Here is a 219713-nt window from a genome sequence, read left to right on the forward strand (position 1 = left end):
GCGTGGGGGGGCCGCTCCGCCAACCGGGGCCAGTGCGCCCAGGCCTGCCGCCTTCCCTACGACCTGTTCGTGGACGGCCTCCAGCGCGACCTCGGCGACGCCCGCTACCTGCTCTCGCCGGGTGACCTCTACGCGCTGCATCAGGTGCCCGACCTCGTGGAACTGGGCGTGAACTGCCTCAAGATTGAGGGCCGTTACAAGGACGCCGAGTTCGTCGCCCTGACCACCGCCGCCTACCGCAAGGCCGTGGACGAGGCGTGGGCGGGCCTTCCCCTCTCGGTCACGCCGGGGGAGGAACGCGACCTCGAACAGGTCTACTCGCGTGGGCTGGGGCCGCACTTCATCGCGGGGACCAACCACCAGACGGTCGTGCGCGGCCGGGCGCCGAGGCACCGGGGTGTGCGCGTGGGCACCGTGCGCGGCACGACCGAGCGCGGCGTCCTCGTGGACCTCTCGGAGACGGTCAAGCCCGGCGACGGCCTCGTCTTCGACCCCGCCAACTGGCGCACCCCGGAAGGCCGCGAGGAGGGCGGCTTCCTGTACGGCCTGTGGCAGGGCGGGCGCCAGACTGAAGAGGTCCGCCCTGGCCAGACCTACGAACTGCGCTTCGGGCGCGGCGCGGTGGACCCCGCCCGTGTGCGCCCCGGCGATCCGGTGTGGCGCACCCAGGACCCGACGCTGGTGGCCCGCGTGAAACCTCTGCTGGACGCCGCCGACCCGGTCTACACCCGCCCGGTCACCGCCCATTTCCGGGGTCACGTCGGGGAGCCGCCCGCCCTCACCCTGACCGACGAGCACGGCCACGCGGCCACCGCCACCCTCCCCGACCCCCTCCAGCCCGCCCGCAACCGGGGCCTGACGGAAGAAGGCCTGCGCGAGAGCCTGGGCAAGTTGGGGGGCACGGGATATCACCTCGCCGGACTGACGGCCGACCTCGCGGGCCTGGGTTTCCTGCCCGTCTCCGCCCTCAACGCCCTGCGCCGCGAGGCCGCTGAGCGCCTGACCGCCCTCCGCGCCGAGGCCCCGGTCCGGCGGATTACCCCTCGGCTGGAGGGGGCGCTGCGGGAGGCCGTCGCCGCGCAGCCCGCCTCCATCACGACCCCCGACCGCCTCCACGTCCTCGTCCGCACCCCGGAGCAACTGGACGCTGCGCTGGAGGCCCGCCCCGACTCGGTCACGCTGGATTACCTGGAGCTGTACGGCCTCAAGCCCAGCGTGGAGCGGGTCAAAGCCACTGGAATCCCCGTCCGGGTCGCCAGCCCACGCATCCTCAAGCCCACCGAGCAGAACCTCCAGAAGTTCCTGCTGTCACTCGGGGCCGAGCTGCTGGTGCGCTCCGGAGGCCTGCTGGAGGGCTTGCAGGGGACGCCCGACCTCCCCGCGCTCATGGGCGACTTCAGCCTGAACGCTGCCAACGTGCTGACCACTCGTGCCCTGCTGGACCTCGGCCTCACGCGGGTCACGCCCACCCACGACCTCAACGCCCGGCAGATCACCGACCTCGCCGGACTCGTCGGCCCCCAGCGGCTGGAGGTCATTGCCTACGGGCACCTCCCGGTCTTCCACACCGAGCACTGCGTGTTCTGCCGCTTCCTCTCGGATGGCACCGACTACACCAATTGCGGTCAACCCTGCGAGTCGCACCGGGTCGCCCTGCGTGACGAGCGCGGGCGGCTGCACCCCGTCATGGCGGACGTGGGCTGCCGCAACACGGTCTTTGAGGGGCGGCCCCAGGTCGCCGGGGGGCACCTCGCTACCTGGCGGGCGGCGGGGTTGCGCGACTTCCGCCTGGAATTCGTCCACGAGTCCCCAGAGGAAGTGCGCGAGGTCATCGCCGCCCACCGCGCCTACCTCGCGGGCGAGCTGGACGCGGAGGCGCTGGCCGCCCGCTTGCACGCCCTCTCGGAGGCGGGCACCACCGAGGGCAGCCTGTTCGTGCCGCCCGGCTTCGAGGGCCTGACCACGCTGCCGATGCTCTGAGCCTGCAGACCTAGTCTCCCCGCACCTCCCCGTCCACGTACACCCACGCTTCCCCGACCCGCGCGAAATGGCTGCGCTCGCGCATCCGGCCCGTGCGTCCGCCCGCCCGGAAGGTGGCGGTGAACTCCACCTCGTCGCCCTCCGCCCGGTGGATGGTCAGGCCGGTGTAGCGCGTTCCGTCCCCCTCCAGATTCAGGTCGGCCGGGCAGGTGTCGGGGTGCCAGGTGCGCCTCACGTAATCGGTGTCGCGCAGGAAGTACGCCGCATACCGCGACCGCATCAGCGCCTCCGGCGTCTCGGCGGGCCGCTCGCCCGTATGCCGGGGGCTACAGCACGCGCTGTAACTGCGCCCCGAGCCGCACGGGCAGGGTTTGAAGGGCGGGAAGGGGAGGGGAGGCATGGCGGGCAGCATAGACTGACCCCCGATGCCGCTGCCCGCCCCCGCCATCACCTCCCTCCAAAACCCGCACGTCAAGCGCCTCGTGCGCCTACGCAGCCGCCGCGACCGCGACCGCGAGGGTGTCATCCTGATCGAGGGCGCCCGCGAACTCGCCCGCGCCGCCGCCACCGGGCTGGAATTGCAAACCCTCTATATCTGCCCCGCCCTCTACAGCCCGGAAGCGCAGGAGGTGGCCCCCACCCTCCCCGGCCCCCGCCTGGAACTCTCCCGCGAGGCCTTTGAAAAGGTCAGCGGGCGCGAGAACCCCGACGGATTGATTGCGGTGGCCTCCCGCCCCGAGCGTCCGCTCCCCGACCCCGGCCCCGACACCCTCCTCCTCGTCCTGCACAGCCTGGAAAAGCCCGGCAACCTCGGTGCGATTCTCCGCACGGCAGACGCAGTGGGCGTGGGCGGCGTCCTGGTGCTGGGAGGCACCGACCTCTACTCGCCGGGCGTGATCCGCGCCTCGCAGGGCAGCGTGTTCACCGTGCCCGTCACGGCCCTCCCCGAGACCGAGGCACAGGCCTACCTCGCCAAGCACGCCTTTACCCGCGTCGCCTGCACCCCTGACGCTCCCCGCGACTACTGGGACGCGCCGCTGACGGGCCGGGTGGCCCTGGTGCTGGGTGCCGAGCACGCCGGGCTGCCTCCCGAATGGCGCACCTCCGACCTCCCCGTCCGCATCCCCATGCACGGGGAAGCCGATAGCCTGAACGTGGCGACGGCGGCCGCGCTGGTGCTGTACGAGGCCCTGCGCCAGCGCCGTTCTGCCCTGGGCTAGGCCATCTGGCCGAGGAACCGTGCCCGGCACCCTCTGCTAGCCTCCCCCCATGACCACAGCCCAAAGGAAGGCGGCCCTGCCCGCCCGCGCCGACGTTCCCCGCGAGCAGACCTGGGACATCGAGGCCCTCTTCGCCACCCCACAGGACTGGGAAGCGGAAGCCGAGGCCCTCCCCGCCGCGATTGATGCGCTGGGCAACCACGCCGGGAAGCTCGGCAGCGGCCCCGACGCCCTCGCCGCGTACCTGAGCGAGTCGGACGACGTGGAGCTGCGCCTCGCCCGCTTCTTCTCCTACGCGAGCATGGGCGCCAGCGTGGACGGCCGCGACGCCGAGGCTGCTGCCCGCCGCGACCGCGCCAGCACGATTGCCGCCCGCTACGGCAGCGCGACCGCCTTCGCCCGCCCCGAACTCCTCGCGCTCGACGAGGCGACCGTGCGCGAGTGGCTCACCCGCCCCGACCTCGCCGACTACGCGGTGCGCCTGGAGCGGCTGTGGCGCTCGCGCCCGCACGTCCGCTCGGCGGAGGTCGAAGAACTCCTCGGCGCGGTGCAGGCCCCCTTCGCCTCCGAGCGCGGCATCCACCCGGCCCTTACCAACATGGACCTGCGTTTCGGTACGGCTGGCGGCGAGGCCGTCACCCAGGGCAACGTCGACCGCCTGACCTCCCACCCCGACCGCGAGGTGCGCCGTGAGGCGTGGGAGAACTACGCCGACGCCCACCTCGCCGTGCGGCACTCGCAGGCCGCGATGTATGCCACCCACGTCCGCCAGAACGTCTTCCTGGCCCGCGCCCGCCGCTACCCCGACGCGATCACGTCCTTCCTCGCGCCCGACGACATCCCCACGGGCGTCGTGACCACCCTGCTGGACACCTACCGCGCCCACACCCCGACCTGGCACCGTTACTGGCGCGTGCGCCGCGAGTGGCTGGGCCTCCCCGAGCTGCGCGAGTACGACGTGAAGGCCGCCCTCGTCGAGCCCCGCGCTGTCTCCTACGAGCAGGCCGTGGACTGGATTGAGGAAGGCATGTCTCCTCTCGGCGCCGAGTACCTGCGCGACATGCGGGCCGGACTGACCACCGAGCGCTGGGTGGACTACGCCGAGAACGACGGCAAGCGCCAGGGCGCGTATTCCAACGGCGGCGGCCGGGTCAAGCCCTACATCTTCATGACGTGGAACGGCACCATGAGCAGCTATTCCACCCTGGCCCACGAGATCGGCCACTCCATGCACTCGCTGCTCTCCCAGCGCGAGCATTCCTACGCCGTACCCCGTTACACCCTGTTCCACGCGGAGGTGGCTTCCAACCTCAATCAGGCGATGGTCCGCTCCCACCTCCTGCGCCAGGCCCGCGAGTCCGGCGACACCGACTTCGAGGTGCAACTCATCGAGGAGGCCCTCGCCAACTTCCACCGCTACTTCTTCATCATGCCGACGCTGGCCGCCTTCGAGCTGGAGGCCTACCGCCGCATCGAGGCGGGCGGCACCCTCAGCGCCCCCGACCTGATCGCCCTGACCGCCGACCTGCTCTCCCAGGGTTACGGCGACGGCGTGCAGATGGACCGCGAGCGCTCCGGCATCCTCTGGGCGCAATTCTCTACCCACCTTTATGCCAACTTCTACGCTTACCAGTACGCGACCGGCATCAGCGCCGCCCACCAGATTCTGGAACAGTTCGGCGCCGACCCGGAGGCTGCCCGCGACCGCTACCTCACCTTCCTGCGCTCCGGCGGCCGCCTCGACCCCATCGACGCGTTGAAGGAAGCTGGGGTGGACATGCTCAGCCCCGAGCCCGTGGAGGCGACCTTCCGCACACTGGCCGGGTACGTGGACCGATTGGAGGAATTGCTGGCAGTCCGCAAGGGGAACTGAAGGAACTCGGAGCGGGGGCGGGAGGCAGCCGGGTGGCCTCCCGCCCCTTTTCACGCTTTACTGCTGCCTGGTTAAAGCCACTCGTAGGCAAAGACCCACGGCGCTCTCGCCACTCGTCTGAACCCAGGGTAAGAAGCGCGACCAGGGCGCGGCGAAAATCTTGCCTGAGTCCAGCCTAATCCCCATACTCCTTCTTAGTTAGTCCAGTGAGGCAAAATTTTCACAACCAGATTTATCGTGATAAATTTCACTTACAGCACAATAAGAAAGGCGGGGAAGCCCCCGCCCAGATCCCGCTTACGCCTGGGGCTGCTGAACCTGCATGCCCTGGGGCGCAAAGCCCTCCAGCGCGGCGTAATCGTCCTGGAAGTGCATCAGGACGCCGCCGAACAGGGTGTCGAAGGTTTCCTGGGGCATCTCGGCCAGGGTGGGGTAGAAGCCCACGTACTCCAGCCAGACGTTGCCGTCCGCGTCGATGGAGCGCGAGAAGGCCCGCTCGCGGTTGCGGTCATTGAGCATGACCATCACTTCCTGGCGGCGGTCGGCATAGCTCTTCTGGGTCACGCAGGTGACTTCCAGGCGGCTGGTGTTGTTGGGGCCGTCGTTGACAGACACCAGCACGGCGGCGTCACCCATCTCGAAACGCCAGCCCATGCGGATAAAGCGCTGGCCGCCCTGATCTTCGATGTCGAGCTGAACTTCCTTGTCGCGCAGGTACTTGGCGAGCGTGTCCAGCGTGAGAAGCGCGGTTTCCATGGTCATTTGAAACTCCTCCTGTGGGGCAAACCCGGCGCAGATTCTAACATCCGCTGTCCCGGCAGGTCCCCGCTTACTCCGGCAGCGGTTCCTTGGGCGTGTGGCTCAGCACCTCGTGCCCGCCCTCCGTGACCAGCACGAGGTCTTCAATGCGGACGCCTCCCACCCCCGGCAGGTACGCGCCCGGCTCCACCGTGATCACCATGCCGGGTTCCAGCACGTCCTCACTGGTACCGCGCAGCCCCGGCCCCTCGTGGATGTTCAAGCCGACCCCGTGCCCCAGCGAATGCGCGAACGCCTCGGCCAGCCCGTGCCGCTCCAGAATGCCCCGCGCTAGGGCGTCGAGGTCAGCAGCCCGCACCCCCGGTTTCACGGCGGCGACGGCGGCTTCCTCCGCCTCCAGCACCGCCTCGTAGACCCGCCGCATCTCGTCCGACGGGCGGCCCACCGCCACCGTCCGCGTCATGTCGGAGTGGTAGCCCCGCACCCGCGCCCCGAAGTCGATGGTCACCAGGTCCCCGTCCTCTATCACTCGCTCGCTGGCGACCCCGTGCGGCATCGCCCCGCGCGGCCCGCTCGCCACGATCACGTCGAAGCCGACCTCGGCCCCGGCGCGGCGCAGGCCCATCTCCAGTTCCAGCGCCACGTCGAGTTCGCGGACGCCCGCGCGGATTATCGGGCGCACCTGGGCAAACACCCGGTCGGCCAGCGCCTGCGCCTCGCGGATCGCCTCCACCTCCTGCGGCGTCTTGATCAGCCGCACGCCCTCCACCAGCCCGCGCGTAGGGACCAGTTCGGCCTCCCAGTGCTCGTGCAGGGCGTCGAGTCCCGCGACCGTCAGGTGCTCGGCCTCGAAGCCCACGCGCCCGCCGCGCACCCGCTCCGCCGCGTCCTGGTACGTCTCCGGGGGCCGCGCGATGTGCTGCTCGATACGCGATTCCTCCTGCGCCTGCACGGTGTAGCGCCCGTCGGTGTACAGCACGGCCCCGTCCCGCGTGACCAGCACCTTGCCGTCCTTGCCGCTCGAAAAACCGCTCACCGCCCGCACGTTGGCCGGATCGCTCACCCACAGGGCGTCCACCCCGGCCCCATCCATCGCCGCCCGCAACTGCTCCAGTTGTGTCATCGGCGGGCACCGTAACACATGGGGCCAGCCCAGAGGAGGTGTCAGACTGCGGCCATGTTCGGCCTCGTGTTCGCCGCCCTCCTGAGCCTCGCCTGTGCCGCGTCCGGCCTGGGCCTGTGCCGGGAACGTGCGACACACCTGCGCTGCCGTCTGGCGCTCCACCGCCACCGATGACCGATCTCCCCGCTGTCCCCCCCACGGGGACAAGGGGCCGGGAATACGCCCCGGCGGCTTATACTCCGTGATCGGGACAAAAGACAGGCCACGGACTGGCCGGAACCACCCCCAAGGAGGAACAGCGTCGTGAAACTTCACGAGTATCAGGGCAAGGAACTGCTGCGCCGTTTCGGCGTGAACGTGCAGGACGGCAAGGTGGCCTACACGCCCGACGAGGTGCGGCAGATCGCCCGCGACTACGGGCAGCCGGTCGTCGTCAAGGCGCAGGTGCACGTCGGCGGACGCGGCAAGGCGGGCGGCGTGAAGTTCAGCCCCGACATCGACAAGGCCTTCGAGAACGGCGAGAAGATCCTGGGGATGGACATCAAGGGCCTCACCGTCAAGAAGGTGCTGGTCACCAAGGCCGTCGATATCGACGCCGGGACCGAGTACTACGTCGGCATGATCGTCGACCGCAACGTGCAGAGCTACACCCTGATGGCCTCCGCCGAGGGCGGCATGGAGATCGAGGAAGTCGCCGAGGCCACTCCCGAGAAGATCATCAAGCACCGCGTGGACCCTGTGACCGGCCTGCGTCCCTTCGAGGCGCGGGAAGTCGCCCTCAAGGCGGGCTTCAAGGGCAACCTCAACAAGATCGCCGACATGATGGTCAAGATGTCCGAAGCGGCCCTGAAGATGGACGCCGTTCTGGTCGAGATCAACCCCCTCTTCGTGGACGCGGACGGCACGCCGCTCGCCCTCGACACCAAGTTCGAAATCGACGACAACGCGATGTACCGCCACAAGGACCTCTCCGACTGGCGCGAGCTCGAAGCCGAGCACCCCCTCGAAATCGAGGCCAGCAAGTACGGCTTCGCCTACGTCAAGCTCGACGACGGCAATGTCGGCGTGCTGGGCAACGGCGCAGGCATCGTGATGACCTCGCTCGACGTGGTCAACCGCGCCGGGGCCAAGCCCGCCAACTTCCTCGACATCGGCGGCGGCGCCAAGGCCGAGATCGTGTACAACGCAGTCAAGCTGGTGTCCAAGGACCCCGATGTCAAGAGCATCTTTATCAACATCTTCGGCGGCATCACCCGCGCCGACGAGGTCGCCAAGGGCGTGATTCAGGCGCTGGAAGAAGGCATCCTGACCAAGCCGGTCCGCATGCGCATCGCCGGGACCGCCGAGGACGAGGCCAAGGCGCTGCTCGCGGAAGTGAACAGCCCGCTGATCCAGATGTACCCCACCATGTTCGAGGCCGCCGACGAGGCCGCCCGCGAAGCCAACGCCGGGGAGGCGAAGTAAGTCATGGGTATCCTCGTTGACAAGAACAGCAAGGTCATCGTGCAGGGCATGACCGGCCGCGAAGGCGCCAGCCACTCCCGCGCCATGCGCGACTTCGGCACCCAGGTCGTCGCGGGCGTGACGCCCGGCAAGGGCGGCACCGAGTTCGAGGGCTGGCCCGTCTACAACTCGGTCGAGGAGGCGAAAGCCGCGACCGGCGCGAACGTCTCCATCATCTTCGTCCCCCCCGCCGGGGCCGCCGACGCCGTGCTGGAAGCTGCCCATGCCGGGATGCCCCTGATCGTCCTGATCACCGAGGGCGTCCCCACCGTGGACATGATGCGGGCCGTGCAGGAGGTCAAGGAACTCGACGCGCAGAGCCGCGCCCAGGGCGGCCAGGGCGTGCGCCTGATCGGCGGCAACTGCCCCGGCCTCGTCACCAACGGCGAGGCCAAGGTCGGCATCATGCCCAACCGCATCTACGAGAAGCCCGGCCGCATCGGGCTGATCAGCCGCTCCGGCACCCTGACCTACGAGGCCGCCAAGCTGCTCAACGACGCTGGGATGGGCACCTCCACCACCGTCGGCATCGGTGGCGACCCCGTGATCGGCACGACCTTCGCGGACGTGCTCCCCATGTTCGAGGCCGACCCGGACACCGACGCCGTGGTCGTGATCGGCGAGATCGGCGGCGCGGACGAGGAAGCGGCGGCCGAGTACATCGCCGCCAACATGAAGAAGCCTGTCGTGGCCTTCATCTCGGGCCGCTCGGCCCCGGCGGGCAAGCGCATGGGCCACGCGGGTGCGATCATCATGGGCAACGTCGGCACGCCCGAAAGCAAGCTCGCCGCCTTCAAGGCCGCGAACGTGCCGGTGGCCGACACCATGCCCGAGATCATCGAGCTGGTCAAAAAGGCGCTGAACGTCACCGCCTGACCTTCGGGACAGAAAGTAGGGGAGAGGGGGCGCTAGCCTTCTCTCCCCGCCTTTGGTTCCCTTCCGTAACTCCGCGTCACATCGCCGTCAGGCCCCCGCGTAGACTGAAGGCATGCAAGCTCGCCTGCTCGCCCTCGCCGCCCTGCTGCTGGGAACGGCCCCGGCCCTGACCATCGCGGGGAGCGTGGTCGGCGCGGTGCCGGGAGAGACCCGCGTGAGTGGCTGGGCGGTGACTCCCTCGGGGCAGCCTGTTGAGGAACTCGTCAGCGTGCCCGTGACCGGGAGCACCTTCCGGCTGGAAATCCCCACCGCTCCGCCGACCTTCCGCGCCCAGACCGCCCTGAATCCTCAGAATGTCGCCTGGCCCGGCGTCCTCGATCCCGTCACCGCGAGCGGCCAGCCCCAGACGGCCGAACTCAAGTTCTTCACCTACCGCGACCTCAACCGCAGCGGCCAGCGCGACGCGAACGAGCCGCTGCGCGAGGTCAGTCTCGATACTGGGCGCGGCACCCTGTTTGTCGTCTGGGTGAGCAGTGACGTGACCGTGCGGGCCAGTCGGGGCTACGCCGTGAACCTGGGGCGCGGCTGGAACGCCTTCGAGGTTGAGGTTGGCCGGGCGGTTCGCATTGCCCCCTTCGCCGCTGGAGTGGCCCGCGTCACCCTGGAACTCAGCCGCTGAGCAGTGTAGGTGAATGGAGGGGTTCTTCGCGGCCCCTCCTTCTTTACGTTTATCCCGTTGATCGAACAAAAATTTCACGACCAGATTTATCGTGAAACTATTCACTTATAGCAGCACCACTTGACCTAGACCCGGACCGTCCGCGCGTAGGCGCTCAGATAACGCGGCACGATTCGCTCCGGCTGAAAGCGGGTGAGTGCTGCCTCCCGCGCGGCCGTCCCCAGGCGGCGGTAGAGGGCCGGATCGCGCAGAATTCGCAGGGCCGCGTCCGCCATCGCGTCCACGTCGCCCACCGGGGCGAGGAAGCCGGTCACGCCGTCTTCGACGACTTCGGGCACGCCCCCCGCGCGGGCCGCGACGACCGGGACCTCGCAGCTCATGGCCTCCAGGGCCGCGAGGCCGAAGCTCTCGTTGGTGCTGGGCAGCAGGAAGAGGTCGCTGATCCCCAGCACCCCCTCCACGTCAGGGAAGGAGCCCAGGAAGTGGGTCCGGCCGATCACCCCGAGCTGCCCGGCCAGCTCGAAGGCGCGGGGCCGTTCGGGGCCGTCCCCGACCATCAGCAGCCGGGCGGGAATCTCGCTCGCCACCCGCGCGAAGACCTGCACCACGTCCTCGACCCGCTTGACGGGCCGGAAGTTGCTGATATGGACGATCAGCGCCTCCTCGGGGTGGGCGAAGCGGGCACGCAGGGCGGGGTCGGTGACCCGTACGAAGCGCCCGGCGTCCACGAAGTTGTGAATCACCTCGATCTCGCGCGTGATGCCGAACACCTCGCGGGTCTGGTCGGCCAGGAACTGCGACACCGCTGTGACGTGATCGCTGCGCTCGATGGCGTCGCGGGTGGTGTGGCGGAAGGCGGGCTCGGCTCCCACCAGCGTCACGTCCGTGCCGTGCAGGGTGGTCAGCACCCGGCTGCGCCCGGTGATCTCGCGGGCGTGAATCGCCGCCGAGGCGTGCGGAATCGCGTAGTGCGCGTGGGTGAGGCTGACCCCATGTTCCAGGATCACCTCACTCAGCGCGTTCGTGGCGGCCAGCTCGGGGTAAGGTTGATCGAACAGCGCGTAAGCGAAGCCGCCCACCTGATGAAAGTAAGGCCCCCGCAGCCCGCGCTGCCCCGCCAGCCGAAAGGGCACCGCCGAGCCGACGAAATGCACCTCGCGCCCGGCTGCCGCCACCAGCAGCCCCAGTTCGGTCGCCACCACGCCGGACCCGCCCGCCCCGGTGTGGCACAGCACGGCAATCTTGTCGGGAAGCTCCATAGAGTGCGGAGTATAGGGCGCCCCGCCCAAGCTGACCCGCCTGTGATGAAACTGTGGGAATGCTCACGCTACGGTGGCGGCATCATGCTTGCCGTCGTGACGGATTCCACCTGCGACCTCGCCCCCGAGACGGCCCGGCAGCTCGGCCTGCACGTGGTCCCGCTGCGGGTCGTGATGGGCGGCCGGACGCTGCTGGACTGGCAGGAAGTCGACCCCGACGCCGTTTATGACCACCAGCGTTCCGGCGGACAGGTGGACACCGAACCCGCCACCCAGGCGGCGTTTGAGCGGGTCTACCGGGAACTGCTCGGCACGCACGACGCCATCCTCAGCCTGCACATCAGCGGCCACCTCTCGGCCACCGCCGCGCATGCCCGGCAGGCGGCGCAGGCGCTGGGCGCCGGGCACCGTATCCAGGTCCTCGACAGCGGCTTCGCCTCCCTGCCGCTGGCCGAGGCCGCCCTCGCCGCGCGGGAAGCCATAGACCGGGGAGGGGACCTCGCCGCAGCGAAGCAGGCGGTAACCGGGATTCAGAACAGCTTGATGGCCGAGTTCAGCGTCCCCACTCTGGAATACCTGCGCCGGGGCGGGCGCCTCTCGCGCACGCAGGAATTTATCGGCAACATGCTGGGCGTGAGGCCCGTGCTGCGCTTCGACGCCGGGCGCCTGAAGGCCGTGCGCCGGGTCCGGGCCGCGCAGGCGACCGGGGACATCCTCACGCAGCTCGAAGCGCAGTTCGGCCGCGAACCCGTCGCGGTCACCATCGGGCACGCGGGCCGCGACGCCGCCCGCATCGCTGAACTGCGCTCGGCCGTGCAGGCCAGCGGGCTGAATGTTGTCCGGGGCCGACTGCAACTTCTCGGCCCCGTGATCGGTGCCCACGTCGGCCCCGGCACCTATGGACTGCTGGCCCGGCCCGTGTTCGCCTGACCCTGCTTTAGCCCCGCCGTGCCATGAACAGCACCCGTGTGAAGGCGTAGTACACCCGATCGCCCGGCCAGCGTCCGCGCAACCGCTCCAAGTAGGCCGCCGTGAAGCGTGTCCCATCCTCCACGCTCAGCCGCGACAGGTACGGCACCAGCGCCGTGCCCCGTGTCCAGTCCAGCACGCCCTCCGCCCCCGGCAACACCACCGGGTAGACCCTGCTCAGCGCCGTGACCTCCGCTGCTCCCAGCTCGTCCAGCCGCTCAGCGTAGGCGGCGGGCGTCAGCACCGGAGAGGCGCCCTGCGCGGTGCCGAACCGGGTAAAACCGCCCAATTCTGCCGCGAACTCGTTCGCCGTCTCGGTCAGCAGGCGGTGGCTGTCGTGGTCGTGGTTGGCCGGCACCTGCACGGCCAGCACGCCGCCCGGCCGCAGCCGCGCCCACAGCCGGGCCAGCAGCGCCGGGTGGTCGGGCAGCCATTGCAGCGCCGCGTTGGAAAAGATCAGGTCGTAGTCGCCCGTGAGATCGGCAATGTCTCCCCGCTCAAAGCGCAGGTTTGGCAGGCCCGCCGCGTCCGCCCGCGCCAGCATCTCCGCGCTGCTGTCCAGCCCCAGGACCCGCGCGTCCGGGAAGCGCTCGGCCAGCATCCGCGTCGGCTCCCCCGTGCCGCACCCCAGGTCCACCACGTCGCGGTAGGGGAGATCGGGAAACAGGGCCAGGAGGTCGCGGACGGGAGCGCTGCGGGCCTCACGCCAGCGGTGGTACACCTCGGGATTCCAGGTCATGGAAACAGCCTAATCCGTGGCTGTGCCATGTGTACGTACCAAAGTGGTGACAAGCGAAGCTGCTTAATGCCTGGTCGGACCCGTGGTCCAGTTTCGTTCCCTGCCCCGCTCCTTTTCGCTCGTTGTTTTCGCCGCCGAGGGGGGAACCGAGCCTCTGAGGGCCAATCCCCACCCTGCCCAACAGCAAGAGGGGCGGACCCGCAGGCCCGCCCCTCCCGTTCATCCCTCACACCCGCGTCAGGTAGGCCGTGCCCCCTTCGACCTCGGCGGCGGAGCCCTCGCCCGGCCCGAAGGTCAGCGCCTCGGCCAGCACCTCCCCGGCGATAAAGTCACGCCACGCTTCGGCGGCCTCGCGGGCGTCGCCTGAAAGCTCCAGCGCGAGGCAGATGCGGTCCTGCACCTCGAAGCCCGCCGCCTTCCGCGCCTCCTGGATGCCGCGCACGAGGTCACGGGCCAGGCCCTCCAGCACGAGGTCGCGGGTCAGCGCCGTGTCGAAGGCAACCAAGAATCCGGCGTCCTCGGCGGCGGCGACGCCTTCCGGGGCCTTCGCGTCCACGAGGACCTGATCGGGCGTTAGCGTGAAGCTCTGCCCATCCGCCTCCACCGTGAAGCTCTCCCCGGCTTGCACCGCGCGGGCCACCGCCGCCGCGTCCGCCGCCGCCAGCGCCGCCCGCACAGAGGGCAGCGCCTTGCCGTACACCTTGCCGATCACGGGGAGGTTCGGGCGCAGGCTGTACTCCACGAGGTCGGTCACGCCCTCCAGGAAGGTCACCGCCTTGACGTTCAGCTCCTCCATGATCTGCCCCTGCGCCCGGCGCAGCGCGTCGGTCAGTTCCGGCGACCCCGCCCGCACCGTCGCGCTCGCCAGCGGCTGCCGGGTCTTGAGGGTGTGCGCCCCGCGCACGGCCCGGCCCAGCTCGACCACCTTGATCACAGCCGCCATCTCCGAGGTCAGGCGCTTGTCCAGCCGCTCCTCGCGCACCTGCGGCCAGCGGGTGAGGTGCACACTCTGCGCTCCCAGCCCCCGCGTGAGGTTGCCGTACATCGCCTCGGCCAGGAAGGGCGTGAAGGGTGCGGTGAGCTGCGAGACGGTCAGCAGCGCCTCGTGCAGCGTGGCATAGGCGGCCACGTCCACCTGTCCGCCTTCTCCCCAGAAGCGCGAGCGGTTGCGCCGCACATACCAGTTGCTGAGGTCGGCCACGAACCGCTCCAGCGCCCGGCCCCCGCCCCGCGCGTCGTAGGCGTCGAGGCTCGCCGTCACGTCCCGCACCGTCTCCTCCAGCCGTGCGAGCAGCCAGCGGTCCATCTCGGGACGCTCAGAAACGGCAGGCGCGTCCTCCAACCCCGGCTGGTCGAGGTTCGCGTACAGCACGAAGAAGGAGTAGACGTTCCAGAGCGTGTTCACGTAGGACCGCTGCGCCTCCGCGACCAGCCGCTCGGAGAAGCGCTTCTGGTCGCCGGGGTCCGACGCCATGAACATGTACCAGCGCACCGAGTCCGCCCCGTAGCGGTCGAACAGGGGCAGCGGCTCCACCACATTGCCCTTGCTCTTGCTCATCTTGGCGCCGTGCTCGTCCACGATGTGCCCCAGGCAGATCACATTCCGGTACGCGGGCTGGTCGTACAGCATCGTGGCGATGGCGTGCAGCGAGTAGAACCATCCGCGCGTCTGGTCGATCGCCTCGCAGATGAAGTCGGCGGGGAAGTGCCGCTCGAACTGCGCCTTGTTGGCCTCCGTGCCTGGCAGCGCCTCCTCGCCCGTCTCATCCGTCAGCAGCCCCCACTGCGCGTAGGGCATCGAGCCCGAGTCGAACCACACGTCGAGCACCTCCGGCACCCGGCGGTACGTCCGGCCCCCCAGCTCGAAGGTGATGTCGTCGATATATGGCCTATGCAGGTCCAGCTCCGAGAGGTCGCGCCCGGTCAGCTCCGACAGCTCCGCCACGCTGCCCACCACCCGCAGGTCGCCGTCCTCGCTCATCCAGAACGGGAGCGGCGTGCCCCAGTACCGCTCGCGGCTGATCGCCCAGTCCACGTTCCCTTCCAGCCAGTTGCCGAAGCGGCCGTGCTTGATGGTCGCCGGGACCCAGTTGATCACCTCGTTCGTCTCCAGCATCCGCTCCGACATCTGGTTCGTGCGGATGTACCAGCCCTTCTTGGCGAAGTAGAGGATCGGGTCGCCCGTGCGGTCGTGGAAGGGATAGCGGTGCCGGAGGGTGCCCGCGTGGAACATCAGGCCCCGCGCCTTCAGGTCCGCGACCAGTCCCTTGTCCGCGTCCTTGAAGAACTTGCCGCGCTCGCCGGTCACCTGCAAGATGCCGTGGTCGTCCACCCCGAACATCAGCGGCACGCCGTACTTGCGGGCGAGTTCCAGGTCCTCCGCGCCGTACGCCGGGGCCTCGTGCGCCACGCCCGACCCGTCCGCCGCCGAGACGAAGTCCGCCAGTGTGACGAAGTGCATCACCGGGCGACCGTCCGCGTTGCGCTCGTGCAATTCCTTCAGCACCCCCAGCTCGACCGCCACCTCGGGGAAGGGCGGCTTATACTCCACGCCCTCCAGGTCGCGGCCGGGAAAGGAGGCCAGCACCTCCAGCGGCGCCCCGTTCTTGTGCAGCCCGCTGAGACGCTCCACCGCGTCCGACGCCACGATGATCGGCCCGCCCTCACCCCGCGCGACCACGTAGGTGAGGTCCGCGTTCACCGCCGCGAGCGTGTTGCTCGGCAGCGTCCACGGGGTCGTCGTCCACACGACAAGCGCGAGGCCCTGCCGGTCCTCCCCACTCAGGGCACTCAGCGCCGCGTGCGCCCGCTCGGGGAGCGTGTCCCAGATCACCGGAAAGCGCACGTACACGGAGGGGTCGTCCACCATCCGGTAGGAGTCCACCTCGCCCAGCTCGGCCTTCGACAGCGTGGTGGAGATGCGCGGCGAGAGCGGCACCACCTTGTAGTCCTGCGCGATTAGCCCCTCGTGGTGCAGCCGCTTCAGCAGGTTCCACACGCTCTCCACGTAGCTGTTCTGGTATGTGATGTAGGGGTCCGAGAGGTCCACCCAGTAGCCCAGCCGCTCGGTGAAGGTGTTCCACTCCTGAATCGTCTCCCACACCGACGTGCGGCACAGCCGGTTGAACTCCTTCAGTTCGGCGCGGCTCGCCCCGTGGTTGCGGCCTTGAAGGCCCAGCTTCTTTTCCACGCTGATCTCGACCGGGAGGCCGTGGGTGTCCCAGCCGCCCTTGCGGGTGACGTGATAGCCCTGCATCACCTTGTAGCGGGGAAAGAGGTCCTTGAAGGAGCGGGCCAGGACGTGGTGCAGCGCGGGCCTGCCGTTCGCGGTGGGCGGCCCCTCGTAAAAGACGTACTCGGGTTGACCTTCTTGGCGCTCCTGCGTCTGCTCGAAGACGCGCTCCGATTGCCAGAAGTTCAGCACGCCCGCCTCCAGCTCGCGGAAGCGGGGCTGTGAGGGCACCGGCCCGAAGAGGGTGGCGGACGTAGGTTTGGGTTCGGTGGTCGTCATGGTGGCTCCTGGGGAGGGGGTCGGGTGGGAGGAAAAACGGCAGGGCGCGCCCCAGCGTGCTGCTGCTGGGACGCGCCGGGGACACTCTCGCGCGTGGTACCACCCAACTTCGCCGCCCGTGGGGAGCGACCTTCATTGACGCCCTCTGCCGGGGGGCGGTCCGGACGGGTCTACTGGGCCGCAGGGCGGCTGTTCTTCCGTCGGCGCGGGAGGGGATCTTCGGCGGGGGGGCACCTCGTCCGGCTCTCACCGTCCCGGACTCGCTCGTGAGGGCCTGCTTCCCCGCGTACTCGCCTCGCGTATCGCCTCTTGCATTGCTCACCCCCCGCAGGGAGTGACGCTCATGGTAGGCGGGCAGCATGGGCCGGGTCAATCGTGGCCGCCAGGGGGATACAATCGCCCCATGTCGCCTGCCCTGCGCGGGCGGGCCGCCGACTGACCCCTTTTTCCACCAGGAGCCGACCATGGAATTTTTCATCGATACCGCTGTCGTGGACGAGGTCCGCGAGATCAATGCCTGGGGCGTCCTCTCGGGCGTCACCACCAATCCCAGCCTCGTCGTCGCCTCCGGGCGCGACTTCAAGGAAGTCATTCAGGAGATCGCCGGACTCGTCGGCGGGGCCATCAGCGCCGAAGTCACGGCGCTCGACGCCGAGGGCATGATCAAGGAGGGGCGCGAGGTCGCGCAGTGGAGCGAGCACGTCGTCGTCAAGCTGCCCCTCACGCCTGCCGGGCTCCAGGCCTGCAAGACGCTGACGGGCGAGGGCATCAAGACCAACGTGACCCTCTGCTTCTCGGTCCCGCAGGCCCTGCTCGCCGCCCGCGCCGGGGCGACCTACATCAGCCCCTTCGCGGGCCGGGTCGATGACATCGGCTGGGACGGCACCGAGCTGATCCGCCAGATCAAGGAAGCCTACGTGCTGGGCGACATCCGGACCAAGGTGCTCGCGGCGTCGATCCGTCACCCGCAGCATGTCGTGCAGTCCGCGCTGGCCGGGGCGGACGTGGCGACCATTCCCTACAAGGTCTTCACGTCCATGATCAAGCACCCGCTGACCCAGGCGGGCCTCGACGCCTTCCTCGCCGACTGGGCGAAGCGGGCGGGGGCCAGTGCTGAGACGCCCGCGAGCGAGGCGGGCACCAACCCGCAAACGGGCGGCGTCAACGCCCAGGGAGGCCAGACGAAGTGACCCAGCCCCTCAGCGCCCCGCTGCCCTACCACGAGCTTCAGGACAAGATCCTCCCCGAGCTGCACCTGATCGCCGCTGGGCTGGGCATCGAGAACTACCGCAAGCTCAAAAAAGACACCCTGGCCCTCGCCATCTTGGAAAAGCAGGCCGAAGCCGAAGGCCAGGTCCTCGCCCGCGGCTTCCTGGAGATCAGCGCCGACGGCTACGGCTTCTTGCAGGCCAATCTGCTCGACCCCGCCTCCCGCAGCGTGCTCGTCACGGCGGGCCTGATCAAGCAGTTCCACCTGCGCACCGGCGACGAGGTGATCGGCCGCGCCCGCAAACCGCGCGAGAACGAACGCTACGGCACCCTGGTGCAGGTCGAAGCCGTCAACGGCCTTGACCCCGAGTCCGCCCGCCGCCGTCCCCGCTTCGACGACCTCACGCCGACCTTCCCCGACCACCAGCTTGTTCTCGAAGACCCGCTGATGGACGACAGCCTCTCCCTGCGAGTGGTGGACCTCCTGGTGCCCATCGGCCGGGGGCAGCGGGCATTGATCGTCGCCCCTCCCAAGGCGGGCAAGACGACCCTGCTGAAGAAGATCGCCAACTCCATCGTCAAGAACTACCCCGACGTGACGGTGATGGTGCTCCTCGTCGACGAGCGCCCCGAGGAGGTCACCGACTTCCGCGAGAGCGTGCAGGGCGCCCAGGTCATCGCCTCCACCTTCGACGAGCCGCCGCAGCACCATGTCCGGGTCGCCGAGTTCGTCCACGAACGCGCCCGCCGCATCGTGGAGGAGGGCGGGCACGTCGTCATTCTGCTCGACTCCATCACCCGCCTCGCCCGCGCGAACAACCTCGTCACGCCGCCCACCGGGCGCACGCTCTCGGGCGGTCTGGATTCCAACGCCCTGCACTGGCCCAAGCGCTTCCTGGGGGCGGCCCGCAACATCCGTGAGGGCGGGTCGCTCACCATCCTGGCGACCGCGCTCGTGGAAACCGGCTCGCGCATGGACGACGTAATCTTCGAGGAGTTCAAGGGGACCGGCAACGCCGAACTCGTGCTCTCGCGCCGCCTCGAAGAGCGCCGCATCTTCCCGGCCCTCGACATCCTGAAGTCCGGCACCCGCCGCGAGGAGCTGCTCCTGCAGCCTGAGGTCCTGAAAAAGATGTGGCTGCTGCGCAAGGTCATCTCCGACATGGACCCCGCCGACGCGATGGAGATGCTGCTCTCGCGCATGGGCAAGACCCGCAACAACGTCGAGTTCCTCGCCAGCCTCGCGGGCTGAGCCCCGCCCCCCCCGGCCCCGCTTCCCCGTGGGGCCGCGTTTCCTGGAGTCCGCGTGCGTGAGTCCCCCTCCTGGCCCCCCCTGGGGCACCGCTCCTTCCTGACCCGCTCCCTGCTGCTCGCCGCCTTCCTGCTGGCGCCCTCGGCGACTGCCCAACCCGGCCTGCCCGCCCTGAGCGGCCCCGCCGAGCGGCTCGGCGCCGCGCTGCCCCGCGTGCACCTCGTGCGCGAGGACCCCGCCCGGCTCGTCGTCGTGACCCGCGAGGCTCCGGCGCAACTCGCCCGCCGCTACGGGGTGCCGCCTTCGGCGGTGACGCCGCTGCCCGGCGGGCAGGCCGAGTTGCCCCTGCCTCCGGTCGCCCCGCCCGTCCGCGAACCCTTCCGCCCGGCGTCGGTCGTGCCCCACCGGGTGCAGCCCGGCGAGACGCTGGACACCGTGGCCGCCCGGCACGGCCTGCGCGTGGTCGAGCTCCTGGGCGCCAACCTCGACCGCCCCAGCCTCGACGACTTGCGGGCAGGGGAGACCCTCTGGATTCCCACCGCCGAGCGCGGCCTGCTCGTGCGCGTCAAGCCGGGCCAGACTGCCCTGTCCCTGATCGCGGGCTACGGGGCCGACCTCGCGGGGACGGCGCAGGCAAACGGGGTGCTGCCCACCACCCTGGAGCCGGGGGACTTCCTGCTGCTGCCCGGCGTGACGCCCGACACCCTGCACGAGCGTCTCCTCGACCGCCGCGAGGCCGAGGAGGCCGCCCGCGAAAAGGCCGAGGCCCGGCAGCGCGAGCGCGAACGCCTGGAGGAAAAGTACGCCCGCCAGGCCCGTTACGAGGCCTACCTCGCCGCCCAGCAGGCCCGCGAACGCGCCCGATTGCAGGAGAAGTACGACCGCTACGCCGCCTACCTCGCCTGGAAGACCAGCCCCGAGCGCCAGCAACTCAACGACCGCTACGAGCGCCAGGCCCAGTACGAGGCCGCCCTCGCCGCCCAGGCGGAGGCCCGCCGCGAGCGCGAGCGCCGTCAAGCCGAAGCCCAGGCGGCGGCCCGCTCGGCCCCGACCGTCCGCCCGGCGGTCGCTGGCCCCGTCGCCGGGCTGCGCTGGCCCGTCCACGGAGCCCGAGTCACCAGCCGCTTCGGCGAAGAGGACATCGACTACCACAAGCAGGTCTTCCACGGCGGGGTGGACCTCGCCGCCCCCGCCGGGACCCCGGTGTACGCGGCGGCGGGCGGCACTGTCGTGGAAAGCGGCTACGGCGCCTACGGCCTGAATGTGCTGACCGGTGGGGGCGGCACCACCCTGGTCTACGGCCACCTCAGCCGCGCGGCGGTGCAGGCCGGGCAGACGGTGGCCTCCGGCGACTTGCTGGGCTTTGTGGGCTGCACCGGCATCTGCACCGGCCCCCACCTGCACTTCGAGGTCCGCCCCGGCGGGCAGGCGGTCGACCCGCTTCCGCTGCTCCCGTGACGGTCCCCTCCGGGCTGCCGCTGCGGCTGCTCGTCGTCGACGACGAGGTGCAGATTCTCGAATTGCTGGCCCTGACCCTGGAACTTCAGGGCTTCACCGTCACCCCCGCCCGCAGCGGCCCCGAGGCCCTCGCTGCCCTGGAGGACCGCCCCCTGCCCGACCTGATCGTGATGGACGTGCTGATGGCCCCCTGGGACGGCTTCGAGACGGTGCGGCGCCTCCACGCCTGCTTCGGCGAGCGCCTCCCCCCGGTCGTCTTCCTCTCCGGCCTCAACCGTCCGCCCACCCTGCCCGCCGGGGTGACCTGCGAGTATCTCGTCAAGCCCTTCCGCCCCTCCGAACTCGTGGCCTGCCTGCGCCGCCTCGCCCGGCCTGAAAGCTGACCCCAGACTCTGCCTTCAACTGGCCCTGCCGATGGGGCCAGTTCTAGTTTAGCCTGCCCGCATGACCCAGACCCCCCACCACCAGACTCCCCAGACCGGAACCCCCGCCCTCAAGGAAGGCTTCGCCGAGATGTTCAAGGGCGGCGTGATCATGGATGTGGTGACCGCCGAGCAGGCCCGCATCGCGGAGGCGGCCGGGGCGACTGCCGTGATGGCACTCGAGCGCGTCCCCGCCGACATTCGCAAGGACGGCGGCGTCGCCCGCATGAGCGATCCGCGCATGATCAAGGAGATCATGGCCGCCGTGACCATCCCGGTGATGGCGAAGGTCCGCATCGGCCACATCGTGGAGGCGCGGATTCTGGAGGCCATCGGGGTGGACTTCATTGACGAGTCGGAGGTCCTGACCCCCGCCGACGACCAGTTTCACATCCTCAAGACCGACTTCCGGGTGCCCTTCGTCTGCGGGGCCAAGAACCTCGGCGAGGCCCTGCGCCGGGTGGGCGAGGGCGCCAGCATGATCCGCACCAAGGGCGAGGCCGGGACCGGCAACGTCGTCGAGGCCGTCCGCCACGCCCGCACCGTGCTGGGGGAAATCCGCGCCCTCCAGGCCCGCCCCGCCGAGGAGCTGATGACCCTGGCCCGTGACCTCCAGGCGCCCTACCACCTCGTCCAGTATGTCCACGCGCACGGCAAGCTGCCCGTTGTGAACTTCGCCGCCGGGGGCGTCGCCACTCCCGCCGACGCCGCGCTGATGATGCACCTCGGCCTCGACGGCGTGTTTGTCGGCAGCGGCATCTTCAAGAGCAGTGACCCCGAGCGCCGCGCCCGCGCCATCGTCAAGGCCGTCACCCACTGGCAGAACCCGGATGTGCTCGCCGAGGTCAGCGAGGACCTGGGTGCCCCCATGACCGGGATCAACATCGACAGCCTGATTCCCGAAGAGCGCCTCGCGGGACGCGGATGGTAACAGGGGCCGCCCCGCGCGTCGGGGTCCTCGCCCTGCAAGGCGCCTTCCGCGAGCACCGCCACAGACTGGAGTCGCTGGGAGCGCGGGTCACCGAAGTCCGCCTCCCCACCGACCTCGCCGGGCTCGGGGGCCTGATCCTCCCCGGTGGCGAGAGCACCACCATGGCCCGGCTGATGGACGAGTACGACTTGTGGGACCCCATGCGTGACTTCCACGCTTCCGGCGGGGCGCTGTGGGGCACCTGCGCCGGGGCGATCCTGCTCGCCCGCGAGGTGGAAGGCGCGCCCCCGCAGTTCGGCGGGCGGCAGCGCAGCCTGGGCCTCCTGGACCTCACCGTGCGCCGCAACGCCTTCGGGCGGCAGGTGGACTCCTTTCAGACCTCCCTGGACGTGCGCGGGCTGGGCGCCCCCTTTCCCGCCGTCTTTATCCGCGCCCCCGCCTTCACCGGGGTGGGGGAGGGGACCGCGGTGCTCGCCACCCACGCCGGGGCCGCCGTGCTTGCCCGCCAGGGCCGCGTCCTCGCTTCCGCCTTCCACCCCGAGCTGACCGGAGACGCTCGGCTGCACCGGCTCTTTCTGGGGCTGGTGCAGGAGGCCGTGCCCGCGCTTTAACCGGCTGGACCTGAAGCTCCCCGCCCCCGAACAGGGGGTTTTGTTGCACTCTGGCCCCCTCTCCTCGCAATTTGCCCTATCTTCCGGGACGTGCCCGCCCGACCTTCCCGTTCCCGTCCCCACGAGTTCCGTTCGGGCGGCGCGGCCCTGCGCTACGCGGTGACCGGGGAGGGCGACCCCATCTTGCTGGTGCATGGCCTGAGCGGGTCGGGCCGCTGGTGGCGCCGCAACGTCCCGGCGCTCGCGGCCTCTCACCGGGTCTACGTGCTGGACCTCGCGGCCTACGGCTACGGCCTGCCGCCCCACCACCGCTCGCCCGGCGTGCGGGGAGCGGCGGCCCTCATCGCGGCCCTGATCGATCACCTCGGCCTGACCCGCGTGACCCTGATCGGGCACTCGATGGGGGGGCACATCTCTATCCATGTGGCGGCGCTGCGGCCCCAGCAGGTAGATCACCTCGTGCTGGCGTGCGCGAGCGGCCTGCTCGCTGGCCCCCGCGCACGCCTGGCCCTGAACCTGCCCCGCGCCGCCGTGACCGGGCGGGTGGCCTTCGTGCCCCGCGTGATCGCGGACGCGGCCCGCACTGGTCCCCTGAAACTCTGGCAAAGCGCCGGGGACCTGCTGCGCGACAGTGTGCAGGACCTGCTGCCGAACCTCACCGCCCGCACCCTGGTGGTCTGGGGGGCGCGGGACGCCCTGGTGCCCCCCGCCATCGGCCGCCGCCTCGCCGCCGCGATTCCCGGCGCCCGCTACGCCGAAGTACCCCGCGCCGGGCACGTCGTGATGGTGGACGCGCCGGAGGCCTTTAACGCCCTGGTGCTGGACTTTCTGGCCGAGCGCGGCGAGGTCCGCGCTTGAGTGGCCGCCCCCTGTACCTGACGGTGCGCGGCCTGAGAACCCACGCCTGGGTGCGCGGCGAGGGGCCGCCCCTGGTGCTGGTGCCGGGGCTGGGCTGCGCCTCGTGGATGTACGTGCGCGTCTCGCGCGAACTCGCCCGGGGCCGCACCGTCTATGTCTATGACCCCCCCGGCCACGGCCACAGCGCCGGGCGCCCCGGCTTTCCGCGCGTGATCGAGGACCTCACCGACCACCTCGCCGCGTGGCTGGACCGGGCAGGCCTGAGTGGGGCGCCGGTCTTCGGCCATTCCCTCGGCGGGGAAGTGATTTTTGACCTCGCCGCCCGCTACCCCCACGCAACCTCCGCGCTGATCGCCTGCGCCCCCACCGGCATCCCCGAAAATCCCAGCGTGCGCGTGCAGCTCCGGCGTCTCTTGCGCGACCTCCCGCGCGAGCGCCCCGGCCTCTTTTGCCCCGGCGCCGTGGCCTACCTCCGTTCCGGACCCACCCTGATGTACCGCCTCGCGCAGGACCAGAGCGAGCACGACACGGGCCCGCTGCTCCCCTACGTCAGCGTCCCCACCCTGCTGCTCAACGGCACCCGCGACCCCGTGATCCAGTCCTGGACCGTGCAGGCGATCTGCCGTGCCATTCCCCATGCGGTCGTGCGCGACGTGCAGGGCGGCACCCACGCCCTGACCGACACCTTTCCCCGCACCGTTTCCCGCCTGACCTTGGATTTTTTAACTGCCCCCTCATAGAAACAAAAATTTCACGACCGGATTTATCGTGAAACCTTTCACTTATTTATTAAGAGAAGTGCAGAGATTCCCCCCCTATACCCCTTCCACCGTCCCCCTCTCCCTCGCCCGCTCTGCCGCAAACGCCATTCGGTGGGAATCCAGCGACTCGGAGAGGGGAGTGGGCACACCCGCTTCACCGCGCAGGAAAGCCAGCCACCCCGCGACCAGCCCCACATCCCCGCCGCCGTGGGTGCCGGAGGTGTCCACGACCTGAGACGTGACCGCGCCTGTGCGGAAGTCGTGCCACTCCAGCTCTCCGCGCTCCATCTGACCGCGCAACTCACCGTGCGTGCCCAGCAGCCGGAGCGTCCGGGTGTTGTTGTGCGTGAAGGCGCTGACGGTCAGGGTGGCGACCACCCCAGCCGCAAACGTCACGGTGACACTCTGGTGGTCAGGCTGGTTGTTCGCGCCGCTGTAGACGCAGCGGCCGTACGGCCCCTGCTCCAGCGCGTCGGCGAGGGAAACGCCGCCCGCCGTCAGCACGGTGACCGGCCACGTGTGCGGATCGCGGGGCGGGTAGATGACCCGCGCGTCGTACGGGCAATCCATGACCGGACACCGCACGCAGCGGTCGGCGGCGCCGGGCGGTGCCTCCTCCGGCCGGAAGTGGTGCAGGCCGCCCTCGCTGCTCACCCGCACGGGGGGCGAGCCTGCCCACGCCCGCAGCAGGTCAAGGTCGTGGCTGCTCTTGGCGAGGAGAAAAGGCGCCGCCGGGGGAGACTGCGCCCAGTTGCCCCGCACGTAGGAGTGGGCATAGTGCCACCACGCCACGTTCTCCGCGTGCGTGATGCCGACCAGCCGCCCCAGCCGTCCCGCCGCCAGCCCCGCCGCCACCGCCTGAAAGAAGGGTGTGGCCCGCAGCACATGACAGACGGTCACGCGGCCCTGCGAGGCCGCCTCCGCCGCGAGGAGGCGGTCCAGGTCGGCCTCGTCCAGGCAGATCGGCTTTTCCAGCAGCACGTCGTAGCCCAGCGCGAGCGCCCGCAGGCACGGCTCCACATGGGCGTCGTCCGGGGTGGCGATCACCACCGCGTCGGCCACCCGGCCGGGGACGAAGAAGGCCTCCGGGTCAGGGAAACAGACCTCCGGCCCCAGCCCATGCCGCGCCGCCACCTCCGCGAGCCGGGCGGGGCGGGGGTCCACCAGATGGGTCACCCGTGCCCCCTGCGCGGCGAGGTGCCGGGCATACACGTCCGCGCCCCGATTCCCGCAGCCCAGCACCGCGACGGTAACGGTCATTTCAGTTCTACTCCCCAGCCCACGCCCTCCGGCCGCGAAAGCCGACCGGCCTCCCACTTCAGGCCCGTGAAGGGGTCGTCTCCCAGCAGCAGCGCCCCGTCCAGATCAGCCCAGTCGCACAACCCGGCGAGGTGTGCGGCGGCCGCAATCCCCAGAGAACTCTCGATCATGCAGCCCATCATCACGCTCAGGCCGTGGGCGCGGGCCAGGCGCAGGGCGCCCAGTGCCTGGAGCGGCCCACCCAGCTTGGCGAGCTTGAGGTTCACCCCGTCAAAGGCGTTCGCCAGCGCCCGCACGTCCGAGACGTGGTGCAGGCTCTCGTCCGCGACCACCGGAATGCGGGCGAAGCGGCGCAGCTCCGCGTGCCCTTCCAGGTCGCCCGCCGCGAGGGGCTGCTCCACGAACTCCACCCCGGCGGCCTCCAGCACGCCGAGCAGCCGCCGCGCCCGGTGCCGGGTCCACGCGGCGTTCGCGTCCACCCGCAGGGCCACGTGCGGGGCCTCCTCACGCAAGGCCTCCACGATTTGCTCGTCCTGCCCCGTCCCCAGCTTGACCTTCAGCACCCCGTGCCCACGGGCCACCGCCTCCCGCGCCTCTCCCCGCATCACGCCGAGCTCGCCCAGGCTGACCGTATAGCTGCTCTCCGGCAGCGGTGAGGGCGAGAGGCCCAGCAGCCGCCACACCGGAACCCCAGCGGAGCGGGCGCACCACTCCACGGCCGCCATCTCCAGGGCGCACTTCACGCTGGGGTGGTGAAAGGGCATCACGGCCCCCAGCCGCTCCCGCAGCCCCTCCCAGTCCCAGGGGTCGGTCAGCGCGGGCGCGAGCAGTGGCAGCACCGCCTCCACCGTGCCGCGCGTCTCGCCGTAGAAGGCGTTCGGCGCGGCCTCGCCCCGGCCCTCCACCCCGCCTTGCGCGAAAGTGACGAAGGTGCGCGGGTAGCTCGCATGCGTCCAGCGGGCGATGCCGAAGGGCCGGGCCGTGTGCAGTTCGCGCGTTTCCCAAGTCACGCTCATCGCGTCCACCGCCCGAAGCCGGTCAGGGACTCGGCCAGCCGCGCCCCGTAGTCGCCCTCGCCCAGCGTCTCCACGGTCACCCGCATGTGGGTCGCGTTGGCGTGGACCATCCGCCGCCCGTCCAGCATCAGCCCGACGTGGCCGGGGAAAAAGGCGAGGTCGCCGCGCCGCGCACCCTCCACCGGGGTCAGAAAGGCCTGCTGCATATCGGCGTCACGCGGCAGGGTACGGCCCGCCCACCCGTAGGCCAGCCCGGTCAGCCCCGAGCAGTCCAGCCCCCACGCGCTGCGCCCGCCCCACACGTAGGGCGTGCCCAGCAGCCGCAGGGCGAGGTCGGCCACGTCATCCGCCGGAATGGGAGAGAGGACCCCCTCGCCCACCCAGGCCCCGGTTCCGTCCGGGAGCGTCACGGGCACCCAGCGCCGCCCCGACTCCACCACGACCTCGCCCGCTCCCCGCGTCAGCCGCGCTCCCAGGCAGAGCTCGGCCATCAGGGGCTGGCTGACCTTCGGCCCCGCGTAGGCGTGGGCTCGCAGGGCACCCACGGTCAGGGTCTCGCCGGAGGGCGCGTCACCCAACAGAACTCCCGCTATCCGCGCCCAGCCCAGGTAGCCGTCGCCCAGGGTCCGCACCCGTGCCCAGCCGCCCTCCTCCCGCAGCACCTCCAGCGCCTCGCCCGGCAGAGCTTCGGTCACCTGCGGGGCGAGAGCGTCGGGGCGTGCCCGCAGGCTCAGGCGGGCGTTCCCGGCGCGGGCAGGCCGGGCGGTCACCCAGGTCCAGTCACGTTCGGGCAGCAGGCCGCGCAGCGTGTCCTCGGCCCACCCCCCCTCCGGGTCGTAGGCGTGGGTGCGGGGGTCGGGGAGGGGGTCGGAAACCGTCACCCCTCAAAGGTAGCGCGTGAGCCACCGCGCCCAGTTTCCGCCCGCGACCGCCGCCCGGTGCTCCGGGGGCAGGACCTCCAGCACGCGGGGCACGTCCCGGTACCGGTCAATGCCCGCCGGGGTCTTCTCCCTCCCGAACCCGCCGTCAAGGTCGGTGCCCAGCGCGATGTGGTCCCAGCCCACCAGCCCCGCGTAGTGGCGGGCGTGGTCGGCCACCGCCTCCAGCCCGGCGCGAGGCTGCCCCAGCCCCCACCCCGCCCGCAGGAAGGTCGAGAGCAGCACCAGCCCGATCACCCCGTCCCGGTCTGCGATCGCCCGCGCCATCTCGTCGGTAAGGTGGCGGTTGCCCGGCACCAGGGCGCGGCTGTTCGCATGGGTCGCCACCACCCGCCCACCGAACTCCAGCGCCTCCCAGAAGGCCGCGTCGTCAAGGTGCGAGGCGTCCAGCGTCATCCCGAGGTCGCGCATCGCCGCCACCAACTCGCGCCCCGCGTCGGTCAGGCCCCCCGGCGCGTCCGTGCCCCCGGCATACCGGGTGCGCCCCCACGCCGGGCCGATCACCCGCACGCCCGCCTGTGCCCAGAAGCCCAGGTCGTCCGCGTCCCGCACCGGGTCCGCCCCCTCCATCAGCAGCACGACGCCCAGGGGAGCGGCCGGGTCCGCGAGGTGGGCCGCCACCTCCGCGCCCGTCCGCAGGAGCCGCAGGTGTCCCGCCTCCTCCCAGCGGCGGTACCCGTCCAGTTGCGCGAGGGCCTGCCGCCGTGCCCCCGCGTGGTCGGTGTAGCCACGCGGACTCCCCGCCGTGCGCGGCAGGGCGAACAGCGTCCCGAAGCACACCCGCGTGCCCGCCGCCCGCAGCTCGCCGAAGGTCACGGTCGCCGTCTCGCCCTCGACCGGGTCGGCCGCCCGCAGTGCATCCAGCTCCAGCGTGAGGTCACGTCCCAGCGCGGCGCCAAAGGCGAGGTCGAGGTGCCCGTCGATCAGGAAGGGAACCCCGCTCACCCCTCCACCGAGTCCCCCACCAGCGCCAGCACGTCCGAGAGGCGGTGCAGCGCTCCGGGCACCTGCCCGTTAAGGTCGATCAGGACCGCCTGGAGCCCCAGCGCCCGCGCCGCCTCCACGTTCTCCAGGCGGTCGTCCACGAACAGCACGGCCCCCGCAGGCAAGCCCAGCGCGTCCAGCGCGAACTCAAACGCTCCCGGTTCCGGCTTGTGCACCCCCACCGTGCAGGTGGCGACGGCCACGTCCACCAGGTCCGAGAGCCCCAGCGCCTCCAGCGTGCGCCCGATGCTGGGCAGCGTGTTGCTCAGCACCCCGACCTTCAGCCCCCGCGCCCGCAGCGTCTCCAGCACGGCTCGGGCGTCCTCCACCGGCTTCATGAAGCGCTCGTAGGGGTAGGCGGCCATCAGCGCCTGCGCCTCCCCGTCGGTCAGGCCCAGCACCCCACCGAGGTCCTGTCGGTAGGTGTCCCAGAAGGCGGCCTCGTCCTCGTCCGAGCGCAGGTGCCACCAAGCCTCCGACTGCGCGGCCCACTGCTCGGCCATCCGCCGCCCCGTCTCGCGGGGGTCCAGACCAAAGTGCTCGGCCGCCCACAGAGCCGCCTCGCGGTAGACGCCAGGGTCGGTGCGGGCCAGCGTGTCGTCACGGTCAAACAGAACGGCCCGCAGCGGGGAGGGGCCGGAAGGAGAGGCGGTCATGCCGGGCAGTGTACGGACCCGCCGCCCTGCACGTCCCGAATCGTCTGGCCTTCCCGGTGGGAGCGCAACAGCCTTGCGCCGCCTGCCCGCCAGGACCCCCTCCGCGCAACTTCATTGTTCATCCCCTGGGCCAGATGCTACAGTCCGCCGCATGACCGTCCGCCCCCACCTCCTGCTCACCCCCGGCCCCACGCCCCTGCACCCCGCCGCGCGGGAGGCGCTGGGGGGCGAGTCCCTGGGGCATATGGACCCGGAGGTCTTCGCGCTCAACGGGGAGATTCAGGCGGACCTGCGGACCCTCTACGGCGCTCCGGACGGCACCTTCACGGCCCTGCTCGCGGGCACGGGCAGCCTGGGGATGGAGGCGGGCTTCGCCAATCTGGCCGAGCCGGGCGACGAGGTGCTGATTGGCGTGAACGGCTCGTTCGGGGCACGGATGGCCGAGATGGCCGCCCGCCACGGCGCCCACGTCCGCACGGTGACGGCCGCGCCGGGCGAGCCGCTCAGCCCGGCGGCCTTCGCGGACGCCCTCGCGGGGGGAGACGTGCGCCTCGTCGCCGTCGTGCACGGCGAGACGAGCACCGGGGTCCTCAACCCGCTTCCCGAGATTGCCGAAGCCGTGCGCGGCAGCGGGGCGCTGCTGAGCGTGGACGCCGTGACCACCGCCGGGATGCAGCCCTTCGACATGGCCGGACTGGGCGCCGACTACGTCTACACCGGCTCGCAGAAGTGCCTCTCGGCCCCGCCCGGCGTGGCCCCGATTGCGGTGAGTGGGCGGGCGCTGGCGCGGCACGCGGCCCGCCGCACGCCCACGGCCCTGTGGTACGCCGATTTCGCAGGCCTGCGCGACTACTGGGAGGGCCACAGCTACCATCACACCGTGCCCGTCGGCCTCCATTTTGCCCTGCACGCGGCGCTGCGGGCCGCCCTGGACGAGGGCCTGCCGCAGCGCCAGGTCCGCGCCGCCGAGGTGGGGCGCGGGGTGCTCGCCGCGCTGGAGCCGCTGGGATTTTCCCCCTTCGTGCCGGACCCCGCCCAACGCCTGCCCACCGTCCTTGCGCTGCGGCTGCCGCCGGGCCTGGACGACGCCGCCACCCGCGCGGCCCTGCGTGCCCGCAGTGTCAGCGTGGCGGGCGGCATGGGCCCCACCGCCGGACAGATCTGGCGCCTCGGGCTGATGGGGGAGGGAGCGCGGCCTGCCCTCTACCACCGTTTCCTGACCGAGCTGGAAGCCGTGCTGGGCGTCCGGGGCGCGGCGAGCCGCTTTGAGCAAGTGCTGGGCACCCACGCCTAACCTCCAGGTGTCCTGATACGGAGCCCGGCCCAGCGGTGACCACAAGTGTTCAACCCGAGCCGGGCGAGCCAGACCACCGCAGGCACCGGAAAAGGAGTTGCCCTCTGGACGGCAACCGTCTTATCCCATCCGGCCGGTGCGAATCACGTCCGCGATGACCGGCGGCAGCTTCCAGGCCAGCACGTCGAAGGCGGAGGAGGCGTAGTCGTAGGGCACCTTGTGCAGTGTCACGCGCGGCTTGCGGCCCACGCAGTCCACGATGGCGACGTCGGCTCCCGGTTCCGAGTTCAGGCTCAGACCCACCGAGCCGGGATCCACGAAGGTCGTGTCGCCCACGACCCGCACGAAGGGGACGTGCGTGCCGCCCACCACGACCACCCGCGCCCCCAGCGTCTCCGCGAGGTCCTCGAGGTCGCGCTCGGGAGCCATCAGGTCCAGCCGCTCCTCGGGGTCGTGCGGGCTGCCGTGGAAGTAGCGCACCCGGCCCACCGGGGTCATCATCCGGCCCCCCGGCGGTAGGCGGCGCAGAAAGTCCAGCTGCTCGGGCGAGAGCACCCCCCGCGTCCAGGTCAGCACCTGCTCGGCCACCCCGTGCCGCTCCGAGCGCCCGCCGAGGTCCAGCGCCACCCGCAGGTCGCTGGACCCCAGCCCGGCCGTCCAGCCCTCCCGCCGCACGCGGTCGATCACCGGCCCCGGACTCGCCCCGTAGCCCACCAGGTCGCCCACCACCACGACCCCGTGGACCGCCGAGTCTGCCAGAAAACGCTCAGCGGCGGTCAGCGCGTGGATATTGCCGTGCAGGTCACTGAGAAAAGCCAGTCGCAAAGTGCCCGCATGCTAGGGCATCTGCCCCGCCGCCGCGCCAGGGTGCCCCCGGTCGGGTGGGCGGGCGAGTCCGTATCATGGCGCGGTGCTCACCCGGCTCCCGCCCCCGCTGACCGCCGCCCTGCTCGGGGCGCTTCTCGCCGCTTTCGGTCTGCCGCTGGAGTGGAGCTTTCTCGCCTACGTTCCCCTCGCCGTCCTGCTGATGTACGCGGCCCAGGCCCCCACCTCGCGGGCGCTGGCCGGGCGGGTCTTCTGGGCGGGGGCGGCCTACAGCGCGGTGCACCTGTGGTGGCTCACGGCCTTTCTGGGCAAGCTCTTTCAGTTTGCCCCGGCGGGGGTGCTCGCCCTGGCACTCTTCGCGCTGGAGGGGGCCTTCCTCGCGGCGATGGCTTGGCTCGCCGCCCGGCTGGTGCGCTCGCCTGAGGCGCGGGTGTGGGCGCTCGCGGGCGGCTGGGTCGTGCTGGAATGGCTGCGCTTCCTGGGACCGCTCGCCTTTCCGTGGCCCACGCTGGGGTATACGCTGCTGCCCACGCCTGCCATCCAGATCGCGGACCTCGGCGGGGTGCTGCTGGGCAGCGTGGTCGTGGCCGCGACCGCCGCCGCGCTGGTCAGTTTCTGGTGGGGGAGACGGGCGCCCCTGGTGCTGATGTCGGGGGTCTGGATCGCCGCCCTCGCCTACGGGGTCACCCGCGTGCCGGGGCAGGGACCGGCGCAGCCCATGCTGGTGCTGCGGACCGACGTCGATCTGTTCGACCGCTCGGTGCCCGGAGACGCGCTGTATCAGGCCTCCGCCCGCCTCACCGCTCAGACCCGCCGCCCCGGTGAGGTCGTCGCCTGGAGCGAGAGCGCCGTGCGCGACCCCAGCCTGCTGCCCACCGTGCCCGCGAACGGTCTGTACGGGGTGAGTTCCTACGGGGTGCCCCGGCGCAACACGGTGGTCGCCTGGAATGGTTCGGAGGTCACCGCCCAGACCGACAAGGCCCGCCCGGTCCCCTTCGGCGAGTATTTCCCGCTCTATGACACTTGGCCGGGCCTCTACCGGGTCATCGAGGCGGGCACCGGCTTCGTCCTCGGTCCCAACCTGCCCCCCGCCGAACGGGTCACGCCCCTGCCGCTGAACGGGGTGTTCTACGGCGCCTATGTCTGCTACGACTCAGTCTTTCCCTGGGTCAGCCGCCAGCTCGCCCGGCAGGGAGCCGAGGTGCTCGTCAATGTCAGCAACGACGGCTGGTACGACGGTTGGGGCGTGCAGCAGCACTTCATGATGGGCCGGGTCCGCGCCATCGAGACGCGGCGCTGGGTGGTTCGCAGTGTGAACCGGGGCATCGCGGGGTCGGTGGACGACCTCGGCCGCCCCCGGCAGACGCTCTCGCGGGGAGAAGGCGTGGTGCATGTCCAGCCCCGCCGTCTGGAAGGACAGACCCTCTACACCCGCCTCGGCGACCTGCCCGCCCTGTTGCTGGCCGCGCTGATGGTGGGGTACGGCCTCTGGCTGGAACGCTCTTACCGGAACCCCTCTACCACGTCGTCGAGATCGTCTTCCGGCAGCTCAACATAACGCCGGGTGGTGTCCACCTGCTCGTGCCCCAGAAAGCCCGCCACCCGCGTGAAATCCCGCGTGGCCGCGTACAGTTGCGTTCCTGCGTATTTCCGCCCAGCATGAAAGCCCCGGAACTCGTGTTCCCGGCCACATTTCAGGGCGAGCTTCTGGAGGCGGCTGTAGGCGGTGGAGTAGGCCCGCCAGGGGAGGACGGGGCCACTCGGCATGGCCGGGCGCACGGCCTCTAATGCCTCCCGCAACCGGGCACTCAGCGGAACCCGCCGGGCCTTGTCGCCCTTGCCGTGGGCCACGAGAAGGCGGCGGCGATCCAGGTCCACATGTGCCCAGTCCACCCCCAGAGCCTCCGCGATCCGCAGGCCCGCATGGGTGAGCAGCAGCAGCAAGACACGCTCGTGCGGGTCGGCCTCGGCCAGCAGCGCCTGCACGAAATCGGAGCGGTAGGGCGGATTCTTCACGATGCCCTTGGTGCGGTCCTTGGGACGCTTCACGTCCGCGAAGGGGTCGGCGTCCGTCGCCCCAGCCCAGCGCAGCGCCCGGTACAGGGCGGAGGCCGCTGCCACCCGCGCCTGCACCGTCGCGGGCTTGAGGCCCGACTGCACCAGCCCCGCCACGTACAGCCCCGGTTCGCGCCGACCGGGGTGCAGCAGATTCCAGCCGTGCTCGGTCGCGTGCGTGATCAGCACCTCCACGCCCTTGCGGTAGGCCCGCAGCGTGTGCGGGCTGAGGCGGACGCCGCCGCTGGTGTCGGTCGTGAGGTAAGCGAGCGTGAGCGCCCACAGGTCCTCAAAGGCTTTGTCCCGCGCCGCCGTCACCGCCCGGACCCGCAGCGCCTCGTCGGTCAGGCCACTGAAGTTACGGGCCTGCGAGAGACGGTCGCCGACGTAGGGAAGCAGGTCACCGGACATGGTGGCCGATGATAACATGCCTTATCAACGAAGCCTTCGAAGGGCAACCCCCGTTGGTGGCGGGGGCGCTTGCGGGCTCAGGTGTCCAGTTCCGTCTTTCGAATCGGCGTCAGAAACTGAATCGCGCCCGGCAGAATCCGTGCCGTGAAGGGCGTCGTCTCCACGTGCAACTCACCGTCGTATTGCAGCGGGAACGGCTCGTCGGCGTCCACGGTCACCGACTTGGCCTCCAGGGTTTCGAGGTTGCCGGAGAAGACCGGGTCGGAGAGGTTCATCTTCACGAGGACCGAGTCGATCAGATTGGGCACCAGGCGCAGGATATTTCCGGCCTTCATCAGCACGACCGTGAACTTGCCGTCCGAGGGGCTGATGTCGCTGGTGATGGGCAGGCGGTAGTTCGCCATGCCGAAGTTGGCGACCATCACGCCGATGCCCTCGAAGGTGCGTGGCTCGCCGTCAATGACGAGGTGAAAGGTGGTCTTTTTGGGGTTGAGCTGTTTCATGGCGCTCATGACGTAGGCCATCGCCCCGAACCGCTCCTTGAGATCCTCGGAGTCGCGGATCATGGTAGCGTCGGCCCCCGCCCCGGCGAGCATGGCAAAGCCGCTGGTCTCGTCGCCCACCTGAATCTCCCCGAGGTCCACCCGCACGGTGTGCCCGTCGGCGACGATGGCGGCGAGCTGCACGGGATCGCGCGGCAGGTCGAGGTTCTGGGCGATCAGGTTGGCGGTCCCGGCCGGGTAGGCCAGCATGGGCACGTCCTTGTAGCGGGCGGCGTAGGCGAGGCTGCTCACCGTGCCGTCGCCCCCCGCCCCGACCAGCAGGTCGAAGTCCGCGAGGTCCTCGACGTACTCGGCCATCTTGGTGTCGGGCTGCAGCTCGCGCTCGGTGACCACCGCGCCCCCGGCCCGCAGCCCGGTCAGGAACTCGGGCAGGGTGCTCTCGCCCTGGCCGCTGCGGGGATTGAAGACCACGAGGACGCGCTGGTCGGCCAGACGGGTCAGGCCGGTCACGGGGTCGGGGCCGGAGTCGGGGGTGGGGGCTGGGGGGGGCGTTTGACCGGTCATCCGGGGCTTATTACACTGCCCGCACGGAGGCTTTCTCTATGGTGCGTGTCTTCTTTGCTTCTTTACTGTTCGCCGGAGCCCTGGCCTCGTGCGCCCCACGCGAGCAGGCTGTGGTCGGCGTCACCGTGACCCCGGTCCTCGTCAAGCTCTCGGAACCCGCCGCGCGGGGCGGCACCTTGACCATCCAGGGCCGCTACCTCGGTGGGCCGCAAACCGGTCGCGTGCGCCTCGGCGCCTCTGAGACCGGCGAGGGGGGCTACCTCTTCCCTGCCGCCAGCGTCCGCTCGTGGACCGACAGCGAGATCGTGCTCACCATCCCCAGCGACGCGCCGACGGGCGGCTCGTGGCTCTTTGTGGAGGTGGCCGGGAAGCGCTCGACCGGACTGCCCTACAGCGTGCGTCCGTAAGCCAGTCCCGTTCTGCTCAGCAGCCCCAGCCTCAGGCGGGGCTTTTTCCTGTGCTGACCGCCGGGAACCAGCTTCCGGCTGCTATCCTCCCAGGGTTATGGCCGTGCAGCGCCCCAAGGGCACCCAGGACCACCTCCCGGACGGCAGTCCGAAACTCTCGCGGGACAGTCAGGCGTCGGCCTTCGCCCACGTACAGGACACCGCCCGGCGCGTGCTGGAGCGCTCGGGCGCCCAGTTCATCGCCACGCCCCTCTTCGAGGAAGCCGAACTCGTCAAGCGCGGCGTGGGCGGCTCGACCGACATCGTCCGCAAGGAGATGTTCACGGTGTATTACTTCGGGGACCACGGCGGCTACGTGCTGCGGCCGGAGGGCACGGCGGGCATCGTGCGGGCGTACCTGCAAAACGGCCTCAAGCAGCTTCCTTCGCCGCTCAAGCTCTGGACCCACGGCCCGATGTTCCGCGCCGAGAACGTGCAGAAGGGCCGGTTGCGTCAGTTTCACCAGGTGGATTACGAGGTGCTGGGGAGCACGGACGCCCTCGTGGACGCCGAGGCGATCTGGTTGATGTGGGAGGTCGTGCGCGAGCTGGGGCTGACCGGCGTGCGGGTCAAGCTGGGGTCCATCGGCGATCCGGCCGACCGCGAGGCGTACAACGCCTACCTGCGCGACCTGTTCGGGACACACGTCGACCGCCTCTCCGACGACTCACGGGACCGACTGGAGCGCAACCCGATGCGGATTCTGGATTCCAAGAGCGCGGGGGATCAGGCGCTGATTCAGGAGCTGGGCGTGCGGCCGATGCTGGACTTCCTGGGCGAGGAGGCGCGGGCGCACTTCGGGGTGGTGCAGGGGTACCTCACGGCCTGGGACATTCCCTTTGACCTCGACCCCTCCATCGTGCGCGGGCTGGACTACTACCGCCGCACCGCCTGGGAACTGCATCACGAGGGTGTGGGCGCCAAGTCCGCGCTGGGCGGGGGCGGGCGCTACGACGGCCTCGCGGCGCAGCTCGGCGGGCCGGAGGTGCCGGGCATCGGCTGGGCCTTCGGCATCGAGCGGCTGCTGCTTGCGCTGGAGGCGGAGGGGGTGGCTCTCCCGCAGATGCCGGGGCCGCTGCTGTACCTCGCGGCGATGGATGAGGAGAACGTGGGCCTCGCGGCGCGGCTCGCGCTGGAAGGCCGTTCCAGGGGCCGGGTGGAGTTCGCCTACCGCGCGATGAAGCCGGGCAACGCCTTCCGTGAGGCCGACCGCCGCCGCGCCCTCTCCGCCGCCGTCATCGGCAGCGACGAGGCGGCGCGGGGCGTGCTGAACATCAAGACGCTGGGCACGGGCGAGGCGCGAGAAGTGCCGTTGTCCGAGCTGACCACCTTTTTGGACGACCTTTCGCGGCAGGCAGGAGAGCAAGCATGAAACGTACGGGCTATATCGGCGAATTGAACGGAACACATCTGGGCCAGCAGGTCACCCTGCAAGGTTGGGCGGGCCGCCGCCGCGACCTCGGCGGGCTGATTTTCATCGAGCTGCGCGACCGCTCCGGGGTGGTGCAGGTGGAGGTCGAGCCGGACTCGCCCGCCTTCGCGGACGCGGACACCGTGCGCTCGGAGGACGTGCTGGAGGTGCAGGGCCTCTTCCGCGAGCGCCCCGAGGGGCAGCGCAAGGGCGGGCTGGCCGACTATGAGGTCGTGGCGTCTGGGGTGACGGTGCTCAGCCGCGCCAAGACGCCCCCCTTCGAACTCGACAAGGGCGGCGAGGTCGCCGAGGACATCCGGCTGAAGTACCGCTACCTCGACCTGCGGCGGCCCGAGATGACCCGCAACCTGCTGCTGCGCTCAAAGGCGGTGGCGGCGGTGACGGCCTTCCTCGACCGCGCGGGCTTCGTGAACGTGGAAACGCCGATGCTGACGAAGTCCACGCCGGAGGGCGCCCGCGACTTCCTGGTGCCCTCGCGCCTCAATCCCGGCGAGTTCTACGCGCTGCCGCAGTCGCCGCAACTGTTCAAGCAACTGCTGATGATCGCGGGGGTGGACCGCTACTACCAGCTCGCCCGCTGCTTCCGCGACGAGGACCTCCGCGCCGACCGCCAGCCCGACTTCACCCAGCTCGACATGGAGATGAGCTTCGTGACGCAGGACGACGTGCTGGAGGTGCAGGAACAGCTTCTGGCCCACGTCTTCCGCGAGGTGCTGGGCGAGGAGCTGCCTCTCCCCTTCCCCCGGCTCTCGTACCACGAGGCGATGGACCGTTACGGCTCGGACAAGCCGGACCTGCGCTTTGACCACGCGTTTGTGGACGTGACCGACCTGTTCGCGGGCGGGGGCTTCCAGGCCTTCGCGTCGGCGGGGGCGGTGAAGGTGCTTGCCGCCCCCGAGCTGACCCGCAAGCAGATTGACGAGCTGGAGCGGGCCGCCAAGCAAAATGGAGCGAAGGGGCTGGCCTGGCTGCGGCGCGAGGGCGAGGGCTTTACCGGGGGCATCTCCAAGTTCGTCACCCCGGAGGTCGCGGCCGCGCTGCTGGAGCGCACGGGCGTGGCGGCGGGGGGCACCCTGCTGTTCGCGGCGGGCGAGTGGAAGGCGGCGGTCACCGCGCTGGGGGCGGTGCGCCTCGCGCTGCGGGACCTTTTCGACCTCGCGGCGGGCGGGCCGAAGTTCCACGTCTCCTGGGTGGTGGACTTCCCGCAGCTCGAGTGGGACGACCAGACCGGGCGCTGGACCTATATGCACCACCCCTTCACGGCCCCGCACCCGGAGGACGTGGCCCTCTTCGGCACCGAGCGCCAGGGCGAGATTCGCGCCCAGGCCTATGACCTCGTGCTCAACGGCTACGAGGTGGGCGGCGGGTCCATCCGTATCCACGACCCGGCGGTGCAGGCGCAGATGTTCGCGGCCATCGGCTTTTCCGAGGAACAGGCCCGCGAGCAGTTCGGCTTCTTCATGGACGCGCTCGGCTACGGCACGCCCCCGCACGGCGGTATCGCCTGGGGTTTTGACCGCCTCGTGATGGTGATGGCCGGGGCTTCCAGCATCCGCGAGGTCATCGCCTTCCCCAAGAACAACCGGGGCGCGGACCTGATGGCGCAGGCCCCGGCCCCGGTCTCCCCTGCCCAGCTCGCGGAGGTGGGGGTGCAGGTGGTGGCTGGGGAGGAATGAGGATGAGGGAGGGGGACTTCGGCCCTCTTCTCTTGGTAGACATTAGTGAATAGATTCACGATAAATCTGGATCGTGAAAAAGTTGTTTGTTATCGAGTGGACAGATGGCCTGTATCGCCCAGACGTACAGCCTGCCAGCCCTCTTCAGTCTGCTCCAGCTCGGTGACAGCGGTATTGCGGTGGCTGTACCGCTGGTCGTGCCACAGGGTCCGGATCTCCTGATCCAGCAGGCGAGCGAGGACGGCAGTGAGCGCCCCGCCGTGAGAAACAACGATGGGTGTCTCAGCCGCAGTGAGTGGTTGCTCCAGGGCGGCCAAGAAACGGTCGGCCACCCCTTCCAGCGTCTCACCGCCCTGAAACCCGAAGGTCCCGTCCGACAGGTCAAGTTCGGCCACATGCGTGACGAGGTGGGTATAGGGGCGGCCGTGCCACAGCGGGCCGACCTCAATCTCCTGCACGCCGGGGAGCACGGTCATGGGGACGCATAGCGCGTCCGCGATGGCCTGCGCGGTCTGCCGGGCACGTCGGAAAGGGCTGGCGTAGACGGCGGGAGCCTCCAGGTACAGCCCGGCGAAGTGGGCGGCGACTGCCTGCGCCTGCGCTTCCCCCACCTCGTCCAGGGGGTCGTCGTGGCTCGCGCCGAGGGTTTGCGCAACGTTGCTGGCGGTCTGGCCGTGGCGGACGAGAAAGAGGCGGTCGGCGGGCATAGGCCGGAGTCTAGCGGGATGGGAGGGTCAGCCCCAGCCCGTCGCCCTCGGCGGCCAGCAGCTCAAAGCGGGCGAAGAGTTCTTCGGAATACCAGTCCTCGCGCCGGGTGCGGGCGATGGCCTCGCGGTGTCCGGCTCCGGCGTAGGCGTAAGCCTTCACGCTCGCGGCGTCCCGCCACACGCTGAAGGTGGCCTGGGAGAGCAGGGGCACGTCGCCCAGGCCCAGCGTCAGCAGCAGGCCGGGGTGGGTATGCAGGCCGCCTTGCGAGGCGGGCACGGCGGACCAGAAGGCGCGGAGGCGGGCAGGGCGAATGGCGGCGCGGGTGAGGACGGCGAGGGGGCCGATAGGGGCATCGGTGGTGGGGAAACCGAAGGGTTCGCGGCCTCCCCAGCGACCTTTCGACCGCAGCGGGCGCAGGAGGAGGGTGCCGCTCTCTGTCAGGTGTGCCCGTTCGCGCTGACGCCACGGGGACGCCTCGAACTCCCGGAAGGCCGCCTCGTCCCTCCACACCGCCAGCCGCGCCCAGCGCCGGAAGTCGGCCCCCAGGGTCAGGCTGTCGCCCCGGCCCGTGCCCATCATGCGGAAGAAGGTCAGGCCGGGCACCCGGCGCAGGTGCAGGGGGTCGGCCCCCATCCGCCGCCAGCCGCGCCACGCCTGCGCGGGTGGGTAACGGTTGACCGTCAGGGTGACGAGGGGGGACACGGGGGGCAGTCTAGGGCGAGCGTCATCCCCGTCGCGGTAAGGGCGGGCACCTCTCCCCTATCCTGCGTGGGTGCATCTTGACGACCTGCCCGTGCTGCCCGCCTCGCCCGGCGTGTACATCTTCCGCAAGGGGGGCACGCCCATCTATATCGGCAAGGCGGTGAATCTGCGCTCGCGGGTGGGGCAGCATTTCAAGGCCGGGGGCAAGAGCGGCAAGTTCACGGCGCTCGCGGACACGCTGGAATTCATCACGGCGCGGAACGAGGTGGAAGCCTTGGTGCTGGAGGCCAACCTCATCAAGCAGCACCGCCCGCACTACAACGTGCTGCTCAAGGACGACAAGCACTACCCGTTCCTGAAGCTGACGAACGAGGAATTCCCGATGCTGGTGGTCACCCGGCGGGTCCTCAAAGACGGGGCGAGCTACTACGGGCCGTACCCGGATGCCTCGGCGGTGCGGCGGGTCAAGCACCTGATCGACACGATGTTTCCGCTGCGGAAGAACTCGGGACTGCCCCTCCAGAAAAAGCCCCGGCCCTGCCTGAACTACCACATGGGCCGCTGCCTGGGGCCGTGCGTGGACGCCGCCGACCCCGGCGAGTACCGGCGGGTGGTGGAGGACGTGCAGGCGCTGCTGGAGGGCCGGGCGGCCCCGGTCCTCGCCCGGCTGCGCGAGGACATGAAGGTGGCGGCGCGGGCGCTGGATTTCGAGCAGGCGGCGCGGGTGCGCGACCGGGTGAACGCGGTGGAGAAGCTGTTCGGCACCGAGCAGCACGCCTTCGTGTCGGAGGAGACGGACCTCGACTTTCTGGGGGTCGCGCAGGCGGGCGAGTACGCGATGGTGCAACTGTTCCGGATGCGCGGCGGGCGGGTGGTGGGGCGCGACAAGCGCTTCCTGACCGACGCGGAGGGGGGCGGCGACCTCGGGGAGATTCTGGGGGCCTTCGTGCAGGACTACTACGCGCAGGCCACGCACGTGCCGCCGCTGATCCTGCTGCCCGCCGAGTACGAGGACGCGCCCGCGTGGAGTGCGCTGCTCAGCGAGCGGGCGGGGCGACGGGTGGAGATGCGGACCCCCAAGCGCGGGGACAAGGTGGACCTGGTGGACATGGCGCAGCGCAACGCGCAGACCGGGCTGGAATCGGAACTCGCGCTGCTGGAGCGCCGGGGCGACCATCCGGGGCTGGACGCCTTGCGGGAGGTGCTCGCGCTCCCCGAGCGGCCCTGGCGCATCGAGGGCTACGACAACTCCAACCTGTTCGGCACGAACATCGTCTCAGGCATGGTGGTCTTCGAGGGCGGGCGCTCACGCCGGGGCGAGCACCGCCGCTTCAAGGTGCGCGGGCTGGAGCAGCCGGACGATTACGCGGCGATGAACCAGACGATCACCCGGCGGTTCACGGGGTCGCTCTCGGACAAGTTGCCGCTGCCGGACCTGATCCTGATCGACGGGGGGCGCGGGCAGGTGAACGCGGCGCTGGACGCTTTGCGGGCCGCCGACGTGCGGGTGCCGGTGGTGGGCCTCGCCAAGCGGGAGGAGCGGATCATCCTGCCGGGGCGCTACGGGGCGCAGTGGTGGCTGGAGTCCGGCACCGAGGTCGGGGTGGACCGCGAACTGCTGCTGCCGCACACCCATCCGGCGCTGCGGGTGTTGATCGGCGTGCGCGACGAGGTGCACAACTACGCGGTGACGTACCACCGCAAGCTGCGCGGGGAGGGGATGTTGCGGAGCGTCTTTGACGACCTGCCGGGCATCGGGCAAAAAAGGCGGGATGCGCTGCTGGAGCACTTCACCAGTCTGGAAGACCTGGCGGCCGCGCCCGTCGAGCAGATCGCGCGGGTGCCGGGGATGTCGCTGCGGGCGGCGCAGAGCGTGAAGGACTTCCTTCAGGCGCGGGCGGCGAACGGGACTCCGGCGTAGGCCAGGCAATCAAGCGCCCCCTTCGTCAGTGAAGGGGGCGTTCTGCGTGCGGTAGGCGGGTCATGCGGGCCGCAGCCGGGGGCGGAGGCTCAGGCGGACGAGCCGGGCGAGGAAGGCGGGGCGGGCAGGCTGGGCGGCGCGGGCCTCCCGGACGGCGCGGTCGCGCTGGGCCTGGTCGCGGAGGGCCTGGGCGTGGGCGGCGAAGAGTTCGGGGTGGAGGTGCATGGGGGCTTCCTTTCGGCCGGGGGGCATTCCCTTCTCGGCTGTCCCCATGGTGCGCCCCCACCCCCCGCCAGGGCATCGGCGGGGTGGCGGGGGGCACGGTGGGCCGAATGGCGCAGGGGGGCTAGGCCGTTGCCCCGGCCTCCTGCCCCAGCCCGAAGGCCGCGTGGACGGCGCGGGTGGCGGTGTCCACCTCGGCGGCGTCGATGGCGACGCTGATGTTCAGCTCGGAGGAGCCCTGGCTGATCATCAGGATGTTCACGTCCTCGCCCGCGAGGGCGGAGAAGAGGCGGGCGGCCACCCCCTTCTGCCCGCGCATCCCGGCCCCCACGATGGCGAGAACCGCGACGCCGGGCTGCTCTTCCACCTTCAGTTCGCCGGTCATGCCGCCGCGCAGGGCGGCGAGGGTGCGGCGGGCGTCGGCGCTCTGGACGGCGAGCGAGACGTTGCTCATGGAGCTGCTCTGGGACACCATCAGGAGGGTGATGTTCTCGCGGGCGATGGCGGCGAAGAGGCTGGCGACGACCTCCGGCACGCCCAGCACCCCCGCCCCGGTCACGTTGATCAGGCTGACGCCCCGGATGGCGGTGACCGCCTTGACGGGGTGAGCCGCGTCTCCGTCCGCCTCCGCGCCGACGAGGGTGCCGGGGAAGTCGGGGTCGGCCGCGCTCTTGACCCGCAGGGGGATACCGCTTTCCTGAAGGGGGGTGACGGCCAGCGGGTGCAGCACCTTGGCCCCGAAGTAGGCGAGTTCCATCACCTCGCCGTAGCTGAGGCGCTCGATGTTGCGGGCGTCAGGCACCACGCGGGGGTCGGCGCTCATCACGCCGTCCACGTCCTTCCAGGCCCAGACCTCATCCGCATGCAGCGCCTTGCCAATGATGGTGGCCGAGAAGTCGGTGCCGCCGCGCCCCAGGGTGGTGATCGCCCCCTCCTCGTTCTCGCCCATGAAGCCCGCGACGACCGGGGTGATTCCGGCGTCGAGCAGCCCGCCGAGGCGGTCGCCGATGCGCTCGTAGCTGCCGGGAAGGGGCCGGGCGTTGCCGAAGTGCTCGTCGGTGACGATGCCCGCCTGCCCCCCGGTGAGGTGGTGGGCCTGATAGCCCTGCCCGCCCAGCGCGAGGGCCATCAGGGGCGCCGAGAGGCGCTCGCCGAAGGCCACGATCAGGTCACGGCTGCGCGGGGTGAGTTCGCGCAGGAGGTAGACGCCGTAGACAGCCTGGCGCAGGGTTTCGTGCAGCTCGCGGATTTCGCGCACGGTGGCCGAGTCGGGCGTAGCGCCGAGGTCCTGCGCGGCTGTGAAATGGCGGGTGCGCATCGCGGCGATCTCGTCGTTGGCGGTGGCGATGTCGCCGCCCTGCGCGGCCTCGGCGAGGCGCAGCAGCCCGTTGGTCACGCCCGCCATCGCGGAGACGACCACGACCACCTTCGCGCCCTCCCGGATGGACCGGGCCGCGAGACTGGCGCTGTGGCGGATGGCCGCCGCGCCTTGCATGTTGGTGCCGCCGAACTTCATCACCAGGAGGGAATGCGCCATATCGGGGGCATCATACGGCCCGCCCTGGCAGGAGCAAGAAGCGCGGCCGACGTGGGCGGCGGAACTTTCCACGAAGGGCTACAGAAGGCGCGGCGGGGCGCGGGCACCATGACCCCATGACGCGCTCACGTGGGATGGTGGGAGGGCTGCTGGGACTGATGCTCGCGGGGCTGGCCCTGGCCGCGCCCCGGCCTTATGCGGCGGCGGGGGGCGCCGCGACCTTCGAGCACCGGGTGCGGGTCGTGAACGTGCGGGGCACCATCGCGGGCGTGACGGCGCAGGTGCAACTGGACCCCGCCGACCTCGCGGCGACGCGGGGCCGCGTGACGGTGCCGCTGAGCGCGTTGAAGACAGGCATCGGGCTCCGCGACCGGCACGCACAGGGCGAGGTCGCGCTGGACACCGCCCGCTATCCCAATGCCACTTTCGTGTTGGAGGGGCTCACGGGCGGGCGCCTGCTGGAGGGGCAGACCCTCAGCACCACGGCCAGCGGGCGCCTCACGGTCAAGGCGACCACCCGGCCCCTGAGTGTGCCCGTCAAGGCGACCCTGCGCGGTGGGCGGGTGGAGGTCAGCACCCAGTTCAAGTTCGACCCTTCCGACTTTGACGTGCGCTACCCCGGCAGCAGCGACAACGTGACCGTGGGCGTGACGTTCACCCTCGCGGCGACGCCGTAGGTCGGCAGGCGGGGTCGTCCTGGGGCCGGGGTTTCTGAACGTTTGGGCAAGACGGGGGGCCGGGTTGGTGTCCTTGCGACACGAACGCGCCTTTCGGAACGTGGGCTACACTTGAGGGCGCGTGGGGCGACTGGCCTCACCCCGGACCTTGTTCTGACGGAGGTAGCACATGAAAGTAGGCATCAACGGCTTCGGCCGCATCGGGCGTCTGGTGTTCCGCATTCTGGTGGCACGCGGCATCGACGTCGTGGCGATCAACGACCTGACCGACAACAAGACGCTGGCGACCCTGCTGAAGTACGACTCGACCGCCGGGAAGTTCGACGGGACCGTCGAGTACGACGACGAGAGCCTGACCGTCAACGGCCAGAAGATTCACGCCCTCGCCGAGCGCGACCCCGCGGGCATCAAGTGGGGCGAGATGGGCGCGGACATCGTGATCGAGTCGACCGGCATCTTCACCGACCGCGAGGGGGCGAGCAAGCACATCGCGGGCGGCGCCAAGAAAGTGCTGATCACCGCGCCCGCCAAGGGTGAGGACTTCTCCATCGTGCTGGGCGTCAACGAACAGGACTACGACCCCGCCAACCACCACATCATCTCCAACGCGAGCTGCACCACCAACAGCCTGGGCGCTCCCATGAAGCTGCTGGACGAGGCCTTCGGCATCGAGAAGGCGATCATGACCACCGTGCACTCCTACACCAACGACCAGCGCGTGCTGGACCTCCCGCACAAGGACCTGCGCCGCGCCCGCGCCGCCGCCGTGAACATCATCCCGACCTCCACAGGCGCGGCCAAGGCCGTCTCGCAGGTGTACCCCGCGCTGAAGGGCAAGTTCGACGGCACCTCACTGCGGGTGCCCACTCCCACGGGCTCGATCAGCGACGTGACGGTCATCCTGGGCCGCGACGTGACCGCCGACGAGGTGAACGCGGTCTTCAAGCAGGCCGCCGAGGGCAGCCACAGGGGCATCATCGCCTACACCGAGGACCCCATCGTGCTCTCCGACATCGTGGGCGACCCGCACTCGGCAATTATCGACGGCGGCCTGACGATGGCGATGGGCAGCCTGGTCAAGTTCTTCTCGTGGTACGACAACGAGTGGGGCTACTCCAACCGCATCGCGGACCTGGTGGAACTGGTGCAGGAGAAGGGCGCTTAAACCCCGAACAATGCAGGGCCAAGTCATCGCGCTTGGCCCTGTCATTATAATTACAGGATCAATGTGGATAAAATAATAGACAAGATAGTTGGTTTAGGTGTGCCTGGATTGGTCTTGCTCTTTCTTGTGGGGGCAAGTGGATTTGCAGGAGCAGCCGCAATAACTTCATCACTTGCATTATTGGGTGGTCCTCTGGGTATGATGGGCGGGATAGCAATGCTTGGCATTCTAGCCATGATTTCTCGCTCAATTGCAAGGTATGGGTTTGATAACCTTGCCAGAGCCACCGTAAAACGCATGAAAACTCAAGGGCAGAGCAAGGTGGACATTTGGAGCCAGGTGAAAGCTGCTCCGATAAGCGGCGACCTAAAGCGGAAAATAAGAGACTTCTTGGACGAAATTTTCTTAGAAGACCCACTTGGAGGATGAAATGCAGACCCTCGACCAACTGGATGTCCGGGGCAGGCGCGTCTTGGTGCGCGTGGACTACAACGTGCCGGTGAAGGACGGCGTGGTGCAGGACCGCACCCGCGTCACGGCGAGCCTGACCACCCTGCGCGAACTGCTGGACGGCGGCGCGAGTGCCGTGCTGATGAGCCACTTCGGGCGGCCCAAGAACGGCCCGGAGGAGAAGTACAGCCTGGGGCCGGTCGTGCCCGTGCTGGAAGAGGAGCTGGGGCGGCCGGTGCGCTTTATTTCCAGCTTGCCCGGCAGCGACGAGACGCTGGAGGCGGTGCGGCAACTTCAGCCCGGCGAGGTCGCGCTGCTGGAGAACGTGCGCTTCGAGGCGGGTGAGGAGAAGAATGACCCCGAGCTGGCGGCGCGGCTGGCCCGGCTGGGCGACGCCTTTGTGCTGGACGCCTTCGGGAGCGCCCACCGTGCCCATGCGTCGGTGAGCGGGGTGGCCGCACTCCTCCCCCACGCGGCGGGGCGGCTGCTTCAGCGCGAGGTGGAAGCACTCTCGCGGCTGACGGAGAATCCCGAGTCCCCCTACGTGGTCATCATCGGCGGGGCGAAGGTCAGCGACAAGATCAAGGTGATCGAGAACCTGCTGCCGCAGGTGGACCGAATGCTGATCGGCGGCGGGATGATGTTCACCTTCATCCGAGCGCGGGGCGGGCAGATCGGGAGCAGCCTGGTCGAGGACGATCAGGTGGACTACGCCCATGGCCTGCTGGAGGAGTACGGCGAGAAGCTGATGCTCCCGACCGACGCGGTCGCGGCCGATAAGTTCGCAGCCGACGCGCAGACCCAGGTGGTCCCCGCCGACCAGATTCCTGACGGCTGGATGGGGCTGGACATCGGGCCGGACACGCAGCGGGCGTATGCGGAGGCGCTGCGGGGAGCGAAGACCGTCTTCTGGAACGGGCCGATGGGCGTGTTCGAGTTCGAGGCGTTCGCGGCGGGGACCAACGCGGTCGCGGAAGCGGTCGCCAACCTGAAGGATCAAGCGTACACGGTTGTGGGCGGTGGCGATTCGGTCAGCGCGATCAACCAGAGTGGCCGCGCGGACCAGATTGACCACATCAGCACGGGCGGCGGCGCCAGCCTGGAACTGCTGGAGGGTAAGGCGCTGCCCGGCGTGGAGGCGATGAAATGACGGCTGCACCTGGGGGACCGCGCACGCTCCTGGCCCTGAACTGGAAGATGAACAAGACCCCGACCGAGGCCCGCGCCTGGGGCCGCGAGTTGGCCGGAGAGTACCGTCCGGGCATCCGGGGCAAGGCGGAAGTGGCCGTGATGGCCCCGGCGATCAGCCTCTATGGCCTGAAAGAAGCCCTGCCCGGCGGTGTGGACATCGGCGGGCAGGATGTCAGCGCCCACGAATCCGGCGCCTACACGGGCGAGATCAGTGCGGCGATGCTGCGCGACGCCGAATGCACCTACGTCATCGTGGGCCACTCCGAGCGCCGCGAGTACCACGGCGAGACGGACGCGGTGGTGGCGGCCAAGGCGCGGCAGGCGCAGGCGCACGGCCTCACCCCCATTGTCTGTGTGGGCGAGGGCTTGGAGGTCCGCGAGCGCGGCGAGCATGTCGCGCACACGCTGGCGCAACTGCGCGGCAGCCTGGAGGGCGTGGACGAACGCGTCGTGGTCGCCTACGAACCCGTCTGGGCCATCGGCACCGGCAAGACGGCCACCGCCGACGACGCCGAGGAGATGGCCGCCGCGATTCGCGGGGCGCTGGCCGAGCAGTACGGCGCTCTCGCCCTGGGCCTGCGCGTGCTGTACGGCGGCAGCGTCAAGCCCGACAACGTCGCTTCCATCTGCGGGCAGCCCAATGTGAATGGGGCGCTCGTCGGCGGCGCGAGCCTGAAGGTGGAGGACGTGCTGGGGCTGCTGGCGGCGCTGGAGTAAGGGAAGGTTGGGGGAGGATAGACCTCCCCTTCTCTTCAAAGGGTTAAGTGAATAGATTCACGATGGACTGGGTCGTGAATTTTTTGTTTGGTATGAGTTGTTATGTACTGACGTAGAAATGCCCCCTCCAGCGCGGGAAGGGGCGGAGCGGAGGGACGGTCAGACCAGGGCGAACAGCAGCCAGGCGAGGGCGAAGCCGATCACGCCGATCAGGGTTTCCATCACCGTCCAGGTCCTGAAGGTGGTGGGGATGTCGAGGTTCATCAGGCGACCGACGAGCCAGAAGCCCGAGTCGTTGACGTGCGAGAGGACGACCGACCCGGCGGCGGCGGCGATCACGACGGCGGCGAGGTCGGTACCCGCGTACCCGGCGGCGGCGACGGCGGGTTGAATCAGGCCCGCGGCGGTGAGCAGGGCGACGGTGGCCGAACCCTGGGCGACGCGCAGGAAGGCGGCGATCAGGAAGGCGGCGGCGATCACCGGGATGCCGAGGTTCTGGAGGCTGCCCGATACGGCGTCGCCGATGCCGGAGGCCCGCAGCACCGCACCGAACATCCCGCCCGCGCCGGTGATCAGGATGACCGAGGCAACCGGGCCGAGGGCGGAGTCGAGCAGTTTTTCGAGCGTGACCTTGTCCACCCCGCGCCGGGCACCCAGCACGATGGAGGCGACAAGGACCGAGATCAGCAGGGCGACCGGCGTGTTGCCCAGCAGCCGGATCATCTGCACGGCTGGGTTGGCGGGGTCCACGCTTCCGGCAGTCGCCAGGGCATTGAGACCGGTGTTGCCGAAGATCAGGAGCAGCGGCAGCAGCAGCAGGGCGATCACGGTTCCGGCGCCTGGGGGGTTGCGGGGTTCTTCGGTGCTCAGGGGGCCGCCGCTGAGAAGGTCGGGCACCGAGATGGGAAAGCGCCGCCCCGCCCACAGCCCGAAGAGGTACCCGGCGAGGTACCAGGTGGGCAGGGCGACGAGGACGCCCACCCCGATCAAGACGCCGATGTCCGCGCCCAGCAGGTCGGCGGCGGCGACCGGGCCGGGGTGCGGCGGCACGAAGACGTGCATGACCGAAAACGCCCCGGCGACCGGCAGGCCGTAGCGCAAGACGGGCTCGTTCAGGCGCCGGGCGACCGCGAAGACGACGGGCAGCATCACGATCAGGCCCGCGTCGAAGAAGATCGGGAAGCCGAAGAGCAGCGAGGCCACGCCCAACGCGAAGGGTGCCCGGCGCTCGCCGAAGCGGGAGATCAGGGTCTGCGCGAGGACCCGGGCGCCCCCGCTCGTCTCGATCAGGCGCCCCAGCATCGCGCCCAGGCCGACGAGGAGGGCGACCGAGCCCAGGGTGCTGCCGAAGCCGCCCACCAGCACGTCCACGATGCCGCTGACCGGCAGCCCGGCGACCAGCGCGGTGATCAGGCTGACCAGGATCAGCGCGACAAAGGCGTGCAGCCGCAGCGAGATGATCAGGACCAGCAGCAGCGCGACCGCGCCCACGCCGATGCCGAGCAGGGCGGGGGCGCCGAGGGTCTGGGTAAAACCTTCCATGGGTCTCCTCCTGTTGGGGTCAGGCCAGCTCGTGGGTGAGGCGTTGGAGGGTCAGGGCCGCGTGGCGGTACTGCTCGCCCAGGGCGCGGTACAGCGGCGCGTCGGCATTGGGCTCGATGGCGGTGTAGGGGCGCCCGGTGTCCAGTGGGCTCCCGGCGCTGCGGGCCGCGATGCAGGCGGCCCCGAAGGCGCTGCCCTCGAAGAGGTCGGCGTCCTGCGGCACGCGGACGGGGTGGTTCAGGGCGTTGGCGAGGATCTGGAGCCAGGCGCGGGAGCGGGTCAGGCCGCCCGTGACGCGCAGCTCCCCCGGCTGGCCCACCTGCGCCGTGAGCAGGTCGGTCAGCCACGCGAGGTGCAGGGCGACCCCCTCCATCCCGGCACGGGCGAGGTCGCGCCCGCCGTGGTGCAGCCCCAGCCCCAGCAGGCTGCCCGAGAGGGCAGGGTCCCACAGCGGCGCCCGCTCCCCGGCGAGAGCGGGCAGAAACAGCAGGCCACGGGCGCCGGGTTCGGTGGCGTGCAGCAGGTCGTCGAGGTCGCCGGGCACCCCGGCGAGGTGCTCGCGCAGCCAGTTCCACACGATGCCCGCGTTGTTGCTGGGACCGCCCACCAGAAAGCGGTCGTCGGCCCGGTAGCAAAAGAGCCGCGCTTCGGGGTCGGGCGGGGGCGAGGGCACGAAGGTGCGAATGGCGCTGCTGGTGCCCACCGACACGGCGGCCTGCCCCGGCCCGGTCACGCCCAGCCCCTCGGTGGCGGTCACGCCGTCGCTCGCGCCGATCACCCAGTGGGCGGCGGCGAGGCGCGGGTAGCGGCCCCGGTGCGGCTGGCGCATGGGCGGCAGCGCGGCGGTCGTGGGCTGGATGGCGGGAAGCTGTTCCGGGCGCACCCCGGCGAGCGCGAGGGCCTCGGGGTCGTACTCGCCGGAGAGGTTTATCAGGCCGGTGGCGGCGGCGGTGCTCACGTCGGTCCAGAAGACGCCGAAGTAGCGCTTCAGGATCTCCTCCTTGACGCCGCTGACGGCCTCCCAGTCGGTGGGGTCCTCGCCGCCGCGCCGCCGCCACGCGAGCTTCACGGCCGGGGTCATGGGGTGGTAGGGGACCCCGGTGCGGCTGTGGTGCAGGGTGACCGGATGCCCGCCCGTGTCCGCCCGCAGGTCGGCCCAGGTGTACACCTCGGAGGGACCGCGCGGGCCGATCAGGATCAGCGAGTGCATGGCATTGCTGAAGCCCGCCGCGAGGGGCCGCAGGTCCTGCTGAGCGCAGTACGCCTCCACCCCGGCGAGGGCCTGCGCGAAGGCCTGCTGGAGGTCGGGGAGGTGGTGGGTGGCCTGGCCCGGCGCGTCGCTGTGCAGGGGGTAGGGAAAGCTGAGGCGGTGAAGTTCCCGGCTTCCCCGAAAAAGGACGGCCTTGAGGGCGGTCGTGCCGAGGTCGAAGCCGACGGTGAGGGGGGGTTCGGGCATGGTCCAGTGTGACGCCCTGGGGCGGGCCGCTGCACCCGCGCGGCATGAACGCCACTTGAGGGACCGGGTCAGGCGGGCCGGGGCGGGCGCTTATACTTCCGCTCGTGACTTCGACGGAGCTTCCAACAACCACCATCGGTGGACTCAAGGCCCACGTGGGCGAGACCGTCACGCTAAGCGCGTGGCTGACCGACAAGAGCGGCAAGGGCAAGATCCAGTTCCTGAAACTGCGCGACGGCACGGGCTTCGTGCAGGCGACCGTGTTCAAGAACGACGTGCCCGAGGAGGTCTTCGAGGCGGCCAAGCGACTCACGCAGGAGCAGGCCCTCACGCTGGTGGGCGAGGTCCGGGCCGACGAGCGGGCGCCGGGCGGGGTGGAACTCGCGGTGCGGGACCTCTCCCCCATCTCGGAGAACCGGGGTGAGTACCCCATCACGCCCAAGGAACACGGCATCGAGTTCCTGCTCGACCAGCGGCACCTCTGGCTGCGCCACCGTCGGCCCTGGGCGGTCGTGCGGGTGCGCGACAGCGTGCAGCGGGCGGTGATCGACTTCTTCCACGGGGAGGGCTTCGTGCGCTTCGACGCGCCCTTTTTCACGCCAAACGCCGCCGAGGGCACGACCGAGCTGTTCGAGATCGACCTGTTCGGGGAGGACAAGGCGTACCTCTCGCAGACGGGCCAACTGCACGCCGAGGCGGGGGCGCTGGCCTTCGGCAAGGTCTACACCTTCGGGCCGACCTTCCGCGCCGAGAAGTCCAAGACGCGGCGGCACCTGCTGGAGTTCTGGATGGTGGAGCCGGAGGTCGCGCCCAGCACTCACGCCGAGAACATGGCGTTGCAGGAGCGGCTGGTGAGCTTTATCGTGCGGCGGGTGCTGGAGGAATGTTCGGAGGAACTCGCGCTGCTGGGGCGCGACGTGGAAAAGCTGCGGGGCGCCGCCGAGGGGAACTATCCGCGCGTGACGTACACCGAGGCGCTGGAGATCGTGCAGCGGCACATCGAGGACGGGGACCTCCCCGACAACGTGCAGGCGGACGTGCAGCCCGTCGAATGGGGCGACGACCTGGGCGCCCCGCACGAGACGATCCTGGGCCACCACTTCGACCGCCCGGTGATGATCGAGAAGTACCCGGCGGCGATCAAGGCCTTTTACATGCAGCCCGACCCGGAAGACGAGCGGCTGGCCCTGTGCGACGACATGATCGCGCCCGAGGGCTACGGCGAGATTATCGGCGGCTCGCAGCGCATCCACGACTACGACCTGCTCAGGAGCCGCATCGAGCACGAGGGGCTGCCGCTGGAGGCCTTCGACTGGTACCTCGACTTGCGGAGATACGGCTCGGTGCCGCACGCGGGCTTCGGCATGGGGCTGGAGCGGGTCATCGCCTGGATCACCGGGATCGACCACATCCGCGAGGCGATTCCCTTCCCGCGCATGCTGACGCGCATGACGCCCTGAGGGGGAATGGGCTGGGGCAAACCCCCAGCCTCTCCTTATGACACATAAGTGAAAGTATTCACTATAAGCTCGGTCGTGAAAATTTTGTCGCCTGTGTTAGTGAGCCTGCGCTAGATTGACCGCATGATCGCGTACTGCGAGGTAAGCGCCTTTACCGACACGCCGGGCTCCGGCAACCGGGCGGGGGTGGTGCTGGACGCGGACGGGCTGTCCGAGGAGCAGATGCAGGCGCTGGCGGCATTTCTGGGCGTGCCGGAGACGGTCTTCGTGACCCGGATGGGGGACGGCGCGGCGCGGGTGCGGTACTTCACGCCCACCCAGGAGATCGACTTTTGCGGCCACGCGACGGTCGCGCTGGGGCTGCGGCTGGCGCAGGAGGGGCGCTGGGCGGGCGAGGCGCTCGCGCTGGAGACGCTGGTGGGTCGGGTTCCCCTGCGGCTGGAGCAGGGCGCGGCGGGCGACTGCCGGGTTTGGATGGCGCAGCAGGCTCCAGAGACGCGCCGGGTGGGGCGGGAGGTGCGGCGGGAGTTGGCGGCAGCCCTGGGCATCGATGAGCGGATGATCCACCGGGGGCTGCCCCTCGCGGCGGCGAGCACGGGGCTGTGGAGCGTGTTCGTGCCCGTCATCGACCGGCTGGTGCTGGACGGGATGGAGCCGGACCTGGCCGAGATTCACCGGTTGTCGGACGCGCTGGGGGTCAGCAGCGTGTATGCCTACGCGCCCGTGGGGGTGGGCAGGTACGCGGCGCGGGACTTCGCCCCGGCGGTGGGGATTCCCGAGGACCCGGTGACCGGCAGCGCGGGCGGGGCGCTCTTCGCGCTGCTGGCGGCGGAGGGGGCGCTCCCGCTGCGCTCGGGCCGGGCCTGCGGGGTGGTGTATCAGGGCCACAGCCTGGGCACCCCCGGCGAGGTGGAGGTGGAGGTCAGCGTGGAGGGCCAGCAGGTGCGGGACGTGCAGGTGGGCGGGTGCGCGGTCCTCAACCACGAGGGAGAGTGGGCGCCGAGGTAGGGCGTACACTGCCCGGATGCTCGGGCTGCTGTGCGTGGATGTGGACGGAACCCTGATCGGCTCGGACAACCGGGTGCGGGAAGACGTGTGGGCGGCGCTGGCCGACGCGCGGGCGCGGGGGATGCGGGTGGCGCTGTGCAGCGGGCGGCCCGCCTTCGGGAACGCGCTGGAGTACGCCCGGCGGCTGGACCCGGACGGGTGGCACGTGTTTCAGAACGGGGCGTCGGTGGTGAATGTGGGCAGCGGCGAGAGCCTTAGCGAGGGCTTGCCGGATGACGGACTGGCCCTTCTCTTAAACCGGGCAGAGGCGACCGGACGGCTGCTGGAGGTGTACACCGACCGGGACTACGGCTTTACGCTGCCCGGCGACCCTGCGCGGCGGCACGCGGAGTTGCTGGGGGTGCCGTACGAGGTGAAGTCGCCCCAGGAGCTGACGGGCACGCGGGTGCGGGCGCAGTGGGTGGTGCCGCACGCGCAGGGACCGGAGGTCGTGGCGGAACCTCATCCGGGCCTGGACCTGCACCCGGCAGGCAGCCCGGCGATGCCGGACACGCTGTTTGTGTCGGTGACGCGGGCGGGTGTGAGCAAGGGCAGCGCGGTGACGCGGGTGGCGGAAGCCTACGGGGTGCCGCTCAACCGGGTGATGATGGTGGGCGACGGGCACAACGATGTGACGGCCATGCGGGTGGTCGGCCATCCGGTGGCGATGGGCAACGCGGACGCGGAGGCGCGGGCGGCTGGCCGTTACCACGTCGGGCATGTGGACGCGGGCGGGTTGCTGGAGGCGGTCGAGCTGGCGCTGCGGCTGTAGCCGGTCAGGGGCGCACACCGCTCGCCAGGCCGCCGCGCCAGAACGGGTCTATGCGGAAGGGCCGCGCCGTAATCTCGCGGAAGCCTGCCGACTTCAGCAGCTCGCCCATCTCCGGCACCGTGTAGACCCGCACGAGTTCGCGGTCGTTCAGTGCGGCGAGGCGAGCGAAGCCGGGCAGAGCGTTGGGAACATAGTCTTGCAGGACAAGCGTTCCGCCAGGCCGCAGCACCCGCCGCCACTCGCGCAGGGCGGCGGCCGGGTCCGCGAGGTAATGCAGCACGTTCAGGCAGGTCAGGGCACCCACCGAGGCGTCCGGCAGGGCGAGGGCCTCGGCGGGGCAATCAAGCAGGGTCACCCCCTGATCGGCGAGGGTCCGCGCCGCCACCCCACGCATGCCCGCGCTGGGCTCGGCGCCGATCAGCCGTGCCCCTGGGAAACGTGACCGGGCGAGCGCGAGCAGGGTGCCCGTGCCGCAGCCCACGTCCAGCAGGGGGCCAGCCTCCAGGGGCGGCAACGCGCCCAGCACCTCGCGGGCCGTGGTGCGGGCGTAGCGGCCCCACTGCCGGTTATAGGTCGCGGCGAGGCGGTCGTAGGCTCCCATAGGCCGAGGGTAACCTGAGCTAGTCAGGAACCTCAGCCGAGCAGGTGTTCGGCGGGACGGAAGCCGCCGGGAACATGGATGCGGGTGATACACAGCGCGTCCAGACGGATGGGGGCGTCCTCATCGAAGACGACATAGAAGGTTTCCTGCTCACCAGGCTCGGCATAGACGAAAAAGGTTTCGGTGTCGGGGATGTGGACGGGCAGACGGTAGCGCGTCTGCGGGGAGCGCCAGAAGGTCGCGTCCTGCTTCACCAGCCCCGCCGCACCAAGGCTGCGCTCTACGAAGGCCGAACGCCCCACCGGAGGGTGGTCGATCAGGAGGCTGGTCGTCGTGACAGCGCTCCCCGAGGCGGTGCGCTCCAGAGCATCATGAATTCCTACGCCGAACTGGGCGCAGGTGATGAAGGTGGCCCCACGTGCCCCGAGTTCCTCCCGGACCCGGTCGACCACAGGGTCAGGCGGTGAGCCGCAGCCGGGCAGCAGGCCGCCGAGGAGCAGGGTCGCCAGGACCGGCAGGGCACGGAGGGGAAGGGGAGAAGTCATGGGGACCAGTGTAGGGCGGCGCCCCCGCACCGTGAGGCCGAACAGGGCATGTCCCTTCCCCCTCTGTTAGCCTGCCTCCCGGATGGCGACGGTCACGGAGTTGAGAGACAAACTGCGCCGCCCCCTCGCCGCAGAGCTGGCGACGGGATGCGCGGACCGGGTGGTGGCAGGCGGGGTGGAGCGGCTGCTCGCCTCGCCGCTGGCCGGGCCGTTTCCGGGCGTGCGCGAGGCGCTGCGGGGCTACGCGGAACTGGACGCGGGCGCACGGGCCGAGGCCCTGGAACGAGCGCTGGCGCTGCTGGATGGAGCAGAGAGGAAGACGGCCCCCCGCCCCGCCGCCCGGCAGGCCCCCCCGGCGGCGGCTCCGGGCGAGCGGCTGCCGCTGGACGCGGAGGTCACGCGGCTGGACACCGGGCCGGGAGGTGCTCGCAAGCTGACCTCGCTGGGGCTGCATACGGTCCGGGACGTGCTGCACGCCTACCCGCACCGCCACGAGGACCGCCGGGCGCTGCCGGACCTCGCGGAGGTCGAGGAGGGGCAGAAGGTCACGGTCGAGGGCACAGTGGTCGCCAAGAGTCGGCGCAAGCCCAAGCCGAACATGCTGATTCTGGACGTGACGCTGGAGACGCCCTCGGGGGGACGGGTCAAGGCGAGCTGGTTCAACCAGCCGTGGGTCGAGCGGCAACTCCGGGAGGGAGCGCGACTGGTCCTCACCGGGCGGGTGAAGAAGTTCGGCCGCAGCGTGCAGCTCGGCGTCGAGCATCTGGAGACGGTGGAGGACGCACGGGAGAGCCTCAGCACCGGGCGAATCGTGGGCGTGTACGACTCCAAGGACGGGATCTCGCAGGAGTTCTTGCGCCGCTCGGCGTTCCGGGCCTTGCAGGCGGCGCCGCTGGACGACTACCTGCCCGCGCACTGGCGGCGCGAGCGCGGGCTGACCGACCTGGGGGACGCGCTGTGGGGCATCCACTTTCCGGGAGACGAGGGGCAACTGGAGCGTGGGCTGCACCGGCTGCGCTTCGACGAGTACCTCTTTTTAGAACTGCGAATGCTGCTGCAAGGCGAGGACGCCGTGCTGCTGGGCAAACGCTTTCAGGCGACCTCGGACGACATTGCCCGCTTCGAATCGGCGCTGCCTTTCTCGTTCACGAACGCGCAGCGGCGGGTGCTGTTAGAGATCACCGACGACATGCGCTCGGAGCGGCAGATGGCGCGGCTGGTGCAGGGCGACGTGGGGAGCGGCAAGACGGCGGTGGCGGCGTGTGCCCTGTACCTCGCCGTGCGCGACGGCTACCAGGGGGCGCTGATGGCGCCGACGGAGATTCTGGCGCGGCAGCACTACGCGAATCTGGTTGGATACCTGGGCAAACTCGACGTGCGGGTCGGCCTGCTGATCGGGGCGATGACGCCCAAGCAGAAGCTGGAGATGCAGACGCGCATTGCCGAAGGCGAGGTGGACGTGGTGGTGGGCACGCAGGCGCTCATCCAGGAGAACGTGCGCTTCGACAACCTCGGCCTGGCAGTGGTGGACGAGGAGCACCGCTTCGGGGTGATGCAGCGGCGCAAGCTCCTGGCCGGGCGCCCCGACGTGCTGGTGATGTCGGCCACCCCGATTCCGCGCAGCCTCGCGCTGACGGCCTACGGGGACCTCGAACTGTCGGTGATCGACGAGCTGCCGCCGGGCCGCACCCCGGTCGAGACGAAGCTGATTCAAGACACGCACCGGGCGCAGGCCTACGGCTTCGTGATGAGGCAGATTCGGGAGGGGCGGCAGGCCTTTGTCGTCACCGCCCTGATCGAGGAGAACGAGAATCTGGAGCTGCTGGCGGCCACGCAGCTCGCGGACGGCCTCAAGGTGATGCTGCCGGAAGCCCGCATAGACCTGCTGCACGGCAAGATGACGGCGGCCGAAAAGGAACACGTGATGGACCGCTTCCGCGCCCGCGAGTTCGACGTGCTGGTGTCCACGACCGTGATTGAGGTGGGGGTGGACGTGCCCAACGCCTCGGTAATGGTGATCGAGAATGCCGAGCGCTTCGGCCTCTCGCAACTTCACCAGCTCCGGGGCCGGGTGGGGCGGGGCAGCGCCAAGAGTTACTGCGTGTTGGTCGCGGGCGAGCATTCCAAGAAGACGCGGCAGCGGCTCAAGATCATTGAGGGGAGCACCGACGGCTTCGTGATCGCGGAGGCCGACCTGAAGCTGCGCGGCCCCGGCGAGATTCGCGGCACCCGCCAGAGCGGGATTCCCGACCTGCGGCTGGGCGACCTCGCCAGCGACGTGGAGATCATCGAGCAGGCGCGGGCGCTGGCGAAACACATCCTCGCGCACGATCCGAGGCTGGAGCACCCCCGGCTGGGGTACCTGCGCTCGGAGTTGCAGAACCGCTCGCAGAGCGTGGCGTTCCGCGAGGTGATCTGAGAGTACTCAGCCACCCGCGCGGAGGGCACGCCGCCACACTGAAACCGCTCCGGCCACGATCAGGACCCCTCCCAGGGCGATGACGATAGGCTGCCCGGTGTCCCACCCCAGGTAAGCCATCAGGAGGCCGCCCAGAAAGTAGAAGAGGCGGCCGCCCAGGAAGGAGAGGGTGTGGATCAGGAACGAGGCGAGTTCGGACATGCCCCAGCGTACCGGGCGGTGGGGGCGCGGCAGAACGCAAAGTTGCCCCGCCGTGACAAGCCTGTGACACACGCCCGCTATGCTGAACCCATCAGCACAACCTAACAAGGCGGGCCGGGTGAAGCTCGCCAGGGTGCCGGATGCGGCCGACTTCTCGTGGGGTCGGCTGGTCCTTTTTGGTTGCGTTGTCTTCACGGACGCGGTTGGGGACAGGGCGGCTCTCTATGCTGGGCCGCATGACCTTTGACCTGAGTGAAAAGACGATGCTGGTGACGGGCGCGACCGGCGGTATCGGCAAGGAGACGGCGCGGGAGCTAGCGCGGATGGGAGCGCGGGTGCTGATCGTGGGGCGCAACCCGCAGAAGACGGCGGACGCCGCGCGGGAGGTCGGCGCGGCGGGGCACCTCGTGGCCGACCTGTCGGAGATGAAACAGGTGCGCCGGGCCGCCGCTGAGTTCCGGGAGCGCGAGGGGCGGCTGGACGTGCTGGTGAACAACGCAGGGGCCTTTTACGCCGAGCGGCAGGAGACACGCGAGGGGGTAGAGATGACGTGGGCGCTGAACCACCTCGCGGCCTTCTTGCTCACGAGGGAGCTGCTGCCGTTGCTGCGCGGGTCGCGGCACGCACGGGTGGTTACCGTGTCCTCGGCGGCGCACGCGCAGGGGCGAATTCGCTGGGACGACCCGGAGTTCCGGCGCGGCTACCGGGGCTGGGCAGCCTACTCACAGAGCAAGCTCGCCAACGTGCTGTTCGCCCGCGAACTCGCCCGCCGCGAGCCGGGGCTGCTGAGCAACAGCCTGCATCCGGGGCTGGTCCGCAGCGGCTTCGCGCACAACAACGGCGGCCTGATTGACCGGGCGTGGGGGCTGGTGGACCGCTTCGGCATCACGCCGGAGGAAGGGGCGCAGACCAGCATCCGCCTCGCCGCCGACCCCTCGCTGCTGGTGAGCGGGCGCTATTTCAGCCAGGAGAAGGTGGCGAAGGAAGCGCCCCAGGCGCGAGACGACGAGGCGGCCGCGCGGCTGTGGGCGCTGAGCGAGGAATACGTGGGGGGGTGAGGAGCGGGGGGACGCGTCGTCCTCCCCTCCCCCTCACCAGACCGCGATGTGCCCGTCCGTCCGGCTCTCGGTGCCGCCCTCCAGCACGCCGGTTTCAGGGTTGCGCCAGATGATCTGGCCGCGCCCGAAGGAACCGGGGTCGAGCTGGACGCGCAGGTCATGGCTTCGCGCGAGGAGGGCGCGGGCGACCTGGGCACCGAGTTCGGGCTCGACCTCCACCGCGCGGCCCTGAAGCCACTGCCAGCGCGGGGCGTCGAGGGCCTGCTGGGGGTTCATGCCGTAGCGCACCGTGTTTAGCACGACTTGCAGGTGGCCCTGCGGCTGCATAAAGCCGCCCATCACGCCGAAGGGGCCAACCGGGGCGCCGTCTACGCGCCCCAGGAAGCCGGGGATGATGGTGTGGTAGGGCCGCTTGCCGGGAGCGAGGGCGTTGGGGTGCCCCGGCTGAAGGCTGAAGTTGTGCCCCCGGTTGTGCAGGCCGATGCCGGTGCCGGGCACGACCACGCCCGAGCCGAAGCCCATGTAGTTGCTCTGGATCAGGCTGACCATGCCGCCCTCCGCGTCGGCGGCGGCGAGGTACACGGTGCCGCCCACGCTCGGCGCCGGGGTGGAGGGGTCGCGGGCGGTATGGCCGAGGTGAGCACGGTGGGCCACCGCATTCTCAGCTCCCAGCAGGCGCTCCACCTCTACCGGGACATGCCGGGGATCAGCCACATAGGCGTGGGCGTCCGCGAAGCCGCGCTTCATCGCCTCGATCTGGAGGTGCAGTCCGGCGGGGTCGCCCCACTGTTCCGGCAGGTCCACCCCGTTCAGGACGTTCAGGGCGATCAGCGCGGCGATGCCCTGGCCGTTGGGCGGAATCTCGTAGATGCGGTGGCCGCCGTAGTCAGCGTGGATGGGCGTGACCCACTCCGAGCGGTGCTGGGCAAGGTCGCTGCCGCGCAGGAGGCCGCCGGTCGCCTGGGAATGGGCGTCGATTCTTTCGGCCAGTTCGCCCTCGTAGAAAGCCGCGCCGTTCGTCGCCCCGATGAGTTCCAGGGTGCGGGCGTGGCCCTCGCTGCGCCACAGGGCGCCGGGAGCGGGGGTAAAGCCGTCCGGGGCGAAGACACGGAACCATTCCTCCATGATGGGAAGGTTGAGGCGGCGGTAGATGGAGATGGCCCGCGCCCAGCTCGTGGCGAGGACGGGCGAGAGGGGGTAGCCTTCGCGGGCCAGGGCCACGGCCGGGGCCAGCACGTCGGCAAAGGGCAGGCGGCCGAAGCGGGCGTGCAGGTCGGCCCAGCCGCGCACGCCGCCGGGGACGGTCACGGGCGTCCAGCCGTGGCGGGGCATCTCGCCGCCGTGGCGTTCGGCGAGGGCGTCCAGGCTCAGCGCAGCCGGGGCCGCGCCGCTGGCGTTCAGGCCATGCAACTCGCCGCCTTCCCACACCAGCGCGAACAGGTCGCCGCCCAGGCCGTTGCTGGTGGGTTCCACCACCGTGAGTGCGGCGGCGGTGCCGATGGCGGCGTCGACCGCGTTGCCGCCCCGCTGCAGCAGGCTCTGGCCGACCTGCGCGGCGAGGGGCTGGCTGGTCGCCACCATGCCCCGGCGGGCGTACACCGGGCGGCGAACGGTGGGGAATTCAGGTTGAAAGGTCACGGGGGACAGGCTACGGCAAAAGGAAAGCCCCGGTCGCGGGAACCGGGGCAGGAAGCTGGAGTGGCCCTCAGCGGGCGAGCGCCTCTTCGAGGTCGGCGGGGGTGATGGGCAGGGCCTGGGCGCCGACGCGGGTGGCGGCGAGCGCCCCGGCGGCGTTGGCAGTGCGGGCGGCCTCGCGCAGGGGCTGGCCGGTCAGGACCGCGTGGGCAAAGGCGGCGGTGAAGGTGTCCCCGGCGCCCGTCGAATCCACGACCTGCCCCTGGGGGCGCACGGCGTCCACGAGTTCGGTCTCGGTGGGCGTCCAGACGATGCTGCCCATCTTGCCGACCTTGACGACCACCTGCCGCGCCCCGGCGTCCCCGAGCTGCGCGAGCGCCGCGCTGATGCTGGTCGTGTCGGTCAGCGCGAGCAGTTCGTGCTGGTTGAGGGTGAGGTAGTCGGCCCCAATCACGTTCTCGATCAGGTCGGTGCCCACCTTGTTCACCGCCCCGGTGCCGAGGTCGATAAAGACGGGCACGGGCTTTTTGGCCTTCTGGGCGGCTTCGATGGCCTTGAGAGCGTACTCGCGCTGCGGCCCCTCGGTGAGGCTGTAGGCGCTGACGATCAGGGCGTCGCTGCCCTCCACGTCCTTTCTCTTGAGCTTGGCGGGGTCAAGCTGGCGGTTGGCCGCGCCGTGGCTGAGCATGGCCCGCTGGCCCTGCCGGGTCTGCATCACCGTGATGGTGCTGGTGAGGTGTTCGGGGTCCTGCTGGATGGCGCTCTGGGACACGCCGCTCTCGCGGACGCTCGCCAGGGCGTACTCGGCGAAGGGGTCCTGGCCCACGCGGGCGGCGAGGGTCACGCTGTGGCCCAGGCGGGCCAGGGTCACGCTGATGGTGCCGCCCGCGCCTCCCGGCTTCATGGTGGCGTGGGTGGGGACGACTTCCTCGCCGGGGGCGGGCAGGTGGTCGAGGTGGTAGAGGTGATCGACGGTTACGTCACCGATGACATAGAACTTCACGGGAAAAACCTCCGGGTCACGCCGGGGGGCGGCCCTGTTGAGCAGCGCGGACCTGCCGGAAAACGCTGGAGGGCAGGGCCGCAGGAGAGCGGTGTTGGCGTGTGAAACGCGGTTCCTACCGTACCACGCCCAGGGCGGTCGCGGCGGCCCGCAGCATGTCCAGTGGCACGTCCTCGGCGCGGACATCGGGGCGCAGCCCGGCCGCCTCCAGCGCCGCGTCGATACCGGGCGCCGGGTACCCGGCCAACCGCAGGTTGTTGCGCAGGGTCTTGCGGCGGTGGTGCAGGGCCGCTTCCACAAAGGTCAGGAAGGCGGGCTCGGGCGCGGGCCGCTCGCGGTCGAAGTCGAGGCGGATCACGCTGCTCGTCACGTCGGGCGCGGGAAAAAAGGCTCCCTTGGGCACGTCGCGGACGTGACGCACGCGGCCGTGCAGGGCGGCGAGCGCACTCAGGAAGCCGTAATTGTCCTCGCCGGGGTGGGCGGCGAGACGCTGGCCCACCTCCTTCTGCACCAGCACGGTCGCGGAGAGGACGTTCGGCGCCCCCATGAAACGCGAGAGCAGCACCCCGGTGATGTAGTAGGGCAGGTTGGCGATCACGCGGGTGCCGGGGGGGAGGGTGGAATAGTCGAAGTCGAGGGCGTCACCCCAGACCACCTCCACACCTTGCCCGGCGAGCGTCTCGGCGAGGACGGGGCGCAGCCGCTCGTCCTTTTCCAGCGCGGTGACGCGGGCGCCGCGGGTGGCGACCTCGCGGGTCAGAACGCCCAGGCCGGGGCCGACCTCCAGCACGGGCACGCCGGGTGCGGCGCCGCCCGCCTCCGCGATGGCCCGCAGGATGTTGCCGTCGATCAGGAAGTTCTGGCCGAGGCTCTTGGTGGGTTTCAACCCGTGGCGGGCCAGCAACTCGCGCACGCGGGCCGGGGAGTAGAGGGGGAGGTCGGTGGGAGGGGCAACGGGGTCGGTCATGGGTGGGGGCGCCGGGGGCGGATCAGTATACTCCGGCCATGAGCGCCGCCGAGCTTCCCGACACCGCCCTTCCCTCTCCCCCCGACTGGCGGGAGTTCGCCCGCACGGGCGAGTGGCGGCGGGCGCTGGCGGCGGCGCGGCTCTCGGGGCAGGCCGAAGTCGCGGGCATGCTGGAAGCGGTCTGCGGGGTGCAGGACCACGTGCGGGCGCGGCGGCTGGCGCTGGCGCGGCGGGCCTTGAGCGGCCTGAAGACCCGGCTGGAGGACAGCCCCTCGCCCGGCGAGGCAGCGCGGCTACGCGGGCTGGTGGATGTGGAGGGACTGGAGGCCGCGCTGGGGGCGCTGGAGTCGCAGCGGCAGGGGCGCGAGGCAGAGACGGACCCGACCGCCCTCGCCGCGCAGCTCGCCCCGGCGCTGGGGCATCCGCTGACGCGCTCGGAGGGGCTCAACGCGCTGGGGGTGCTGCACGCCCTGCGCGGCGAGGGCGAGGAGGCCCGCGAGCAGTTCGGCGCGGCCCTCGCGCACGACGCGGGGCACTACCGGGCGGGGACCAACCTGGGCAACCTCGACCTGGAAGAAGGGCGGCCCGCCGAGGCCGAGGCCCGCTACCGCGAGGTGATCCGGATGCAGCCCGACTACGACGGAGCGCACCACAACCTGGGGGTGGCGCTGCGGCGGCAGGGGCGGCTGGGGGAATCGGTGGCGTCCATCCGGCGGGCGCAGCGCCTGAGCTTGAAGGGCTCGCAGCGCGAGAGCCGCGAGGAGGCGCGGGCGGGGCTGGGGCGGCTGGGCACTGGACGGCTGGGCACGGGGGCGGCGGGCGCGGGATGGCTGCGCTGGGGCCTGCTTGGGGGCGGAGCGCTGCTGCTGTTCGGACTGCTGCGCGGCTTCGGGGGATGACCGAATTCGTGTTCCGGCCCGCCGGGGTCGCGGCGCTGGACGCGCGGCTGGAGGCGGCGGGGCTGCTCGACCCCGCGATGGAGGAGGTCGGGCGGGCGGTCGCGGAAGCGGCGCAGGGGCTGGCCGGAGGTGGCCCGGTCCTGCTCCTCGCCGGGAGTGGGGCGAACGGCGGGGACGCGCTGGTCGCGGCGCGGTATCTGGCGGGGTGGGGGGCGGAGGTGCGGGTGCTCGCCGCCCCGTCCCGGCACGCCCTGACACGGCTGAACCGGGAGCGGCTCGCGGCTTTCGGGGTGGAGGTCGGGGAGCTGACGCCGGGGGCCGTGACGCGGGAGGCGTGGGGGTCGGTGGTCCTCGTGGACGGGCTGCTGGGAACAGGGTTTCAGCCGCCGCTGCGGTTGGAACTGGCGGCAGTGGTGGAGGCGGTCAACGCAGCGCGGGGGGCGGGGACGCGGGTGCTCGCCATCGACCTCCCCTCGGGCCTGGACGCGACCTCGGCGGTGCCTCCCGGCGAGAGCGTGCGGGCGGACGTGACGGTGGCCCCGGTGGGCCTCAAGCCCGCGCTGCTGTTCGGGGAGGCGGCGACGCGGGCGGGCGAGGTGCGGGTCGCGGCGCTGGCGTTGCCGCCGGACTGGGCGGCGGGCGAGGCGTGGGCCACCCGCCCGGACGACGCGGCGGTGGCGGCCCTCCTCCCGGTGCGGCGGGCGGACGCGCACAAGGGCACCGCCGGGGACGTGTGGATCGTGGGCGGTGCACCGGGGATGGTGGGGGCCGCCGCGCTCGCGGGGCTGGGGGCGCTGCGGGCGGGGGCGGGGCGGGTGACCCTGCACTCGGGCGCGGAGGTGCCGCTCGTCACGCCGGAGCTGATGGTGCGGCGGCACGGCGACCCCGGCGGGTGGCTTGCGGGGACCGGGGAACGGCCGGACGCCGTGGCGGTGGGGATGGGGCTGGGGCCGGGCGCGGCGGGGCTGGCGCGGACGGTCCTGGGGTGGGGCCTCCCCACCGTGCTCGACGCGGACGCGCTTCAGCCGGAGCTGGCTGGGGCGGGGCATGACCGTTGCGTCTGGACCCCCCACCCCGGCGAGGCGGCGCGGTTGCTGGGGGTGGGCACGGCTGAGGTGACGCGCGATCCGCTGACGGCGGCCCGGGGCCTTCAGGAGCGGTTTGGCGGCGTGGTCGTGCTCAAGGGCGGCCCCAGCGTGATCGCGCACCCCGGCGGGCGGTGGGTGAGCCGGGGCGGACATCCCGGCATGGCGAGCGCGGGCATGGGGGATACGCTCGCGGGAGTGATCGCGGCGCTGCTGGGCCAGGGGTTGAGCGCCGCCGACGCCGCGCTCGCCGGGGTGCGGCTGCATGCCCGCGCGGGCGAGCGGGCGGGGATAAGGCACGGGTACGGGCTCACCGCGACCGACGTGTCCGCCCAATTGGGGGGGGCGTGGCTGGACCTCACGGGCGGGGCGGGCAGAGGGTGTTAACCTGAGCCTCACACATGCAGGGACTCCTCTCCGACCTGCCCCTGTTGGGGATTCTGGAACTGGTGCACACCACCCGGCAGACTGGCGTGCTGGACGTGAAGACCGAAGTGCCTTTCACGGTGGCCTTTGCGGGCGGCGAGATCGTGGGCGGCGGCATCCTCGACTGGCTGGGCACCGACGCGATTCAGGCCGCGCCGCTGCTCCCCAGCGAGGGCAGTTTCGAGTTCGCCCCGCGGGCGGTGGAGGGAGCGGCGCTCTCTCCCTACGAGCATTTCACGACCGACTGGGCGCGGGCCTCCGACGAGTGGGCGCAGCTTTGCGGGGTCATCGGCAGCCCCAGCCGGGTCTTCCGGGGCGAGCGGCCCCTCTTTGACGGAGGGGATGGCGCGAGCGTGCGGACGGTCGCCCGTCAGACCGGACGGCCCCTCTTCGACGTGGCGCAGGAGGCCGCCGCCGCCGTCCAAGCGGGGCAGCTCTCCCCCACCGGGCGGTTCGCGTGGTTCAGCCTGCGGCTGCTGGCGGGCACCCGGCGCATCGGGACCTCGGCCATCGCGGACGCCCTCGACGGCGAGCGCACCCTGGGCGACCTGACCGACCTGGGACACTCGGTGGACGACCTGCGGGCCTACCTGCTGGCCGAAGTGCGGGCGGGCCTGCGCTTTCCGGGCAGCGGCTGGGTGCTGCGTGACCTGATCTGGGAAGGGGAGCATCTGGGGTCCTGACCAGAAGAAGTGAAGGGACCGGTGCGAAGACGGGAGGTGGGCGTGATACGAGGTCACGCCCACCTTTTCTATGTTCTCTGGCGCCTTGAGCGGAACCGGGGTGAGCGGAGGGAGCGGCGTTACACCTCCACGTGCGCGGGAGCGGCGCGTTCCCCCTTGCGGCGGGTGGGCAGGGAGAGGTTGGGCATCATGGCCGTGGCGAGCAGGGCCAGCAGGATCACGCCGATGCTCCAGCGGTAGATGTTGGCGATGGCACCCGCGAAAGACTCCTTGACGACGCGGGCGGTCTTCTGCCCGGCGACCTCAAAGGCGCGGAACTGCCCGTCCAGGGTCTGCTGCACCCCGGCGCGGCCCTCCGGGGTGGCGAGGGCCTCGGTGGGAATGCGGCCCAGGCCCTCGCGGAAGCCCTGCGGCAGGGCCGGGTTCTGCGCGATCTGGCCCAGCGCGGCGGCGTTGCCGCTATTGACGGCGGCGTCGAGCTGGCGGCGCACCTCGCCGAAGGCAGCGGCGGGGTCCTGTCCGCTCTCGCCTGCCGGGGCGCCCTCCCCGAAGCCGCCGCCCGCACTCGCCGCTGCGGCCCGCTCATTCTGGGTCAGGATCGCCTGGACGGCGGGGGGCTGGCCTTCCCTGGCCCGCTCGAAATTGGTGCTGAGCTGGGTGGCGAGGCCAGCGGTCAGCAGCGCCCCGAAGACGGCGGTGCCGATGGTGCTGCCCATCTGCTGGAAGAACTGTCCGGCGCTGGTCGCCACGCCGATTTCCCAGGGCTTGACCGCGAGTTGCAGGGCGGTGGTGTAGAGCGGCAGCGCGGGGCCGAGGCCCAGGCCCAGCAGCACCATCCGCAGCACCACGCCGTTGTAGGGGGTGTCGGCCGTCAGGGTGCTGAGCGCGAAGAAGCCCAGCGCGGCCGTCATCAGGCCGACGAGCATCAGCACCTTGTAACGGCCGATGCGGCTGGCAATCTGTCCGGAGCCTACCGACCCGATGATCAAGCCTATGGTGAGCGGAATGGTGGCGGTTCCGGCGGCGGTCGCGCTGACCCCCTGCACGTTGACCAGGTACAGGCTCAGGAAGAGGATCGCGCCCAGAAAGGCCGCTCCGATCAGGAAGCGGGCCAGGGCGCCCCAGGCAAAGGTGCGGTTGCGAAACAGCGTGAGTGGCAGGATGGGGCTGGGGTGACGGCTCTCTACAGCTACAAAGGCGACCAGCGCCGCCGCGCTGAGGCCCAGCAGGCCCAGCAGTGTGGGGCTGGTCCAGGCGTAGGTACCGTTCGCGCCCCAGGTCAGCGCCAGCAGCAGCGGCACAGTGAACAGCAGAATCAGGAAGGCGCCCAGCCAATCCACCTTCGCCTGCAGGCCGCTGGCGAGCCGGGGCATCTTGGCCGCGATGAAAGCCAGCGCGACGAGGCCGATGGGCAGGTTCACGTAAAAGACCCAGCGCCAGGAGAGCTGATCGGTGAGGAAGCCGCCCAGCAGCGGCCCCAGCACGCTGCTGAGGCCGAACACCGCCCCGAACAGGCCCTGGTAGCGCGGCCGGTCCACCGGCTCGAACAGGTCGGCGATGATGGCGAAGGCGACCGAGCCCAGCGCCGCCGCGCCGACGCCCTGAAGGCCCCGGAACACGACGAGCTGCTCTATGCCGCCGCCGAAGAGGTTCCCCAGGAAGGGCTCACCCGCCAGGCCGCACAGCGCCGAGCCGATCAGAAAGACCACGATGCCGAACATCAGGATGGGCTTGCGGCCGTACAGGTCCGACAGCTTGCCGTAGATGGGCACCAGCGCCGTGTTCGTGAGCAGGTAGGCGGTGGTCACCCAGGCATAGAGGTTCAGGCCGTTCAGGTCCGACACGATGCGCGGCAGGGCGGTCGAGACGATGGTCTGGTCAAGGGCGCTCAGGAACAGGCCCAGCAGCACGCCGAGCAGAATCACGCGCTTGGTCCGCAGGTCGAGGGTCTGCGCGTAGTTGATGGGAGTGGGCGGGGTGGGGGTGGTCATGGCGTCTCCTCGCTGCCGGAGGGAGTGATGTCTTCGATCAGGGCCTGCACCGCGTCGGCCGCGGCGCGGAGCACGGGCGGACGCACGGGCTGAAAGGCGGCCGCATAGGCCCCCACGAACTGCGCGTCCATGCGCGAGACCACCGCGAGGCCCGCCGCCGTGGGCACGACGAGCTTTTCGCGGCGGTTGTCCGGGTTTTCGCGCCGCTCGGCCAGCCCCCGGCGCACCAGCCGCTCGACGAGGTGGCTGGTCGCGGGCAGGCTCAGGCGGGTCTGGGCCGCCAGCGCACTCACGGTCAGGGGCGCTCCGGCCCGCAGCCCATGCAGGGCCGTCATCTGGGCAAAGGTGAGGTCGTGGTCCTGAAGGCCGCCCTGCATGCCGCGCAGCACCCCGGTGCCAATCAGGCGGTGCAGTTCCCGCATGGCCCGGGTCAGCCGGGCGATGTCGTCGGGGGCGGGGGGGGCGTTGGCCTGCGTCGGGTCCGTCATGCTTCCAAGCTTGGAAAGGTTGACGGTTTAAGACGGTACGAAGGGCTGCACTTTCCGCAAAAAAGGCGGCCCCACCTGCGGGCCGCCCTCTGGAGGGGAGATCAGGACCGCAAGTCCGGCGGGTTTTCCCCTTCCTCCTCCTCGAATTCCAGCTCGATGCGGGCGCGGCAGTGGGGACAGGTCACCACGCTGACGCTGGGCTCGCCGTCAGGGCCAGTCACGGTGGGCGAGGCGGCGAGCAGGTCCTCGGTCACGTCGAATTCCTCGCCGCAGGCCGGGCACACGGTCAGGATGCCCAGCAGTTCGAGTTCGAAGTCCTCGCCGCCGCCGTTGCGGGTGACTTCCATCTCGGCGTGGCAGGAGTCGCACACGATCACGTCGCCGGGGTGCAGGTCGGCGCGGTCCTCGTCGGAGAGTTCCAGCACCTCCGCGCACACCGGGCAGTCGATTTCCAGGGTCGCCATGCCCCCAGTGTACGGGCCGGGGGGTCCGGGCCGGGGTCGCAATCGCGCGGGGGACGGCCGCCCTATCCTGAACCCATGATTCGACTGGATGAGACGCCCCTTCCCGGCGTGGGCGTGCGGCACGACTTCGATGGACACTACGGCAAGCGCGTGGGCGTGATCACCCACCGCGACGGACGGCGCGAGATTTTCGTCTCCCGCCGCGACGACCCCGACGCCTGCGCCCAGAGCATCGTCCTGAGCGAGGAGGAGGCCGAGGCGGTGGCCGACCTGCTGGGCGGCTCGACGATCACCCGCCGGGTTTCCAGGCTCACGCAGGACATCGAGGGACTGGCGATGGACTGGGTGCCGATCTCGGGGATCAGCCCCTACGCCGGGCACCCGCTGGGCGACACCATGATGCGCACCCGCACGGGCGCGAGCATCGTGGCCGTCATGCGCGACGGTCAGGCGATTCCGGCGCCCGGCCCCGACTTTCCGCTGCGGGCGGGCGATACGGTGGTCGTCGTGGGGACGCCGAACGGGGTGGTGCGGGCCGCGCGGCTGCTGGGCGGGGGCGAGTGAGCGCCCCGGCCCCCCCGCTTCCGCGCACGCGGGGGCCGCATGTCGCTCGCTGAACTGTTCCTGGAACTGGGCGCGGTCATTCTCGCGCTGGCGTTCGTGGGGCGGGCGGCCGGACGACTGGGCATCACGCCCATTCCGCTGTACCTGATTGCGGGCATCGGCCTGGGGGCCTTCGTGCACCTCGGAGATGCGCCCGAGGAGTTCATCCATATCGGGGCGGAGATCGGCGCGGTGCTGCTGCTGTTCACGCTGGGGCTGGAGTACACCAGCGGGGAGCTGCGCGACAACCTCAAGGCCAACCGCAGTGTGGGGGTGCTGGACCTCGCGCTCAATTTCACGCCGGGGCTGCTCGCCGGGCTGGTGCTGGGGTTCTCGCCGCTGGCCGCCGCCCTGCTGGGGGGCGTGACCTACCTGAGTTCCAGCGGGATCGCCTCCAAGGTGCTGTCCGACCTGGGGCGGCTGGGCAACCGCGAGACGCCCGTGATTCTGGCCGTGTGCGTGCTGGAGGACGTGGCGATGGCCGTCTACCTCCCGGTGATCGCCGCGCTGCTGATCGGGGGCACGCTGGCGGCGGTGGGGGTCAACCTGGCGGTGGCGCTGGCAGCCTTCTCGCTGGCTTTTTTCCTGGCGCTGAAATACGGGCACGTCCTGAGCCGGGTGATCCACGTGCAGAGCAACGAGGCGCTGCTGCTCAGCGTCTTCGGGCTGGTGCTGGTCGTCGCGGGGCTGGCCGACATGCTCAAGGTGTCGGCGGCGATCGGGGCCTTCCTGGTCGGCATCGCCCTGTCGGGCGAGGTGGCCGACCGCACCCGGCACCTCGTGGAGCCGCTGCGGGACCTGTTCGCGGCGGTGTTCTTCGTGTTTTTCGGGCTGCAACTCGACCTGGGGAGCGTGCCGGACGTGCTGCTTCCGGCCACCGTGCTCGCGGTGGTGACCAGCCTGACCAAGTTCTACACGGGCTGGTACGGCGCGGCCCGTGCGGGCGTGCAGACGCGTGGGCGGGTGCGGGCGGGCGCCACGCTGATTCCACGCGGCGAGTTCAGCATCCTGATCGCGGGGCTGGGGCTGACCCTGGCGCCCACGCTGGGGCCGCTGGCCGCCGTCTACGTGCTGATCACGGCCTTCGTGGGGCCGATCCTGGCCCGCTTCGACGCCCAGATCGCGCCGCTGCTCGACCGCCGGTTGCGGTTGGCTGGGGTTGCGGCAGTGGTGCCCGCCGAACCTGCGCCGCTGGCTCCGCTGGCCGAGACGCGGGAGACGCGGGCGGACTGACGCTCGGTAGTGAGGCGGCCCCCAGGGACACTCCCCAGGGGCCGCCTTCCATTGACCGCCTTAGACCGCCAGCCCCTCCGCGTGGGCGCTGACCTCGCGGGCCTCGTACTGGCCGGGCGGGAGGTGAATGGCGGGCGCATTGACCTCGAACTCGTCGCGCCAGCCCACCTCGTCAAGGGCCTTTTTCCAGGCGCCGATGCTCTCGTTGCGGTAGATCGCGTAGGCGGCCATGCCGACTTCCGGGCCACCCCGCGCGATCACCGACTCGACCCAGGCCCACTTCGCGGACACGTTGCGGAGTTCGGCGGTGGTCCGCAGCTCCTTCTGGATGCGCTTGAGGCGCTTCTCGATGGTCTGCACACCGCCGAAGGGGTCGGCAAAGTGCGGCGTGTGGCGCTTGGGCACGAAGGGGCTGATCCCCAGCGCGACCCGGTTGATCTTCGCCAGTTCCTTGGTGAACTCGATCAGCTCGGTGATGTCGTCGTCGTTCTCCGGGCCGAGGCCGATCATCATGTAGACCTTGATGCCGGAAAAACCCAGGTCGCGGCTGATATGGGCCGTCTTGAGCAGGTCCTCGGTGGTGATGCCCTTTTTCAGCCAGCGGCGCAGGCGCTCGGAGGGCGCGTCGGAAGCCACCGTGAAGGTCCGCAGACCGCCCGCCTTGAGGATGGCCGCGAGTTCCTCGTCCACGGTGTCGGCGCGGATGGAGGACACGCCCAGCTTGATGCCGCGCTCGGTCAGGGTGCGGCCCACGTACTTGGTGTGCGGGAAGTCAGACAGGGCCGCGCCCACCAGGCCGACCTTCTCCACCCAGTCGGGAATGGTGTCGAGCAGTTCCTGCGCCTGATTGTTGCGGTTGGGGCCGTACATCGTCCGGGCGAGGCAGAAGGTGCAGGGGCGCGGGCAGCCGCGCTGGGCCTCGACCAGGAACATGTTGGACAGCTCCGAGTGGGGCGTCACGATCTGCGAGTAGGCGGGCAGCAGTTCCTTGGGCGCGGTCGCCCAGGTCGGCTCGTGGACGTGCCGCGCGGGGAGGAAGATGCCGGGCATCCCGTCGATGAGGTCGTAGAACTCCTCGCGGGTCTGCGACTCGCGCAGGGCCTCACTGACTACCGGCACGATCTGCTCGCCGTCGCCAATGATGATCACATCGGCAAAGGGCGTCAGGGGGTACGGATTGGACGAGGTGAAGGGACCGCCGATCATCACGACGGGGTCGGTGTCGCTGCGTTCTTCCCGCAGCGGGCGCATCCCCGCCACGTCCAGCGTGCGGATGATGTTGGTGAGGTCGAGTTCGAATGACACGCTCAGGGCGAACAGTTCGCAGTCGCCCGCGTCGCGGCCCGACTCGACGGTGGGGAGGGCCTGCCCAGTGCGCTCGAAGGCCTCCACGTCGTCGGGGAGGAAGGCCCGCTCGCAGGCGACCCCCTCTTCCTGGTTGAACATGCGGTAGATGACCTGATACCCGAGCGAGGCCATGCCCACCGAGTAGCGATTGGGAAACGCCAGCGTGACGCGGATGGGCGCCTGCTTGTGCAGGGTGCCGGTTTCCGCGTCCAGCAGCGGTTTGATCTGGGTGCGCCAGTAACTCAAGAAACCTCCGGAAGGACAGCGCTGCTGGGAAGACACAGCCCCCGGACTTCAGCGCGTCACAATCGCCCAGTTTAGCGGGTTTTATGAACGCAACTGTGTTTCCCGAACTGAAACCCGCGTCACGGGCGGGCGGGCCGCCACGCGCTCGCCACGAAGTAGGCCAGCCCACCGAAGAGGCCCGCCGCTGCCAGGAAGCCCAGCAGCCGCCACAGGACCTGCGCGGTGCCCACGACGAAGGCGCCCAGGCCGACAAGCAGTTGACCGGCCAGCCACACCAGCGCAAGCGCGAGCAGGGCCAGCAGCAGCACCCCGGCGGCGGCGAGGAGAAAGCGCGTCATGGGGCGAGGGTAGCAAAGAGAGCGGGGGCCGGGCCGCCCCTCGGCGCCCGCCCCCGCTTCCCAGGTGACCCGGATTACTTCTGGATGTGCTCGATGATGCGGTCGGCGAACTGGCTGGTCTTGACCTCGTTGGCGCCTTCCATGCCGCGGGCGAAGTCGTAGGTCACGGTCTTCTCGCGGATGGTCTGGTCGAGGCCCTTGAGGATCAGGTCGGCGGCCTCGGTCCAGCCCATGTAGCGCAGCATCATCTCGCCGGAAAGGATGACGGAGCTGGGGTTGATGACGTCCTTACCCGCGTACTTGGGCGCGGTGCCGTGGGTGGCCTCGAAAATGGCGTGGCCGGTCACGTAGTTGATGTTCGCACCGGGCGCGATGCCGATGCCGCCCACCTGCGCGGCGAGCGCGTCGGAGAGGTAGTCGCCGTTGAGGTTCAGGGTGGCGATCACGTCGTACTCGGTGGGACGCAGCAGGATCTGCTGAAGGAAGTTGTCGGCGATCACGTCCTTGATCACGATGCCGTTCGGAAGCTGGAGCCAGGGGCCGCCGTCGAGTTCTACGCCGCCGAACTCGCGCTTGGCGAGCTCATAGCCCCAGTCTCGGAAGCCGCCCTCCGTGAACTTCATGATGTTGCCCTTGTGGACGAGGCTCACGCTCTTGCGGCCGTTGTCGATGGCGTACTGGATGGCTGCGCGGACAAGGCGCTCGGTGCCTTCCTTAGAAACGGGCTTCACGCCGAAAGAGGAGGTCTCGGGGAAGCGGATCTTGTCCACGCCCATCTCATTCACCAGGAACTCGCGCACGCGGTCGGCCTCGGGGGTACCGGCCTTGTACTCGATTCCGGCGTAGATGTCCTCGGTGTTCTCGCGGAAGATCACCATGTCCACGTCCTGGGGGCGCTTGACGGGGCTGGGCACGCCCTCGAAGTACTGCACGGGGCGGACGCAAGCATACAGGTCGAGCTGCTGCCTCAGCGCTACGTTGATCGAACGGATGCCGCCGCCGACGGGCGTGGTGAGCGGCCCCTTGATGCCGAAGAGGTACTCGTCGAAGGCGTCCACGGTCGCCTGCGGGAGCCACTCGCCCTCGCCGTAGACCTGGGTGCTCTTCTCGCCCGCGTAGACCTCCATCCACTCGATCTGACGCTGACCGCCGTAGGCCTTTTCCACGGCGGCGTCGAGGACGCGCACGCTGGCCCGCCAGATGTCGGGGCCGGTGCCGTCGCCCTCCACGAAGGGGATGATGGGCCGGTCGGGCACCACGAGCTTGCCGCCCTCCATGCGAATCTTCTCGCCCTGGGTGGGCACCTGGATATGCGGGTCGGAAATCGTCATAACGGCCCAACTGTAGCGCTCCCCTGCCCGCAGCGACAGGCGGCGGTGAACTCACCAGGCACACAGACAGCCGCCGGGGAAACCGCCTTTTCGGGCGCTGGGAGCCTCCCAGCAGCCGGTTCATGTCCCGCGCGGTCTCAGGGACAGTCCCTCATGGGGAGACAGCCTCTCCCCCACCCCTGCATGAGCGAGCGGCAAACTCGGCCTTCACCCGGCGCCGGGGCGGGGGCAGGATGCTGCCTCTACCCAACCGGGAATCCAGCCACAGGAGGTTTCACGCATGAGTGACGACAAGAGCACGCTGGGCAACATGGCCGACGCCGCAGGGGCCAAGATCAACGAGGGGGTCGACCGCGCCCGCGCCGCCGGGCACGAGGTCGCCAGCCACTTCGGGGGCACCGCTGACAACCTCGAGGACAAGGCGCAGGCCGCCAAGGACCGCGCCAAGGCCGAGGGCCACAACGCCGAAGCGCACGCCGAGTACAACGAGGGCAAGCGCGAGGCCACCGACGGCGACGGCCACTAGACCCGGCTTTTTCTTTCGGACCGGCTTCCTTATGGGGGGCCGGTCTTCGCGTGCTTGCCGCCGACCGGCACGGTACGCTGCCGACATGACCACCGCTCCCGACTGGCAACGCTGGTACCGCATCGAACCCGAGGAGCGGTACTCGCCGCAGATCGGGGCGCTGGTCGAGATGATGTCGTATGTCCGGATGACCACCCTGGCCGACGTGCGGGGGCTGAGCGCCGAGGAGCTGTGGGTCACCCCGCCCGGCTTCGGCAACTCCATCGGGGCGCTGCTGGCGCATATCGCGGCGGTGGACCGCGCTTACCACCTCTGGTCACTGGAGGGCCGCGACCTCGACCCGGAACGGGACGCGGCCCTGCTGGGGGGCCTGAGCCTGGGCCGCGAGGGCACGCCCCCGCCCACCGGGCAGGGCCTGGACGCTCTGCTGGCCGAATTGGAGGAGAGCCGCGCCGCCACGCTGGCCGCCCTGGCCCAGCGGGACGACACCTGGCTGGCCTCGCGGCTCACGGTGCCGGGCTTCGACTTTCCCAACCACCACTGGGCCTGGTTTCATGTCATGGAGGACGAGGTCAACCACCGGGGCCAGATTCGCCTGATTCGCAAGCTCGTCGCGCCCGAGCCGCAGCGGGAGGGGTCGGCTTGACGGGCGACCTGCTGCTGGTCCGGCACGCGAAGGCGAGCGGGCAGGTCCCCGACGCGCCCCTCACCCCGGACGGGGAGACGGCGGCGGCCCGGCTCGCGGAAGCGCTGGCAGACGCCGGAATCACCCGGATCGTCAGCAGTCCGTGGCGGCGGGCGGTGGACACGGCGCGGCCCCTATCGGAGCGGCTGGGACTGGAAGTGGAGACGGACACGCGGCTTACTGAGCGGGTGCTGAGCGGCGCGGACCTGCCCGACTGGATGATCCATCTGGAGGCTAGTTTCGCGGACCCGGACCTTGCGCTGCCGGGTGGGGAGTCGGGCACGCAAGCCCGCACCCGCATTCTCGCGGCGCTGGAGGAGGCCCGCGACCCCGGCGGCGTCACGGCGGTCTTCACGCACGGCAACCTGCTCGCCCTAGCGCTTGGCCTGGACCACGCGGGGTGGGCGGGGCTGCGGAATCCGGACGTGTGGCGGCTGACCGGGAACGGGGAGGCTGACCGGGTCAACCTCTAGCTCAAGTGTGGTCCCCAGCCTGCGCGGACGGTGGGATCAGCCCCTATCATGGCGGGCATGGCGTATACCATCCTCGTCGCGGACGACGAACCGGCGATCCGGACCATGCTGGAGGTCATCCTGTCGGCGGACGGGCACGAGATCGTGACGGTGCCGGACGGCAAGGCGGCGCTGGACTATCTGCGCGACCATACGCCCGACGCCCTGCTGCTGGACGTGACCATGCCGCAGATGGACGGCTTCGAGGTCTGCTCGCGGGTCAAGCGCGTGCGGCGCCTCAAGGGTGCGCCTGTGCTGCTGCTCACCGCGCTGGACGACGACCGGACCCGCGATCAGGCGCGGCTGGTCGGGGCCGACGACCTGGTGTACAAGCCCCTGAGCGGCAAGAATCTGCGTAGCCGCGTGAAGCAACTGATCGAGGCGCGGCGGGCGTGAGCCGCCCCTGCCCGCCCCCCAAGGAGGACTGCCCTTGTTCCTGAGGTTTCTGAAACTTACCTCGTCGCTGCTGCTCGCAGGCGGGGTGGCCGCCGCCGGGGTGGCCGCCACCTACGTCACGAAGTGGACGACCGAACTGCCGGACTACCGCGAACTCGACAACCTCAGCCTGGGGGCCGAGACGCGCGTCTTTGCCCGCGACGGGGCGCCGCTGGGCACCCTGATTCCCAAGGTGGGCGAGCAGGCGATCAGCCGCACGCTGGTCCGGCTCGACGAGGTCAGCCCCTTCATGACGGCGGCGCTGATCTCCAACGAGGACCGCCGGTTTTTCGAGCACTACGGCCTGGACCCCTACGGCATCGGGCGTCAGCTTCAGCGGGCCGCGCAGGGTGAGGACCTTCAGGGCGGCTCGACCCTCACCAATCAGCTCATCAAGAACACGCTGCTGTACGACGAGTACAAGGCCGCCCGCACGCCCGACCGCAAGATCAAGGAGTGGCTGCTGAGCGTGCAGGTCGAGCGGGCCTTTACCAAAGAAGAGATTCTGCGGAACTACCTCAACGCGATCTACTGGGGCGACGGCGGGCCGGTGGAGCTGTACGGCATCTATTCGGCGGCCCAGGCCTACTTCGGCAAGACGCCCAAGGGGCTTAGCCTCGCGGAAAGCGCGTACCTCACCATCCTGGTCCCGAGCCCCAACCGCTACTTCAACTACGACACGGTGCGCCCGCTGATGCGGGTGCTGCTCGACCGCATGGTGGAAGACGGCTGGGTGACCCAGGCGCAGGCGGACGCGGCCTGGAAGGAAGACCTTCAGCCGCGCGGGTGGCAGATTCGCTACGCCGCGAACGGGGACGTGAAGAGTGCCAAGCTGGTCGACCGCACCGCCAAGGAACTCAAGGCGGTCACGAGCACGCGGGCGCCGCACTTCGTGCAGCAGGTCGAGCAAGACCTGATCGCCCGCTTCGGGCGCGAACGGGTGTACGGCTCGGGTGGACTGCGGGTGTACACCACCCTCGACCTCAAGGTGCAGAACGCCGTGGAGACCGCCAGCCGCGAGGCGACCGGGCTGCCGCCGGGGGCCACGCTGGGCGCGGTGGTCGTCGAGCCGTACAGCGGCGAGGTGCTGGGGATGGTGGGCCAGAAGCTGCGCGGCAATGCACCGCCCGAGGACTGGAACAACGCCGCGCAGGGGCAGCGGCAGATCGGCTCGACCATCAAACCGCTGCTGTACACGACCGCCCTCTCGACCGGGCTGCGGCAGGACCACCGCGAGGAAGACAAGCCCGTCTCCTTTCCCTGCGACACCTGCAAGGGGGGCGTGTACTCCCCGCAGAATTTCGCCGGGGCCGTGACCTACCGCAACATGACCATCCGCGAGGCGCTTGACCGCTCGCTGAACCTCGTGACTGTGCGGCTGGCGGACCGCATCGGCCTGCAGACTTTCTTCGGCAAGCTGAACGAACTCGGGCTGCAAACCAACGACGGCACCGGGCTGGCGGCGGCGCTGGGCGCCATCGAGACCACGCCGGTCAAGATGGCGGCGGCCTACGCGCCCTTTGTCAACGGCGGCCTGTACCGCCCGCCCCGCTACGTGACGCGGGTGACGACTGCGCGGGGCGAGGTGCTGTACGACGTGGCGAACGAGGTCACCAAGCCCAAACGGGTCTGGACCCCGCAGGTCGCCTTCCTGGGGCTGGACATGATCCGGGGCGTGGTGAACGACCTGACCCCCGCACAGGGCGGGCTGGCGCAGGGGGCCAACTTCGGGGAGTGGCCGGTCGCAGGCAAAACGGGGACGAGTAACTTCGTGAAGGACCTGTGGTTCGTGGGGACCACGCCGCTGTACACGGGCGCCGTGTGGGTCGGCAAGCAGCAGGGCGGCGCCAACCCCGACTACTACTACTCGGGCGTGGTGGGCATTCCGATCTGGAAGCGGATGATGGAGATCTCGCACGCGGGCCGCACGCCGACCGCCTTCGTTCAGCCGCCGGGCATCCAGTACGTGGACGCGCCCGACCCCGGCTACCTGCCGAACGTGAAGCTGGCGGTTCTCGACCCGAGTTTCAAGAACGCGGCCACCACCGCCATCGAGGAGGACGCGCCGCCCCCGGTCGTCTACCGCGAGACGGGCTGGACACCGGGCACTCCCGACCCGCGCACCACCGTTATCAACGTGGACCGCACGACGGGCCGCATGGCGACCGAGTTCACGCCGCCCGAGCGGGTGGTGCCGCGCCGGGTCGCCATCACCGACCTGCCCGGCTACGCGCCGGACCCCTCCCCCGCTCCCCTGAGCGACGAGAAGCCCGACCCGCAGGCGATCAAGGCGATTCGCACGCCCGACACGGCGCCGGTGGTGCCGGGGGCCAACGAGAGCAAGCCCGCTTCCGAAACGAACTGACCCCATTGCGCGTGGCCCCCGGTTTCCCTCACGGACTGGGGGCCTCACGCGGCTGTCATGCGCGGGGAGGCAGCGGGCGGGCATCATGCCCGTGATGAAGCGAGCGCCCCTGCTGACCCTGCTGCTGGCCCTGGGCACCCCTGCCGACGCGCGGGTGCGGCTGGGCGAGCCGCTGCCCGCCCACCCCTGGACGGCCGCCGAGCGCGAGATCGTGGTGATCTACTCGCACGACTGCGGCGACCTCGGGGCGCTGTGGGGGGCGGTGCTGGCGGCCGGGCTGCCGGTGCGGGCGGTGAACGCGGAGGAGATTGCTGCCCCTGCCCCAGCCGGAGTCAACGTGTGGCGCGGGGCCGAGGCGACGGCCTTTGCGCGGCGGCTGCGGGTGGGGACCTACCCCACCGTGCTGCTGGTGCGCGGCGGGCGGGTGCTGAATGCCTGGGAGGGAACGTTTACCGGGAATCTGGGGCTCGGGGGACCGGGCTGAGCGTCCCCTAGCGCCGACGCCGCTCGGCGAGCACCAGCCGCACGAACTGCGCCAGCCGGGGCACCCGGTGCCAGCGGCGGCGGTCGAGACCCACCCGCCAGATGAACTCGACCCCCAGCTTGCGCGTCCACGCGGGGGCGAGGTCGGCCGTTCCCGCCAGCACGTCGATCACGCCGCCGCAGCCGATCAATACCGGGGCGCCCAGCACCTGCCGCCAGTACTGGTTGAAGATCTCCTGCCGCCCCGCCCCCATCGCGGTGAGGACGAGGTGCGCTCCCGAGGCCCCCACCAGATCGGCCACCCGCCCGTCCTCGGAAGGGTCGAAGTAGCCGTGATGGACCCCGGCGACCTGCACGCCGAACTCGCGGGCCGCGTTCTGGGCGGCCTGCTCGGCCACGCCGGGCTTGGCGCCCAGGAAGAAGACGCGCAGCTCGGGGCCGTGCCGCTCCATCAACCCGCGCACGAGGTCGTAGCCGGGAGCGCGGGGCACCTCCCGCCCGCACAGTTGCCGGGCGGCCCACACGATGCCCACGCCGTCGGCGGTCACGAGGTCGGCCGACTGCATCGCCGCCACGAACTCGGGCTGGGTGCGCGACTGCACGATGAACTCGGGGTTCAGGGTGACCACCGTGTGCGGAGCGCGGGGGCGGCGGAACATCCACTCGCCGAGCAGGTCGAGGGCCTGTTCCAGCGTCACCACATCAAGGGGCAGGTCAAACAGCGTGAGGCGGGTCCCGCTGGGCAGGGGCGAGGGAGAGAGGGAGGCGGTCATGCGTGGGAGGGAGTGTAACACGGAGGGGTGCAGGCGCCGGACGTGCGGGCCGCGTTCGGCGGCGGATGTGGCACACTGTCGGGCATGATGTCGGGGCCGTTCGGAGCGCTGCCGCAGGAGACGCAGGCACAGGTGGTGGCGGCGGCCAGACCCGGCCGCTGGGCACGGGGAGGCCTCCTCTTTCATCCCGAGGACGCGGCCGAGACGCTGTTCGTGCTCACGCGGGGCAGCGTGCGGCTCTACCGCCTGGGGGCCGGAGCGCGGGAGGTCACGCTGGACGTGCACGGGCCGGGCGACCTGCTAGGCACCGGGGCGCTGCTGGACGGCGCAAGCTACGGCATGTACGCCGAGGCGATGGACGACACCGAAGCGCTGCTGCTGGGCCGCGAGACGCTGGGCCGCCTGACGGCCGCGCACCCGGCGGTGGGGGTTGCCCTCACCGAGCAGGTGACCCGGCAGACCCGCAGCGTGCAGGAGCGGCTCGCCGGACTGGTCTTTATGGAGGTCTCGCAGCGGCTCGCGCAGGCCCTGCTGACCCTGGCCGAGCGCGAGGGTCCCTGGCCGGAGGGCGGCCCGCTGGCCCTGCGTGAGCGCGTATCGCACCAGGACCTTGCCCATGTGGTGGGCAGCACCCGCGAGACGATCACCAAGCTGCTGGGCGACTTCCGGGCGCGGGGACTGCTGGACCTGGGCTACCGCCGGATCATCCTGACCGACCGCGCAGGCTTGCAGGCGGCGGCCCGCGAGCCGCTGCGCGAGCGCCCCTCCTGAGCGCCACTGTAGAATCCAAAGCAGTGAACGTGACCAAGACCATCGCAGGGGCGTACCGGGCGGGCGAATTGCCCGCTTTCTTCCGTCTGGGGCCGGGCGACCTGAACCGGGCGGCTTCGGAACCCCGGCCAGACGTGGACCGGACGGCGCTGGCGGCGGCGCTGCGCGAGTATCACCGCAGCCTGGGGACGCTGGATGCCCACACCGGGGAGACGCTGGAGCGGTTGGCGCACCCCGCCTCGCGGGTGGTCGTGACCGGGCAGCAGGCGGGGCTCCTGACGGGTCCCTCGTACAGCGTCCACAAGGGCGCCGACGCCGCGCTGCTGGCGCGTCACCTGCACCGAGAGGACGCCCCGGTGGTCGCCGTGTACTGGGTCGCCAGCCAGGACCACGACGCGGCGGAGGTCGCCTCCACGACGCTGCTGGACCACGCGGAGGAACTGCACCGCCTCAGCTTGGACGTGTCAGAGGGCGTGCCCGTGGGCCGGGTGCCGTGGCGGGAGGAGTGGACAGCGGAGGTGGAGGGGCTGCTGAGCCGCTTCGACACCGCTCCGGAATACCGCGCGGCGGTGTGGGCGCGGGTAAAGCGGGCGGTGGCAGGCGGGGGCTCGTGGGCGGACGTGTTCGCCCGGCTGATCCACGGCCTGCTGGCCCCGGCAGGCGTGCTGGTCCTGGACCCCTTGCACCCGGCGCTGGCCCGGCTGATGACCCCCACCCTGGCCCGCGAACTGGAGGACCCGTTGGCGGGACCCGCCCGGATCGAGGAGGCGGCGGCGCGACTCATGGAGGCGGGCTTCGAGCCGCAGCTTCGCCGCCCGGCAGGAGCGACGAACCTCTTTGTGGAGGAAGAAGATGGGAGGCGGCGCCTGCTGAGGGTTGATGGGCGGCGATTTTCGACGGAGACGCGGGACTACCGCCGGGAGGACCTGCTGGACTTCCTCTCCGCTGACCCCTCGCGGTTGACCCCGGCGGCGGGGCTCAGGCCGGTCGTGCAGGACGCGCTGCTGCCCACCCTCGCCTTCGTGGTGGGGCCGGGCGAGATCGCGTATGGGGCGCAGCTCGGTGGGGTGTACGAGTTGCACGGGCTGCGCCAGCCTCTGCTGTGGCCCCGGCTGAGCGTGACGTGGCTGGAACCCAACGTGGCGCGGTTGCTTGAGCGGCTGGGCGCGACGGCCGCTGAGGTGCAGGCCGACCCGGAGGGCGTGCTGGGGCGGGCGCTGGCGCGGGAGCGGGGAGCGGCGGCAGCTTCCGCCGAGCGGCTCGCGGCGTTGGACGCCGAGTTGCGGGCACTGGCGGAGGAACTCGGTGCCCTGGACCCCACGCTGGTCGGCGCAGCCGAGCGCACCCGCACCCGCACGACGGCGCGGGTGGCGCACCTTCAGCGCCTCGCCGTGGGCGCCCTCGCCCGGCAGGAGGACGACCGGACGCGGCAGCTCACCCGGCTGAAGCGGCACCTGTTGCCAAACGGCGTGCCGCAGGAACGCGAGATGAACTTCCTGACCTACCTGCTCAAGCACGGGGAAGAGCCATTGCGGCTGCTGCTTGCGCTGGAGCCGGGCACGCGGGCCGAGTTGCCCATCCCCTGAGCGTCAGGGCACGCGCTGCGGCTCGGTGGTGCTCTCGCCGTAGGTCAGCCCCTCCGGCAAGACGGCGAGGGCCAGGGCTTCCAGGGCGGCCTGCCGCTGGGCGGGCATGGGCACCGTCGAGACGCGGCGCAGGAGGTCGGCTTCGGGAGCCGCGTGCTGTTCGAGATCGCGCAGCCAGGCGCGGGGTTTGACCTCCCACCAGCCCCGCGCCGCGTAGAGGGCACGAATCAGTCGACCGGCGGCATTCAGGGCGACCAGGGCGTGCATTTCGTCCCTCACCAGGCTACGGGCCTCTATCACCTCGTCCAGCAACATGTGCCGCTCAGCGGGGGTGAGCGGTCTGGGCGCCGGACCTGCCGCGTAGGTGGCCCCTGCTTCCGCCACCAGCGCGGTGAGGTCGGGGTGGGGGATGACGGGGCGACCCTGGGCAAATATGGCGACGGTCGCGTGGTCAGGCGCGGCGAACATGGCGCGGACCTTGCGGACTGGGTTGTGGAAGACCTCCACGGGCACGCCGTCCACCACGAAGCTGCCCCGCCAGCGGTGGTCGCCCCGCACCAGTGCGTGGAAGTCGAGGTCGCTGTGCTCGTCCGCCTCTCCCCGCGCCGCGCTCCCGCACCACAGGGTGGCGTAGACGCCGGGCGTGGCCGTGATGCGGGCAAGGGCGGCAGGCAGAGCGGCCTCCAGGCGGGCCTGGGCGGCGGGGTCGGCGGTGGGCATGGGGCAGGCTAGCGTCCGCCCCGCCCGGCTAGGCCGGAACCGGGTCGGGCTGCCACTCCAGCGTCACACCCCGCGTCGCCAGCCAGGCGTGCAGGTCATAGCGGGCGCGGGCGAGGCCGGAGAGCACCGTGTGCGCGGCGGTCACGGCGTCCATGCATGTCTCGGCGCTGACATACCCGGCGCGGTGGGCGGCCAGCAACTCATCGGTGTCCACGATCTCGGCGGCGATACCGTCGTGGACGAGCAGGTCGAGGTAATGGTCATGCACGCTCCAGACCTCGCCCTCGCGGGTGACGGTGGCGATGTCGAGGTAATAGTCGTGCTCGCGCGGGCCGTGGAAGTCGTAGCGGCACACCACCACTCCCAGGTCGGGCAGGAGGTGCGCCTGCCAGTGCCGGATGCGCGGGTGGGCGACGAACTCCCGCGCGACATAGAGGCCGTGCGCGTGCTCGCGGTAGACGCTGACCGGCCGCACCCCGGTGTTGGTGTGGTGCTCGCGGGTCCGCAGGTCGTGGCGCTCGATTTTGACCGGCTCGGCGGCTTGCATGGACCACCGTAACGGGTCCGGGTGAGGCGGGGCTATGAGGGGGCACCCCACCCGGACTTCATGAAGGCAGAGGTGTCCAGACAGCCTCTGGCCGGGAGTGCTTTCTGGACCCGGTTCAGGAATCCTGCCCTCCCGGCAGGCAGACCGTAGCCTGGGAACGATGAGCCGAACCACTGCATTTCTGGGCCTGGGCGCGATGGGAGCCCCGATGGCCGCCCACCTCGCCCGGCATGCCCGCGAGACCGGGGGCCGTGCCCTGGTATGGAACCGCACGGGCGCGAGGGCCGACGCGCACGCCCGCGAACACGGCAGCGAATCCGTGACCCTCCCGGATGCCGCACAGGCCGACGTGATCTTCTCCTGCCTGCCGACCAGCCGCGAGGTGGACGAGGTGCTGACCGGGCTGGAGGGCGGGCTGCGCCCCGGCACCGTCTGGGTGGACTGCACGAGCGGGCACCCCGAGGCGGCCCGGCGGCAATCGGCGCGGCTCTCGGAGCGGGGCGTCACTTTCCTCGACGCGCCCGTCAGTGGCGGCACCGCCGGGGCGCAGGCGGGGACCCTCACGGTGATGGTAGGCGGGGACGCGGCGGCGCTGGAGGGGGTCCGGGCCGACCTCGCCTTCGCGGGTAAGGTCGTCCATGTGGGGGGCGTGGGTGCGGGATTCGCGGTCAAGGCCGTGAACAACGCGCTGCTGGCGGTCAACCTGTGGGCGGCGGGCGAGGGGCTGGCGGCGCTGGCGCGGGCCGGGGTGGACGTGGCCCCCGCGCTGGAGGTCATCAACGCGAGCAGTGGCCGCAGCAACGCTTCCGAGAACCTGATCGGACAGCGGGTGCTGACGCGAGAGTTTCCAGTGACCTTTCAGCTTGGCCTGCTGGCGAAGGACGCTGGAATCGCCGCCGATGTGGTGCGGGCGGCGGGGGCGAGTGCGCCCGTGCTGATGCAGGCAGAAGCCCTCTTCCGCGCCGCCGCGACGGTGGTCGGGGCCGGGGAGGACCACACCGCCGCCCTGAGGCTGGTCGAGCAGATGAACGACAAGGAGATCCGATGACCCAGAATCCCAAGTTTGCCGTCGTCACGGACGGTGGCCTCGACGCCTTCGCCGGACTACACAACGCCGTCCCCGTCGCCCCTTTTAGCCTCAACTTCGGGGACAGGAGCTACCGCATGGGCGAGATCACGCGGGAGTGGTTGTTCCAGGAACTTCAGACCAACCCGGCGCACCCGACCTCCAGCCAGCCCACGCCGCAGGACTGGGCTTCAGCCTACCGGGCGGCGGGGGCAGGCGGCCTCCCGGTGCTGGCCCTCACCATCAGCGCGGGGCTGTCGGGCAGCCGCAACGCCGCCGAGCAGGCGCTCGCGCTGATGCCGGAGGTGCCCGTCACCATCCATGACACCCGGACCCTCAGCGCGGCGCAGGCTTTTCAGGTGCACGCGGCGGTCACGGCCGCCGAGCGGGGCGAGTCGCTGGAGACGGCGCTGAACTGGGTGCGGCGCACCCACGAGGAAACCGAGCTGTACTTCACCATCGAGACGCTGGAATACCTGCGCCGGGGCGGGCGCATCGGTCGCGTGCAGGCCACGCTGGGGGGGCTGCTGAACCTCAAGCCCGTCATCACGGTGGACAAGGAGGCCGCGATCTACACCAACGTGGGCCGGGCGCGGTCGTACAAGGGGGCCATCGAGGCCGTCGCCGCGCAGGTCACCGCCCGTCACGGCGAGGGCACCCCGCTGCGGCTCGGGCTGCTGTACGGCTCGGTGCGCGAGGACGCCGACGCGCTGCTGGAGGCCATCGCGCGGCGGCATCCGGTCGTGTGGTCAGGCTTCGCGGGGGTCAACCCGGTGCTCAACGTCCACACCGGGCCACGGGCGCTGGGGGTGGCGGCGGCGCCGGGCGGATGGGTCTGGGAGAAGTGAGTCGCCAGGGACCAGGGAGCTGAACTGTTCAGCCTGAGCCCACGCGCTCTTGCTGGCGACTCAGTACGGCAGCCCCGCCAGGCGAAGCAGCCACTCCCGCGCCTCGGCCGCGTCGCCCAGGCGGCGGGAGCGGTCGGGCTCGGTGAGGGCGGCGAGCAGCGGGTCGAGGGGGTCAGCGGCGGGGGGTGGGGGCACACCCTGGGGTCCCAGCGCCCCGTGCAGGCCCCAGCCCAGCAGGATGCCGACCCCGTAGAGGTCGCTTTCCGGCCCCAGCGGTTCGCCCCGGCGCGACTCGGGGCTCTGGAAGGCGGCGGTGCCCATGCGGGTGGGCGCGGCGAAGGTCTCCCCCGCCGGACCCGAGAGGTCGAAGTCCAGCAGGGTTGCGCTGCCGTCCGGCTCCGCGATGATGTTCTCTGGCTTCACGTCGCGGTGGACCACGCTCCGCTCGTGCAGGTGGCCCAGGGCACCCAGCAGGTGCGCCAGCGTGAGCAGGTAAGCCCGGCGATCAAAGGTGAGTGCGGGGCGGTGGGCGTAGCGGGTAAACAGCACCTGTCCACGGGCATAGGTCAGGAGCAGGGCCGGGCGGCCCTCCACGGTGACGGGGGCCAGCACCTGCACCAGCCGGGGGTGATCGAGGCCCGCCCCATGCGCCAGCTCGCGCTCGGCGTGCGCGGCGAAGTGCGGCTCGAAAATCTTGACCGCGCGGGGCTGCCCTTCGGCATCAACTGCGAAGTACACCACGCTGTGAGAGCCGCGCCCCAGGGGACGCACGAGGCGCACCCCCTCTCCCACGACCTGTCCTGCCAGCGGCATCCTGCCTCCACGGTACCTCACCCACCGCTGAACGTGCAGCCCCCTACAATCCCCCCATGCCGGGGTATGGACTGGTCTTGGGGGGCGGGGGCGCACGCGGTCTGGCGCATGTCGGCGTGTGGCGCGTGCTGGAAGAAGCCGGGCTGCCGCCGCAGGTGCTGGCGGGCACCTCGATGGGCGGGCTGGTCGCAGCCTTTATCGCGGCGGGGGTGAAGGCGGACGAGTTGCAGCGCATCTCGGAAACGGTGTCGTGGCGGCGGCTGCTCGACTGGCGTCTGGGGAGGGGACTGCTGCGGGCGTCCGCGTTCGAGGCGTGGCTGGCCGGTCACCTGCCCCCCACCTTCGAGGCGCTGGAGCGTCCGCTGGCCGTCACCGCGACAGACGTGCTGACCGGGCGCATGGTGTACCTGCGGGGCGGCGACCTGTACGCGGCGCTGCGGGCGACCACGGCCTATCCAGGGGCCATCGACCCGGTGCCGTACGGCGACATGCTGCTGGCTGACGGCGGGATTCTGAACCAGGTGCCGGTGGACGCGGCGTTTTTTCTGGGCGTGCAGCGGGTCGTGGCCGTGGATGTCACGGCCGCCGAGCCGCTGGAGCTGCCTGGGGGTCGGCGGCGCTGGCGCTCGGAGACCCATCTGGGGACGGTGCGCTCGCTGCGGCGGGCAGTGGACATCATGCAGGCGCAACTGACCGACGCCCGGCTGAGCCTCTACCGCCCGGACGTGCTGCTGCGCCCCGACCTCGGGGACATCGACCTGCCGTCCTTTCGCCGGGGAGCCGAGGCCATAGGGGCGGGCGAGGCGGCGGCGCGGGCCGAGCTGGGGCGGGTGCGGGCGCTGGTAGGGGGATAGGGGCCGCCGCCCCGGTCCCCGGTCCGCTATCCTGCGCGGCGGACGGCCGCGGCGCGGGCGCGGGGCAGGGCCTGTCAGCTTTTCCTCCGCCGTCTGCCCGCCGACCTAAAGGAGCCGCATGACAAGACTGAAAGGGGCCGGAAGCGGTCCGCTGGGCAAACTGTGGAAGGAAGTGCTGGAACCCATCGTTTTCGCGGTGGTGATCACCCAGTTTCTGGCGACGCTGGTGGGTGTCGACGGCGTGAGCATGATGCCCAACCTGCGCGACCGCGAGCGGGTCTTCGTGCCCAAATACGAGACGTGGCTGCACAAGGCGGGCGTGGGTGACTTCAGCCGGGGCGACATCTTGATTTTCAAGCCCGCGCGCGAGGCCGCCGACCGCGCCCCCGACCTCACCCGGCCCGGCCCCTTCGGCCTGTGGACCTACCGCCCCTTTCTGATCAAGCGGCTGATCGGCCTGCCGGGCGACCGCATCCGCATCGAGAACGGCGAGGTGTTCGTCAACAGCGTGCGCCTCGACCAAGGCTGGACCACCGACTACTGGCGCGAGCAGGGCTGCTGGGACACCCAGAGCCCGCTGGCGAACCAGGCGACCTCCAGCATCGGCGGGATCGTGCCTGACCGCGAGGAGATCACGGTCCCGGACGGCCACTACTTCGTGATGGGCGACAACCGCACGGCGGGCGGCAGCGAGGACTCGCGCCTCTTCGGGCCGGTGCCGCTGCGCGACATCGCGGGGCGGGCGGCGGCGGTCGTGTGGCCGGTCGTGCGCAAGCAAAACGCCACCTACGACTGCGCGGCGGGGCAGGTCGCCGAGCTGAGCGGCGACAGCGTGATGAACTGGCGCGTGCTGGACCGCCCCGAGGCCTTCGACGCGCTGAAGTCGGCGCTGGGCAATCAGGCGAAGCGCTGACGTTGATCAATGGGAACGCCGGGCCTCCCCCTCCGAGTGCCCGGCGTTCTGGTTGTTCGGTGGGCGACAGAAAGACCCCCCGACCTACTCCTCTTCCCCGTCCTCGCCGCCCAGCACGGTGATCTCGGTGTCCTCCCAGGCGACCCGGTACTCGCCCTCGCGGGCGATGAAGTCGGCGGCCATCCGCAGGGTTTCCTCGACCCAGCCGTAGTCGTTGCTGAGGGTGGCGACCCCGATCACCTCCCAGTCATGGGCGTCGAGGCCGTCGAGGCGGGCCACGGTGAGGGGGTAACGGGCCTTGAGGCGCTCGACGACCGGGCGCACCAGGGCGCGTTTTTCCTTGAGGTTGCCGACCCAGGGCATCTCCACCCGGACGGTCAGGACGCCGACGTAGCCGAGGGCCACGGGGCCTTCAGAGCATCCCGGCCAGGAACCCCTGCGAGCGCACGGCCCGCACGAGGTCCATCACGGTGTGCTGGGAGGGGTCGTAGTGGACTTCAATCTGGCCCTCGTCGGGGGTGGCCTGGGCGACGCCGGGGAGGGAACGGAGGTGCTGGGCGACGCGCTCGCCCGACTCGCGGGTCAGGCCGCGCACGCCGAGCAGCACGCGGGTGGGCTTAAGGGTCATGGCCGACATTATGCCGCGCCCCCATCCGCCCCACCCAATCGGGTGCCGGGCGCGGTCACGGCGCGGGTGCCGAGGTGACAGACCCCGTACCCGCCGACGAGGTGCGCCTCCTCCTGCCGGGCGGCGCCCTCCAGCGCGGGGGTGACCGGAAAGTGGACCTCGTACACGGCGCTGTCATAGGCGCTCTTGACGACGGCGTGCAGGAGGCCACCAGCCGCCTCTCCTGAGGCGTCCGGCGCGAGCAGCAGCGAGCGCACCAGGACGATAGGGCGGTCCCCCTGCCAGACGTGCTGGGCAAGGACAGCCCCGGCAAGGCCCGCGCCCGCGCCCTGCGCGACGAAGGAATGTTCGCTGCGCTCGTAGAACTTCAGGGCGGCGAGGCTGGTGCTCAGGCGGCCCATGCGCTCGCGCTCCGGCAGGGTATCGAAGGCGGGGTCAGCCGCGTGCTGGGCAGTGAGGTCGAGCTGGGCGAGGGCCTCGAAGTCGGCCTCGGTAAAGGTGCGGTAGCGGAGCATCGTGGGCTCAGCCTAGCGCCGGAGGGCCGCCAGAATCTCCTCCCGCGTGGGCATCGCGTCCTGCGCTCCGGGGCGGGTGCAGGTCAGGGAAGCAGCCACGCCCGCCGCCCGCAGCGCTTCGGGGAGGGGCGAGCCCGCGACGAGTTCGGCGGCCAGGACGCCCGCGAAGGTGTCGCCCGCTCCGGTGGTGTCCACCGGCGTGACGGGCAGGGCGGGGAAGGCATAAGTCTCGTCCTCAGTCACCGTCAGGCTGCCCCGCGCTCCCAGGGTCACGGTCACGGCCTGGGGTCCGGACGCGAGGAGGGCGCGGGCCTGCGCCTCCACGTCCCCCCCACTGGGGGCGAGGGCGGCCAGCTCGGCTTCATTGACGAGCAGATGGGTGACGTGGGCGAGGAGCTCAGGGTCGGGCGCCTGCGCGGGGGCCGCGTTGAGGAGCACGGCCAGGCCCGCCGCATGCCCCCGCCGCGCCGCCTCGCGGGTGACCCCGGCGGGCAGTTCGCCTTGCAGCAGCAGGTGGGTGTGGGGGGTGAGGTCGGCGGGCAGCTGCTCGGGCGTCATCCGCGCATTGGCCCCACTCGCCACCGTGATCGCGTTCTCGCCGCCCTCCGCCACCGTGATCAGGGCGAGGCCGGTAGGCGTGTCCAGCGTGTGCAGCCGGGTCAGGTCCACCCCCGCCCGCGTCAGGCCGCGCAGGGCCGCCTCGCGGAAGGGGTCGTGGCCCACCGCTCCGCACAGGGTCACCCGTGCCCCGGCCAGCGCCGCCGCGACCGCCTGATTCGCCCCCTTGCCGCCGGGCGAGACGCGCACGTCGCCGCCCAGCACCGTCTCACCGGGAGCGGGGATGTGGGGCGCCCGCACGGCCAGGTCGGCATTCACGCTGCCGACCACCAGCAGGGTCATTCCACGTCCGCCGTCTCAGCGGGGTAACGCTCCTGCCACAGCGCCCAGCCCTCGTCCGGAAAGGCGCGTTTGGCCTCGGGCGCGAAGAGGCGGGCGCCCTCGGCCTCCAGTTCGGGGTCGGGGCAGGGCAGCACCTGGGTTTCCTGCATGGCGGGATGGTCGCTCCACTTGATCAAGCGGCCCGAGCCGCCCCAGGGGTCGTCGGTGGCCCACACGACCCGGCCGACCCCCAGCAGGGCGGAAGCGCCTCCGCACATCAGGCAGGGTTCCAGACTGGTGTAGAGGGTCAGGGTCTCGGGGTCCCTCAGCTTCCCCGCCGCGAAAAAGAGGTCCATCTCGGCGTGGGCGACGCTGGCGGCCCCCACGTGCTCGGGCGTCTGGGCCTCCCCGACGCGGTTGCGGCCCCGGCCGATGATCTCGCCGCCTGCGTCCACCAGCACGGCGCCGACGGGTGAGCTGCCCGAGGCCTGCGCCTCACGCGCGAGGGCCAGGGCTTCCTGAAGGTAGGTGCGGTGGGGGGCGGTCGGGCGGCCCGGTGTCATGCGGCCCAGTGTGGCACGGCCCCCCTAGGGGAAGCGCGGGCGAAGGGGTGTGCTTATACTGAGTTCAATGACAAGTCGCCCCCACCCTGCCCGCCGCCACTCCCAGGCGGCGGGTGCGGCCCAGCGGGGGCGCGAGGAGCGTGAATGACCCCAATGGAGAGACCCTGGCTGTCCCACTACGAGGAAGGTGTGCCGCACGAGTTCACGCCGACCAACGACACGCTGCCCGACCTGCTCCGCCGGACGGCGGAACAGTACCCGGACCGCACCGCCCTGACCTTTCTGGGCGCGAAGACGACCTACCGGGTGCTGTGGCAGCAGGCCCTGAGCTTCGCGGCGGCGCTGCAAAAGATCGGGGTGCAACCCGGCGAGCGCGTCAGCCTGATGCTGCCCAACTGCCCGCAGTTCGTGGTGGGCTTTTACGGAGCGCTGTTGGCCGGGGCCACGGTGGTCAACACCAGCCCGCTGTACACCCCGCACGAATTGCAGCACCAGCTTCAGGACAGCGGCAGTGAGACGCTGATCCTGCTCGACGCCTTTTACCCGCGCTACGAGGAGATCGCCGGAACGGTCCCGGTGCAACGGGTGATCGTGACCGGGATTCAGGACGCGCTGCCCTTCCCCAAAAACGTGCTGTATCCGCTCAAGGCCCGCCGCGAGGGAACCTGGGTGGGCGTGAAGGCCGGGGGGTCGGTGTACTCCATGACGCAGCTCGTGCGGCAGGACGGCACGCCGGAGCCCGTGGTCCTGCGCCCGGACGACGTGGCCCTGCTGCAATACACGGGCGGCACGACCGGCGTCCCCAAGGGCGCGATGCTGACCCACCGCAACCTCGTGGCGAACGCCGAGCAGGCCCGCGCGTGGATGACCGACCTGAAAGACGGGCAGGAGGTCACGCTGGCCGCCATCCCCTTTTTCCACGTTTACGGGATGACGGTGGCGATGAACCTCAGCCTCTTGATCGGGGCGACCATTGTGCTGGTGCCCAATGCGCGGGACATCAAGATGGTGCTGGGCCAGATCGACGCGAGCGGGGCGACCCTCTTTCCCGGTGTGCCCACCCTGTACAACGCGATCAACCACCACCCCGACACCCCGAAGCACGACCTGACCACCATCCGCGCCTGCATCAGCGGGTCGGCGCCGCTGCTGCTGGAAACGGCGCGGCAGTTCCGGCAGATCACCGGGGGCGCCAATCTGGTGGAGGGCTACGGGCTGACCGAGGCCAGCCCCATCACGCACACCAACCCGATCTTCGGGGACCAGCGCGAGGGCAGCATCGGCCTGCCATTCCCCGGCGTGGACGCCGTGGTCATGGGCGAGGACGGCCAGCCCGTGCCGACCGGCGAGGTGGGCGAACTGTGGGTGTCCGGCCCGATGGTGATGAAGGGGTATTACAACCGCCCCGACGAGACGGCCAAGGTGCTGCGCGAGTGGCAGGGCCAGACCTGGCTGCTGACGGGCGACATGGCGGTTATGGACGACGATGGGTACTTCCGCATCGTGGACCGCAAGAAGGACCTGATTATCGCGGGAGGCTTCAACGTCTATCCGCGTGAGGTGGAGGAAGTGCTGACCATGCACCCCGCCGTGCTGGAAGCCGCCGCCGTGGGCGTGCCCGACGAGTACCGGGGCGAGAGCGTGCACGCGGTCGTGGTCCTCAAGCCGGGGCAGCAGGCGACCGAGGCCGACATCATCGCCCACTGCCGCCGCGAACTCAGCGCCTACAAGGCGCCCCGCAGCGTGGAGTTCCGCGCCGAACTCCCCAAGACGGCGGTGGGCAAGGTACTGCGCCGCCAGCTCGCGGACGAGGCGAGGGCGGCCCGGCAGCAGCCCGCCTGACCTCTCCGCCCTCATCACGCAGGACTCCGGGGTGGCCTGGGGTCCTGTCCTTTTGGTGAGGGCGACCACCTTTCACTTGCCAGGTCGCCTCGTCCCGGAGGACCATACGAGGAGCCACTTCCGGGGCCTTTTTTGCCGACTGACAGCGGGTTTGTGCCCCCCCGGAGGGCGTGTTAGGCTCGCCTTCATACCCAAGGAGGCAGGACCATGACGAACACGCTGCTGGAGGGCTTCCTCCCCTTTGAACACGAGCCGTATTTCGCCTTCGGTCAGCCGGAGGTGGCCGAGCGGCAGCGGGCGGCCTACCGCGCGGTGCGGGAGAAGTACGTCGGCCGGGAGTTCCCGCTCTACATCGGCGGGCGGGCGGTGGAAGGCGAGGGCACCTTTGAGGTCCGCAACCCGGCCGACACCCGCGAGGTGGTGTGGCGCTTTCCGAAGGCGACCCCCGAGCAGCGCGAGGAGGCGATTCGCTGCGCTGGAGAGGCGTTTGAGGACTGGCGCTTTTCGGACCCCCTCCAGCGGGCGACCATCTTCAAGCGGGCAGCCGAGCTGTTGCGGGCGCGGAGGATGGAGTTCAACGCCGTGATGGGCCTGGAAAACGGCAAGAACTGGGCCGAGGCCGACGGCGAGGTGGCCGAGTGCGTGGACCACTTTGAGGTCTTTGCCCGCGAGACGCTGAAGTGGGCGCAGGGGAATGCCGTCTACCCGATGCCCGACGAGCACGTCACGACCGTCTACGAACCGCTGGGCGTGGTCGTGACCATCAGCCCGTGGAACTTTCCGGCGGCGATCCCGCTGGGCATGAGTCTGGGGGCTATCGCGGCGGGGAATACCGTGATCTGGAAACCCGCGTCGGAAACGCCACTGTCTAGCCTGTTGATGGTCGAACTGCTGTACGAGGCGGGCTTGCCGCGGGGCGTCATCCAGTTCCTGACCGGGACGGACGAAGTGCTGGGCGATTCCCTCGTGGACCACAGGGACGTCCGCATGATCGCGTTCACCGGCTCCAAGGAGATCGGCTGCCGCATCTACGAGCGGGCGGCGAAGGTGCAGCCGGGGCAGCGCTGGCTCAAGCGCGTGATCGCGGAGATGGGCGGCAAGGACCCGACGGTGGTCTGCGCCGACGGCGACATCGACGCGGCGGCGCTGGGCATCGTGCAGTCGGCCTTCGGGTACGCCGGGCAGAAGTGCTCCGCGTGCAGCCGGGTGATCGCGGAAGAGAGCGTGTACGACGAGCTGCTGGAGAAGGTCGTGCGGCTGGCGGGGGAGCTGAAGGTCGGCTCGCCGGAGGAGAACGGGGCGATAGGGCCAGTGATCCACGCGGGGAGCGCCGAGCGAATCATGGGCTATATCGAGCGCGGCAAGCAGACCGCCCGCCTGGTGCTGGGCGGCGAACGGGCTGAGATGGGCGAGGCCGAGGGTGGCTACGTGCAGCCCACCATCTTCGCGGACGTGGACCCGAAAGACCCCCTTTTTCAGGAGGAGATCTTCGGCCCGGTCCTCAGCTTCACGAAGGCCCGCGACTGGGAACACGCCATCGCGCTGGCGAACGACTCGGAATACGGCCTGACCGCCGCCTTCTACAGCCGCGATCCGCGCAAGATCGAGGAAGCGCGGCGGCGCATCCACGTCGGCAACCTGTACGTGAACCGCAAGTGCACCGGGGCCTTGAGCGGCACCCACGCCTTCGGCGGCTACGGCATGAGCGGCACGAACGCGAAGGTGGGCGGGCCGGACTACCTCTTCTGGTTTGTGCAGACGAAGACGGTGGCGCAGAAGTACTGAGGCTAGGGCGAGGCGCTGGCCCCCAGCCACGCCAATGCCTCGGCCTCGGTCCTCACGAAGCGGATGAGGGGATGACGGGCGTGCTCGTGGGCGAGTTCGGCAAAGCGTTCGCCGTGGGCCGCGAAGTCTGACAGGATCAGCGCCGTGCGGATGCCGTAATTGGTCAGCTTCTGGAAGAGTTCGCCCGCCAGTCCGCTGCGAAGCTGGAAAAACTCCGGGCCGAGGTCCGCCTCAGTCAGGATCAGACCGCCCAGACCCCAGGCAGCGCCGATCAGGTGGGAGACGTCGGACAGGCTCTGGACGCTCACGCCCAGTTCGCTCGCCGCCTTGATTCGGAGTTCGTCCATCCGGAGCAGGCTACCCCGCCTCCCCGTCTGCGAGACTGACCCCATGACCGACACCCAACCCGACCGCAACGAGCGTGCCCAGCTCGCCTTCGCCCGGCTGCTGCCCAAGCTGTTCCGGGGCGGGCAGGCGTTCGTGGGCGTGGAGGCGGCCCTGAGCGGCCTGGACGCCGACACCGCCGCCCGCCGCCCGGAGGGGCTGCCGCATTCGGTGGCCGAACTGGTCGCGCACGTGAACTGGTGGAACCGCTGGATGCTGGACATCATCGAGATGGGGCAGGCGCTGCCCTATCCTGCCCACGCCGCCGACACCTGGCCCGCCGTGACCCCGCAGGACTGGCCGCGTGTCAAGGCCGAGTTCTACGAGCTGCTCGCACGGGTGGACACCCACACGGCCCGCCCGGACCTCGCCAACCCGGTCAACCACGACGAGACCATCGGGGAACTGCTGGCCGACTTCGCCCTGCACACGGCGCACCACTTCGGGCAGGTCGTCACGGTGCGGCAGGCGCTGGGGGCGTGGCCGCCTCCGGGGGGCGGGGACACGTGGTAGACGCCGACCTCGCCGTCACCGAACTCAACGCCGGAGACTCCAGCCGCGCCTCGCACGTGTGGCGGGTGGAGTCGGCGGATGGGCCGGTGATCCTGCGGCGCTCGTGGTGGACCTCGCCCGACGTGAGTGCGTTCATGCTGGGGCTCTCGCGCCTGTTCGGGGTGGACCCCCGCGACCTGCACGTCACCGCCGACGCCTACCGCTTCTGGCGGGGGCTGGGGGCCTGGGAGGTGCCGGAGGTGCTGGGCTTCACCGACTTCCGGGGCGGCCCGGCGCTGCGGGTCGCTTTCGTTCCCGGTGAGCCTGCGCGGGACTTGCGGGAGGCGGACGCGGCGGAGCTGGGGCGGCGGGTGGCGCGGGTTCACGCTCAGGCGGCGGACGGTTTCGGCCCGGTGACGGGTCAGCCGTCGCAGCCGCTGGCCGACTTCTATCCCCATGCTCTGGAGATGGTGCGCGGGGTGGCCTCCCACTTCGGGCCGGACGCCTGGGCGGACCACTGGCCGGACGTGGAAGCAGCGTTCGCGGCGGCCCCCTCCCCCACCCGCGCCGTGCCGATGCTGCTGGACTGGAACGGCTCGCAGTTCGTGTGGCGAGGCGGGCAACCCTTCGCCCTGGTGGATGTGGAGGCGTCAGCTTTCGCGCCGCCTGAACTGGACCTGTGCCTGTGGGAAGTGCTACTGGACGCGGCGGGTGCCCAGGCTTTCCGGGCCGCCTATGCCCAGACGTTGCCCTTTCCCGACCTCGGCCCGCACCGCGCCCCCTGCCGCCTGCTCCTGCGGGCGCTGGAGGTGGAGGGGGCGCCTCCCCTCCCCGCGTGGCTGGCCCTGCCTCCCCACTTCGACTCCTGACTCCCGAAAGGCTTCCTTCCTGTGACTGACTCCAGCGTCTTCTACCGTTCGCGCAAGCCCTATCCGACCGCCGTGCGCGGGGAGGGGGTGTACCTGTACGACGGGGCCGGGCGGCGCTGGCTGGACGGTTCCTCGGGGGCGCTGGTGGCGAACATCGGGCACGGACGGGCGGAGGTCGCCGAGGCGATGGCGCGGCAGGCCCGCACGCTGCCCTTTGTCCACGGCTCGCAGTTCACGTCGGACGTGCTGGAGGAGTACGCGGCGCGGCTGACCGCCTTTCTGGGGCTGCCCGGCTTCCGCTTCTGGGCGGTGTCGGGCGGCTCGGAGGCGAACGAGAGCGCGATCAAGCTGGCGCGGCAGTACCACGTGGAGCGCGGCGAGCCGGAGCGGTACAAGGTCATCACGCGGGTGCCCAGCTACCACGGCGCCTCGCTGGGGGCGCTCGCGGCGTCGGGAATGGGAGCGCGGCGGGCCATGTACGCCCCGCTGATGAACGAGGCGGCGTGGCCCAAGATGCCCAAACCCGACCCGAGGCTTTCCGGTGAGGAAGACGCCGAACGGCTGCGGGCGGTGCTGGAGGAGGCCGGGCCGGACACGGTCGCCGCCTTCCTCTGCGAGCCGGTCGTGGGCGCGTCGGACGCGGCGCTCGCCCCCAATCCGGGGTATCACGCCCGCATCGCGGAGATTTGCCGCGAGTACGGCGTCCTCTTCATCGCAGACGAGGTCATGAGCGGAATGGGCCGCTGCGGGGCGCCGCTGGCCGTGCGGCTGGGGGGGGACGTGACCCCCGACATCGTGGTGCTGGGCAAGGGCCTGGCCGCCGGATACGCGCCGCTGGCCGGGCTGGCCGCCTCGCCGGAGATATACCGCACGGTAATGGAGGGGTCAGGCGCCTTCCAGCACGGCTTTACCTACGCCGGGCACCCGGTCAGCGTGGCGGCGGGCCTGAGCGTGCTGGAGATCGTGGAACGCGAGGAGCTGCCGGGGCGGGCGCGGGGGCAGGGCGAGCGGTTGCTGGCCGGGCTGCGGGACCTCCAGAGCCGTCATCCCGCCGTGCTGGAGGTACGCGGGCACGGCCTGCTGCTGGGCGTGGTGCTGGGCGACCCGCGGACGGGCGAGGCTTGCGCGGCGCCGGGCCTCGCCGGGCGGGTGGCGGCGGCGGCGTGGGAGCGCGGGCTGATCACCTATCCGGGTACGGGGGCGGTGGACGGCACGCGCGGCGATCACCTGCTGCTGGGACCACCGCTGAGCATCACGGACGCGGAAGTGGACGAGATGCTCGCGGCGCTGGATGGGGCACTGAGAGCGGCGGGCTGAGAGCTACAACAGAGGGGGAGCCGCTGGCAATACCGCGCGGCTCCCCCTGTCCCATCCGCCTACAGCGTCAGAATCTCATGTCCCTTCGCCGTCACGACCACCGTGTGCTCGAACTGGGCGCTGGGCTGCTTGTCGGCGGTGATGACGGTCCAGCCGTCGGGCAGCAGGCGCGTCTCTGGGCGCCCCAGGTTGATCATCGGCTCGACCGTGAAGACCATGCCGGGCTGCACCTTGAGGCCGGTGTACCGCGCCCCGTGGTGGTAGATGGTGGGTTCCTCGTGCAGCCGCTTGCCGATGCCGTGTCCGGTGTACTCGCGGACCACCCCGAAGCCGCGCGACTCGGCGAGGGTCTGGATCGCGTGGCCGATGTCACCCGTGCGCCCCCCCGGCCGCACCTGCTCCAGCCCGGCAGCGAGGCACTCACGGGTGGTGTCCACCAGCGCCTGCACCTCGGGGCGCACCTGTCCCACCGTGTAGGTGTAGCAGGCGTCGCCGTACACGCCGTTCATGTACACGCCGACGTCCACCCCGATGATGTCACCCTCCTGCAACTCGCGCGGGCCGGGGATGCCGTGGCAGATCACCTCATTGACTGAGGCACAGATGGTCGCCGGAAAGGGGTTGGACTTGGGACCGTATCCCAGGTAGGCGGGCGTGGCCCCGGCCTTTCGGATGTGCTCTTCCGCGAGGCGGTCAAGGTCGGCCAGGGTCGCGCCGGGTTTGACATGCGGCTCCAACACCCGGAAGGTTTCGGCGACGAGCGCCCCCGCACGGCGCATGGCTTCGATCTCGCGGGCGGATTTCAGGGCGACTCGGCTCATAACGGAAGAGGCTAGCACACGGCCGCCGGGCCGCCGGGAACCCCCGGCACGCTACGCTGCCCGGCATGAACGTCGTGATCAGCGTGGATATGGAGGGCGTGTGCGGGGTGGCGAGCTGGGTGCAGGTCAGCCCACCCGAGTTCGGCGGTCTGGTGAACGGGACCGAGTATCAGGCCGCCCGCACCCAGATGACGCTGGAGGCGGCGGCGGCAGCGGAAGGGGCGCTCGCAGCCGGGGCTACGGGCGTCCTGATCAACGACTCGCACGACACGATGCGCAACCTTCTGCCCGAGCTGCTGCCACGCGGGGTGCGCTTCACGACTGGGAACGACAAACCGCTGAGCATGGTCCAAGGCGTGCAGGAGGAGGGGGTGGGGGCGCTCCTCTTCGTGGGCTACCACGCGCGGGCGGGCAGCGTGCGCGGGCCGCTGGCGCACACCTGGAACGGCTTTATTCGGGACGTGCGGGTGAATGGCCGCTCCACGGGTGAGTACGGCCTCAACGCGCTGGTCGCCGGACACTATGGGGTGCCTGTGGTGTTTGCCGCCGGGGACGATGTGGCCCTGACCGAGATCACGGCGGAACTGGGCGAACAGGTGGTCACTGTCCCCGTTAAGGAGGGGCTGAGCACCTACGCGGCTGTCCACCTCCACCCCCAGGACGCCCGCGACCGCATCCGGGAGGGGGCCGAGCGGGCGGTGCGCGCTGCCGCACAGGCCACGCCCTATACGACTCAGTGGCCTGCCCGCACCGAGTTGCGCTTCGACCATCAGGCCCGCGCCGATCAGTGTGAGCGGGTGCCCGGCGTCACGCGGGTGAACGCCGAGACGGTGGCCTGGGAAAGCGGGGACGCGCTGCACCTCTTCGGCATGTTCCGGATGCTGGCGCGGGTTGCGGAGGTCAGGTTGAACGCTTAGCTACCATTCGAAAAAGAGGGCGTCCCCACGCGACAGGTTCGGCCACTGCCGCAGTTCCCGCGCCGTGGCTGGGGGTAGGCCCCTGAGGTCTGCGGCGGCGAACGTGGCGTTCAGCCAGGACGGGTCGGGCACCAGCCACCCCGCCCGCTGCCACCACGCCGTCAGCGGGGGCTGGTCCAGATAGGGCGACTCCCAGGCATAGGGCACCGGAAGGACCGGGACGAAGCCGAGCACAGGAGCCACCCCACTGACCCGCATCCGCACCTGCGCCCCGGTGCGGCGCTCCTGCCAGTCCACGGTCCCGTGGAGGACGTAGGGCTGAGGCTCGTTGCTCAGGTGTCCCGGAGTCCAGCCCGTCTCCCTCGCACAGCGGTACAGATCGGCCTGAAGACTGGGCCGGGGATCGTGGCCTAGCGCGGCCAGATCGTCCGCCAGCCAGACTTCCGCGACCGAAAGCACGGCCCTGCCCTCCCCTACTCCAGCGCCCCGCGCACCCGCTCCGCCCCGGCCCGCCAAGCCGCCTCGTCCCCCGCATCGGCCCACAGGTCGGGGAGTTCGCTGTCGGGGGCCAGCACGCGCGAGACGGCGGCGTGGGCCACACCCCGCAGGTCTTCCAGTTCGGCGCGGTCAGCCCCAGCCACCCAGGCCCGCAGCCCCGCGTCGGTGAGGTGGGCCGTGTCCCCCGTCAGCGCGGCGGCCAGCACCTCGGCGGCCGCCAGGGTGCGCCAGCCCTCCTCGGCGGCGAGAAACCCGGTGTCGGGGTCGAGGGCCACGTCAAAGGCTTCGGCCAGGGCAAAGGCGCCGTCCTGGGCCACTTCCTGCGCGAAGGCCGCGCCGACTTCGTTGTCAAAAGGTCCGGGTCCCCAGAGGTTCATGGGGCCAGCTTACGTGGGTTCAGCCGGGTGCCCAAGGCCGCCAGTCCGCTGCCCAACCGCTCGGCCAGTGCATCATCCTGCGTCGTCAGGTGCAGGTCGCCCTCGTGACAGAACAGCAGCTCGAAGGCCTGGCCCGTCTCGGGGACAAGGCCGCGCCACCACCAGTCGTCACGCCCCAGGGTGAAGCCCAGCGCCTGCCTGCCCCGGAGCAGGGGCAGGAGTTCGGACACCGGGCACCGGACTTCCGCCCACTGCAATGCCCCGAAGACTGGACTGCCCCCAAACGCCGACTCGGTCCAGCCGTGCAGGGTCGTGACCTCAGTGGCTCCAGCGCCTGAGAGCACCCCCACGGCGGCCTCGGCCACCTGCGGCCAGCGTGCGGGGGCAAGCGGGGACGTGTCCCAGTGCCGGGTCACCCCTGGACGGTTTCCTGCCCGTACCGCTCCTCCACATACCGGTCCAGCAGCGCCTGAAAGTCCTCCACGATGCGCGGCCCTTTCAATGTGGTCAGCAGCTTGCCGTCCTGGTAGACCGGGGCGCGGGGGTCCTCCCCGGTGCCGGGCAGGCTGATGCCGATGTTGGCGTGCTTGCTCTCGCCAGGACCGTTGACCACGCAGCCCATGACGGCGACCTGCATCTCCTCCACGCCGGGGTACTTCACCTTCCACTCGGGCATGGAGTCGCGGATGTAGTCCTGAATCTGCCCGGCGAGGTGCTGGAAGAAGGTGGACGTGGTGCGCCCACAGCCGGGGCAGCTCGTGACCTGGGGAAGAAACTGGCGCAGGCCGAGGCTCTGGAGAATCTGCTGGGCGACCTCGACTTCCAGCTTGCGTGGGGCGCCCGGCTCGGGCGTGAGCGACACACGGATGGTGTCCCCGATGCCCTCGGTGAGCAGCGGCGCCAGGGCCACGCTGGACGCCACCATGCCCTTCATGCCGATGCCCGCCTCCGTCAGGCCGAGGTGCAGCGGGTAGTCGCACAGCGGCGCGAGCTGGCGGTAGACCTGCCACAGCTCGGGGGCGGCGCTGACCTTGACCGAGATGATGATCTTGTCGTGGGGGAGCCCCAGCCGCTCGGCGTAGCGGGCCGACTCCAGCGCGGAGGTCACCATCGCGTCGATGGTCACGTCGGTGGTGGATTTGGGGTTGCCCGCCGCCGCGTTCTCGTCCATCAGGCGGGCGAGCACCTGCTGGTCGAGGCTGCCCCAGTTCACGCCGATGCGGACGGGCTTGCCGTACTGCTTGGCGACCTCGATCATCGTGGCGAAGTTGGCGTCGTGGTGCTGCCCGGCGCCCACGTTGCCGGGGTTGATGCGGTACTTGGCGAGCAGCCGGGCCGTTTCGGGGAACTCGGCCAGCAGGATGTGCCCGTTGTAGTGGAAGTCCCCGACGATGGGCACGTCAATGCCGACTTCATGCAGGCGGGCGACGATCTCGGGAATGGCGGCGGCGGCCTCGCGGGTGTTGACGGTCACGCGCACGATCTCGGACCCGGCGCGGGCGAGCTGGGCGACCTGGATGGCGGTGGCCTCGGCGTCAGCGGTGTCGGTGTTTGTCATGGACTGCACGACGATGGGGTGGGCACTCCCCACGGGGATGCGGCCCACCCAGGTGGTCACGGTCTGACGGCGCGGCGTCCTCATATGCGGGCAGTCTACCCGCGCCCGCGTGGGACTTTGGGAGCAGGGACTACTGGGCGAGTCCTACTGGGCGGGCACCTTGACCGTGCCCTTGACGATCAGGGCCTCGAGTTTTTCCAGGTTGGTCTTGATCTGCGCCGGAATCAGGGCCTCGTTGTAGCGGTCGAAGGCCAGGCCGATGCCGCCGTTGTTCAGGCCAAAGGAGCGGTCGCCGCTCTTCCAGGGCCGCCCCATCGCCACGTCCTTGACGACGGCGTACACCGCGTTGTCCACCCGCTTGAGCATGGAGGTCAGGCCGTGGTTGAGGGTGGCCGGGTTCTTGTCGAAGTCACCCAGCGCGTTCTGGTTGGTGTCCACCCCGATAAAGAAGACCGGGCGGCTGTCGCCCGCGCAGGCCTTGCGGTAGGCCGCACTCTTGGTGACCCCCGCGTAAGGGTCGGCGCGGAACTTCAGGTCGGGGGGCAGTGCTCCCGCCTTGAGGCAGGGCTGCGCTTTGATCTGGTCGATCACGCCCCGGCCACTGGCTCCTGCCGCCGCGTAGATGATGTCGTTGCCGTTGCGGGTAAGCTGCGCGGCGAGCAACTTGGCCGTGCCCGGCAGGTTAAAGCCCGCGCTGGAGTCGCTGACATACACGCTGGTGACCTGACAGTCGGAGCAGGCGAAGGCCACCCCCGCCTCGAAGCCCGCCTTGAAGCGCCGAATCACCGGGATATCGGTGCCGCCGATAAAGCCCACCCGCCCGGTCGCGCTCTGCTTGCCCGCGAGGTACCCGGCCAGGAAGCTGCCCTCCTGCTCGCGGAAGCGCAGGCCGACCGTGTTGGCCCCCTTGGGCAGGTCGTCCACCAGGATGAACCGGGTGTCCGGCGCTTTGGCGGCGGCGGCGGTCAGGGCCGCGTTGTTCGCGTAGCCCACCCCGACCACGACCTTCGCGCCCGAGCGCACCAGGCCGGGAATGCCGCGCCCCACCTCGTCGAACTGCTTCGGCTCGAAGGTGCGGACCTGCCCGCCCGTCTCGCCGAGCACTCGCTGCACCCCCTGGTACACCGTCTGGTTGAAGCCCGCGTCCTCACGGCCCCCCAGGTCAAACCCGATGCCCACCGTGAAGCCGATGGCGTGGGCAGAACCGAGCAGCAGGGCGGAGAAGGAGGCCAGCAACGCGGATTGTGGACGCATACACTATCTTTCCCAGCCCTCTCTTACAGAGGCCTGACGCCGCTGGGGGGGGTGGGGGGGTCTGCGCCCCCTTGACCTCTCCCCACCGGTCCGCGCAGACTGCCCCAAAACCCGAAGGCAACGCTTGCCCCGCCGCCGGGCACGACCTCTCTCCGCAGTGACCGGAGGAGGGCCGTGCCCGGCGAACGCGGCATGGAGGATGAGATGAACGACCACAGAACAGGCATCAGCGCATGGCACGACCACACCCCCGGCTACACGGGGCGGCTGGGGGCGGGGATCGGCGAGGGCGTCCAGGTGCGGCTGCGCGTGACGGGCGAGGGCGCGGGGGACGTGACGGGCGTCCGGCTCGACTTCGTGCGGGTGGGCGAGATCGAGAGCGTGCGGGCGACCGAAGTCGGCGGGGCTGGGGAGGGCCGCTGGTTCGAGGCCGAGCTGCCGCTGGACGCCGCCCGCGTGCGCTACGCCTGGACGCTGGAGTTGCCCGGCGACAGCCTGCACCTCACCGCGCTGGGGCTACACCGGGTCCGGCGGGGCTTCCGGAGCTGGTTCGGGTACCTTGCCGGGCACCGGGCGCCCGAGTGGGCGTGGCGCAGCGTCTTCTATCAGATTTTCCCTGACCGCTTTCGCAACGGCGACCCCACGAACGACGTGCGGGACGGCGAATACCTCTACCAGGGCCGCCCGGTGCAGAAGGCCGAGTGGGGCGCTCCCATCACGAAAGCGGGCGACATCCACGCCCACTACGGCGGCGACCTCCAGGGGGTGGCCCAGGCGCTGCCATACCTGGAGGACCTCGGCGTGAACGCGCTGTGGCTCACGCCCATCTTCGTCTCGCCCTCGAACCACCGCTACGACATCAGCGACTACCGCCACGTGGACCCGCACCTTGGGGGGGACGCGGCCTGGGAGGAACTGCGGGCGGCAGCGGACGCACGGGGCTTCCGGCTGGTGCTCGACGGGGTGTTCAACCACGTGGGGAACGAGCACGCCCTCTTCCGGGCCGCGATGGAGGACGACGCGGCGCCCGAGCGGTCGCTGTTCACCTGGCGCGACGAGCCGGGCAAGCCGCCCTACCACGCCTTTTTCGACCTGCCCAGCCTGCCCAAGATCGACTACCGGGCGCCGGAAGCGGTCGCGGAGTTCCTGAACGGTGAGCGCAGCGTGGTCCGCGAGTGGCTGCGGCGGGGCGCGGCGGGCTGGCGGCTGGACGTGGCGCACATGATCGGCACGGGCGGCAGCGACGAGGACAATCTGGAGCTGCACCGGGCGCTCAAGGCAGCGGCCCGCGAGGAACGGCCCGACGCCTATGTTTTCGGTGAGCGCTTCTTCGACCCCGAGCACGCGCTCGACGGCCAGGGCGAGGACGGCGCGATGAACTACCACGGCTTTGGCCTCCCAGTGATGCAGTGGCTGAGCGGCGCCGACCACTACGGCCGCCCCAGCCGTCTGGAGGGCGAGGAGCTGGCCGAGCTGCTGCATGACGCCTGGCACGTCCTCGCGCCCCCCGTCGCGCTGAGCATGTTCAACCTGCTCGAATCGCACGACATCGGGCGGGCGCTGTTCCGGTTGGAGGGGGACCGGACGCGGTTTCTGGCCGCCTTCACCCTGCTGATGGGCTACCCCGGCGTGCCCTGCACCTACTACGGCACTGAGGTCGGCCTCAGCCAGCGCCAGCCGGGGATGATGCCGTGGTGCCGCGAGAGCATGCCCTGGGACGAGGCGGCGTGGGACAAGGGGCTGCGGGACCGGGTCCGCGCCCTGATCCGGCTGCGGCGAGAGACGCGGGTCTTGCAGGAGGGGACCCTGCGCTTTCTGCACGCGGAGGCGGACGCGTTGGGCTTCTTGCGCGAGTACACGGACGCCCAGGGTCAGGTTGAGCGGGCTGTAATCATCGCCAGCCGCCGCCGGGAGGCCCACCCGGTGACGCTGACCCTCCCGGCGGGCGAGTGGCGCGACGCCCTGCGCGGCGAGACGCTGCCGGGCGGTGAGGTCACGCTGGACGCGGCGGGCGGACGGGTGCTGCTTCAGGGCTGAGGGCCGCCAGCCACCGCGCCGCCTCCCCCGGCGTCCTCAGCCGTACGACCCGCAGATGGGGGTAATCGGCAAAGAGGCCGGGCATCTCACGGCGGCGCTTCCAGTGCGTCTTGAAAAACCACGGCAGCGGCGAGTTGGTCCTCACCGCGTTGCGGAGGTGCTCGCGGTTGCCATTCCACAACTCCTGCCGCCCGGCGATGCGCCGCACGGTGCGCCTCAGCAGCCGCCCGAACACGACCTGGCCGGGGTAGTCCAGCCACACCAGCGTGTCGGCCCGCGCCCAGCCGATGTCGCGCCCCTTGGAGTAGTTGCCGTCCATCACCCAGGCGTTCCCGGCGGTGAAGGCGGCGACCTGTGCCCGGAACTCCTCAAGGGGCGCCTCCTGCCAGCCGGGCAGGTGGTTCCAGGCGTCCTGCTCGCCGTGGGGCACGCCCAGCCGCGTGGCCAGCGCACGGGCCAGGGTGGTCTTGCCGCTGCCGGTGGTGCCGATCACGATGATTCGCTGCATGGGGTCAGCAAAGCACGGGGGGCGGAACCAGGGCATCGGCGAGGTGGCTGACCCCGTGAAGGCCGGGGCGGGGCCGGAGGCGGCATCTTGAGGCCATGCCTCCAGCCCCGCCCCGGCCCCCAGCGGAGTTGTCCGGAGCGGAGCTGCGCCGCCGCCGTCCCCTGTGGGTGGCCCTCTCGGAGCTGTGGCTCGATCAGGAGCTGAGCCCGGCCGACCTGCGGCGCGTCGCGCGGGTGGCGGCGGCGTGCGGTTACGACGACGCCGAGGTGGAGGCCATCTTCTGGGGAGAGGTCGCGCCCGTGGTTGCCGGAAACCTGCTCGCGCCGGTCGGGGTCTGGAGCGGCTTCGACGAGGACTGGCTGTGCGAGCGGGCCGCCCGGTCTGCTGCGTACCGGTCACGCCCGAGCCTGACCCGGTGGCTGACCCGCCTGTGGGCCGGGCGACTCGTGGAGCGCGAGTGGAAGCACCTGCTGGCTCTCCTGCCCGTGGCCCGCGCGGAGCGGCAGGCCGGGCACCCGGCACCGGGCGGCTGGCCGGAGGAGTCCTCCGAATGACGCCGCCTGGAGATGCAGCGCCCCAGACGGCTCCATCCATCGTCCTGCCCGACCACACTCACCCGCTCTGCCCAGTCAAGAAGAGGCCGTCCTTTGGGCCGATGCTCTAGACTTTGCGGACATGGCACATGCACAGGACGGGCGGCTGTACGCGCAGTGGGTCGAGCTTCTTTCGTGGCTGGAATCGGAAGCGGCGACGCGGGGGCTGGGCTTCCAGAAGGTCGCGGATTTTCCCGACTACATCTACCGCATGGAGCGGCCCTACGACCTCCCCACCACGGTCATGAGCGCCGCACTCACGGCGAACGGGCAGCCCCTGATGGTGGCGGCGGTCAGCCCCCGGCACGTGGACCTCAAGGGCGTCTCGCTGCGGCTGATGGGCGGCAGCAAGCACTGGCACCTCCACGCGGGCGAGGCCGGGCTGCTGGAGGGCAAGCGGCCCTTCACGCGGGAGCGCCTCACGCAACTGGTCGAGGGAGCGGTCAGGGGGCTGGCAACGGTCTGACCGCGTCGAGAATCAGGGAGACGAACTCCAGCCGACCGCCCCGGTTGCGGTGGTCGAGGCGCTGGGAGCGGTAGACCGGGCCGGTCGCCAGCTCCCACTCCTGGGCGTGAAACCGGCCCGAGTCGTCGCAGTATTCGAGCAGCCGGACCCTGAAGCCCGTGTCCCGGAACACGGCGCTCAGGCGGCGAAAGTCGTATACGACCTTGTGGTCGGCGGCCGGGTGGTCGGCCGGGCCGGGACCGCCCACCTGCACCATGCGTTGATACTCGGGATTGGGGAAGTTGGCGTCGGGCACCGCCACGCGCAGGAACCCGCCGGGCTTCAGGTACCCGAAGCACAGCCGGGCGGCGGCGCGGCCCTCCTCCTCACTGAGGTGTTCCCAGACGTGCTCGCACAGCAGGGCGTCGGCCCGCCGCTCCCCGAACCACGCGGCCCAGGCAGCGGGGTCCAGCAGGTCCAGGTCCTCGCGCCCGGTCGGAATCCAGCCGTCCCAGCGCTGCTCCCCGGCCCCGAGAAGGACGCGCAGGGGGCCGGAGTCCGGGGCGGAGGTCACAGCACCCGGAAGGCCACGAAGGCCATACCGATCCCGATCAGGGTGCCCACCAGCACCTCCAGGTAAGTGTGCCCCAGCAGCACCCGCAGGGGCAGCGGCGCGAAGCCCTCACGCACGACGGTGCGTAACTCCTCCACGAGTTCATTCAGCAGCCGCGCCTGCATCCCGCTGGAATGGCGAACGCCGGTCGCGTCGTACATCACGATCAGGGCGAAGACGGCGCTGACGGCAAAGATCGGGCTGCCCATGCCCTGGGTCAGGGCCACGCCGGTCGTCAGGGCGGCCACCATCGCGGAGTGGCTGGAGGGCATGCCGCCCGTTTCCACAAAGGCCTCGGGGCGCCAGCGCCGCTCGATCAGCAGGATCAAGAGCACCTTGAGCACCTGCGCTCCGGTAGAGGCCAGCACCGCCGTCCACAACCAGCGGTTCCCGAGCAGATCGTCGAGGGGAGAAGACATCGTCACAGGGCAGGAAGTCTAGCGCGGCCCGGAGAGGCCCAGCCGACGCTCGGCCGCCGTGACGGTGTTGGCGAGCAGGGCGGCGATGGTCATGGGGCCGACGCCCCCCGGCACAGGCGTCAAGGCCCCGGCGACCCCGGCCACGTCGGGATGCACGTCGCCGGTCAGGCGGGACACCCCGGCGGCGTCCAGCACCCGGTTGATCCCCACGTCCACCACGGCCGCGCCGGGCCGCACCATCTCCGGCGTGACGAGGTGCGGGCGGCCCGCCGCGACGACGAGCACCTCCGCCTCCCGCGTGACGGCCCCCAGGTCGGGCGTGCGGCGGTGCGCCAGCGTGACGGTCGCGTCGGCGGCGAGCAGCAGCGCGGCCATCGGGCGGCCCACGATGGCGCTGCGGCCCACCACGACGGCCCGGCGGCCCGCGACGGGAATGCCGTAGTGCTCCAGCAGAACCATCACCCCGGCGGGCGTGCAGGGAAGGAGGCCCGGCCGCCCCGACCACAGCTCACCCACGTTGACGGGGTGAAAACCGTCCACGTCTTTGCTGGGGTCGACCGCCCGCAGCACCGCCGCCTCGTCGATGTGGGGCGGGAGGGGAAGCTGGACCAGAATGCCGTCCACGTCGTAGGCCGCGTTCAGCTCAGCAATCAAGGCGAGCAACTCGGCCTGAGAGGTCTCTTCGGGCAGGGCGTAGACGGTGCTCTGGAGGCCCACCTCCCGCGCCTTACGGTCCTTGCCGCGCACGTAGCTCACCGAGGCAGGGTCGTCTCCCAAACGCACGATGGCGAGGCCGGGGGGCCGGGGCAGGGTACGGGCGCGCGCCGCCGCCCGCGAGAGCAGTGCGGCGGCGGCGGGTGCCCCGGCAAGGACCTGGGCGGTCACGTGCCCGGGCGCTCCGGCAGGCTGCGGCTGAGGCCCCCCAGCACCCCGTTCACGAAACGGCCCGAGTCCTCGCCGCCGAACTTACGGGCGATCCGGACGGCGCTCTCGATCACCGGGGGGTGCGGCTCGTCCGTATGCAGCAGTTCGTAGGTCGCCAGTCGCAGCACGTTGAGATCGGTCTGCGCCATCTGCCCGAAATCCCAGCCGCGAATGGTGCGGCGCAGCTGCTCGTCCACCTCGGCGCGGTGCGTGTCCAGCCCCTCCACAAGCTGCCGGGCGAAGGCCAGCGCTTCCTCGTTCAGCGGGGTGAAGGTGTCGTCACCCTCGCGCATCGCCCCCTCCGCGCGGGTGAAGACAGCGGACAGCGGCATGCCCGTGCTCGCTCCGCCGCCCCGCTCGGCCTCGAACAGCACGCGGAAGGCAAACTCGCGGGCGGCCCGGCGGGTACCGACGGGCGGCTGGGCACGGTCGCGGCGGCGGGTCACAGGACCGCCCCTGACCGGAGGGTGAGCCGGATCAAGCGGCCCCCTCGCGCGGCAGGGTCACGTTCAGCACGCTGACGTTGACGGCCTTGACCTTCAGGCCCGTCATCAGCTCGATGTTCTCGCAGACGGCGCCCTGCGCCTGCCGCGCCAGCCCCACGAGGCTGCGGCCGTACTCCACATTCAGGCCCACGTCCACGGTGACCTGTCCGCCCTCGCGGGTGACCCGCAGGGCACGGGGACGGCGCGGCCCGCCCTGCTGCCGCAGCACCTCGCCCACCTTGAGGGGCGCGGCGGCGATCTCCACGCCCTCAATGCCGTCCAGCGTCGTGGCGGCGATGTCCGTCAGGACACTTTTGCTGATGTCTACGTCCATATCAGCAAACAGTGTAGCCGCGGGAGGTGGGAGGCTTGCGGCGTGGGTCCAAGGAACGACGAGGCAAGGGGGCGACGTTCCTCACGCCGCCCCCCTCTCACCAGGCCACGGGTTACATGCCGCGCTCTGCGAGCAGCGCCCCCAACCCGGCCTCGTCCAGCACCGCGACACCCAGCTCCTGCGCCCGCGCGAGCTTGCTGCCTGCTTCCTCGCCCGCGACGAGGTAGGAGGTCTTCTTGGTCACGCTGCCGGAAACGCGGGCGCCCGCTGCTTCCAGCTCGGCCTTGATCGCCTCGCGGGGGCGCGAGAGGCTCCCGGTGAGGACGAAGGTGAGTCCGGCGAGGGCGTCGCCGCGTGGGGCCGACTCCTCGATCGGGGCGACCCCGGCCTCGCGCAAGCGGCGCAGCAGGTCACGCATCGTCTCGTCGGCGAGGGCGGCGGTCACGCTCTGCGCCAGGACGCCGCCCATGCCGGGCACCGCCTCGATCTGCTCCGGGGTGGCGGCCAGCAGCGCGTCCAGCGTGCCGAAGGCGCGGGCCAGGGCCTGCGCTCCCCGCTCGCCCACGTGCGGAATGCCAAGGGCGTGAATCAGGCGCCACAGTGGACGGGTCTTGCTGGCCTCCAGTTGCGCGAGGACGTTGGCGGCCTTCTTCTCGCCGCTGCGCTCCAGGGCCGCGAGCCCTTCGGGGGTCAGTCCGTAGAAGTCGGCGGCGTCCCGCACGAGGCCCACAGCGAGGAGCTGTTCGATCAGCTTCTCTCCCAGCCCGCGCACGTCCATCGCCCCCCGGCTCACGAAGTGGCGCAGCCGCTCGTACTGTTGCGCGGGGCAGGCGGGGTTGGGACAGTAGGTGTTGGCGTCGCCCTCCGCCCGCACCGCCTCGTGCCCGCACTCGGGGCAGTGGGTCGGGAAGACGTAGGGCTGGGTGCCTTCAGGCCGCTTGTCCACGACCACGCGCAGAATCTGAGGAATCACCCCGCCCGACTTCCGAACGACCACGGTGTCGCCTATCCGCAGGTCCATGTCGCGGATGTAGTCCTCGTTGTGGAGGGTCGCGCGGCTCACCGTGCTGCCCTCAATCAGCCGGGGCGAAAGATGCGCGAGGGGGGCGAGCTTTCCGGTGCGGCCCACGTTGATGACGATGTCTTCCAACACCGTCTCGACCTCCTCCACCGGGAACTTGTAGGCGATGGCCCAGCGGGGCGCCCGGCTGGTGAAGCCCGCCTCCTCCTGCAGGGCGAGGGAGTCGAGCTTCAGGACCGTGCCGTCGGCGTCAAACTCGAAGCCCGAGCGGCCCCCGGTCATGCGGCGGTGGTAGTCGGCGGCGGCCTCAATCCCCGTGACGGTTTCTGAGTAGCGGCTGGTCGGGAAGCCCTGGGCGGCCAGCCACGCGAGCAGCTCGGCCTGGGTCCGCACGGGCACGCCGTCCCGCTTGCCGAGGCTGTAAAAGATCGCCTTCAGGTTGCGCGAGCGGGTCACCTCCGGGTCCTTCTGCCGCAGGGCGCCCGCCGCGCCGTTGCGGGGATTTTTCAGCAGCGGCAGTCCCAGTTCCTCGGCGCGGGCGTTGTAGGCGGCGAAGTCGGCCCGCGAGAGGTAGACCTCGCCGCGCACCTCCAGCTCGCCGGTCAGGCCCGGCAGTTCGCGCGGAATGCCCGGCACGGTGAGGACCTGCTCGGTGACGAGTTCGCCCGTGGTGCCGTTGCCGCGTGTGGCGGCCCACTGGAGCACCCCATCGACGTAATACAGGTTCACGCTCAGGCCGTCGATCTTGAGTTCGCCCGTGTAGGTGAAAGCGTCGTACTCGGGCGGCAGCCCCAGGGCGCGGGCCAGCTTCTCCTGCCACTCGCGCAGCTCGTCGTCGTCGAACACGTTGTCGAGGCTGGTCATCGGGGTGGGGTGGTTCACGGGCTGGAAGGCCGTGCTGGGCGCCCCGCCGACCGCCTGGGTGGGCGTGCCCTCCCCCACCCACTCGGGGTGCGCCTCCTCCAGGCCGCGCAGCTCGCGCACCAGGCAGTCGTACACGTCGTCGGGAATCTCGGGGTTGTCGAGTTCGTAGTAGGCGCGGGCGTGGCGCTCGACCTCCGAACGCAGGGCCAGGTAGTCGGCCTGGGTCGCCTCGCCGGGGGGGACACTGGGGGGGGTGCCGGGAGCGGCCTCGGTCATGGCAGGCAGCCTAAAGCATTTGCCGGAAGGGGGCTTTTGCTGTCCCTTGGGCGTGACGGAAAGAGGCCAGATCGGTCTGTCCCTGGCCTTTTGTCTTTCGCTTTAGACCCTTCCGAACCCCCCTCCTGGCCCTCAGCCCAGCTTGGCGCTTCAAGAAAGATTCAAGGCCGTCCGAAAGTCGCTTCAAGGACAGTTCACCCATTGGGGGGAAACGTGACCTTCGTCCAGGTCTAGACACCCGGTGGATTCCGTATACTCTGGGCTGGGTCCGAACCTGTGCTGGCTGAGGCCGGGTCCCGAGAACGGAACTGTTCCACTCCACCGGAGGAAGCATGAAAAAAGTTGTGACCATCGTCCTGGCGGCTGCTGCTGCCACGGCCTCTCTTGCTACGGCCCAGGGCGCTCTGCGCGTCGGCATGGCCTACGACGCGGGCGGCAAGTTCGACAAGAGCTTCAACCAGTCCGCTTACGAGGGCGGCGCGCGTGCCCAGAAGAACCTCGGGATTCGCCTGAGCGACTTCGAGCCCAGCGACCCCAGCCAGACCATCCAGGGCATCCGCAACTTTGCCAACCAGGGCTTTGACCTGACCGTCGGCGTGGGCTTTGCCAACAACGCGTCGATCACCCAGGTCGCCAAGGAAAACCCCGACCTCTACTTCGGGCTGGTCGACGACGTGTCCCCCCAGAAGAACGTCGCCTCCATGGTGTTCGCTGAGCAGGAAGGCAGCTACCTCGTGGGCTACCTCGCCGGACTGAACTCCAGCACGGGCGTGGTGGGCTTTGTGGGCGGCATGGACATCCCCCTGATCCACAAGTTCGAGGCCGGGTACACGGCGGGCGTGAAGGCCGCCAACCCCAAGGCCCGCGTCATCGCCCAGTACGTGGGCACCACCCCCGACGCCTGGAACAACCCCGGCCGGGCCAAGGAGATCGCGGCCTCCATGCGCTCGCGCGGCGCCGACATCCTCTTCGCGGCGGCGGGCGGCAGCGGCAACGGCGTCATCGACTACGTCAAGCAGACCCAGTGCCTCAAGGCGGCCAACCTGCCCAGCGGCGTGAAGTTCAACACCAACAACTTCTCCAAGGTCCGCAAGAGCGCCGCCTACACCAAGGCCTGCGCGGGCAACACCCGCCCGATGTTCTTCATCGGCGTGGACTCCAACCAGAACCGCCTCGGCGACTTTGACGGCAACCCCGCCACCATGAACCACGGCCTGACCTCGATGCTCAAGCGCGTGGACAACGCCGTGTACGCGCTGATCAACGACGTCAAGAACAACAAGTTCAAGGGGGGCGAGCGCCGCTTCGGCCTCAAGGAGAACGGCGTCGGCTACGCGGTAGACCAGTACAACCGCGCCCTGATCCCCAGCACCCAGGTTGCCCGCGTCGAGGCCATCAAGGCCCAGATCATCAGCGGCAAGATCAAGGTGCCCAGCAAGTAAAGTTGGCTACAGCAGGACGGGAGGCGGCCTTCAGGGGCCGCCTCCTTCTTTTATCTTCTTTTTGTGCGGACCAGGTAGAGCCTCACCAGCCTGTCGCCCCTCGCTGAGCCGAACTGGGGGAGTGGCCGCGAAGAGGGCGGCGCAGCCGCTCCAGACCTTACCTTTCTCCCCTTCATCCAGCCGCCCGCTATCCCCTTCCGGGGTGCTACAATGGCCCGTTTCAGAGCGGAGGGCGACCCCATCCTTACGCATCAGGCAGAATCCCCCGGCGGCGCGGGCCTGTGCCCGGAGGCCGCCGCCCCAAAGGAGTTTCCGGCTTGCAGAACCAGAATCTGGTGGTGCGCGGCGCACGCGAACACAACCTCAAGAACGTCACGGTGGAGCTGCCGCGCGACAAGTTCGTGGTGATCACGGGAGTCTCGGGCAGCGGCAAGAGCACCCTGGCCTTCGACACCATCTACGCCGAGGGCCAGCGCCGCTACGTCGAGAGTCTCTCGGCCTACGCCCGGCAGTTCCTCGGGCTGATGGAAAAGCCCGACGTGGACGGCATCGAGGGCCTGTCCCCGGCCATCTCCATCGACCAGAAGACGACCAGCCACAACCCCCGTTCGACGGTGGGGACGGTTACCGAGATTCACGACTACCTGCGTCTGCTGTACGCGCGGGTGGGCACGCCCTACTGCCCGATCTGCGGACGCAAGATCGAGAAGCAGTCGCCCAGCGAGATCACGACCCGGCTGCTGGGGCAGTTCCCCGACGCCCGCGCGATCCTGCTCGCCCCGGTGGTGCGCGGGCGCAAGGGCGAGTACCGCAAGCTGCTGGCCGACCTGCGGCGCGAGGGCTTCTCGCGGGTGCGGGTAGACGGCGTGCTGTACGAGCTGGAAGAGGCCGAGAAGCTCAAGCTGGAGAAGTTCGAGAAGCACGACGTGGACGTGGTGGTCGACCGCCTGACCCTGCGCGAGGGCGACCGGGGCCGCGTGGCCGAGAGCGTGGAACTGGGCCTGCGGCGGGGCGAGGGCCTGCTGCGGGTGCTGCTGCCCGAGGCAGGTGAGGGAGGCACGCCACACGAGGAGCTGTACTCCGAGCAGTTCGCCTGCCCGGAACATGGCAGCGTGCTGGAGGAGCTGGAGCCGCGCTCCTTTTCCTTCAACAACCCCTACGGCGCGTGCGGCGACTGCGCCGGACTGGGCTTCAAGAACGAGTTCTCGCCCGAGCTGGTCGTGGACGAGAACCTCTCCATCGCGGGGGGCGCGATCCTGCCCTGGAGCAAGAAGGGCACGGGCGGCGGCGTCTACTACTGGGACAAGCTCAAGGCGCTTTCCGAGCACCTGGAGTTCGACCTCAAGACGCCCTGGCGCGAGCTGCCGGACGCGGCGAAGCGGGCGATCCTCTACGGCCCCGGCGAGCCCTTCGAGGTGGTCTACCGCCGGGGCGGCAAGGAAACGATGCGGTTCATGACCGAGTTCGAGGGGGTCATGCCCAACCTCGAACGGCGCTACGCCGACACCGAGTCGGAGTACATGCGCGAGAAGCTGGAAGAGCTGATGGAGCTGCGCCCCTGCCCCACCTGCGGGGGTACCCGCTACAAGCCCGAGATTCTGGCGGTGCGGGTGGGCGGCCTGAACATCTCGCAGGCGAGCGGGATGAGCGTGCTGGAGGCCGACGCCTACTTTGAGCGGTTGCAGGAGGGGGGCCTCGACCACGACGCCATCGCCCCGCACCTGGGAGAGCATCTCGGCGGCACGGCGCGGGCGCACGCCCCCCGGCGCTACGAGTACGCGCTGAGCGAGTTCGGGGAGGCGGTGGCCTCACCCATCCTGCGGGCGATTCGCACCCGCCTGCGTTTTCTGGTGGACGTGGGGCTCGATTACCTCAGCCTCGACCGCACCGCGAACACCCTCTCGGGCGGCGAGGCGCAGCGCATCCGGCTGGCGACCCAGGTGGGCTCGGGCCTGACCGGGGTGCTGTACGTCCTCGACGAGCCGTCCATCGGCCTGCACCCCAAGGACAACGGGCGACTCATCGGGACCCTGAAGAACCTGCGCGATCTGGGCAACACCCTGATCGTGGTCGAGCACGACGCGGACACCATGCTGGAGGCCGATTACCTGGTGGATATGGGACCGGGCGCGGGCGTACACGGCGGCGAGGTGGTCGCGGTGGGCACACCGGACGAGGTGCGGGACAACCCCGCCAGCCTGACCGGGCAGTACCTGCGCGGCGAGATCGATATCGCGCTGCCCACGGCACGCCGCCGGGGCAACGGGCGCAAGCTGCGGGTGGTCGGTGCCCGCGAGCACAACCTGAGGGACGTGACGGCCGAGATTCCGCTGGGCACCATGACCGTGGTGACGGGGCCGAGCGGGTCAGGCAAGTCCACCCTGATCCACGACATCCTGCACGCGACCCTGGCCCGCGAACTCAACCGCGCCAAGACCAATCCGGGCCGCTTTGAGCGCATCGAGGGGATGGAGCACCTCGACAAGGTGATCGAGATCGACCAGAGCCCCATCGGGCGTACGCCGCGCTCGAATCCGGCGACATACACGGGGGTCTTCACCGAGATCCGCGACCTCTTCACCCGGACGCCGGAAGCGCGGCGGCGCGGGTACCAGTCAGGCCGCTTCTCCTTCAACGTGAAGGGTGGGCGCTGCGAGCACTGCAAGGGCGACGGGGTGATGAAGATCGAGATGAACTTCCTGCCCGACATCTACGTGCCCTGCGAGGTCTGCAAGGGAGCGCGGTACAACCGCGAGACGCTGGAGGTCAAGTACAACGGCAAGAACATCTCCGAGGTGCTCGACCTGACGGTGGAGGCCGCCCACGAGTTCTTCGAGGCGATTCCCACCATCGAGCGCAAGATGAGCGTGCTGTGCGACGTGGGGCTGGGCTACATGAAAATCGGGCAGCCGTCGACGACCCTCTCGGGGGGCGAGGCGCAGCGCATCAAGCTGGCGACCGAACTCAGCAAGCGGGCGACGGGCAAGACGATCTACATCCTCGACGAGCCGACCACGGGCCTGCACTTCGAGGACGTGCGCAAGCTGATGGGCGTGCTCGACCGGCTGGCCGAGGGCGGCAACACCCTGGTCGTGATCGAGCATAATCTCGACGTGATGAAGTGTGCCGACCACATCATCGATCTGGGGCCGGAAGGCGGCGTGCGGGGCGGGACGGTCGTGGCGACCGGGACCCCCGAACAGGTCGCCGCGCACCCCACGAGTCACACCGGGGAATACCTGCGCCGGGTGCCAGGGATCGTCCCCGCCGGGGGTGAGGCGCCCGCCGAGCTGGTCGCCGCCGCGCCTGCCCGCAGGGGCCGGGGCAAGAAGGCGGGCGCCGCGTGACCGGGGCGACCTCGGCTCCGGCAGCCCGCCCGGCGCGGGACCGCTCCGGCCTGCGCACGGCCCTGCGGCTGCTGGGCGGCTGGGCGCTGCTGGGCCTGCTGGCGTGGCTGATGTGGACTCCGGGCGCGTGGCCCGCGCTGCTGCTGGCCTGGGTGCTGCTGACCCTGCTGGCCGACGAGTTCGGGGGCTGGTTCGGGTATCTGGGCGTGTTGCTGGGCGGGCTGGCCTTTGCCGCACCGACGCCGGAGCCTGCCGGGTGGAGCGTGATCGTGCCGCTGGTGGGAGGAGCGCTGCTGGCCCTGCTGCTGGTCAAGCACTCCGGGGGGCCGTTCGTGCTGCCCTTCGCGGCGGCGATGTTCGCGCTGCCGCTGCTCGCGGTCGCCCGCTTCGGAACCAAACTGGACCCCAGCCTGACCCTGCCGAGCGAGCCCGCCTTCTTGAGAAACGCCCTGCTGGCGATGGCGGTGGGGCTGGGGGTCAGTCTGATTCGCCAGGTGACGGAAGCCGTGCTGCGGCGCCGGGCGCGGCGGCGAACGGCGGCACTGGCGGCGGCCGCGCCGCTCGCGGCCGTGACCTTCGAGTTTCCCGACCCCCCTGCACCCGAGGGAACTGACGCCCCGCGTCCCGGCTGACCCAGCCTGACCCGACCGCCCCGCCACCCCCGGCGGGGCGTTTTGCCTGCCAGGGCACGGCAACTTGAACTACACTTCAGGGGTGACCCGACTGCAAGGCAACAACCAGAACCGCACGGTGCTGGTGATCGGCACGCTGATCGCCGCCCTCTTGATCGCGCTGGCCGTCTACGCGGTGCGCGGCAACGCCGGGGGTGGCGCGAGCGGCGACACCGTCGACTTTGATCTCGAAGGCCAGCCCGTGCTGGGACAGGCAGACGCTCCCGTGACGGTGGTCGTCTTCGAGGACTTCAAGTGCCCCAACTGCAAGCGCTTCGAGGAGGAATTCCTGCCTGAAATCCGCTCGCAAAACCTCGACACCGGCAAGGCGAAGCTGGTGTCCATGAACTTCCCCTTCCTGGCCGAGTCTGCCCGGCTGCCGGAAGACGACAGCAAGTACGCCGCGCAGGCCGTGGAATGCGCGTTTGTCCAGGGCGGCAGCGAGGCCTACGAGAACCTCAAACAGATCATCTTCCGGGCACAGGGCCCGGAGAGCGCACTGTGGGCCACCAAGTCGCGCCTGAAGGAACTCGCGCAAAACGTCGAGGGGCTGGACCAGGCCCGCTTTGCGACCTGCCTGGACAACGATGAAACCGCCGCCGCCGTCGAAGCCGACGAGGCGCAGGCCCGCCGGGCCAATGCGAGCGGCACCCCGGCGGTCTACGTCAACGGCAAGGCGGTCGAGAGCTATGACGCCGAGACGGTCGGCCGGGCCATTGACGCGGCGACCGCCAACTGAGGCCCGGTGACCCGCGACAATCGCCTCTATCTCGCCTGGGTCGTCGCGCTGGTGGCGACCCTGGGCAGCCTGTATTTCAGCGAGGTCCGGGGCTTCGCGCCCTGCGTGCTGTGCTGGTACCAGCGCGTCGCCATGTACCCGCTGGCGCTGCTGCTGGGCATCGCGGCCCTGCGCGGTGACCTGGGCATCCGGGGCTACGCGCTGCCGCTGGCGGGCATCGGCTGGCTGATCGCCCTGATTCAGAACTTGGAAGACTGGGGCGTGATCCCGGTCCTGCGGGTGTGCAGCGCGAACAACGCCGTGCCCTGCGATGTGCACTGGCCGGTGTGGGGGGGAGCGCTGGCAGGACTGAACTCGGTGCTCACCATTCCGGTGCTCGCCATGATCGCCTTCACGCTGATTATCGGGCTGCTGAGCTGGCGGCGGGGGTAACACCTCCTTCCCGATAACCTGCCGGGCTGCCCTTCACCCTGGGGCAGCCCGGCTCGCGTCGATCGGCCGCTAGACGGGCCGCCCCGCCATCATGAAACTCGCTGTCATTCCGCCGTCGACGGGCAGGATCACCCCGGTCAGGAAGCTGGCCTCGGGACTGCCCAGGAAGTAAATCACCTGCGCGACCTCGCGCGGCTCGCCCAGGCGGCGCAGGGCGTGCAGGTCCTCGTAGTCGCGGCGGGTCTGCTCGGGGTCGCCCGACGCCGCGATGGCGGCCAAGACACTCTCGGTGGCGATGGCGCCGGGGGCCACGGCGTTGACCCGCACCCCGCGCGGAGCGAGGTCGAGGCTCATGGCACGGGTGAGGTTGACCAGGCCGCCCTTGCTGGCGTTGTAGGCAGCATTGTTCTGCTCGGCGAAGAGGCCCTGTACGCTCGCCACGTTGACGACCGCGCTGCCCGGCGCCATCAGGTCGATTAGCGCCCGCGTGAGCAGCAGCGGGGCCGTGAGGTTTACCCCCAGGGTGCGGCTCCAGCCCCGCTCGCTGACTTCCAGCACGCTGCCAGGAGCACCCTGGAAGGCCGCGTTGTTGACCAGAACCGCGACCCCACCCTCTTCCCGCGCCAAGCGCGTGATGCGCTCCCGTCCGGCAGCGGTGCTCACGTCGGCGCGGACGCGGGGGTGCCCCCGCAGGGCGGGCGGCAGGGTGAGGTCCACCCCCAGCACCCGGTGCCCCCGCTCGGCATACAGCTCGGCGATGGCCCGGCCGATGCCCCGCGCGGCACCGGTCACGACCACCACGCCGGGCGGCAGGGCGGGAGCGGAGGCCGGTACGGCAGTGAGGCGAGCACGGGTCATAGGGGCAGTGTGAGCCGCAGCCCCCTGCAGCCGCAAGCCCTGCACCCGCGAGCCGCGCCACGTCGCCCGGGGGGCGATCAAGATGGGGGGCATAACAGGATGAGAAAGCGGGCGACCGGACGCTCCCGCAGCAGGGCCTGGGGCAGTCCGAGACTCTTTCCCCCTCCGGTGGGACGGCTCCCCGGTCCCAGGGGGCGCTTTTTCAGACCACTTCGGGTATCACTGGGAGGTGAACTGCCCGTCTTGCAACCAGGGGACCACGTGATTCCCCACGCGGCCCTCCAGACCGCCGCCGACCGCTTCGGCACTCCCCTCTACGTCTACGACGCCAGCGAACTGGACGCCGCGCTGGGACGGGTGCGCTCGGCCTTCGGGGGGGCGCAGGTGTACTACGCGATGAAAGCCAACCCCAACCTCACCCTGCTGCGGCGGATGCACGCGGCGGGCGTGGGCTTCGAGTGCGTCAGCGGCGGCGAGATCGCGCGGGCGGAGGAGGTCGGAGCCTCCGGGGACCGGGTGCTCGTCAACGGCCCCGCCAAGCTGCCCGGCGAGTACGCGGCGGGAGCGCGGCTGGGCGCGACCTTCGTGGTGGACCGGGAGGAGGAGGTGGGCCTGCTGCCCCCCGGCTCGCGGGCGCTCGTGCGGGTGAATCCGGCGCTCGCGGTGAGCACCCACGACCATCTCGCCACGGGCGCGGCGGGCAGCAAGTTCGGGGTGACGCCCGCCCAGGCGCCCGGCGTGCTGCGGGCGCTGCGGGACGCCGGGCACACGGCGCTGGGGCTGCACGTCCATATCGGCAGCGCGATTCGGGACGCCGCTGACTTCAGCGCGGCCTTCGCGCGGCTGGCCGAGCTGCACCCGGCGGTGAGCGACCTGGACGTGCTGGACGTGGGCGGCGGCTGGGGCGTGGGTGCCGACCTGCCGGGCATCGCGCGGGAGGCGCGGGCGGCGGCCTCGGTCTTCGGGGCCGAGCTGTGGGTGGAGCCGGGGCGGTATCTGGTCGCGCAGGCGGGCACCCTGCTTACGCGGGTGGTGGGGCAAAAGCGCACCGGGCGCCCCTTCCTCCTCACGGATGCGGGCATGACCGAGCTGCTGCGGCCCATGCTGTACGGGGCCGAGCACCCGGTCACGGCGCTGTGGGAGGGCGAGCCTGCCGGGACATGGGACGTGGCCGGTCCGGCCTGCGAGAGCGGCGACCTGCTCGCGCGGGACGTGCTCCTCCCCGCGCCCGTGCCCGGCGGCCTGCTGGCCATCGGGGAAGCCGGGGCCTACGGCGCGAGCATGAGCAGCACTTACCTGACTCGCCCTCGCCCCGCCGAGGCGCTGTGGGAGGGGGGCGAATGGAGGCCGATCCGCCGCCGCGAGACGCCGCAGGACGTGTGGGCGATGGAACAGGGCCTGGAGTGACGGGCACGCGCCGGGACGTTCGCCCTGCCCTCGGCTATCATGCGGGCGTGACCGTCTCGTCCACCCGCCCAAACCCACCCGCACCCGACACCACCCGTGCCCGCATCCTGACCGAGGCGGCGCGGCTGTTCGTGGCGAGCGGGTACCACGGGGTCTCCATGCGCGAGGTGGCGGCGGCCGTCGGCGTGACCAAGCCCGCGCTCTACCACCACTATGCGGACAAGGAGGCGCTGTTTCTGGCGATGCTCGACGGCACCCTGACGGGGTTGAGTCGGCTGGTGGCCCACGCGGGCACGCAGGTGGGAGTGCGGGCACAGCTTGAGACGCTGGTGGGCGACCTGCTGGCGAGTGCGCCCGAGCAGCGCGTCGGCCTGCAATTGGCGGGCGAGCTCCGCCACGTCTCGCCCGAGCGCCGCGCCGCTTTCGAACAGGAGTACCGCCGGGTGTGGATGGGTGGCCTGAATGAACTGATCGGGGCCGCCGCTGCGCGGGGAGAATTGCGGGGCGACCTGCCCCCCGGCGTCCTGACCCGTGCGCTGCTCGCCCTGCTGTACCCGCTGGTCACCGGCGCCCCCCCCAGCGACCCGGTGGGAACGGCGCGGGGCCTGTTGAGCATCTACCTCGACGGGGCGGCGGGGCCGTCAGGCGCTCCCGGCCAGCTGGAAACTAAAGAGTCTTCATCTCACGCTTAAGATTCGTGCACAACTTCTCCCGGAGCATGGGTCCTATCGCGCGGCGAACTCAGGCCGCGCGTCCCCGTCCTTCTGCCCCGTTTGCCGTCCCGGCGGCCTTTTGGGTGGACGCTCACCCCCCTGGGTGACGCCTGCCCCCCTCTTGGAGTCTCCCTGTGTTAGAAACCCTGTTCGGCTGGATCAGTCAGCCCGAGGCCTGGCTGGCCTTCGGCACCCTGCTGCTGTTGGAGATTGTCCTCGGCATCGACAACGTCATTTTCATCAGCATCCTCGCGGGTAAGCTGCCGCCCGAGCAGCGGCAACGCGCCCGCACCGTGGGCCTGATGGCCGCGCTGGTGATGCGGCTGCTGCTGCTGTTCTCGATCGCCTGGATCTACCGGCTGCAAAATGACCTGTTCACCGTCTTTGGCATGGGATTCTCGGGCCGCGACCTGATCCTGATTTTCGGCGGCCTCTTCCTACTGTACAAGGCCGTCAAGGAGATGCACGAGCAGCTTGAAGGCCCCGCCGCCCACGACGCACCCACGGTGGGCCGGGCGGCGTCGGCCAGCTTCGCGGCGATCATCGCGCAGATCATGGTGCTGGACATTGTGTTCAGTCTCGACTCGGTGATCACGGCGGTCGGCATGGCCGACGACATCGGCGTGATGGTGAGCGCGGTGGTCGTGACGGTGCTGATCATGCTCGTCGCCGCGCGGCCCATCGGGGAATTTGTGCAGGCGCACCCCACGGTCAAGATGCTGGCCCTGGCCTTCCTGCTCTTGATCGGCGTGAACCTGATCGCCGACGGCTTCGGCTTCAAGATTCCCAAGGGCTACACCTACTTCGCGATGGGCTTTGCCATCATGGTCGAACTGCTCAACCTGCGGGCGCGGAAGGGCAAGCCGGTCGAACTGCACGACACGCAGCGCCACCCCGACAAGGCGTAAGCGGGGCGAATATCCGTCAGAGGCGGGGGCTCACGGGCCTCTGCCTCTTTCTTGCTTCCTATTTGGGACTGTAACTGAAGCGATCTCACGCTCACCCTGAAGCAGCACCAGCCGCAAGCCCGTGGCTTCAACGACGATTTCCGGCGAGGCGGTGGCCCAGGCTCCGGGGTGCGTCCCCTCCCCGCCCAGGCCACGCAGCCAGATGTCCTGAGCGGTGCTCAGCAGTTGCCACGCCGCGTTCTCCAGCTCACCCTCCGCCAACCCAACCACGCTGTCTATCCGGCCATCCCACAGGATGACGACCTCCCGGTCCCCTTCCTGCACCTCCCCGAAGCCCAAACGCGGGCCGAACAGCTCGCGCAGGGCCGTCAGCAGCGGCTCAAGCCTCACGCTCACCGCTCAGGAACAGCCCCGCCGAGGGGCAGAGGTCGCGCAGCACGCAGACCTCACAGCGGGGGCGGCGGGCCAGGCAGGTCTGGCGGCCGTGGCGGATGGTGGCGACGTGGGCGGCGTAGCGGACGCTCCACTCGGGCGGCAATACCTCGTCGAACCAGCGCTCGATCTTGAGGAGACTCCAGCGGGCGGGCACGAGGTCCAGCCGCGCCGCCACCCGCCCGATGTGGTTCTCGACCGGGATGGCGGGGCGGGCGAGGTCGAACAGCATCAGCAGCGAGGCCGTTTTCATCCCCACACCAGGCAGCGATTCGAGCAGCGCCCGCACCTCCCCGTCTGGCAAGGAGCGCAGGTCACGCAGGCTGAGGTGGCCCTGGCTTTCCTCCAGGCGGTGCAGCACGTTCCAGATGTAGTCGGCCTTCATCCGCGCCAGGCCGCCGCCCGCGCCGCGCAGGGTGGCCTCCACCCCGTCGGGGCCATCCGCGAGGGCCGCCTCCCAGACCGGGTAGGCGGCTTTCAGGGCCGCGAACTGCCGCCGAGTGACCGTCCCCGTGTTCTGCTGCGCCAGAATCGTTCCCACGAGGTCGTCGAGCGGCTCGGGGCTGACGCGGGGCGCGGGGAGGGTGGGCAGGTAGGCCTCGCGGAGCCTGCGCAGCACCTCGGACAGATGCGGTGGCGGCGGGGCCTCCTGGGCGGGGGTGGGGCGCGGCACGGGGGGGGGCTTGGCTTACTGCTGGGCGCGGAGGCGGGTGCGGTTTCCGGCGCCGTCCACGGCCTCCACGTCGGCGTAGACGCCGGTGGTTTCGGCGTAGAACTCCACCCGCGTGCCGGAGGTGATGTTCAGGCGCTTGCCGTCCACGAGGACCTCAGTGACCCGGTTGTCGTCGGTCGCCACGCCCGTGACCCGAATCAGGGTGCCGCTGCGCTCAAAGCGGGTCACCTTGAGGACCGGAGGCTTGCCGTCCACCGTGATGGGCACCTCCAGCAGGCTCTTGTTGCCCGCCGCGTCGAGGGCACCGATCAGGTAGGTCGCCTTGTTGCCCTGCACCCGCGTCTGGTAGGCGAAGTTGGCGATCTTGCGGCTGCCCTTCTCGATGGGAATCGCTTTGCCGTCCACCGTGATGCGCTCGACCCCCCGGTCGTCGAGGGCGTAGCCCCGGATGGTAAAGGCCCGCGCCTGCCCCACCCCGCCGCCATCGGGACTGGTGATCACGATGCGCGGCTTGAAGGAGTCAGCTTTGCGGGCGCAGCCTCCCAGCAGGGGCGCGAGCAGCAGCAGGGCGAGGGGGGCAGCGGCAGCGCGGCGCATGGGGACAAGTATAGCGGGGCTGCCGCTCCTTGCTCGAAGCGGGGTGCTTTAATACCGCCCGTGACTCTCTCCGCCCGCCTCCCCGGTCCCGCCGTCCCCGAGGGCACCCGCGACGTGCTGCCGCCCGAGTGGCAACAGCGCGAGCATCTGCGGACGCGGCTGGGCGCCGAGTTCGCGGCGTGGGGCTACCGGGGCGTGGACGTGCCCGCCCTGGAATTCGCCGACCCCGGCCACCCGCAGGATGCCCGCGCCTTCAAGCTGATCGACGTGGGCGGCGAAGTGCTGGCCCTGCGCGGCGAGTTCACGACGGCGGTGGGGCGGCTGGTGCGCTCGCGCTTTGCCGGGGGGCCGTTTCCGCTGCGGCTCCAGTACGGCGGGCGGCTGTGGCTGCGGGCGCTGACGAGCGAGCTGGGGCGATTGCGCGAGTTCGCCCAGGTCGGCGTGGAGCTGATCGGCGTTTCGACCCCGCAGGCCGACGCGGAACTGCTCGCGCTGGGACGCCGGGCGCTGGAGGTGGTGGGCGTGTCCCCGGTGATGGAGGTGGGCTATCCCGGCTTCGTGGACGCGGTGCTGGAGGACGCGGGCCTCTCCCCCACCGCTCGGGAGTCGCTGCACGGCGCGATTGACCGCAAGAGCGGCGCGGACGTGGACCTACTCGCCGGGCGGCACGCGCTGGACGCCGGGGTGACCCGGACCCTGCACACCCTGACCGACCTGTACGGCGGTCCGGAGGTGCTGGCGGGAGCCGGGGACCTCGCGCGGGGCGAGCGGGCGCGGGCGGCGGTGGCGCACCTGGAGGCGGTCGCGGACCGGGCCGAGGGAGAACTGCTGTTCGACCTCGGGGCCAGCCGCCGCTACGGGTACTACACCGGGCTGACCTTCCGGGCCTACGCGCCGGGGTTGAACCAGCCGCTGCTCGGGGGCGGGCGCTACGACCTCGGCGGGCTGCCGGGGGCGGGCTTTGCCATCGGGCTGGAGCGGCTGACCGAGGTGGCCGCGCGGGGATTGCCCCCCGAGCCGGAGGTGGTGCTGGCACTCGACCCGGCGGGGGCCGAACACGCCCGCGCCGCCGGGCTGACCGCCGAACTCGCCTGGACCGACGACCGCGCCGAGCTGCTCGCCTACTGCGCGGCGCGGGGCATTCGCCGCTGGGCGCAGGGGCAGATCCTGACCGAGGTGTCCGCATGAGTCCGGCTCCGGTGCGTGGCCCCGAACACCTCACCCTCGCGCTGCCCAAGGGGCGCGTCCTCGCCGAGTCGGCTGCCCTGCTCACCCAGGCTGGCCTGCCGCTGGAATTGCCCGGTCCCTCACGGGCGCTGCGGCATGAGTTTCCGGGGCTGACCGTGCTGGAGTTGCGCAATCAGGACGTGCCCGTCTATGTGGACCTCGGCGTGGCCGACTTCGGCATCGTCGGGAAGGACGTGCTGGTGGAGTCGGGCCGGGCCGTGTTCGAGCCGGTGGACCTCCGATTCGCGGCCTGCCGCCTCTCGCTGATTCGGGAGGTGGGGGCGGCGGGGCCGATCACGCGGGTTGCCACCAAGTACCCCCGCTCGGCCCGCGCCTACCTCGCCGCGCAGGGCATCCCCGCTGAGATCGTCAAGCTCTCGGGCAACATCGAACTCGCCGCGCTGACGGGCCTCGCCGACGCGGTGGTGGACCTCGTGCAGACCGGGGGCACCCTGCGGGCCAACGGGCTGGAGGAACGCGACGTGCTGTTTCACTCCTCCGCCCGCCTGGTGGTCAACCGCACCGCCCTCAAGCTGCGGCGCGAGCGGCTGCGCCCACTGATCGAGCGGCTGCGGGAATTGGTGGCAGCGGGGTGAGTCTGGGCGGGGGTTCAGCGGTGGGGCGGCTCATCGTCGTCAACGGAACGTCCAGCGCGGGCAAGACCACCTTCTGTGAGGCGCTGCAAGACGCCCTCCCCGACCCCTACCTGCTCACGAGCTACGACATCTTCTGGGCGAGCATGCCCGCCCGCTACTTCCCCTGGGAAACGCACGAGGAGGACGGCGTTCGGTACGTGACCGCAGAGCAGGCGGGGCGGCCCAGCACCACGCTGGAACTTGGTCCTGTAGGCCAGCGCACCGTGTCGGGTGCCCATCACGCCGTGGCCGCGCTGCTGGCTTCGGGGGTCAACGTGATCGCGGACGTGCTGTTCCTGCACCCCGACTGGTTCGCGGAAGCGAGGCGGCTGTGGACTCCCTTCGCCCCGTTGTGGATTGCCCTCAAGCCCCCTCTGACCGTCAGCGAGGAGTGGGAGGCACGGCGGGAAGCGACCCTGGCGGGCCGACCCACTGGCCTGGCGCGGGGCCTCTTCGCCGCGGTGCACGCGCACAGTCCCCCAGACCTCACCCTTGATCCCTCGCGGTGTCACCCGGACGAGCTGGCCCGGTCGGTCGCCGCGTGGGTGGGCCGAGGATGTCCCCATCCTTTTGATGGGATGGGAGCATTCAACCGCTAGTCTCCCACCGGACCCTCGCGTTCCAGCGCCGCCGTCATCCGCTCCAGCGCCTCGATCAGAATCGGGCGGCTGGTGGCAAAGTTGACCCGCACACAGCCCTGGTAGCGGACGCCCTCCTCGCCGGGTGCGAAGAGGGGACCGCCCTGCACGGCGACGCGGGCCTCATCCAACAGGAATTGCCCCATGTCGGCCGCGCGGGGGTGGCCCCGGAGGTCCAGCCAGCCGAGATAGGTCGCCTCGGGCGGCGAGAAGCGTGCCCAGGGCAGCCGCGCCTCCACGAAGGCCGCCATCACATCGCGGTTGCCGCGCAGGTAGGCGACCGTCTCCTGCAACCATAGCCCCGCCCCCTCCAGCGCCGCCCGCCACGCGGTCACACTCAGGGTGGAGGGGTGGCCCATCAGCCCGCCCGCCGCCCCGCGCACCCGCTTGATCAGCTCGGGGTCGTGCCCGACCATTACGCCGATGCCCAGGCCCGCCGTGTTGTAGGCCTTGGCGGGGCCAGTCAGCGTCACCGTGCGGGAGCGCACGCGGGGGTCGGCGGCGAAGGCCTCGAAGGGCACGTCCGAGAGCCGCAGGTCGGCGTGCAGTTCGTCCGACATGACATACAGGTCGTGGCGCAGCACGAAGTCGCGCAGCCGCGCCAGTTCTTCCGCGTCCCAGACGCGCCCGCTGGGGTTGTGCGGATGGCACAGCAGCAGCAGGCGGCAGCCGAGGGCAGCGGCCTCCATCGCGTCCCAGTCGATCTCCCAGCGTCCACCCGATTCCTGCGGTTCCTGCAATGGCGCGGCGGCCACCTGGCGGCCCTGGGTCGTGATCGCCTGGTGAAAGGGGTAGTAGATCGGCGTCATGGTCAGGACCGGCTCGTCCGGCACACTCAGGGCCGCGACCGCCGCATAGATGCCCGGCACCACCCCCGGAATGAAGGAGAAGCCCTCTTTCGGCAGGTCGGTCAGGCCGTGGCCCGCGAGCTTGTCCTGAAGGGCCGCGATCAGGTGGGCATCCCCCATCATCTGCCCGTAGCCCAGCCCGCGCGTCAGACGCTCCTGCAACGCCTCCACGATGGCGGACGCGACCGGAAAGTCCATGTCGGCCACCCAGAGAGGCAGCACGTCCTCGGGGTAGAAGGTCCATTTCAGGCTGTCGGGGTGGCGCAGCGTGGCCGGGTCAAGGGAGCTGTAGGGGGAGGCGGCGGCAGGCTCGGGGGCCAGTTCCGGCCCCTCCAGCTCGGGCGGGTCCGGGATGGGCAGGTCGGGGTGGGTCATGGGAGGAGCATAGACCCACCCGGCGACCTTCAGGGCGTCAGCCGGTGGCGGTCACGCGGGAACGCCCGCGCGAAGCGCACATTGCCGATGCCCAGCAGCCGCGCGGTCAGGCGCTCGGCGCCGATGGCGAAGCCGCCGTGCGGGGGCATCCCGTACTTGAAGACCTCGGCGTAGCCCGCAAGCGCCTCCGGGTTCAGGCGGTAGGCGGCGATGGATTCCTGCAACATGGGGTACTCGTGGATGCGCTGCCCACCCGACGTGATCTCGATGCCCCGGAACAGCAGGTCAAAGCCCCGCGTCAGGCCCCCCTCCTCCGGGTAGGCGTAGAAGGGCCGGGCGGCGCGTGGGTACTTCGTCACGAAGACGAAGTCGGTGCCCTCGGTCTCGGCGTAGTGCTGCGAGAGCAGCCGCTCGGCCTCCGGGTCGAGGTCCTTGCCGCCGACTGGGTGGCCGTACTTCTCCTCCACCAGCCGCCGGGCGTCCAGCAGGGTGATGCGCGGGATGTGGGCGGGCACCTCCGGCAGCGTGGCCCCCAGCAGGGCGAGTTCGGGAGCCGCGTGCTCGCGCAGCCGCTCCATGATGGCGGCCAGGACGCGGGTTTCCACGTCCATCACGTCCTCCTCGGACTCGATGAAGCCCAGTTCCACGTCCAGCGAGAGGTACTCGTTGAGGTGGCGGGAGGTCGCGTGTTCCTCGGCGCGGTAGACGGGCGCGACCTCAAAGACGCGCTCGAAGACGCCCACCATGATCTGCTTGTAGAGCTGCGGACTCTGCGCGAGGTACGCCGGGTGCCCGAAATAGTCGATGGGAAAGAGGTTCGCCCCGCCCTCCGCCCCCGCCGAGACAATCTTGGGCGTGCTGATCTCGGTGAAACCCTCGCCGCGCAGGTGGTCGCGGAAGGCCGCCACGAGTTCGGCCTGCACCTTCAGGATCGCCCGCTCGCGCAGCCCGCGCACGGTCACGACCCGGTAGTCCAGCATCGTCTCGGGGTGGACGTGCCACTCCATCTTGGGAATCTCGACGGGGGGCGGCTCGGTGGCGGGGGTCAGGACCCGGAAGGACTCCACCTGCACCTCGTATCCGCCGGGGGCCTTGGGGTGGGCGGTCACGCGCCCCACGACTTCAATGCTGCTCTCAGGCAGTGGGAGGTCCAGCCCGCTCCCCACGCACTGCACCAGGCCCGCGCGGTCGCGCAGCACCAAAAATTGCAGGCCCCCCAGGTCGCGGCGGGCGTGCAGGAAGCCTTGCAGTCGAACGGTCCGGCCCGCGTGAGTGGGAAGGGCCGAGGTCAGGGTGCGGGGAAGTGCAGTGGTCATGGGTGGTCTCCTGGAACAGGCGGGGCGAAACAGGCAAGCCCCCGACTCCTGTGATGGGGGTCGGGGGCGCGGCAATCTGCGGCGAGACGTCCCCTACCGGGGATCGTCATTCACGTTCGCGGGGGTGACGTGAGCCGCACTCATGCCGGGAAGTGTAGCGGGCGCACCCTGAGGCGTCAACGCGGGGGGCCGGGGGGTATCTTCGGGGGCGTGGACCTCAAGCCCGAACTCGACATTGCCGTGCGGCTGGCGCGGGAGGCGGGGGCCCTGCTGCTCGCCCACCTGAGGCGGGGGGTGACGGCCCAGCAGAAGACGGGCGCCGACGACCTCGTGACCGCCGCCGACCACGAGGCTTCCGACCTGATTCTGGCGGGCCTGCGCTCGGCCTTTCCGGAGGACGGCCTGCTCAGTGAGGAAGCCGCCGACAACCCGGCCCGGCTGGAGCACGAGCGGGTCTGGATCATCGACCCCATCGACGGGACGAAGGAGTTCACCTCGGGCAGCCCCGACTACGCGGTCAGCATCGGGCTGGCGGTCGGCGGCGAGCCGGTGCTGGGCGCGGTGTACGCTCCGGCCACCGACGAGCTGTTTGCCGGGGCGGTAGGGCTGGGAGTCACGAGGAATGGTGAGCCGACCGGGTTCAGCCACCGCGCCGCCTACGTGGTCAGCGTGTCGGACACCGAGTTCCGGCGCGAGCTGCACGCGAGCAACCTCTCCGGCATGGCCCCCAGCGGCTCCATCGCCCTGAAGCTGGCCCGCATCGCGAACGGCGAGACCGACGTGACTTTCTCCATGAGCCCACGCTCGGAGTGGGACGTGGCGGGGGGGCACGCCCTCTTGCGGGTGCTGGGCGGTGACCTGCGGCGGCGCGACGGGCGGCCCATCCGCTACAACTCGGCCCGGCCGCACCTGGAGCAGGGCATCATCGGCGGGCGGCCGGACGCCTTGGCATGGCTGGAAGGCGAACTCGCGGGGCGGGGCCTGCCCACCGCCCACCTCGGCCTGACCCCGGAGGACCTCGCCTGGGCGACCCTCGCGCCGGGGGATCAGGCGGCGCTGCGCGGGCATCCCGGCGTCTGCGTGCGGCACGGGGGCGGGCGGGTGCTGGCCCTGATCGTGGTGGGACCGGGCGGCGTCATTGAGCGGGCGGAGGGTGACGCCTTCCACCTCGACCGCCTCTCGCGCGACGTGACGCGGGCGCTGGGGACGCTCGGAACTCCCGTGCCTGTCCCGGAGGGAGGCCCGCACTGACCGGGAACACTGCCCCCGCCCCGCGCTGGGGCCGGGTCACCCTCAAGCCGCTGCCCGACCTGGGGGCGGAGGAGTGGGCGGCCCTCTACCGCTTCTTCCGCGACCGCGAACTCGCCGACTGGAACGGGGCCAGCCCCATCCGGCTTCCCGAGTGGCTGTTCCGGCGAATCATGCTGGAGGAGGAGGGCACGGGCGAGCGGGCGGGCTTCGGGGTGCTGAATGAGCGCGGCGAGCTGATCGGGAGCGCCGAGCTGTACGACCTCCACCCCCCACCGCCCCTGCCCGCCCGCATCGGCACCCTGGGAGTGATGATCGGCCTGCGCTCCCTGTGGGGCCAGGGCTACGGCCGCGAGGCGGTCATGGCACTGCTCGCCTGGGCCTTTGAGGGCCGCGAGGTGCCGCTCACGCGGGTGCGCCTGACCACCTTCGGGCACAACCGCCGGGCGCAGCGGGCCTTTGCCGCGTGCGGCTTCCGCGAGGTGGGCCGCACCCAATCGGGCGACCATACCGACGTTCATATGGAAATCACGAGAGGAGAGTGGCTGGATGCGCGTGCTGATGCCTGACCTGCCCGAGTTCCGGGCGCTGACCGTGGAGGGCGTGACCGCTCTCCCTTACCGCAATGGAGACTTGCCGGACGGCGAGGCCGAGGGCGTGGTGCTGTGGGGCGCGAACGCCGAAACACGCTCCCAACTGTTCGCCCGGCCGGGCCTGCGCTGGGTGCTGACGCTCACGGCGGGAATTGACCATGTGCAGGGCCAGTTGCCGCCCGGCGTCGCCCTCTACAACGCCAGCCCGCTGCACGCCCGCGCGGTCGCCGTCCACACCCTCGCGGGAATGCTCGCCGCCGTGCGGGGCCTGCACCGCTTCCGCGACGCGCAGCGGGAGGGGCAGTGGCAGCCCCGGCGCGACCTGGGCACGCTGGAGGGGGCGAGCGTGGTGGTGTGGGGGTACGGCCACATCGGGCGGATTCTGGAGGAGCTGCTGGCCCCCCACGGCGCCCACGTCACCGGGCTGCGCTCGGCCACCCCACCCGCCGAGCGGGACGCGGCGCTGGCGGAGGCCGACTGGGTGGTCCTGTTGCTCCCCGACACGCCGCAGACGCGCGGCATCGTGAATGCGGACGTGCTGGCCCAACTGAAGCCCGGCGCGTGGCTGAGCAACCAGGGACGCGGCTCGTTGGTGGACACGGACGCGCTTCTGGCCGCTCTGGATTCCGGTCAGCTCGGGGGCGCGGTGCTGGACGTGACCGACCCCGAGCCGCTTCCGCCGGGGCACCCGCTGTGGGGCCGCGAAAACGTCATCCTCACGCCGCATATCGCCAGCACGACGGCCGACCTCGTGCAGCGCGGAGCCGAGTACACACAGGCCTTTCTGAAGACGATGGCAGCGGGGCGGGAACCGGAGGGACGGGTGGAGACGGGGAAGGGGTACTGAGGCCCGGTCTCCAGTGCGAAGCCCCCGGCACATTCACCGGGGGCTCTTCTCGCACCTGACCCTTACTTCAGCAGATTCCGGCTGATCACCACGCGCTGAATCTCGTTGGTGCCCTCGTAGATCTGGTTGAGCTTCACGTCGCGCAGCAGCTTTTCCACCGGGTACTCGCCCACATAGCCGTACCCGCCGTGGACCTGAATCGCCTCGTTCGCGGCGTCGAAGGCCATCTCCGAGCAGTAGGCCTTGGCGATGGCGCTCTCGGTGCCGTGCGGCAGGTTCTGGTCGACCAGCCACGCGGCCTTGAGGTACATCAGGCGGCCCGTCTCGACGCCCATCGCCATCTCCGCGACCTTGAACTGGATGGCCTGGAACTGCGAGATAGGCCTCCCGAACGCCTCGCGCTCCTTGGAGTACTTCACACTCTCGTCAAGCGCCCGCCGCGCGATGCCCACCGACCCCGCCGCGACCGGCACGCGGGTCTTGTCGAGCGTCTTCATGGCGATCTTGAAGCCGTCGCCCAGGCCGCCGAGCTGGTTTTCCTTCGGCACGCGCACGTTCTCGAAGACCAGTTCGGAGGTCAGGCTGGCCCGCTGCCCCAGCTTGTGCTTGATTTTGTTGTAGGACATCCCCGGCGCGTCCTTGGGCACGACCAGCGCGACCGTCGCCTTGTGCCCGCCCTGCTTGTCGGTGGTGGCGAACACGACCGTGATGTCGGCCACGCCGCCGTTGGAAATCCACATCTTGGTGCCGTTGATGACCCACTCGTCGCCGTCCAGCACGGCGGTGGTGTGCATCCCGGCGGCGTCCGAGCCGTTGTTGGGCTCGCTGAGCGCGAAGGCCGCCAGGGAAGGCTTCTCGGTCATGGGGGCCAGGAAGCGCTTCTGCTGCTCCTCGGTGCCGCCCACCAGAATGGGCGTGATGCCCAGCTCGGAGGCCATCAGCACCGTGTAGATGCCCATGCAGCCGTAGGCGAGTTCCTCGCCGATCAGGCACTCGTCCACCATGCCCAGCCCCAGTCCGCCCGCGTGCTCGGGAATGGCGACATTGAGCAGGCCGACCTCGAAGGCCTTTTCCACCACGGGCCAGGGCAGTTCTTCCTTCTGGTCGTACTCGGCGGCGACCGGCATGATCTCCTTGCGGGTGAAGTCGCGGGCGAGCTGCTGAAGCTGTTTTTGTTCGTCGGTCAGGGAGAAATCGATCATGGGCACTCCTGGGGAATGTGGGGAAAGAAGCTCGCCGGGCGGCGGAAAGCTGCGCCTCTGGACTCGGTTCAATTTATCATGCCGGGAGAGGCGCCGCTTGTCCGGGCAACCTCCCTTCAGGGCAGAGGGCAGGACCTACACTCCGGGCATGAGCACTCCCCGGCCCGGCAGGCAGACCCTTTTTTACGGCTGGGTCGTGGTGGGGATCACGGTGCTGGCGCTGCTGCTGGCCGCCGGTGCCCGCAGCGCTCCCGGCGTGTTCCTGTTGCCGATGGAGCGCGACCTGGGCCTGAGCCGCAGCACGCTCTCGTTCTCGGTCAGCCTGGGCCTGCTGGTGTTCGGGCTGGCGGCCCCCCTGTCCGGCCGCCTGATGGACCGCTTCGGACCGCGCCGGGTCGCCACCGCCGGGCTGCTGCTGGTGGCGCTGAGCTTTGGGCTGAGCACCCTGTCGCGCTCGGCGCTGGGCCTGCACCTGACCTGGGGCCTGCTGAGCGGCCTGGGCACGGGCCTGGTCGGCAGCGTGCTGGGCGCCACGGTGGCGACGCGCTGGTTCGTGCGGCGGCGCGGCCTGGTCGTGGGGCTGTTCGGCGCGGCCACCAGCGCGGGGCAACTGCTGTTTATCCCCCTGCTCACGGGCTGGGCGCAGCGGGACGGCTGGACGGGCGGCACGCTGGGCATCGCGGGGGCGGCCCTGCTGCTCGCGCCGCTGGTGTGGTGGTGGCTGCGCGACAGCCCCGCGCAACTCGGGCTTCAGCCAGACGGGGACGCCGCCCCGGCGGGAGCCCCCGCCCCTGCCGCGCCCCGGCCCGACCCGCTGGTGATGCGGCGGGCGCTGCGTCACCGGGACTTCTGGCTGCTGGCGACCACCTTTTTCGTCTGCGGCGCGACCAGCAACGGGCTCATCGGCACGCACTTCATCGCGTACTGCGGCGATCTGGGCCTCACCCCTGGCTTCGCCGCCGGAATGCTGGCCGTGATGGGCACCTTCAACTTCGTGGGAACGCTGGCGAGCGGGTATTTCACCGACCGCACCGACCCGCGCTTCCTGCTGGCGCTGTACTACACCTTCCGGTGCCTGAGCCTGGTGCTGCTGCCCTTCGTGCCGCCCGGCTACAGCCTGACGGTGTTCGCGGTTCTGTTCGGCCTGGATTACATCGCCACCGTGCCGCCGACCATCGCGCTGACCACCGACACCTTTGGCCGGGCCAACGTGGGCACGGTGTACGGCTGGATCTTCTGCGCGCATCAGGTGGGAGCCGCCCTGGCGTCCTGGCTGGCGGGCGTCAGCCGAGACGCGCTGGGCAGCTACAGCGCCGCCATGATCGCGGCGGCGCTGCTGGCGGGGGCCGCCGCGGTGCTGGCGCTGGGGGTCACGGCCCCCGCACGGCGGCCGCAGCCCACCTAGAGCAGTTGACAGAAGGAAGGCCCCCAGGCAGCGGCGCCCCAGGGGCCTCCCTTCTGCCCCATGCTCTCCTTAAATTGGCCCGCTCCGAAATGGCCAACGAACGCCGAACGGCAGTCTCAGGGCCGAGGCTCCACCGCCGGAGAGCCGCGTTCCGGGGTGCTACAGCACGTCGTCGGCGCTGCCCCGCTTGCGGAGGTTATTTTGCGTCTTGCGCCAGCGCAGCGCCCGGACGATGGCCGGGGCCGCCGGGTTGAGGCTGAGGTCGTAGGCGGGGTACCAGACCCGCTGCTCGGAGAACTTGAGCTTCATCTTGAACACGCCGTAGGAATGCTTGCTCTCGTCGAGGACGCGCGGAATGCCCCAGAAGTCGAACAGCTCGTAGCCCCGGCGCTTGGCGTCCAGCATGGCGTTCCAGTAAAAGGCGTCGGGGGCCTTGGCGTCCTTGTACGGCGTGCCGTCCGGCTGCACCCGGTCGTCGCGCACGCTGCCGCCAAAGAGGTAGGCGGTCGTGGTGCCCATCGCCAGGAAAAAGCCGCCCGCGAGCGCCTTGCCCTCGTAGCGCGACAGCACGAGGTAAGCCTCGCCGCCATACGCATTGCCCTCGCGCAGCATCGTCTCGTAGTAGGCGCGGGGAAAGGCGCCGAGCTTGGCCCGCTCGTTGGTGGCCGTGAAAATCTCCCAGAAGGCCCCGAAGTCGTCGTCGCGGCCCGCCACCACGCCGAGCTTGGCGGCGGCGCGGACGTTGCGCCGGGCCATCGAGTGCAGCCCCGCGAAGAGGTCGTCCTCGGAGCGGGTCAGGTCGGCCACGATGGTGTGCTCGGGTTGCTCGGTTTCGGCCCGGCGAAAGGGGCCGTATTCGGAGGGGACGACCGCGCGGCCGTCGGCGGGGACGGGGTGCGGCGGCTCGATCTTGAGCAGGGCGTCGCCGGGGCGGGCGATCTTGCGGGCGGCCTCGGCCACGGCGGGCAGCAGGTCGAGCGATTCGAGCGCCGGGCCGCGCGGGGCATACAGGGTCGAGAATCCAGGCACCAAGCGCTTGCGCAGCAGTTGCAGTGCCCCCACCGTCTGCCCCCCCTGGCCCTGAATCAGAAAGCGCAGCGGCTCCTGCCCCAGCGTGCGCCGCGCCTCCCCGTACCCCCATCCCTGAAGGGGACTGGTGATGGGGAGGGAACGAACGGCGTCGTCGTACACGCGGGGGTCCTGGGTGGGCACGAGGGTCAGGCGCATCGGGGGGGATTGTAGCAGCGGGCCTCGGCGGGGGCCTGCCCCCCGGCCGCGCTACAGTGGACAGATGCAAAAAAGCTTCCTGACGCTCGCGCTGCTGCTCGGCGGCGCGGCCCTGGCCCAGAGCACCGGAACGCCTGCCACGCCCGCTGCTCCGGCGACCCAGACGCAACCGGCCCCCGCGCAACCGGCGCAGACCCCGGCGGCTCCGGCCCCCACGGCCCCGGTTCAGGCACCCGCCGACCCCCAGACGGCTGTGGCGCAGGTGGGGAGTGAGACCATCACGCTGGGCGAGTACGAGCGGGCCTTCCGGCTGGCGGTGGCGCGGGTGCTGAACTCGCAGGGCATTCCCTACTCGGAAGACGCCCTGGCCGAGTTCGCGCAGGCCCGCCCGGAGTTCCTGACCCAATACGCCCGCGACCGGGCGGTGTACCAGCTCGCCCGCCGGGGCACGGCGGTCACCGCGGCGCAGGTGGACACCCAACTCGCCGAGACCCGCGAGGGTTTTGAGACCGACGCCAACTTTGCCGAGGCGCTGGCCGCCAACGGCTTTGCGAACGAGGCCGAACTGCGGGCCGACATCGAACGCGAACTGGTCGTGGACGCCTACCTAGAGGGCATCAAGTCGCGCCTCAAGTTCGGGGACGCCCTGGTCGCCAGCTTTTACCAGCTCAACCGCTCGGCCTTCAATCGCCCGGCGCAGGCGTGCGTGCGGCACATCCTCGTCGCCACGCAGGCGGAGGGACAGACCATCCTGCGCGACCTCGCGGCGGGCGGGGACTTCGCGGCCATCGCCCGTGAAAAGAGCCAGGACCCCGGCAGCGCGGCTGAGGGGGGCGAGTTGGGCTGCATCGAACCCGGCGAGACGGTCGAGCCGTTCGACCGCACGTCCTTCGCGGCGCCCCTGAACCAGCCCCAGCTCGTGCAGTCCGAGTACGGCTGGCACGTGCTGGTCGTCACCCGCCGCACCCAGGCGGGCGTCGCGCCGCTGGCCGAAGTCGCGCCCGTCATTCGCGAGCAGCTTGCCCGTGACGCTGCCCAGAAGTATCTCGACTCGCAGCTTGCCCGCGTGACCATCACCACCACCCCGGCAGCTCTTCCCGCCCCGGCGTCCAACCGCTAACCCTTCCACCGCACTGGCCCCCTCACCCGAGGGGGCTTTTTCCATGGTCGAGGGCATCTTCTGTATTCATCACACATACATCCAACCTGGGTCACAGATGGGTCACAGGTGAGAAGCTTGGAAAGGAGACTCGGATATTTTGATAGATATATGGGCTGATTTGGTTACACATGTAAATTTAACACGTCCTTTACTTGTTGTTCGTAATCAATATCCTTAATTCAATAACCTGTCTAGATGTTTGCATGAAGACAGTTCGAAGGCTCGTGCTACATCAATGGCGTCGGCACAACTCGCCCCTCCTAGCCTGGTTTCACCTGGGGCACATCTCTCTTTGTTGGTCGGAGGAATCCAGATGACTGCACGCCTTGCCCTCAGCTCGATCGGTCTCGCCCTGCTGCTCGCCTCGTGCGGTGGTCAGACGCCCACCACCCAGGCCCCGAATACGCAGGCTCCGGAGACCTCGGCCACGCAGCGCCCCGCCCGGACCCTGGCTCCCCTGCTGGGCACGGCCAACCCGGACGCGGTCGCGGGACAGTACATCGTGGTCTTCAGCGAGGGTGCGGCGCCGAGCAACCTGGGAGCGCAGGACGCGGGCGGACTGATCCGGGCGCTGAACCTCGACCCCCAGGGCATCACGGTCCAGCACCTGTACTCGCAGACCATTGAGGGCTTCGCCGCCCGCCTCAGCCCCCAGAACCTTCAGGCGCTGCGGGCCGACTCGCGCGTGAAGTACATCGAGCAAGACGGCGTGATGCGCATGAGCGCCACCCAGACGGGCGCGACCTGGGGCCTGGACCGCACCGACCAGCGCAACCTCCCGCTGGACGGCACCTACGTCTACAACTCGACCGGCAGCGGCGTGAAGGCGTACATCATCGACACTGGGATCAACACGGCGCACACCAACTTCGGGGGCCGGGCGGTGTGGGGCACCAACACCACCGGGGACGGCAACAACAGTGACTGCCAGGGCCACGGCACCCACGTGGCGGGTACGGTCGGCAGCAACACCTGGGGCGTGGCCAAGGGCGTGCAACTCGTAGCGGTCAAGGTGCTGGGCTGCGACGGCTCGGGCACCAACTCGGGCGTGATCGCGGGCGTGAACTGGGCCGTGAGCAACAAGGGCAGCGCGGCGGCCGTGGCGAACATGAGCCTGGGCGGCGGCTTTAGCCAGGCCGTGAACGACGCCGTGAACAGCGCCGCGAGCAAGAACCTGATCATGGCCGTGGCCGCAGGCAACGAGAACCAGAACGCCTGCAACGTCTCTCCCGCCAGCGCTGCCAGCGCCATCACGGTGGGCAGCACGACGAACACCGACGCCCGGTCCTCCTTCTCGAACTACGGCTCGTGCCTAGACCTGTTCGCGCCGGGCAGCAATATCACCTCGACCTGGATCGGGTCCACCACCGCCACCAACACCATCAGCGGGACCTCCATGGCGACCCCGCACGTGGCCGGGGCCATCGCGCTGCTGATCGCGGGAGGCAACTCCACCAACAGCGCCGTGACGAGCGCCCTGCTGAACAACGCCACCACCGGTAAGGTCACGGGGGCGCAGACCGGCAGCCCCAACCGGCTGCTGTACACCGGGACGGGGGGCACCACGCCCGCGCCCACCCCGACCCCGACCCCCACGCCAGGCACCACGACCTACACGGGCAGCGTGAGCCGGGGAACCGCGAGCTACCAGCCCGGCACGGGCGGCTTCTCCTACGCGGGCGGCACCCTGCGCGGTACCCTCAGCGGTCCCTCGGGCACCGACTTTGACCTCTACCTCCAGAAGCGCAACAGCAACGGCACCTGGAGCGACGTGGCGGCCAGCGAGGGCTCGGGCAGCAGCGAGAGCATCAACTACGCCGCTGCCAGTGGCACCTACCGCTGGGAGGTCTACGGCTACTCCGGCAGCGGGTCTTACAGCCTGACCGAGACGAAGTAAGCGCCCCTCTCCCATCCCGCTCTGAAAGCCCCGGCACCCGCCGGGGTTTTTCATGGCCGACTTGCCTCGCCCGGCCCTATTCTGTCTTGACCGTAACGCTGTTACGTTATAAACTAAACGCATGAAGTTGAGCGATGTTCAGAAACGACTCCAGGCTCCGTTTCCCGCTCATCTGGTGGGGTGGAAGCCGCAGGCTTTTAACAAGGAGCGCACTCGCGCCCTGCTGCTCGCCTATGTGGACGCGCGTGCCGTGCAAGACCGCCTGGACGCGATCTGCCCGGATGGCTGGAGCTTCGAGATTGAGGTGGTTCCGGGCACTCAGCACCCCACCGTCAAAGGCCGCCTGACCGTGCTGGGCGTGACCCGCGAGGACATCGGGGAGGCGGGCGAGGGCGAGTACGGAACCCTCAAGGCGGCCTCGTCGGACGCGCTCAAGCGGTGCGCCGTGCAGTTCGGCATCGGCCGTTACCTGTACGACCTGCCCAAGCAGTGGGTAGACTGGAACGATGCCCGGCGCGAACCCGCCGTCACGCCCGAGCTGCCCGAGTGGGCACGCCCCGACCACGAACGCAGCCCCGGCGGAGCGCATCTCGTGCAGGCGATGGAGCAGCTCAAGTACGAGTTGCCCGAGGACCTCGACCTCCAGCGCGAGGTGTACAAGCACCTCAAGGCCGCCCTGGGCAGCCTGCACACCGCTCCGCAGGGCGGGCACGGACGGGCCGCGTGATCCGCACGGCGGAGGGGACCGCCCGCCCACAGCGGAAGTGGGCCACTCCCCGACCGGCCCCGGTGCCGGACCTGGCCCCGGCCTCCCCGCGCAATGTCGCCACCGTCATGCTGGGCGTGATGACGTTGATGCTGATGGGCGGCGCCCTCGCTCAACTGCTGTAAGCCTGGAGAGGAAGGTGGGAGACGCGTGTCACGTCTCCCACCTTCCTTTTGCTACATCCGGCGCTTCGTCGCCTTCGTCGGCACATGGCTCCACGGATCGTCGGGCCAGGGGTGCTTGGGGTAGCGGCCGCGCAGGTCCTTGCGAACCTCGAAATAGCTGCTGTTCCAGAAGGAGCGCAGGTCCTGGGTGACCTGCACCGGGCGTCCGGCAGGCGAGAGCAGGTGCAGCAGCACGGGGGTACGGTTCCCGTTCACGGCAGGTGTTTCGGCCACACCGAAGAGTTCCTGTAACTTCACGGCGAGGATGGGGGGCGACCCGTCCAGGCGGTAAGCGAGGCGCACACGGGAGCCGCTGGGGACGGGGAGGTGGGTGGGCGCCAGCTCGTCCAGGCGGGCGGGGAGCGGCCACGGCAATAGGGCTTGGAGGGCGGGCAGGAGGTGGACTCGGCCCAACTCCTCGCGGGTGCGGACGCCCGTGAGGTGAGGGCCGAGCCAGTCCTCCAGCGTGTCCAGCAGGCCGGGGTCGGAGAGGTCGGGCCAATCCTCGTCGGGGCGCCAATGGCGCAGGGACTCCACTCGGGCGCGGAGTTGCTCGGCTTCCGGGGAGAAAGTCAGGAGATGAAGGCCCTCGGCGCGAATCGCTCCGGCGAGGGCAGCGACCCGTTCCGCGTGGGGGAGGTCGCGCAGCGGGCGCGAGTCCAGCACCAACGCCCCCACCCGGCGCTCGCGGGCGGCCACCAGCGCCCCGGTGCGGGCGTCCCAGCGCACGGCGTCCTGCCACCCGGCGCGGGCATCCAGGGCGGCGGGGTCGAGGGGCGCGGCGAGGTAGATGCGGCCTTCCCCACTTCCCGCGTCGAGGTGGGCCACCGCGAGGGCGGGCGCTCCGGCCAGCGCGTCCCCCTCCGGCAGCCGGGCACCCTGCCCGCCCGCGAGCAGGAAGCGGCCCCCGCCGCCCGCCCGCGCGAGCGCCACCCGCTCCGGGTAGGCGAGGGCGACAAGCTGACCCACCGCGAAGCCGTCCAGCGGCGAGTCGTCCGGGCGCAGGCCCAGTTCGCGCCGCCACTGCCGCGCTAGGCGTTCCACGCGCTCCAGGACGGCCCCGTCTCCCCTCCTGCTCTCCCCACGCCGCCACGCCCGCAGCACGGCGACCCGATCGGTGAGGTCGGCCCCCACCCCGTTGCCGAGTGGGTCACGTTCTTCCAGCAGTGCAGCCACATCGGCGGCCAGTGCCCCCAGCCCCAGCGCCTGCCCGTCATGCAGCAGGTGCGCGAGACGGGGGTGGGTGGGCAGTTCCAGCAGCGCCCGGCCCCGCGCGGTGATGCGGCCTTGCGCGTCCAGCGCGTCCAGGTCGCGCAGCAGTGTCCGGGCGGCCTCCACGCGGGGGGCCGGGGGCGCGTCGAGCCACGCGAGGGCGGCGGGATCGGGAGCGCCCCACCCGGCGAGTTCCAGGGTAAGCGGCGCGAGGTCGGCCTCCACGATCTCGGGCGGGCGGGCGGCGGAGAGAGCCGCGTGGGTGCGCTCGCTCCAGAGGCGGTAGGCCACGCCGGGGGCGGTGCGGCCCGCGCGTCCGGCCCGCTGATCGGCCGCGTCGCGGGTGACGCGGGTGGTCACCATCCGGGTCAGGCCCGTGCCGGGATCGAAGGCCTGCGTGCGGCTCAGGCCCCCATCCACCACGATCCGCACGCCTTCCAGCGTGAGCGACGTTTCCGCGATGGAGGTCGCCAGGATGACCCGCCGCCGCCCGGCCGGGTCCGGGAGGATTGCCCGCCGCTGCTCGGCCAGCGGGAGGTCGCCGTAGAGGGGGAGCACGGTGGCGTCCACGTCAGGGAGCGCCGCCATTGCCCCACGAATCTCGCGGACGCCGGGCAGAAAGGCGAGCACGTCGCCCGTGGGATGCGCGGCCAGAGCCTCCCGTACCGAGCGGGCCACCGCGTCCTCTACACGGCCCGCCGGGTCGTTGGGCAGATACCGTACCCCCACCGGGTAGGCTCGCCCCGCGCTCTGGACCAGCGGCGCTCCCAGCCGCTCTGGCAGGGCGGGGTCGAGGGTGGCCGACATGACAAGCACGCGCAGATCGTCGCGCAAGGCTCCCCCCACCTCGCGCAGCAGGGCCAGGGCGAGGTCGGCGTTGAGCGACCGCTCGTGGAACTCGTCGAGGATGACCAGTCCCACCCCACCCAGCTCCGGGTCGAGCTGGAGGCGGCGGGTGAGGATGCCCTCCGTGACGACCTCGATGCGGGTCCGGGCGGACACCCGCGACTCGAAGCGCACGCGCGAGCCGACCGTGCCGCCGACCTCCTCGCCCAGCGTCTCCGCGAGCCGGGCGGCGACCGCGCGGGCGGCCACCCGCCGGGGCTGGAGCATCACGATGGAGCCTCCCCCCAGCCACTCCTCGCTCAGCAGCGCGAGCGGTAGCCCCGTGCTCTTGCCCGCGCCGGGCGGGGCTTGCAGCACGACCAGCGGGTGCGCCGCGAGCGCCGCGCGGAGGTCGGGCAGCACCTCGAAGACGGGGAGGTCGGGCAGGCTCACGGGGAGGATGGTAGCAGCGGCAGCCCTGGCAGCGTCAGCACGTCCCGCAGGTCGCGCAACACCACGTCGGGCGTCTCCCCCGCCAGCGCATGCCCGGTCGGGAGGTAGGCCGTCCGCAGCCCCACCCGCCCCGGTCCCCACACGTCATTGCACGGCGAGTCGCCCACGAACCACGTCTGGGCCGCCGTCACGCCCAGTCGGTTGAGGGCCAGCCGGTAGATCGCCGGGTCGGACTTGCTCAGGCCCACTGCCTTGCTGATCACCACGTCGCCCACCAGCCCGGTCAGGCCGCACCCCTCCAGGCAACGGGGCTGCGCCTCCTCCCAGCCGTTGGTCACGATGCCGAGACGCAGGCTCCGCGCCCGCAGCTCCCGCAGCACCTCCCGCAGCACCTCGTGGGTATAGGGCATGGCGACGGGGGCGGCCAGCGAATGCTCGGAGAAGTCCGCCAGCAGCATCTCCGGGTCGTAGGCGAGGCCGAACTCGCGCACAAGCTGGGGCAACACCTCCCGCTTGGGCCGGTAGCCGAAGTCGTCCAGCTCGGTGAAACGGGCGGCGTATCCGGCGGGCAGAGCATGGCGCTCCACGTGCCCCACCAGCCAGCCCCGAATGGTCGCCGCGCGGTCATGCAGCGTTCCGTCCAGGTCGAAGAGGATCGCCCGAACGCTCAGGACGCCTCGCCGCCGCTGGGTGCCCTCCCCCCCTCCCCGTCCGGGGACTTGTGGAAGGCCGCGCCCAGCCGCCTCACGTTCTCGTGAATCAGGGTCGTGTTCAGCGAGACGGCGGCCAGCATCCCGCTCGCGGCGGCGCTCATCACGTACTGGGGCGCTCCCGTCATGTCCCCGGCGGCCCAGACGCCGCGCACGCTGGTCATGCCGTTCTCGTTGACCACGACGCGGCTCTTGGCGTTCAGCTCGCAGCCGAGGGAAGCGGGCAGGCTGCTACGCTGCACCTGGGTGGGGTTCAGGAAGAGGGCGTCCAGCGGCAGCCGCTCGCCGTCCCGGAAGCGCACCCGCACGGTGTCCTTCCCCTCCAGCCGCAGGATGGGCGTGGAGATCACGGGCACACCCACCCGCCGCAGGTCTTCCCGCTGCTCGTCCGTGAGTTCGTCGGGACCGTCAGTGAGGAGCACCACCCGGTCGGACCACGCCCGCACGCTCAGGGCGAGGTGATGGCCCTCCTGGTGGGAGCCGAGAACCGCCAGCGCCGACTCGCGGTTGGGCCAGCCGTCGCAATACGGGCAGTGGTGAACCGTGCGGCCCCAGCGGGCACGCAGGCCGGGCACGTTGGGCAGCACGTCGCGCACCCCGCTGGCGAAGAGGAGCCGCCGGGCCTGGACCCAGCCGCCGTCGTGGCGCAGGGCGAAGCCACCGTCCCAGGGCTTGACCTCGCGGGCCACGCCGGGCCGCACCGTCACCGGGTAGGGGGCGAGGTCGGCCAGCCCCAGGGCCTGGAGTTGCGTGGGCGCGGCTCCATCGCGGGTGAAGACCCCGTGGGCTGCCTGGGCCGCGGCATTGCGGGTGGGGCCACCGTCCAGCAGCAGCACCTCGCGCCGGGAGCCGCCCAGCACCAGCGCCGCGTTGAGGCCCGCTGCGCCCGCCCCTACGACCACGGCGTCATACCGCTCCACTAGCGGCCCCCCGGCCGGACGGTCACGTCGGTGAGCACGGCGTCGCGTGGGGCCTCCAGCACGAAGCGCAGGGTGGCCGCCACCGTCTCCGGGGCGATGTAGGCGTCCGGCTGGTACGCGCCGCCCTCCTGTGCCCGCACCGACTGCTGCATGGGCGTGGCGGTGCGGCCCGGATAGACGGTGGAGACGCGCACGCCGTGAGGGGCTTCCTCCTCGCGCAGGGCGTCGGCCAGTGCCCGCAGCGCGAACTTGCTCGCGGCGTAGCTGGCCCAGCCGGGGTTGGCCCGCAGGCCCGCTCCGCTGTTCACGAAGACCAGGGTGCCCCGCTCCTCCCGCACACGCGGAAGCAGCAGCCGGGTCAGCTCAGCGGGGGCGACCACGTTGACGGCGAGGGTATGGGTCCAGGCGGGGTGTTCCTGCTCCGCAACGGCGCCCAGCTCCACGACTCCTGCGTTATGGACTACGTTCGTCACGCGCCCCAGGTCTGCCAGCGCCGGGGCGAAGGTCTCCGGCCGGGTGAGGTCGAGGCTGAGCGGCCTACCGCCCACCTCCGCGCAGAGGGAATCCAGCCGCTCGCCCCCCCGTCCTTGCAGAATCAGGTCGTGGGTCCCGGCGAGTGCCCGCGCCAGCGCCATGCCGATGCCGCCCGTGGCCCCGGTAACCAGGGTGACGGGCCGCTGAAAAGTCGTCATGCCCGGCACGCTAGCGCAAGAGGCGCACCCTGAAATACCGCTCCTGAAACCACACCGCCTTCATGATCTCCTCGTCAGGCCAGTGACTTCCCGGTGGGACCACGGCCAGCTTGTCCTCGCGGTCATCCAGGCGGACGATTACGGCCGTTGCCACACCTTCCGCTCCCGACATGGGCACGTCCCAGCCCAGCAGGTAAGCGTCGATAGGCTGGCCGTCGCCGCTGACGGTGCCGGGCACCTCGCCGTAATTCACGGGGTACACGAGATCGGCGTGCCGGGGATGAACACTCCCCAGCGGCCGGTCTACGATGACACGCACGGTCTGGCCGAGGAAGGAGGTGAGGTCGGGCTTCATGGGGACAAGATAGAAAAACCCCCTCCGCATGGGAGGGGGTGGGGAGGGATAGGGGTCAGTTGCAGACGTTCAGGGGAGTGGCGCTGTTGCGGGGAGCAGCCGGACCAGCCGCGAAATCGTTCAGGTTGCTGTTAGTGTCCGTGCAGCCGTTACTCTTGCGGAACAGGGCTTCGGTGGTGTTGGCCGGTGCAGCCGCGGGACTAGTCTCGCTGCCATTGACCGAGGTGGGCAAGCCATAGCCCACAAGGTCAAGGTAGCTGCTAGCGGCGGGCTGAGCGCCCGAAAGCGCCGCCGTGCCGCTCACGAGGGCCACCTTGCCAGCCGTAGCTCCCATGTTGAGGTTCCCGGCGGTCCCGTCATAGCCTGTAAGGTCTGCCCCCGCCGTTCCGGCGTTCCCGAGGCGCACGAGGTAATACCCACCTGCAGGAATGGTCACGCTGTTCAGATTTGCCACAGACCAGTTGCCCGTTCCCGACGCCGAGCTGTACTGCAAGGAGAACCCGCCCGTGATGGCCGAAGCCGTGGGGTTGAACAGTTCCACGTAGTCATGCTTGTAAGCGGGCGTACCGCTGTTAGCTCCCCCACCGGGGTACACTTGGCTGATCACCAGGCCACCCACAGTTCCACCGCTCGCGCCCTGCACCGTCACCGTCAGTGTGGCGGCACTGCTCACGTCGCCGCTGGCGGCCTTCACCTCGTAGGTGTAGGTGCCGGGCGCGGTGCCCTCCGGAGCAGTGACAGTCACACCGAAGGAGCCACCGCTGGCGACCGTGGCGGGCGCAGTCACGATGGCGGGGCCGCCGTTCAGCGCCCTGACCGTCACTGTCAGGTCGCCACTCACGTTCTGCGCCGAGGCCGTGAAGGTGCGGGTGACGGCCGGGGCTCCCACCGTGGTGGTCACGCTGGCCGTGCCGGGCGTCAGGGTCACGCCCGGCGTGGGGGCAGGCGGCGTGTCCGACTTCAGGTTCAGGCCGACGAGCACCGGGTCGTGATCGCTGGAGCGGAAGGCGTCGGACTGGAACAGGTCAGGGGTGGTGCAGGTGTTGCTCGTGCAGTTGGAGTTGTTCTTGAATTCAACGTTATAGTCGAGGAAAGTCGGCTCGTCACTGTTGACGTGCCACTCGGTGATGCCGGTCACCTGGCCGCTCAGGGCCGCGCTGGACAGGGCGTGGTCGAGGTAGCCGAACTGCCCATTAAACTGATAGGAGTAGCGGTCCTCAGCGGGGATGCGCTGGTTCAGGCTCTCGAACCCCCCGGCGGTGAGGGTGCGGATGGGGTCTTCCTCACCGTAGCTGTTCAGGTCGCCCATCAGGAGGACATCGGGGTCCTTGGCCGCGTCCTGCACCGTCTTTACGAAGTTGAGAAGCTGCTTGGCCTGATCCACCCGCTTGAGGTTCCAGCAGCCCTGGCCCTGATCGGTGTCGCCGCTCGTCGGGCAGCTTCCCTTGCTCTTGAAGTGGTTGGCGATCACGCTGAACACTTCACCCGTGGCGTTCTCGCGGAAGGTTTGGGCGACGGTCGGACGGTCGTTGATGCTGGCGGTGTCGATCAGAGGAGAGCCGACGGGCGTCACCTTGCCCGGCCTGTAGATCGCCGCGACGGTGATGGCGTCGGTGCCGACCTTGCCCGTCTTCACGGGGGCGTACGTCCCGGCCCCGGCCACGGCATTGAGGGCCACGACGAGGTCTTCGAGGGCGGCGTCCCCGTTGTTCTGAATCTCCATCAAGGTGATCACGTCGGCGTCGAGGCCGAGCAGCATGCTGACGACCTTGGCCTTCTGACGCCCGAACTCGTAGGCGCTGTTCGCTCCACGGTCGGCGCTCCCGCCAAAGGTCGTGAAGTAGTTCAGGACGTTGGCGCCCGCCACGCGCACGCTGCCGCCGACGGGCTTGGGCGCCGCCTGACGGGGGTTGGCGTCCACGAACTGGGGCGCGGCGGTCGGTTCGAGCTTGAACATGTTGTTCGCGTAGCGCAGCAGGCCCGTCAAGCCTGTCACGGTGTCGCCGGTGCGGCGCGTGTTCGCCCCGCTGAGGTAGGGCACCGCCGCGGGGTTCTGAGCGTTGCTGGCGTCGTTCAGCACGATGCGTCGCAGCGCCTGGGCAGCAGTCGTCTCGCCGCTCACATTGCCGTTGGTCGGGTTGAACAGCCGCCCACCGCTGGACAGACCGAGTTCACCGTAGCGGCCATACCCGTAGTTGTCGGTCACGGTCATGACCTGCGGGATGGTCACCAGCATGTTCTCGTACTGCTCGAGCTGGTCGAGGCTGTTCAGCGGGAAGGTCAGCGTGACCGGCTTGGCGACCTGGGTGCCGCTGCACTTCTGGAAGGTGGTGATGCTCTCGAGCTGGGTGGCGCCGAAGTACTCCTTCACGGTGCCGCTGACCTGCACCACGTCGCCCACGCTGACCGCCTGACGGGCGGTGTTCGTGTAGATGAACAGGCCGTCGCTGGTGGCCTCCAGGCCGTCGGGGGCGATCTCCTGAATGGAGAACCCGCCCAGACCCGCCTGGAAGTCGCTGGTGACCACGCCGCGCACGGTGACGGTCTGGCCCGCGAGCGGGCTGGCCGCTCCGCTGCCCTGCACCGCGCCGATGTTGGTGACGGTGCCCGTGGTGGCCGGGCAGGTGGGCGCCGCCTCGCCGCCCGCGCCGAAGGGCAGGGACACCGCAGTGCCCTCGGCCTTCGCCGTAAAGGTCTGCACCTCGCCGTCGCGGCTCTGATCGCCGGTGATGGCGCGGGGCTGCACGGTGTAGGTGTAGCCCACGGGCAGGCTGAGGGTGCCGCTCCAGTTGCCCTGCCCACGGGGCACGAGTTCCAGGGTGTAGGTCTTCTTGAGGTCCTGCGGGCGCAGGCTGGCGGTGCCCAGGCTGGCGTCAGGCGCCGTGATGGTCGCCGTCACCCGGTCGGCCTCCACGCCGGTCACGCTCAGGGTCACCGGGGCGACGTTCGCGCCGATGTCCACGGTCACGTTGCCGGTGGTCGTGTCAAGAACATTCACCGTGACGCCGCCCGTGCTGCTCAGGCCCGCGCTGTTCGTGACCGTCACGCTGACGCTCCGCGTGCCGGCGGCCGTGTAGGTGTGCGTGGGGCTGAGCTGGGCGCTCTGACCGCTGACGGTCAGGGTCTCGATCACGCCGTCGCCCCAGTCCACCGTGACGGTCCGGAGCTGGGCGGTCCCGGTCTGCGCGGCCCCGATGTTCAGGGTGTAGAGGGAGCCTTTCTTGACGCTGCTGTCGGCCGTAAGGGTGGGCGCGGCGGGCGCCACCGCGTTCACGACCTCGGTCAGGGGCACGCTAACCACCGCGTCGTTCTCGCTCAGGCGCAGGGTGGCGGTCCCCTGCTGCTGGAGGGTACCGTCGGTGCCCCGGCCCTCGACGACCACGGTGATGGCCCGGCCCGTCGGCACGCCCTGAAGGGTGCCCGTCGCCGTGCTGCCGCTGCCGATCAGGCGGGCTTCCAGGGCACCGACCTTGGCGACGAGGACATTGCTCTTGGCCGTCACGCCGGTCGCGTTCACCTGAATGGCGCTTGTCAGGCGGTTCATCCGCAGGTTGATGGGCGCCTCGTCCTTGAACTGCACCGCGCTGCTGCCCTTGTACAGCACGATCTTCTCGGCGTCTGCGCCGTCGTACCCCCGCGCGACGAGGCTATAGCCGCCCTTCACGAGGTTGGGGACGGTGAAGGTGGCCGCGCCGTTCTTGACCGTGGCCGTCAGGGTATGGACCTCGTCTTTGGTGGTCGCCTCGGTCCCGCGCACCTCCAGGGTGACCTGAACCACCTCGTCGGGGAGGGACAGCGCCTGAAAGATCGCTTTCCCGGTCGACGCGTCGGGGGCCTGTGGAGTGCCCGAGCAGGCGGAGAGCAGCAGGGCGGCGGACAGCAGCATTCTCTTCTTCATGAATTCTCCTGAGAGGCGGAGCCGAACTGGCCCGCAGGCAGCAGCGATCAACCAGCAGGACATTGCCGCCGGGAAGACCCGGCACCCCTGCTTGGATGAGCAGACTATAAAGCCTGTCTGGTCAACTCTCCGTCAGCAGTGACAATTGTGTGAGGATTCGTGTACCCGGATCTGGTGGACACCGGGTCCTCACCGGACCGACAGGGCCTTGAGCCGAGGAACCGTATGTCACAGTAACCGTGTGTCTCCCCTCGACGCCGTCGTCGTCGGCGCTGGTCCCAACGGGCTGGCCGCCGCCGTCACCCTGGCCCGCGCAGGGCTGCGGGTGCGGGTGCTGGAGCGCCACGCCTCGCCGGGTGGCGGCCTGAGCAGCGCCGAACTGACCCTCCCCGGCTTCGTCCACGACGTGGGCAGCGCCATTCACCCGCTGGGGTACGCCTCGCCCGCCTTTCGGGACTGGCCGCTGCACGCCTTCGGGCTCTCGTGGGTGCAGCCGGACGCCCCCTACGCGCAGGTACTGGAGGACGGCACGGGGGTCATCGTCGAGCGTGACCTGGACGCAGCGGCGCAGAACTTCGGGCAGGACGCGGCGGCGTGGCAGGCCCTCTTCGGGCCGCTCGTCGGGGGCATGGACGGCCTACTGGATGACGTGCTACGGCCCCTCCCGCGTTTGCCGCGCCACCCGCTCCTGCTCGCCCGGTTCGGGCTGCGGGGAGTCCCCCCGGCAACCTGGACGGCGGGCCTGCTGCGGACCCCGGAGGCGCGGGCAGCGTGGGCGGGGCTGGCCGCCCACGCCAACCTGCCGCTCTCCACGCCGGGAACGGGGGCGGCGGCCCTCGTGCTGGGCACGCTGGCGCACGGGGTGGGCTGGCCCTTTCCGCGTGGGGGGGCGCAGGCCCTGACGGACGCGCTGGTGGCCTACCTGCGCTTCCTGGGCGGCGAGGTCGAGACGGGGGTGGAGGTGCGGCGTTGGGCAGACCTCCCCCCCGCCCGCGCCGTGCTGGTGGATTCCAGCCCCGCCGTGCTGCTGGCGCTGCTGGGCGACCGGGTGACGCCGGGCTACCGGGCGTGGCTGACCCGCTACCGCTACGGCCCCGGCCTCCTGAAGCTGGATTACGCCCTCAGAGGCCCGGTCCCCTGGCGCGATCCGGCGGTGGGGCGGGCGGGAACCGTACATCTTGGCGGCGGATTGGAGGCAATCACGCGGGCGGAGGCAGAGGTCACGCGGGGGGTGGCCCCGCAGCGTCCCTACGTCCTGGCCGCCCAGCACACCCTCTTCGACCCCAGCCGGGCGCCCGCCGGGGGGCACACCTTCTGGGCCTACGCGCACGTCCCGCCGGGCACGCCCGACAGCTACGCCGGGACCATCGAGGCGCAAATCGAGCGGGCCGCTCCCGGCTTCCGCGACCTGGTGCTGAGGCGGCGGGTGACGAACGCGCGGGCGCTCGAAGCCCTCAGCCCGGTGTTCCGGGGCGGGGATGTGAATGGGGGGCGGGGCGACCTGTGGGGCCTGCTGGCCCGTCCGGTGCCCACGCCCACGCCCTATCGGACGCCCGTGCCCGGCGTCTATCTGTGCTCCAGCGCGACCCCGCCCGGCGGGGGCATTCACGGGATGAGCGGCTACTGGGCCGCGCGGGCGGCGTTACGGGATGTATTCGGGGAACGGTAAATAGTCTGTGGGAGAGGCGAGGTTCCCCTCCTCACCACTCACTACTGACCGAAAACCGCCTCAGTCCCCCACGAACGTCTGCCGCACGCAGGTCTGTCCCGGCTCCAGCGGGGGCAATCCGGCCTCGGCGGCCTCGCGCAGCCTCCCGAGCACCAGCGCCAGGGTCGGTCCCTCGCCGTACATCTCCACGGCCTCGTCGGTCAGCAGCAGCTCGAAGCCGCGTCCGGGCTGCGCCGCGCGGAAGACGCGCCCGCCCGGTGCCGCGAAGGTCGTGACCTGCGTTCCGGGCGGAAAACCCTCGCGGGCGACGAGGTCGGGGAAATCCATCTCAGGCCCCCGCCGCCGCGCCGAGCTGCCCCGGCGTCAGCGGCTCGCGCAGCAACCGGGCAAAGCCGTCCGCCCCCTTCTCCTCCACCCAGGCCCGCACGAGGTCGCCCCCCACGCTGTACGTGAAGATGTACGCCCTAAAGGTCGGCTGCGAGATGAAGCGCAGGCTCTGGCGGGCGCGGGCCTCGCTCGCGGGGGCGTAGTGGCGGATGAAGTCGAGCACCTCGGCCTCGGGGCGCCCGTCCTCGTGCAGCATCAGCGCCGCCGTGCCGCTGACCCGCCTCAGCCCCTCGCGGGCGCGGCCCGCCGCCAGGAACGCCCGAATGTCGTCGGGGTCCAGGCCCGCAAGGGCGGCCAGGTCGCCCGTCAGCCACGCCTCGACCTCCTCCCGGTCCATCAGCGCCCGCAGCGCGTTCGTGGCGATGCCCTCGGACACCACGCACTCGGGGGCGTTGATGAGCTGAATGGAATGTTCAAACCAGCCGCGCTCCCGCACCAGCCGCGCCTCCTTGGTGGCGTGCTCGGTGTGGTGGCCGGGGTAGCCCTCGTGCGCGAGGAGGTCCGGCAAGGCGGGCAGCAGCACGGGGAGGTCGGTGTTGATGTCGATGCGGCTTTGCAGGTTGCCCAGCGGCCAGTTGTACCCGCTCCAGGGCTTGTCGGTCACCAGCCCGATGGAGAAATCTTCGCCGTCCGGCAGGCCGAAGCGTTCACGGGTGCGCTCCCGCAACTCGGCCAGGATAGGCTCGGCCACCCACAGGATGTCGTCCACCGGCAGCGCCACCCGCGACCGCAGGGCCTCCTCGCGTTCCTCCAGCGTCCCGGTGCCGGGCAGTGCCGCATCGAGGGTCCGCAGGGCGGCGTCCAGCTCGACCCCCTCCGCCCGCACGGGGTCGATGTCGTAGAGGCCGCGCACCTCCTCGGCGTAGGGCAGCCGCTCGCCCGAGAGCAGCCGGGTCATCGTGACCATCGCCCGCACCTGCACGGTCAGGAAAGCCCGGCGGGACTCGTCCTCCACACCCCCTACCTCGTCCAGGAGGGCCAGCGCCTCGGCGTGCAGCTCGGTGGGGTCGCGCCGCGTCCGGTCGGCCCACTCGGCAGGGCCGCCGTAGCCGTCGATATAGCCTTCCGAGTGCGCGTCGATGGCGTGGGCGAGGCGGATATAGCGTTCGGCGGGGTCCATGGGGGTGAGGATACGGCCTGCCTGCTACCGGGTGCCCTCCGGCAAGAAGCCGTGCTCGGCCAGAAACGCCGCGATCCGCGCCGAATCGGCGGCGTGGCGGTCGGGGTCGTACTTGTAGGGGCTGGTGTAGAACTGCGCCAGCGACGTGATGCCGCCCTCCTCGGCCTTCGCCCGCAGCCGGGGGTCGGCCATGTAGCGCTCCCAGCCGCGCACCTCGCGCTCGCGGTAGAGGTCGTCCAGCTCGGCCTCGTCCGGCACCCGGTACGTCTCGTCGTGGACAAAGGCCCGCAGCGGCAGGCGGTCGCGCTTGCCGGGAGCCTCGTCGGGCACGCCCACGACGATGCTGGTGACGGGCACGCAGCTTTCGGGGAGGCTCAGGAACTGAGCGATTTCGTGCATCGCGTTCAGGGTGGTGCCCATGTAGCAGATGCCGTACCCACGGGCCTCGAAGCCCAGGCTCACGCTCTGCGACAGCAGCACGGCGTCGAAGGCGCCCACGTGGTAGCCCAGCAGGTTGCCAAAGTTGTCCCGCGCCCCGCGCCGCCGCAGCCACGTCCGCGTGCGGTGCCAGTCGGCGCAGAAGGTGACGACCAGCGGCGCCTGCAACACGAACTCCTGCTCCCCGTGCAGCTCGTACAACCGCCGCTTGCGCCCCGGCTCGCGGGTCAAGACCACCGAGTAGCTGTTGAGGTTCCCTGACGACGACGTGCCCGTGATGGCCTCGTGCAGCACCTCGTTGATGACCGCCTGCGGGATGGGGTCGGGCCGGTACTTGCGGATGGAACGGTGCCCGGCGAGGGCCTCGGGGACGGTCTGCATGGGCCGAGTGTAGGGCGTGGTCGCCCCGCCTCCCCCCCCAGTCCCCCACCCCGCTATCCTCTCCCCCGTGACCCTCTTCGACCCGCCCGCGCCCCTGGCCGAACGCCTGCGCCCGCGCACCGTCGCGGAGGTCGTGGGGCAGACGCACCTGCTGGGGCCGGGCAAGCCGCTGACCCGGCTGCTGGCGTCCGGGCGGCTGGGGTCGCTAATCCTGTGGGGACCGCCCGGCGTGGGCAAGACGACCCTGGCCCGGCTGATCGCGGGCGAGGTCGGCGCCCACTTCATCCCGCTCTCGGCGGTGTCGGCGGGCGTCAAGGACGTGCGCGAGGCCGTCGCGGAGGCCGAGCGGCTGCGGGGCCGGGGCACGCGCACCATCCTCTTTCTGGACGAGATTCACCGCTTCAACAAGGCGCAGCAAGACGCCCTCTTGCCCCACGTCGAATCCGGGCTGCTGACGCTGGTGGGCGCCACCACCGAGAACCCCAGCTTCGAGGTGAACCCGGCCTTGCGGTCGCGGGCGCGGACCCTGGTGCTCGAAGCCCTGACGCAGGAGGACGTGCGCAGGCTGCTGGAGCGTGCCCTGAGCGACCCGCGCGGGCTGCCGGGGGTGACGGCGCACCCCGAGGCCCTCGACCTGCTGGCGCGGCTCGCGGACGGGGACGCGCGGCGGGCCTTGAGCACGCTGGAGGTCGCCGCGACCCTGGCCGACCCGGTGACGCCGGACGCCGTGACCGAGGCCTTTGGCCGTCACCTTCCCGCGATGGACAAGAACGGCGAGGACTTCTACAACCTGATTTCCGCGCTGCACAAGTCGGTGCGGGGGTCGCACGTGGACGCTTCGCTGTACTGGCTCGCCCGCATGGTCGAGGGCGGCGCGGACACGATGTACGTGGCCCGGCGCGTCGTGCGGATGGCCGCCGAGGACATCGGCCTCGCGGACCCGCAGGCGCTGCGGCTGGCGGTCGCGGCCCGCGACACGGCGGAGTTTCTGGGGAGTCCCGAAGGCGACCTCGCCCTCGCGCAGGCGGTCGTGTACCTCGCACTGGCGCCCAAGAGCAACTCGGTCTACGTGGCCTGGAAGAACGCGCTGAATGCCGTGCGGGAGGGCGAGAACCTCCCCATCCCCCTGCACCTCCGCAACGCGCCGACCGCCCTGATGCGTCAGCAGGGCTACGGCCAGGGGTACGCCTACTACTTCGATGACCCGGAGGGCAGCTTCGAGCAGAACTACCTGCCGGACGGCGTGCAGCTCGGTCTCTACGAACCGACCGGCGAGGGCTGGGAGGCGCGGGTGGCGGAGCGCTGGCGCAAGTTGCAGGAGGCGCATGGGGAGGCGGAAGAAGCGCCGGAAGCGGACGCCTGAGCGCAAAAAAACTCCTCCCCCTTGAGGGGGGAGGCTGGGAGGGGGTGAACTACCGCTCCAGCTCCGTCCGCGCCCGCTCCCAGTCGCTCACGCGGCTGATCTCGGCGAGGTCGTCGGCGCTGAGGGTGAGGTCCAGCGTTCCCAGCAGGTCGGTCAGTTGGGCGACGCTGTTGGCCCCGATGATGGGTGCGGTCACGCCCGGCTGGGCGAGCAGCCACGCGAGGGCCACCTGTGCGGGCCTGGCTCCGTGCCGCCCGGCGACCGCCTCCAGCGTCTCCACGATGTCGAAGTTGCGGTCGCTGAAGCGGCTGCGGGCATTGCCCTCGGCCCGCACGCTGTCGGGGAGGGGGGCGCCGCGCTTGTACTTCCCGGTCAGCATCCCGCCGCCCAGCGGACTCCAGGGAATGACCCCCAGGCCGTACTCCACGCACACCCGCCCCAGCTCGCGCTCGAAGTTGGCCCGCGTGGGCGAGAGCAGGCTGTATTCGGGTTGCAGGCTGACGAAGCTCTCCAGGCCCTTCTGATCACTCGTCCACAGCGCCTGCATCAGCCGCCACCCGGAGTAGTTCGACGCGCCGAGGTAGCGCACGTACCCACGCTTCACGAGTTCGGTAAAGGCATCCATCGTCTCCTCGATGGGGGTCTGGTTGTCGATGTAATGCGCCTGATACAGATCGATGTGGTCCACCCCGAGCCTGCGCAGGCTGTCCTCACAGGCCTTGAGAATCCAGCGGCGTGACAGGCCCTCGCGCTGGTGAATGCTGCCCCGGCCCTCGGATCCGCCCTCGCCCATCGGCCCGCGCACCTTGGTGGCGATCACCACGTCGTCGCGGCGCCCGCGTGACTTCAGCCAGCGCCCGATGATCTCCTCGGAGACGCCGCCGGGGTTGCCGGGGGTCCAGGTCGTGTAGATGTCGGCGGTGTCGATGAAGTTGCCGCCCGCCGCGTGGTAGGCGTCCATAAGCTCGAAGGACGCGGCCTCGTCGGCGCTCCAGCCGAACTGCATGGAGCCGAGGCCCAGGGGAAAGAGGTGCAGGCCGCTGCGGCCGAGTCTGCGGTAAGTGGTCATGGAAAACCTCGTGGCGAGAGGGGGAGGGCAAGGAGACGCGGCCTCCCCGGACAGGAAGCCGCACCTGGGACCCGCCCAGCCTACCGCCGCGCCCGCCCCAGGGCCACCGCCGCGAGCGCCGCGCCGACCAGCGCCACGATCAGGCCCCGGTTTCGCGCCGCCGCCGTGTACGCGCTCGTGCCGCGCACGGTGCCCTCGTAGTCGCCGCGCTCCTCGAGCTTGCCGGAGGGGTGGTAGAGAATGTGGGCGTCCTCGGGGAGCGGGGGGCGGTCACTCTGCATGCCGGGCAGGGCAACCTCGGCCATCAGCTTCTCGGTGGCGGCGGGCGCGAGCATTCCCGAAGCGGCCATGCCCTTGCCGCCGCCACCCACGAACAGTTCGCGGGTGGGCTTGACCGCCGCGTGCAGGATGGCGCGGGCGACGACCTCCGGGGCGTACACGGGGGGCACATGCTTGGGCTCGGTGGGCAGGTACGAGCGGGCGTGCAGCGGAAAGGGCGTGTCGATGGGGCCAGGCTTGATCAGGGTGACGGTCACGGGCACGTCGTCGTGCTCCAGCTCCATCCGCAGGGTGTCGGTAAAGGCCTTGATCGCGTGCTTGGAGGCCCCATACGCCCCTTGCAGGGGAATCGCCTGCTCGGACACCACGCTCCCCACGTTGATCAGGGTTCCGCCGCGCTCGCGCAGGTGCGAGACGGCCTCCCGCGAACCGTACACCACCCCCCAGAAGTTGATGTCGAAGAGGCGGCGCATGTCCTCCACATCCGACTCCAACAGCCGCCCGTACATGCCCACGCCCGCGTTGTTCACCCAGGTGTCGAAGCCGCCGAAGCGCTCCCGCGCGACCTGGGCGATATGGGCCACGTCCTCTTCCCGGCTCACGTCGGCCACGACGGGGACGGCCTCCCCGCCCGCCGCCGTGATCTCATTCGCAAGCTGGCGCAGGGCTTCCTCGCTGCGGGCGGCGAGGACCAGCCGCGCCCCTTCCTGAGCCGCCAGCCGCGCCGTGCTCAGGCCGATGCCGCTGGACGCGCCCGTGATGACGATGACCTGTTCGCTGAGGGGTTTGGGCTTCATGGGGCCGAGTGTGCGCGGCGGGATGGGCGAGTTTGTCTCGGTTCGGGTAAAGGGAAGCTAGCTCAGCGCGGCGTTCAGCTCGTTGCGGAGGCGCTGCGCCGCCTCCCGGCTGGCGATCACGCTCAGGCCATCCGCGTATTGCACCGCCCGGCTCGCGCTCGCCAGCGCCCCGGTCCCGCCGGAGTGAAAGGCTGGGGCGAGGTCGGCGGCAGCGGCCCCTTGCGCCCCCAGGCCGGGCAGCAGCAGCAGGGCGCGGGGCATGGCGGCCCGGAACGCGGCGAGGTCGCCGGGGTGGGTGGCCCCCACGACCGCACCGACGCTGGCGTACTCGCCCCCCGGCTCCTGGGCACCCAGCCGCGCCACCTCCGCCGCCACCCGCTCGCTGATGCCCCCGCCCTGAAGGTCGGCCTGGTCGGGATTGCTCGTCTTGACGAGGACGAAGACCGCGCCGCCGTTCGCCCGCGCCGCCTCCACGAAGGGGGTCAGCGCCCCGAAGCCCAGGAAGGGATTGACCGTCAGGGCGTCCCCCGCGTGTCCCCCCGCCAGCCACCCCTGCGCGTAGGCTTCTGCCGTGGAGCCGATATCGCCGCGCTTGCCGTCCAGCAGCACGGGCAGCCCCAGAGTGCGGGCCGCCGCGCACACTTCCTCCAGCAGCGCGAAGCCGGGCAGCCCCAGCGCCTCAAAGAAGGCGAGCTGCGGCTTGACGCACGCCGCGTAGGGTGCGGTCGCCTCCAGCACGTCCAGCGTGTGTTCCCGCAGGTGCGCGGGGTCGCGGTAGAGGCCGGGGCGGGGGTCCAGCCCCACGCACAGCCGGGTCCCCAGGCGGCGGGTGCGGTCGGTGACGAGGGCGGCGAAGGTGGGAGGCATCGGGACCGAGGCTATCAGCCTCCTCGGTCGGCCCGTCCGCTCCCCTGGCCGGAGCGCGGCTATCCTGACCCATGACCTTTTCCATCGTGGGCCGCGACCCCGTGACAGGCGACCTCGGCGTCGCCGTGGCGAGCAAGTTCCTGGCGGTCGGCGCCCTGGTGCCCTTCGCGCGGGCGGGGGTGGGCGCGGTCGCTACCCAGAGCTACGTTAATCCCAACTACGGCCCCGACGGGCTGCAGCTACTCGCGGACGGCCTTTCGCCCGACGAGGTCGCCGCCGAGTTCCAGCGCACCGACCCCGACATCGCGCAGCGGCAGTTCGGGATCGTGGGGGCGGACGGGCGCTCGGTGACCTTTAGCGGGGAGGACTGCCATGCCTGGGCGGGCGGCTTCTCTGGGCCGGATGTGGCGATTCAGGGCAACATCCTGACCGGGCCGGAGGTCGTGGAGACGATGCGGGAGGCGTGGGAAGGAGCCGAGGGCCAGCCTCTTCCCCGCCGCCTGCTCGCGGCGCTGCGGGCCGGGGACGCGGCGGGCGGTGACAAGCGCGGGCGGCAGTCGGCGGCTCTGCTGTGCGTGGGGCCGGGGCGCGGCTACGGCGGCCTCACCGACGACTGGGTGAACCTCCGCGCCGACGACCACGCCGAGCCTTGCGAGGAACTGGAGCGGCTGCTGGGCATCCATGACCTCCTCTTCGGGCGGCCCGAGTCCACCCGCGAACTGACCGGGGAGGAGTTGGAGTGGCTCCGCGCCCTTCTCATCGTGCAGGACCACGCGACCTCGCTTCCGGCTGGCCCCTGGGACCCCGAGACGGAGGCGGCAGCGTGGGCCTTGTACGGCACCGAGAACCTGGAGGAACGCTGGGTGCCGGGCGGCCAGTTTGACCCGGTGGCGCTGGCGTATCTGGCCGAGCGCTATGGGAACGAGGTGCGGCCCGCGCCCCTGAGCCCGCAGGAACGGGAGGCGCCAGCCGGGGAATAGTCACCGGAAGCTGATACCCTCGCCCCATGCGCCTTTCTGCCACCGATGTCTATGCGTTTCAGGCGCTGGGGTATCTGGGCACCCAGGAGCTGGGGCGCTGGGTGTCGAGCGAGGAGATCAGCGACGCCACCGGAGTCCACCGCCCCTACCTCGTGCGGATTCTGGCGGCCTTGACCGCCAAGGGCGTGGTCAAGAGCAAGAAGGGCATCGGCGGCGGCTACGCGCTCTCGCGCAAGCCGCGGCTAATCTCGCTGTGCGAGGTCGTGCGGGCGGTGGACGGCCCGGTCGCGCCCCTGTCGTGCATCAGCCTGAACTGGCATGAACCCTGTGTGGAGGAAGACCGTTGCCATGCCCGCGCCAGCGTCTACACCCGGATGCGCGACGCGATGCTGGCCGTCCTCCAGGAGTTCAGCGTGGAAGACCTCGTGACCGACGCCCGGCAGGGCGTGAGCTACGGGCACTGCCTGGGGCACCTGCTCAAGCCGAACGCCTGAGCCTCTTCTGCTGCAAAGCGCACCTGTTCCACTCCTGAAAGTGGGCCGGGCAGTAGGGCGGACCTGACTTTTCCCACCGTGGTGTTCGGGACCAGCACAGGGAGGCCCGCTCCCCCAGACAACCCACATTGTTGACCTGTTTTGTCATCTACTGTAGCTCGCACACTGGGCTGCCCTTGCCCTGGCCGCCTCTCCCCCACCTTCACCTTCCCGGAGTGACCCATGAGCGATATCGAAGCCCTGAAAAAAGAAGTGCCCCCCTTCCAGATTTTCGACCTGATTCCGCAGTACGCGCAGCAGGGCTTCATCGACCCCGAACGGATCGACCTGCTGAAATGGGCGGGCGTGTACCCGCAGCGGCCCCAGGAAGACGGCTTCCTGATGATGCGCGTGCGCGTGCCCAGCGCCGAATTCGCCACCTCGACCCTGCGCGAGGTCGCCAACATCGCCGAGGAGTACGGGCGCGGCTTTCTGGACGTGACCGACCGTCAGGCCTTCCAGTTTCACTGGCTGACCATCGACAAGATTCCCGAGATTTTCGACCGCCTGGAGCCGCTGGGGCTGCACCCACGCGGCGCGTGCGGCGACACGGTGCGGGCCGTGATCGCCTCGCCGCTCGCCGGACTCGACGCCCGCGAGATCATCGACGTGCGGCCCCTCGCCTTTGCGATGGAGGGCACGCTGACCGGCAACGACGACTTCCAGGACCTGCCCCGCAAGTTCAAGATGAGCCTGACCGCCACCCCCGAGCTGGAGGGCATCCACCTGATCAACGACGTGGGGTTCCTGGCGCACAAGGTGAACGGTGAGGTCGGCTTCGATGTGTGGGTGGGCGGCGGCCTGGGGGCGGTGGCGCACCTCGCCAAGCGGCTGGGCGTGTTCATTAAGCCGGAAGAGGTCGTGGAGGTCGGGCGGGCCATCGCCGGGGCCTACCGCGACCACGGCTACCGGGTCAACCGCAAGAAGAGCCGTCTGAAGTTCCTGATCAAGGACATCGGCGTGGAGCGGTTCCGCGAGATCGTGGAGACGGAGTACCTTGGCCGCAAGCTTCAGGACGGCCCCCCCGCGCCCGTGGCCCGCTTCGGCGGCAACGACGTGCTGGGCGTCAACCCGCAGGGCGACGGCCTGAACTACGTCGTCGTGGCGACCACCGTGGGCCGCATCAACCCCGACAAGGCTCGCAGGCTGGCCGACCTCGCCGACCGCTACGGGAAGGGCGTGCTGCGGACCACCGCCTTCCAGAACATGGTCATCCCGCACGTAAAATCCGAGGACGTGGCCGCCCTGAGCGCCGAACTGGCCGCCGTGGACCTCGCGCCCAAGACCACCCTGCGCGGCACGACCATCGCCTGCACGGGCACGCAGTTCTGCCGCCTTGCCCTCACCGAGACGAAGGCCCGGACCGCGAACCTCGTGAACGACCTGGAGCCCAAGTTCCTCGACCTCGACGTGCCCTTCACGATCAACCTGACGGGCTGCTCGAACGCCTGCACGCGCTATCAGGTGGCCGACCTGGGCTTCATGGGCGCCCTGCGAGGTGAGGAAGAGGTCTACAACGTCCACCTCGCGGGCAGCATCGGGCAGGCGCAGCGCACCGGGACCAAGCTGAGGGGTGTGGTGCCCGCCGTCCGCCTCAACGAGTACGCGGAGGCGGTGCTCTCCGACTTCCGCGCGGGCAAGCAGCCCGGCGAGAGCTTTGTGGAATACGCCGACCGGGTGGGCCACGAGCGCTTCACGCCCGACGCCGTCCTCAACCCGGACCGCGAGGCCGTCACCGCATGACGGCGACCCTGAACCGGCCCGAGGTCGGCACGGGCCGCGTGGTGTGGTTCACCGGGCTGTCGGGCGCGGGAAAGAGCACGCTGGCGAGCGCCCTGCACGCCGAACTCGTCTCGCGCGGCGTTCCGGTCGAACTCCTCGACGGGGACGCCGTGCGCGAGAACCTGAGCAAGGGGCTAGGCTTTTCCAGGGAGGACCGCGACACGAACGTCCGGCGCATCGGCTTCGTGGCGGGGCTGCTGGCAAAGCATGGGGTCACGGTCCTCGTCAGCGCGATCAGCCCCTACGCCGACACCCGGCGCGAGGTGCTGTCCACGCTGCCCAACCCGACCGAGGTCTTTGTGGACGCCCCGCTGGAAGTGGTTACCGAGCGCGACGTGAAGGGCCTGTACCTCAGGGCGATGGCCGGAGAAATCCCGCACTTCACGGGCGTCTCTGACCCCTACGAGGCCCCCGAGACGCCCGACCTGCACCTGCGAACCGATCAGATCAGCGTGGAGGAGGGGGTGCGGCGGCTCCTCGCCCACCTGGGGTACGAGGCGTGACCGCCGCCGACCTGCGGACCCCGGAGGAGGGTGGCGTGCCGCTGACCACCGAGCCGCGTGCCCCCCGCGAAGCCGCCGGACACGCGGACCCCACCGCGCCCGACTTCACGCCAGAGACCGACCCGCTCGACGTGATCCGCTGGGCGCTCTCGGCCCACCCCGACCTCTTGATGCCGAGTGCCTTCAACCTCAACGGCGTCGTGCTGCTCGACCTCGCGGCGCGGGCGGGCTACCGGGGCGAGGTGGTGTTCGTGGACACCGGCTACCACTTCCCGGAGACGCTGGCGACGCGGGACCGCCTCGCCGCGCGGTATGGGCAGATGACCTTCGTGACCCTGAACGCGGGCGCCCACCCCGAAAACGGCCAGACGCCGCCCGACCTCTACGCCGCCGACCCCGACGCCTGCTGCGCGGTGCGGAAGGTGGCTCCCCTTCAGGGCTACCTGCGCGACAAAGCCCCATCCGCCCTGCTGAACGCCCGCAGCCGCGACCAGGCGGCGACCCGTGCGGACATTTCCTTCGTAGAGACGGGGGGAGCGCGTGTAAAGGTCAATCCGCTGGCCCACTGGACCCGCGAGCGGCTGGAGGCTTACGTCGCCGAGCACGACCTGCCTGTCAACCCGCTGTACTTCGACGGCTTCCTGAGCATCGGCTGCTGGACCTGCACCCGCGCCGTGCGCCCCGGCGAGGACGCCCGCGCGGGCCGCTGGGCCGGGAAGGGCAAGACCGAGTGTGGCCTGTGGGCGGGCGAGAACCGCCTCTGACCTGTTTTTTTCGTCCAATAGTTGACCCTTTTCATCCACTGCTCCCGAAAGGCTGCCCATGACCACCCTGTCCGACCCTTCCCCGATCCTCCTGCCCACGCCGCTGGGGGGCACGTTGGTCAACCGCGTGCAGCGCCCCGGCCACGACTTTGACCCCGCAGAGCTGGCGGGACTGCCGCAGCTTGAACTGTCTGACCGCGCCTCCGCCGACCTGGAGATGCTGGCGACGGGCGCGTACTCGCCGCTCACCAGCTTTCTGAGCGAGGCGGATTACCTCAGCGTGATGGAGCATATGCGGCTCTCGGACGGCACCCCCTGGAGCCTCCCCATCACGCTGGCGGTAGGCCGGGAGGAGGCCGGGCGGTACACGGGCCGGGTCGTGCTGACACGGGGCGGCGAGGCGGTGGGCACGCTGGACGTGCAGGAACGGTACGAGGCCCGCAAGAGTCTGGAGGCCCGCGAGGTCTACCGCACCGAGGACCCCTCGCACCCCGGCGTGGCGGCGCTGTACGCGGGGGGGGACGTGTACCTGGCCGGACCCGTGACCCTCTTCGCAGTGCCGCGCGGGGCCTTCCCCCGCCACCACCGCACCCCCGCCGAGGTGCGCGAGGTGATCGAGGCGCGGGGCTGGCGCACGACGGTCGCCTTCCAGACGCGCAACCCCATCCACCGGGCGCACGAGTACTTGCACAAGGTCACGCTGGAACTGGTGGACGGCCTGCTGCTGCACCCGCTGGTGGGGACGACCAAGGGCGACGACGTGCCCGCCGAGACGCGGGTGAAAGCCTACGAGGTGCTGCTGGAGGGGTACTACCCGCAGGCCAGAACCCTCCTGAGTGTCTATCCCGCCGCCATGCGTTACGCCGGGCCGCGCGAGGCGATCCTCCACGCCTTGTCGCGCCGCAACTACGGGGCCACCCACTTCATCGTGGGGCGCGACCACGCGGGGGTGGGGAGCTACTACGGCACCTACGACGCGCAGGAGATCTTCTCGGCCTATCGCCCGGAGGAACTGGGCATCCAGATTCTGAAGTTCGAGCACACCTACTACTGCAGGAGCTGCGGGCAACTCGTCAGCCCGCGCACCTGCCCGCATGAGGGCGACCATCACCTCGTCCTGAGCGGCACGAAGGTCCGCGAGCGCCTCCGCGCGGGCGAGGGCCTCCCCGCCGAGTTCACCCGCCCCGAGGTGGCCGAGGTGCTGCGGGCGGCGTACGCGGCTCAGGAGTAGGAGAGGACCAGGGGCAGGAGGAGCCCTATCGTTTTGGGACTCCCGGCCCGCTCACCCCCCCGGCCTCCCCTTCAATGGGAAAGAGCGAAAGGCAAAAACTCACACATCCCTGTGGTTATTCACTGGGGGGAGAGCAGAGTAAGCCCTGCCCCGTGTGCGAGCGAGGCGTTCGTACCCCTCTCGCGGGCTCACGCTCCGCATGACCACTCCCCCCGACCGCGCGGGGGTCACCTCCGAAAAGCCTGCGCTGTGACGGCCTTTTCCTCAACTACGCGACGTCCACGAGCGGCTTGAAAGCCAACCGTGCGCCGCATGACACTCTCTCTCACGCCCGCCCTGTTCACTGGGCCTACCCAGGAGGGACGAATGACCCGAACCCATATCCGAAGAGTTTCTGCGCTGGCCCTGGCCCTCTGTCTGGGGGGCGTCTCCGCTCAGGGCGCGACCACCGTGCGGCTGGGCTACTTTCCCAACCTCACCCACGCGCCCGCCTTGAGCGGGCTGGAGCGCGGCACCTTTCAGAAGGCGCTCGGTAGCAAGGTCAAGCTGGACGCTCGCTCCTTCGTCTCGGGCACCACGCTGACCGAGGCGTTCGCGGCGGGGCAGATTGACCTCGCCTATATCGGCCCCGGTCCGGCGATCAACGCGGCCACGCGCGGGATGCCCCTCCAGATTATCGCCGGGGCGAGCGAGGCGGGCGCGGTGCTGATCGCCCGGGGCGACAGCGCCATTCGCAGCTACGCGGACCTCGCCGGGAAGCGGGTGGCAGTGCCCAGCCTGGGCAATACCCAGGACATCAGCCTGCGCCACATTCTGAAAGAAGAAGGGCTGAAGCTCCAGACTGACGGCGGCAACGTGGTCGTGACGCCGGTGGCCCCCGCCGACATCGCCGCCGCCTTCGCGGGCAAGCGGGTGGACGCGACGCTGGTGCCCGAGCCGTGGGGAGCGCTGCTGCAAGCGCAGGGGCACCGCATGATCGGCAATGAAAAGACCGTGTGGCGCGGCGGGCGCTACCCCACGACCCTCCTGATCGTGAATACCCGTTTCGCGCAGGCCAATCCCACGCTGGTGGCGAATTTCCTGAAGGCGCACGCGGACGCGGTGGCGTACCTGGGCCGCAGCCCGGCGGCGGCCCGCACGCTGATCAACGCGCAACTGGACAGGTTGACCGGGCAGAAGGTGGACGTGCGGGCGCTGCAACGCGCCATGACCCGAACCCGCTTCACGACCGCGCTGGACCTTAAGGCGCTGACCGAATACGCCGCCCTGAACGTGGAGGCCGGATACGCCCGCAACGTCCCCGACCTGCGGAGCTTCGTCAACCTGGGATTCAAACGATGAGTGCTCCAGCGCCGAGGACCGACCCCGCCCCCGTCCGCACCCGCCTCCCGCGCTGGCGGGTGCTGTCGTGGCAACTGATCGGGCTGGCCCTGATTCTGGGCGTGTGGTGGCTCGTCACCGACGGGCTGAAGCTCTACCCGCCCTACGTCTTTCCCAGCCCGTCCCAGGTCTGGACCGAGATCAGCTATGGGCTGTGGGGCACCGGGCCGCAGGACGGCAAGCTGCTCTCGGCCATCGGCGGCAGCCTGCGGCGGGTACTCACCGGGTACGGCATCGCGGTCGTGCTGGGCGCCCTCGTCGGCCTCCTCATGGGCGCATGGTTGCCGCTGCGGGCCACGCTGGGGGCGTACCTGACGGGCATCCAGAGCGTGCCCTCCATCGCCTTTGTTCCCTTTGCCATTCTCTTTTTCGGCCTGAACGAGCGGGCGGTGCTGTTCGTGGTGATTCTGGAAGGGTTCATTCCGGTCGCGCTGGCGGTGTCGGGAGCGCTGCTGAACGTGCCCCCGGCGCTGCGGATCGCGGGGCGGACGCTGGGGGCGCGGGGCCTGTCCATGACGACCGGCGTGCTGCTGCCCGCCGCGCTGCCCAACGTGCTGACCGGGCTGCGGACCGCCTGGAGTTTCGCGTGGCGGGCGCTGGTGGGCGCCGAGCTGCTGATCAGCGGAGTGGCCTCCATCGGGGAGCAACTGGAGGTCGGGCGAGCCACGGCGAACGTGGCGCTGGTGCTGGCGAGCATCATTATCATCGGGATCATCGGCGGCGTGTTCGACGCGCTGCTGCGGGCGGTGGAGGGCCGGGTCCGGCGCGACTACGGGCTGGAGGTGACACAATGACCGCCAGCATGAGTGCCCCGGCTGCCCCCACCACCGCCCCGCAGGGCTTACCGCTGCTGCTGGACGGGGTGGCCTACCGCTACGGCCGCACCCGCGCCGCGACCGCCCCGGCGGGCCTGGGGCCGCTGAGCCTGGAGGTCCGGGCGGGCGAGTTCCTGTGCGTGGTGGGGCCGTCGGGCAGCGGCAAGAGCACGCTGCTCTCGCTGCTGGCGGGCTTCCTGCGGCCGCAGCAGGGAACCATCCTGCTGGGCGACCTGCCCGTGACCGGCCCCGACCCGCGCCTGACGCTGGTGCAGCAGGAAGCGGCCCTCTTTCCCTGGCGCACGGTCGCCGGAAATGTCTCCTTCGGGCTGGAGCAGCGCCGGATGCCCCGCGCCGAGCGGGACGCCCGCGTGGGCGACGCCCTGCGCCTCGTGGGGCTGGAGGGCTACGGCGGGCGGCGGGTCCACGAGCTGTCGGGAGGGCAGCGGCAGCGGGTCAGCCTGGCCCGCGCCCTGGCGCTGCAACCCCGGCTGCTGCTGCTGGACGAGCCCTTCAGCGCCCTCGACGACCGCACCCGCACCGTGCTGGCGGATGAACTGCTGGGCATCTGGTGGTCGCGCAAGATCACGGTGGTCTTCGTCACCCACAACCTCGACGAGGCCCTGGCGCTGGGGCAGCGGGTCGTCGCCCTGCGCGGCGGCGAGGTGGCGCTGGACGCTCCGGCGCGGGAGCTGAATGTGGCCCGCCTGCGCGAGACGCTGGAATAATGGAGCAAAAGCAAGAAGCCGGGGCACGAGGCTCCGGCTTCTTCGTTGCAGCGAAGGTTACTCCGTCTGCTTGTCCTCGCGCACCATCGCCTCCGGCTCGCGGTCGGGGCCAGCGGCGAGCACGCGCTCAAAGGCGGCGACCACCGCGTCAATCTGCTCGCGGGTGATCGTGATCGGGGGCAGGAAGCGCACGACCATCGGCGTGGCGGCCAGGGTCAGCACCCCTTCCTCGTGCTCCAGAGCGGTGATGTAAGGGGCGCTGGGTTCGTGCAGTTCCACGCCGATCATCAGCCCCAGGCCGCGCACCTCCTTGATGCGGGGCGAGCGAATGGCCCGCAGCCGCTCCATGAGGTACGTGCCCTTCTCGCGGGCCTGCTCCGCCATGCCCTCGTTTTTCATCGCGCGAATCGCAGCGACCCCGGCGGCCATGCTGAGGGGATTGCCGCCGAAGGTGGTGCCGTGCCCGCCCTTGGGCATCCGGTCGGCGACCTCGGCGGTCATGGCAAAGGCCCCGATGGGAACGCCGCCCGCCATCGCCTTGGCGAGGGTCATGCCGTCGGGCGTCACGCCGTAGTGCTCGGAGGCGAACATCTTGCCCGTGCGGCAAAAGCCCGTCTGGATCTCGTCAAGGATGAGGAGCGCTCCCTTCTCGCGGGTGATCTCGCGGGCGGCGCGGATGAATTCGGGGGTGGCGGGATGGACGCCGCCCTCGCCCTGCACGGGTTCCAGGATGACGGCAGCGGTCTGGTCGGTGACGGCCGCCCGCAGTTCCTCCACGTTGCCGTAGGTCACGAAGTCCACATTCTTGTTGTCCACCGCATCCCCGAAGGGCTCGCGGTACTTCGGCTCCCAGGTCAGGGCGAGGGCGCCCAGCGAGCGCCCCGAAAAGCCCCGGCGCATGGACACGAAACGCTGACGGCCGGTCGCGGTGATGGCGAACTTCTTGGCCGCCTCCATCGCCTCAGTGCCCGAGTTGCACAGGAAGACGCGCTCCAGCCCGACGGGCAGCACGCCCACGAGTTCACCCAGGAACTCGGCCCGCTTATCGTTGGGGAGCGTCTGGGGCATTACCATCAGCTTGCCGGCCTGCTCCTGCACGGCCCGCACCACGTCGGGGTGGCTGTGGCCGATGTTCGCCACGCCGTACCCGGCCACGCAGTCGATGTAGGCCCGGCCCTGATCGTCCCAGACGGTCGCGCCCTGGCCGCGCACCATCACGACCTCGTGCTTGTTGTAGACGCCCGAGTCGAGCCGCAGTTCGACGTCGAGCCACTTGCTCCTGTTGTGCGTGCTTGTGGTCATGAACCCTCCTTGTCTGCCGCTCAGTGTAGGGGCTGCGGGTGAGCAGCCCGGTAGGGGTGTCCAGCGGGGCAGGTCAGCCGCGCCCACGCAGGCCCCCGACCACGAGTGTCGGCCAGCGTCAGGAGGTCATCCACGGGCAGCGCCCGGCCAACGGCCAGCATCGTGAAGGTCCGGTAGCCCGCAACGGCGACAGCTTCCTGCCGCCCGTCCTCGAACGCCCCGACGAGGCTATAGCCTTCCGTCCCCGCTTCCCGCAAGGAGGCTTCCAGCGCTTCTGGGCTTTCTATCGCCGGATGGGGAGGCCGGAGCGTTGGCGGCAGACAGCGGACGAAGTTGCGGCCAAGACGCTGCGCCGTCCGTGGTTGACTGCGGCATGGACAACGTCAACCTCAGCGGCCCCCTGCTGGTGCTGCTGGCGGCGACGCTGGCGATGGCGTTCGGCATCTGGCGGGGGAGGCCGGACCCAGGAGGGCGGGTCTTCGTCCTCGTCGGCCTGAGCAGTACGGCGCCAACACTCCTGTCCAGTTAGGCCGCCTTCCGGTCACTCGGCTTCTCGTCGCAAATGACCCTCTGGGCGGTGAGGAACATCGTCCTCTCCCATCTGCTGGGCGCTGTCCTCCTCAGGATTGCCCTGCGCTGGATGCAGGACATCACAGCCGTCACCGAGTTCCCCCGATAAGTGGAAGCCCCGCCGCAACCCCCGCCCCGCTTCTCCCGTATCAAGAGGTATATGCGCAAAGCCTTTCACCTCCCCCTGCTCGCGGCGCTGCCTGCCGTCCTCGCGGCCTGCGGCGACGACGATCTGGATCTCGACCGCTACAAGCGGACGAAGTACACCTCTTACGAGCAGTGCCGCCTTGCTAACCGGGACGCGATTCAGCGCGGGTTGCAAAACCCCTGCCAGAAGACCAGCGGCGGCTTTTTCGGGCCGTACATCCTGCTCCGGTCGGGCCTGACCCGCTACGTGGGTTACACGGCCTCGGGCAGCGTGGCTCCCAGCGGCCTGACCTACGACACCCGCTCGGGCAAGACGACCTCCTTCAAGGCGCCGGGCGTCAGCCGGGGCGGGTTCACGAGCACGGGCCGCGCGAGCAGCTCCGGCAGCGCGAGCTACGGCGGCTAATGCAGCGCCGCACCCTTCTCCCCCGCCCCAACTGGGAAGCCCGGCTGCAAGAGGTCGGCATGACTTGGTACGCCCCCACCCCCGAGCACCCGGTCCCCTACTGGGGCGAGGAAGGCTACTACGCCTTCACGCCGGGCGAGATCGAGGCCCTGAAACGCGACACGCAGGACCTCACGACTATGGTGCTGGAGACGACGGGTGCCGCTATCGAGGGCGGGCGGTTGGGCGAACTCGGCATCCCCGCCTTTCTGCACCCGGCCGTGCGCGAGTCGTGGGACCGGGACGACCCGACGCTCTACATGCGCTTGGACCTCGCCTATGACGGGCGCGGACACGCCCGACTGCTGGAGGTCAACGCGCAGACGCCGACCAGTCTGGTGGAAGCGGCGGTGTGCCAGTGGCAGTGGCTGGAAGACCGCCTGGAGCGCGGCGAGCTGCCCGCCGGGACGGGCCAGTGGAACACCATCCACGAGGGGCTGGGCGAGCAGTGGGCCTACCTCGTGCGCGAGCGGGGCGTGACCCAGGCGCACTTCAGCTCGGCCCGCGAGGTCGAGGACATCGCCACCGTGACCTACCTGCGCGACCTCGCGGGGGCGGCGGGCGTCAGCGGCTCCTTCCTGGCGGCGGACGAGGTGGGGACCAGCCCGCAGGAGGCGTTCCTGCTGGACACCTGGACCCTGCCCATCCGCAACCTGATGTGGCTGTGGCCCTTCGAGTACGCCTGGGAATCGCGGGACAGCTCCTTCCTGGCGACCACCCAGACCCGCTTTGTCGAGCCGCTGTGGAAGGCCGTCACGTCCAGCAAGGGCCTGCTCGCGCTGCTGCACGAGCGCTACCCGGACTCCGGGCTGGTGCTGCCCGCCTCGCTGACACCGGGGCGACTGGGCTCCAATGTCGTTCGCAAGCCGCTGTACTCGCGCGAGGGGCAGAACGTGCAGCTTCCCGGCGAGGCGGCCACGGCAGGGGCGTACGGCGACCTGCCGCTGGTGGAGCAGGCGTATACGGAACTGCCCACCTTCGCGGCGGGCGACGGTCCCCGTTACCCGGTCCTGGGTGTCTGGGTCGCCGGGGACGAGGTGTGCGGGCTGGGCATCCGCGAGGGCCGGGGCCGCGTGACGGACAACCGGGCGACGTTCGCGCCGCATGTGGTAACGCCGGGCTAAGGGGCTGAAGGTCAGCTCACCCCGTCCGACGAACGGAACTCCGCGAGAATCCGCTCCACAAAAGCCCCCTTGCGGGCGGTGTACTCGGCGCGGGCGGCCCCATGCTGCCGCGCCAGCGCCGTTTTGAGGGACTGGTATTCGTCCCGGAGGTCGGGCCGGGAGCGCAGCACGTCTCGGAATAGGAGGTAGTCTCGCCACCGCCGCTCGCCCACCGGCATCAGGTGCAGGTAGTGTGTCCGCGCCTCGTCGGGTCCCCTGGCGAAGAAATATTCGCCCCAGCCTTCCCGGTCCCCGAACGACACGTAGCCGATCTGCTCCAGTGGACGGATACAGGCGTCCATTCGCGCGGCGTCCTCCACTCCCACAGCGAGGTCAAGGATGGGCTTGGCGGCGAGGCCCGGAACACTCGTGCTCCCCACGTGCTTAATCGCCACGGCCAGAGGCCCCAGCGCCCGCGCCACCCGGCCGCGCTCCTGGGCGAACAGGGCTGGATACTCGGCCGACGAGGGGCGAAGTTCAACGGTGCCCCGGCGGAGTCCAAGCGTCATGCCGTCAGTCTGAAACAGAGCGGGAAAAGGCAAAAGCTCCTCCCCCTTAGCCTTCCGCTTTCCGCCTTCTGCGCCTTTCGCCCAAGAGCTAGTGCCGCTCCTCCACATTCTCCCTCGGCGGGTTGAGGTGCGTCTTGTCGGTGCTCTCGGTCGCCGCCTCGGTGTCAAAGGGATTCTCATTCGCCAGCCGCTCGACCTCGCGGGCCGCCGCCTCGGAGGTTTCGGGCGTCCACTCGCCGTGGCGGGTCATGGTCTTCTCGTCGCTGGACTTCTTCTTGTCGTCGCTCATACGCTCTCTCCTTAAAGGCCCAGCCAGTCGTTGCCCGCGTCCTCCGTCGCCTGCCCGACCTCCTCGGCGACCTCGTCGCGGCGGGTGGCCCAGGCCGGGAAGGGGTAGTTCACGAGGACGGGGTTGGGCACGTCGGGTTGCGACACCAGCATGGTGCCGGGTTGCAGGATGCCCGCGCGGGCGCGAAAGCTCTGCGGCAGGAAGCGGTACTCGGGCCGCTCGGCTTCCGCGAGGTCGAGGCGGCCCACCACCCGGATCGCCGCGTTGGACACGATGCGCCGCTCAACCTCCGAGGCCGTCTGCTGCGCCCCGATCAGGATGATGCCGAGGCTGCGGCCACGCTCCGCGATGTCGAGCAGCACGTCCTTGATGGGGCTGTCGCCCTCACGCGGGGCGTACTTGTTCAACTCGTCGAGCACGACGAAGACGGTGTCCTGCCGCCCATACCGCTCCTTGTGCTCGAACAGCTCGCGCAGGAGCACGCCCACCACGAAGCTCTGCGCGTGGGCGCCGAGCTTGTGAATGTCCACCACGCTGGTCTGCACGCCCGCCTTCAGCAGGTCGGGGCGGTACTGCGCGGCCCGCGCCGGGGTCAGGTCGCCGCGCACCAGCGGCGCGAGATGCTTTTGCACCCCGCGCAGGCGCCGGACAAAGGCGCGGAGGGTGCCCTGGTTCTGCTTCAGCACCCATTTAGGGTCGCCCTCGCCGTCGTTCTGCTCCAACAGCTTGTATTCCAGGTAGGAGATGAGCTGAGCGAAGGTCTGAATCCGCGTCTTGCCCATGTCGTCGAAGCGCACGTCCTCCGAGAGCAGCGTTTCGGTGTCGGGCTGCCAGTCCTCCACGGTGAGGTACGGCGCGTCGTCCCCGGCGGCGAGGCGGGCCAGTTTTTCCTCGATGTTGCCGATCACGAAGCCGAGGTTGAGGCTGGCGTTGCCGTCGGGAAAGACGTAGGGCAGCATCCGCCGCTGACAGAACTCGCGCAGGCTGAACACGAAGGGGGTCACGCCGCCCGAGCGCTGCTCCACGTCGGGCACGATCACGTCGCCCGCCCCGGCCTTCGGGGGCGCGAGGAACTGCACGTCGCGGAAGGGGGTGGCGGGGAGGCCGAGCAGGTCGTAGCGCCCAGTCGCAAGCCCCTTGGCCGCCTGCACGCCCCGCTCTACCGGGTCCACCTCGCGGTTGGGCTGGTCCAGAAAGAGCAGGTCCTCGCCCTTCACGTTGAAGATCAGGGCGCGGGTGCGGTGGCCCTCGCCGTGGGTGTCCAGCACGCCGCTGCGAAAGATGGCGTGCAGCAGGAAGAGGGCGTAACTCGTCTTCGTCGCCACGCCGGAAATCCCACTGATGTTGATGTGGCCGCCCTGCTCGCCGTTGACGAACTGATAGTTCAGGGGCAGCACCTGACCGTCCGCAAGGAGGCCGCCGGGAAAGGAGCGCTTCATCTTGTCCGCGCTGAGCGCCAGCCGCAGGTCCTCGCCCCGCGCGTGCCGCACCTCGTCGCCGGGCTGCGGCGGGATGAAGTTCTCGGGGCTGACGCGGGTGACGAGCACGCGGGCCGCGTAGCTCACCGAGGCGGGCAGGAGGCCCGCCACCACGTCCTGCACGTCGCTGTCGAAGGTGACGCCCTCATGCCGGGTCCGCACGTGGTCCACGATCCCGTAGAAGTGGACCGGAGAACCATCGGGCTTCTGCGTCCGCACGGCCACGAGGTCGTCCATGCCCACACTCGCACCGGGCGTCACCGCGAACCAGAAGGACACCGGGGTGGCGTCCTCGGTGCCCAGCACCATGCCGATGCGCTCGCCCTGCCCGGCTATTCCTCCAGCAAGGGTCAAGAGGCCACCCCCAGCTCACGGGCGATGTGCGCCCGCAGGCGCCTAGTTACGAGGTCGGCGCTCCCCATCGCGCGGGTCATCGCGTGCTCCAGCGCGGCGGTCGGGATCAGGTTTTGCGGGGCGCGGGGGTCCTTGTACGGCTGGCTGGCGAGACGGCACAGCAGCGGGCCGCTCACGTTCGCCACCGTCCGCACGATGGGCGGCAGGAAGTCAGGCTCCTCCGGCGCGTACATCTCCAGCCTCATCACGCCGGACATGGGGTGCTGGTAAAAGGCGGCCTCGCACAGCCGCACGTACCAGATAAAGCGGGTGATGCGGTTGTTCTCGTAGCGCATGTGCAGGATGGGGGTGCGCTCGCCGGGCTTCAGGTCGGTCAGCAGCCCCGCCCGGTCTGGGGGCAGGTACTGGGTCTGCATCGTCTTGACACAGCCCACGACCGCGCCCCCCAGGTTCTGGCTGCGGAGGGTGCCGTCCTGAATGGTGAGCGCGGTCAGCGCCTCGCGGTCGTCCTCCTCGTCAAAGGGGACACGCGAGGCCAGGCCGTGCGAGAGTTCCTGCTCGGCGGCCAGCATGACCTGTTGCAGCTTGTGCAGCGGCGCGAGCGGCTCGGCGCTGTCGGCCACGACGGGCGCGTACTGGAGCCGCCCGGTGTGCGGGTCACGCGGCGAGAGCAAGCAGGGGTCCACCCGCAGCCCCGGCGCGTGCGCGAGGAGCCGCTGCGCCCGCACCTCTCGCAGCGTGGCCGGGCGAGTACCGTGCGGGCACAGCTCCACCGCGCCCACCACGTAGGCCCCGAAGCCGCCCATGCCCGCCGCGCCGTCGCCGTCCTCGATAAAGACGCGCGATTCCATCCGCCGCTTGCCGTCCACCACGTACACGGTGCCCAGCCGCGCGGGAATGGGCCGGGGCGCGACCGCCGCCCAGCGGGGCGTTTCGATGTCGATGAGTTCTCCCTCGAACCGCTTCAGGCCGAGTTGCCCGCCTTCCATATCCACGGGCCAGGGGTCGAGGCGAATCCGCATGGGGGGATTCTAGGGGCGGACGGCGACGGGCGGATAGGCCCGGCCCATAAGCAAGGAGCGGAAGCCGCAGCCTCCGCTCTGTCCCCGGCCCGTCCCGAAGCGTTCAGTCGCCGTGATACCCGCTCAGCGCCCGCAGGCTGGCCTCGTCGGTCAGGGTCAGGCAGCGGTAGGCAGGGGTCAGCAGGCCGTCGTCGCGCATTTCCCCGATCAGCTTGGACACGCTCTCGCGGGTGGCCCCGGTGCCCTCGGCGATCAGCTCGTGGGTGGCCCGCACAAAGCGGGTGCCGTCGCCATGCCGCCCGCCGAGGCTGGATTCCGCGAGGTTCAGCAGGTAGCGGGCGATGCGCTCGCGCAGTTCGCCGTTCTGAATGTGCACGCCGTCGTTCATGACCCGCTGAAGCTGGGCGCTGAGGCTGCGGGTGACTTCCCACAGCTCGGCGGCTCCGAGGTGCTGCGGGTGCAGCGGCACGACCGCCGCGTCGGTCAGCGCCGTGACCTGATGGGCGCGGACAATGCCGTGCAGCGTCTCCTCGCCGAACACGTCGCCGGGCCAGATGTGGCGCACCGTCAGGGTCCGGCCCTGGGGAGTCAGGCGCACAGCCCGCAGCAGCCCGCTTTCCAGCCGGTACAGGCTAGGGGCTGCGTCGCCCGCGTAGTACAGCGTCTCGCCCCGGCGCAGGGGGCGGCGGTGCAAGTCGGTCAGGTGCAGGGCAGACGGGGTCGGGATACTGTTGAGGGTCATGGCGTGACTCCTAAGGGCGCGAGGGCGGACAACCGGGGCTTGAACCTGACGAGACTGTACAAGGTCTGTTCAAGGTTAAATGCTCCCTGGCCCACCTTGTGAAGGTGCGCTCCTTGGGAAATATCACACCATCAGAAGACTCTCAGCTTTCGCCTTCGGCAGTCGCAGGAGGAGTTGGCGTCTAGACAGCCTGGCAGCCGTTCAGGAAGAAAACACATCCAGTCCGTCCAGCACGACGCGGGCATGGGCGGCCACCGTCAGGGCGTGGTCGCGGTTGTAGCCTCCGGCCATCATGGTGACGACGGGCACCCCGGCCTCCCGCGCCCAGGTCAGCACCGCGCGGTTGCGTGCGCCCACGCCGTCCAGGGTCAGCGCAAAGCGGCCGAAGCGGTCGCCCGCGAGCACGTCCGCCCCGGCGAGATACAGCAGCAGGTCGGGCCGAAACGCCTCCAGCGCGGGGAGCACCTGTCCCCGCAGCACCTCCAGATACTCGCCGTCGGTCACGCCATCTGGCAGGCCGAGGTCAAGGCTGCTGCGCTCCTTGCGAAAGGGATAGTTGCGCTCGCCGTGCACGCTGACGGTCAGGGCGCGGGACTCGGCGGCCAGCAGCGCGGCCGTCCCGTTGCCCTGATGCACGTCGAGGTCAAGGACCGCGACCCGCCGCGCCAGCCCCTCGTCCAGCGCAATGCGGGTCAGCAGCGCGGCGTCGTTGATCAGGCAGAAGCCCTCGGCGCGGTCGCGGAAGGCGTGGTGGGTGCCCCCCGCCAGGTTCGCGCCCCAGCCGCACCTGAGTGCGTCGTGAAGCGCGGCCAGACTTCCCCCGGCGGCGCGGCGGGCACGCTCGACCACCCCGCCACTCCAGGGCAGCCCGAAGGCCCGTTCCTCGGCGGCCGTGACCTCGCCCCGGCGCCAGCGGCGCAGCCAGGCGGGGTCGTGAATGCGGGCGGCATCGGCCCAGCGCAGGGCGGGAGTGTCCAGCACGGGCAGCAGACCTGTCAGGCGGTCGCGGACCCCCGCGTACTTGTAGGCCGGAAAGCGGTGCCCTTCCGGGAGGGGAAAGGTGTAGGCGGCCGGGGTGTATGCCCGGAAGGGGTGGGAGAAGGCGGGGGCGGAGACGCTCACTGGATCAGTGTGGCGGCTCGTGGGGCGGGGGTGCCGCAGCCGGGCGCACCTTCGACAAGGGTTGAACAACCCCACCGTGGCCGGGCGGTCCCTTACCCTGTGGCCCATGAGCGCCGCTGTCCCTCTGCCTCTGCCCGCCATCGTGAGCGCCGGAGAAGCCCTGACCGACCTCGTGACTGCCGGGGAGGGCCTGTGGCGGGCGCATCCCGGCGGGGCGGGGTGGAACGTGGCCCGCGCGTGCGCCCGGCTGGGGGTGGCCTCGGCCTTCGCGGGGGCGGTGGGCAGGGACAACTTCGGGGACGACCTCGCGCGGGCGGGGGCAGAGGCGGGGCTGGACGGGCGCTTCTTGCAGCGGGCGCCGCAGCCGACGTTGATGGCGGTGGTCTACCAGCTCGACCCGCCCGCCTACCGCTTCCTGGGGGAGAACAGCGCCGACCTGCACTTTGACCCAGCGCGGCTACCGGAAGGCTGGCTGGGCGCGGCCCGCTGGCTGCATGTGGGCGGCATCAGCCTCGCGCGGCCTCCCCTCTCGGGGACGCTGCTGGACCTCGTGGCAGGGGCAAAAGCGGCGGGCGTGCGCGTCAGCTTCGACCCCAATGCCCGCAGCCCCCACCGCCACCCGGACTACCGGGCGACCTTCGAGCGGGTCACGCGTCAGGCCGACCTTCTCAAACTCAGCGACGAGGACCTCGCCTTCTTCTTTCCCGGCCAGAGCGAGGCGGATGCCCTGCGGCACCTGCGGGGCCTGAATCCCCGCGCTCCGCTGGTCGTCACGCGCGGTGGGGCTTGCGCGAGCCTCTACCACGCGGCCGGACGGGTGGACCTGCCCCCCGTGCCCGTGCGTGTCGCGGACACGGTCGGGGCCGGGGACGCCTTGTGCGCGGGCCTGCTGGTGTCCGCAACGCAGCGCCCCGAGGCCCTCTGGACCGAGCACTTGCAGCTTGGCCTGCGGGCGGCGGCGGCGGCGTGTGCGCGGCCCGGCGCCTACGCGCCGACGCGGGAAGATCTCGCGGCCCTGCCAGGCTAAGGGGCCGGGGCTCAGGACACCAGCCGCACGTCGTCGTGGTGGTCGGCCTCGATCATCTCCACGAAGGCGGCCACGTACTGCGGGTCGAGTTGCCGTCCGGCCTGGGCGCGGAGTTCCTGCAGGGCCTGGGGCCGGGACCACGCCGCCTTGTAGGGCCGCGCACTCGTGAGGGCGTCGTACACGTCGACGACGGCAAAGAGGCGGGCCGTCTCCGGGATGTCGTGGCCGCGCAGCCGGGCGGGGTAGCCGCTGCCGTCCCAGCGCTCGTGGTGATGCCGCACGAGGTCGAGGGTTTCGGCGGGCAGGAAGTGCAGGTCTTGCAGGAGGTTGTACCCGATCACGCTGTGCGACTCGATGATGCGGCGCTCCTCGGTGTCCAGGGGACCGCGCTTGTGCAGCACCCGGTCGGGAATCGCCAGCTTGCCCAGGTCGTGCAGGTAGGCGCCGCGCCGCAGGGCCGCGATCCGCTCCTCGTCCCAGCCCAGCGAGCGGGCGAGGCGCACGCTGGCCCCCACCACGCGGGTGGTGTGGCCGCCCGTCTCGTCGTCGCGCCGCTCCAGGGCCGCTCCCAGCGAGCGCAGGGTGAGGTCGTTGGCGGCCCGGAGTTCGCAGATCGCCTCCCACTGCCCGAGTTGCGAGCCGATCAGGCAGGCGCACGATTCCAGCATTCCGCGTTCGGCGGCGCTGAAGGGAGCGCCGGGGCGGCTGAACACCAGCAGACCCAGGTCATGCCCCCCACCCGTCACCGGAACCGACAGATAGTGACCCCGCACCTCGGACGGTAACAGGGCGAGCACCTCTTCCGCGAGGGCATGGTCGGCCTGCACGCTGTGGCTGTCGCCCACCTGATAGATCGGGCGGTGCAGCTGCTCGACAAAGGCCCCCCGCGCCCCCAGGACCTGCGGGGTGCCGCGCACGTAGCCCACGTAGGCGAGGTTCGGGGCGAGGCCCAGGTCCGCCAGCATCGAGACGCCCGCCCGAACGATGTCCTCGGCGCGGTTCGCTTCGACCAGGCGGCCGCTGCCCTCCTGAAACGCCGCCGTCACCCGCCGCAGGGCCGCGACCTCGGCGGCCAGGGCGCTGTCGCGCAGCCCCAGGGCGCCCAACCCGGCCACCAGCAGCAGGGCGCCCAGCAGTCCCGGCACCCCCAGGCCCTCTCCCCAGGCCGCCGAGAACAGGAAGGCCATCACATATCCCACCAGGGGAACCCAGCGCACCAGGCCACCCAGCCCCCACGTCAGGGCGGAGAGGGCGACGGTGAGTCCAGCAAGCAGGCCAACCTGTTCTGCGGATACGGCCCAGAACACTCCGGCCCCTCCCGCCATCAGTCCAAGTGGCGTTATCCAGCGCGGCACCATCACGCGTGCAGTGTAAAGCTTATCTGAACAAGTATTTAGACTCGGATTTGTTTTGTTAGATTTCCGTCAGATAAGAAGAGCGGGCCGGTTCTGTTGAAACCCCGGAGAGAGGGCGAAAAGTGGGCGTGGGGGTCGGGGAGATACCCCCAACCCCCCCCATCAGCCTCTGTCCCACTCAGGCTGGTTGCAAGTCCACCGGACGGTTGTGCGCGTCCACGATGACCACGCGGGGGTCGAGGGTCCGGGCCTCTTCCTCGGTAAAGTTGCCGTAGGCCGCGATAATCACGAGGTCGCCGGGCTGCACGAGGTGCGCAGCGGCCCCGTTGATGCCGATCACGCCGCTGCCCCGCGGCCCGCTCAGGGCGTAGGTGCTCAGGCGGTTGCCGTTGGTGACGTTGTAGATATCCACCCGCTCGTTGGGCAGGATGTCGGCCGCATCGAGCAGGTCCTGATCGATGGTCACGCTCCCGACGTAGTCAAGGTCCGCCTGCGTGACGGTCGCGCGGTGAATCTTGGCCCTGAACATGATGCGTTCCACAGCCCGGCATTGTACGGGGTGGAGGCGGCCGGGGACGTGAGGGGGGTCTTGATGTCGGGGAAGCCTTCTACTCCGGCAGCGTGCCGTCCACGAACACCGTCTTTTGATCGGTGTAATGCACCTGCCCCGCCGGAGCCCCCCTGGGCCGCCACACGTGCTTGATGCGGGTGTAGTCCACCGGCACGTTGGAACTGCCCCGCGCCTTGGAGTGAGCCGCCGCCAGCCGCGCCGCGTACAGGATGTCGGGGAGGTCGAGGTCGCGCCCCCCCGAGCGCACCAGGACGTGGCTGCCGGGGTAGCCCTGCGCGTGGAACCAGTGGTCCAGGCTGCGCCCCAGGCGGTGCGTCAGCGTGGCGTTTTCCTTGTTGTTGCGCCCGACGAGCACCTCGAAGCCGCCCGGCGTGGTGAAGCGCATGCCGTAGGGACTCTTCTCCGGGCGCTCCTGCTGGAGGGTGGCCGAGAGGGCCTCCAGTTCCTCCAGGCTGGCCGTGTCGAGCTGCGCGAGGCGGGCGCGGGCTTCCTCCAGCTCGGCCCGCAGACCCGGTTCGCGCTCGGCCAGCCGCTCGTAGACCTCCTCGCGGCGGCGGGCGCGGGCATACCGCTTCTCGGCGTTTTGCACCGCGCCCAGGCTGGGGTCGAGGGCCACCGGAACCTCCCCGCTGCCGTCGAAGGCAGGCAGCAGGGCGGAGGCCGCACCGGGTTCCACCGTGTGGGCGTAGGCCATCAGCAGGTCGGCCTCGGCGCGGTCCTGCGCGGCGGCGTCCAGCCCGGCCTCGGCGCGGGACACGTCCGCGAGCTGGTTGTCCAACAGGGTCACCCGCTTGTCCAGCGGTTCGCGCAGGGCCTTCTGCAGGGCAGCGGCCTTTTCGGCGCGGGCGGCCTCGCGGGCACCCTCCTGCATCACGCCCTCGGAGACGCTGGGATCGGCGACCAGGGACTGCACGGCAGCCAGCACCTGCGGCCAGCGGTCGCCGGGAACCTCACCGGGGGGCAGCCCCGCTCGGCGCCCGAGTTCGGCGCCCAGCAGCGGCCCCAGCCCGTCGAGGCGCTCGCGCCAGCGCCCGATGGGAAGGGTGGCGAGCGAGCGGGCCTCCTCGGCCGTCAGCGTGCGGGGGTCGAGCTTGTCGTAGGGGGGCGGCGGGGTGTACTCGCCCCCCGAGCGCACCGTGCGGAAGCGGTTGCGGCTCCCGGTGATCTCGCGGGCGGCGATCAGGATGCGCCCCGAAAAGCCCTCGCCAGGCTCCAGCACCAGCACGTTGGCGTTGCGCCCGGTCACCTCGAACACCAGCCGGGTGGGAGGCTGGGGCACGAAGCCGTCCTCCCCCGCGAAATGCAGCGCGAACACCCGGTCGAGCTTGAGCTGCTCGGCCGCCGTCAGGTCGCCGCGCACCCGCGCCGCGAGGTAACGCTGAAAGCCGTTGTGCGGCTCGCCGCGCAGCCGCTCGCGCGACAGGAACACGACGGGCTGCGGCGGGCGGTAGCTGAGCACCAGATTCCCCACGCCGTCGAGCAGCAGCGCCGCCGTCGTCTCGTCGGGAAAGGCCCAGCCCAGCGTGCGGGCGGGCAGGTGCGGGGCGAGGTCCCCCAGCACCCGCGCGAGCATCAGCCCTTCCATGCGCGGGCCTCGGGGAGGGGGTGGAGGGAGCGGTTCATCGCGGCATCGTAGCGGGTCGGGAGCGCTCAGGCCGCCGAAGAGGCTGCAAAGGCAGCGGGGCAGGTCCCCGAAGGAGACCCACCCCTGCCCCGCTGCCCCCGCGGCTTAGAAGAAGTTCCCCAGGCGGAAGTAGAACTTGCCGCTGCCGTTCTGGGGGCTGTAGCCGTAGTCGAAGCGCAGGGAGGGCAGCCGCGCCCCACCCAGCCCCAGGTTGAGCTGCACGCCCGCGCCGATGCCGTAGTTGGCCTCGAAGCTCTCGCCGTCGTTCCAGGCGTCGCCCACGTCGGCGAACAGCACCCCGTACACACCCTGGGTAAAGGAGTTGGTGAGGTTGAAGTCGTACCGGTACTCGGCGCTGGCGGTCAGGTAGTTGGTGCCGAACAGGGCGTTGTTTTCCAGACCGCGCAGTTCGCGCGAGGCGTTGGGGCTGCTGCCGCCCACGCTGAAGCCGGCGCCGCTGGGCGCGTTGCCCTGGAGGGTGCCGCCGTTGACGCGCACGGCCACGGCCTGCTGACGGCTCTGGATGCCCAGCCCCTTGTCCAAGGTGCGGCCCAGGCCCAGGTAGGTGCTGGCCCCAACCTCGGCGGTGGTGTAGCCCACCGGACGCTCGCCCTCGGCCCCAAAGGCGTAGGACACTTCACCGGTCGCCCGCACGCCGCTTGACGGGAATTCGGGGTTGTCGCGCGTGTCGTAGACGGTGCTGGCGCTCAGCGAGGTGGTGCGGCTGGTCTCGGGCAGCACGGCCTGCGCCTGCGCGTCGGTCAGGGGCGTCTCGACGGCCGTCTCGTCGTCGTCCTTGAGGGGTTCGAGGAAGTAGGTGCGGTAGCTGTACCCGGCCCCCAGCGACACCCGCAGGTTCTGGGTGATGCTGCGGCCCAGCGAGACGCCGAAGCCGGTGTTGCGGGTGGTGTACTCGCGCCCGGTATCCACGGTGGTGTCGCCGCTGCGGTCCGTGAGAGGCAGGTTCCCCGAGACGTTGCTGTACACCGAGGTGCTGAGACTGGTGCGGTTCTCGCGGAAGTCGAGGAAATCGAGGTCCAGCCACGGAATGGTGTAGGAGACGCTACCGAACAGGTTCTGCCGGGCGTCGTTTTGCTGCGCCCCTGCCCGGACCGACAGGTTCTGACCCAGCCCGAAGAGGTTGGGGTTCTCGTAGGTCACGTCGCCCGCGAAGCCCGTCAGGGTGTCGTATTGCAGCCCCAGCCCCACCGGGATGCCCTGGCTGCTCTCGGCCACGGTCAGGACGTAGGTGATGTTCTCGGGGTTCTGGGGATCGCTGCGGACATCGGTGCCCACGATCTGCACGTACCCCAGGCGGCTGACCCGTGCCAAGCCCGCCCGCAGATCATTCAGGTTGAAGAGCCCGCCCGTCGCGGGCAGCTCGCGCAGGATTACCCGGTCCTGGGTGCGCTTCTGGCCCTGCCACTGAAGTTCGTACCCCGCGAGGCGCACTTCACGGATGTTGAAGGTCAGCACGCCTTCGTTGAAGGTCACCGCGTCACGGGTGCTGATTTCAAACCCGGCGCGGCGGTAGGCGTCGCGCAGCGCGAGGAAGTCCTGCTGGGCGAGCTGGGGCGAGTACACGTCGCCCACCTTGGTCTTGATCGCGGCCGCCAGGGTCGCGGTGGGGACCTGGGTGTTGCCCGTAAAGGCGATGGAGCGCACCGGCCCGCTCGCCACGTCGGCTGCGCCGAAAAACACGGCGACCTGCGCGGGGTTCTGGGGATCGGCCTGCAAGGCGAAGCCCACCGGACGCCCGGTCACGTTCGAGAGCGTCCGCACGTCGGCCCGCAGCCGCTCCAGCGAGAGGGGCTGGCCCACCCGCGTCTGAAGGGTCGTCCCCGCCGGGGGCTGCACGCCGTCGAAGTTGACCGCCGAGGCGCGGCCCTCAATCACCTGCACCCGCAGCACGCCGCCCTCCAGCGTGGTTGCCAGGACGTTCACGCCGCTCTGAACGTACCCGGCCTCGTCGTAGGCCCGCCCCAGGGCCTCGACCGCCCCGTAGAAGGCCTGGGGTGTGAAGCGCTTGGCGTCGTACAGCGGCTTGAAGATCGCGGTGACCCGCTCGGCGGGCAGCAGGGTCACGCCCCCGACCTCCACCCGGCTGATCGGCGCCGTCTCATCGACCACGAAGGTCACGTCCACCGTGCCGTCGGTGTTTACCTTCGTCTGGGCGCTGATGCTGGGGGTGAAGGGAAAGCCTTCGGAGCGGTAGTTCTGCGCCAAGGCTTCTCTGGCCTGCTCGAGGCGGGCGTTGTTCAGGGTGGCGCCGGGGGCCACGTTCAGCAGTTCGGCGATGCTCTGCTTGAAGCCCTCGGCGGGCAGAAAGGTCAGCCCAGTCGCCTCGATCTTGCCGATGGTGGCGTTGGGCACGACGTTGACGACCAGCGTGTCGCGGCCATTCACGGTACGCAGTTCGGCCACGGCGGTGCGGAAGTAGCCGGTGCCCAGCACGTCCTGCTCGACCTGACGCAGGTTCACGCTGGACAGGGACGCGCCGGGCTGGATGCTCAGCGTGGCCTTGACGTAATTGGCGAGCAGTTCGGTCGTGCCGTTAACGACCACGTCCTGCACGGTGGCGGCCTGCTGCGCGGCGGCGGGCGCGGCGAGCACGAGGGTCAGGGCGAGCGTGTGGGAATGTCGCATGGGTCTCCTAGTCTGGCACAGCGTGCCCCGGCACCGCCGCGCAGGCCTTTGCTGCTGGGCGTTCTGGCCGGGGAAGCTGGTGGCTGCCCTACCCTTTCCGCTGCGAGGCTGAGAAGGATGAAGGGGACTTGACGGCGCCTCCACGTCCGGCTCCCGAAGCGGGGACTTGAGCTGGGCGGCGGAAGCGGCCAGAATGCCCGGCGTGACCCACCCACCCAGGGGCCGACCATGAGGTGCCGCTTAAGGCCCTCCGGGAAAAGGCCATGACCGTTCCGGCGGTGCTGGCCGCCATTCGCGCGGCCGAAGCCGAGGCTGGGCGCGAGCCGGGCAGCGTCCGGCTGGTGGCCGTGACCAAGGGACAGGGCCTGGACGCCATTGAGCGCGCCGTGCTGCCCCACGCGGCCCTGCAACCCGGCGGCCTCCCGCTGGGCGAGGGCCGCGCCCAGGAGCTGCGCGACAAGGCGGCCCTGCGCCCTGACCTGGAGTGGCATTTCATCGGGCCACTGCAACTCAACAAGGTCAAGTACATGCGCCCGGTCACCCTGATTCACGCGCTGGAGGAAGCGCGGCAGGCCGAGGCCCTCGCCGACGCCGCGAGCAAGTGGGGCCGCGCCCCCGCCGTGCTGCTTCAGGTCCACAATGGGGAGGCGCAGAAACACGGCGTTGCCCCGGACGACCTGCGCCGGGTCCACGCCGAGGTCGCGGCCACCGGCCTCACGGTGCGCGGCCTGATGGTGATGGCGCCGGACGGTGACCCAGAAGCCGCCCGGCGCGTCTTTACCGACACGGCGCGGCGGGCGCACGACCTCGGCCTTCCGGAACTCAGCATGGGCATGAGCGGCGACTACGACCTCGCCATTCACGCGGGCGCGACCCTGGTGCGCGTCGGAAGGAGCCTTTTTCTATGACGACCTCACCCCTGACCGAACAGACCCCGACCCCCACCGAAGCCCCCCGCCTCAGCGACGCGCTGCTGCCGCACTCGCCCGAGACCCTGAGTCCCCTGGACATCTCCCACCAAACCTTCGGCCGCCGGACCTTCGGGTACGACCGGGGCGCGGTGCGCGGCTTTCTGGACCGGGTCGCGGGCCGCGTGGAGGCGCTGCTGCACGAGCGGCAGGCCCTGCGCGAGCGCCTGGGCAGCCTGGAGCGCGAGCTGGAGGAACGCCGCCAGTCCGAGGACGAGATTCGCCGGGCGGTGGTCGCCGCCGAGCGCATCGGGCACGACCTGCGCGAGAACGCCGCGCGGCAGTGCGAGCTGATGCTCTCGCAGGCGCAGACCGAGTGCGACGCCCTGCGGCAGGCCGCCGAAACCCGCTCCGCCGAGCTGGAAGCGGCGCACGAGGTGCGGGTGGCCGAGCTGGAGGTCAGCTACCGCGACCGCATGGCCGAACTGGAGCGCCAGCACCATGACCTCACCCTGGAACGCGACCGCGCCCACGCCGAGCGCACCACCTATCTGGACCGCGCCTACAGCGAGCGCCACGCCGATCTTAGCGCCCGCCTGAGTGCCGTCCGCACCGAGTACGCGCAGTTCGTGAGCCAGTACCGCGCCCTCATGCAGTCCTTCTCCGAACTCAGTGCCCGGCACCTTCCCGCCGCCGATGACAGCCTCCCGGCGACCGCGCCCGTGACCGTCATTCACGAAACCGCCACCGTGGACGCGGAAGACTCCCGGCCCGGCGAGGGAAACCGCCCGCCGCTGGTCGAGCAGAACTTCGCGTGAGGGTGGGGCCTCGGCGTAGCCTGGGGGCATGTCCCAGCCGCCCGCCGAGGCCCTCCCCGAAGTCACGCTGCCGCTGACCGACCCCGACTTTGTGCGCGACCCCTATCCCTGGCTCTCGGAGGTGCGGGCGGCGACTCCGGCCTTCTATGACCCGGCGCTGGGGCGGGTCTTTCTGACCCGGCACGCCGAGATCGCCGCCACCCTGCGCGACCGCCGCTTCGGGCGCTCGGTGCTGCACCGCTACTCGCGCGACGAGCTGGGCTGGCCGCCGCCCGACCCCGCGCAGGCGACCTTCGACGCCTTCAACACCAACCACCTGCTGGACTCCGAGCCGCCCAAGCACACCCGGCTGCGCTCGCTGGTGGGGCTGGCCTTCACGCCTCGGCGGGTGGAGGCGCTGGGGCCACGCATCGAGGCGTTGCTCTCCCGGCAACTGGCGACCCTGAGCGGGGCGGGCGGCTTTGACCTCGTGTCGGCCTACGCCGAGCCGCTGCCCGTAACGGTCATTGCCGAGCTGTTGGGCGTGCCGGAGTCCGAGCGGCATCAGCTTCGGCCCTGGTCGGCGGCCATCGTGCGGCTGTACGAGCCGACCTACACGCGGGCCGATCAGGAAGAAGCCGAGCGGGCGGTGCGCGACTTCGGGGCGCTGCTGCGCGAGCTGGCGCGGGTGCGGCGGGGGGAGCCGCAGGACGACCTCATCACCGCGCTCGTGCAGGCCGAGCAGGAGGGCGACCGCCTGACCGAGCAGGAACTCATTAACACCTGCATCCTGCTGCTGAACGCCGGGCACGAGGCCAGCGTGAACGGGCTGTCGGCGGGCGTGCTCGCGTTGATGCGGCACCGGGAACAGTGGGAGACGCTGGTGGCCGCTGTCAGGCGGGAAGACAGCCTCCCCCTCTTCCGCATGGCGGTGGAGGAGCTGCTGCGGTATGACACGCCGCTGCCCCTCTTCGAGCGGTACGCGCTGGAGGAGTTGGAGGTCTGCGGCGCGGCCCTGCGCCCCGGCGAGAAGGTGGGGCTGCTGTACGCGAGCGGCAACCGCGACGGGCGGCGCTTTGAGCGTCCCGACACCCTGGACCTGACGCGCGACCCCAACCCGCACCTCACCTTCGGGCTGGGGCTGCACTACTGCCTGGGAGCACCGCTGGCGCGGCTGGAACTGGCCCTGAGCCTGCGGGCGCTGGTGCGGGCGTATCCGGGGCTGCGGCTGGCGAGTCCCGGCGCCGAACCCGAATACGTGGGCGGCTTCGTGATTCGCGGGCTGGCGCGGCTGGACGTGGTGGCGGGATGACCCGGCCCCCCGGCGACCGCCGCGCCGGGTGGCGGGTCGCGCTCGGCAACGTCGTCTTCAACAACGACACTCCGGCGGGGCGGGCCTTTGATCTGGTGCTGATCGTGCTGATCGTCACCAGCATCGGGGTGGTCATGCTCGACAGCGTGCGCCCCTTCCGGGCGGCGTATGGCCCCGCTCTCAAGCAGGTCGAGTGGGTCCTCACGCTGCTGTTCTCGCTGGAGTACCTGCTGCGGCTGGTCACGGCGCGGCATCCCTGGAATTACGCCCGCTCGTTTTTCGGGCTGGTGGACCTGCTCTCCATCCTGCCGGGGTACCTCGCGCTGTTCGTGCCCGGCGCCGAGACCCTGCTGATCGTGCGGGTGCTGCGGCTGCTGCGCATCTTCCGCATTCTCAAACTGGCCCGCTACCTCTCGGAGGCCAGCGTGCTCACCGAGGCGATCCGGGCGAGCGCCGCCAAGATCACGGTGTTTCTGGTGACGGTACTGACGCTGGTCACCATCATCGGGGCGCTGATGTACCTGATCGAGGGACCGGCGAACGGCTTTACCAGCATTCCCACCAGCATCTACTGGGCCATCGTCACGCTGACCACCGTGGGCTACGGCGACATCGCGCCCAAGACGCCGCTGGGCAAGGGGCTGGCCTCGCTCGCCATGATCCTGGGCTACGGGATTCTGGCGGTGCCGACCGGCATCGTGACCGTGAGCCTCGCCCGCGCCCAGGGAACGCAAGACCGGCGCCTGACCCCCCGCGTGTGCCCCCGCTGCGGCCTGGAGGGGCACGACCCCGATGCCCGGTTCTGCAAGCGGTGTGGGGAGGAGCTGCCTAGCGCCTGAAGGGATGCCACCAGCCGGGCGCCAGCTCTCCCGCCTGCGCCTCGGCCTCCTCTGACCGACCCAGCGCGAGGAGGGCGAGGACGCGGGCGGGGCTGCGGGGGGCGGCGCGGTCCAAGGCTTTCCCGGCGGTGCGCTCCGCTTTCGGCCCGGCCCCCAAAGCCCGCTGCGCGTGGGCAAGAACGGCGAGGAGGTGCGCGTCGGCCTCCTGGCCGGTCAACTCGGCGATCTTCAGTCCCTCGGCGAGAGTCCGCAGGCTGAGGCGGGGGTCGGTAGGGAGGGACAGCTCTCCCAGCAGGGTTGCGGCGGCGGTCAGCGCCCCGGCGTCTCCCTCCTGCCGAGCAAGGAGGCGGGCGTGGGTGGCAAGGGCTTCGGCCTCCAGTTCCCCAGCTAACGATGCGGCGCGGGCACGCAGCAGGGCGGGGCGGGCGGTGTCAGGCAGGGGGGCGAGTTCACGCCGAGCCTCCTCCACCTCGCCCAGACGCAGATGGGCCGCCGCGCGGGTCAACGGTTCATGGCCCCAGGCCAGCGCGAGTCGGGGCCGTCCATGCTGGAGCGCGAGGGCAGCGGCCCGTTCAGCGGAGGTTTCTGGGGACGATTTCAGGAGGCGCCGGGCCTCGGCCTCACCCTGGTTCAGTGCGGCGGCGAGGGAAGCGGCATCCATACCGGGCCAGGATACGGCCCTCTGGGAGGTAGAGCAGCGAACGGCTCAGGCGCTCAGCGCCATATCCAGCCCCAGGAAACGCCACAGGGAACGTCGGGGCACGCGCAGGCCCTCGGGGTGCTCGACGGCACCGAGGCGGCCGTCGCGGATCCAGCGGCGGACGGTGCGTTCATGGGTGCCGGTGTAGTCGGCAACCTCGCGGACCTTCAGGAGCTTGGGCATCGTCTGGAACTGTTCGGCAAGCGTCAAGGCAAACCTCCCTAAAACACGCGGGGCCGCCCGCAGGCAGCCCCAAGACGTTCAAGTTGATGCGCGGCAAGCCGGGCGCCGGGCACTCCTCCACCGGGGAGGCGGGGCACAGGCACGGGCAGGACGCGCAGGCTGTTCAAGGTGCCCGGAGCGTACCACGCCCCCTGTCAGCGTGCGGTCAATTGTGAAGACGACCTCAGGCCCCGCCCTCACCGCGCTACGCTGCACGCCGATGAGCCTGCTGAGCCAACTGTCCGGCACCCTGATCAACGTCGGCGCTGTCCTCGCCGGGACCCTAGTCGGCCTGCTGCTGGGCGGCCGATTGCCCGAGCGCACCCAGCGCACCCTGCTGCAAACGCTGTCGCTGGTCACCCTCTTTATCGCGCTGGACATGGCGGGCGAGCTGAACCGGGTGTCAGGTGGGCCGATTCCGGGGGTGATTCTCGCGCTGATCAGCCTGGCGGGGGGCGCGGTGATCGGGGAAGCGCTGGGCATCGAGGAGGGGCTGACCCGGCTGGGGGAAACCTTGAAACGGCGTTTCCGGGGTGGGGGCCGCTTTACGGAGGGCTTCGTCGCGGCCAGCCTGCTGTTTTGCATCGGGCCGATGACGGTCGTGGGCGGACTGCAAAATGGGCTGACGGGCGACAACGCCACCTATGTCCTCAAAAGCACGCTGGACGGTATCGCGGCGCTGGCGCTGGCGGGGGCGTATGGGATCGGCGTGGGCTTCAGCGCCCTGACGGTCCTCGCGCTGCAAGGCGGGATCAGCCTCGCGGCGGGGGCCTTCGCCGCCGGGCTGCTGGGGGGCGCGGACCCGGAGGTCCTGAAGACCAACCCCTACGTCCTGCTGATCACGGGGATGGGTGGGCTGATCATCGTGGGCATCTCGTGGAACCTGATGCTGGCGGGCCTGGGCTGGGAAGACCGCCGGGTGAGGGTCGGGAGCCTGCTGCCCGCGCTGGTGCTGGGGCCGCTGGTGCTGTGGGGGACGGGGCTGCTGTAGGCGGCATCACCCCCTCGCTGGAGGGATCAGGAGAAGCCCGCTCCGGACAGAGAGCGGGGGGAAGGGGCATCAGGACTCAGACTCCGGCTTCCTTTGCGGCCACCCCGTGTTCATCGGCACGCCGAAGACGAACATCGGGGCCAGGAACATCATTCCGCCGAAGACGAGGAGCAGGCCGCCGACCGCCTCGGCCCCGCGCGGCGGCAGGAACAGCAGCAAGGGAACCAGGGCCAGCGCGAGCCCGCCGCAGACCCACGCTGCCCGCACCCGCCGCTTCCCATCCGGGCCGGGGAGGGCGAAGGCGAGGGCCAGGACCACGAGCATCAGGGCGTGGGCGGCTCCCAGCGTGACGTGCATGCTGCCCGTACTTCCCAGGGCAAGCGGAGCCACGAACGCGCCGCCCAGCGCCGCCATCACCAGCGTGACGTGCCGCTGGGCCGGGGTCGCGCTGCCAAAACGGGAGGAGGCCCACAGCAGTGCCGTCAGCCCCAGCCCTATAAGCGGGAGGGTCAGCAGTTCCAGCGGCGAGCCGAAGCGGTCGGCCTCGCCCGCCGCGTTGAAGTGCAGAGGCACCTGCTCGGGCAGGGAAGGCAGCAGGATAAGGAGCGCAGCGAGCGAGAGCAGCGGCAAGCCCACCGCCACCCCCAGCAGCACCCGCTCGGAGGCGGAGTAGGCCGGGAGGTGCTGCCGCGCCCCCGCCACCGCTGGCCGCCGTTCGGAGTCGGCGAGGTATTCGCGGTAGGACAGGCGGTGCAGACCTACCACAACGGGCAGAAGAAGCACCACCAATCCGACCGGAATGACCCACGGCACCAGCAGCGCCGCCGGAGTCAGGGCCGCGAACGCCGCGTAGACCAGCCCCACGGTGACCAGCGCCCGCGCCGCTTCCCGCTGGGTGGCGTACCACGCCCGCTCGGACAGCAGCGTCCAGCGGGTGCGGAAGCCGAACCACAGCCCCGGCCGGGCGCGGGCGGTCGCGTTTCCAGTGACTACCAGGCCTAGCCCGACGGCGACCGTCAGCGCCCGCATCAGGTCCCACCCGAAGGCAAGTGCGGCCGCCGCGACCCCCGCTTGCAGCACCAGTGCCTGCGCGGTGGCGTCCGCGACCGGGCGGTGCTCGCGCTCCAGGCCGCCGAGCAGCGCGACCAGCCCGCCCAGGGCCAGCGACGAGACGCTCAGCGGCAGCAGGATCGGCCGCTCGCTCCCCGGCAGGCGCGTCCAGGCCAACGCTAGGAGCGCCAGCGCGACCACAGCCCCCGCCACCAACAGGGGATCAACCCGGCTTTTGCTCATGGTCTGTCTCCTTTCCCGCCGGGCCGAACAGGTCCAGCAGGTCGGCCACCACCTCCTGAAAGACGGTCGTGTTCAGACGGTAGATGACCTGCGTGCCGCGCTTCTCGGTCCAGACCAGATCGGCGGCCTTGAGGACCGCGAAGTGGCCGCTGAGGGTGCTTTTGGTCACCGGAAAGAGCCGGGCCAGCTCGCCCGCCGTGCGCTCCCCACCGCGCAACTCGCGCAGGATGGCGCGGCGGGTGGGATCAGCCAGGGCACGGAAGACCTCGTCCACGCGACTCAGGGGCATGGTGCCCTTCCCTCCCCCGGCCCGCTACCGCAGCGCCCCACGCAGGAACTCCACCACGGCCGTCACCACGCCGCGCTCCAGCGGCAGCTCGGCGTCCCCGTAACGGGCGAGGTTGCCCGCCGGGTCCAGTGGCGCGGGCACGAGGACGTGGTTCACCCCACGGGCAAGGTGCGTCCGGGCGGCAGGCTGCGCAGCGGCCAGCAGACGGGCGTCCTCCGGGCGCACCTGAAGGTCGCGGTCCCCCTGCACGATCAGGGTGGGGAGGTTCCGCGAGGCGATCAGGCGCTGCGGGTCGTAGCGCAGGCTGCTGATCAGGTACGGCTGCACGCTAGGGCGGAAGACGGAGGCCAGCACGGGCGAAACCTCCGCCACGCGCTCGCCCCGGCCTAAGGCGTCCAGAATGCGGTTCGTCTCCTCCACCAGCGCGGGCGGGTTGGCCGGATTTTGCCCGATCTGTCGGCGAATGGTGGTGCCGATGTCCTCGCCGGGGGCGGAGAGCAGGACGACAGCCCGCGCCGGGGTCTGCCCCTGCACGGCCGCCAGCGCCACCGTCCCCCCCTCGCTGTGCCCGATCACCGCGACCGGGCCGAGGTCGGGCTGCTGGCTCAGCCACGTCAGCCACGCCCGCGCGTCGTTCACGTAGTCCTCGAAGGTCAGCGCCTCCTCACGCGGGTCGGCGGGCGTGCTCGCCCCAATGCCCCGCTTGTCGGGCCGCAGGGTGGCGATGCCCCGCGCAGCGAGGTTCGCGGCCAGCTTGCGGTAGGTGCCCCCCGGCCCCGACAGCGGGTTGTCCCCGTTGCGGTCGGTGGGGCCGCTCCCCGCCAGGATCAGCGCGACGGGCGGCCGGGCGTGCTGCGGGCCGTCCGGGGTCTGGAGGGTGGCGGCCAGCCGGGCGCCCGGCACCTCCAGCGTCACCTCGCGGCTGGCGGCCAGGGCGGGGACAGAGAGCAGAGCAGCGGTCAGGGGCAGCAGTCGGGCGAGTCGCATGGGAACCTCCAGGGCTTGAGGGGGCATATTCGTTTATTCGCCAAGTACCGAACTAAGGGTAGCACGTCAGCCACCCGTCAGGCCCGCCTCATGGGAGCCGCAGGGAAGGAGGCTGGCTTGACTGGACCTTCAGAAATCCCTGCGGCGGCTTTCCATATCAGTGCCTCGTCAGCTTCGGCCCCTACGCTGCGCCGCATCGAAGTTCAAGTTCGTCCCTGGAGGTTTCACCCATGCGCCATTCCCTGACTGCTGCCCTGACCCTCTCCGCCCTGCTGGGGACGGCGGGCGCCGCCGAACCCCGCCTCAGCGCCCAGAGCATCATCGTCAACCCCTCGCAGCCCAGCCTGGACGTGCAGGTGTGGGTCAACAAGGACGCCAGCGGCACCCGCAACCCGGTCTACCGCCGGGGCGAGCGCATCACCATCGGCGTCAAGACCAACCGTGACGCCTACGTCTACCTGTTCAACGTGAATGCGAACGGGCAGATTGACCTCTTCTTCCCGAATGCCTACGAGGAGAACAACTTCGTCCGGGCGAACACCAACCGCACCTTTCCCGGTCGCAACGCCAGCTACACGCTGACGGTGGGCGGACCGAACGGGCAAGACCGCCTGCTGGCGCTGGCGAGCACGCAGCCGCTGAACCTGAACGACGTGGCCCGCTTCGTGGAGGGCGAGGGCTTCGCGCAGGTGCAGGTGCGCGGGCAGGACAACCTCGCGCGGGCGCTGAGCATCGTGGTGAGGCCCCTTCCCGCCAACAGTTGGGTGACCGACGTGGTGACCTTTCGGGTGGGGAACGCGGCGCAGGGAGGCGCGACGGGCACGGTGACCGAGACCCCCGTCCAGCCCGCTCCGGCCCCCGTTCAACCCGTACCCACGCCGCCCGTTTCCGTCCAGCCCATGCCCTCCCAGCCCGTGACACAGATTCAACCCGGCGAGAAGCGCGACGGCTCCTTTGACACGGCGATGGTGGAGGCGTATGCCCGCCTCAAGGGGCCGGAGTCGCTGGGCCAGGCAACGACCTACGCCGTGCCCTGGGGCGACGGGCTGTGGCAGAAGTTCCGGGGCGTGGCGGCCTACGGCGACGCCGTGCTGCTGCACGCGAACGGCTCCAGCCGCGCCTACGCGGTGCATGGGCGCATTCTGGAGCGTTACCTCGCCCTCGCGCAGGCCGAGAACGGCGGCACCCGTCCGCCCTCACGCCTGGGCTGGGCGGCGGCCGATGAGAAGGTCATTCCGCGCAACCCCTACGGCACGACTGGGCTGTACGGCTACTTCCAGAACGGGGCGCTGTACTCCAGCGAGAAATACGGCACCTTCTGGCTGCAAGGGGCCATCCTGAAGACCTACCAGGGGCTGGGCGGCTCGGGGTCGTTCCTGGGCTTCCCCACCCGTGACCAGTACCTGCTCAGCGGCGCCTGGGCCGCAGACTTTGAGGGCGGCACCCTCCGCACCGTGAACGGCGTGGTCAAGGTGTACCGCAAGTAATCCCACCCCGCGCCGGGGGTGACTGGTCTCACCCGCCCCATCCCCGGCTGCTTTTCTCCCGCGTCCCCCGCCAGACCAGTGCGGCGGGCCGGGTCCGAATAGGCCGCACGGCCAGGGGCGGTGAGCCCCGTTCCCTTGCCCGCGCACGTTCCGAAGCCCCCCCATTCAGAAGGACCGTCTCAGCGGGAATCCAGCAGGCGAACGCGCCCCCGACCGGAAGTGGTGGGGGCGCTCGCCTTTCCGCCTGCTCAGCTCAGCTTGGCCTTGAACTCCTCGTAGCCGAAGGTCTTGACCCGCTCGTAGCGCCCGTCCGCATGCAGGATGCCAATATCGGGGTGCTTGACGCCATTGAAGAAGGTTGTCTTGACCATCGTGTAGTGAATCATGTCGTCAAAGACCACCCGGTCGCCGACCAACAGGGGCCGGTCAAAGACGTACTCGCCCACCACGTCCCCGGCGAGGCAGGTCGTGCCGCCGATCAGGTAGGGGTGGCCGCCCCCCGTCTCGGTGGCCTCGCGGTGCTCGTCCTGCGGGGGGTCGCCCGCGCCCAGGATGCGGGGGCGGTAGGGCATCTCCAGCACGTCGGGCATGTGGGCGCTGACCGAGATGTCCAGCAGGGCAATGTCCTTGACGTTGTGCACCACGTCGAGCACGCTGCTCACCAGCCAGCCCGTCTGCCACCCGAAGGCGGAGCCGGGTTCGAGGATCACGTGGACGCCCCACCTCTCGCGGAACTGGCGCACCACCCGGATCAGGCGGTCTATGTCGTAGCCCTCACGGGTCATCAGGTGACCGCCCCCGAAGTTGACCCATTTCATTCGGGGCAGGAACTCGCCGAAGTTGCGCTCGACGACCTCCAGCGTGCGCTCCAGCGTGTCGGAGTCCTTTTCGCAGAGCGTGTGGAAGTGCAGGCCGTCGATGCCCTCCAGCAGGTCCTCGCGGAACTCGCGGCGGGTCACCCCCAGGCGCGAGAACGGCCCGGCGGGGTTGTAGAGGTCGGTCTCCACCTCGGCGTATTCGGGGTTGACCCGGATGCCGACGTGAAGCTGCTTGCCCGCCGCCCGCGCCGCCTCGACCTGCGGGCGAAAGCGCTCCCACTGGGAAAAGGAGTTGAAGACGAGGTGGTCGGCCAGTTCCAGAATGCGGGGGAAATCCTCGTCGGAGTAGGCGGGGGCGTAGACGTGGACCTCGCCCTGCATCTCCTCGCTCGCCAGGATCGCCTCGTTCAGGCTGCTGGCGGTCGCCCCGGTGATGCCGTACTCGCGCAGCAGCCCGAAGGTGCTCCACATGGCAAAGCCCTTGAAGGCGACGATGATCTGGGCGCCGCTCTCCCGCTGCACGTGCGAGATCAGCGAGACGTTACGCCGCAGCCGCGTCTCGTCGAGGACGAAGGTAGGGCTAGGAATCGCCGCCCAGTCCACCGACTCGGTCGGCGTCACGGCGGGAAGCTGGAGGTCGGTCACGGTCATGGGGAACAGGGTAGCGGGCCGGAGCCGACCAGAAGGCTAGACTGCACCCCATGCTGCGGATTGGCTCGGTGGTCTGGGGCGTGCGGGACCTTCCCCGCGCCCTGCTCTTCTGGACCCAGGCGCTGGACTACCGCCCCCGCGACGAACCGGACGACGACTGGAGAGTGTTGGTGCCCCGCGAAGGCTCAGGGGGTGCAGCTCGCCCTGAAACGGGTCACCTCACCCCAGGCGAGGCGGCATCACCTTGACCTGTACGCGACCGACGCGGCGGCGGAGGTGGAGCGCCTGCTGGGGCTGGGGGCCGTGCGGGTGGAGTGGCAATACGAGGCGGACGCGGATTATGTCGTCCTGGCCGACCCGGACGGCAACCGCTTCTGCGTCGTGCAGAAGGGCTGAACCCTAGCCCGCCACGAACCGCAGCACGTCGCCCACTTCGCCCGCCGGGTCCAGCACCGGAACCACCGTGCTCACACTGACCTGCGCGGCATAGCGCACGTCTTCCTCCAGCCCGATGCCCCCCAGATAGACGCCGTGCCCGCTTCCCGCCAGCACTTCCGCTGGATTGCCGGAGCTGCGGCGCACCGTCAGGGCGATGCGGGCGCCGTCGTCGGTGGTGAAGTCGCCCATCGCCAGCAGGTACTCGGCGAGCACGCCAGCGGCGTACACGTCCTCCAGACCCACCCGTCCGTCGGTGCCCGCGCACACGATGGCGATTTCCTCGGTTGCCAGGGCGCGGGCGCGGCGGGCGGCGGCGTGGGCGTTGGTCAGCGCTGCGAGGAGGACGTGCTTGCCGCTGGCGGCGGCGATATGGGCGGCGGCGGTGCCGTTGGTGGTGTTCATCACGACCGACTGGCCCGCGAAGGTCTGGGTGGCCGCCTCCGCCGGGCTGTTGCCGAGGTCAAAGCCGGGGATGGGCCAACCGCCGCGCTCACCTGCCAGCACGATCCCCTCTCCCCGCTGCGCGAGCGCGACCTCCGGGGTGGCCGTGAGCAGCAGCGCCTCCGCCCCACGCTCCAGATAGGTCACGGCGGTGGTGGTCGCCCGCAGCACGTCCACGACGAGCACCACGTCGGAGTAGGCGCCGTGGGGCAGCAGGTCGGCACGCAGCCTCAAGCGAGGGCCTCCCGCAACCGCGCCACTCCCGCCGCCGCCCCGTCCGGCCCGAACACGCTGCTGCCCGCGACCAGGCAGGTCGCCCCGGCGTCGGCCAGCAGGCGGGCATTGGCGGGCGTGACGCCGCCGTCGACCTGAAGCTCGGCGTCGCTGCCCAGCTCGTCCAGCCAGCCGCGCAGGGTGCGGACGCGCTCCACGCTTGCCGGAATGAACTTCTGGCCGCCGAAGCCGGGATTCACGCTCATGACCAGCACGAGATCCACGTCGGCCAGCACCGGGCGCGCGGCCTCCAGCGGGGTGCCGGGGTTGAGGGTCACCCCCGCCCGCTTGCCCAGCTCGCGGATCGCCCCCACAGCGCGGTGGATATGCCGGGTGGCCTCCACGTGGACGGTGATGCCGTCGGCCCCGGCATCCGCGAAGTCGCGCAGGTAGCGCTCGGGCTGCTCAATCATCAGGTGCACGTCCATAAAGAGGGAGGATGCCCGCCGCGCCGCCGCCAGGATCGGAACCCCGAAGGAGATGTTGGGCACGAAGCGCCCGTCCATCACGTCCACGTGCGCCCAGTCGGCGTCCGCGATGGCCTGCAACTCCTCGCCCAGGCGGGTGAAGTCGCAGGACAGGAGGCTGGGGGCGAGCTTGACGGGGCGGGCGGGAACGGTCACCCGGCCATGCTAACGGTTCTCATGGTGGGACAGGCTGGGTCGGGCGGCCTGCCCTCCGGCCCGTCCCGGTGGCATGATGCGGGCAAGGATATTCCCTTCCCTCTCGCCCCTGGAGGCCCGCCCATGACCGCACCCACCGACCTCTCCGCCTGGAAGGCCCTCGCGCAAAAGGACCTGCGCGGCGCTGAGCCGGAGACCTTGAACCGCGCCACGCCGGAAGGCCTGATCCTCAAGCCGCTGTACACCGCCGCCGACACGCAGGGCCTGCCCACCGACACGCTGCCCGGCCTGCCCCCTTTTATCCGGGGTCCCCGCGCCACCATGTACGCGGCCCGTCCCTGGACCATCCGGCAGTACGCGGGCTTCTCCACCGCCGAGGAATCCAACGCCTTCTACCGCCGCAACCTCGCCGCCGGGCAAAAGGGCCTCAGCGTTGCCTTCGACCTCGCCACCCACCGGGGCTACGACTCCGACCACCCGCGCGTGGTGGGCGACGTGGGCAAGGCGGGCGTAGCGATTGACAGCGTCGAGGACATGAAAATCCTCTTCGACGGCATTCCGCTGGCGGAAATGTCGGTGTCCATGACCATGAACGGCGCCGTGCTGCCCGTGCTGGCCGCCTTTATCGTGGCGGGCGAGGAGCAGGGCGTGCCCCGTGCCGGGCTTTCGGGCACCATCCAGAACGACATTCTCAAAGAGTTCATGGTGCGGAACACCTACATTTACCCGCCCACCCCGTCCATGCGGGTGGTGGCCGACATCATCGCGTACACGGCGCGGGAGATGCCGAAGTTCAACTCCATCTCGATCTCCGGCTATCACCTTCAGGAGGCCGGGGCGAACGCCGCGCTGGAACTGGCCTACACGCTGGCGGACGGGCTGGAATACGTGCGGGCGGCGCTGGCAAAAGGCCTCAGCGTGGACGAGTTCGCGCCCCGGCTCTCCTTTTTCTTCGCCATCGGCATGAACTTCTACACCGAGGTCGCCAAGCTGCGGGCCGCCCGGCTGCTGTGGTCGGAGATCATGGGGCAGTTCGGGCCGACAAACCCGATGAGCCGCGCCCTGCGGACCCACTGCCAGACTTCGGGGTGGAGCCTCACCGAGCAGGACCCCTACAACAACGTGGTCCGCACGGCGGTGGAGGCGATGGCGGCGGTCTTCGGCGGTACCCAGAGCCTGCACACCAACGCCTTTGACGAGGCCATCGGCCTGCCCACCGACTTCTCGGCCCGCATCGCGCGGAACACGCAGCTCATCATTCAGGAGGAGACGGGCATTCCGCACGTCGTGGACCCCTGGGGCGGCTCGTACCTGATGGAGCGGCTGACCCATGACTTGGCCGACAAGGCCCGCGAGCTGATGCGCGAGGTCGAGGAACTCGGCGGGATGGCAAAGGCCATCGAGTCGGGCGTGCCCAAGCTGCGGATCGAGGAGTCGGCGGCCCGCAAGCAGGCCCGCATCGACCGGGGCGAGGACGTGATCGTGGGCGTGAACAAGTACCGCCCAACCGTCGAGACGCATGTGGACGTGCTGGACATCGACAACGCCGCCGTGCGTGGGTCGCAGCTTGCCCGGCTGGAGCGCGTCAAGGCGGAGCGCGACGGCGAAGCGGTGCGGGCCGCCCTCGCCGCGCTGGAGGACGCCGCCCGCACGGGCGAGGGCAACCTGCTGGCCCTCAGCGTGGAGGCGATGCGTGCCCGCGCCACCGTGGGCGAGGTCAGCGACGCGCTGGAGCGGGTCTGGGGCCGCCACCAGGCCGAGGTCCGTACCCTCTCCGGCGTCTACGCGCAGGGCTACGAGGGGGACGAGGGCTTCGCGGCCCTGCAAGGCGAGATCGAAGCCTTCGCGGAAGCCGAGGGCCGCCGCCCCCGAATCCTCGTGGTCAAGATGGGCCAGGACGGGCACGACCGGGGCGCGAAGGTCATCGCCACGGGCTTTGCTGACCTGGGCTTCGACGTGGATGTCGGTCCCCTCTTCCAGACGCCGGAGGAAGCCGCGCGGCAGGCGGTGGAAAACGACGTGCATGTCATCGGGGTGAGCAGCCAGGCGGCCGGGCACAAGACCTTGATTCCGCAACTCATCGCGGCGCTGCGGGAGCAGGGCGCCGGGGACATCCTCGTCGTGGCGGGCGGCGTGATTCCTCAGCAGGATTACGCCGAGCTACGGGCGGCGGGGGTAGCAGGCATCTTCGGGCCGGGGACGCCCATCCTGCATTCGGCGCGGGAGGTGCTGGGGCTGCTGCGGGGGCGGGAGGAGCAACCCGTCGCGGGGTCGGCCCGTACCTGACCCCATGAAGCGCCTGCTCCTCTCCCTGCTCTGCCTCGCGCCCCTAGCCGTCGCGCAGCCTGCCCGCCTGCCCCCGATTCCAAGCCTTCCCGCCGCCCGCACGGTGACGGTGGGCGACCTGCGGACCTGCACGGTGGGGGACGTGCGGCTCACCGTGGACCGCGCCGGGTGGGTGCGCTTTCTAACGCACGGGCACCGCTACCCGGACAACACGCTGGTGGTGCGCCAGAGTTACGACCGCGCCGGACGCCTGACAGGGGTGCGGGTAGACTTCAGCGGCTTTGCCGGGCGGCTGCTGGACGTGCGCAGCGTGTTCGACGCGCGGGGCCGCCTGATCCGCGAGACGGGGTATCGCCGCGCCGGGGTGACCACACCGCTGCGCAGCTTCATCCGCCCCCTGCCGAGGGACGCGAGATGCTGAGGGTGCCCCATGCCTGAGCATCCCCTCGCCGCTCCCCTCCTCGCGGGCGACCGCCGCGCCCTGGCCCGCGCGATCACCCTGACCGAATCCACCCGGCCAGACCATGAGGCGCAGGCTCAGGCGCTCCTCTCCGAACTGCTGCCGCACACCGGGCGCTCCATCCGGGTGGGCCTGACCGGGGTGCCGGGGGTGGGCAAGAGCACGCTGATCGAGGCCCTGGGGCTGCACCTGACGGACGGGGGGCACCGGGTCGCCGTTCTCGCGGTGGACCCCTCCAGCGCCCGCACGGGCGGCTCCATCATGGGCGACAAGACCCGGATGCCCCGGCTCACCGTTCACCCGCACGCCTATATCCGCCCCAGCCCCAGCCGGGGCACCCTGGGGGGCGTGGCCCGGCGCACCCGCGAGGCGATCCTGCTGTGCGAGGCCGCCGGATACGACGTGGTGCTTGTCGAGACGGTGGGCGTGGGCCAGAGCGAGACGCAGGTCGCCGCGATGACTGACCTGTTTGTATTGCTGACGCTGCCCAACGCCGGGGACGAGCTTCAGGGCATCAAGCGCGGAATCATGGAACTCGCCGACCTGTGCGTGGTGAACAAGGCGGACACGGACCCCAAAGCCGCCACCCGTGCCCAGACGGAGCTGACGGCGGCCCTGAGGCTGCTGACCCCGCGCGGTGCCTCCTGGCGGCCCCATGCCCTGCAAGCGTCGGCGGCGACGGGCGCGGGTATTCCCGAGTTGTGGGCGGCGGTGGGAGCGTACCGGGAGACGGTGGACATCCCCGCGAGGCGCCGCGAGCAGACGGGCGCGTGGTTTGACGACCTGCTGCTCGAGGCGGCGTGGCGGGCGTTTCAGGCAGGGGTGGACCCGGTGCGGCTGCGCGAGCTTCGGGGGGAGGTGCTGGCAGGGCGGTTGACGCCGGTGCAGGGGGTGAGGGCGGCGTTGGGAGAGCGTCTCACCGCACGGCAGGTGTGAAGGCCGCGCTAGTCGTTTTCCCAACCGCCCCTGATCTGGCAGGGAATCTGGGCCGGATAGAGGCGGCGGTCCAGGACGCGGCCCTGGCGGGGGCCAGCCTCGCCGTCTTCGCGGAAACGGCCCTGACAGGCTGGGCGCACACCGGGCGCGACGCCGACACGGACCGCCCTCTTGCGTTGGAGGTGCGTGGTCCGGAGCTTGTCCGGCTCCGTGAGGTGGCCTACAGATACGGAATATGGTTGGCGTTCGGACTGCTGGAGCGGGACGGAGACGCCCTGTACGACGCGGCGCTCCTGCTGGACCCGCAGGGCGAGACGCGGCTGCACTTCCGCCGCCTCAGCCCCGGCTGGCGCTGGCCGGACGCTGGTCCGGCTTACCGGGAGGGGACGGCCGTGCCCACCGCGCCGACGCCCTTTGGCCGGGTCGCCTTCTTGCTGTGCGGCGACGCCTTCTCGCCGGAAGCCGTCGCCCTGGCACGGGCGGCCCAACCGGACCTGTTGCTGCTTCCCTTCGCCCGTGGATTTGACGAGGACGCGCCCGACGCAGTGGCCTGGCAAGACGAACCGCAGGTGTACGCCGAAGCCCTCGCCGGGGCCGCCCCCGTCACCCTGGCCGTGAATAGCCTGGGGGCGGGAATGGTCGGTGGGGCGTTCGTGCTGAAGCGCGGGCGTGTCGCGGCACGGTGGCCCATCCAAACCCCCGGCCTGCTGCTGCACGACCTGAATCCGGAAGCATGAGTTCAACCAAAAAGGAACCGCCCCCACCGGGAAGCGGCCCCCCTTCCTCCTGACCTCTCGCCTTACTTGATGCTGCCGTTCAACCCGTTGGGGTAGAACCCGCCGCGCCGCGCTCCGGGGGCCAGGTACACGATATTCAGCACCTCGCGGGTGCTGCGGCCGTAGCCCACCGCTCCGGCGCCCGCGGGGGCGAAGACGGCGTTGCCCCGCGCGTCGCTGAGGCCCGCGTCCTTGCCGCCGCCCACCTTGCCGCGCAGATTGCTGATCGCCTGCACGACCTGCCCCACGTACAGCCCCGCCGCCGCGCTGACCTGCCGCTGCCCGTACAGCATGGAGCGCACCGCACCGCCGTGGTAGGCCTCCACCGCCAGGATGCCCGCCGCCGCCTGAAGGTAGGCCGGGTTGGTGATGAGCGGGGCCGCGCCCGTGTAGGCCGTCACGCCCACATCCTCGAAGATAAAGGCGCCGTGGAGGAAGAACAGGTCGTTCGCGTAGGGGTTAAAGCCCTTGATTGCCCCACCGCTGGCCGCCTGGCCCGCCGCGTCAAACGCTCCCGAGAGGTCCAGCACCGGACGCGGCGCGGCGGCCTTGCCCAGTGCCCCATACAGGAACTTGACGTGCTGGAACTCGTCTTCCGCAATGGAGCGGGCCAGGGCCTGCACGTTGCTGTCCCGGAACTGCATCCCGCGCGTGCGGTCCAGGCTGGCGGGCAGCCGGATCTCGGCGCCGCCCCCGATGGCCCGCAGCTCGTTAATGCGGCCCACGGCGGCGAGGTAGAAGGCGGCTTCCAGGTATTCCAGATTGAGCGCGAAGTTGAGCACATCCACGTCAATGTTCTTCGCGGGCGCGGCCAGCACCGAGCCTCCCGCGAGGCCGAAGGCGGCGGCACCCAGGCCGAATTTGCCCAGGGTGCCCAGGGCGGCGCGGCGGTTCAGGGGGGCGGGGGCAGCAGCAGTGTCGTCGTGGGTCATGGGACTTCCTCCGGTGAAGGGCCGGGGTCTCCCGGTCCAGTCAACGGGGAATAAGCGCCTCAGCCCGGACTGGATGAGGCGGCAGCCCCTGCCAGCAGCCGCATGAAGATCGCGTGATGGTCCTCGTGAAAACGGCGCGGAGCTCGCAGGGCCAGCGCGAGGGGCACCGGACGGGCGGGAAACGCGGCGGGCACGGCTTCCCGGTACACATGCGCGGTCGTCGGCGCGACGAGGGCGCGGGCGGGATGGGCGAACTCGTGCCCACCCGCTGCAATCTCGCCCAGCGGCAGCACCCTCCCCGGCAGCTCCCACAGGCCGAGGCCGATGGGGTCGCGGCGGGTGTGAAGCCAGACCTTTCCCTCCTCCACATGCAGCCAGCGTTTCTCGTGTAGGTGGGCGCCGGGGGGCAGGGCGGCGCGGGCGGCCTCTACCGCCTCCCATTCCATGCATAAGCGGTTATAGGCGGGCTTCTCCGCAAACTGGGCGAGGAACACGCGCACCGCCTCTGGCACCCCGTCTGGCAACGGGCGCCCGGTGAAATAGGCCGCCCGCAGGTCGGTCGCGTTCAGGCCGGGCACCTCCGGCACGGGCAGGCGGCCCCAGCCGGGAAACCAGCGCAGGTAGGCGGTGCTGGCGTCCTTTTCAAAGCCGACCAGGGAGACGGGGGTACCCTCGCCAAAGACCGCCGCTGCCTCTCGCCGCACGTCCGCCGCCCACAGGTCCGCGTCGAAGCGGTCGGGTAGGGGGCGGAAGGTGACGCGGCGCAGGTCCGCACCGACCTCACGCAGCGCCCCGCGCAGCATCCGCGCCCGCTCGGCAGCGCTGAAGGGGTTCTTCACCGAGCGGGCGAGGTTGGCGCTCCCCAGCAGCACGAGGAGGTGGTCGGCGTGGGCCAGCGCGTGCCGGATACTCGCCAGGTGCGCCGCGTGGGGTGGCTGGAAGCGGCCCACATAGACGGCCCCGGCGGTCATGGCTGGATGTGGCCCCGCAGCTCCTCGGCCACCCGGTCGCGCAGGGCGGCCACGTCGTCCGCCAGGCCGACCCGGTAAAGGTGCGGGTTGAGCATGCGCCGCGTTCCCGCCGGAAGCCGGGCGAGGTCGGCGCGGGCGCGGGCCTGGAGGTCGGGCAGACCCTCGGGCGCCAGGGTCCGCCGTCCCCCCTCCATCACCACCTCGCGGGCGGGGCGCCACGTCAGACCGCCCGGCAGCCGCGAGAAGCGCAGCGGGTTGGTGGGGTCGCTTACCCGGTCGCCGGGGCGAGGGGCCTCGCCCAGCGTCAGCGCGTCTAAGGCGTAACTCCCGTCCGCCTCCACCGCCCGCCACACCGCTTTTGCTCCAGGCAAGCTGGACTTGCGGGGTTCGCCGGTCAGCTTCATCTTGGGCACGCCGTCCAGCGCCGCCAGCTTGAAGACGCCGCCCAGCGCCCCACCCCCCTCGCCGCCCGCCGTGACGAGCTGGGTGCCTACCCCGTAGGTGTCAATGCGCCCGCCCTCCGCGATGATGGAGGCGATCACCGACTCGGAGAGGTCGTTGCTGGCGACGATCTTCACCTCGGGGAAGCCTGCCTCGTCCAGGGCTCCCCTGACCCGGCACGAGAGGTAGGCGAGGTCGCCGCTGTCGAGCCGCACGCCGCGCAGTTCATGGCCGCGCTCGCGCAATTCGCGGGCCACCGTCAGCGCGTTGGGCAGGCCGCTGCGAAGGGTGTCCACCGTGTCCAGCAGCAGCACCGTGCTGTCCGGGTACAGCTCGGCGTAGGCGCGAAAGGCGGTCAGCTCGTCGGGAAAGCTTTCCACCCAGGCGTGGGCGTGCGTCCCGCTGACGGGCAGGCCGTAGAGCCGCCCCGCCTCCACGTTGGAGGTGCCCACCGCCCCGCCCACGAAGGCGGCCCGCGCCGCGCTCAGCGAGCCGTCCGGACCCTGCGCCCGCCGTGCCCCGAACTCGACGACCTGCCCTCCGTACCGGCTGCTCTCGGCAGCAAGGACACAGCGGGCGGCCTTCGTCGCCACCAACGTCTGAAAGTTCAGCGTGTTCAGCAGCGCCGTCTCCACGAGCTGCGCCTCCCACAGCAGCGCGTGGACGGTCAGCAGCGGCTCGTGCGGGAAGACCACGCTGCCCTCGCGGAAGGCGGTCACCCGCCCGGAGAAGCGCCAGCCGCGCAGGGCATCCAGAAAGGCGGGGCGAAACTGCCCCAGCTCCTCCAGATAGGCGAGGTCATCCTCCGAGAAACGCAGGCCCTCCAGCCCCTCCAGCGCGGGCTCCAGCCCGGCCCACACCGCGAACCCTCCCTGAAAGGGCAGCTTGCGGAAGTACAGGTCGAAGACGGCCTCCTGCGCGTGCAGGCCGTGGTGCCAGTAACCCTGCATCATGGTGAGCTGGTAGAGGTCGGTGAACAGCGGACTCTGGGCGGGCAGGCTGGGGGCAGGCAGATTGGGGGGAGTCACGCCGCATTCTCCGGCATGGCGGCTTCCGAGAGTTGCCGCCCGCGTGTCTCGACGCCGATCAGCCACGCGCAGACGGCGGCAAGCGCGAAGCAGGCCGCGAAGAGGCCCAGCGCCACCGCGAGTTGTCCGGTCAGCAGCAGCGCCCCCAGCGACGGCGAGAGCAGGCTGGCGAGGCGGGCCATGCCGCTCACGAAGCCCATCCCGGTCGTCCGCAGCGGCGTCGGGAACAGTTCCGGCGTGTAGGCGTACAGCGCCCCCCACGCCCCCAGCAGCGCGGCGGAGAGCAGCGCCGAGGTCCCCAGCACCGTGCCCGGCGTCCCCGCCAGCAGGAAGAGGAAGGCCGCCACCGCTGACACCCCCAGAAAGCCCGCCAGCGTGCCTCGCCGTCCCACCCGCTCCACCAGATAGGCCGACAGCAGGTAGCCCGGCACCTGTGCGAGTGCAAGCAGCAGCGTGGTGCGGTACACCGCGCCGAGGTCCAGCCCCCCCGCCCGCAGGTACGACGGCAGCCAGGTGAAGATGCCGTAATAGCCCAGGCTCAGGCCGAACCACACTAGCGCCAGCAGCACCGTGCGCCGCCGCAGCGCCCCCGCGAAGAGGGCCGCCGGGGTCACGCGGGGCGCAGGGGGCGGGACTTGCAGCGGGGCGTCGGGCAACGCGGTTCCATTCGCTCGGGCCACCCGCTCCAGCGCCGCCCGCGCCGCCCTCTCCTCTCCCCGCACGAGCAGCGAGCGCGGCGAGTCGGGAATCCCCAGCCGGGCCACCAGCCCGATCAGCCCCGGTAGCGCGGCGAGGCCGAGCAACCAGCGCCACGCCTCGGCGGGTTCAAAGACGGTGCTGAGGTACCACGCCAGCCCCGCCACCATGACCGTGCCCACCGCCCAGAAGCTCTCCAGATACACCAGAAAGCGCCCCCGCCACGGGGTCGGCACGAACTCGGCCATCATCGCGTAATCCACCGGGAGGGTTCCCCCTATGGCAAAACCGGTCAGGAAGCGGGCCACCAGCAGCCACGCCACCGACGGCGCAAAGGCCCCCGCCAGCCCGAAGACCACGCCCAGCGCCACCGTCGTCAGGAAGACCGCCCGCCGCCCGATCCGGTCTGCCAGCCAGCCCCAGAACAGCGCCCCGACGAACATCCCCGCGAAGGTCGCCGTGAGCAGCAGGGTCGCGTCCGCCGAGCCGCGCTCCAGCCCAAAGGCCGCCGAGATGCCCGGCAGGGCGAAGCCCATCAGCAGCACCTCCATCGCGTCGGCCGCCCAGGTCAGCCCGCAGATGGCGAGCAGCCGCCACTGAAAGGGACCGAGGCCAAGACGGTCCACGGCGTCGTCTAGGGAAATCGGCCGGGCAGAGGAGGTCATCGCCTGAGGAGTGTACGGGGCGGGAGGTCAGGATGGGGCCGAAGTTCGCGGGGGCTCATCTATACCGTGGTCACACCTGACCTCCTGCCCCGCAACCCGGCACGTCTGAAGTGGAGACCAACCGACCTCAGCTCCTGGCCCCTTACCCTATTCCCATGCCCACCCTCCGCGACCAGATCCGCCGCGAGCTTCACGTCCTCCCCGAGATCGACCCCGCCGCCGAGGTGGAGCGCCGCGTGGCCTTTCTCGCGGACTACCTGCGGGCCACCGGCACACGCGGGTATGTTCTCGGCATCAGCGGAGGGCAGGACAGCACCCTAGCCGGGCGGCTGTGCCAGCTTGCCGCCGGGCGGGTGCAGGCGGAGGGCGGCGAGGCCACCTTCCTCGCGGTGCGGCTGCCCTATGGCGTTCAAGCGGACGAGGCGGACGCGCAGGCGGCGCTGGACTTTATCCAGCCCGACCGCACGGTGACGGTGAACATCAAGGCGGCGGCGGATGCCTCGGCCCAGGCCGCCGCCGACGCGCTGGGTCAACCCCTGCGGGACTTCGTGCGCGGGAACATCAAGGCCCGCGAGCGGATGGTCGCCCAGTACGCGCTCGCCGGGCAGGAGGGCCTGCTGGTCGTGGGGACCGACCACGCGGCAGAGGCGCTGACGGGCTTTTTCACCAAGTACGGCGACGGCGGCGTGGACCTCACGCCCCTGACGGGCCTGACCAAGCGGCAGGGAGCGCAGCTTCTCGCCCACCTCGGCGCTCCCGAGGCCACCTGGCGCAAGGTGCCCACCGCCGACCTCGAAGACGACCGCCCCGGCCTCCCCGACGAGGCGGCGCTGGGCGTGACCTACGGGCAGATCGACGCTTATCTGGAGGGCCGCGAGGTGCCGGAGGACGTTGCCGCGCGGCTAGAGCGGCTGTACCTGAACACCCGACACAAGCGCACCACACCCGTGACTCCCTTCGAGGACTGGTGGCGGGCCTGACCCGCATCCTGTGCCTGCATGGGGGTGGGCTGGACGCCCGGCAATGGCGGGGGCTGCGCGAGCGCCTGCCCGAGTTCGGGCTGCTGACCCCCGACCTCCCCGGCCACGGCACCCGCCGGGGCGAACGACTGACGCTGGAAGGGGCGCTGCAAACGGCGCTGGACGTGCTGACAGGCCGCCCCGCCCACATCGTCGGGCATTCGATGGGCGGGGCGCTGGCCCTGGAACTGGCGCGGCGGCACCCGGCACAGGTTCAGTCGCTGCTGGTGTCGGGAACGGTGGGACCGCTCAGTCCCGGTCAGGCGCGGCTGATGGCGTGGGCAGCCCGGCTCCCGCTGCCGCCCGGCCCGGCGCTGGGGCTGGCGCTGCGGCAGTTCCGGATTCCAGAGGCCGAGCAGCCCTGGGTGCGGGAGGCCCTCGCCCCCACCCTGGCCCCCGCGTGGCAGGCCGACCTCGTCCGGCTGATGGTGAGCCTCGCCCCGCCCGAGCCCTCCCTCGTCCGGACGCTGGTGCTCGTCGGCGCTCTGGAAACGCGCCCGGCCCGCACCGGGGCCGCGCGGCTGGCCCGGCAGTTGCAAACGGCTCCCGCGTGGCAGGTGCCGGGCGTGGGCCACGTCTGGAATCTGGAGCAGCCCGACCTCTTCGCGGAGGTCGTCCGAGGCTGGGTCCGGGGCGGGACCCTACCGGATAGATTGCGGCCCCTGCGCTGAGCCGGGCGGCCTACTCCCCGCCCCCGCGGGCCTCGCGCAGCAGCCAGATCCCCAGCAGGTCGAACAGCACCACGAAGGCCAGGCTGCCGAGCGCCGCCACCCACTCCCCGCGCCCCAGTTGCAGCACCAGAGCAATCAACCCGCCCACGTTGAGAAACGCCAGCATCACCAAGAGCAGCCCCGGCAGCATCAGCCCACCAGCGAGGCGGCGCGGGCCTCGACCTCGGCGGCGGCCCGGTCATCCTCGGCTTCGCGGAAGAAGATGGCGGCTTCCTGATAGGCGGCCCGTGCTTCCCCCCGGTCCCCCCCATACGCGGCCAGTTCGCCCCGCGCCCGGTGGAGGCATCCCAGCGTCATCGGGTCGTCGGCGGTGTGGGCGTCGGCCAGGGCATCTTCGAGCGCGGCGCGGGCCTGATCCCCTTCCCCCAGCGCGAGGTGACAGACCACGATTTTGTAGCCATTCACCGCCCGCTTGAAGGGTTGCTTGGTTTGCGGCAAGGCCCCGATCAGTGCCCGCTCCTCCCCGAAGAGCCGCAGCGCCGCCTGGTGCTCGCCCGCCAGCCGCTCCACCATGCCGAGCTGGTGCACGGCGATGTGCTCCCAGGGATCGCCCGCGTGGGCCTGGCGCAGCCGCCCATAGACCTCACGCGCCCCGGCGTGGTCACCCGTGTGCGCCAGGACGTAGCCCCAGGCCATCTGGCCTGCGCGGGAGGCGAGGAGGTCGGGGTCGGCCTCCAGGCGTTCCCGCGCCTCTCCCCAGTCCTCGCGGTCGATGGCGGCCCAGACTTCCGGCAACATGGCTCAGGATACGTCCGCGAGGGCCGCGAGGCGGTCCAGCAGCGCCGCCTTGGGCAGCGTGCCCACCACCGTGTCGGTGACCTCCCCGCCCCGCATCAGCAGCAAGGTGGGGATGCTGCGAACGCCGTAGCGGGCGGCCGACTGCGGATTCTCGTCCACGTTGACCTTGACCACGCGCACCTTCCCGGCACGTTCGCGGGCCACGTCCTCCAACACCGGCCCCATGACCCGGCACGGGCCGCACCACGGCGCCCAGAAGTCCACCAGCACGGGCACAGGCGCCCGCACATCCTGCGCGAAGGAGGCGTCGGTGCCGTCGTGCAGCCAGGGCAGCGCCGCCCCGCAGCGGGCGCAGGCGGGCACCTGCCCTTCGGGGACGGTCCGCACCCGGTTCTTGGCTCCGCAAACGGCGCAGGTCAGGACATCGCTCATGCCCCAGAGAAAGCAGACCCGTCCCGGCACAAAGGTGCCCCGGCTCACGGGCTGGGGTACGCTGCCCGTCGTGATCGACCGTTACCTCACCCCGGAGATGAAGACGCTGTGGAGCGAGGCGAGCAAGTACCGCGCGTGGCTGCGCGTGGAACTCGCCGCGATGGAGGCGCAGGCCCGGCACGGCGAGGTGCCGCCCACGGCCTTCGCCGCCCTGACCGCCCGCGCCGCCCAGGACCCGCTGGACGACGCCTTCGCCGCGCGGGTGGCCGAGATCGAGGCGGTGACCCGGCACGACATCGTGGCCTTTACCCGCGCCCTGACCGAGCGCTACGGCGAGGAGGCCCGCTTCATCCACCACGGCCTGACCAGCACGGACGTGGTGGACACGGCGCAGAACCTCCTGCTGGACGAGGCTTTCGGGCTGATTCTGGCCGACGTGCAGGCCCTGCGCGAGGTCTGCCGGGTGCAGGCGGTCGCGCACAAGCACACGCCCACGGTGGGCCGCACCCACGGCATCCACGCCGAACCGATGACCTTCGGGCTGAAGTTCCTGAACTGGATGGCGGCGCTGGACCGCGACCTGGAGCGGCTGCACTCGGCTCGGGAGCGGGTCCGGGTGGTGATGCTCTCGGGGTCGGTGGGCACCTACGCGCACGTCGCCCCGCAGATTGAGGAGGAGGTCGCCGCCGCCTGGGGCTGGCAGGCCGCGCCCGTCACCAACCAGACCCTCGCGCGGGACCGCCACGCGGAGGTTCTGTCGGCCCTCGCCATCCTGGGCACTACGCTGGAGAAGATCGCGGTGGAGATTCGCCACCTTCAGCGCTCGGAAGTCCGCGAGGCGATGGAACCCTTCGGCAAGGGGCAGACGGGCAGTTCGTCCATGCCGCACAAGAAAAACCCGATCCTGACCGAGAATGTGACGGGCTTCGCGCGGCTGCTGCGCGGGTACCTCGCCACCGGGCTGGAGAACGTGGCCCTGTGGCACGAGCGCGACATCTCCCATTCCAGCGCCGAGCGCGTCATCCTGCCCGACGCGACAAGCGCCGCGAGCTACGCCACCCGCCGCCTGACCGGGGTGCTGCGCGACCTCGTGGTGTTCCCGGAGCGGATGCTGCGGAACTTGAACGACCTCGGCGGGCTGGTCTTTTCCCAGCGGGTGCTGCACGCCCTGATCGACGAGAAGGGGATGAGCCGCGAGGCTGCCTACGACCTCGTGCAGCGGAACGCCCTGCGAAGCTGGGAGACGGGCGAGGGCCTGCGCGAGCTGCTGGGCGCGGACGCGGATAACCCGCTGAGCGAGGACGAGCTGAATGCGGCCTTTGACCTGGGGTGGTACCTACGGCACGTGGACGCCATCTATGCCCGCTTCGGGCTGTGAAGGGGATGACAGGATGAGTGAGCGAGTCTCCGTCGCCCTCGTCGGCGGCGATACCCCCCAGGGGGCCGAATTCCTGCGGCTGGCGCTGGCCCACCCAGGGCTGGAGGTGACCGGGGTGAGCGCCCGTACCCATGCCGGGCAGCCCGTTGCAGAGGCCTACCCTACCCTGCGCGGGGTGACCCGCCTGGGCTTCCGTGCCGCCGCCGATCTGGGAGAGGCCGACGTGCTCGTGCTGGCCGACGCGGTGGAGGATGGCCCAACGGAGGGCACCCGCCTGACGCTGGACCTCACGGGCCGCCGGGTGGCCGAGGCCCTGACCCCTGGCGCGGGCTGGGTCTATGGCCTGCCAGAGCGGATGCGGTCGGCGCTGCGCGGGGCCACGCGGGTGGCGGCGCCCGGCGACATCGCCACCGCCGCCGTGCTGACGCTCGCGCCGCTGCTGGAGCGCGGCGTGCTGCTGCCACGTGGTCTGCGCCTGACCGAACTGCGGGGGAGTTCCACGCCCGCCTTCGCCGTAGGTCACGACCAGGCGGATGAGATTGCCCGCGCCCTGCCGGGCCGCTTCCCGCTGGAGTTCACGGCGGCGCATCTGCCGGGGCTGACCGGGCTGCTGCTCCTCGCGGAAGCCTGGGTCCCCGACGGCTACAGCGACCGCGACGTGTGGAGCGCCTACCGTGAGGCCTACGCGGGCGAGGCCTTCGTGCGGCTGCTGCCAGGTGACACGCCCGATCCCGACCGGCTGCGCGGCACTCCCTTCATCGAACTGGGCACCTCCCTCGCCCTCGACTCGGGCCGGGTGCTGCTGACGGCGGCGCTGGACCCCAGGGGGCGCGGGGGCGCGGGGCAAGCCCTCCAGAGTCTCAACCTCGCGCTGGGGCAGCCGGAGGGAACCGGGCTCGACTTTACCGGGCTGCTGCCCTGACCCTCACGCCGGATGGGGCGGCACCCGCACGATGCTGAGCATGTAGCGCCCCAGCGCCTGAATCGCCAGGTAGAAGTGCTCGAAGTCGATGGGCTTGACCACGTAGCTCGCCGCGTGCGCCTGATACGAGCGCAGGATGTCCTCGTCGGCCTGGCTGGTGGTCAGGACGATCACCGGGATGGTCATCAGGTGGGGGTCGCGCTTGAGTTCCGCGAGCACCTCCAGTCCGTTCTTGCGCGGCATGTTGATGTCGAGCAGGATCACGTCGGGGCGCGGGCTGTCCTCGTAGCCGGGGGCGCGGCGCAGGAAGTCGAGGGCCTCGACCCCGTCGCGGGCCACATGCAGGCGGTTGGCGACTCCTGCCGACGCGAACGCCTCCTGGGTCAGGATGATGTCCGGTTCGCTGTCCTCGACGAGCAGGATCTCAATGGGAGTGGCGCTCGCCAGGGGGTGTGGGGGGTCTGCCATGCTCATAAGGGGGGCTCCTGTCTCTTCTGACCCCAGTCTGCGGGCCGAACCTGTTCCCCGCGCTGAGCCGCGCTTCACACGGGCGAAACCCAGCCTTGACCTGGCCTTGACGGTCGCGTCCGCTGGGGCCACCCCTGGCCCTGCCGTACCCTGGCCCTATGAACCTGCTGCAAGGTGCCCTGGGCGGCACCAGTTTCCCCGACCCCGAGCGGCTCCTCGCGGACCTGAGCTGGCAGGACGCCTCCCGCCCGGTCCCCGGCGTGCCCTACACGCTGGCCGAAGTGCTCGCGCACCTCGCGGGAACGGCCCGCGCCAGCCTCGACCTCGCGGCGGGGCGGGCCGAGGAATGGCCGGGGGACCTGGACCTCTGGCCGGGGGTCCGGGATGAGGCGCACTTCCGCACCCTCCTCACCGAGCTGCGGCTGGGGCTGACCGAGGCGCGTGCCCTGGCCGACTCGCCCTCCGACCGGGCGCGGGACATCCTGACTGACCTCGCCGCGCACAGCGCCTACCACTGGGGCCAGGTCGCGCTGCTGCGCCGGGTGCTGGGCGTGTGGCCGGAGAGCGAGTGACCGCCCCGTCCGTCCGGGTGGGTACCCTCAATCCCGCCAAGCTGCGCCCGGTCGCGGAGGTGTTCGGGGCGTGGTGGCCCGGCGCGGCCGTAGAGGGCGTCGCGGTCCCCAGCGGCGTGCCGGAGCAGCCTCTGGGCGAGGCGCAGACCCGCGAGGGAGCGCGGAACCGGGCGCGGGCGGCACTGGCCCACCTCTCCCCCGGCGCGGACGGCTGGGGCGTGGGGTTGGAGGGGGGCGTAGAGCTGACGGCAGATGAGGCCCGCCTTTTCGGAGTGGTGGCCGTCGCCCGGCGGCACTCGGGAGAGGTCCGGCTGGAGTGGTCCCGCACCGCCGACCTGCGCCTGCCCCCGGAGGTCGCGCGGCGGGTGCGCGGCGGCGAGGAACTCGGCCCGGTGATGGACGCGCTGCTGGGCACGGCGGGCATCAAGCGCGGCGTGGGCAGCGTGGGCGTGCTGACGGGCGGCCTGCTGACCCGCGCGGACGTGTGGCGGCAGGCGGTGATTCTGGCCGCGACCCCCTTGCGGGAAGGCGGCGGGTTGTACCCTGGGGCATGACGAACGAACCGCAGGTGATCAACAACGAGGCCGAGAACCGTTACGAGCTGCGCTCTGGAGACCGGGTGCTGGGCTTCGCCGAGTACCGCCCGGCGGGTCAGGCCCTGATGTTCAGCCACACCGAGATTGAGCCCGGCCACGAGGGACAGGGCCTGGGCTCGCGGCTGGTGCGCGGCGCCCTGGACGACGCCCGTGCCCAGGGCCGGGAGGTGGTGCCCATGTGCCCCTTCGTGGCGTCGTACATCCGCGAGCACCGCGAGTACGTGGACCTCGTGCAGCCGGGGCAGCGGGGCATCTTCGGGCTGTAATCGTCAGGATGGGAAGGCCCCCTCATCGCTTGAATGAGGGGGCATCTCACTTTCCGGGTCCTACGTTGTTTCCGGCCGCACCGTCGGGCCGCCCTCGTTCAGGTCGGCCTCGGCCCGCTGCTTGAGGGGATTGCGCTCGGTGATCGCGGTCTCGGCCTCCGAGCCGGGCACGGTGGGGGCGCCCGGCACCGGGGCGGGGAGCAAGCGCCCCCCGAGTGCCAGCAGGTCGGCGGTGAGCTGCGGGGCGAGGGCCTGGGCGTAGCGCAGGATCAGGGCAGGGCCGCCGATCATCGTCTCGGCGTCGCCGCGCACCAGGGCGTCCACGATGCGGCGGGCGGCCTCGGCCGCGTACAGCGAGATCACCGGAGCGTTGTCCACGGTGGCGAAGAGGGCGTACTCCTTCTCGGCCTGCCCGGTGACCCCGGCGTGGCGTGGGCTGCCGGTCCGCATCAGGCCGGGGCAGACGGTGGTCACGCCCACCCCCTCCCGCGCGAGTTCCGCCCGCATGGCCTGGCCCAGCCCCGCCACCGCGAACTTGCTTACCGAGTACGGGGCGAGGTGCGGGACGCCGACCTTGGCCCCCACCGACGCCACGATCAGAACCCGCCCACCCCGCGCCCGCAGGAAGGGCAGCGCCGTCCGCGTCAGCCGCAGCGGGGCGAGGGTGTTGACCTCCAGCGACTCGCGGAAATGCTCCTCGGTCATGTTCTCCAGCGGTCCCACCGTGATAATTCCGGCGTTGTTCACCAGCACGTCGAGGCGGCCGTGCTGACGGTTGGCCTCTTCGACGGCGCGGCGCACGTCGGCGTCCACGGTCACGTCGCCCGTGACGGTGTGAACGGTGGCCCCGCGGCCCCGCAGGTCGGCGGCGGCGCGGTCGAGGTCGGCGGCGGTGCGGGCGAGCAGGGTCAGGCGGGCGCCCCGCGCGGCGAACTCTCGGGCCAGGGCCAGTCCCAGGCCGCGCGAGCCCCCGCTGATCAACACGCTGCGGCCCCGCAGGTCAAAGGGGGAAGCGAGCAGGCGGCGGGCGCTCAACAGGCCCACCCCAGCGGCCAGCAGCAGACGCTTGGGCACTCTCATACGGCTTCCGTCCGGTTCCGGAACACCAGAAAGCCGTCATGGTTCCTACTCCCTCCGGTCGGATGTGCAGGTTGCCAGGTCAACCTTTCCATCGGAATTCGCTTCATACCCCCGAGTGTGCCCGCCCCCCGGCCGCAAACTCCCTAGAGTGAAGGCATGGACAACCCGCCCACCCTCTTCGAGCGCATCATCGCCCGTGAGCTGCCGTCGGACATCGTGTACGAGGACGAGCGCTTTATCGCCATCCGCGACATCGCGCCCAAAGCGCCCCTTCACCTGCTGGTGATTCCCAAACAGGTCACGGCCCGCGTGGACGAGATCACCGACCCCGCCGAGATGGGTGAGCTGTGGCTGACCGCCGTGAAAGTCGCGCGGCAGCACGCGGCTGACTTCCGGCTGGTCGTGAACTGCGGCGCCGGGGCCGGGCAGATGGTCTTTCACACCCACGTCCATATCCTGGCGGGCTGGGACGGAGCGCCGGAAAGTGACGTGCTGTGATTCTCCAGCCCTTTCAGGCGGTCCTCTTCGACCTCGACGGCGTGCTGGTCGACAGCGAGGAGCTGGCGAACGGGGTGTGGGTGGAATTGCTGGCCGAACATGGGCTGAGGCTCGACCGCGCCCTGTTCATGAGCCGGGCGGTGGGCAGCACCCACGCGGCCCTCTTCGACTGGTTGCGGGCCGACTACGGCTGGGAGCAGCCGGAGGGTTTTCTCCCCGACCTCGACGCACGGCTGGCGCGGGCCTTTCACGCCACCCCCGCCATCGAGGGCGCGGCTGACACGCTGGTGGCCCTGCGGCGGGCGGGCCTGCCCTTCGCGGTGGCGAGCAACAGCCTGCGGTCACGTCTGCACCTCAAGCTGGAGGCGGCGGGCCTAAGCCTGCTGGTGGGCGAACACGCCTATGACCCCGCGCATGTGCAGGGGCGGGGCAAGCCGCTGCCGGACCTGTACAGCTACGCCGCCGAGCGCTTGGGGGTCTCCCCCACCCGCTGCCTCGTCGTGGAAGACAGCGTGACGGGCGTGCTGGCAGGTGTCAGTGCTGGGGCGACCGTGTGGGGCCTTCTCGCAGGCGGGCACATTCACCCGGACAGTGGGGCGGCATTGCGGGAGGCGGGGGCGGTGCGCGTGCTCAGCGACCACGGGGAGCTGCGGGCAGCGCTGGGGCTGACGGTGGTGGCGTAAGGACGTAGGGAAAACCCCACCTTCACGCCATCGGCAGCTCGATCATGCCGCCCTCTTCCCCGCGTCCCTCCATGCGGGCGGTCACGGCGAGGCCGGTCGGCGTCTGGGCCAGTCCGCCTTCGGCCGTCTCACGCAGCTCGGCGGGCATCAGGCGGCCCACCGAGGCCATCGCGCCGACCACCTCGTCGGGCGGGATAAAGGATTCGAGTTGCGCGAGGGCCAGTTGCGCTGCGCTCACGGCGTGAACGGCGAAGAAAGCGTTGCGGCTCACGCAGGGCACCTCCACGTAGCCGCCCACCGGGTCGCACACCAGCCCGATGGTGTTCATCAGGGCCAGGGACGCGGCGTGAACGGCGGCGCGGGGGGTGCCCCCCAGCAGTTCCACGACGGCGGCAGCGGCCATCGCGGCGCTGGAACCGATCTCGGCCTGACAGCCGCCCGCCGCGCCCGAGATGAACATGCGCTTGCTGATCGCCTTGCCCACCCCGGCGGCGAGGATCATGGGGTCTACGAGCTGCTCGTCGGGGAGGCCAAGGTGGTCGGCCACGCCCAGCAAGGCCCCCGGAATGGTTCCCGCGCTGCCCGCCGTGGGCGCGGCGACGATGCGGCCCATGCGGGCGTTTTCCTCGTTCACGGCCATCGCGTACGCCTGCACACGCTTCAACAGCGGGGCGTCCAGCGCGTCGGGGGCGTCCCACAGGCCCTTGGCGTTCCAGCCCACCATCCCGGTGATGCTCCTCGCGTCCGAGGCCAGCCCGCGCTCCACCGACGCCCGCATCTCCCCGATGCGGCGGCGCATCTCGGCGCGGATGTCTTGCGGGTCCAGGCCCGTCTCGGCGCAGTCCTGCGCGAGCACCCACGCAGAGGCGGGAGCGGGGGCGTTCATCAGGTCGTGCAGGGTGGTCATGGGCGCTCCTCCGGGGGCAGGGAATTGGGAGTCGGGAGGTCAGGGAGAGGCCGGGCCTCAGCCGTCCATCAACTTGGGCAGCAGGCGTACCCAGTCGGCGTCGGGCCAGCGGCCGAAAAAGGAGAGGGCCTCGGGGCTCAGGGGCGCGTCGAGTTCGATGGCGACGAGGGCCTGTCCGCCCCGCGCCGCGCGGGTGCAGGTCAGGGTGGCGATGTTGACCCCGTCGGCGGCGACCGTGGCCGCAATGCGGGCGATCATGCCCACCGCGTCGGTGTAGCGCAGCAGCAGGGTGGGGGCCGCCCCGCTGAAGTTCACGCCGAGGCCCTGCACGTGGGTCACCAAAATAACGCCGCCGCCCGTCGAGCTGCCCTGCACGGTCACGCGCCCGCTGTCGCCCTGCACCTCAAGGTGCGCGGTGTTGGGATGCACGTCCCCGAGGTCCACGTCGCGGAACTCGACGCCCAGCCCGGCGGCCTCGGCCTCCTCGAAGGCGCGGGGCAGGCGGGGATCGTCGGGGGCATAGCCCAGGAGCCCCGCCACCAGCGCGAGGTGGGTGCCGTGGCCCCGGCCCGTCTTGGCAAAGCTGGCGTGCAGGCCGATCACGGCCCGGCGCGGGGCCTCGCCCAGCAGATGGTGGGCCACCAGCCCCAGGCGGCACGCGCCCGCCGTGTGGCTGCTGCTCGGCCCGATCATCACCGGGCCGATCATGTCGAGAAGGGACATGGAGGAAGTATAGGCAACCCCCATGAGGGGCGTCCGGGGCCGGGGGACGCGGGGTGGAGGTGGGGAGGGCGGCCGGGGAAAGACGCGTGCGGGCTTCTGGGAAGTCTGGACATGGAGAGGATGAGCCGCGCTTGCCCCCCTCCCCGGCCCTCTGCTGACGCACCTCCGCGAATCCCCCGCGAGGAGGGGCAAAACATCTGCCCAAACGCTTTGCTTGGCTGTGCCATCACACCAGGAAGCACCGAAATGAATAAGCCGCCGCCCACCCGAGGCGGCAGCCCAAGCAATCGGTCTTACTGCTCTTCGCTTCCGTCCGTCATCTCGGAGAGGTTCTCGCGCAACTCATCCAGCTTGCCTTGCCCGGCTTCCCCTGAGAGGCCGTTGGCGTCCATGTTGCCGGTCGCGCCTTGCATCCCTTCTTCCACGATCTCGGTCTGGTTGGTGGCGTAGGTGTGGCCCTGATCCTGGGCAGCGTCGTTGCCGTCGCGGTTGCGGTTGTCAGTCATGCCCCAGGGTGGGCCGGGCGGGGGCGGGGGCGGATGTGGAGGGCGCGGCGGCGAATCTTAATCCAGCGCCGAGAGCAGCGCCCGTCCGCTGACCCCCGGCTGCCCCAGCGCGGCGCGGGCGAGGGGGAAGCGGACCCGGTTGGGCGCATGGGCGAAGAGGCGCAGCATGGTCCGGGCCAGCCCTCCGGCGTCCATGCGCGGGGCGAGGAAGCCGTGCCACTGCTCGGCAGGTAGGCGGAAAAAGGCAGAAAAGAAGGCGGGCAGGGCGTCGCCCGGCAGGGCCAGCAGCGCGTCCACCCCCAGCAGGGCGACCTCGCGGGCGGCGCGGCGCTCGGGGGGCCACAGGGCCTCCCACCCGGCGCGGGTGGCGGCGGCGGGACCGCAAGTGGCGAGCGTTTCTGCGACCGCCTCCGCCACCACGGGCGCGTCGGTCAGCGCCCCCGCCACCTGAAAACCGCTCACCGGATGCACCAGCCCCGCCGCCGACCCGAAGGCCAGCCACGGGCCGGGCCGGGGAGCCGCCGTGTTCATGGGAAAGGCGACCCATTCGGTGTGCTCGACCTCGCGCGGGGGCGTACCCTGAGCGGCGAGGCGGGCGTACAGGCGCTCGCGCAGCAGCCCTCTCGTGAGGCCGGGCCGGGCGATCAGGCTGGTTTCCTCCACGAGGTAGCGGTCGCCGCCCAGGTGCATGGTATAGAGGAAGGTCGGCTGGGCGCGGACCTCGGCGGAGGGGAGGTGCCCGGCGCGGTAGTCCATCCACACCATGCCGCCGGGAGGTCCGGGGGGGCGGTCGAAATGGGCGACCACGCCGTAAGCCGTCTGGAGGGCCGCGCCGCCTGGCCGCAGCGGGGCACCCAGGCTTCCGCCGTGGCCCCCCGCGTCCACGACGACGGAGGCCCGCCATGCCTCGCCATCCTTGCCGTGAACCTCCCACCCGTCCCCCACCCGCGCCGCGTGGACGACGTGGCCGCGCGTCCAGCACAGGCCGCCCCCCGCCCGCGCCAGCAGCCCCTCCAGCAGCCGGGCATTGTCCAGCAGGGCGTATGGGCGCAGCAGAGGGGTGGCCTCGGCCCCGGCGTAGACGCGCACGTCGCTCCAGACCTGCGCGAGGGCTTTGCGGGCGGACGCAGGCACCTCGTCCAGCCACGCGCCGTAGGTCGCCGGAAAGGGACGGGGCGCGTGTGGGGCCACCAGGCGCACGCTCAGGCCCCGCGCAGCGCACTCGGCCGCCAGCGCGACCCCCGCCGGGCCTCCCCCCACGACGAGCACGTCCGTCCCTGCCGCTGTCATCCCCGGCAGGCTAGCGCGGCACGCGGGCGCCGGAGTGTGGGGGTTCGTGCGGCCGGGCTGACGGCGGGTGCGCTCCGGCTCAAGGGCGCCTCAAGCCCGAGTGTGCCCCCTGCGCCAACCGCGCCGCCGCAGGCCCGCTAGCCTCCGCCCATGCCTTCCCGCTTCGTTCGCCGCCTGCTGCCCGGTCTGGGCCTGCTCGCCCTGGGCCTCACCCTCGCCGCCTGCTCGGGCCAGACGGCCGGGGGGAGCGCCCAGAACCTTCTCAACGCGGCCGTCAGCACCCGTGGGCTGGAGGTCACCCGCGAGCAGCAATACGGCCCGGACACCCGTAACGTGCTGGACGTGTACGCGCCGCCGAACGCGCAAAATGCCCCGGTCGTGCTGTTCGTCCACGGCGGCTCGTGGCAGGGCGGCGACAAGGACGGGCACAAGTTCGTCGGGGAGAGCCTCGCGCGGGCGGGGTACGTGACGGGCGTGATGAATTACCGCCTGGCGCCGCAAAACCGCTACCCCGCCTACATCCAGGACACCGCCGCCGCGCTGCGGTGGATGCGCGACAACGCGGCGAAGTTCGGCGGCAACCCGGACAACCTGTTCGTGAGCGGGCACTCGGCCGGGGCCTTCAACGCAGTGGAGGCCGTGGTGAACGAGCGCTGGCTGCGCGAGGCGGGGGTGCCTATCCGGGCCGTGCGCGGTGTGATCGGCATCGCGGGGCCGTACTCCTACGACTTCCGGCAGTTCCAGAGCCGGGTCGCCTTCCCCGAGGGCGGCACCCCTGACGAGATCATGCCCGACCGCCACGTGCGCCCGGACGCGCCGCCCCACCTGCTGCTCGTCGCGGAAAACGACACCACCGTCCACCCGCAAAATGCCCTGAACATGGAGGTGGCCTTGAAGCGGGCCGGGGTACCCGTGACCCGCACGGTCCTGCCGCGCCTCAACCACATCACGGTCGTGGGGGCGCTGGCCCGGCGGCTGACCTTCCTGGGGGGGACGCGGCAGCAGGTGATCGAATTTATTGAGAAGAACCGACTGCGGTAAAACCTGCCTTCTCTCCCCACCCAGGCCCGTGCCCCCACCGGAAGCGCGGGCCTCTTTTCAGGTTCAGGGGGAGCAGCGGTCAGCCACGCACGCCAGACGGAGACGACTCGGCCTGAGCCCCCATCGCCTGCGGCACGAGTTGCCGCCAGCTCTGCACATTGCCCACCTGCACCGTCACGAAGCGCTCCAGCGCCCGCCATAGCGCGGGCCGCTCGTCTTGCGGGACTGGGTGCTCCATGCTGACCCGCACCGAGCGGCGCACCACGTTTCGCAGGAAATCCAGGCTGGCCGGGGGGTAGGGGGGCAGGCTGGAGCACCCGCCGCACAGCAGTTGCCCCCCCAGCGGATCGGGGTGCGCGGGGTCGGGGGCGCCGCAGCGGGCGCAGCGCGAGGTCTGGAGGACGAAGCCCGCCAGCCCCAGCAGCTTGTAGCTCATGACCAGCGCGACCCACTCGGGGTCCGGCTGGTGCGAGACGCCGCGCAGCGCCCCCGCGAACAGGTCGAACGCCTGCTCGGAGAACTCGCCCTCCTGAAACAGGGCATCGGCGAGTTCGGCCATCAGGTGCGCGAAGGCGTAACGCTCCGGCTCGGCCAGGCGGGGCAGGGCGCCCTCCAGCACCGCCTGCTGCACGGTGGCGAGGTCGGCCTGGGGGGTCTGGTAAAGCTGTACGCCGACATGGTGAAAGAGGTTCAGGCGGCTGCTCAGGGCGCCGCGCACGCCCCCGCGCGCGATGGCCTTGACCTTGCCTTGCGGGGTCAGCAGCGTCACGACGATGTCCCCGGCGGGCGTGACGCGCCGCCGGATCACGATGCCGCTGCGGTTGGCGCTGCGCGATCTCACGGGAAGCAGTCTAGGGCGGCAGGAGCCGGGCGAGGGGGCGAGCGGGCACGGTTGGGGCCGCCCGCTTCCTGCGTGACGAACGGCTGAAACTCCCCCCACGTTCGGGCCTCCTGCCCTCCCGTACACTCGGCCCCATGAGCGACACGCCACCCAAGAACCACAGCGCCCGCGACGTGTTGCGGGAACTGTTTCCGGAGTCGTACCGCGAACTGTTCGGGGAAGCGCAGGGCCAGGACTCGCCCCTGACCCTGGGCCTCTACCCGGTGGCCGACGGACGGCTCGCCCTCGTCCACGGCGACCAGCTCGCCGAGTTCTCCCCGCTGGACCCCAAGGGCAAGAATGCCCTGCACTGCGACCTGTGCCACTTCACCCGTTCGCGGCAGGAGGCGGCCTTTTACCGGGTGGTCGTGGCCGCGCGGCGCACCCGCTACGTGACCCTGTGCCTGGACACGGCGGCCTGCCAGCGCCGGGCCGGAACGCGCGGGCTGGCGACCCTGGCCGACCGCATCTTCCCCATCGAACCCAGCTACGCGGACTGAGTGACCCCCTCCCCCACGCCTATCCCGTAATCTGCCGCATGGAAACCGTCTGGGCCGAACTGGAGCTGATGCGCGGGCCGCTCGTCGCCTTTGTCCTCAGCGGACTGATCGGCTGGGAGCGCGAGCAGCGCCGCCGGGGGGCGGGCCTACGGACCTACATCCTGATCGGGGTGAGCGCGGCCCTGTTCGTGGTCCTGGCCGACACCCTGATCGTGCGCTTCTCGGACAACTCGGAGCTGGTGCGCTTTGACCTCGTCGGCGTGCTGGGCGCGGTCGTCAGCGGCGTGAGCTTCCTGGGGGCCGGGGCAATTTTCTCGGACCGCAGCGGCGGGCAGGCCAAGGGGCTGACGACCGCCGCCGGGATGCTTGCCACCGCCGGGGTGGGCGTGGCGTGCGGCCTGCACCTATATGTACTGGCGACTGGGGCCACCCTGCTGATTCTGTTCACCCTGGGCGTATTGGGACGGCTGGCCGACCGGCACAAGCCAGAAGAGGAGCGGGGAAACTGAAGGAGAGGCAAGGGCCGCCTTCATCCTCCAGATTGGATACAATATCCAGGTGCCTCCCTCCTTTGAGCGCCCTACGCTGGTCCGCGACGGGGTCTATGACCACCTGCGCCGGGCGGTGCTGGACGGCGACTTCCTGCCCGGCGAGCGGCTGGGCGAGGCCGAACTGGGCGCCCGCTTGGGCGTGAGCCGGACCCCGGTGCGTGAGGCGGTGATGCGCCTGACGCAGGAAGGGCTACTCGTCGCGGAAGCGAACAAGGGGGTGCGGGTGCGGCAGGTCAGCGCCGAGGAAGCCCGCGCCACCTACGTGGTGCGCGAGGAACTCGACGGGCTGGCGGCGGCGCTCGCGGCAGCCAACCACACTGCTCAGGACGCCCGGCACCTGGAGGAGGCACTCGCCCGGCTCGGCGCGGCGCGGAAGGAGGACTACCGGGTGCAGACCCGGCTGGACCTCGCCTTTCACGCGGCGGTGACGGCGGCGGCGCACAATTTTCCCCTCGCGGAGCTGGCGCGGGGCCTGGAGCAGCGCGTGGCCCTGATCAAACACCAGACCCGCACCTACAACGCCCACCCGGACACGGCGGCGGGGCACGCGGCGATTCTCGCGGCGGTGCTCGCCCGCGACGCGGAGGCGGCCAGAGATGCCGCCCGGCGCCATGTCCGCACCTTCGCCCCCCTCGTGCTGGAGAACCTCGGAGTCCACCCCCATGCTTGACCAGATCTACCGCAAGGCCGTCCTGACCGTCTCAGGACAGAAAGTCGTCGAAGACCTCGTGCGCTCGCGCGGCTGGGGAATGGCCCAGCGCTTCGTGGCGGGCGAGGACGCCGCCTCTGCCATCCGCGCCGTGCAGGACCTGGGGCGGGACGGCATTCTCGGGAACCTCGACCTGCTCGGAGAATTCGTCGCCTCGCCGGAGGCCGCCAACGAGTTCGCGGGCAAGGTGCTCCACCTCCTCGACGAGGCGCACGCGGCCGGGCTGACCCCCTACGTCAGCGTGAAGCTCTCCAGCGTGGGCCAGGGCCAGACAGTCGAGGGTGAGGACCTCGGCCTGAGCAACGCCCGGCGCATCGTGGGGCGGGCCAGGGAGTACGGCGGGTTCGTGTGCCTCGATATGGAGGACCACCCCCGCGTG

At 70.7% G+C, this 219713-nt stretch carries 225 protein-coding genes (2 of these 225 cut by a window edge); 116 read left to right on the forward strand and 109 right to left on the reverse strand.

What is annotated here, in order from left to right; translation table 11 throughout:
• On the forward strand, positions 1–1980 hold the 3' portion of the coding sequence (locus tag F8S09_RS03285; protein ID WP_194165193.1) for a U32 family peptidase. The gene continues 549 nt to the left of window position 1, outside the view; only the last 1980 of its 2529 coding nucleotides appear in the window; its start codon lies off the left edge, out of view; it ends in the stop codon at positions 1978–1980.
• A 10-nt stretch (positions 1981–1990) separates the two neighbouring features.
• Here F8S09_RS03285 and F8S09_RS03290 read toward each other — a convergent pair whose 3' ends face one another.
• A complete protein-coding gene (locus F8S09_RS03290; RefSeq protein WP_194165194.1) occupies positions 1991–2380 on the reverse strand; it encodes a YchJ family protein in 390 nt (129 codons plus the stop codon).
• Positions 2381–2405: 25 nt separating this feature from the next.
• On the opposite strand from F8S09_RS03290, the gene F8S09_RS03295 reads away from it, so the two are divergent.
• Entirely contained in the window at positions 2406–3200 is a 795-nt protein-coding gene (locus F8S09_RS03295) for a TrmH family RNA methyltransferase (RefSeq protein ID WP_152868885.1), read from the forward strand.
• Positions 3201–3249: 49 nt separating this feature from the next.
• Positions 3250–5073, forward strand: coding sequence for an oligoendopeptidase F (gene pepF / locus F8S09_RS03300; protein ID WP_152868887.1), 1824 nt, complete (start codon positions 3250–3252; stop codon positions 5071–5073).
• A 297-nt stretch (positions 5074–5370) separates the two neighbouring features.
• Here pepF and F8S09_RS03305 read toward each other — a convergent pair whose 3' ends face one another.
• A complete protein-coding gene (locus F8S09_RS03305; protein WP_104990601.1) occupies positions 5371–5835 on the reverse strand; it encodes a YbjN domain-containing protein in 465 nt (154 codons plus the stop codon).
• A 67-nt stretch (positions 5836–5902) separates the two neighbouring features.
• Positions 5903–6955, reverse strand: a complete 1053-nt coding sequence (locus F8S09_RS03310; RefSeq protein WP_152868889.1) for a M24 family metallopeptidase — start codon at positions 6953–6955, stop codon at positions 5903–5905.
• A 303-nt stretch (positions 6956–7258) separates the two neighbouring features.
• Between F8S09_RS03310 and sucC the strand changes: the two genes are divergently transcribed.
• The 3 genes from sucC to F8S09_RS03325 all read left to right on the forward strand — a co-directional run bounded on the left by sucC (position 7259) and on the right by F8S09_RS03325 (position 10013).
• Positions 7259–8419, forward strand: coding sequence for an ADP-forming succinate--CoA ligase subunit beta (gene sucC, locus F8S09_RS03315; RefSeq protein ID WP_322618483.1), 1161 nt, complete (start codon positions 7259–7261; stop codon positions 8417–8419).
• Between the two features lie 3 nt (positions 8420–8422).
• Positions 8423–9334, forward strand: coding sequence for a succinate--CoA ligase subunit alpha (gene sucD, locus F8S09_RS03320; protein WP_152868891.1), 912 nt, complete (start codon positions 8423–8425; stop codon positions 9332–9334).
• Positions 9335–9446: 112 nt separating this feature from the next.
• The gene (locus F8S09_RS03325) at positions 9447–10013 is read left to right on the forward strand and encodes a hypothetical protein (protein WP_152868893.1); all 567 of its coding nucleotides are present in this window, start codon (positions 9447–9449) and stop codon (positions 10011–10013) included.
• Between the two features lie 125 nt (positions 10014–10138).
• On the opposite strand, the gene bshA is transcribed toward F8S09_RS03325, so the two are convergent.
• Positions 10139–11272 (reverse strand): N-acetyl-alpha-D-glucosaminyl L-malate synthase BshA, encoded by a 1134-nt coding sequence (gene bshA / locus F8S09_RS03330; protein WP_152868895.1) that lies wholly within the window; start codon positions 11270–11272, stop codon positions 10139–10141.
• Between the two features lie 96 nt (positions 11273–11368).
• Between bshA and F8S09_RS03335 the strand changes: the two genes are divergently transcribed.
• Entirely contained in the window at positions 11369–12202 is an 834-nt protein-coding gene (locus F8S09_RS03335) for a DegV family protein (protein WP_322618484.1), read from the forward strand.
• A gap of 7 nt (positions 12203–12209) precedes the next feature.
• Here F8S09_RS03335 and F8S09_RS03340 read toward each other — a convergent pair whose 3' ends face one another.
• Positions 12210–12980, reverse strand: coding sequence for a methyltransferase domain-containing protein (locus tag F8S09_RS03340; protein ID WP_152868899.1), 771 nt, complete (start codon positions 12978–12980; stop codon positions 12210–12212).
• A gap of 226 nt (positions 12981–13206) precedes the next feature.
• Positions 13207–16491 carry an isoleucine--tRNA ligase gene (ileS, locus tag F8S09_RS03345; RefSeq protein WP_152868901.1) on the reverse strand — a complete coding sequence of 1095 codons (3285 nt, stop codon included), beginning with the start codon at positions 16489–16491 and terminating at the stop codon, positions 13207–13209.
• Positions 16492–16955: 464 nt separating this feature from the next.
• Between ileS and fsa the strand changes: the two genes are divergently transcribed.
• The 8 genes from fsa to F8S09_RS03385 all read left to right on the forward strand — a co-directional run bounded on the left by fsa (position 16956) and on the right by F8S09_RS03385 (position 23972).
• Positions 16956–17681, forward strand: a complete 726-nt coding sequence (gene fsa / locus F8S09_RS03350) for a fructose-6-phosphate aldolase (RefSeq protein WP_152868903.1) — start codon at positions 16956–16958, stop codon at positions 17679–17681.
• Positions 17678–18952, forward strand: coding sequence for a transcription termination factor Rho (rho, locus tag F8S09_RS03355; protein ID WP_322618485.1), 1275 nt, complete (start codon positions 17678–17680; stop codon positions 18950–18952). The genes fsa and rho overlap by 4 nt, the downstream gene beginning before the upstream one ends.
• Positions 18953–19006: 54 nt before the next feature.
• Positions 19007–20410, forward strand: a complete 1404-nt coding sequence (locus F8S09_RS03360; protein ID WP_322618486.1) for a peptidoglycan DD-metalloendopeptidase family protein — start codon at positions 19007–19009, stop codon at positions 20408–20410.
• Positions 20407–20793, forward strand: a complete 387-nt coding sequence (locus tag F8S09_RS03365) for a response regulator (protein WP_322618487.1) — start codon at positions 20407–20409, stop codon at positions 20791–20793. The genes F8S09_RS03360 and F8S09_RS03365 overlap by 4 nt, the downstream gene beginning before the upstream one ends.
• Before the next feature lie 61 nt (positions 20794–20854).
• The gene (gene pdxS, locus F8S09_RS03370; protein ID WP_152868905.1) at positions 20855–21763 is read left to right on the forward strand and encodes a pyridoxal 5'-phosphate synthase lyase subunit PdxS; all 909 of its coding nucleotides are present in this window, start codon (positions 20855–20857) and stop codon (positions 21761–21763) included.
• Positions 21757–22374 (forward strand): pyridoxal 5'-phosphate synthase glutaminase subunit PdxT, encoded by a 618-nt coding sequence (gene pdxT, locus F8S09_RS03375; RefSeq protein ID WP_152868907.1) that lies wholly within the window; start codon positions 21757–21759, stop codon positions 22372–22374. Before pdxS ends, pdxT begins: the two co-directional genes overlap by 7 nt.
• A gap of 90 nt (positions 22375–22464) precedes the next feature.
• A complete protein-coding gene (locus F8S09_RS03380; RefSeq protein WP_322618488.1) occupies positions 22465–23232 on the forward strand; it encodes an alpha/beta fold hydrolase in 768 nt (255 codons plus the stop codon).
• Positions 23229–23972 (forward strand): alpha/beta fold hydrolase, encoded by a 744-nt coding sequence (locus F8S09_RS03385; RefSeq protein WP_152868909.1) that lies wholly within the window; start codon positions 23229–23231, stop codon positions 23970–23972. The genes F8S09_RS03380 and F8S09_RS03385 overlap by 4 nt, the downstream gene beginning before the upstream one ends.
• Positions 23973–24047: 75 nt before the next feature.
• On the opposite strand, the gene F8S09_RS03390 is transcribed toward F8S09_RS03385, so the two are convergent.
• From F8S09_RS03390 to F8S09_RS03410, 5 genes are read right to left on the reverse strand one after another with little or no spacing between them, the layout of a single operon-like run.
• Entirely contained in the window at positions 24048–25253 is a 1206-nt protein-coding gene (locus F8S09_RS03390) for a Gfo/Idh/MocA family protein (protein ID WP_152868911.1), read from the reverse strand.
• Positions 25250–26269: a dipeptide epimerase gene (locus F8S09_RS03395; protein WP_152868913.1), complete on the reverse strand. Its 1020-nt coding sequence runs from the start codon at positions 26267–26269 to the stop codon at positions 25250–25252. The genes F8S09_RS03390 and F8S09_RS03395 overlap by 4 nt, the downstream gene beginning before the upstream one ends.
• A complete protein-coding gene (locus F8S09_RS03400; RefSeq protein WP_322618490.1) occupies positions 26266–27150 on the reverse strand; it encodes a C40 family peptidase in 885 nt (294 codons plus the stop codon). Before F8S09_RS03400 ends, F8S09_RS03395 begins: the two co-directional genes overlap by 4 nt.
• A 3-nt stretch (positions 27151–27153) precedes the next feature.
• On the reverse strand, positions 27154–28152 hold the full coding sequence (locus F8S09_RS03405; protein WP_322618491.1) for a dipeptidase: 999 nt from the start codon (positions 28150–28152) through the stop codon (positions 27154–27156).
• A complete protein-coding gene (locus tag F8S09_RS03410) occupies positions 28149–28847 on the reverse strand; it encodes an HAD family hydrolase (RefSeq protein ID WP_152868915.1) in 699 nt (232 codons plus the stop codon). The genes F8S09_RS03405 and F8S09_RS03410 overlap by 4 nt, the downstream gene beginning before the upstream one ends.
• A gap of 151 nt (positions 28848–28998) precedes the next feature.
• Between F8S09_RS03410 and F8S09_RS03415 the strand changes: the two genes are divergently transcribed.
• Positions 28999–30141, forward strand: a complete 1143-nt coding sequence (locus F8S09_RS03415; RefSeq protein WP_152868917.1) for an aminotransferase class V-fold PLP-dependent enzyme — start codon at positions 28999–29001, stop codon at positions 30139–30141.
• Positions 30142–30261: 120 nt separating this feature from the next.
• Here F8S09_RS03415 and F8S09_RS03420 read toward each other — a convergent pair whose 3' ends face one another.
• On the reverse strand, positions 30262–30966 hold the full coding sequence (locus F8S09_RS03420; protein ID WP_152868919.1) for a metallophosphoesterase family protein: 705 nt from the start codon (positions 30964–30966) through the stop codon (positions 30262–30264).
• A gap of 85 nt (positions 30967–31051) precedes the next feature.
• Between F8S09_RS03420 and lnt the strand changes: the two genes are divergently transcribed.
• The gene (lnt, locus tag F8S09_RS03425; RefSeq protein WP_322618492.1) at positions 31052–32524 is read left to right on the forward strand and encodes an apolipoprotein N-acyltransferase; all 1473 of its coding nucleotides are present in this window, start codon (positions 31052–31054) and stop codon (positions 32522–32524) included.
• Here the strand turns inward: lnt and F8S09_RS03430 are convergent.
• The gene (locus tag F8S09_RS03430) at positions 32470–33432 is read right to left on the reverse strand and encodes a tyrosine-type recombinase/integrase (protein WP_152868921.1); all 963 of its coding nucleotides are present in this window, start codon (positions 33430–33432) and stop codon (positions 32470–32472) included. The genes lnt and F8S09_RS03430 overlap by 55 nt on opposite strands.
• Before the next feature lie 77 nt (positions 33433–33509).
• The gene (locus F8S09_RS03435) at positions 33510–34499 is read right to left on the reverse strand and encodes a diacylglycerol/lipid kinase family protein (RefSeq protein WP_152868923.1); all 990 of its coding nucleotides are present in this window, start codon (positions 34497–34499) and stop codon (positions 33510–33512) included.
• A 38-nt stretch (positions 34500–34537) separates the two neighbouring features.
• Here F8S09_RS03435 and F8S09_RS03440 point away from each other — a divergent pair, with 38 nt between their 5' ends.
• The 3 genes from F8S09_RS03440 to aspS (F8S09_RS03450) all read left to right on the forward strand — a co-directional run bounded on the left by F8S09_RS03440 (position 34538) and on the right by aspS (F8S09_RS03450) (position 38053).
• A complete protein-coding gene (locus tag F8S09_RS03440) occupies positions 34538–34906 on the forward strand; it encodes an IPT/TIG domain-containing protein (RefSeq protein WP_152868926.1) in 369 nt (122 codons plus the stop codon).
• A gap of 97 nt (positions 34907–35003) precedes the next feature.
• Entirely contained in the window at positions 35004–36317 is a 1314-nt protein-coding gene (gene hisS / locus F8S09_RS03445) for a histidine--tRNA ligase (RefSeq protein ID WP_152868929.1), read from the forward strand.
• Complete coding sequence (gene aspS / locus F8S09_RS03450; protein WP_152868931.1) at positions 36314–38053, forward strand: aspartate--tRNA ligase; 1740 nt, start codon at positions 36314–36316, stop codon at positions 38051–38053. The genes hisS and aspS (F8S09_RS03450) overlap by 4 nt, the downstream gene beginning before the upstream one ends.
• 89 nt (positions 38054–38142) lie before the next feature.
• Here aspS (F8S09_RS03450) and F8S09_RS03455 read toward each other — a convergent pair whose 3' ends face one another.
• Both F8S09_RS03455 and F8S09_RS03460 read right to left on the reverse strand, forming a co-directional pair.
• Complete coding sequence (locus F8S09_RS03455; protein WP_152868933.1) at positions 38143–38760, reverse strand: histidine phosphatase family protein; 618 nt, start codon at positions 38758–38760, stop codon at positions 38143–38145.
• A gap of 10 nt (positions 38761–38770) precedes the next feature.
• Positions 38771–39463: a spheroidene monooxygenase gene (locus F8S09_RS03460; protein ID WP_152868935.1), complete on the reverse strand. Its 693-nt coding sequence runs from the start codon at positions 39461–39463 to the stop codon at positions 38771–38773.
• A gap of 70 nt (positions 39464–39533) precedes the next feature.
• Here F8S09_RS03460 and uvrC point away from each other — a divergent pair, with 70 nt between their 5' ends.
• Positions 39534–41384, forward strand: a complete 1851-nt coding sequence (uvrC, locus tag F8S09_RS03465) for an excinuclease ABC subunit UvrC (RefSeq protein ID WP_322618493.1) — start codon at positions 39534–39536, stop codon at positions 41382–41384.
• A 60-nt stretch (positions 41385–41444) separates the two neighbouring features.
• Here uvrC and F8S09_RS17570 read toward each other — a convergent pair whose 3' ends face one another.
• Entirely contained in the window at positions 41445–41609 is a 165-nt protein-coding gene (locus tag F8S09_RS17570) for a hypothetical protein (RefSeq protein ID WP_194165195.1), read from the reverse strand.
• A 121-nt stretch (positions 41610–41730) separates the two neighbouring features.
• Complete coding sequence (locus tag F8S09_RS03475) at positions 41731–43143, reverse strand: aspartate kinase (protein WP_152868939.1); 1413 nt, start codon at positions 43141–43143, stop codon at positions 41731–41733.
• A 116-nt stretch (positions 43144–43259) separates the two neighbouring features.
• Here F8S09_RS03475 and F8S09_RS03480 point away from each other — a divergent pair, with 116 nt between their 5' ends.
• From F8S09_RS03480 to tpiA, 5 genes are all read left to right on the forward strand, one after another.
• The gene (locus F8S09_RS03480; protein WP_227978438.1) at positions 43260–43820 is read left to right on the forward strand and encodes a YceI family protein; all 561 of its coding nucleotides are present in this window, start codon (positions 43260–43262) and stop codon (positions 43818–43820) included.
• A 169-nt stretch (positions 43821–43989) separates the two neighbouring features.
• A complete protein-coding gene (gene gap, locus F8S09_RS03485; protein ID WP_152868941.1) occupies positions 43990–44985 on the forward strand; it encodes a type I glyceraldehyde-3-phosphate dehydrogenase in 996 nt (331 codons plus the stop codon).
• A 63-nt stretch (positions 44986–45048) separates the two neighbouring features.
• Entirely contained in the window at positions 45049–45414 is a 366-nt protein-coding gene (locus F8S09_RS03490) for a hypothetical protein (protein WP_227978439.1), read from the forward strand.
• 1 nt (position 45415) lies between these two features.
• A complete protein-coding gene (locus F8S09_RS03495; protein WP_152868943.1) occupies positions 45416–46585 on the forward strand; it encodes a phosphoglycerate kinase in 1170 nt (389 codons plus the stop codon).
• A complete protein-coding gene (tpiA, locus tag F8S09_RS03500; protein ID WP_152868945.1) occupies positions 46582–47343 on the forward strand; it encodes a triose-phosphate isomerase in 762 nt (253 codons plus the stop codon). The genes F8S09_RS03495 and tpiA overlap by 4 nt, the downstream gene beginning before the upstream one ends.
• A gap of 159 nt (positions 47344–47502) precedes the next feature.
• On the opposite strand, the gene F8S09_RS03505 is transcribed toward tpiA, so the two are convergent.
• Together F8S09_RS03505 and F8S09_RS03510 are read right to left on the reverse strand one after the other, a co-directional pair.
• Positions 47503–48885 carry a GntP family permease gene (locus tag F8S09_RS03505; RefSeq protein ID WP_152868947.1) on the reverse strand — a complete coding sequence of 461 codons (1383 nt, stop codon included), beginning with the start codon at positions 48883–48885 and terminating at the stop codon, positions 47503–47505.
• 19 nt (positions 48886–48904) lie between these two features.
• A complete protein-coding gene (locus F8S09_RS03510) occupies positions 48905–50341 on the reverse strand; it encodes a gluconokinase (RefSeq protein WP_152868949.1) in 1437 nt (478 codons plus the stop codon).
• A gap of 104 nt (positions 50342–50445) precedes the next feature.
• Here F8S09_RS03510 and asnS point away from each other — a divergent pair, with 104 nt between their 5' ends.
• From asnS to F8S09_RS03525, 3 genes are all read left to right on the forward strand, one after another.
• Positions 50446–51801: an asparagine--tRNA ligase gene (gene asnS / locus F8S09_RS03515; RefSeq protein WP_322618494.1), complete on the forward strand. Its 1356-nt coding sequence runs from the start codon at positions 50446–50448 to the stop codon at positions 51799–51801.
• A gap of 123 nt (positions 51802–51924) precedes the next feature.
• The gene (locus F8S09_RS03520; protein ID WP_152868951.1) at positions 51925–52809 is read left to right on the forward strand and encodes a PhzF family phenazine biosynthesis isomerase; all 885 of its coding nucleotides are present in this window, start codon (positions 51925–51927) and stop codon (positions 52807–52809) included.
• 16 nt (positions 52810–52825) lie between these two features.
• Complete coding sequence (locus F8S09_RS03525; RefSeq protein ID WP_152868953.1) at positions 52826–53620, forward strand: Cof-type HAD-IIB family hydrolase; 795 nt, start codon at positions 52826–52828, stop codon at positions 53618–53620.
• 4 nt (positions 53621–53624) lie between these two features.
• On the opposite strand, the gene F8S09_RS03530 is transcribed toward F8S09_RS03525, so the two are convergent.
• Together F8S09_RS03530 and F8S09_RS03535 are read right to left on the reverse strand one after the other, a co-directional pair.
• The gene (locus tag F8S09_RS03530; RefSeq protein WP_152868955.1) at positions 53625–54221 is read right to left on the reverse strand and encodes a class I SAM-dependent methyltransferase; all 597 of its coding nucleotides are present in this window, start codon (positions 54219–54221) and stop codon (positions 53625–53627) included.
• 32 nt (positions 54222–54253) lie between these two features.
• Positions 54254–54766: a hypothetical protein gene (locus F8S09_RS03535; RefSeq protein WP_152868957.1), complete on the reverse strand. Its 513-nt coding sequence runs from the start codon at positions 54764–54766 to the stop codon at positions 54254–54256.
• 82 nt (positions 54767–54848) lie between these two features.
• Here F8S09_RS03535 and recG point away from each other — a divergent pair, with 82 nt between their 5' ends.
• On the forward strand, positions 54849–57185 hold the full coding sequence (recG, locus tag F8S09_RS03540; protein ID WP_152868959.1) for an ATP-dependent DNA helicase RecG: 2337 nt from the start codon (positions 54849–54851) through the stop codon (positions 57183–57185).
• Between the two features lie 6 nt (positions 57186–57191).
• Here recG and F8S09_RS03545 read toward each other — a convergent pair whose 3' ends face one another.
• Positions 57192–57386, reverse strand: coding sequence for a hypothetical protein (locus F8S09_RS03545; RefSeq protein ID WP_152868961.1), 195 nt, complete (start codon positions 57384–57386; stop codon positions 57192–57194).
• A 236-nt stretch (positions 57387–57622) separates the two neighbouring features.
• Between F8S09_RS03545 and F8S09_RS03550 the strand changes: the two genes are divergently transcribed.
• Positions 57623–58444, forward strand: coding sequence for an SDR family oxidoreductase (locus tag F8S09_RS03550; protein WP_227978440.1), 822 nt, complete (start codon positions 57623–57625; stop codon positions 58442–58444).
• Between the two features lie 33 nt (positions 58445–58477).
• Here F8S09_RS03550 and F8S09_RS03555 read toward each other — a convergent pair whose 3' ends face one another.
• From F8S09_RS03555 to rsmA, 3 genes are all read right to left on the reverse strand, one after another.
• A complete protein-coding gene (locus tag F8S09_RS03555) occupies positions 58478–60025 on the reverse strand; it encodes a gamma-glutamyltransferase family protein (RefSeq protein WP_194165235.1) in 1548 nt (515 codons plus the stop codon).
• A gap of 124 nt (positions 60026–60149) precedes the next feature.
• The gene (locus F8S09_RS03560) at positions 60150–61082 is read right to left on the reverse strand and encodes a carbohydrate kinase family protein (RefSeq protein WP_322618495.1); all 933 of its coding nucleotides are present in this window, start codon (positions 61080–61082) and stop codon (positions 60150–60152) included.
• A 115-nt stretch (positions 61083–61197) separates the two neighbouring features.
• A complete protein-coding gene (gene rsmA / locus F8S09_RS03565) occupies positions 61198–62049 on the reverse strand; it encodes a 16S rRNA (adenine(1518)-N(6)/adenine(1519)-N(6))-dimethyltransferase RsmA (RefSeq protein WP_152868967.1) in 852 nt (283 codons plus the stop codon).
• 38 nt (positions 62050–62087) lie between these two features.
• On the opposite strand from rsmA, the gene F8S09_RS17575 reads away from it, so the two are divergent.
• Genes F8S09_RS17575 through F8S09_RS03580 form a run of 3 tightly spaced genes read left to right on the forward strand, consistent with a single transcriptional unit; the run spans position 62088 to position 65142 of the window.
• A complete protein-coding gene (locus tag F8S09_RS17575) occupies positions 62088–62948 on the forward strand; it encodes a tetratricopeptide repeat protein (protein WP_194165196.1) in 861 nt (286 codons plus the stop codon).
• A complete protein-coding gene (locus tag F8S09_RS03575; RefSeq protein WP_152868970.1) occupies positions 62945–64420 on the forward strand; it encodes an NAD(P)H-hydrate dehydratase in 1476 nt (491 codons plus the stop codon). The genes F8S09_RS17575 and F8S09_RS03575 overlap by 4 nt, the downstream gene beginning before the upstream one ends.
• A 14-nt stretch (positions 64421–64434) precedes the next feature.
• The gene (locus tag F8S09_RS03580) at positions 64435–65142 is read left to right on the forward strand and encodes a DUF4388 domain-containing protein (RefSeq protein WP_152868972.1); all 708 of its coding nucleotides are present in this window, start codon (positions 64435–64437) and stop codon (positions 65140–65142) included.
• 119 nt (positions 65143–65261) lie between these two features.
• On the opposite strand, the gene F8S09_RS03585 is transcribed toward F8S09_RS03580, so the two are convergent.
• The 3 genes from F8S09_RS03585 to F8S09_RS03595 form a co-directional block, all read right to left on the reverse strand.
• The gene (locus F8S09_RS03585; protein WP_152868974.1) at positions 65262–67133 is read right to left on the reverse strand and encodes an MDR family MFS transporter; all 1872 of its coding nucleotides are present in this window, start codon (positions 67131–67133) and stop codon (positions 65262–65264) included.
• The gene (locus F8S09_RS03590; RefSeq protein WP_152868976.1) at positions 67130–67621 is read right to left on the reverse strand and encodes a MarR family winged helix-turn-helix transcriptional regulator; all 492 of its coding nucleotides are present in this window, start codon (positions 67619–67621) and stop codon (positions 67130–67132) included. Before F8S09_RS03590 ends, F8S09_RS03585 begins: the two co-directional genes overlap by 4 nt.
• A gap of 101 nt (positions 67622–67722) precedes the next feature.
• Entirely contained in the window at positions 67723–68085 is a 363-nt protein-coding gene (locus F8S09_RS03595; protein WP_194165197.1) for a hypothetical protein, read from the reverse strand.
• A 75-nt stretch (positions 68086–68160) separates the two neighbouring features.
• Between F8S09_RS03595 and F8S09_RS03600 the strand changes: the two genes are divergently transcribed.
• Both F8S09_RS03600 and F8S09_RS03605 read left to right on the forward strand, forming a co-directional pair.
• Positions 68161–68649, forward strand: coding sequence for a cation:proton antiporter regulatory subunit (locus F8S09_RS03600; protein ID WP_152868978.1), 489 nt, complete (start codon positions 68161–68163; stop codon positions 68647–68649).
• A gap of 39 nt (positions 68650–68688) precedes the next feature.
• Complete coding sequence (locus F8S09_RS03605) at positions 68689–69921, forward strand: cation:proton antiporter (RefSeq protein ID WP_152868981.1); 1233 nt, start codon at positions 68689–68691, stop codon at positions 69919–69921.
• A gap of 60 nt (positions 69922–69981) precedes the next feature.
• Here F8S09_RS03605 and F8S09_RS03610 read toward each other — a convergent pair whose 3' ends face one another.
• The 3 genes from F8S09_RS03610 to icd form a co-directional block, all read right to left on the reverse strand.
• A complete protein-coding gene (locus F8S09_RS03610) occupies positions 69982–71514 on the reverse strand; it encodes a B12-binding domain-containing radical SAM protein (RefSeq protein WP_152868983.1) in 1533 nt (510 codons plus the stop codon).
• A gap of 119 nt (positions 71515–71633) precedes the next feature.
• Positions 71634–71852, reverse strand: a complete 219-nt coding sequence (locus tag F8S09_RS03615; protein ID WP_152868985.1) for a hypothetical protein — start codon at positions 71850–71852, stop codon at positions 71634–71636.
• Between the two features lie 74 nt (positions 71853–71926).
• Positions 71927–73183: an NADP-dependent isocitrate dehydrogenase gene (gene icd, locus F8S09_RS03620; RefSeq protein WP_152868987.1), complete on the reverse strand. Its 1257-nt coding sequence runs from the start codon at positions 73181–73183 to the stop codon at positions 71927–71929.
• A gap of 280 nt (positions 73184–73463) precedes the next feature.
• Here icd and F8S09_RS03625 point away from each other — a divergent pair, with 280 nt between their 5' ends.
• The 6 genes from F8S09_RS03625 (at position 73464) to F8S09_RS17580 (ending at position 78190) form a co-directional block, all read left to right on the forward strand.
• Positions 73464–73709 carry a hypothetical protein gene (locus F8S09_RS03625; protein ID WP_152868989.1) on the forward strand — a complete coding sequence of 82 codons (246 nt, stop codon included), beginning with the start codon at positions 73464–73466 and terminating at the stop codon, positions 73707–73709.
• 85 nt (positions 73710–73794) lie between these two features.
• The gene (locus tag F8S09_RS03630) at positions 73795–74355 is read left to right on the forward strand and encodes a DinB family protein (protein WP_152868991.1); all 561 of its coding nucleotides are present in this window, start codon (positions 73795–73797) and stop codon (positions 74353–74355) included.
• The gene (locus F8S09_RS03635; protein WP_152868993.1) at positions 74352–74867 is read left to right on the forward strand and encodes a histidine phosphatase family protein; all 516 of its coding nucleotides are present in this window, start codon (positions 74352–74354) and stop codon (positions 74865–74867) included. The genes F8S09_RS03630 and F8S09_RS03635 overlap by 4 nt, the downstream gene beginning before the upstream one ends.
• Before the next feature lie 48 nt (positions 74868–74915).
• Positions 74916–75302: a response regulator gene (locus F8S09_RS03640; protein ID WP_152870055.1), complete on the forward strand. Its 387-nt coding sequence runs from the start codon at positions 74916–74918 to the stop codon at positions 75300–75302.
• A gap of 28 nt (positions 75303–75330) precedes the next feature.
• Positions 75331–77706 carry a transglycosylase domain-containing protein gene (locus tag F8S09_RS03645; RefSeq protein WP_194165236.1) on the forward strand — a complete coding sequence of 792 codons (2376 nt, stop codon included), beginning with the start codon at positions 75331–75333 and terminating at the stop codon, positions 77704–77706.
• 94 nt (positions 77707–77800) lie between these two features.
• Positions 77801–78190, forward strand: a complete 390-nt coding sequence (locus tag F8S09_RS17580) for a penicillin-binding protein (RefSeq protein ID WP_322618496.1) — start codon at positions 77801–77803, stop codon at positions 78188–78190.
• 7 nt (positions 78191–78197) lie between these two features.
• Here the strand turns inward: F8S09_RS17580 and F8S09_RS03650 are convergent, their stop codons facing one another.
• Entirely contained in the window at positions 78198–78962 is a 765-nt protein-coding gene (locus F8S09_RS03650) for a WecB/TagA/CpsF family glycosyltransferase (protein WP_152868995.1), read from the reverse strand.
• Positions 78963–79046: 84 nt separating this feature from the next.
• Between F8S09_RS03650 and F8S09_RS03655 the strand changes: the two genes are divergently transcribed.
• Together F8S09_RS03655 and bshC are read left to right on the forward strand one after the other, a co-directional pair.
• A complete protein-coding gene (locus F8S09_RS03655) occupies positions 79047–79733 on the forward strand; it encodes a Crp/Fnr family transcriptional regulator (protein WP_152868997.1) in 687 nt (228 codons plus the stop codon).
• 29 nt (positions 79734–79762) lie between these two features.
• Entirely contained in the window at positions 79763–81319 is a 1557-nt protein-coding gene (gene bshC / locus F8S09_RS03660; RefSeq protein WP_322618497.1) for a bacillithiol biosynthesis cysteine-adding enzyme BshC, read from the forward strand.
• 3 nt (positions 81320–81322) lie between these two features.
• On the opposite strand, the gene F8S09_RS03665 is transcribed toward bshC, so the two are convergent.
• Both F8S09_RS03665 and F8S09_RS03670 read right to left on the reverse strand, forming a co-directional pair.
• Complete coding sequence (locus F8S09_RS03665) at positions 81323–82039, reverse strand: hypothetical protein (RefSeq protein ID WP_152869002.1); 717 nt, start codon at positions 82037–82039, stop codon at positions 81323–81325.
• 28 nt (positions 82040–82067) lie between these two features.
• On the reverse strand, positions 82068–82586 hold the full coding sequence (locus F8S09_RS03670; protein WP_152869004.1) for a DUF402 domain-containing protein: 519 nt from the start codon (positions 82584–82586) through the stop codon (positions 82068–82070).
• A gap of 160 nt (positions 82587–82746) precedes the next feature.
• Here F8S09_RS03670 and F8S09_RS03675 point away from each other — a divergent pair, with 160 nt between their 5' ends.
• Positions 82747–83634, forward strand: coding sequence for an NAD(P)-dependent oxidoreductase (locus tag F8S09_RS03675; RefSeq protein ID WP_152869006.1), 888 nt, complete (start codon positions 82747–82749; stop codon positions 83632–83634).
• On the forward strand, positions 83631–84500 hold the full coding sequence (locus F8S09_RS03680; protein WP_152869008.1) for a DegV family protein: 870 nt from the start codon (positions 83631–83633) through the stop codon (positions 84498–84500). Before F8S09_RS03675 ends, F8S09_RS03680 begins: the two co-directional genes overlap by 4 nt.
• A 60-nt stretch (positions 84501–84560) precedes the next feature.
• On the opposite strand, the gene F8S09_RS03685 is transcribed toward F8S09_RS03680, so the two are convergent.
• The gene (locus F8S09_RS03685) at positions 84561–85313 is read right to left on the reverse strand and encodes a serine/threonine-protein kinase (RefSeq protein ID WP_152869009.1); all 753 of its coding nucleotides are present in this window, start codon (positions 85311–85313) and stop codon (positions 84561–84563) included.
• 56 nt (positions 85314–85369) lie between these two features.
• Between F8S09_RS03685 and F8S09_RS03690 the strand changes: the two genes are divergently transcribed.
• A complete protein-coding gene (locus tag F8S09_RS03690; protein ID WP_152869012.1) occupies positions 85370–86167 on the forward strand; it encodes a patatin-like phospholipase family protein in 798 nt (265 codons plus the stop codon).
• 118 nt (positions 86168–86285) lie between these two features.
• Positions 86286–87080: a signal peptidase I gene (lepB, locus tag F8S09_RS03695; protein ID WP_152869014.1), complete on the forward strand. Its 795-nt coding sequence runs from the start codon at positions 86286–86288 to the stop codon at positions 87078–87080.
• Between the two features lie 84 nt (positions 87081–87164).
• Here the strand turns inward: lepB and F8S09_RS03700 are convergent, their stop codons facing one another.
• The 5 genes from F8S09_RS03700 to F8S09_RS03720 are packed head-to-tail and all read right to left on the reverse strand — an operon-like array spanning position 87165 to position 89665.
• A complete protein-coding gene (locus F8S09_RS03700; RefSeq protein WP_322618498.1) occupies positions 87165–87485 on the reverse strand; it encodes a DUF503 domain-containing protein in 321 nt (106 codons plus the stop codon).
• Between the two features lie 7 nt (positions 87486–87492).
• On the reverse strand, positions 87493–87717 hold the full coding sequence (locus tag F8S09_RS03705; protein ID WP_152869016.1) for a heavy-metal-associated domain-containing protein: 225 nt from the start codon (positions 87715–87717) through the stop codon (positions 87493–87495).
• A complete protein-coding gene (locus F8S09_RS03710; protein WP_152869018.1) occupies positions 87717–88223 on the reverse strand; it encodes a DUF1999 domain-containing protein in 507 nt (168 codons plus the stop codon). The genes F8S09_RS03705 and F8S09_RS03710 overlap by 1 nt, the downstream gene beginning before the upstream one ends.
• Before the next feature lie 12 nt (positions 88224–88235).
• A complete protein-coding gene (locus F8S09_RS03715; protein ID WP_152869020.1) occupies positions 88236–89123 on the reverse strand; it encodes a ribokinase in 888 nt (295 codons plus the stop codon).
• Positions 89120–89665, reverse strand: a complete 546-nt coding sequence (locus F8S09_RS03720) for a nucleoside deaminase (protein ID WP_152869022.1) — start codon at positions 89663–89665, stop codon at positions 89120–89122. The genes F8S09_RS03715 and F8S09_RS03720 overlap by 4 nt, the downstream gene beginning before the upstream one ends.
• 153 nt (positions 89666–89818) lie before the next feature.
• Here F8S09_RS03720 and F8S09_RS03725 point away from each other — a divergent pair, with 153 nt between their 5' ends.
• Both F8S09_RS03725 and F8S09_RS03730 read left to right on the forward strand, forming a co-directional pair.
• Positions 89819–91507, forward strand: coding sequence for a long-chain-fatty-acid--CoA ligase (locus F8S09_RS03725; protein ID WP_152870060.1), 1689 nt, complete (start codon positions 89819–89821; stop codon positions 91505–91507).
• A gap of 207 nt (positions 91508–91714) precedes the next feature.
• Positions 91715–93292: an L-glutamate gamma-semialdehyde dehydrogenase gene (locus F8S09_RS03730; protein ID WP_152869024.1), complete on the forward strand. Its 1578-nt coding sequence runs from the start codon at positions 91715–91717 to the stop codon at positions 93290–93292.
• A 2-nt stretch (positions 93293–93294) separates the two neighbouring features.
• On the opposite strand, the gene F8S09_RS03735 is transcribed toward F8S09_RS03730, so the two are convergent.
• Positions 93295–93639, reverse strand: a complete 345-nt coding sequence (locus tag F8S09_RS03735; RefSeq protein ID WP_152869026.1) for a DUF4180 domain-containing protein — start codon at positions 93637–93639, stop codon at positions 93295–93297.
• A 43-nt stretch (positions 93640–93682) separates the two neighbouring features.
• Between F8S09_RS03735 and F8S09_RS03740 the strand changes: the two genes are divergently transcribed.
• From F8S09_RS03740 to F8S09_RS03755, 3 genes are read left to right on the forward strand one after another with little or no spacing between them, the layout of a single operon-like run.
• Entirely contained in the window at positions 93683–94189 is a 507-nt protein-coding gene (locus F8S09_RS03740) for a DinB family protein (RefSeq protein WP_152869028.1), read from the forward strand.
• A complete protein-coding gene (locus F8S09_RS03750) occupies positions 94156–95037 on the forward strand; it encodes a phosphotransferase family protein (RefSeq protein ID WP_227978441.1) in 882 nt (293 codons plus the stop codon). Before F8S09_RS03740 ends, F8S09_RS03750 begins: the two co-directional genes overlap by 34 nt.
• A 21-nt stretch (positions 95038–95058) precedes the next feature.
• Positions 95059–96354: an aminotransferase family protein gene (locus F8S09_RS03755; RefSeq protein ID WP_322618499.1), complete on the forward strand. Its 1296-nt coding sequence runs from the start codon at positions 95059–95061 to the stop codon at positions 96352–96354.
• Between the two features lie 59 nt (positions 96355–96413).
• On the opposite strand, the gene map is transcribed toward F8S09_RS03755, so the two are convergent.
• Positions 96414–97175 (reverse strand): type I methionyl aminopeptidase, encoded by a 762-nt coding sequence (gene map, locus F8S09_RS03760; protein ID WP_152869031.1) that lies wholly within the window; start codon positions 97173–97175, stop codon positions 96414–96416.
• A 65-nt stretch (positions 97176–97240) separates the two neighbouring features.
• Here map and F8S09_RS03765 point away from each other — a divergent pair, with 65 nt between their 5' ends.
• A complete protein-coding gene (locus tag F8S09_RS03765) occupies positions 97241–98092 on the forward strand; it encodes a M55 family metallopeptidase (protein WP_152869033.1) in 852 nt (283 codons plus the stop codon).
• Here F8S09_RS03765 and F8S09_RS03770 read toward each other — a convergent pair whose 3' ends face one another.
• Genes F8S09_RS03770 through F8S09_RS03790 form a run of 5 tightly spaced genes read right to left on the reverse strand, consistent with a single transcriptional unit; the run spans position 98093 to position 101779 of the window.
• Positions 98093–98551, reverse strand: coding sequence for a hypothetical protein (locus tag F8S09_RS03770; RefSeq protein ID WP_152869035.1), 459 nt, complete (start codon positions 98549–98551; stop codon positions 98093–98095).
• A 14-nt stretch (positions 98552–98565) separates the two neighbouring features.
• Entirely contained in the window at positions 98566–98967 is a 402-nt protein-coding gene (locus tag F8S09_RS03775) for a DUF4259 domain-containing protein (RefSeq protein ID WP_152869037.1), read from the reverse strand.
• Positions 98964–99383: a hypothetical protein gene (locus F8S09_RS03780; RefSeq protein ID WP_152869039.1), complete on the reverse strand. Its 420-nt coding sequence runs from the start codon at positions 99381–99383 to the stop codon at positions 98964–98966. The genes F8S09_RS03775 and F8S09_RS03780 overlap by 4 nt, the downstream gene beginning before the upstream one ends.
• Positions 99380–100609 (reverse strand): flavodoxin-dependent (E)-4-hydroxy-3-methylbut-2-enyl-diphosphate synthase, encoded by a 1230-nt coding sequence (ispG, locus tag F8S09_RS03785; RefSeq protein WP_152869041.1) that lies wholly within the window; start codon positions 100607–100609, stop codon positions 99380–99382. The genes F8S09_RS03780 and ispG overlap by 4 nt, the downstream gene beginning before the upstream one ends.
• 60 nt (positions 100610–100669) lie before the next feature.
• Positions 100670–101779 carry a BMP family lipoprotein gene (locus F8S09_RS03790; protein WP_152869043.1) on the reverse strand — a complete coding sequence of 370 codons (1110 nt, stop codon included), beginning with the start codon at positions 101777–101779 and terminating at the stop codon, positions 100670–100672.
• 204 nt (positions 101780–101983) lie between these two features.
• Here F8S09_RS03790 and F8S09_RS03795 point away from each other — a divergent pair, with 204 nt between their 5' ends.
• Positions 101984–103816, forward strand: coding sequence for an alpha-amylase family glycosyl hydrolase (locus F8S09_RS03795; protein WP_152870064.1), 1833 nt, complete (start codon positions 101984–101986; stop codon positions 103814–103816).
• Here F8S09_RS03795 and F8S09_RS03800 read toward each other — a convergent pair.
• A complete protein-coding gene (locus tag F8S09_RS03800; RefSeq protein ID WP_152869045.1) occupies positions 103773–104324 on the reverse strand; it encodes a P-loop NTPase family protein in 552 nt (183 codons plus the stop codon). The genes F8S09_RS03795 and F8S09_RS03800 overlap by 44 nt on opposite strands.
• A 95-nt stretch (positions 104325–104419) precedes the next feature.
• Between F8S09_RS03800 and F8S09_RS03805 the strand changes: the two genes are divergently transcribed.
• Both F8S09_RS03805 and F8S09_RS03810 read left to right on the forward strand, forming a co-directional pair.
• Positions 104420–104878 (forward strand): DUF7079 family protein, encoded by a 459-nt coding sequence (locus F8S09_RS03805; RefSeq protein ID WP_152869047.1) that lies wholly within the window; start codon positions 104420–104422, stop codon positions 104876–104878.
• 121 nt (positions 104879–104999) lie between these two features.
• A complete protein-coding gene (locus F8S09_RS03810; RefSeq protein WP_152869049.1) occupies positions 105000–105383 on the forward strand; it encodes an NADH-quinone oxidoreductase subunit 15 in 384 nt (127 codons plus the stop codon).
• Here the strand turns inward: F8S09_RS03810 and F8S09_RS03815 are convergent.
• The 6 genes from F8S09_RS03815 to ligA form a co-directional block, all read right to left on the reverse strand.
• The gene (locus F8S09_RS03815) at positions 105361–105936 is read right to left on the reverse strand and encodes a class I SAM-dependent methyltransferase (RefSeq protein ID WP_322618500.1); all 576 of its coding nucleotides are present in this window, start codon (positions 105934–105936) and stop codon (positions 105361–105363) included. The two genes, F8S09_RS03810 and F8S09_RS03815, sit on opposite strands and share 23 nt — an antisense overlap.
• Positions 105933–106394 (reverse strand): divergent PAP2 family protein, encoded by a 462-nt coding sequence (locus tag F8S09_RS03820; protein ID WP_152870073.1) that lies wholly within the window; start codon positions 106392–106394, stop codon positions 105933–105935. Before F8S09_RS03820 ends, F8S09_RS03815 begins: the two co-directional genes overlap by 4 nt.
• 18 nt (positions 106395–106412) lie before the next feature.
• Positions 106413–107279, reverse strand: coding sequence for a bifunctional methylenetetrahydrofolate dehydrogenase/methenyltetrahydrofolate cyclohydrolase FolD (folD, locus tag F8S09_RS03825; RefSeq protein ID WP_322618501.1), 867 nt, complete (start codon positions 107277–107279; stop codon positions 106413–106415).
• Entirely contained in the window at positions 107276–107764 is a 489-nt protein-coding gene (gene nusB / locus F8S09_RS03830) for a transcription antitermination factor NusB (protein WP_322618502.1), read from the reverse strand. Before nusB ends, folD begins: the two co-directional genes overlap by 4 nt.
• A 31-nt stretch (positions 107765–107795) precedes the next feature.
• Positions 107796–108137, reverse strand: coding sequence for an Asp23/Gls24 family envelope stress response protein (locus F8S09_RS03835; RefSeq protein WP_152869051.1), 342 nt, complete (start codon positions 108135–108137; stop codon positions 107796–107798).
• Positions 108138–108249: 112 nt separating this feature from the next.
• Positions 108250–110298 (reverse strand): NAD-dependent DNA ligase LigA, encoded by a 2049-nt coding sequence (ligA, locus tag F8S09_RS03840; protein WP_152869053.1) that lies wholly within the window; start codon positions 110296–110298, stop codon positions 108250–108252.
• Positions 110299–110630: 332 nt separating this feature from the next.
• Here ligA and F8S09_RS03845 point away from each other — a divergent pair, with 332 nt between their 5' ends.
• The 5 genes from F8S09_RS03845 (at position 110631) to F8S09_RS03865 (ending at position 116929) form a co-directional block, all read left to right on the forward strand.
• Positions 110631–111740, forward strand: a complete 1110-nt coding sequence (locus F8S09_RS03845) for a BMP family lipoprotein (RefSeq protein WP_152869055.1) — start codon at positions 110631–110633, stop codon at positions 111738–111740.
• A gap of 317 nt (positions 111741–112057) precedes the next feature.
• Positions 112058–115087, forward strand: a complete 3030-nt coding sequence (gene uvrA, locus F8S09_RS03850; protein ID WP_152869057.1) for an excinuclease ABC subunit UvrA — start codon at positions 112058–112060, stop codon at positions 115085–115087.
• Positions 115084–115719, forward strand: coding sequence for a hypothetical protein (locus F8S09_RS03855; RefSeq protein ID WP_194165199.1), 636 nt, complete (start codon positions 115084–115086; stop codon positions 115717–115719). The genes uvrA and F8S09_RS03855 overlap by 4 nt, the downstream gene beginning before the upstream one ends.
• 82 nt (positions 115720–115801) lie before the next feature.
• Positions 115802–116497, forward strand: coding sequence for a DsbA family protein (locus F8S09_RS03860; protein ID WP_322618503.1), 696 nt, complete (start codon positions 115802–115804; stop codon positions 116495–116497).
• A 6-nt stretch (positions 116498–116503) separates the two neighbouring features.
• Positions 116504–116929, forward strand: a complete 426-nt coding sequence (locus F8S09_RS03865) for a disulfide bond formation protein B (protein ID WP_322618504.1) — start codon at positions 116504–116506, stop codon at positions 116927–116929.
• Between the two features lie 69 nt (positions 116930–116998).
• Here the strand turns inward: F8S09_RS03865 and F8S09_RS03870 are convergent, their stop codons facing one another.
• A complete protein-coding gene (locus F8S09_RS03870; protein ID WP_152869061.1) occupies positions 116999–117787 on the reverse strand; it encodes an SDR family NAD(P)-dependent oxidoreductase in 789 nt (262 codons plus the stop codon).
• 261 nt (positions 117788–118048) lie between these two features.
• On the opposite strand from F8S09_RS03870, the gene lysA reads away from it, so the two are divergent.
• The 3 genes from lysA (at position 118049) to F8S09_RS03885 (ending at position 120815) form a co-directional block, all read left to right on the forward strand.
• Complete coding sequence (lysA, locus tag F8S09_RS03875) at positions 118049–119194, forward strand: diaminopimelate decarboxylase (protein ID WP_322618505.1); 1146 nt, start codon at positions 118049–118051, stop codon at positions 119192–119194.
• A 47-nt stretch (positions 119195–119241) separates the two neighbouring features.
• The gene (locus F8S09_RS03880) at positions 119242–119886 is read left to right on the forward strand and encodes a TetR/AcrR family transcriptional regulator (RefSeq protein WP_322618506.1); all 645 of its coding nucleotides are present in this window, start codon (positions 119242–119244) and stop codon (positions 119884–119886) included.
• A gap of 155 nt (positions 119887–120041) precedes the next feature.
• Positions 120042–120815, forward strand: coding sequence for a TerC family protein (locus F8S09_RS03885; protein WP_322618507.1), 774 nt, complete (start codon positions 120042–120044; stop codon positions 120813–120815).
• Positions 120816–120845: 30 nt separating this feature from the next.
• Here the strand turns inward: F8S09_RS03885 and F8S09_RS03890 are convergent, their stop codons facing one another.
• Genes F8S09_RS03890 through F8S09_RS03900 form a run of 3 tightly spaced genes read right to left on the reverse strand, consistent with a single transcriptional unit; the run spans position 120846 to position 122517 of the window.
• Positions 120846–121205 carry a hypothetical protein gene (locus F8S09_RS03890; RefSeq protein WP_194165200.1) on the reverse strand — a complete coding sequence of 120 codons (360 nt, stop codon included), beginning with the start codon at positions 121203–121205 and terminating at the stop codon, positions 120846–120848.
• Positions 121195–121920 carry an endonuclease III domain-containing protein gene (locus tag F8S09_RS03895; RefSeq protein ID WP_322618508.1) on the reverse strand — a complete coding sequence of 242 codons (726 nt, stop codon included), beginning with the start codon at positions 121918–121920 and terminating at the stop codon, positions 121195–121197. Before F8S09_RS03895 ends, F8S09_RS03890 begins: the two co-directional genes overlap by 11 nt.
• A 15-nt stretch (positions 121921–121935) precedes the next feature.
• A complete protein-coding gene (locus F8S09_RS03900; protein WP_152869070.1) occupies positions 121936–122517 on the reverse strand; it encodes a hypothetical protein in 582 nt (193 codons plus the stop codon).
• Positions 122518–122568: 51 nt separating this feature from the next.
• Here F8S09_RS03900 and F8S09_RS03905 point away from each other — a divergent pair, with 51 nt between their 5' ends.
• The 3 genes from F8S09_RS03905 to F8S09_RS03915 are packed head-to-tail and all read left to right on the forward strand — an operon-like array spanning position 122569 to position 124978.
• Positions 122569–123705, forward strand: a complete 1137-nt coding sequence (locus tag F8S09_RS03905) for an ATP phosphoribosyltransferase regulatory subunit (protein WP_322618584.1) — start codon at positions 122569–122571, stop codon at positions 123703–123705.
• A complete protein-coding gene (gene hisG / locus F8S09_RS03910) occupies positions 123702–124340 on the forward strand; it encodes an ATP phosphoribosyltransferase (RefSeq protein ID WP_152869072.1) in 639 nt (212 codons plus the stop codon). Before F8S09_RS03905 ends, hisG begins: the two co-directional genes overlap by 4 nt.
• 20 nt (positions 124341–124360) lie before the next feature.
• A complete protein-coding gene (locus F8S09_RS03915; RefSeq protein WP_322618509.1) occupies positions 124361–124978 on the forward strand; it encodes a phosphotransferase-like protein in 618 nt (205 codons plus the stop codon).
• Here F8S09_RS03915 and F8S09_RS03920 read toward each other — a convergent pair.
• Positions 124975–126240: a MalY/PatB family protein gene (locus F8S09_RS03920; RefSeq protein ID WP_152869074.1), complete on the reverse strand. Its 1266-nt coding sequence runs from the start codon at positions 126238–126240 to the stop codon at positions 124975–124977. The two genes, F8S09_RS03915 and F8S09_RS03920, sit on opposite strands and share 4 nt — an antisense overlap.
• 29 nt (positions 126241–126269) lie before the next feature.
• Positions 126270–127556 (reverse strand): aspartate--tRNA(Asn) ligase, encoded by a 1287-nt coding sequence (aspS, locus tag F8S09_RS03925; protein WP_152869076.1) that lies wholly within the window; start codon positions 127554–127556, stop codon positions 126270–126272.
• Between the two features lie 210 nt (positions 127557–127766).
• On the opposite strand from aspS (F8S09_RS03925), the gene F8S09_RS03930 reads away from it, so the two are divergent.
• From F8S09_RS03930 to F8S09_RS03940, 3 genes are read left to right on the forward strand one after another with little or no spacing between them, the layout of a single operon-like run.
• A complete protein-coding gene (locus F8S09_RS03930) occupies positions 127767–128807 on the forward strand; it encodes a 3'(2'),5'-bisphosphate nucleotidase CysQ (protein ID WP_322618510.1) in 1041 nt (346 codons plus the stop codon).
• Positions 128804–129373 (forward strand): GNAT family N-acetyltransferase, encoded by a 570-nt coding sequence (locus F8S09_RS03935; protein ID WP_152869078.1) that lies wholly within the window; start codon positions 128804–128806, stop codon positions 129371–129373. The genes F8S09_RS03930 and F8S09_RS03935 overlap by 4 nt, the downstream gene beginning before the upstream one ends.
• Positions 129354–130244, forward strand: coding sequence for a D-2-hydroxyacid dehydrogenase (locus tag F8S09_RS03940; protein WP_152869080.1), 891 nt, complete (start codon positions 129354–129356; stop codon positions 130242–130244). The genes F8S09_RS03935 and F8S09_RS03940 overlap by 20 nt, the downstream gene beginning before the upstream one ends.
• 62 nt (positions 130245–130306) lie before the next feature.
• Here the strand turns inward: F8S09_RS03940 and F8S09_RS03945 are convergent, their stop codons facing one another.
• Positions 130307–131446: an acyl-CoA dehydrogenase family protein gene (locus F8S09_RS03945; RefSeq protein WP_152869082.1), complete on the reverse strand. Its 1140-nt coding sequence runs from the start codon at positions 131444–131446 to the stop codon at positions 130307–130309.
• 148 nt (positions 131447–131594) lie between these two features.
• Here F8S09_RS03945 and F8S09_RS03950 point away from each other — a divergent pair, with 148 nt between their 5' ends.
• The gene (locus tag F8S09_RS03950; RefSeq protein ID WP_152869084.1) at positions 131595–132851 is read left to right on the forward strand and encodes an MFS transporter; all 1257 of its coding nucleotides are present in this window, start codon (positions 131595–131597) and stop codon (positions 132849–132851) included.
• Positions 132852–133010: 159 nt separating this feature from the next.
• Here F8S09_RS03950 and F8S09_RS03955 read toward each other — a convergent pair whose 3' ends face one another.
• Positions 133011–134078 carry a lipid II:glycine glycyltransferase FemX gene (locus F8S09_RS03955; RefSeq protein WP_152869086.1) on the reverse strand — a complete coding sequence of 356 codons (1068 nt, stop codon included), beginning with the start codon at positions 134076–134078 and terminating at the stop codon, positions 133011–133013.
• A gap of 64 nt (positions 134079–134142) precedes the next feature.
• On the opposite strand from F8S09_RS03955, the gene F8S09_RS03960 reads away from it, so the two are divergent.
• The 4 genes from F8S09_RS03960 to F8S09_RS17585 all read left to right on the forward strand — a co-directional run bounded on the left by F8S09_RS03960 (position 134143) and on the right by F8S09_RS17585 (position 138028).
• Entirely contained in the window at positions 134143–135198 is a 1056-nt protein-coding gene (locus tag F8S09_RS03960) for a peptidylprolyl isomerase (protein WP_152869088.1), read from the forward strand.
• Between the two features lie 355 nt (positions 135199–135553).
• A complete protein-coding gene (locus F8S09_RS03965) occupies positions 135554–137137 on the forward strand; it encodes a S8 family peptidase (protein WP_152869090.1) in 1584 nt (527 codons plus the stop codon).
• A gap of 121 nt (positions 137138–137258) precedes the next feature.
• Positions 137259–137864 (forward strand): single-stranded DNA-binding protein DdrA, encoded by a 606-nt coding sequence (ddrA, locus tag F8S09_RS03970; protein WP_152869092.1) that lies wholly within the window; start codon positions 137259–137261, stop codon positions 137862–137864.
• Positions 137861–138028, forward strand: a complete 168-nt coding sequence (locus F8S09_RS17585) for a hypothetical protein (RefSeq protein WP_194165201.1) — start codon at positions 137861–137863, stop codon at positions 138026–138028. Before ddrA ends, F8S09_RS17585 begins: the two co-directional genes overlap by 4 nt.
• A gap of 51 nt (positions 138029–138079) precedes the next feature.
• On the opposite strand, the gene hrpB is transcribed toward F8S09_RS17585, so the two are convergent.
• From hrpB to F8S09_RS04000, 6 genes are read right to left on the reverse strand one after another with little or no spacing between them, the layout of a single operon-like run.
• Positions 138080–140557, reverse strand: a complete 2478-nt coding sequence (gene hrpB, locus F8S09_RS03975) for an ATP-dependent helicase HrpB (protein WP_322618511.1) — start codon at positions 140555–140557, stop codon at positions 138080–138082.
• Positions 140554–141228 carry an HAD family hydrolase gene (locus tag F8S09_RS03980; RefSeq protein ID WP_152869094.1) on the reverse strand — a complete coding sequence of 225 codons (675 nt, stop codon included), beginning with the start codon at positions 141226–141228 and terminating at the stop codon, positions 140554–140556. Before F8S09_RS03980 ends, hrpB begins: the two co-directional genes overlap by 4 nt.
• A complete protein-coding gene (locus F8S09_RS03985; protein ID WP_322618512.1) occupies positions 141225–142187 on the reverse strand; it encodes an NAD(P)/FAD-dependent oxidoreductase in 963 nt (320 codons plus the stop codon). Before F8S09_RS03985 ends, F8S09_RS03980 begins: the two co-directional genes overlap by 4 nt.
• Complete coding sequence (locus F8S09_RS03990) at positions 142187–142879, reverse strand: SDR family oxidoreductase (protein ID WP_152869096.1); 693 nt, start codon at positions 142877–142879, stop codon at positions 142187–142189. Before F8S09_RS03990 ends, F8S09_RS03985 begins: the two co-directional genes overlap by 1 nt.
• A gap of 10 nt (positions 142880–142889) precedes the next feature.
• Positions 142890–143234, reverse strand: a complete 345-nt coding sequence (locus tag F8S09_RS03995) for an inorganic diphosphatase (RefSeq protein WP_152869098.1) — start codon at positions 143232–143234, stop codon at positions 142890–142892.
• A gap of 55 nt (positions 143235–143289) precedes the next feature.
• The gene (locus F8S09_RS04000; RefSeq protein ID WP_194165202.1) at positions 143290–147132 is read right to left on the reverse strand and encodes an ExeM/NucH family extracellular endonuclease; all 3843 of its coding nucleotides are present in this window, start codon (positions 147130–147132) and stop codon (positions 143290–143292) included.
• Between the two features lie 208 nt (positions 147133–147340).
• Here F8S09_RS04000 and F8S09_RS04005 point away from each other — a divergent pair, with 208 nt between their 5' ends.
• The gene (locus tag F8S09_RS04005) at positions 147341–148801 is read left to right on the forward strand and encodes a phytoene desaturase family protein (RefSeq protein ID WP_152869102.1); all 1461 of its coding nucleotides are present in this window, start codon (positions 147341–147343) and stop codon (positions 148799–148801) included.
• A 60-nt stretch (positions 148802–148861) separates the two neighbouring features.
• On the opposite strand, the gene F8S09_RS04010 is transcribed toward F8S09_RS04005, so the two are convergent.
• The 3 genes from F8S09_RS04010 to F8S09_RS04020 are packed head-to-tail and all read right to left on the reverse strand — an operon-like array spanning position 148862 to position 151127.
• Positions 148862–149128 carry a hypothetical protein gene (locus F8S09_RS04010; RefSeq protein ID WP_152869104.1) on the reverse strand — a complete coding sequence of 89 codons (267 nt, stop codon included), beginning with the start codon at positions 149126–149128 and terminating at the stop codon, positions 148862–148864.
• Between the two features lies 1 nt (position 149129).
• Complete coding sequence (locus tag F8S09_RS04015; protein WP_152869106.1) at positions 149130–150308, reverse strand: hypothetical protein; 1179 nt, start codon at positions 150306–150308, stop codon at positions 149130–149132.
• A gap of 24 nt (positions 150309–150332) precedes the next feature.
• Positions 150333–151127, reverse strand: a complete 795-nt coding sequence (locus F8S09_RS04020) for a nitroreductase family protein (protein WP_152869109.1) — start codon at positions 151125–151127, stop codon at positions 150333–150335.
• 67 nt (positions 151128–151194) lie between these two features.
• Here F8S09_RS04020 and F8S09_RS04025 point away from each other — a divergent pair, with 67 nt between their 5' ends.
• Positions 151195–152490 (forward strand): replication-associated recombination protein A, encoded by a 1296-nt coding sequence (locus F8S09_RS04025; RefSeq protein ID WP_322618513.1) that lies wholly within the window; start codon positions 151195–151197, stop codon positions 152488–152490.
• 49 nt (positions 152491–152539) lie between these two features.
• On the opposite strand, the gene F8S09_RS04030 is transcribed toward F8S09_RS04025, so the two are convergent.
• From F8S09_RS04030 to pyrF, 3 genes are all read right to left on the reverse strand, one after another.
• Entirely contained in the window at positions 152540–153559 is a 1020-nt protein-coding gene (locus tag F8S09_RS04030) for an aldo/keto reductase (RefSeq protein ID WP_152869111.1), read from the reverse strand.
• Positions 153560–153639: 80 nt separating this feature from the next.
• Entirely contained in the window at positions 153640–154635 is a 996-nt protein-coding gene (locus F8S09_RS04035) for an SDR family oxidoreductase (protein ID WP_152869113.1), read from the reverse strand.
• 57 nt (positions 154636–154692) lie between these two features.
• Positions 154693–155502: an orotidine-5'-phosphate decarboxylase gene (gene pyrF / locus F8S09_RS04040; protein ID WP_152869114.1), complete on the reverse strand. Its 810-nt coding sequence runs from the start codon at positions 155500–155502 to the stop codon at positions 154693–154695.
• Positions 155503–155573: 71 nt separating this feature from the next.
• Between pyrF and F8S09_RS04045 the strand changes: the two genes are divergently transcribed.
• The 9 genes from F8S09_RS04045 to F8S09_RS04085 all read left to right on the forward strand — a co-directional run bounded on the left by F8S09_RS04045 (position 155574) and on the right by F8S09_RS04085 (position 164218).
• Positions 155574–156482: a DUF1028 domain-containing protein gene (locus F8S09_RS04045; protein ID WP_152869116.1), complete on the forward strand. Its 909-nt coding sequence runs from the start codon at positions 155574–155576 to the stop codon at positions 156480–156482.
• 26 nt (positions 156483–156508) lie between these two features.
• Positions 156509–156976, forward strand: a complete 468-nt coding sequence (locus F8S09_RS04050; RefSeq protein ID WP_152869118.1) for an Rrf2 family transcriptional regulator — start codon at positions 156509–156511, stop codon at positions 156974–156976.
• 222 nt (positions 156977–157198) lie between these two features.
• The gene (locus tag F8S09_RS04055) at positions 157199–158758 is read left to right on the forward strand and encodes a nitrite/sulfite reductase (protein WP_152869120.1); all 1560 of its coding nucleotides are present in this window, start codon (positions 157199–157201) and stop codon (positions 158756–158758) included.
• The gene (cysC, locus tag F8S09_RS04060; RefSeq protein WP_152869122.1) at positions 158755–159300 is read left to right on the forward strand and encodes an adenylyl-sulfate kinase; all 546 of its coding nucleotides are present in this window, start codon (positions 158755–158757) and stop codon (positions 159298–159300) included. The genes F8S09_RS04055 and cysC overlap by 4 nt, the downstream gene beginning before the upstream one ends.
• A gap of 41 nt (positions 159301–159341) precedes the next feature.
• Positions 159342–160064: a phosphoadenylyl-sulfate reductase gene (locus F8S09_RS04065; protein ID WP_194165239.1), complete on the forward strand. Its 723-nt coding sequence runs from the start codon at positions 159342–159344 to the stop codon at positions 160062–160064.
• Positions 160065–160122: 58 nt separating this feature from the next.
• A complete protein-coding gene (gene sat / locus F8S09_RS04070; protein ID WP_152869124.1) occupies positions 160123–161295 on the forward strand; it encodes a sulfate adenylyltransferase in 1173 nt (390 codons plus the stop codon).
• A 366-nt stretch (positions 161296–161661) separates the two neighbouring features.
• Positions 161662–162636 carry an ABC transporter substrate-binding protein gene (locus F8S09_RS04075; RefSeq protein ID WP_152869126.1) on the forward strand — a complete coding sequence of 325 codons (975 nt, stop codon included), beginning with the start codon at positions 161662–161664 and terminating at the stop codon, positions 162634–162636.
• The gene (locus F8S09_RS04080; protein WP_152869128.1) at positions 162633–163469 is read left to right on the forward strand and encodes an ABC transporter permease; all 837 of its coding nucleotides are present in this window, start codon (positions 162633–162635) and stop codon (positions 163467–163469) included. Before F8S09_RS04075 ends, F8S09_RS04080 begins: the two co-directional genes overlap by 4 nt.
• Positions 163466–164218 carry an ABC transporter ATP-binding protein gene (locus tag F8S09_RS04085; protein ID WP_194165203.1) on the forward strand — a complete coding sequence of 251 codons (753 nt, stop codon included), beginning with the start codon at positions 163466–163468 and terminating at the stop codon, positions 164216–164218. Before F8S09_RS04080 ends, F8S09_RS04085 begins: the two co-directional genes overlap by 4 nt.
• A gap of 57 nt (positions 164219–164275) precedes the next feature.
• Here F8S09_RS04085 and F8S09_RS04090 read toward each other — a convergent pair whose 3' ends face one another.
• Positions 164276–165520 carry an aspartate aminotransferase family protein gene (locus F8S09_RS04090; RefSeq protein ID WP_152869131.1) on the reverse strand — a complete coding sequence of 415 codons (1245 nt, stop codon included), beginning with the start codon at positions 165518–165520 and terminating at the stop codon, positions 164276–164278.
• A 20-nt stretch (positions 165521–165540) separates the two neighbouring features.
• Positions 165541–165777 (reverse strand): hypothetical protein, encoded by a 237-nt coding sequence (locus F8S09_RS04095; RefSeq protein ID WP_152869133.1) that lies wholly within the window; start codon positions 165775–165777, stop codon positions 165541–165543.
• 116 nt (positions 165778–165893) lie between these two features.
• On the opposite strand from F8S09_RS04095, the gene F8S09_RS17590 reads away from it, so the two are divergent.
• The 3 genes from F8S09_RS17590 to F8S09_RS04105 all read left to right on the forward strand — a co-directional run bounded on the left by F8S09_RS17590 (position 165894) and on the right by F8S09_RS04105 (position 167806).
• A complete protein-coding gene (locus F8S09_RS17590) occupies positions 165894–166049 on the forward strand; it encodes a hypothetical protein (RefSeq protein ID WP_194165204.1) in 156 nt (51 codons plus the stop codon).
• 201 nt (positions 166050–166250) lie between these two features.
• On the forward strand, positions 166251–166643 hold the full coding sequence (locus F8S09_RS04100; protein ID WP_152869135.1) for a hypothetical protein: 393 nt from the start codon (positions 166251–166253) through the stop codon (positions 166641–166643).
• Positions 166643–167806 carry a glutathionylspermidine synthase family protein gene (locus tag F8S09_RS04105; RefSeq protein WP_152869137.1) on the forward strand — a complete coding sequence of 388 codons (1164 nt, stop codon included), beginning with the start codon at positions 166643–166645 and terminating at the stop codon, positions 167804–167806. Before F8S09_RS04100 ends, F8S09_RS04105 begins: the two co-directional genes overlap by 1 nt.
• A gap of 11 nt (positions 167807–167817) precedes the next feature.
• Here F8S09_RS04105 and F8S09_RS04110 read toward each other — a convergent pair whose 3' ends face one another.
• From F8S09_RS04110 to F8S09_RS04135, 6 genes are all read right to left on the reverse strand, one after another.
• Complete coding sequence (locus F8S09_RS04110; RefSeq protein ID WP_194165205.1) at positions 167818–168354, reverse strand: GrpB family protein; 537 nt, start codon at positions 168352–168354, stop codon at positions 167818–167820.
• Positions 168355–168442: 88 nt separating this feature from the next.
• Complete coding sequence (locus tag F8S09_RS04115) at positions 168443–168643, reverse strand: hypothetical protein (protein ID WP_152869141.1); 201 nt, start codon at positions 168641–168643, stop codon at positions 168443–168445.
• Positions 168644–168654: 11 nt separating this feature from the next.
• Positions 168655–170430, reverse strand: coding sequence for an ATP-binding protein (locus tag F8S09_RS04120; protein WP_152870088.1), 1776 nt, complete (start codon positions 170428–170430; stop codon positions 168655–168657).
• 41 nt (positions 170431–170471) lie between these two features.
• On the reverse strand, positions 170472–171497 hold the full coding sequence (locus F8S09_RS04125; protein ID WP_194165206.1) for a DNA double-strand break repair nuclease NurA: 1026 nt from the start codon (positions 171495–171497) through the stop codon (positions 170472–170474).
• 103 nt (positions 171498–171600) lie between these two features.
• Positions 171601–172239, reverse strand: a complete 639-nt coding sequence (locus F8S09_RS04130) for a Crp/Fnr family transcriptional regulator (protein ID WP_152869143.1) — start codon at positions 172237–172239, stop codon at positions 171601–171603.
• Between the two features lie 201 nt (positions 172240–172440).
• Positions 172441–173361, reverse strand: a complete 921-nt coding sequence (locus F8S09_RS04135) for a histone deacetylase family protein (RefSeq protein WP_322618515.1) — start codon at positions 173359–173361, stop codon at positions 172441–172443.
• Positions 173362–173467: 106 nt separating this feature from the next.
• Here F8S09_RS04135 and F8S09_RS04140 point away from each other — a divergent pair, with 106 nt between their 5' ends.
• The gene (locus F8S09_RS04140; RefSeq protein WP_152869147.1) at positions 173468–174388 is read left to right on the forward strand and encodes a carbohydrate kinase family protein; all 921 of its coding nucleotides are present in this window, start codon (positions 173468–173470) and stop codon (positions 174386–174388) included.
• 11 nt (positions 174389–174399) lie between these two features.
• Here F8S09_RS04140 and F8S09_RS04145 read toward each other — a convergent pair whose 3' ends face one another.
• From F8S09_RS04145 to F8S09_RS04160, 4 genes are all read right to left on the reverse strand, one after another.
• Positions 174400–175746, reverse strand: coding sequence for an HD-GYP domain-containing protein (locus tag F8S09_RS04145; protein ID WP_227978511.1), 1347 nt, complete (start codon positions 175744–175746; stop codon positions 174400–174402).
• 175 nt (positions 175747–175921) lie between these two features.
• Entirely contained in the window at positions 175922–176284 is a 363-nt protein-coding gene (gene panD, locus F8S09_RS04150) for an aspartate 1-decarboxylase (RefSeq protein WP_322618516.1), read from the reverse strand.
• Between the two features lie 67 nt (positions 176285–176351).
• Positions 176352–177899: an Rqc2 family fibronectin-binding protein gene (locus tag F8S09_RS04155; RefSeq protein WP_152869149.1), complete on the reverse strand. Its 1548-nt coding sequence runs from the start codon at positions 177897–177899 to the stop codon at positions 176352–176354.
• A 144-nt stretch (positions 177900–178043) separates the two neighbouring features.
• Complete coding sequence (locus F8S09_RS04160) at positions 178044–180584, reverse strand: BamA/OMP85 family outer membrane protein (RefSeq protein ID WP_152869151.1); 2541 nt, start codon at positions 180582–180584, stop codon at positions 178044–178046.
• A 263-nt stretch (positions 180585–180847) separates the two neighbouring features.
• Between F8S09_RS04160 and F8S09_RS04165 the strand changes: the two genes are divergently transcribed.
• From F8S09_RS04165 to F8S09_RS04180, 4 genes are read left to right on the forward strand one after another with little or no spacing between them, the layout of a single operon-like run.
• The gene (locus tag F8S09_RS04165; RefSeq protein WP_152869153.1) at positions 180848–181492 is read left to right on the forward strand and encodes a YggS family pyridoxal phosphate enzyme; all 645 of its coding nucleotides are present in this window, start codon (positions 180848–180850) and stop codon (positions 181490–181492) included.
• Entirely contained in the window at positions 181489–182310 is an 822-nt protein-coding gene (locus tag F8S09_RS04170; RefSeq protein WP_152869155.1) for a DivIVA domain-containing protein, read from the forward strand. The genes F8S09_RS04165 and F8S09_RS04170 overlap by 4 nt, the downstream gene beginning before the upstream one ends.
• Before the next feature lie 28 nt (positions 182311–182338).
• Complete coding sequence (locus F8S09_RS04175; RefSeq protein ID WP_152869157.1) at positions 182339–183601, forward strand: cytochrome P450; 1263 nt, start codon at positions 182339–182341, stop codon at positions 183599–183601.
• Positions 183598–184440, forward strand: coding sequence for an ion transporter (locus F8S09_RS04180; protein ID WP_152869159.1), 843 nt, complete (start codon positions 183598–183600; stop codon positions 184438–184440). The genes F8S09_RS04175 and F8S09_RS04180 overlap by 4 nt, the downstream gene beginning before the upstream one ends.
• Here the strand turns inward: F8S09_RS04180 and F8S09_RS04185 are convergent.
• Together F8S09_RS04185 and F8S09_RS04190 are read right to left on the reverse strand one after the other, a co-directional pair.
• A complete protein-coding gene (locus F8S09_RS04185; RefSeq protein ID WP_227978442.1) occupies positions 184430–185101 on the reverse strand; it encodes a tetratricopeptide repeat protein in 672 nt (223 codons plus the stop codon). The two genes, F8S09_RS04180 and F8S09_RS04185, sit on opposite strands and share 11 nt — an antisense overlap.
• A 45-nt stretch (positions 185102–185146) precedes the next feature.
• Positions 185147–185350: a helix-turn-helix domain-containing protein gene (locus tag F8S09_RS04190; protein WP_152869161.1), complete on the reverse strand. Its 204-nt coding sequence runs from the start codon at positions 185348–185350 to the stop codon at positions 185147–185149.
• 232 nt (positions 185351–185582) lie between these two features.
• On the opposite strand from F8S09_RS04190, the gene F8S09_RS04195 reads away from it, so the two are divergent.
• Complete coding sequence (locus tag F8S09_RS04195; protein ID WP_152869163.1) at positions 185583–186353, forward strand: DUF554 domain-containing protein; 771 nt, start codon at positions 185583–185585, stop codon at positions 186351–186353.
• Between the two features lie 69 nt (positions 186354–186422).
• On the opposite strand, the gene F8S09_RS04200 is transcribed toward F8S09_RS04195, so the two are convergent.
• From F8S09_RS04200 to F8S09_RS04210, 3 genes are read right to left on the reverse strand one after another with little or no spacing between them, the layout of a single operon-like run.
• Positions 186423–187646: a DUF1648 domain-containing protein gene (locus F8S09_RS04200; protein ID WP_152869165.1), complete on the reverse strand. Its 1224-nt coding sequence runs from the start codon at positions 187644–187646 to the stop codon at positions 186423–186425.
• Entirely contained in the window at positions 187627–187935 is a 309-nt protein-coding gene (locus F8S09_RS04205) for an autorepressor SdpR family transcription factor (protein WP_152869167.1), read from the reverse strand. Before F8S09_RS04205 ends, F8S09_RS04200 begins: the two co-directional genes overlap by 20 nt.
• 24 nt (positions 187936–187959) lie before the next feature.
• Entirely contained in the window at positions 187960–188922 is a 963-nt protein-coding gene (locus F8S09_RS04210) for an alpha/beta hydrolase (RefSeq protein WP_152869169.1), read from the reverse strand.
• 230 nt (positions 188923–189152) lie between these two features.
• On the opposite strand from F8S09_RS04210, the gene F8S09_RS04215 reads away from it, so the two are divergent.
• On the forward strand, positions 189153–190409 hold the full coding sequence (locus F8S09_RS04215) for a DUF4384 domain-containing protein (RefSeq protein ID WP_152869171.1): 1257 nt from the start codon (positions 189153–189155) through the stop codon (positions 190407–190409).
• 248 nt (positions 190410–190657) lie between these two features.
• Here F8S09_RS04215 and nspC read toward each other — a convergent pair whose 3' ends face one another.
• On the reverse strand, positions 190658–191878 hold the full coding sequence (gene nspC / locus F8S09_RS04220; protein ID WP_152869173.1) for a carboxynorspermidine decarboxylase: 1221 nt from the start codon (positions 191876–191878) through the stop codon (positions 190658–190660).
• Between the two features lie 192 nt (positions 191879–192070).
• Here nspC and F8S09_RS18245 point away from each other — a divergent pair, with 192 nt between their 5' ends.
• Complete coding sequence (locus F8S09_RS18245) at positions 192071–192274, forward strand: VOC family protein (RefSeq protein WP_322618517.1); 204 nt, start codon at positions 192071–192073, stop codon at positions 192272–192274.
• A gap of 3 nt (positions 192275–192277) precedes the next feature.
• Here F8S09_RS18245 and F8S09_RS04230 read toward each other — a convergent pair whose 3' ends face one another.
• Entirely contained in the window at positions 192278–192991 is a 714-nt protein-coding gene (locus tag F8S09_RS04230; protein ID WP_152869175.1) for a 2-phosphosulfolactate phosphatase, read from the reverse strand.
• Complete coding sequence (gene rpe, locus F8S09_RS04235; RefSeq protein WP_322618518.1) at positions 192988–193653, reverse strand: ribulose-phosphate 3-epimerase; 666 nt, start codon at positions 193651–193653, stop codon at positions 192988–192990. Before rpe ends, F8S09_RS04230 begins: the two co-directional genes overlap by 4 nt.
• Before the next feature lie 123 nt (positions 193654–193776).
• On the opposite strand from rpe, the gene scpA reads away from it, so the two are divergent.
• Genes scpA through F8S09_RS04255 form a run of 4 tightly spaced genes read left to right on the forward strand, consistent with a single transcriptional unit; the run spans position 193777 to position 198072 of the window.
• Positions 193777–195939, forward strand: a complete 2163-nt coding sequence (gene scpA / locus F8S09_RS04240) for a methylmalonyl-CoA mutase (RefSeq protein WP_152869178.1) — start codon at positions 193777–193779, stop codon at positions 195937–195939.
• Positions 195940–195943: 4 nt separating this feature from the next.
• Positions 195944–196360, forward strand: a complete 417-nt coding sequence (locus F8S09_RS04245) for a hypothetical protein (protein WP_152869180.1) — start codon at positions 195944–195946, stop codon at positions 196358–196360.
• Between the two features lie 9 nt (positions 196361–196369).
• Entirely contained in the window at positions 196370–197335 is a 966-nt protein-coding gene (meaB, locus tag F8S09_RS04250; RefSeq protein WP_194165207.1) for a methylmalonyl Co-A mutase-associated GTPase MeaB, read from the forward strand.
• Positions 197332–198072 carry a carbon-nitrogen hydrolase family protein gene (locus tag F8S09_RS04255; protein ID WP_152869181.1) on the forward strand — a complete coding sequence of 247 codons (741 nt, stop codon included), beginning with the start codon at positions 197332–197334 and terminating at the stop codon, positions 198070–198072. The genes meaB and F8S09_RS04255 overlap by 4 nt, the downstream gene beginning before the upstream one ends.
• Before the next feature lie 62 nt (positions 198073–198134).
• On the opposite strand, the gene F8S09_RS04260 is transcribed toward F8S09_RS04255, so the two are convergent.
• The 4 genes from F8S09_RS04260 to F8S09_RS04275 are packed head-to-tail and all read right to left on the reverse strand — an operon-like array spanning position 198135 to position 202844.
• On the reverse strand, positions 198135–199043 hold the full coding sequence (locus tag F8S09_RS04260) for a ferritin-like domain-containing protein (RefSeq protein WP_152869183.1): 909 nt from the start codon (positions 199041–199043) through the stop codon (positions 198135–198137).
• A gap of 59 nt (positions 199044–199102) precedes the next feature.
• Positions 199103–200014, reverse strand: a complete 912-nt coding sequence (locus tag F8S09_RS04265; RefSeq protein WP_152869185.1) for an adenylyltransferase/cytidyltransferase family protein — start codon at positions 200012–200014, stop codon at positions 199103–199105.
• Entirely contained in the window at positions 200011–201453 is a 1443-nt protein-coding gene (locus F8S09_RS04270; protein WP_152870101.1) for a nicotinate phosphoribosyltransferase, read from the reverse strand. Before F8S09_RS04270 ends, F8S09_RS04265 begins: the two co-directional genes overlap by 4 nt.
• 26 nt (positions 201454–201479) lie before the next feature.
• The gene (locus F8S09_RS04275) at positions 201480–202844 is read right to left on the reverse strand and encodes an MFS transporter (protein WP_152869187.1); all 1365 of its coding nucleotides are present in this window, start codon (positions 202842–202844) and stop codon (positions 201480–201482) included.
• 155 nt (positions 202845–202999) lie between these two features.
• Here F8S09_RS04275 and nadE point away from each other — a divergent pair, with 155 nt between their 5' ends.
• Complete coding sequence (gene nadE, locus F8S09_RS04280) at positions 203000–203824, forward strand: ammonia-dependent NAD(+) synthetase (protein WP_194165208.1); 825 nt, start codon at positions 203000–203002, stop codon at positions 203822–203824.
• Positions 203812–204534 (forward strand): alpha/beta fold hydrolase, encoded by a 723-nt coding sequence (locus F8S09_RS04285; RefSeq protein WP_194165209.1) that lies wholly within the window; start codon positions 203812–203814, stop codon positions 204532–204534. Before nadE ends, F8S09_RS04285 begins: the two co-directional genes overlap by 13 nt.
• 10 nt (positions 204535–204544) lie before the next feature.
• Here F8S09_RS04285 and F8S09_RS04290 read toward each other — a convergent pair whose 3' ends face one another.
• From F8S09_RS04290 to trxC, 3 genes are read right to left on the reverse strand one after another with little or no spacing between them, the layout of a single operon-like run.
• Positions 204545–204724, reverse strand: a complete 180-nt coding sequence (locus tag F8S09_RS04290) for a hypothetical protein (RefSeq protein ID WP_152869189.1) — start codon at positions 204722–204724, stop codon at positions 204545–204547.
• A complete protein-coding gene (locus F8S09_RS04295; RefSeq protein WP_152869191.1) occupies positions 204724–205332 on the reverse strand; it encodes a hypothetical protein in 609 nt (202 codons plus the stop codon). Before F8S09_RS04295 ends, F8S09_RS04290 begins: the two co-directional genes overlap by 1 nt.
• Before the next feature lie 3 nt (positions 205333–205335).
• Positions 205336–205764, reverse strand: coding sequence for a thioredoxin TrxC (gene trxC / locus F8S09_RS04300; RefSeq protein WP_152869193.1), 429 nt, complete (start codon positions 205762–205764; stop codon positions 205336–205338).
• Between the two features lie 70 nt (positions 205765–205834).
• On the opposite strand from trxC, the gene purB reads away from it, so the two are divergent.
• Together purB and F8S09_RS04310 are read left to right on the forward strand one after the other, a co-directional pair.
• Positions 205835–207142, forward strand: a complete 1308-nt coding sequence (purB, locus tag F8S09_RS04305) for an adenylosuccinate lyase (protein ID WP_322618585.1) — start codon at positions 205835–205837, stop codon at positions 207140–207142.
• Between the two features lie 13 nt (positions 207143–207155).
• Positions 207156–208064, forward strand: coding sequence for an N-acetyl-gamma-glutamyl-phosphate reductase (locus F8S09_RS04310; RefSeq protein WP_152869197.1), 909 nt, complete (start codon positions 207156–207158; stop codon positions 208062–208064).
• Positions 208065–208067: 3 nt separating this feature from the next.
• Here F8S09_RS04310 and F8S09_RS04315 read toward each other — a convergent pair whose 3' ends face one another.
• Positions 208068–208532, reverse strand: a complete 465-nt coding sequence (locus F8S09_RS04315) for a response regulator (protein WP_152870108.1) — start codon at positions 208530–208532, stop codon at positions 208068–208070.
• A gap of 158 nt (positions 208533–208690) precedes the next feature.
• Between F8S09_RS04315 and F8S09_RS04320 the strand changes: the two genes are divergently transcribed.
• From F8S09_RS04320 to F8S09_RS04330, 3 genes are read left to right on the forward strand one after another with little or no spacing between them, the layout of a single operon-like run.
• Complete coding sequence (locus F8S09_RS04320; RefSeq protein ID WP_152869199.1) at positions 208691–209104, forward strand: DinB family protein; 414 nt, start codon at positions 208691–208693, stop codon at positions 209102–209104.
• Positions 209101–209658 (forward strand): inosine/xanthosine triphosphatase, encoded by a 558-nt coding sequence (locus tag F8S09_RS04325; RefSeq protein ID WP_322618519.1) that lies wholly within the window; start codon positions 209101–209103, stop codon positions 209656–209658. The genes F8S09_RS04320 and F8S09_RS04325 overlap by 4 nt, the downstream gene beginning before the upstream one ends.
• The gene (locus F8S09_RS04330) at positions 209655–209966 is read left to right on the forward strand and encodes a GNAT family N-acetyltransferase (RefSeq protein WP_152869203.1); all 312 of its coding nucleotides are present in this window, start codon (positions 209655–209657) and stop codon (positions 209964–209966) included. Before F8S09_RS04325 ends, F8S09_RS04330 begins: the two co-directional genes overlap by 4 nt.
• A 60-nt stretch (positions 209967–210026) precedes the next feature.
• On the opposite strand, the gene F8S09_RS04335 is transcribed toward F8S09_RS04330, so the two are convergent.
• Positions 210027–211046 (reverse strand): SDR family NAD(P)-dependent oxidoreductase, encoded by a 1020-nt coding sequence (locus F8S09_RS04335; protein WP_152869205.1) that lies wholly within the window; start codon positions 211044–211046, stop codon positions 210027–210029.
• Between the two features lie 156 nt (positions 211047–211202).
• Here F8S09_RS04335 and F8S09_RS04340 point away from each other — a divergent pair, with 156 nt between their 5' ends.
• Positions 211203–211544 carry a histidine triad nucleotide-binding protein gene (locus tag F8S09_RS04340; RefSeq protein WP_152869207.1) on the forward strand — a complete coding sequence of 114 codons (342 nt, stop codon included), beginning with the start codon at positions 211203–211205 and terminating at the stop codon, positions 211542–211544.
• Complete coding sequence (locus F8S09_RS04345; RefSeq protein ID WP_322618520.1) at positions 211541–212227, forward strand: HAD family hydrolase; 687 nt, start codon at positions 211541–211543, stop codon at positions 212225–212227. The genes F8S09_RS04340 and F8S09_RS04345 overlap by 4 nt, the downstream gene beginning before the upstream one ends.
• 22 nt (positions 212228–212249) lie before the next feature.
• Here the strand turns inward: F8S09_RS04345 and sdaAA are convergent, their stop codons facing one another.
• From sdaAA to F8S09_RS04365, 4 genes are all read right to left on the reverse strand, one after another.
• The gene (sdaAA, locus tag F8S09_RS04350; RefSeq protein WP_152869209.1) at positions 212250–213134 is read right to left on the reverse strand and encodes an L-serine ammonia-lyase, iron-sulfur-dependent, subunit alpha; all 885 of its coding nucleotides are present in this window, start codon (positions 213132–213134) and stop codon (positions 212250–212252) included.
• A gap of 57 nt (positions 213135–213191) precedes the next feature.
• Positions 213192–213857 carry an L-serine ammonia-lyase, iron-sulfur-dependent subunit beta gene (sdaAB, locus tag F8S09_RS04355; protein ID WP_152869211.1) on the reverse strand — a complete coding sequence of 222 codons (666 nt, stop codon included), beginning with the start codon at positions 213855–213857 and terminating at the stop codon, positions 213192–213194.
• A gap of 293 nt (positions 213858–214150) precedes the next feature.
• Positions 214151–214363 carry a hypothetical protein gene (locus F8S09_RS04360; RefSeq protein WP_152869213.1) on the reverse strand — a complete coding sequence of 71 codons (213 nt, stop codon included), beginning with the start codon at positions 214361–214363 and terminating at the stop codon, positions 214151–214153.
• 57 nt (positions 214364–214420) lie between these two features.
• Positions 214421–215653, reverse strand: a complete 1233-nt coding sequence (locus F8S09_RS04365; protein WP_152869215.1) for a lycopene cyclase family protein — start codon at positions 215651–215653, stop codon at positions 214421–214423.
• A gap of 150 nt (positions 215654–215803) precedes the next feature.
• Between F8S09_RS04365 and F8S09_RS04370 the strand changes: the two genes are divergently transcribed.
• Positions 215804–216694: an alpha/beta hydrolase gene (locus F8S09_RS04370; RefSeq protein WP_152869217.1), complete on the forward strand. Its 891-nt coding sequence runs from the start codon at positions 215804–215806 to the stop codon at positions 216692–216694.
• Between the two features lie 79 nt (positions 216695–216773).
• Here F8S09_RS04370 and recO read toward each other — a convergent pair whose 3' ends face one another.
• Positions 216774–217535 carry a DNA repair protein RecO gene (gene recO, locus F8S09_RS04375; RefSeq protein WP_322618521.1) on the reverse strand — a complete coding sequence of 254 codons (762 nt, stop codon included), beginning with the start codon at positions 217533–217535 and terminating at the stop codon, positions 216774–216776.
• 134 nt (positions 217536–217669) lie between these two features.
• Here recO and F8S09_RS04380 point away from each other — a divergent pair, with 134 nt between their 5' ends.
• The 4 genes in view from F8S09_RS04380 to F8S09_RS04395 are tightly spaced (at most 43 nt apart) and all read left to right on the forward strand, a layout consistent with a single transcriptional unit that may run on beyond the window.
• Positions 217670–218074, forward strand: a complete 405-nt coding sequence (locus F8S09_RS04380; protein ID WP_152869219.1) for a hypothetical protein — start codon at positions 217670–217672, stop codon at positions 218072–218074.
• Between the two features lie 38 nt (positions 218075–218112).
• Positions 218113–218583: an MgtC/SapB family protein gene (locus F8S09_RS04385; RefSeq protein ID WP_152869221.1), complete on the forward strand. Its 471-nt coding sequence runs from the start codon at positions 218113–218115 to the stop codon at positions 218581–218583.
• 43 nt (positions 218584–218626) lie between these two features.
• On the forward strand, positions 218627–219295 hold the full coding sequence (locus F8S09_RS04390; protein ID WP_322618586.1) for a GntR family transcriptional regulator: 669 nt from the start codon (positions 218627–218629) through the stop codon (positions 219293–219295).
• On the forward strand, positions 219288–219713 hold the 5' end (the start) of the coding sequence (locus F8S09_RS04395) for a proline dehydrogenase family protein (protein WP_152869223.1). The gene runs 507 nt beyond the window's last position; 426 of the gene's 933 nt are visible here — the first part of the coding sequence; the start codon lies at positions 219288–219290; its stop codon lies beyond the right edge, outside the window. Before F8S09_RS04390 ends, F8S09_RS04395 begins: the two co-directional genes overlap by 8 nt.

Origin of the sequence: Deinococcus terrestris (assembly GCF_009377345.1) — a bacterium.
In the GTDB taxonomy this organism is placed as follows: Bacteria; Deinococcota; Deinococci; order Deinococcales; family Deinococcaceae; genus Deinococcus; species Deinococcus terrestris.

Excerpts from the sequence above, each read along its gene's own strand:
- F8S09_RS03290 (WP_194165194.1), bottom strand. The coding sequence starts at position 2,380 with ATGCCTCCCCTCCCCTTCCCGCCCTTCAAACCCTGCCCGTGCGGCTCG.
- F8S09_RS03295 (WP_152868885.1), top strand. The coding sequence starts at position 2,406 with ATGCCGCTGCCCGCCCCCGCCATCACCTCCCTCCAAAACCCGCACGTC.
- pepF (WP_152868887.1), top strand. The coding sequence starts at position 3,250 with ATGACCACAGCCCAAAGGAAGGCGGCCCTGCCCGCCCGCGCCGACGTT.
- F8S09_RS03305 (WP_104990601.1), bottom strand. The coding sequence starts at position 5,835 with ATGACCATGGAAACCGCGCTTCTCACGCTGGACACGCTCGCCAAGTAC.
- F8S09_RS03310 (WP_152868889.1), bottom strand. The coding sequence starts at position 6,955 with ATGACACAACTGGAGCAGTTGCGGGCGGCGATGGATGGGGCCGGGGTG.
- sucD (WP_152868891.1), top strand. The coding sequence starts at position 8,423 with ATGGGTATCCTCGTTGACAAGAACAGCAAGGTCATCGTGCAGGGCATG.
- F8S09_RS03325 (WP_152868893.1), top strand. The coding sequence starts at position 9,447 with ATGCAAGCTCGCCTGCTCGCCCTCGCCGCCCTGCTGCTGGGAACGGCC.
- bshA (WP_152868895.1), bottom strand. The coding sequence starts at position 11,272 with ATGGAGCTTCCCGACAAGATTGCCGTGCTGTGCCACACCGGGGCGGGC.
- F8S09_RS03340 (WP_152868899.1), bottom strand. The coding sequence starts at position 12,980 with ATGACCTGGAATCCCGAGGTGTACCACCGCTGGCGTGAGGCCCGCAGC.
- ileS (WP_152868901.1), bottom strand. The coding sequence starts at position 16,491 with ATGACGACCACCGAACCCAAACCTACGTCCGCCACCCTCTTCGGGCCG.
- fsa (WP_152868903.1), top strand. The coding sequence starts at position 16,956 with ATGGAATTTTTCATCGATACCGCTGTCGTGGACGAGGTCCGCGAGATC.
- pdxS (WP_152868905.1), top strand. The coding sequence starts at position 20,855 with ATGACCCAGACCCCCCACCACCAGACTCCCCAGACCGGAACCCCCGCC.
- pdxT (WP_152868907.1), top strand. The coding sequence starts at position 21,757 with ATGGTAACAGGGGCCGCCCCGCGCGTCGGGGTCCTCGCCCTGCAAGGC.
- F8S09_RS03390 (WP_152868911.1), bottom strand. The coding sequence starts at position 25,253 with ATGACCGTTACCGTCGCGGTGCTGGGCTGCGGGAATCGGGGCGCGGAC.
- F8S09_RS03395 (WP_152868913.1), bottom strand. The coding sequence starts at position 26,269 with ATGAGCGTGACTTGGGAAACGCGCGAACTGCACACGGCCCGGCCCTTC.
- F8S09_RS03410 (WP_152868915.1), bottom strand. The coding sequence starts at position 28,847 with ATGACCGCCTCTCCTTCCGGCCCCTCCCCGCTGCGGGCCGTTCTGTTT.
- F8S09_RS03415 (WP_152868917.1), top strand. The coding sequence starts at position 28,999 with ATGACCGTCCGCCCCCACCTCCTGCTCACCCCCGGCCCCACGCCCCTG.
- F8S09_RS03430 (WP_152868921.1), bottom strand. The coding sequence starts at position 33,432 with ATGTCCGGTGACCTGCTTCCCTACGTCGGCGACCGTCTCTCGCAGGCC.
- F8S09_RS03435 (WP_152868923.1), bottom strand. The coding sequence starts at position 34,499 with ATGACCGGTCAAACGCCCCCCCCAGCCCCCACCCCCGACTCCGGCCCC.
- F8S09_RS03440 (WP_152868926.1), top strand. The coding sequence starts at position 34,538 with ATGGTGCGTGTCTTCTTTGCTTCTTTACTGTTCGCCGGAGCCCTGGCC.
- hisS (WP_152868929.1), top strand. The coding sequence starts at position 35,004 with ATGGCCGTGCAGCGCCCCAAGGGCACCCAGGACCACCTCCCGGACGGC.
- aspS (WP_152868931.1), top strand. The coding sequence starts at position 36,314 with ATGAAACGTACGGGCTATATCGGCGAATTGAACGGAACACATCTGGGC.
- F8S09_RS03455 (WP_152868933.1), bottom strand. The coding sequence starts at position 38,760 with ATGCCCGCCGACCGCCTCTTTCTCGTCCGCCACGGCCAGACCGCCAGC.
- F8S09_RS17570 (WP_194165195.1), bottom strand. The coding sequence starts at position 41,609 with ATGCACCTCCACCCCGAACTCTTCGCCGCCCACGCCCAGGCCCTCCGC.
- F8S09_RS03475 (WP_152868939.1), bottom strand. The coding sequence starts at position 43,143 with ATGGCGCATTCCCTCCTGGTGATGAAGTTCGGCGGCACCAACATGCAA.
- F8S09_RS03480 (WP_227978438.1), top strand. The coding sequence starts at position 43,260 with ATGACGCGCTCACGTGGGATGGTGGGAGGGCTGCTGGGACTGATGCTC.
- gap (WP_152868941.1), top strand. The coding sequence starts at position 43,990 with ATGAAAGTAGGCATCAACGGCTTCGGCCGCATCGGGCGTCTGGTGTTC.
- F8S09_RS03495 (WP_152868943.1), top strand. The coding sequence starts at position 45,416 with ATGCAGACCCTCGACCAACTGGATGTCCGGGGCAGGCGCGTCTTGGTG.
- tpiA (WP_152868945.1), top strand. The coding sequence starts at position 46,582 with ATGACGGCTGCACCTGGGGGACCGCGCACGCTCCTGGCCCTGAACTGG.
- F8S09_RS03505 (WP_152868947.1), bottom strand. The coding sequence starts at position 48,885 with ATGGAAGGTTTTACCCAGACCCTCGGCGCCCCCGCCCTGCTCGGCATC.
- F8S09_RS03510 (WP_152868949.1), bottom strand. The coding sequence starts at position 50,341 with ATGCCCGAACCCCCCCTCACCGTCGGCTTCGACCTCGGCACGACCGCC.
- F8S09_RS03520 (WP_152868951.1), top strand. The coding sequence starts at position 51,925 with ATGATCGCGTACTGCGAGGTAAGCGCCTTTACCGACACGCCGGGCTCC.
- F8S09_RS03525 (WP_152868953.1), top strand. The coding sequence starts at position 52,826 with ATGCTCGGGCTGCTGTGCGTGGATGTGGACGGAACCCTGATCGGCTCG.
- F8S09_RS03530 (WP_152868955.1), bottom strand. The coding sequence starts at position 54,221 with ATGGGAGCCTACGACCGCCTCGCCGCGACCTATAACCGGCAGTGGGGC.
- F8S09_RS03535 (WP_152868957.1), bottom strand. The coding sequence starts at position 54,766 with ATGACTTCTCCCCTTCCCCTCCGTGCCCTGCCGGTCCTGGCGACCCTG.
- recG (WP_152868959.1), top strand. The coding sequence starts at position 54,849 with ATGGCGACGGTCACGGAGTTGAGAGACAAACTGCGCCGCCCCCTCGCC.
- F8S09_RS03545 (WP_152868961.1), bottom strand. The coding sequence starts at position 57,386 with ATGTCCGAACTCGCCTCGTTCCTGATCCACACCCTCTCCTTCCTGGGC.
- F8S09_RS03550 (WP_227978440.1), top strand. The coding sequence starts at position 57,623 with ATGACCTTTGACCTGAGTGAAAAGACGATGCTGGTGACGGGCGCGACC.
- F8S09_RS03555 (WP_194165235.1), bottom strand. The coding sequence starts at position 60,025 with ATGGTGGCGACCAGCCAGCCCCTCGCCGCGCAGGTCGGCCAGAGCCTG.
- rsmA (WP_152868967.1), bottom strand. The coding sequence starts at position 62,049 with ATGACCGACCCCGTTGCCCCTCCCACCGACCTCCCCCTCTACTCCCCG.
- F8S09_RS17575 (WP_194165196.1), top strand. The coding sequence starts at position 62,088 with ATGAGCGCCGCCGAGCTTCCCGACACCGCCCTTCCCTCTCCCCCCGAC.
- F8S09_RS03575 (WP_152868970.1), top strand. The coding sequence starts at position 62,945 with ATGACCGAATTCGTGTTCCGGCCCGCCGGGGTCGCGGCGCTGGACGCG.
- F8S09_RS03580 (WP_152868972.1), top strand. The coding sequence starts at position 64,435 with ATGCAGGGACTCCTCTCCGACCTGCCCCTGTTGGGGATTCTGGAACTG.
- F8S09_RS03585 (WP_152868974.1), bottom strand. The coding sequence starts at position 67,133 with ATGACCACCCCCACCCCGCCCACTCCCATCAACTACGCGCAGACCCTC.
- F8S09_RS03590 (WP_152868976.1), bottom strand. The coding sequence starts at position 67,621 with ATGACGGACCCGACGCAGGCCAACGCCCCCCCCGCCCCCGACGACATC.
- F8S09_RS03595 (WP_194165197.1), bottom strand. The coding sequence starts at position 68,085 with ATGGCGACCCTGGAAATCGACTGCCCGGTGTGCGCGGAGGTGCTGGAA.
- F8S09_RS03600 (WP_152868978.1), top strand. The coding sequence starts at position 68,161 with ATGATTCGACTGGATGAGACGCCCCTTCCCGGCGTGGGCGTGCGGCAC.
- F8S09_RS03605 (WP_152868981.1), top strand. The coding sequence starts at position 68,689 with ATGTCGCTCGCTGAACTGTTCCTGGAACTGGGCGCGGTCATTCTCGCG.
- F8S09_RS03615 (WP_152868985.1), bottom strand. The coding sequence starts at position 71,852 with ATGACGCGCTTTCTCCTCGCCGCCGCCGGGGTGCTGCTGCTGGCCCTG.
- icd (WP_152868987.1), bottom strand. The coding sequence starts at position 73,183 with ATGACGATTTCCGACCCGCATATCCAGGTGCCCACCCAGGGCGAGAAG.
- F8S09_RS03625 (WP_152868989.1), top strand. The coding sequence starts at position 73,464 with ATGAGTGACGACAAGAGCACGCTGGGCAACATGGCCGACGCCGCAGGG.
- F8S09_RS03630 (WP_152868991.1), top strand. The coding sequence starts at position 73,795 with ATGACCACCGCTCCCGACTGGCAACGCTGGTACCGCATCGAACCCGAG.
- F8S09_RS03640 (WP_152870055.1), top strand. The coding sequence starts at position 74,916 with ATGGCGGGCATGGCGTATACCATCCTCGTCGCGGACGACGAACCGGCG.
- F8S09_RS17580 (WP_322618496.1), top strand. The coding sequence starts at position 77,801 with ATGAAGCGAGCGCCCCTGCTGACCCTGCTGCTGGCCCTGGGCACCCCT.
- F8S09_RS03650 (WP_152868995.1), bottom strand. The coding sequence starts at position 78,962 with ATGACCGCCTCCCTCTCTCCCTCGCCCCTGCCCAGCGGGACCCGCCTC.
- F8S09_RS03655 (WP_152868997.1), top strand. The coding sequence starts at position 79,047 with ATGATGTCGGGGCCGTTCGGAGCGCTGCCGCAGGAGACGCAGGCACAG.
- F8S09_RS03665 (WP_152869002.1), bottom strand. The coding sequence starts at position 82,039 with ATGCCCACCGCCGACCCCGCCGCCCAGGCCCGCCTGGAGGCCGCTCTG.
- F8S09_RS03670 (WP_152869004.1), bottom strand. The coding sequence starts at position 82,586 with ATGCAAGCCGCCGAGCCGGTCAAAATCGAGCGCCACGACCTGCGGACC.
- F8S09_RS03675 (WP_152869006.1), top strand. The coding sequence starts at position 82,747 with ATGAGCCGAACCACTGCATTTCTGGGCCTGGGCGCGATGGGAGCCCCG.
- F8S09_RS03680 (WP_152869008.1), top strand. The coding sequence starts at position 83,631 with ATGACCCAGAATCCCAAGTTTGCCGTCGTCACGGACGGTGGCCTCGAC.
- F8S09_RS03685 (WP_152869009.1), bottom strand. The coding sequence starts at position 85,313 with ATGCCGCTGGCAGGACAGGTCGTGGGAGAGGGGGTGCGCCTCGTGCGT.
- F8S09_RS03690 (WP_152869012.1), top strand. The coding sequence starts at position 85,370 with ATGCCGGGGTATGGACTGGTCTTGGGGGGCGGGGGCGCACGCGGTCTG.
- lepB (WP_152869014.1), top strand. The coding sequence starts at position 86,286 with ATGACAAGACTGAAAGGGGCCGGAAGCGGTCCGCTGGGCAAACTGTGG.
- F8S09_RS03705 (WP_152869016.1), bottom strand. The coding sequence starts at position 87,717 with ATGTCGGCCATGACCCTTAAGCCCACCCGCGTGCTGCTCGGCGTGCGC.
- F8S09_RS03710 (WP_152869018.1), bottom strand. The coding sequence starts at position 88,223 with ATGCTCCGCTACCGCACCTTTACCGAGGCCGACTTCGAGGCCCTCGCC.
- F8S09_RS03715 (WP_152869020.1), bottom strand. The coding sequence starts at position 89,123 with ATGACCCTGCTGGTGGTCGGCAGCGTGAATGCCGACCTGGCCGTGCGG.
- F8S09_RS03720 (WP_152869022.1), bottom strand. The coding sequence starts at position 89,665 with ATGACACCGGGCCGCCCGACCGCCCCCCACCGCACCTACCTTCAGGAA.
- F8S09_RS03725 (WP_152870060.1), top strand. The coding sequence starts at position 89,819 with ATGGAGAGACCCTGGCTGTCCCACTACGAGGAAGGTGTGCCGCACGAG.
- F8S09_RS03730 (WP_152869024.1), top strand. The coding sequence starts at position 91,715 with ATGACGAACACGCTGCTGGAGGGCTTCCTCCCCTTTGAACACGAGCCG.
- F8S09_RS03735 (WP_152869026.1), bottom strand. The coding sequence starts at position 93,639 with ATGGACGAACTCCGAATCAAGGCGGCGAGCGAACTGGGCGTGAGCGTC.
- F8S09_RS03740 (WP_152869028.1), top strand. The coding sequence starts at position 93,683 with ATGACCGACACCCAACCCGACCGCAACGAGCGTGCCCAGCTCGCCTTC.
- map (WP_152869031.1), bottom strand. The coding sequence starts at position 97,175 with ATGAGCCGAGTCGCCCTGAAATCCGCCCGCGAGATCGAAGCCATGCGC.
- F8S09_RS03765 (WP_152869033.1), top strand. The coding sequence starts at position 97,241 with ATGAACGTCGTGATCAGCGTGGATATGGAGGGCGTGTGCGGGGTGGCG.
- F8S09_RS03775 (WP_152869037.1), bottom strand. The coding sequence starts at position 98,967 with ATGAACCTCTGGGGACCCGGACCTTTTGACAACGAAGTCGGCGCGGCC.
- ispG (WP_152869041.1), bottom strand. The coding sequence starts at position 100,609 with ATGAGGACGCCGCGCCGTCAGACCGTGACCACCTGGGTGGGCCGCATC.
- F8S09_RS03790 (WP_152869043.1), bottom strand. The coding sequence starts at position 101,779 with ATGCGTCCACAATCCGCGTTGCTGGCCTCCTTCTCCGCCCTGCTGCTC.
- F8S09_RS03795 (WP_152870064.1), top strand. The coding sequence starts at position 101,984 with ATGAACGACCACAGAACAGGCATCAGCGCATGGCACGACCACACCCCC.
- F8S09_RS03800 (WP_152869045.1), bottom strand. The coding sequence starts at position 104,324 with ATGCAGCGAATCATCGTGATCGGCACCACCGGCAGCGGCAAGACCACC.
- F8S09_RS03805 (WP_152869047.1), top strand. The coding sequence starts at position 104,420 with ATGCCTCCAGCCCCGCCCCGGCCCCCAGCGGAGTTGTCCGGAGCGGAG.
- F8S09_RS03810 (WP_152869049.1), top strand. The coding sequence starts at position 105,000 with ATGGCACATGCACAGGACGGGCGGCTGTACGCGCAGTGGGTCGAGCTT.
- F8S09_RS03820 (WP_152870073.1), bottom strand. The coding sequence starts at position 106,394 with ATGTCTTCTCCCCTCGACGATCTGCTCGGGAACCGCTGGTTGTGGACG.
- F8S09_RS03835 (WP_152869051.1), bottom strand. The coding sequence starts at position 108,137 with ATGGACGTAGACATCAGCAAAAGTGTCCTGACGGACATCGCCGCCACG.
- ligA (WP_152869053.1), bottom strand. The coding sequence starts at position 110,298 with ATGACCGAGGCCGCTCCCGGCACCCCCCCCAGTGTCCCCCCCGGCGAG.
- F8S09_RS03845 (WP_152869055.1), top strand. The coding sequence starts at position 110,631 with ATGAAAAAAGTTGTGACCATCGTCCTGGCGGCTGCTGCTGCCACGGCC.
- F8S09_RS03870 (WP_152869061.1), bottom strand. The coding sequence starts at position 117,787 with ATGACCCGTGCTCGCCTCACTGCCGTACCGGCCTCCGCTCCCGCCCTG.
- F8S09_RS03900 (WP_152869070.1), bottom strand. The coding sequence starts at position 122,517 with ATGCGCCGCGCTGCCGCTGCCCCCCTCGCCCTGCTGCTGCTCGCGCCC.
- hisG (WP_152869072.1), top strand. The coding sequence starts at position 123,702 with ATGAGTCCGGCTCCGGTGCGTGGCCCCGAACACCTCACCCTCGCGCTG.
- F8S09_RS03920 (WP_152869074.1), bottom strand. The coding sequence starts at position 126,240 with ATGACCCACCCCGACCTGCCCATCCCGGACCCGCCCGAGCTGGAGGGG.
- aspS (WP_152869076.1), bottom strand. The coding sequence starts at position 127,556 with ATGACCACTGCACTTCCCCGCACCCTGACCTCGGCCCTTCCCACTCAC.
- F8S09_RS03940 (WP_152869080.1), top strand. The coding sequence starts at position 129,354 with ATGCGCGTGCTGATGCCTGACCTGCCCGAGTTCCGGGCGCTGACCGTG.
- F8S09_RS03945 (WP_152869082.1), bottom strand. The coding sequence starts at position 131,446 with ATGATCGATTTCTCCCTGACCGACGAACAAAAACAGCTTCAGCAGCTC.
- F8S09_RS03950 (WP_152869084.1), top strand. The coding sequence starts at position 131,595 with ATGAGCACTCCCCGGCCCGGCAGGCAGACCCTTTTTTACGGCTGGGTC.
- F8S09_RS03955 (WP_152869086.1), bottom strand. The coding sequence starts at position 134,078 with ATGCGCCTGACCCTCGTGCCCACCCAGGACCCCCGCGTGTACGACGAC.
- F8S09_RS03960 (WP_152869088.1), top strand. The coding sequence starts at position 134,143 with ATGCAAAAAAGCTTCCTGACGCTCGCGCTGCTGCTCGGCGGCGCGGCC.
- F8S09_RS03965 (WP_152869090.1), top strand. The coding sequence starts at position 135,554 with ATGACTGCACGCCTTGCCCTCAGCTCGATCGGTCTCGCCCTGCTGCTC.
- ddrA (WP_152869092.1), top strand. The coding sequence starts at position 137,259 with ATGAAGTTGAGCGATGTTCAGAAACGACTCCAGGCTCCGTTTCCCGCT.
- F8S09_RS03990 (WP_152869096.1), bottom strand. The coding sequence starts at position 142,879 with ATGACGACTTTTCAGCGGCCCGTCACCCTGGTTACCGGGGCCACGGGC.
- F8S09_RS03995 (WP_152869098.1), bottom strand. The coding sequence starts at position 143,234 with ATGAAGCCCGACCTCACCTCCTTCCTCGGCCAGACCGTGCGTGTCATC.
- F8S09_RS04000 (WP_194165202.1), bottom strand. The coding sequence starts at position 147,132 with ATGAAGAAGAGAATGCTGCTGTCCGCCGCCCTGCTGCTCTCCGCCTGC.
- F8S09_RS04010 (WP_152869104.1), bottom strand. The coding sequence starts at position 149,128 with ATGGATTTCCCCGACCTCGTCGCCCGCGAGGGTTTTCCGCCCGGAACG.
- F8S09_RS04015 (WP_152869106.1), bottom strand. The coding sequence starts at position 150,308 with ATGGACCCCGCCGAACGCTATATCCGCCTCGCCCACGCCATCGACGCG.
- F8S09_RS04020 (WP_152869109.1), bottom strand. The coding sequence starts at position 151,127 with ATGCAGACCGTCCCCGAGGCCCTCGCCGGGCACCGTTCCATCCGCAAG.
- F8S09_RS04030 (WP_152869111.1), bottom strand. The coding sequence starts at position 153,559 with ATGACCACTTACCGCAGACTCGGCCGCAGCGGCCTGCACCTCTTTCCC.
- F8S09_RS04035 (WP_152869113.1), bottom strand. The coding sequence starts at position 154,635 with ATGAAGCCCAAACCCCTCAGCGAACAGGTCATCGTCATCACGGGCGCG.
- pyrF (WP_152869114.1), bottom strand. The coding sequence starts at position 155,502 with ATGCCTCCCACCTTCGCCGCCCTCGTCACCGACCGCACCCGCCGCCTG.
- F8S09_RS04045 (WP_152869116.1), top strand. The coding sequence starts at position 155,574 with ATGACCTTTTCCATCGTGGGCCGCGACCCCGTGACAGGCGACCTCGGC.
- F8S09_RS04050 (WP_152869118.1), top strand. The coding sequence starts at position 156,509 with ATGCGCCTTTCTGCCACCGATGTCTATGCGTTTCAGGCGCTGGGGTAT.
- F8S09_RS04055 (WP_152869120.1), top strand. The coding sequence starts at position 157,199 with ATGAGCGATATCGAAGCCCTGAAAAAAGAAGTGCCCCCCTTCCAGATT.
- cysC (WP_152869122.1), top strand. The coding sequence starts at position 158,755 with ATGACGGCGACCCTGAACCGGCCCGAGGTCGGCACGGGCCGCGTGGTG.
- sat (WP_152869124.1), top strand. The coding sequence starts at position 160,123 with ATGACCACCCTGTCCGACCCTTCCCCGATCCTCCTGCCCACGCCGCTG.
- F8S09_RS04075 (WP_152869126.1), top strand. The coding sequence starts at position 161,662 with ATGACCCGAACCCATATCCGAAGAGTTTCTGCGCTGGCCCTGGCCCTC.
- F8S09_RS04080 (WP_152869128.1), top strand. The coding sequence starts at position 162,633 with ATGAGTGCTCCAGCGCCGAGGACCGACCCCGCCCCCGTCCGCACCCGC.
- F8S09_RS04085 (WP_194165203.1), top strand. The coding sequence starts at position 163,466 with ATGACCGCCAGCATGAGTGCCCCGGCTGCCCCCACCACCGCCCCGCAG.
- F8S09_RS04090 (WP_152869131.1), bottom strand. The coding sequence starts at position 165,520 with ATGACCACAAGCACGCACAACAGGAGCAAGTGGCTCGACGTCGAACTG.
- F8S09_RS17590 (WP_194165204.1), top strand. The coding sequence starts at position 165,894 with ATGGACAACGTCAACCTCAGCGGCCCCCTGCTGGTGCTGCTGGCGGCG.
- F8S09_RS04100 (WP_152869135.1), top strand. The coding sequence starts at position 166,251 with ATGCGCAAAGCCTTTCACCTCCCCCTGCTCGCGGCGCTGCCTGCCGTC.
- F8S09_RS04105 (WP_152869137.1), top strand. The coding sequence starts at position 166,643 with ATGCAGCGCCGCACCCTTCTCCCCCGCCCCAACTGGGAAGCCCGGCTG.
- F8S09_RS04110 (WP_194165205.1), bottom strand. The coding sequence starts at position 168,354 with ATGACGCTTGGACTCCGCCGGGGCACCGTTGAACTTCGCCCCTCGTCG.
- F8S09_RS04115 (WP_152869141.1), bottom strand. The coding sequence starts at position 168,643 with ATGAGCGACGACAAGAAGAAGTCCAGCGACGAGAAGACCATGACCCGC.
- F8S09_RS04120 (WP_152870088.1), bottom strand. The coding sequence starts at position 170,430 with ATGGTGCTGGGCACCGAGGACGCCACCCCGGTGTCCTTCTGGTTCGCG.
- F8S09_RS04125 (WP_194165206.1), bottom strand. The coding sequence starts at position 171,497 with ATGCGGATTCGCCTCGACCCCTGGCCCGTGGATATGGAAGGCGGGCAA.
- F8S09_RS04130 (WP_152869143.1), bottom strand. The coding sequence starts at position 172,239 with ATGACCCTCAACAGTATCCCGACCCCGTCTGCCCTGCACCTGACCGAC.
- F8S09_RS04140 (WP_152869147.1), top strand. The coding sequence starts at position 173,468 with ATGAGCGCCGCTGTCCCTCTGCCTCTGCCCGCCATCGTGAGCGCCGGA.
- F8S09_RS04145 (WP_227978511.1), bottom strand. The coding sequence starts at position 175,746 with ATGGTGCCGCGCTGGATAACGCCACTTGGACTGATGGCGGGAGGGGCC.
- F8S09_RS04155 (WP_152869149.1), bottom strand. The coding sequence starts at position 177,899 with ATGGAAGGGCTGATGCTCGCGCGGGTGCTGGGGGACCTCGCCCCGCAC.
- F8S09_RS04160 (WP_152869151.1), bottom strand. The coding sequence starts at position 180,584 with ATGCGACATTCCCACACGCTCGCCCTGACCCTCGTGCTCGCCGCGCCC.
- F8S09_RS04165 (WP_152869153.1), top strand. The coding sequence starts at position 180,848 with ATGACCGTTCCGGCGGTGCTGGCCGCCATTCGCGCGGCCGAAGCCGAG.
- F8S09_RS04170 (WP_152869155.1), top strand. The coding sequence starts at position 181,489 with ATGACGACCTCACCCCTGACCGAACAGACCCCGACCCCCACCGAAGCC.
- F8S09_RS04175 (WP_152869157.1), top strand. The coding sequence starts at position 182,339 with ATGTCCCAGCCGCCCGCCGAGGCCCTCCCCGAAGTCACGCTGCCGCTG.
- F8S09_RS04180 (WP_152869159.1), top strand. The coding sequence starts at position 183,598 with ATGACCCGGCCCCCCGGCGACCGCCGCGCCGGGTGGCGGGTCGCGCTC.
- F8S09_RS04185 (WP_227978442.1), bottom strand. The coding sequence starts at position 185,101 with ATGGATGCCGCTTCCCTCGCCGCCGCACTGAACCAGGGTGAGGCCGAG.
- F8S09_RS04195 (WP_152869163.1), top strand. The coding sequence starts at position 185,583 with ATGAGCCTGCTGAGCCAACTGTCCGGCACCCTGATCAACGTCGGCGCT.
- F8S09_RS04200 (WP_152869165.1), bottom strand. The coding sequence starts at position 187,646 with ATGAGCAAAAGCCGGGTTGATCCCCTGTTGGTGGCGGGGGCTGTGGTC.
- F8S09_RS04205 (WP_152869167.1), bottom strand. The coding sequence starts at position 187,935 with ATGCCCCTGAGTCGCGTGGACGAGGTCTTCCGTGCCCTGGCTGATCCC.
- F8S09_RS04210 (WP_152869169.1), bottom strand. The coding sequence starts at position 188,922 with ATGCGACTCGCCCGACTGCTGCCCCTGACCGCTGCTCTGCTCTCTGTC.
- F8S09_RS04215 (WP_152869171.1), top strand. The coding sequence starts at position 189,153 with ATGCGCCATTCCCTGACTGCTGCCCTGACCCTCTCCGCCCTGCTGGGG.
- nspC (WP_152869173.1), bottom strand. The coding sequence starts at position 191,878 with ATGACCGTGACCGACCTCCAGCTTCCCGCCGTGACGCCGACCGAGTCG.
- scpA (WP_152869178.1), top strand. The coding sequence starts at position 193,777 with ATGACCGCACCCACCGACCTCTCCGCCTGGAAGGCCCTCGCGCAAAAG.
- F8S09_RS04245 (WP_152869180.1), top strand. The coding sequence starts at position 195,944 with ATGAAGCGCCTGCTCCTCTCCCTGCTCTGCCTCGCGCCCCTAGCCGTC.
- meaB (WP_194165207.1), top strand. The coding sequence starts at position 196,370 with ATGCCTGAGCATCCCCTCGCCGCTCCCCTCCTCGCGGGCGACCGCCGC.
- F8S09_RS04260 (WP_152869183.1), bottom strand. The coding sequence starts at position 199,043 with ATGACCCACGACGACACTGCTGCTGCCCCCGCCCCCCTGAACCGCCGC.
- F8S09_RS04265 (WP_152869185.1), bottom strand. The coding sequence starts at position 200,014 with ATGACCGCCGGGGCCGTCTATGTGGGCCGCTTCCAGCCACCCCACGCG.
- F8S09_RS04275 (WP_152869187.1), bottom strand. The coding sequence starts at position 202,844 with ATGACCTCCTCTGCCCGGCCGATTTCCCTAGACGACGCCGTGGACCGT.
- nadE (WP_194165208.1), top strand. The coding sequence starts at position 203,000 with ATGCCCACCCTCCGCGACCAGATCCGCCGCGAGCTTCACGTCCTCCCC.
- F8S09_RS04290 (WP_152869189.1), bottom strand. The coding sequence starts at position 204,724 with ATGCTGCCGGGGCTGCTCTTGGTGATGCTGGCGTTTCTCAACGTGGGC.
- F8S09_RS04295 (WP_152869191.1), bottom strand. The coding sequence starts at position 205,332 with ATGTTGCCGGAAGTCTGGGCCGCCATCGACCGCGAGGACTGGGGAGAG.
- trxC (WP_152869193.1), bottom strand. The coding sequence starts at position 205,764 with ATGAGCGATGTCCTGACCTGCGCCGTTTGCGGAGCCAAGAACCGGGTG.
- F8S09_RS04310 (WP_152869197.1), top strand. The coding sequence starts at position 207,156 with ATGAGTGAGCGAGTCTCCGTCGCCCTCGTCGGCGGCGATACCCCCCAG.
- F8S09_RS04315 (WP_152870108.1), bottom strand. The coding sequence starts at position 208,532 with ATGGCAGACCCCCCACACCCCCTGGCGAGCGCCACTCCCATTGAGATC.
- F8S09_RS04320 (WP_152869199.1), top strand. The coding sequence starts at position 208,691 with ATGAACCTGCTGCAAGGTGCCCTGGGCGGCACCAGTTTCCCCGACCCC.
- F8S09_RS04330 (WP_152869203.1), top strand. The coding sequence starts at position 209,655 with ATGACGAACGAACCGCAGGTGATCAACAACGAGGCCGAGAACCGTTAC.
- F8S09_RS04335 (WP_152869205.1), bottom strand. The coding sequence starts at position 211,046 with ATGAGAGTGCCCAAGCGTCTGCTGCTGGCCGCTGGGGTGGGCCTGTTG.
- F8S09_RS04340 (WP_152869207.1), top strand. The coding sequence starts at position 211,203 with ATGGACAACCCGCCCACCCTCTTCGAGCGCATCATCGCCCGTGAGCTG.
- sdaAA (WP_152869209.1), bottom strand. The coding sequence starts at position 213,134 with ATGACCACCCTGCACGACCTGATGAACGCCCCCGCTCCCGCCTCTGCG.
- sdaAB (WP_152869211.1), bottom strand. The coding sequence starts at position 213,857 with ATGTCCCTTCTCGACATGATCGGCCCGGTGATGATCGGGCCGAGCAGC.
- F8S09_RS04360 (WP_152869213.1), bottom strand. The coding sequence starts at position 214,363 with ATGACTGACAACCGCAACCGCGACGGCAACGACGCTGCCCAGGATCAG.
- F8S09_RS04365 (WP_152869215.1), bottom strand. The coding sequence starts at position 215,653 with ATGACAGCGGCAGGGACGGACGTGCTCGTCGTGGGGGGAGGCCCGGCG.
- F8S09_RS04370 (WP_152869217.1), top strand. The coding sequence starts at position 215,804 with ATGCCTTCCCGCTTCGTTCGCCGCCTGCTGCCCGGTCTGGGCCTGCTC.
- F8S09_RS04380 (WP_152869219.1), top strand. The coding sequence starts at position 217,670 with ATGAGCGACACGCCACCCAAGAACCACAGCGCCCGCGACGTGTTGCGG.
- F8S09_RS04385 (WP_152869221.1), top strand. The coding sequence starts at position 218,113 with ATGGAAACCGTCTGGGCCGAACTGGAGCTGATGCGCGGGCCGCTCGTC.